The organism is Polaribacter sp. PL03 (assembly GCF_033875165.1).
GTDB lineage: Bacteria > Bacteroidota > Bacteroidia > Flavobacteriales > Flavobacteriaceae > Polaribacter.
This window is the reverse complement of sequence record NZ_JAWZSV010000001.1, coordinates 1-230,686: the sequence shown is the minus strand read 5'-3', so window position 1 is coordinate 230,686 and position 230,686 is coordinate 1. Positions and strand designations below refer to the sequence as shown.

Genomic DNA, 230,686 nt, shown 5'->3' with positions numbered 1-230,686 from the left:
GGTTTTTTAAAGTAGATGATGTCTATGAAAGCTATTTTGATAAAGATGATATTAAACCTTACGTATTTAAAAGAAATATTGATGAAGGTGGTTATAAAAAAAACAGAGTAACTAATTTTAACTATAATTCTAATAGCGCGTATATTCAAGATTTTATAAGTCAGAAAGACACCACAGTTGCTTTTTCTAATGTACAAGATATGCTTTCTTCTTTTTACTATTTAAGAAATCAAGATGTAAAAAACATGAAAAAGGGAGATGAAATAGCAATTGATATGTTTATGGATTCGCAAGTCTATCCTTTTAAACTTCGTTTTTTAGGAAAAGAAGTTTTAAAAACAAAATTTGGTAAAGTAAATTCTTTAATATTTAGACCTTTAGTACAGTCTGGTAGAATTTTTAAGGCACAAGAAAGTGTAACTATTTGGATTACTGATGATGCAAATAAAATTCCAATTAAAATGAAGGCAGATTTAGCTGTAGGTTCTTTAAGAGCAGAATTAGAAGCTTATAAAGGTTTAGCTAATGACTTTAAAAAGAGTTAACTATATTTATAAGTCTATTAATAAAACTTTAACGAAACCGTTATAGGAACTTCCTTGTTTAGGTGTAAAAGAAATAAATTTTATTTGTACTTTTGGATGTTAAATTTAATCACTCCTGTTTTTGAAAAATATATTCTACCTCTTATTAATATTTGTTGCATTTTCTTCTTGTAAAACTGAAGAAAAAAAGAAAGATGCTAACGTTAAACCCAAATTAAAACCGAAACCAGTTTATAAATATGGTTATAAAGTAGCAGATTATAAGGTTGTTTTAGATACTATAAGAAGCGGAGAAAGTTTTGGTGCTATTTTAGATAGACACCATGTTAGTTATCCTAAAATAAACCAAATTGCAGGTTCTATAAAAGATGTTTTTGATGTTAGAAGAGTAAGAGCAGGTAAGCCTTACATGATATTATCTAGTAAAGATTCTCTAGAGCAAGCAAAAATTTTTATTTACAAGAATGATAAGATTAGAGCAACTGTAGTAGATTTTAAAGATTCTATTATTGAAGCTCACACCTATCTTCAACCAATAAAAAGAGTAGAAAGAATTGTAGAAGGAAAAATTTATTCGAATCTTTCTAATACAATGGATAGTTTACACTTATCTGCAAGTTTAACCTATTCTGTTGCAGATATATATGCGTGGACTTTAGATTTCTATAAACTTCAAAAAGGAGATTCTTTTAAACTAGTTTTTGAAGAGAAATTTATACAAGATTCTATTTTTGCTGGTTACGGTGAAGTAAAATCGGCTGTATTTAAACATAAAGATCAAGATTTGTATGCTTTTAGATTTGTTGCAGATTCAATAAAAGGAATTCCAGAGTATTACGATGAAAATGGTAATATGTTAAGAAGTCAGTTCTTAAAAAGTCCTATTAAATTTCAATACAGAATTTCTTCGAGATATAATTTAAAGCGAAGAATAGCGCACTATGGTTATAGAATAAAAGCACATAGAGGAACCGATTTTGCCGCGCCAAACGGTACCCCAATTATGTCTACAGCAAATGGAACCGTTGTGGATTCTAGAAGAAAACGCGGAAATGGTAATTATGTAGCAGTAAAGCATAACAGTACTTTTACTACAAAATATTTTCATATGAGTAAAAGAAAAGCTAAAGTTGGCGATTATGTGAAACAAGGAGATATTATTGGTTATGTTGGCTCTACGGGAAGTAGTTCTGGCAATCATGTATGTTATCGTTTCTGGAGAAACGGAAAAGAAGTAGATCCTTTTAAACAAAAATTACCAGCAGCAGAACCTTTAAACGAAAGTGTAAAACCAAGATTTTTAGACTTTATGTATCTTCTAAAAAATCAATTAGACAAAAATCAACCAGAAATAAAAGAACCTACAGTAATAGCTCAAAACTAATAAAATGGCTTTAAAAAACATCAATCCAACCAAAACTCAAGCTTGGGAAAAACTTACAAATCACTTTAATAATAATAAAGATATAAATATTAAAGATTTATGTAAAGACATTAATAGACAAGAAAATTTTTCTTTAGAGTTAGGCGATTTGTCTGTAGATTTTTCTAAAAACAGAGTTACAGAAGAAACTATTTCTTTATTAGTAGCGCTTGCAAAAGAAATTGAATTAAAAGACGCTATTGATAAACAATATGCAGGTGAAGTTATAAATGTTACAGAAGGTAGAGAGGTTTTACATACTGCTTTAAGAAGTAATTCTGAAGAACCAGTTCTTGTTGATGGTAAAAATATAAAACCACAAATACAAGCAGCTTTAAGAAAAATAAGAAGCTTTAGTAATAAGGTTATTTCTGGAAAATGGAAAGGATATACAGGTAAATCTATTACAGATGTTGTTAATATTGGTATTGGTGGGTCTGATCTAGGACCAGATATGGTTGTAGAATCTTTACAATATTATAAAAACCAATTAACTACACATTTTGTTTCTAATATAGACGGAGATCATGTTTCTGAAATAATGAAGAAGCTAAACCCAGAAACTACATTGTTTGTAATTGTATCTAAAACATTTACAACACAAGAAACAATTACAAATGCAGAGACGCTTAAGAATTGGTTTTTAAAGTCTGCTACAATTTTCGATATTCCAAAACATTTTGTGGCGGTTTCAACTAATTTAGAAGCAGTAGATAATTTTGGGGTAGACAAAGCAAACGTTTTTCCTATGTGGAATTGGGTTGGTGGTCGTTTTTCTCTTTGGTCTGCTGTTGGTTTATCTATTAGTTTGTCTGTAGGTTTTGATAATTATAGAGCCTTGTTAGATGGTGCAGAAGAAATGGATTTGCATTATAAGAATACAGAATTTGAAAATAATATTCCGGTAATTTTAGCTTTGCTAAGTATTTGGTATAATAATTTCTATGGTGCAGAAACAGAAGCTGTTTTACCTTATTCTCAATACCTTAAAAAATTACCAGACTATTTGCAGCAAGCTATTATGGAGAGTAATGGTAAAGGTATAGATAGAAACGGAGATAAAATAGACTACCAAACAGGAACTATTGTTTGGGGAAGCACAGGTACAAACATGCAACATGCATTTATGCAATTAGTACACCAAGGAACAAAGTTAATTCCTGCAGATTTTATTGGTTATAAAGAATCTTTATACGGTTTAACAGATCATCACAAGAAGTTAATGGCCAATTATTATGGTCAAATAGAAGCTTTGGCTTTTGGAAAAACAAAAGAAGAAGTTCATTTAGAGTTAAAGTTCTCTGGTGATGAAGATAAAATTGCAAAATTACTACCTTTTAAAGTTTTTGAAGGAAACAGACCAAGTAACTCAATTGTATTCGACAAACTTACACCGCGTTCTTTGGGTAAATTGATAGCTTTATATGAACATAAAATTTACACTCAAGGAATTTTATGGAACATCTATAGTTACGATCAATTTGGTGTAGAACTAGGAAAAGAATTGGCCAAAAAATTATTGAATAAGCAGTAAATTTAGCCTTTTAGGATTAATACTTTAATGAGTTAATAAGTTTTTTATGTTTTGTTAATAATTTTGTTAATATGTAAGTTGTTGGTGTAGAGATTTTAAGATTCTTTTAGTTTAATTTTAAGATTCTTAATATTTTGTTAAACCTTAACATTAAGTTAACTTTAGAACTCTGTAAAAGGAAGAATTTTGCAGAACATTTAATAACATAAAATTATACAATGAAAAATTTTAAAAACTTATTATTTGTAGCACTGTTTTTTGTAACAGCTACAGTATTAGGACAAACTAAAATTACTGGTACGATTGTCGATGAAACCAATCAACCTCTACCAGGTGCAAGTGTTCTTGTAAAAGGAACTACAAACGGAACATCAACAGATTTTAACGGTAAATTCTCTTTACAAGCAAAATCTAATTCTGGTGTTTTAGTTGTATCTTTTATAGGTTACAAACCAAATGAAGTTGCTTTTTCTTCTTCAAAAAAGAATTTAACAATTAAATTACAAGAAGACGCTGGTTCTCTAGATGAGATAGTAGTGGTTTCTAATTCTTTTGCAATTGATAGAAAAACGCCTGTTGCTGTTTCTACTGTTAAAGCTGCAGACATTGAACTTAAATTAGGAACACAAGAATTTCCTGAAATTTTAAAATCTACACCTGGTGTATATGCTACTAAGTCTGGTGGTGGTTACGGAGATGGTAGAATTAACTTACGTGGTTTTAATTCTGAAAACGTTGCTGTAATGATTAACGGAGTACCTGTTAATGATATGGAAAGTGGTAGAGTATTTTGGTCTAACTGGGCTGGTTTAGGAGATGTTACTTCTGCAATGCAAGTTCAAAGAGGTTTAGGTGCTTCTAAAGTTGCTGTGCCTTCTATTGGAGGAACAATAAATATTTTAACAAAAACTTCAGATGTAGAAGAAGGAGGAAACATAGGTTACTCTATTGCAAATGATGGTTATAGTAAATATGGTTTTACATATTCTACAGGATTAATGGATAACGGTGTTGCTGTTTCTGTATCTGCTTCTTCTACAGAAGGTAGAGGTTATGTAGATGGTACTGCTTTTAAAGGTTTTAACTATTTTGTTAATATCACAAAAGAATTTAATGATGCTCATAAATTATCTTTAACTGCTTTTGGTGCAAAGCAACAACACGGTCAAAGACAAAACAGACATTTAATTTCTACTTTTAGAGAAAGTGATAGAGGAAGAAAATTTAACTCAGATTGGGGTTATAAAAATGGTCAGGAAACAAATTCTGAAGACAATTTTTATCACAAGCCTCAAATATCTTTAAATCATTATTGGAATGTAAGTGATAAAACTTTCGTTTCTACAGCAGCATATGTTTCTTTTGGAACTGGTGGTGGTGGTGGCTATAGAGGAGTTAATAAATTTGGCTTCGATAACTCAGATTATAGAATTGGTAATTTAGGTACAATCAACTTTGATAAAATTGTTGATGAAAACATTGCTTTAGGAACAAATGGTTCTGAATCTATATTAAGAGCTTCTAGAAATGACCACGTTTGGTATGGTGTTTTATCTACTTTAAAAACAGACGTAACAGATGAGTTAACTTTTTTAACAGGTATAGATGTTAGAGGTTACAAAGGAATTCACTTTACAGAAGTTACAGATTTATTAGGAGGTCAATATTATTTAGATAACTCTAATAAAAATAACCCAAACAATCAAACGCAAGTTGGAGACAAAATAGCTTATGATAATGATGGTAAAGTTGGCTGGTTTGGTGGCTTTGCTCAGTTAGAGTATTCTAAAGATAACCTTAGTGGTTTTCTTTCTGCAAACGTTTCTAATACATCTTACCAAAGAGTAGATCGTTTTAACTATTTAGATTCAGATCCAGAACAAACTTCAGAAAAATTTAACTTTATTGGTTTTGGTACTAAAGGTGGTGTAAACTATAATTTAGATGATAATCATGGTATTTTTGCTAACTTAGGTTATTTTGAAAGAGCTCCTTATTTTAATGCTATTTTTACAAGTTTTGTAAGTAATACAGATACTAACGAAGACGCTCCTAATCAAAAAATTACAAGTTATGAACTTGGTTATACTTACAGAGCAGAAAAACTTACTGCAAATGTAAATATTTATAGAACTGAGTGGAGAGATAGAACAGAAACTGCTAGTTTTCAACAATTAGATGGTACAAACGCAACTGCTAATATCTTAGGAGTAAGTGCTATTCACCAAGGAGTTGAATTAGATTTTACTTATAGAGCTACAGATAAATTAAAAATTACTGGTATGGCTTCTTTAGGAGACTGGAGATGGGGTAGTAACGTAGAAAACGTTAAAATCTTTAACGATGCACAAGTAGAAGTTGCTGAGGTAGATTTATTTATAAAAGATTTACATGTTGGTGATGCTGCTCAAACTACGTTTGCTTTAGGTACAAGTTATAAATTAACGCCAGAAACTACTTTTACTATAGATGCAAATCACTTTGCAAACTTGTATTCAGATTTTGATCCAAGTGATAGAGGTACAGCTGGAGCACCAGATGCATGGAAAGTTCCTTCTTTTACATTATTTGATACTGCAATAAGACACAAATTTAAATTTGGAAGTTTTGATACTTCTATTATCGCAAGAGTTAATAATGTATTTGATACAGTTTATATTTCAGATGCTCAAGATAGAGGAACTTCATCAGCTGCTGAAGCACAAGTTTATTATGGTGCTGGAAGAACATTTAGTGTTGGAGCAAAAATTAATTTTTAAATATATATAAAAATGAAAAAAATATTTTATTTATTCGCAATTACAGCGTTCGTATTTACTTCATGTAATCCTTTAGAGGACGTAAATGAAGAAGTAGACGCACTTACAGCAAACGATGCTTTAGTAGACGATCTTGTACTTACTCTAACAGATGAAGATTATACAACTTTAGAGTTAAACTTTGGAAACTTTAGTTCTGAAGAAGATGCTAAAGAAATGTTACCTGGTTTTTTATCAGCAAAATATCCTCAATTAGGAGCTACATTTCTTGCAAATGGAGACGTTAATCAATCTTCTTCTGCATTAGTAACTTACAAGTTATTCAATAAGAAAAATGATGAAAAAAGCTTTGTAAATTATACAGTTTCAGCAGCAGATTACACTGCTCAGGGGTTAAGTTTTCCAAACTTTTCTAGTTTAAATCAAATTACTGCATTTTTAGATACTAAATATCCAAGTGCAGAAAATAGATTATTGGTAGATTTAACTTATGATTATTATAATGGTACAACAAGTACTTTAAATAATGGTTTTATTAACAATAGCGGTACTTGGGAAATGTCTATTGGTATTAGCGATGATGAGTATACTGCAATGGGAGAAGGTAGAGCTCAATTTTCATCTGAAGATGAAGCATTCGTAAAAATACCTTTATACTTAAAGAATAAGTTGTCTTTTGAGGCACCAGTTTCTGGAAGAATAGAAGGTGTTATGTACAAATTATATGATAGTAGTGCTAGAGTTGTAAAAAGCTATGTAGCGTTCTTTATTTATGACGGTGCAACTTGGACTAAATATAACAACGTAATTAACGAAACAATTAAGTTAGGTCACAACGGTGTTAATTGGGTACCAGATAACACTATTAAAGTTACTTTGTCAAATGCAGACTATACTTTAGTTGGTAACGGATTCTTTAATAACTTCGATTTAAGATCAGGTAAAGATGAAGAAACTGTTGAACAACGTTTAGCAAAAATTAATACAATTTTGAAAAACAACTACCCAAGTGCAGTTGTAGGTCAGAAATTTGCAGTTACTTATGCTTTTTATGATGGTTCTAATGGTAATGCAACATTAAATGTTGTTTTAGAAGGATCAGATTACGTTTTACAATAGTAACATATTTATAAAAAATAGAAAACCACCTCAATAGAGGTGGTTTTTTTATGCATAAAAATTAGTAACTTTGTAAGAACTAAAAAACCAACTATTATGATGAAAGATATACACTCTTATTGGGCGTACTTAGTACTAGCAATATTAGTATTTGCAGTAATAAATGCTATTATTGGGTTAACACAAAAAAAACAATTTGCAGACAAAGACCTAAGATTAGGTTTGTTTACTTTAATTGTAGCTCATATACAATTATTAATAGGTTTAGGATGGTACTTTATGTCGCCATGGTTTAAAGCATTAAAGGCAGATGCAGCAGCAGTTATGGCAGATAAGCCAACAAGATTATTAGCAGTAGAACACCCAATAATGATGATTTTAGCTATCGTTTTAATAACAATAGGTTGGTCTAAGCACAAAAAGAAACAAGAAGACGCTGCAAAATTTAAAACATTTGTAATTTTTTACGGATTAGCGTTGTTATTAATACTTTCTAGAATTCCTTGGAGTAACTGGTTTTAGTAGAATTAAGTTATATTCTATAAATGTAATACAGCAGTTTTACAAAATATACTTTAACTTTTAAAGAACACATACATTGAAGATTTTAAGTTATATAATATCACCAATTTTTATATTGGCATTTTTTTTGATATTAATCATATTTCATCCTTTACAATGGTTAAGTTTTAAATTATTTGGGCAAAATGCACATGGTAAAATGGTAGATGCCTTAAACTTTTGTTTGGTAAAATCTATGTTAATTCTAGGTGTTTCTGTGCGCCTAATAAATAAGCACAAAATACCAGAAGATGCATCTATTGTATTTGTATCTAATCATCAATCAACATTTGATGTTGCGCCTTTAGGTTGGTTTTTTAGAAAACATTACCCCAAATTTGTAGCCAAAGTAGAATTAGGTAAAGGAATACCAAGTGTTTCTTTTAATTTAAGGCATGGTGGTGCTGCATTAATAAATAGAAAAGACCCAAAGCAAGCAATTACTGCTTTAGTAGCCTTTTCTAAACGAATAAAAGAAAAAAAATGGGGAGCTATTATTTTTCCAGAAGGAACCAGAAGTAGAGACGGTGCACCTAGAAAGTTTGCTTCAAACGGATTAAAAGTAATAACTAAGTATAATAAAGAAGGTTATATTGTACCTTTAACAATTAATAATTCGTGGAAAGTTTTTAAATATGGCAAATTTCCTTTAGGTTTAGGAAGTCCAATTACAATTATAACCCACGAACCAATTAAAATTAATTCTTTACCTTTTGAAGAGTTATTAGAAAAAACAGAAAAAGTTATTAAAGAACATATAAAATAGAAAATTATGTCTATATATAATATCAGAAAAGAAGTAATGTTAACGCTAGAAAAAAGTATGGACCGTTTTATGGACAAGTACTTAATTCCTGCAGAAAAAATATGGCAACCAACAGATTTTCTTCCAAATTCTCAGAAAGATTCTTTTATTACAGAAGTAGAAGAAATTAGAGAATTGTCTAAAGAATTACATGACGATTTTTGGGTAGTTTTAGTAGGAGATACTATAACAGAAGAAGCTTTACCAACATATGAATCTTGGTTATTAGATTTAGATGGTGTTTCTCAAGACCCAGATAACTCTTGGGCAAAATGGGTAAGAACTTGGACGGCAGAAGAAAACAGACATGGAGACGTTTTAAATAAATACTTGTATTTATCTGGACGAGTAAATATGCGTGAAGTAGAAATTACGACACAGCATTTAATTTCAGACGGTTTTGATATTGGTACTTCAACAGACCCGTATAAAAACTTTGTGTATACAAGTTTTCAAGAATTAGCAACATATGTTTCCCATAACAATGTTGCAAAAATTGCACGTAAAAAAGGACATAAAGCTTTAGCTAAAATGTCTAAAATTATTGCAGGAGACGAAATGCGTCACCACCAAGCATACACAGAATTTGTTAGAGAAATCTTTAAAATAGATCCTAGTGAAATGATGTTGGCTTTTCAACATATGATGAAACACAAAATTGTAATGCCAGCATTACACTTAAGAGAATCTTATGCAGCAAAAGGAACCTTGTTTGACGATTTTTCTTCTGTAGCACAAAGAATTGGTGTATATACAGGTTTCGATTATGTAGACATTATTAAGAAATTAAATGAAGCTTGGGAAATAGATAAGATTACAAATCTTACACCAGAAGCAGAAAAAGCTAGAGATTATCTAATGAAGCTTCCAGACAGAATGTACAGAATTACAGAAAGAATTGTAGTACCAGACACAAAGTTTAACTTCAAATGGATGTTACCTGCTTAAATATTTTTCATTAAGAATATAAGAAGCTATTTCCTGCTTTTCGTTATATCTTTTTGTGAAAAACAAAAAGGATGTCACTTCAATCAGGGCTAGACTTGTTTGCCAGCTTAATTAAAAATAAGCGACAACTATAAATTTTAAAAACCTTTCGGTTCCTGTATTTCGGAATAGAAAGGTTTTTACTTTTTATTTAAATCTATTTCAAAAAGGCAAACAGGTGCTTTTTTATAATGCTCTGGTAAATTAGAAGTATCTTTTAAATGAAACAACCCTAAAAAATCAAATCCGGCTTTTTTGTAATGCTCAATTAGTTTGTTATTTTCACCTAATGTATCTAATCTAATAAATTGAATTCCGTTTTTAATAGCAAATTTTTTTGCCCAATTAACAATTTTATAGATATAATTATTTCCTCTAAAATTAGGGTTTGTTGCAATTCTATGAATGTAAACTGCTTTGTCTTTATTCTTATCTTCCCATATTTGTTCATCAGAAAAGGTAATTGCCCAAATACAAGCTACTTCATTATTTATTAAAAACTTAAACTGTCTTTTTTCTAAAATTTCATTTACAACCATATCTCTATTAAAATCTGGCCAAACAACTACCGTCTTCTTTTCTTTTTGATAATTAGATGCGGTTTTATATAAGTTAAAAACCTCTTCAATATCAGTAATTTTTACATTCTTAATCATAGTTTTCAATTTTAAAAGTATCCTTATCATTTAAGAAACCAAGTTTGTTTCTTATGTTTTCTAAATTGTCTTTAGACAAAATAGCAGATACAAAGCCAACTTCATTTAACTCTAGTTTAGACAGTTCTTCACCCAAATAATCAATAATTAAAGAATTACCAGAATAGTTATAATTATTAAAGTCTTTTCCTGTTCTATTTACACCAACAACATAACTCATGTTTTCTATAGAACGTGCTTTTAAAAGTGTATCCCAAGCTTTTATTCTGGTAACCGGCCAATTTGCCATAAATATTAAAAGATCGTAATTTTCGGTATTTCTAGCCCAAACAGGAAATCGTAAATCGTAACATATTAAAGGACAAATTTTCCATCCTTTATAAATTATTATTAATTTTTTAGAACCAGAACTATATACTTTGTCTTCGCCAGCTAAAGTAAAAGAATGCCTTTTGTTATAAGTTTCTATTGTGCCTTCTGGGTGTACAAAAACCAAACGATTATAAAATTTTTCATTATCAGAAATCACCAAACTTCCACAAATAGCAGTTTGTTTTTCTTTAGCTATTTTCTGCATCCAAGAAACAGAAAAACCATCCATTTTCTCTGCGTTTTTCTCAGGATTCATTGTAAAACCTGTTGCAAACATTTCTGGTAAAACAATAAGATCTACATCTTTATGTAAGCAATTAATTTGTTTTTCAAAAAAAGCAATGTTTTCTGCAGGATTTTCCCAAACTAAATTAGCCTGAATACCAACTATTTTCAATTCGTTTTTCATTAAAATTAATTTTAAAGATGTATCAACTATAAAAGTAAGTTTTTGTAATTTAGAAAACCAATTGAACACCAAAAAAAACTATGCAATCCTTTATTTCAGAAACTTTAGATGCCATTTTAAAAACGACTAAATCTTTTGAAGATGTGGTGTTTATAATGCCGTCTCAAAGAGCCAAAGTGTTTTTAAAACAAACTTTAAAAGATAAAATTTCTGTTGGTTTTTTGCCAGAAACGGTAAACATAGAGCAGTTTATACAGCAAGTTTCTGGTATAGAAAAAGCAGATAGCATTCAATTGTTGTTTCATTTTTATACAATTTATAAAAGTTTAGAAAAAGACCCAGATTCTTTCGATACTTTTTCTTCTTGGGCATTTACGGTGTTGCAAGATTTTAGCGAAATAGATCAACATTTAGTAAACACAAAAGAGATTTTTGTTTACATAAAAGATATAGAACGTTTAAGAAAATGGTCTGTAACAGGTACTTTCCAAGAAACCGAGTTTATGAAAGACCATTATGCTTTCTTAGAAAAATTAAATAATTTTTATCCACCTTTATATCAATTCTTATTAGAAAAAAAGATTGGTTACCAAGGTTTAATGTATAGAGAAGCGTGTAATAATATAGACGGTTACCTTGAAAAGAACAGTCATAAAAAGTTTATTTTTATTGGTTTTAATGCACTAAATAAAGCCGAAGAGTTTTTGTTTCAGAAAGTATTAGAAACTAACAATTCTGATATTTATTGGGATTTGGATGAAGCTTTTTTTAAATCGAATCATCAAGCAGGTACTTTTATTAGAAAGTATAAGAAGGAATGGAAATACTATGAGAAAAACCCATTAAAAACACTGAGTAATTATTTTTCTAAGCCAAAAAATATTGAAGTAATTGGTGCTTCTAAAAACACAACTCAGATAAAGTACGCAGGAGAGATTTTAGAAAAATTTAAAGACTTTAAGAATACAGCACTTATTTTAGCAGATGAAACATTACTGCCAATTACCCTAAATTCATTACCAAAAAATATTAATGCAATAAATATAACTATGGGATATCCTTTAAAAGATATTCCTACAACAAGCTTGTTGTTTTCTATTTTTCAATTGTTTGTTTCTCAAGAAAAATTACAGAAAACAATTGTAAATGAATTTTATCATAAAGATGTAGTTCGGTTTTTAAAACATCAATCTGTTTATAAATTACTATCAAAAGAAAAGAATACTTTGGTAGATGATTTTACAGAAGAGATAGGAAAGGAAAATCATATTTTTATAAGTAAAACACAAATAGAAAACATCTTAAAAGATACAGATGCAAAAGTAAAAAGTGCTATTGCTTCTATTTTTAGTTCTTACACGACTATTAACAATTTTTTAGATAGAATTTTAAACCTAATTAATCTTTTAAAAGAAGATGTAACAGATTTAGAAAAAGAGTATCTTTTTCGTTTTTATACCGCTTTTACACAGTTAAAAACGCTGCAAACAGAATATGAGTATTTTACAGATTTAAAAACACTTTCTTTATTTTTTAAACAATTAATTTCATCAGAAACTTTGTCTTTTCAAGGGCAAGCATTAAGAGGTTTGCAGTTAATGGGTATGCTAGAAACGCGTGTTTTAGATTTCGATAATATTATTTTAACATCTACAAACGAAGGTGTTTTACCTGCAAGTTCTCAGCAAAATACGTTTATTCCTTTCGATGTTAAATTAGCTTTTGGCTTACCAACATATAGAGAAAAAGACGCTATTTTTTCATATCACTTTTTTAGATTATTACAAAGAGCAAAAAACGTTTTTATACTTTATAATACAGAACATGATGTTTTTGGAAGCGGAGAAAAAAGTAGATTTGTTACTCAGTTAGAAATGATGCGAGGTGATATTGTTCAGAAAAATATATCGCCAAAAGTAATTTCTAATAAGAAAGAACTAAAAGAAATAAAAAAGAATGAAGCTACTGCTATTCGATTAAAAGAATTGGCAGAAAAAGGAATTTCACCTTCTGCTTTATCTAATTATTTACACAATCCTGTTTCGTTTTACAAACAAAAAATATTAAAGATTAAAGAGTTTGATGATGTTGAAGAAACAGTTGCTTTTAATACATTAGGTACTGTTGTTCATGAAGTTTTAGATGAATTATATACGCCATTTGTAAATGAGTTTTTATCGCTAGATATTATTTCTAAAATGGAAAAAGAAGCAAAAGATTTGGTTGTGAAACATTTCGAGCTTCAGTTTAAAAATGGAGATATATCTAAAGGAAAAAATCGTTTAATTTTTGAAGTTGCCAATAGGTTTGTTAGCAACTTTTTATCTAAAGAAAAAGAGTTGGTAAAAGATGAAAATAATAAACTAAAAATTATTGCAACAGAACAAAACTTATCTGCAGAAATAGAAATTGAAGGTCTCGACTTTCCTGTAAAATTACATGGGCAAGTAGATCGAGTAGATGAGTTAAATGGTGTTTTAAGAATTATAGATTATAAAACAGGTATGGTAACTGGTGCTAATTTAAGAGTGCCAGAATTTGCTACTTTACGAGATGAAAAGCATCTAAAAGCAATACAAGTTTTACTTTATGCCTATTTATTTACAAAGAGTAAAAACTATAGTTTTTCTCAACCTTTAGAAGCTGGTATTTATTCGTTTAAAAACTTAAATAGTGGCTTCTTACCAATAGATTTTGCACTACCAAGAAAAAAACCAGAAACAAATATTACACAAGAAAAATTAGACGAATTTATAGAAGAAATTAAAATCTATATACAAGAAATCTACAACTCAAAAATAGATTTTATTGAGCCTGCAGATTTAAGGTATTAAGATTTTCCTTTTAAAACTAATAAAGGTACGTTAGAATAAAATTCTTCTTTTAGAATAGTATTCTTTTCCCAAAGTTTTTTAAAGAAACCTCTTTTACGTGTAAAAACGCATAACATATCTGGGTTGTGTGTTTTTATGTGTTCTAAAACTCCTTGAAAAGTTGTTGGATTTTCTGTAACAGTTAATGTATTTTGAAAGTCTTTTAAGCTTTTATGTAGAATTAAATCTTCTTCTTTATACTTAGGTGTTTTAACTAGTAGTAAATTAACTTTAGACTTAAATTTCTCTACTATAAATTGTAAAGGTTTTACAGCTGTTTTACTTTTTACAATACCAGATTTAAAAGCCATTAAAACATTAGAAATAGGCTGAAATTTATAACCTTCTGGTACAGCTAAAATTGCTAAGTTTGCTTTTTTTACTAAACTTCCTGCAGTTCTTCCTAGAAAAAGACCTTCTTTAATAGAGTTACTTTTTGTACCTACAATAACTAAATCAATTCCTAATTCTTGGTCTATAGCTTTTACGCTATCTACAACGCCTCCTTTTGCAGAAATTAATTTAATTTCTACATTTTTAATGTCACAAGAACTTACCATAGTTCTAAGGTATAAACTAGTTTCACGTTCTATAATAGTATCAACGTTTTTCATAGTTCCTGCTTTACTTTGCGAACTATAAGCTCTAAAAACAAACACTTTTGCATTAATTTCTGAAGCAAAATCAATTGCATATTGCAATGTTCCTTTTGCATTTTCTGTAGATCCTATTGGTACTAAAATATGTTTCATAGTGGTAAGTTTTAACGATGCAAAGTTAGTTAATTTTAAGTGAATGATTTGTTATTACATTTTTTAGATATGTACCTTTGTAAAAAGAAGATTTTTTGAAAACAAATATTAGTTTTAAGAATATTAATAAATTAGCAATTCCTGCTTTAATAGCAGGTATTGCAGAACCTGTTTTGTCTATTACAGATACTGCAATTATAGGAAATATAGATACAAATGCAACAGAAAGTTTAGCAGCAGTTGGTATTGTTGGTGCCTTTATTTCTATGTTAGTTTGGGTTTTTGGGCAAATAAGAAGTGCTATTTCATCTATTGTTTCTCAATATGTTGGTGCTAATAAATTAGATGAAGTTAAAGAGTTGCCTGCGCAAGCTATTGCAATTGTGGTTTTAGGTAGTTTTTTGATTCTGGCAATTTCATATCCGTTTTCTAGACAAATTTTCGAATTTTATAATGCCTCAGGTCAGATTTTAGAATATTGTATTACATACTTTAATATCAGAATTTTTGGTTTCCCATTCGCTCTTTTTGTATTTGCTGTTTTTGGAACTTTTAGAGGTTTGCAAAATACCTATTACCCAATGATAATTGCTATAATTGGTGCCTCTTTAAATATTGTTTTAGATATTATTTTTGTCTACGGAATAGAAGATTATATTCCTGCAATGCATATAAGAGGAGCTGCTTACGCAAGTGTAATTTCGCAAATAACAATGGCAGTTATTTCGCTGTATTTATTATTGAAGAAAACAACAATATCCTTAAAATTAAGTCTTCCTTTTCATGCAGAAATTCCGAGGTTATTAAACATGATTTCTAATCTTTTTGTACGAACTATTGCTTTAAATTTGGCACTATACTTGGCAACTTCATACGCCACAGATTATGGGAAAGAATATATTGCAGCGTACACAATTAGCTTAAATATATGGTTTTTAGGTGCTTTTATGATAGATGGTTATTCTAGTGCAGGAAATATATTGTCTGGTAAGTTATTAGGAGCAAAAGATTATAAATCTCTAATAGAATTAAGTAATAAATTACTTAAATACGGCCTTGTAATGGGACTTATAATGGCTTTAATTGGTGTGTTTTTTTATGATTCTATTGGTAGAGTATTTACTAAAGAAGAATTAGTTTTAGAGCAATTTTATACTGTTTTTTGGATTGTTTTAATAACCCAACCTATAAATGCTGTTACTTTTATTTTTGATGGAATGTTTAAAGGAATGGGAGAAATGAAATATTTAAGAAACCTTTTAATTTTTGCAACAGGTCTTGTTTTTATTCCCACTTTATTAATTTTTGATTATTTCGATTATAAATTAATTGCAATTTGGGTTGCTTTTACACTGTGGATTATTGCTAGAGGTTTACCACTTGTATTTAAATTTAGAAGCAAATTTTTACCACTTGCAGCAAATAAATAAATGATAACTTTATAAATTCTTTGTTCGAATGCTTTTTAAGATTGAAGAAAAAATGCATCTAGAACTTTTAAGAATTAAACCTTATTTTTACTTAAAATTCAGTTTATGACCACAACAAGACAAAACGGAAGTTTATACACCAATATTCAAAATAACATTGCAACTATAGAATTTGGGCATCCAGCAAGCAATTCTTTTCCTAGCGAGTTATTAGAACGATTAAGAAAAGAGTTAGTGTCTGCAGGTAATAATGATGAAGTTTCTATAATTATTTTAAAATCTGAAGGAGAAAAAGCATTTTGTGCTGGTGCTTCTTTTGATGAATTGGTAGCAATATCTAACTTAGAACAAGGAAAACAATTTTTCTCTGGTTTTGCAAACGTAATTAATGCAATGCGAACCTGTGGGAAATTAATTATTGGTAGAATTCAAGGAAAAACTGTTGGTGGTGGTGTTGGTTTAGCCGCAGCTTGCGATTATGTTTTTGCATCAGAAAACGCTGCAATAAAATTATCTGAATTTACCATAGGAATAGGACCTTTTGTAATTGAACCAGCAGTAACTAGAAAAATAGGTGTTTCTGGTACAGCAGAATTAACTTTAGATGCAACAAGCTGGAAAAATGCATATTGGGCAAAGGAAAAAGGTTTGTACGCTAAGGTTTTCGAATCTATAAATGAGTTAGACAAAGAGATAGATTTAATGGCAACTAAGTTAGCTTCTTACAATACTACTGCTCTAAAAGAAATGAAAAAAGTACTTTGGAAAGGAACCGAAAGCTGGAATGATTTATTAGAAGAAAGAGCTGCAGTTTCTGGAGAATTAGTTTTATCAGAATTTACAAAAAAGGCATTATCAAAATTTAAAAAGTAAGACATTGAAAATCATTTCAACCAATATTGGAGAACGAAAAGAAATTGACTGGAAAGGAACTATAGTTACAACAGGTATTTTTAAATATTCAGTTGAAGAACCTATTTTCTTAGATTTAGAAGATGTTAAAGGTGATGTTATTTGTAATAGAATAGATCATGGTGGAGTTTTACAAGCGGTTTATGGTTATTCTTTTAAACATTACAAGTATTGGAAATCTGCGTATCCTCATTTAGATTTCGAAAAAGGAATTTTTGGAGAAAACTTAACAATTGATGATTTAGACGAAACAAAAATACATCAAGGAGATACTTTTAAAGTTGGTGAAACTATTTTAGAAGTTACAGTTCCAAGAAACCCTTGTATGAAATTAGGTGTTCGTTTTAATGATATGAAAATTGTAAAAAAATTCTGGAACACTACTTTCTGTGGTGTTTACTTTAAAGTTTTACAAACAGGTTTTGTAAAAACTAATGATGAATTTGTTCAAATTAAATCTTGCCCAGAAAACCCAACAATTGCAGATTTGTATGTTGCAGAAAGAGCTGTAAAAGGTATTTAATTAAGAAACTGTATCCTCTTTTTTATGTAAAAAACGAGTAAGTTTCATAGAAAGATCTAACAAAATAATTTTAGCATTACCATTTCTTTCTATATGATACATGGCATCATTTAGTTCTTTTTCTATGTCTAGAATGTTTGCAGAATGTACAAAAGGTGCAAACTTAGAAAGATCGAAACCCGTTTTAGTTTCCATAAAAACCAAATTATCACTTTTATAATTTAGCAATAGTGCTTGTCTAAAAAACTGTAAACAATATTCTAAAAATCGCTTTTGTGTTTCTCGTCCGGTTTTTGAAATAGTTTCAGACCATTCTATTAATTGTTGCACAACAGAAGCATTTCCTTTAGCTCTAAAAGCAGTTCTAATCCAAGCAATAAACCATTCTTCAAAAACTAGGTCAGAAGAATCATTGTTTAATAAATGTACCGCTTTATTATAATTTCCTTCTGCTTGATGTGCAATTTTAGCTGCTTCATTTTCAGAACAATTCTCTCTGTCAACTAAAGCTTTAGTAATATCGTTTTCACTTAAAACAGGAAAATGTAACGCTTGGCAACGAGATTTAATGGTATTAATAATCTGCTCTTCATTTTCTGTAATTAAAATAAAAACAGTTTTGTTTGGTGGCTCTTCAATTAATTTTAAAAGTTTATTTGCAGCAGCAATATTCATTTTTTCAGCCATCCAAATAATCATCACTTTAAAACCACCTTCGTAAGATTTTAATTGTAATTTTTTAACTACCGCTTCCGCTTCGTCAACACCAATATTACCTTGTTTGTTTTCTACACCAATAAATTGCAACCAATTAAATAGACTTCCGTACGATTGGTTTTTTACAAAATCGCGCCAATCTTCTAAAAATAAGTTGCTTACTGCGTGTTTTTTTACAGCATCATTTGTAGTTACAGGAAAAGCAAAATGTAAATCTGGGTGTTGTAATTTATCACACTTAATATTACAAGCATCAGCATTATCCGAAGAATTACATAGTAAAAATTGAGCGTAAGCAATTGCCATTGGCAAAGTACCACTACCTTCTTTACCTACAAATAATTGAGCATGAGGAATTCTACCATTTTCTGCAGAAACCTGCAAATGGTTTTTTATGTGTTCTTGACCTATAATTTGGTTGAAAAGCATTTACAAATATAAAATTTGTTCTTCAGAAATTCATCAATTTTAGAAAGCAATCTTTTAATTTATAAAATTGAGTTTACAATAAAGGGTAACTACGCAAACGTTAACTTAACTTTTCAGGTTCTAATTTCTATAAATCTAAAGAATTAGGTATTTTTGTTAAAAACAATCCATAATGAAAACATTAAAAGATTTTAATTTCGAAAATAAAAAAGCAATAATTCGCGTAGATTTTAACGTGCCTTTAAATGATAAATTTGAAGTAACAGATAATACTAGAATTCAAGCTGCAAAATCTACAATTATAGATATTTTAGAACAAGGAGGAAGCTGTGTTTTAATGTCTCATTTGGGTCGTCCAAAAGGTTTTCAAGAAGAATTTTCTTTAAAGCATATTGTAAAATCTGTTGTAGACGTTATTGGTTGCAACGTAAAGTTTGTAGAAGATTGTATTGGTAATAAAGTTGAAGACGCAGTAGCTAATTTAGAAGCTGGTGAGATTTTATTATTAGAGAACCTTCGTTATTATGAAGAGGAAACAAAAGGAGATGTTGCTTTTGCAGAAAAATTATCGAAGTTTGGTGATATTTATGTAAATGATGCTTTTGGTACTGCACATAGAGCGCATGCATCAACAACAATAATTGCTCAGTTTTTTGAAGGTAATAAATGCTTCGGAAACTTATTAGCAAGAGAAATAGAAAGTATAGATAAAGTATTAAATAATTCTGAAAAGCCAGTTTTAGCAATTTTAGGAGGTGCAAAAGTATCATCTAAAATTACGGTTATTGAAAACATTTTAGACAAAGTAGATCACTTAATTATTGGTGGTGGAATGAGTTTTACATTCATTAAAGCACAAGGTGGAAAAATTGGAAATTCTATTTGTGAAGACGATAAAATGGAATTAGCTTTAGATATTTTAAAGCAAGCAAAAGAAAAAGGTGTAGAAGTTCATATTCCTGTAGATGTTATTGCTGCAGATGATTTTTCTAACGATGCAAATACACAAATTTTAGATATTAATGAAATTCCTGATGGTTGGGAAGGTGTTGATGCTGGACCAAAATCTAGAGAAATTTTTGATGTTGTTGTTAATAAATGTAAAACAATTTTATGGAACGGACCTTTAGGGGTTTTCGAAATGGAATCTTTTGCTGGAGGAACAATTGCATTAGGTCATTCTATTGATAAAGCAACCAAAAACGGAGCGTTTTCTTTAGTTGGTGGTGGAGATTCTGTTGCTGCTGTTAAACAATTTGGTTTTGCAGACAAAGTAAGTTATGTTTCTACTGGTGGTGGAGCAATGTTAGAAATGTTAGAAGGTAAAACTTTACCAGGTATTGAAGCTATTTTAAAATAAGCTCTCATTTCTGAATTAAAATAAAATTTATAGAATAAGCGTGTAATTGAAAAATTGCACGCTTATTGTTTTATAGAAGAATAAATTCTAATTTTGTTGTTAGTTTTATAATCTTTATACGATTAAACTTATACACGAATAAATAGTAAAAAATGAAATATACAACCTTACCAAATACAGACATAAAAGTTAGTAAGATTTGTTTAGGAACCATGACTTGGGGAAAACAAAACACACAAGAAGAAGGTTTCGAACAAATGGATTATGCTTTAGAACAAGGTGTAAACTTTTTTGATACTGCAGAGTTATACTCAGTTCCTGCAACGCCAGAAACATATGGAAGTACAGAAACTATTATAGGAAATTGGTTTAAAAAAACAGGAAATAGAGATAAGGTTGTTCTAGGAAGTAAAATTGCAGGTTCTGGCCCTTATACTGCCCATATTAGAAAAAACGGATTTGCTAAACAAGCAATTATAGATGCTGTAGAAGGAAGTCTAAAAAGATTACAAACAGATTATATAGATTTATATCAGTTGCATTGGCCAGAAAGAGGTGTTAATTGTTTTGGTACAAGAGATTACCCTTATAAGACTTCAAATGAAGAAGCAGAAAACCATGTAGAGATTTTAGAAACTTTACAAAAGTTAATTAATGAAGGTAAAATTAGACAAATAGGTTTGTCTAACGAAACACCATGGGGAACCATGCAGTATTTACAAGCTGCAAAAGAAATGAATTTACAGAGAATGGTAACGATTCAGAATTCGTATTCTTTAGTGCATCGTGGTTATGAATATGGTATGTCTGAAGTTTCTTTAAGAGAAAATATAGGTTTATTAGCGTATTCACCTTTAGCACAAGGAGTTTTATCTGGTAAATATTTAAGAGGAAAAAAACCTGCAGATGCAAGAGGAATTCTGTTTCCTAACTATATTACAAGGTATGAAACAGATTTAGTAGAGCAAGCTGTTTTAGCTTATGAAGAGATTGCTTTAAAACACAGAATAAGTTTAAGTGAATTATCTTTAGCTTACATTAATCAATTACCATTTGTAACGAGTAATATTATTGGAGCAACTAAAATGAGTCAGTTAAAAGAAAATATTGGTAGTATTAATATTAATTTATCAGAAACTATTTTAAATGAAATTGAAGCGGTTCATAAATTAATACCAAATCCTGCACCTTAAAATTAGTAGGCAGGTTATTAGTCTTAAGTTTGGGATATAAAAAAATCCGATGAAATAATTTTCATCGGATTTTTTTTATGTCTTTATAATTCTTATATCTATTCTTCCATTAATTCAATAGAACTCGCTACAAAACGTTCGTTTTCTACAATACCAACAATTGTTGCTTTTCTAATTGCGTTGCAAAAGCCAATATTTTCATCGTGTGCATCACCAAAATCATCAATATTAAAACCATCTACAAAATAGGCTTTATCATCAAACCGAACAGCTAAACTACAGCCATTTTCAGAATCTAAATCTAACTGACATTGGCCACAAGAAATTTCTGCAACATGTTTTATTTCTTTTTTATTTCCGCAAGATGCGAATATCAACAAACTTAAAATTATTAATTTTTTCATTATTTCTAAAATTTAAAAAGTCCTCATTATTTTGTTAAAAATGAGGACTTTATTTATTTTTTATAATTTCACAATCTATTATTAACCTCCCCAAGAATCTCTTAGTCCAACAATTTTGTTAAAAACTAACTTATCTTCGGTAGCATCATCATCTACATTAAAATATCCCATACGCTGAAACTGAAAACGTTCTCCAATTTTAGCCGTTTGTAAACTTGGTTCTACAAAAGCAGTAATTACTTCTAAAGAATTAGGGTTTACAAACTCCATATAATCTTTATCTTTATGAGAATCTGGTGCTTCATCTAAAAACAATCGGTCATAAGCTCTCACTTCCGCTTTAACAGCATGTTTTACAGAAACCCAATGCAATGTACCTTTTACTTTACGTTTGCTTTCTTCGGTATCCATACCAGATTTTGTTAACGGATCGTATGTACAATGAATAACGGTAATTTCTCCATTCTCATCTTTTTCACAACTAGTTGCTGTAATAAAGTATGCGTTTTTTAAACGAACCTCTTTCCCTAATTTTAAACGATGAAATTTTTTGTTTGCCTCTTCTCTAAAATCTTCACGTTCTATATAAATTTCTTTTGAAAACGGAACTTCTCTTGTACCAAAACCATCTTCATAATCATTATAATTAGCCGTTAAAACTTCACCATCACCTTCAGGATAATTATCTATAATTACTTTAACAGGATCTAAAACACCCATAACTCTTTTGGCAGTTTTATTTAAATCCTCACGAATTTTAAACTCTAAAAGAGCTACATCAATTATATTTTCACGTTTAGAAACACCAACCGTTTCTACAAAACTTTTTATAGATTCTGGTGTGTAACCACGTCTTCTTAAACCAGAAATAGTAGGCATTCTTGGATCGTCCCAACCAGAAACAATTCCATTTTCAACCAAAGTTAACAATTTACGTTTACTCATAATTGTATAACTCAAATTCAAACGAGAAAACTCACGTTGCTTTGGTGGGTTTGGGTATTTCTCCTTGCTATACGTAACAACAGTATCTCTAAACCAATTATACAATTCTCTATGAGGTTTAAACTCAAGAGAACATAAAGAATGCGAAACTTGCTCTATATAATCACTCTCACCATGCGTCCAATCATACATTGGGTAAATGCACCAATCATCACCAGTTCTGTGGTGAGATTTATACATAATTCTATACATTAAAGGATCGCGTAGTAACATGTTTGGGTTCTCCATATCTATCTTTGCACGCAAAGTATGTTCACCTTCCTTAAATTTTCCATCTTTCATTCCTTGAAATAACTCCAAGTTTTCTTCTACAGAACGCGCTCTAAAAGGACTATTTGTACCAACCTGAGTTGGCGTACCTTTTTGCGCTCTCATTTCTTCTGAAGATTGAGAATCTACATATGCTTTTCCATCTTTTATCAACAAAACTGCCCAATCGAACAACTGCTGAAAATAGTCTGATGAATAACACTCATTTGCCCAAGAATAACCCAACCAAGAAATATCTTTCTTAATTGCATCTACATATTCTTGCTCTTCTTTTGCAGGGTTTGTATCATCAAAACGCAAATTTACAGGCGCATTGTAAGTCTCACCTAAACCGAAACTAATTCCAATTGCTTTTGTGTGACCAATATGCAAATACCCATTTGGTTCTGGCGGAAAACGAAAGCGTAAATTTTCTTTTGGCATTCCGTTTGCTAAATCCTCTTCGATAATATGCTCTAAAAAATTGAGCGATTTTTTCTCTTCAGACATTGTTTTATATGAAAAAGTTAAGAAACAAAATTACATAAAATACTTCATTGGCATTAAGTGTTTTGTAACAAAATTGTAAAATCTACAACTAATAAATAAACACCAATTATTATGAGCGATCAAATTAGAAATTATACCTGCCCAAAGTGCGATTCTAAAACCTATAAATTAGGTCAAATGCGAGCAACTGGCGGAACGTTATCTAAGATTTTTGATATCCAAAATCAGAAATTTACCAGTGTAACTTGCACACGTTGTACTTATACAGAATTCTACAAAACTAAAACAAGTGCAATTAGCAATGTTTTCGACTTTTTTACCAATTAATTTTTGGGCGTTACCTTTCAGGTCGCGCTTTTCGTTTTATCTTTTTTAAATAAAAAAGGATGCCACTACAATCGCTAACGCGTGCATTTTTGCTAATTAAAGTTTTCTAAAAGCTACATTAGTACTTGTTTTTTGTCGTAATTTTGTAAAATGAAGAAAGACGCAGAAAAAAAGCCAGATTTAGTTGTTTTTAATGAAGAAACACAAAAATATGATGCAGCTTTAAAACCCTACGGAACCTCTGCAAGTTCGCCAGTAATTAAACCAACAAATACTGCAACTTGGACGGCAGATGGAGTAAGACGTACAAATAAAATTCTCAAAGGAAAATTTGAAGAAGTAAGAAAAGAGTACGAATTATTGATGGAGAAATTCCAATACAATGACATGATTTATAATGCAAAATTTGGTTTCGAACCTATTATTGGTGAAACCTATCATTTGTACATAAACAGAAAAGAAGAATTATTTTTATCTATTATAGAACCCAGTGAATGGAGTTTAGAATATAAAGGGTCTTTTAGATTAAACTCAGATAAAATGTGGGAGAAAATTGAAAGCATTTCAAATAAAGAAGAATAAATGGGAATTATACAAGTAAACAATATTAAGTTATACGCATTTCACGGGTGCTTAGACGAAGAAGCTAAAATAGGTAGTGAATATAAAGTAGATATAGAAATAAAAGCCAGTTTAAGGAAATCTTCTAGAACAGATGAGTTGGCAGATACAGTAGATTACGTGCATTTAAATCATATTGTAAAAGAAGAAATGGCAATTCGTTCTAAATTATTAGAAGAGGTTGCACAACGTATTTTAAATCGTTTTTTTAAAGAAATAAGAAAGATTAAAAGTGCAAAAGTTTCAGTTGCTAAAATTAACCCACCAATTGGTGGAAACGTAGAAGAAGTGGTAATAATTCTAACAAAAAAGCGATAAAGTTAAAAAACACTTGCAAACCTTGTAAATTTGCTTAAATTTGCAAACCTTAAAATAGATTTATAATTTATTGTAAACTAGTTTTAATATTAAAAGGTGTCTTGGCCGAGTGGCTAGGCAATGGTTTGCAAAACCATGTACAGCGGTTCGAATCCGCTAGACACCTCAAAACCTCAATCTTTTAGATTGAGGTTTTTTTTGCTTTAAATTATTTAAAGTTCTCTTTTTTAAGTGTTTGGTGCAGTTGTCTTCATCGTAATTTGGTGTTTTTAATTTAAAGTTTAATTATAAAAGTTAGAAAAGGTCTTTAGCTGTTGTTTAAAATAGGAGTAAATATTAATTTTAATGCTTATATTTAACTAATCTAAAGTTGTGAATTATAATTAAATAGCTATTTTTTATTACCTCGTCTATGAAAAAGAAAAGGTGCTTCGTTAGATAAAATGATACAACCAATACTTTAATAGAATGTCGAATAAGAAGCCTACATATCAGGAATTGGAAAAACTGATAATTGAATTAAAATCTGAAAACAAACTAAAACAAAGTGAAAATCGTTTCAATCTGCTTTTAAAGGCATCTGAAGATATGATCACTATACATAAACCTAGTGGTGAATATCTTTACTATAATGGGCCAACATGCTATGCAATAACAGCAAAAGATATAGTTGGTAAAATGCCTAACGATCTTTTTGATAAGGAAGTTTCAGATATTCTTTTAAAAGCTTTTAAAAAAGTAGCAAAAACAGGTAACAGTGAAACTATAGAAGTTTTATTAGATTGGTTTGGTGAGAAAAAATGGTTTTCAGAATATATATATGCTATTAAAAACTCTGAAGAAGAAGTTGTAGAGCTTGTTAAGGTATGTAAAGATATACATAAACGTAAAATTGCAGAACAAGTAATTAAAGAACAAAATAAAGAGAAAGAGAATCGATTAGAAGAGTTAGAGTTTTCTAAACAACAGATTCAAAACTCATTAGAGTTGTTAGAGAAGAGTGAGTATTCTTTAAAAGAAGCAAGTCGAATGGCTAAAATTGGCTATTGGGAATATTATATTAAAAGTGACAGGATTGTTTGGTCGGATTATGTTTGTAAAATGTTCGGATTAGACCCAAACGAACAACTTCCATCACGAAAAGAAATTGTTAAACTTTATGATAAAGCTTCTCAAGAAAAAATAGAGCTAGCTAATTTAAACCTTACTTCTAAAGGTATTCCTTATGATATTGAAGTGAAATTTAATAATTTAAAAAAAGAAGAGGTTTGGGTTAGAAATGTAGTTCAACCAATTTACAATATACAAAATGAGATTATTGGAAGGAAAGGTGTTTTGCAGAATATTACAGATTCTAAAAATGGACAATTAGAATTAGAACTTTCTAAACAAAAGATTCAAAATTCTTTAGAACTTCTAGAGAAAAAAGAATTTACATTAAATGAGTCGAGTAGAATTGCTAAAATTGGCTATTGGGACTATAATATCGCAACAGATTCTTTTATATGGTCAGACTATGTTTATCAGATATTTGGTATCGATCTAAAAGATAAACTTCCATCTAGAAAAGAGATTGTACAATTTTATGATATTGAATCTCAAGAAAAGTTAGCTCAAGCAACTTTAAACCTTACGTTAAAAAAAATTCCATATGATATTGAACTTAAATTAACAAATTTAAAAAAGGAAGTAGTTTGGATTCGAAATGTTGTTCAGTTAATTTTTAATAAAGAAAATGAAATTATTGGTAGAAGAGGTGTTTTACACAATATTACAGATTCTAAAAAAGCACAATTAGAATTACAACTTTCTAAAGAAAAAATTCAAACTTCTTTAGATTTGTTGGAGAAAAGTGAGCATTCTAAAAACGAGGCTAGTAAGTTGGCTAAAATTGGGTATTTAGAAGATGATATCGCAACAGATACTTTTGTGTGGTCTGAGTATCTTTATCATATTTTTGGATTTGATAATAACCAACCAGTTCCATCTAGACAAGAAATTGCCGTTCTTTTTGATAAAGAGTCTCAGGATAAAATGGAGCAAGCGACTTTTAATCTCGATGTAAATGGAGTTCCTTTTGATGTCGAATTGAAAATGATTAATTTAAGAAAGGAAGAGGTTTGGATAAGAATTGTGGTTCAGCCAGTTTACAATAAACAAGGTAAAATTGTAAAAAGAAGAGGTGTTTTACAAGATATTACAGATTCTAAACTCGTTCAACACGAATTAGAAATATCTAAAGAAAAAATTCAAACTTCTTTAGAACTATTAGAAAAAAGAAATTACTCTATGAATGAGGCTAGTAAAATAGCTAAAATAGGGTATTGGGAGCACGATATGATACTTGGTGTTGTTGTTTGGTCAGAATATATACACCATATGTTTGGTTCAGATCCTATAAAAGGAACGCCAAAAGAAGAGCGTATTTTTAATACTTTTAATAAAGAATCTCAAGAAAAACTAACAAAAGCGACTTTAGGTCTCACTCTTAAGGGCATTCCTTATGATATAGAGCTAAAGCTTATTAATTTGAAAAAAGAAGAAATTTGGGTTCGAAATGTAGCGCAGCCTGTCTATAATGAGAAAAAAGAAATTGTTGGAAAAAGAGGTGTTATGCAGAATATTACTGCTTCTAAAAAAGCACAACATGAATTAGAATTTTCTAGACAAAAAATTCAAAGTTCATTAGATTTATTAGAAATAAGAGAGCATTCATTAAATGAAGCAAGTAAGGTTGCTAAGATAGCATACCAAGAATATGATATTGCAACAGGTAATTTTGTTTGGTCTAATTTTGTTAATGTAATACTAGGTTTAGATTTAAAAGATAAAATCCCACCACGAGAAGAAGTTTTAATGCTTCTTGATAAAGAATCTCAGAAAAAACTAAAAAAAGCTGCGGAAGATATCGATTTAAGAGGTATTTCTTGTGACGTTGAATTGAAACTGGTTAATTTTAAAAATGAAGAGGTTTGGTTACGTAATGTAGGTCAACCGGTATATAATCAAGAAAAAGAAATAGTAGGTAGAAGAGGTGTTTTACAAGATATTACAGAGTCTAAAAATGCTCAACTTCAATTAGAACTTTCTAAAGAAAAGATTTTAACTTCTCTAAATCTTTTAGAGAAAAGGAAATATTCTATGGACGAGTCAAGTAAAGTCGCTAAAATGGGATATCACGAGTATGATATTGCTACAGATACTTTTATTTGGTCTGAATATCTTTATTATATTTTTGGGTTAGATCCTAGTAAAAAAAATTTATCACGAACTGAAGTTTTGGGGTTCTTCGATGAGAAATCTAAAGAGAAGTTGATAAATGCTACTTTAGAACTCGACTTAAATGGGTTCCCTTATGATTTAGAACTTAAAATTATTAATAAAAGAAACAAAGAAATTTGGGTTAGAAATGTATCTCAACCTGTCTACAATAAGCAGAATGAAATTATAGGTAGAAGAGGTGTTACTTTAGATATTACAGAACAGAAACAAAAAGAAAAAGCATTAGATAGTGAAAAGAATAAGGTATCTGAACTGAATAAAGCTTTAAATCAAGCGCAGAAATTAAGTCATGTTGGTAGTTGGCAGTGGGATATTAAAACAGACAAGGCAGAATGGTCTGATGAAATGTATAATATTTACGGAGTTGCTAAAGGAAGCTTTTGTACTTCATCTAAGAATGTTATTAAAACGGTGTTACCCGAAGACGTGTATAAAATTGAAGAAGGCATTAACTCTTTAATAACAGGAAAAATGTTTGTTCCTTTTGAGTTTAGAATTAAAAGGCCTTCAGGTGAAATTAGACACTTATATATCGTGGCGCTTGAAGAAGATAATAATAAAAATATTTTTGGAGTAACTAAAGATATTACTGAACGAAAACAGATTGAAGAAAAAAATTTAATAATAACTAGAAGGTATAGAGAGTTATTTGATAATGCCACAGTTTCTATCTGGAATGGAGATTTAAGTCCTATCATAGAAAAAATAACTGAACTTAGAGAACTTAAGTTGCCTAATATTAAAATATATTTAGAAGAAAACCCAAAGGTATTAATTTCATTACTTCGAAAAATAAAAATAAATAATGTTAATAGTGTTACTTTAAAACTGTTTAAAGCAGAAAGTAAAAAAGAAATTTTAGATGATGTTTTAGGTACATTTGGTGAAGGAGCAGACACCGTATTTGCAAACTTTATAGAGTCTATATGGAATAATGAAAGAACATTTACATCTGAGGTAAATTATAAGACTTTAAAAGGAGATGAGTTTGCGGCGTTAATATCTATACCTATTCCTCAAACAGAAATAGAACAAAAAATAGTTCCTATTAGTATTCAAAGTATTCAAAGTTTAAAAGATGCAGAGTCATCAGAAAGAGATTCTTTAAATAAATTAAAGGAAGCACAAAAATTAACAAAAGTAGGAAGTTGGTTGTTTGATCCTATAAGCAAGTATTCAGAATGGTCAGAAGAGACCTATAGAATTTGGGGTTTTGATTTAAAAAAACCGCTACCAAATAATGATGTTATTTCCAGTAGAATTCATAAAGATGATAGGAAAAAATTTAATGAGGCTGTTTCTTTAATCTACAGTAAAGGAAGTTCATATGATATCGAATTTCGAATTTGTCTTCCTAATAATGTACAAAAAACAATAAGATCTATTTGTGTTCCTATATTTGATGATAATGGAGAGATTATTAGCCTAAAGGGAACTAACCAAGATATTACAGAGCAAAAACAAGCAAGGGTAGAAATTGAAAAAGCCCAAGAGATGTATCGCATACTAACGGACAATTCTAAGGAACTAATTTGTTTACATGAAATGAATAGTTCTTTTAAATACATTAGTCCTTCTATGAAAAACATATTGGGTTATGAACCATCAGAGCTTCTCGGTAAAAATGTTTTTGGTATCGTTCATAAAGATGATATTGATGCTTTAAAAAAGAAGATGGAGCAAAGAGTGTTTAGTGGGATGTATATAGATGCTTTTGCCTGCAGAGTTCTTCATAAAGAAGGGCATTTTATTTGGTTAGAATTTTTATCATCGCCAGTTTATAAAGGGCAAGAAATTAGCTATTTTATTTCATCTGCAAGAGATGTAACACAAGGTATTTTGGCAAAGCAAGAGATTCAAGAATATCAAATTTCTCTTCAGAAATTAACTACAGAAATAACCTTAATAGAAGAAAAGCAGAAAAAAGAAATTGCTACAAATATTCATGATCATTTGAGTCAATCTTTGGTTATTTCAAAAATGAAAATTAATGAATTGAAGAAAAATAAACAATTAAAAGGAATTGATGAGGATTTAAAATTTATTGAAACACATATTTCTGAAGCTTTAGAAAATAGTAGAAAGATTACTTATGAACTTTCACCTCCGGTATTATATCAATTAGGTATAATAGAAGCATTAAATTGGTTGTTTGAGAATATCTTAAATACTCATAAAATTGAATGTGTAATTAATAGTAATGTAAATAACATTAAGTTAGATGATGTAAAATCTATTTTACTTTATAGAAGTATACAAGAAGTTTTAACAAACGCAATTAAATATGCAAAAGCATCTTTAATAACTTTAGATCTCGATAAAAACAATCTTGGGTTAGATATTTTTATTACCGATAATGGTATTGGGTTTGATACTTCAATATTAAATAACCTTCATAGTCATTCTGGTTCTGGCTTTGGTTTGTTTACAGTTAAAGAGCGTATTCGAAATATACAAGGAGAATTTACTATAAAATCAAAATTAAATATAGGAACAACTGTTAAAATTTTTATACCTTTAGCTAAATGAGTTATTTAAAAGAAATTAAAATAGTATTAGTTGATGATCATAAGTTACTTCGAGATGGTTTAAGAAATATTATAGAACAAAAGCCTAATATGCATATAATAGGTGAAGCTTCAGATGGTAGAGAGGCAATAAAAATATGTTCTAAATTAGAACCAAATGTTATTGTTATGGATGTAGCTATGCCTGGTTTAAATGGTATCGAGGCAGCAAAACAAATACATAAAAATCAGCCAGATGTAAAAATAATAGGGCTTTCTATGCACTCTGGCAAGCAATTTATACAAAGCATGTTTACTGCAGGAGCTTGGGGTTATCTATTAAAAGATGGTGATTCAGATGAGTTAATTATAGCAATTTCTACGGTAATGCAAAACAAGAAATACCTCTCAAAAGATATCAATCAAGATTTTCTTACGGTGCTTAATGAGAATAAATCTTTAAAGAAGACGCAATTAAGTTCTAGAGAAAAAGAAGTCTTACAATTAATATCAGAAGGGAATTCTTCTAAAATAATAGGTGAATTATTGTTTTTAAGTCCGAAGACTGTTGATGTTCATCGAAACAATATAATGAAAAAGATAGATTTATTTACCATTCCAGAATTAACAAAATATGCTATTCAAATAGGCTTAACTTCGTTAGATGTATAGAATTTAGGTAGTTAGTGTTTAGATTGAATGATATAAGCATATTGCTTATGTTGTACTCGTTATAAAAGGTTTAAATTTGAGGGTCTCCCGGTAATTTTTAAATACTTACCTTATTTTGAAACCTAAATCAAATAATTTATTAATAGTAGAAGATAACTCTTTTATAAGAAAAAGTCTTTTTAATGCAACTAAAAACCTTAGAGGTGTAGGAGAGGTTTGTTCAACAAAGTCCTTATTAGAAGCAATTTCTTTTTTAACAACAACAAACTTTGAATTGATAATTCTTGATTTAAAATTACCAGACGGAAGCGGTCTTGAACTTTTAAAATTATTGAAAGAAAAACAAATTGCAGGAAAAGTTTTTGTTTTTTCTGTAAGCACAGAATTAAGAAAAACGTCTTTAAGGTATGGTGCGTTTGCTTTTTTTGATAAGGCTAAAGACTTCGACGGATTAATAGAAGCTATTAGCAAAGCGTAATAAAAGTTATTATAAAAAATAAAAGCTAAACTTAGTTATTTTAAGTTTAGCTTTTCTATTGAAAAAAAATTGGGGGAATATATTTTCAAAAGTAGTTTTTGTAGGTATCATGTTTAAATGATTAGTAATTTCTACACTACAAATATATTTAAGATTTTAAGGTTATACAATAGGGGGTTTCCTTAATTTTTCTAATTTATATTAAAAGTAGAATTTAGAGAGATAGTATTTAAAAAACAATAAAGAAACTTGAGGTGTATTTTATTCTTTTTTCCGAATTCTAAAAAAAAGATTACGAATTCTAATTCATTCACTCTTTAGAGTACTTAAAGTATTATTTTTGAGTTGTGTTAAAAACCACAGTTATGAAAAAGAAAAATCTACTTTTAACAATCTCAATTTTGCTATTAATTTTCTCTTGTAAGAAAGAAGAAATTAAAACAGATAATATTTACAAATTCAAAAAATATATTAGTTATACTACGTCTGGCGTGATTTCTGTAGCTAATAATATTGAAATAAATCTAGCCAAAGAAGTAGAAGGTTGGGAAGCCAATAAAGAAATTTCAACTGAAATTATTGTTATAAAACCACATGTAAATGGTACTATTAAAACGGTAAATAAACATGCATTTATTTTTATTCCGGATGAGGTTTTAGATGCAGATACAGAGTATAGTGTTTCTATAAAACTAAACAAAATTTATAAAGACACACCTCAAGGTTTTAAAGATTACACGTTTCAGTTTAAAACAATTACACCAAATTTTAATATTCAGACAAATAATTTACAATCGTATTCTAAAGAATTTCAATATGTAGAAGGTGTTGTAAAATCTGCAGATGTAATTTCTTTAGAAAACGCGAAAAAGCTATTAAATGCTTCTCAGAACGGAGAATCAAAAAATATAGTTTGGAATGAATCTTACGAGAAAGGAAAAATCTTCGAATTTAAGATTGATAGTATTCAACGTTTTGTAGAAGATTCTCAATTAGCAGTTTCTTGGAACGGGAAAGCTATAAATGCTGAATCTAAAGGAGAAAATGAAATTATTATTCCTGGTAAAAATAACTTTAAAGTCGTTCGCTTAAAAGTAAATAATAGTACTAAACAGTATATTTCTATCAACTTTTCTGATGTTCTTAAAAAGCAACAAAATTTCGATGGTTTGGTTACTATTCAGAATGAAAAGAAGCCGCGTTTTATTGTAAACGGGAACGAGTTACAAGTCTATGCTACAAATAAATTTGAAGGAAATATTTTAGTTTCTGTTTTCGAAGGAATTAAAAATTCTGATGATTTTAAACTTAAAAAACCATTTAAAGAAACCATTACTTTCGAGCAAAAGAAACCCGAAGTTAGAGCTATTAGTAGCGGGTCTATTTTACCAAATTCTAAAGATTTAAAATTCAACTTCGAAGCCATAAACGTAAAAGAAGTAGACGTTAGAATTATTAAAATTTACGAAGACAATGTGTTGCAATTTTTGCAAGAAAATAGCATGAACAGTAATAATGAATATCAAATAAAACGAGTTGGTAGACGTATCGCTAAGCAAACAATTACTTTAATTGATCATAAAAATAAAAACACACAAAAATGGAAAGCCTATAGTGTAGATTTATCTAAAATGTTTGAGGCTGAACCTGGTGCAATTTATAGAGTAGAGCTAAGTTATAATAAAAACCAGGTATTTTATACGTGTTCAGGAAATAAGGATTCCGACATAAATTTAGAAGGATTTTTAGATGAAAAATATGACGATTTAAGTGAAATTGAAGATGAGAATACAAGAGAAGAATTGTATTGGGATAATAAATTGTACGATTACAAAGACCGTAATTACAATTGGCAAGAAAGAGACAATCCTTGTTCAGATTCTTATTATTACTATAAAGATATTTCTCAGAATTTATTAGCATCTAACTTAGGAATCATTGCAAAAAAAGGAGTGAATAACTCTTATTTCTTTGCCATAACAAATATTTTAAATACAAAACCAGAAGCAGGAGCAACTATAAAATTATTTAATTTTCAGCAACAAGAAATTTTATCAACTAAAACAGATTCAGAAGGATTTGCAAATGTAGAAACAGATAAAAGTGCTGCTTTTGCAGTGGTTTCTAAAAATAATAATAAAGGGTATATTAGATTGTTCGACGGAAATTCTTTGTCTTTAAGTAAGTTTGATGTTGCAGGGAGTAAAACTCAAAAAGGGTTAAAAGGATATATCTATGGCGAACGCGGAGTTTGGCGCCCAGGAGATACTGTTCATTTAACTTTTATGCTAAATGATGCCGATAATAAGTTACCAAAAAACCACCCTGTAAAATTAGAAGTTACAGATCCAAGCGGAAAATTGGTGTATAAAAAAGTAACATTAGAAAACTTAAACAATTTCTACAAGTTTACTTTTTCAACTACTCAAGAAGCAAAAACAGGAAACTACAATGCTAAAATTTCTGTAGGAGGCGCAAAGTTTTACAAGTCTTTAAAAATAGAAACGGTTAAACCAAATCGTTTAAAAATTAAAATTGATTTCGATGATGAGGTTTTAGCAAGCAGTAAACCAATTAATGGAACTTTAGATGTAAAATGGTTACACGGTACTCCTGCAAAAAATTTAAAAATAGAAATTAAAGCAAAAGTTTCTTCGGCGAATTATGGTTTTAAAAATTACAAAGAATATGTTTTTACAGATCCATCAAGAGATTTTTCATCCGAAGAAATAAATATTTTTGAAGGGAAATTAGATGTAAACGGAACAGCAAAAATCAATAGTAAATTAAGTATTGGTAAAAATGCTCCAGGAATGTTAAATGTGCAGTTTTTAGTAAGAGCTTTTGAAAACGGAGGAGATTTTTCTATAGATGCTTTCACTAAAAAATATGCTCCTTTTACTTCTTTTGTTGGTTTAAAATCGCCAGAAGGAAGCAGATATGGTTCTTTTTTTACAGATGAAAATCAAACTTTTTCTGTGGTTTCGGTTGATGAAAACGGAAAACCAGTTGAAAGAGAAGAAATTGAGGTTGAAGTTTATCAAATTAAGTGGCGTTGGTGGTGGAGTTCTTCTGACGACAATTTATCTAGGTATACTTCTAGTACCTATAAAAAGCCTTATAAAACTTTAAAAATTAGCACGAATTCTAAAGGGAATGGAAGTTTCAATTTGAACATTCCAGAAAGAGATAGAGGTCGTTTTTTAATAAGAGTTATAGATAAAAAAAGTGGTCATGCAACCGGTAGAACCGCTTATTTCTATAAAAATTGGTGGCAAAATGCTACTTCTGGCGATAAAGAAGCTGCAAAAATGTTGGTGTTTTCTGCGGATAAAGAAAAATATAATGTTGGCGAAACTGCTAAAATCACTTTCCCTTCAGGAAGCAAAGGACGTGCGTTAATTAGTATAGAAAACGGAACAAAAGTGTTGGAAACTAAGTGGGTAGAAACACAAAAAGGAACCACTTCTGTAGAAATTCCTATCAACAAAAACATGGCGCCAAATGTGTTTGTAAATATTTCATTATTGCAACCACATCAAGTATCAGAAAACGACTTACCATTAAGATTGTTTGGTGTAATTCCGCTTTTGGTAGAAGATAAGAACACCAAATTAGAGCCAGAGATTTCTATGGCAGACGAACTGCAACCAGAAAAAGAATTTGTTGTAAAAGTTTCAGAAAAAAACAAGAAAGCCATGACATATACTTTGGCAGTTGTAGAAGAAGGTTTGTTAGATTTAACACGCTTTAAAACACCAAATGCATTTGATGTTTTCTATGCAAGAGAAGGTTTAGGGGTAAAAACATGGGATATTTTTGATGATGTAATTGGTGCGTATTCTGGTAGTATAGATCAGGTTTTTGCTATTGGAGGAGATGGAAGTGCGGCAAAAGGGAAAAGTAGAAAAGCAAACAGATTTAAGCCAGTTGTAAAGTTCTTAGGTCCGTTTTATCTTGAAAAAGGAAAAATAGCTTCACACAAAATTACGCTTCCAAATTATATTGGTTCAGTAAGAACAATGGTGGTTGCAGGTAATGTAAATAACGAGGCTTACGGAAATGTAGAAAAAGCTGTTCCTGTTAAAAAGCCATTAATGGTGTTGGCTACATTGCCAAGAAAATTATCACCAAAAGAAAAAGTTACGTTACCAATTACCATTTTTGTGATGGATAAAAAAGTGAAGAATGTAACGATTGAGGTAAAAACATCTAACGGAATTGCTGTTATTGGTAATAAAACTCAAAAGATCAATTTTGAAAAACCAGATGAAAAAATGGTGTATTTTGAATTGGATGTTCTAAAAGCAAATGGCATTAATACAGTTGAAATTATTGCATCCGGAAACGGAGAAAAAGCAACTTACAAAGTGGAGTTAGATGTTGTAAACCCAAACCCAATTACATCTAAAGTTATTGATGCAACTGTAGAAGGGAATCAAAGTCAAACTATTAATTTTGATACATTTGGAGTAGAAGGTTCTAATACAGCAATGTTGGAGATGTCTACCATTCCACAAATCAATTTTTCTGGTAGATTAGAATATTTAATTCGTTACCCGCATGGTTGCGTAGAGCAAACTACGTCTAGTGTTTTTCCTCAATTATTTTTAAATGATATTTTCGACTTAACGTCGGATAAAAAACGTCAGATTCAAAATAACATAGAAAACGGAATTAAAAGATTGGGTAATTTTCAGCAAGCAAATGGAGGTTTGAGTTATTGGATAGGTGAAAATTATGTAGATGATTGGGGAACAACCTATGCGGGTCATTTTATGTTAGAAGCAGCCAAAAAAGGCTTTGTTTTACCGTTAACTTTTAAGAGTAATTTTATAAGATATCAGAAAAATGCAGCAAGAAATTGGAGACCAAATTATAGAAATAATTACACCGATTTAGCACAAGCTTATCGTTTATATACGTTGGCTTTGGCTGGCAGTCCAGATTTGTCTGCAATGAACAGAATGCGCGAGTTTAAACAGATTTCTAACGACGCAAAATGGCGTTTGGCTGCAGCATATGCTTTGGCAGGACAAAAAGAAGCAAGTTTAGAAATTATGAGTACTGCGAACATCAACTTTACAACTTCTAAATATAATTATTATTCTTATGGCTCTGTAGATAGAAACCGAGCTATGGCTTTGGAAACGATGTTAATTACCAATCATAAAGATGTTAAAAGTGTAGCGAAATCTATTGCAAAAGAATTGTCTAGCAGTAGATGGATGAGTACACAATCTACTGCATATAGTTTGTTAGCAATAGGTAAGATGGTAGTTAGAAACGGCGGAAAAGCGATGCATTTAAACTATACGAATGATGGGAAAACAGTTGCTGTAAAAACGCAAAATTCTATGGTGCAAAGGACTATTAAAGTTAAAAACGGTGCGAACTCCATCAACATAAAAAATGAGGATAATAATATTGTTTTTGCAAGAATTATTAATTCTGGGCAATTGCCTTTGGGTGATGAAATAACAGAAAATAGAGGTTTAAGTGTCGCTTTTCAGTATAAAGATTTACAAGGAAAATCGATAGGCATTAAAACTTTAAAACAAGGTCAGGATTTTGTGGCGAAAATTACGGTAAGCAATCCTAAAAATGAAACGATAAATGATATTGCGTTAACACAAATTTTTCCATCGGGATGGGAAATTGTAAACACTCGTTTTACAGATTTTGGAACGACTACAAAAAGCGAAGCTCGTTATACAGATATTAGAGATGACAGAGTTAATTTTTATTTCGACTTAGAGCATCAATCTAACAAATCGGAAACAAAAACGTTTTCAGTTTTACTAAATGCAGCTTATTTAGGAGATTATTATTTACCAGGAATTCAAGTTGAAGCAATGTATGATAATGATTATTTAGTGAGGACAAAAGGACGTTGGATTGAGGTTGTAAAGTAATGCAATACTAAAAGAAAGAGTATCATTTCGAGGATAGGAGAAATCTCATAAGGAGAAGAACATAAAAATGAGATTTCTCAATCGCCTGAAAAAGGCTCATTTCGAAATGACATTCAAATACGTAAAACAAATTCTTATACATCAAAATTGAAAATAACAAACTACATAAAACGTCATAAAAAGAAAACAATACTTGTTGTTGTTCTGCTATTCTTTTATGCATTTTGTTTGCCTAATAAGTTATTTACAAAGCCAACATCAACCGTAATTACAAGTAGTAATAATGAGTTGTTGGGCGCATTAATTGCTAAAGATGGGCAATGGCGTTTTCCGTATAACAATACTGTTCCGCAGAAATTTAAAACCTGTTTAATTCAGTTTGAAGACGAATATTTTTATGAACATCCAGGATTTAATCCGATTTCTATTTTTAAAGCATTAAAACAAAATTTGCAAGCAGGAAGTGTAAAAAGAGGCGGAAGTACAATTACGCAACAAGTAATTCGATTAAGTAGAGATAATAGACCTAGAACGTATTTTGAAAAAGTAAAAGAATTAATTTTAGCAACACGTTTAGAATTTAGAGCATCTAAAGAAAAAATTATAACTTATTGGAGTTCTAATGCGCCTTTCGGTGGAAATGTAGTAGGTTTAGACGCTGCTTCTTGGCGTTATTTTAATAGAAAATCTACAGATTTATCTTGGGCAGAATCTGCAACTTTAGCCGTTTTACCCAATGCACCAAACTTAATTTATCCTGGGAGAAATCAACATAGATTATTGGTAAAAAGAAATCGTTTGCTAAAAAAACTGCTCGTAAAAAAAGTAATTGACTCATTAACTTATGGATTATCGGTTTTAGAAGAATTGCCACAAAAGCCATATACACTTCCACAAATCACATCTCATTTATTGCAGAAAATCAATAAAAAAAATAATGGAGAAGTTATAAAAACTACGATTAATAAAAGGTTGCAAATTCAAACAAATTTAATTGTTAATAATCATTATAAGCAATTGAAAAACAATGAGATATTTAATATTTCTGTTTTGGTTTTGGATGTAAAAAACAGAAAGGTTTTAACTTATGTTGGCAACTCTGAAACAACTAGAAAAAATCAAAAATATGTAGACGTTATTGACAAGCCTAGAAGTACAGGTAGTATTCTAAAACCCTTTTTATACGCAGCCATGTTAGATAGTGGAGATTTGCTGCCAAATATGTTAATTGCAGACGTACCCACAAATTTTGGAAGTTATCATCCAGAGAATTTTGATAAAAAATATGCTGGAGCAGTTTCTGCAAAATTAGCGTTGTCTAAATCTCTAAACGTGCCAACAGTAAGAATGTTACAAGGTTTTGGCTTGGAGAAATTTCATCATTATTTACAAAAATTAAAGTTAAAAGATTTAAAACAAAATCCTAATTATTACGGATTAACATTGGCTTTAGGTGGTGCAGAAAGTAATTTATGGGATTTGTGTAAAAGTTATGCTTCGATGGCATCAACGGTAAATCATTATTCAGAAAACTCTAGTAGGTATTTTAAAAATGAATTTTGCGAACCGACGTTTTATGCGGATAAAAAGGTTGACTTCGGAGATAAATCATCGGAAAAAACAATTTTTGATGCCGCTTCTATTTATTTAACTTTCGAGAGTTTAAAGGATGTAAATAGACCAAATGCAGATCAGAATTGGGAGTTTTTTGATTCGTCTAAAGAAATTGCTTGGAAAACAGGCACTAGTTTTGGTTTTAGAGATGCTTGGGCAATTGGAGCGACGAAAGATTATGTGGTTGGTGTTTGGGTTGGAAATGCAGATGGAGAAGGAAGACCAGGTTTGGTTGGTGTACAAGCTGCAGCACCTATTTTATTTGATGTTTTTGATAAGTTACCAAACTCGGAATGGTTTGAAAAGCCTTTTGATGAAATGACAGAAATTGAGATATGCGCTAAAAGTGGTTATAGGGCAACGAGAAATTGTGAAGAAAAGAAGTTAGAATTTATTCAGAATGCTGGTTTAAAGACGAAACCTTGTCCGTATCATGTTTTGGTAAATGTAGATGTATCAGAAAATTATCAGGTAAATACTTCTTGCGAGCGTTTAGAGAATATTAAACAGAAATCTTGGTTTGTGTTGCCGCCTTTAATGGAATATTATTACAAGGAAAAAAATCCGTTTTATAAACCATTACCAAAATTTAGAAATGATTGTTCGGGTGAAGAAAAAAATGCAATGAAATTTCTCTATCCAACAGAAAAAAGCACCATTTTTTTACCAAAGAATTTCGATGGGGAAAAAAATGAGCTTGTTTTAAAAATAGCGCATGCAAATAAAAATGCGGTATTGTATTGGTATGTTGATGATACGTATGTTGGTTCTACAAAAGAAGTACATGAATTTGGAGTAAATTTAAGTACGGGAAGTTATTTGATTTCTGCTACAGATAATTTTGGAAACGAAATTCATCAACAAATAATTATAAAAGAGTAATTCGTTTAAAGTTGTTTTCTTGCGAATGGCCTAAATGAAAGTGCTATTTGTCGAAAATAGATAATAGAAGCTGCCTTCTGATTGTATTTTTGTTGAACCAAACAATAAAACAATCTATTATGATTTTACAAATTTTACCACCAGAAGGAATTATAGTGTCAGAAAGTTTTTTCGATACTCAATTATTGTTTGTTATTTTAGGAATGGCAGCAGCAGTATTTGTTATAATTAAAGGAGCAAAATTGTTAAGTAAAATAAATATTTCTAAAACAGTTAAAAAACCAAGTTATACTTCTTAAGAATTAGATTTTTATTAACAGAAAATCACACTTTTTTCTTCATATTTGTAGGCTATAAAAAACATTTTTGTAGTTTATTGTTAAATAGATCATTAAATTATTATTTTTAAAGTAATTTTTAATGATTTTTTAATTTTTCGAAATGAAGGTTTATCCAATAGAAACAGGTAATTTTAAGTTAGACGGTGGTGCAATGTTTGGTGTTGTACCTAAAACTATTTGGCAAAAAACAAATCCTGCAGATTCAAATAATTTAATAGATATGAGCATGCGTTGTATGCTTATCGAAGACGGAGATCGTTTAATATTAATAGACACTGGTTTAGGGTCTAAACAATCAGACAAGTTTTTTGGTTATTATTACCTTTTTGGAGACTTTTCTTTAGAAAGTTCTCTTAAAAAACATGGTTTTCATAGAGATGATATTACAGATGTTTTTTTAACACATTTGCATTTTGATCATTGTGGAGGTGTTATTGAATGGAATTCTCAAAAAACAATGTTACAACCTGCTTTTAAAAATGCTAAATTTTGGTCTAATGATAATCATTGGAAATGGGCAACAGAACCAAATGCAAGAGAGAAAGCATCCTTTTTAAAAGAGAATATTAATCCTATAAAAGAAAGTGGCCAATTAAATTTTATTCACAGAAATTCTTTAGAACAAATAGGGTTTAATGTTTTGTTTATGGATGGTCATACAGAAAAACAGATGTTACCAAAATTAAATTATCAAGGTAAAACCATTGTTTTTATGGCAGATTTATTACCAACTGTTGGGCATATTCCTTTGCCTTATGTAATGGGTTATGACACAAGACCTTTGTTAACAATTAAAGAAAAAGCGGCTTTTTTAAATGAAGCAGCAGATAATAATTATTACCTGTTTCTAGAGCACGATGCTTTTAATGAGCTTTGTACTGTAGTACATACAGAAAAAGGAGTTCGATTAAAAAATACACATAAATTTACAGATATATTTAATTAAGAGAAGAGAAATGAACGTATTAAAACCAATTATTTATACAGCAGTTGCAGGGTTTTTATTAGCAAGTTGTAAAACATCAGTAAACACAATTCCTGTACCTAATGGTGCAGATAGTGTACTTAATATTCCTGCTAAAAAAGGAGTATTAACAGAAGATGAAATACATGTTTGGAGTCATATGGATTTACAAACAGATTCTATTCCTGGAATGAGTATTGCAAAAGCATATCAATTTTTAGAAGGTAAAAAAGGAACTACGGTTATTGTTGCAATTGCAGATTCTGGTATAGATGTAGAGCACGAAGATTTAAAAGATGTTGCTTGGGTAAACTTAAAAGAAGTTGCAGGTAATAATAAAGATGATGATAATAATGGGTATGTAGATGATATTCATGGGTGGAATTTCTTAGGAAACAAAGAAGGTAAAATTGTAAATGCAGATCAATTAGAAATTACCAGAATTGTTAAAAGAGGAATGGATAAGTTTGGTGATAAAAAAGCAATCGAAATTTCTAACGCTGATAAAAAAGAATTTGAACAATATTTAGATTTAAAAGAAAAGTTTGAAGCTAGAAGTAAAGCTAAAAAAATTGAGATTGAAAACTTAAAAAACACACAAGAAAGACTATTGCAAATAGAAAATAACTTTAAAGAAGTTAAGAAGTTTGCAGGAAAAGATGTTTTATCTGCAGCTCTTTTAAAAAGTTTAAAACCTTCAGATGCTGTAATGGCTGCTAAAATTGCAGACGTTAGCGGAATGTTAAGTAGAGGGATGACAGAGAAAGGTTTAGAAGAATATAAAACAGGTCTTACAGATTATTTAGCGTCTCAAGTAAAAGGAAAAAGTTACGACTTAGACTTTAACGAGCGCCAGTCTTTAGGAGATGATTTATATGATATTACAGATAAATTTTACGGTAACAATAATGTAATTGGTTCTAAAGATTTAGAAAGCCATGGTACACATGTTGCAGGTATTGTTGCTGCATCTAGAAATAACAATAAAGGTGTAAATGGTGTTGCCAATAACGTAAAAATTATGGCAGTAAGAGTTGTGCCAGATGGAGATGAGCATGATAAAGATATTGCATTAGGAATTCGTTATGCTGTAGATAATGGCGCTAAAGTTATTAATACAAGTTTTGGTAAATCATATTCGCCAAACAAAGAGTGGGTTTACGATGCGATTAAATATGCTGCAAAGATGGATGTATTAATTGTGAATGCAGCTGGTAACGATGGTAAAAATATTGATATTGTAAAGACATATCCTAACGATTCTAAAGATTTAGCAAATGAAATTTCTGATAACGTTTTAACAATTGGAGCAATGAGTTTGCATTATGATGAAAACTTACCTGCAACTTTTTCTAACTACGGAAAAATGAATGTTGATGTATTTGCACCTGGTGTAGATATTTATGCAACTTTTCCTAAAGATGAATACCAAGCTATTAGTGGTACTTCTATGGCAGCGCCTTCTACTGCAGGAGTTGCAGCTTTAGTACGTTCTTATTATCCACAATTATCTGCAAGTCAGGTAAAACATATTCTAATGAATTCTGGAATCAAAATTAATTTTGATGTTATTAAACCAGGAACAGAAGATGAAAAAGTACCTTTCTCAGATTTATCTGTTTCTGGAAGAGTTGTAAATGCTTACAACGCTTTAAAAATGGCTGATAGAATTGTAAACGGAAAAAAATAAAATCACATAAAAAACAGCGGTAATTTATCGCTGTTTTTTGTTTTTATAATCAAACTTAATTAATTTATAACATGAAAAAAAACCTACTTTTTGTTTTTGCAATTGCTTTGTTAACTTCTTGTACTCAAACTAAAGAAGTTGCTAATCAGCAGAAAAACGACGCCAAGTTTACTACTTATTGGCAACAGCACATAGATTATACTATGAATATTGATGTAGATGCAGAAAAACATCAATACAAAGGAACACAGAAGGCTGTGTATACCAATAATTCGCCAGATGAATTAAGTAAAGTATATTATCATTTGTATTTTAATGCTTTTCAACCAGGTTCTCAAATGGATGCTCGTTCTTTAAACATTAAAGATCCAGACAGAAGAGTTAGAGATAGAATTAGCAAATTAAATGCTGATGAAATTGGGTACATAAAAGTAAACTCTTTAAAACAAAATGGTGCAGCCGTTTCTTTTGAAACTGTGGGTACAATTTTAGAAGTTACCTTAAATAAACCAATAAAATCTGGTGAAAGTGTAACTTTAGATATGATTTTTGATGCACAAGTTCCTTTACAAATTAGAAGAACTGGTAGAGATAATAAAGAAGGCGTTGCGCTTTCGATGTCTCAATGGTACCCAAAAATGGCAGAATACGATTTCGAAGGTTGGCATACACCACCTTATATTGCTAGAGAGTTTCATGGTATTTGGGGTAATTTCGATGTTAAGATTTCAATAGATAAAGACTATGTTCTTGGTGGAACAGGTTATTTACAGAATCCTCAAGAAATTGGTTTTGGTTATGAAGATGCATCTAAAGCATTAAATGTACCTAATACAGATAAATTAACTTGGCACTTTAAAGCACCAAATGTGCACGATTTTATGTGGGCAGCAGATCCAGATTATAAACATGATGTTTTAAAAATGGCAAATGGTGTTGACTTGCACTTTTTATACAAGAAAGATTTAGAGGCAAAATATTTAAGTAATTGGAAAGAATTACAGCCAAAAACAGCAGAATTAATAACTTATTTTAGTAAACATGTTGGTCAATACCCATATAAACAATACTCTGTAATACAAGGTGGAGATGGTGGTATGGAATACGCAATGTCTACTTTAATTACAGGAAAAAGAAGTGCAGGAAGTCTTTTTGGAGTAACAGCACATGAGATGGCGCATACTTGGTTTCAGTTTTTATTAGCTTCTAATGAAAGTAAACATCCTTGGATGGATGAAGGTTTTACTTCTTATATTTCTAATAAAGCATCTTTCGAAATTTTAAAAAGAGGAGACAAGAACCCTAATGCAGGTCCTTATAGAGGTTATAATTATTTAGTAAAGAATAATCTTGAAGAATCTTTATCTACACACGCAGATAGATACAATACAAATGCAGCGTATAGTTCTGGTAGTTACGGTAAAGGAAGTATGTTTTTATCTCAATTAGAATATGTTATTGGAGCAGATAATGTTGCAAACGGACTTAAAAAATATTTTAGAGATTTTAGTTTTAAGCATCCAACACCAAATGATATAAAACGTTCTATGGAAAAAGTTTCTGGTATTCACTTAGATTGGTATTTAAATGAATGGACACAAACAATTCATACAATAGATTACGGTGTTAAGGCTGTTAACGGTAAAAGTATTACGTTAGAAAGAATTGGTCAAATGCCAATGCCAATGGATTTAGAGGTAGTTTATACAGATGGTTCTAAAGAGAATTTTAATATTCCTTTAAGAATGATGAGAGGAAACAAACCAACAACAGCAACAATTTTAAAAGATTGGGGTTGGGCAATGCCAACATATTCTTTTAGCGTTTCTAAAACGGTAAAATCTGTTACTATAGATAAGAGTAAGTTAATGGCAGATGTTAACGATGATAATAATGTTTTTGAAGTAGAGTAAAACATTAAAATAATAGATACAAAAAGACCTCATTTATGCAAATAAATGAGGTCTTTTTATTTTAGATAAACGTTTATTTTAATTTATAAATTCTTCTATTTTGTCATTAGGAATAAAGCCTTTTAGCATTAAAAAGATACCACAGATTATTAATATAATTCCCATAATTTTTTTTACTCTAAAAATTACTGGTGGTGTCATTTTATTTCTAAGTTGCTTTGCTAAAAATATTTTACCTAAATCTGTTATAAAATAACCTAACAAAACGGTTCCAAAATACCAAAAAATAGCATTCTGATTCATTTTTAAAGTAGGCCCAATTACCAAAACAGTTCCTAGCCAAAAAGCTAAAACACCAACGTTAATAAAGTTTAAAAAGAAACCTTTAAAGAAGAGTTTTAAGTAATTGTTTTTAATAGGCACCTCTACAATTTTTGCAGACTCTAAAGCATCTTTTTTATTTTCTTTCTCTAGATAAGTTATCAAGCCATAAATAATTAACACTAAACCTCCTAAAAAGAACAATCTAGGGTCGTCTTTTATTTTTTCTAGTAAAGATCTACTACCATAATAAGCAATTAAAATAAAGGTTAAGTCGCCAAGAATAACGCCTAAATCAAAAACAATTGCAGCTCTAGCACCTTTTAAGATGCTGGTTTGTATCAACATAAAAAAAACAGGCCCTATCATGAAAGCCATGAAAAAACCAATTAAAAAAGCGTTTTTAAAATCGTAAATATCCATTGTCTAAAATTAACATTTTTAATTGAAGTAAAAAAAAACGGATGAAGAAACCATCCGTTTTTTAATAAAGTATATTCTCATTTAAAATTTAAACATCATCAAAATCGATTACAATTTTTGATGTTGTAGGAAATGCTTGACAAGCTAAAACAAAACCCTCTTCAATTTCACTATCTGTTAAGATCGAGTTTTTAACCATTACAGCCTTTCCTTCGGTAACTTTACAAAGACAAGAGCTACAAACACCGCCTTGGCAAGAATAAGGTGCATCTAAATCGTTACGTAAACTTGCAGCTAAAAGATCATCTGTTTGCGACATTGTAAAAGTTGTTTCTTCATCATCTAAAAGAACAGTAATTTCTGTTTGTCCTTCTTTAACTTGCGCAGCTTTTTCTTTATCTACAGAAGCAGTAAATAACTCGAAATGAACGTTTTCTTTTGCTATTTTATTGTTTCCTAAAGTCTTAGAAACATCTTTAATCATTTCTTCTGGTCCGCATAAAAAAGCAGCATCAAAAGTAGTTTCCTTGTACATGTTCTTTACAAAGTAGTTGGTAACGTTACCGTCAATTCTACCACGTAAACCATTTTTTACGTTTTCTCTACTATAAATGTAGTGTAGTTTAAAACGATCTAAATACGTTGTTTTTAATTGCTCTAACTCATCAAAAAAGATAGTATCAGCAATAGATTTATTACCATAAACTAGCGTAAAGTTAGAAGTACTTTCTGTTTCTAATACCGTTTTAACCATCGATAAGATTGGTGTAATACCAGAACCAGCAGCAAAGCCAATGTAGTTTTTGTTTGCTTCAGTATTTAATAAAAAACGACCTTCTGGTACAGAAATTTCTATCTCATCACCAACTTTTAAGCTAGATGTTGCGTATGTAGAGAAGATTCCGTTTTCTACTTTTTTAATAGCAACTCTAATTTCGCCGCTATTAGGAGTAGAACAAATAGAATATGCTCTTCTAATTTCTTCGTTATTTATTTCTTTTTGAAGTGTAATGTATTGTCCTGCTTTAAATTTAAAATCTGCTTTTAAATTTTCAGGTATCTTAAATACAACAGAAACCGCATCTGCGGTTTCTTGTTTTATTTCTTGTATGTTTACTTTGTGAAATTCTGCCATAAATGTATTAAACTAAATTATTCTCAACTAAATATTCAGCTATTTGAACTGTATTTGTAGCTGCACCTTTTCTTAGGTTATCTGCAACAATCCACAAATTTAAGGTATTTTCTTGAGATTCATCCCTTCTAATTCTACCAACAAACACTTCATCTTTATTATGTGCATTAATTGGCATTGGGTAAATGTTATTTGCAAGGTCATCTTGTACAATAATACCAGGAGTATTAGAAAGTATTTCGCGTACCTCATTTACATCAAAATCATTATGAAACTGAACGTTTACAGCTTCAGAATGGCCACCAGCAGTAGGTATTCTAACAGCAGTAGCTGTTACAGAAAAAGAATCATCACGTAAAATTTTCTTAGGTTCTTTTACCAATTTCATTTCCTCTTTTGTGTATCCGTTTTCTAAAAAAACATCACAATGTGGCAATGCATTTCTACCAATTTTATAAGGATATGCCATTTCACCGTCAATACCAGCCTCTTCATTATCTAATTGTTGTACAGCTTTTACACCAGAACCAGAAACAGATTGATACGTAGAAATTACCAAACGTTTCATTTTATATTTTAAATGAAGCGGAGATAAAGCTGCTACTAATTGAATTGTAGAGCAGTTTGGGTTTGCAATAATTTTATCATCCTTGGTTAATACATCTCCGTTAATTTCTGGAACCACTAATTTCTTGGTAGGGTCCATTCTCCAAGCAGAAGAATTATCTATAACTGTTGTACCAACTTCAGCAAACTTAGGAGCCCATTCTAAAGAAGTCTCTCCGCCAGCAGAAAATAAAGCAATATCTGGCTTCATTTTAACAGCATCTTCTAAAGTTACAACGGTATAATCTTTTCCTTTATAAGCTAATTTTTTTCCAGCAGATCTTGCAGAAGCTACAGGAATTAATTCCGTTATTGGTAAATTACGCTCTTCTAAAACTTTCAACATTACTGTGCCCACCATTCCAGTTGCACCTACTACAGCTATTTTCATCGCCTAAAAATTTAATATTATAAATTGAACTACAAATATCTTAAAAATAATAATCATACAAATCACTTAAAACGTTATAAATCAACTAAAGTTTAAAAATGAAGCAACTATTTTTTAGATGTTTAAATTTTAACAAATTGATATAAAATTATTTTTTGAAGCTATTTCCAGCTTTCCGCACTCGCTTTTTTTGTCTAAAAAGCCAAAAAAGAGCTCAAACAAATGCTTCAATCTAGGCTAAACATGTTTGCTAGCTTCTATTAAAACTTAGCAAAACCTATGAAATGCATGATAAAAATCATAAAATCTGTTTCTAAAATTTGTAACTTTGCAACTAGAAAAAACTGAAACAAATTCAGTTTAAAACGTTAAACCTAATTAGTATAGCATGCAACTGTACAATAAGTTAAGCGCAATAGAACGCGCTGCATTAATAGACGAAGCTGGTAAAGACCGCTTAACAATTTCATTCTATCAATATTTTAAGATAGAAAACCCACAATTATTTAGAGACAAGTTATTTCTAGAATGGAATGCTTTAGATGTGCTTGGTAGAATTTATGTTTCTTACGAAGGTATAAATGCACAATTATCTGTGCCGTCAGAAAACTTTTACGCATTAAAAGATCAATTAGATAGTATCTCTTTTTTAAAAGATATTCGTTTAAATGTTGCCGTAGAACATGACAATAAATCATTCTTAAAGCTAAAAGTAAAAGTTAGAAACAAAATTGTAGCCGATGGTTTAAATGACGAAACGTTTGATGTAACTGCAAAAGGAGTTCATTTAAATGCCGCTGAATTTAATGCAATGTTAGCAAACCCAGATACGGTTTGTGTAGATATGCGTAACCATTACGAAAGTGAAATTGGTCATTTCGATGGTGCTGTAACACCAGATGTAGATACTTTTAGAGATTCTTTAGATATTATAGAAGAAGATTTAAAAGACAACAAAGAAGATAAGAATTTGTTAATGTATTGTACTGGCGGAATTCGTTGCGAAAAAGCCTCTGCATATTACAAACACAAAGGCTTTAAAAATGTTTTTCAGCTAGAAGGCGGTATTATAGAATACACACGTCAAGTAAAAGAAGAAGGTATCGAGAATAAATTTATTGGTAAGAACTTTGTGTTCGATCATAGAAGAGCAGAACGCATTACAGACCATGTAGTTTCTAATTGCCACCAATGTGGTAAAGCGTGTGATGAACATACAAATTGTGCAAACGAAGCATGTCATTTATTGTTTATTCAATGTGATGAATGTTCAGAAGCTATGGAAAACACGTGTTCTACAGATTGCCAAGAAATAATTCAACTGTCTTTTGAAGAGCAAAAAGAACTTAGAAGAGGAAAAGGAAATAGTAATAAAATCTTTAAAAAAGGACGAAGTGAAGTTTTAAAGTTTAAGAAGTAGAAATAAAAAGAACTTGTTTAAGTACTTTTTTATATATTTGTACAATGGAAACAGTAAACTATACAGATTTTCGCTCAAATCTAAAACATTGGTTTGACAAGGTTTTTAATGATGTAAGCGATATTGTTATTAAAAGAAAAGGAGGTAAAGATTTGGTTTTAATTTCTTTAGATGAGTATAATTCGTTAAAAGAAACAAGTTATTTACTTACAGGTAAAAACAGAGACGTATTATTAAATTCTATTAAAGAATTAGAAGCTGGTAATGGAAGTCAAAAAGAAATTATAGAATAAATGAAATTTATTTGGTCTACTTTTTCTTGGAACGATTATTTGTACTGGCAAAAAGTTGATAAAAAAGTAGTAAAACGAATTAATGAATTAATTAAAAGTGCTACTAGAACACCTTTTGAAGGAATTGGGAAACCAGAAGCATTAAAAGGAGATTTACAGAGCTATTGGTCTAGAAGAATAACTTCAGAACATAGGTTGGTTTATAAATATGAGAACGAACAATTATTTATTGCTGCTTGTCGTTATCATTATGGAAAATAAATCTTTACAAAAGGACAAAGTGAAGTTTTAGAGTTTAAGAAGTAATTAAATTCTAAAAGATATTTAAAAGCTCTCATTTTCTGAGAGCTTTTTTTTGTTAAATAATTAAAAACGATATTCCATTTTTAATAAAATAGATCTTGGTAATAATCTATATTCTGTAGAAGAACTTCCAAAATCGCTAATAGAAAAATTTCTAAATTTTTTGGTGTTAAATAAGTTTTTACCCGAAATACTAAGTGTTAGTTTGTCTTTTAAAATTTCATATCTGCTTTCTGCATCTAAAAAATAGTAGGTATTATCGTTTTCTAAATTGCCAAAAAAATAGCGTTCTGTTTGTACCTGAAAATCGAATTTTTCACTAAAAACAAAAGATAAATCTAAAAAACTAGTGTTATCTGTAAATGAATTTTCTATAGTAGTTTTTATAGTGTTTGTATTCCATTTAGAACCAAAATGATAATTAAATATGCCAGAAAAACCAGAGCGCATTTCAAAACCATAATTATAAGTTTTAGATTTTATTTCTCTTAAATTAGAGTTGTTAATAATGTTTTTAAAGTTGTTTTCAGAATAACCAAGCTCTAATTTTAAGTTAGAAGAAATAAAGTTAAAGTAATAATCTAAATTGGTATTTATACTTAAAAAAGAGTTGTCTTTTATTAGTATTTTTTCTGTTTGTGCATAATTCTGAGTGATAATAGAATTTGTAGAAAAGAAATTATGATTTTTATTATAGATAAGAAAAGTATTCGCAAAAAAGCGTTCGCTCCAATTACCTAATTGATAGTTAAAAATAAAATTAGAAGAATTTAATTGATTAAAGTTACCTGTACCTTTTGTAAAAGACCTAAAACCCGTCAATACAAAATTATCATACACGTCTAATATAGATGCATTTCTATAATTATAACTATAAGAAGTCATTAACTTGTTCTTATCATTTATTTTCCAATCGAAACCTATACTTGGGTTTATGTAAAAAGGAGTGTCTTCTTTTGTAATGGTTTTATCTGTAAAGCGATTGTATAGTTGATGAAAATCTAATTTACCAACTAAAGCAAAATCTTTAATTTTGTATCTGTATTTTGTTTTTAAATAACTATTATTTACTAAGTATGAAGTATTGTTTTGGTAATCAGTTGGTTTATTTAAAACAGTTTTATCTTCTAATAAAGAAAAAACGGTCTTTAAATTATCTTTTCTAAACTCGTTACCTAATTTTAGTTCTACTAAATTGTCATTCTCTTTTCTATCCAATAAATGCACGTTTATGCCTGCAAATGTCATTTTATTAGTACTTAATTGTTGCACATTGTCTGCATTTGTTGCATTTGGAAATAAATCTTGATACAAAAACCTATTTAAAGAATAATTTTGTGGTGTTTCTTCCTTTATAAATCGTCCACTTAATAAAAATACTTTTTTATCTTTAAATTTATTGGTGTAATTTATTTTTTGGTCAAAAAGTGTGTTGTTACTTTCTAAATTTTCTAGGGTAGATTTTCCGTTAAAAATTAAATTAGAATTGGCATTATAGTTACCACTATTATATTTTGTGGTACTTTCTAACATTTTGGTTTTAGAAATATTATAAATAACATCTACTTTACCAAAACCAATTATTTTTTTGTTTCTAAGGGTAAAATCTTCTGTATTTGTAAAATTGGTATTGTTTGCATTAAAAACCTCTGTACTATTTCTAAAAAAATCGGTTTCATCCCAATTAAAAAAGCCCAACGTTTTTATTTTTACTTTTTCTGTAGGATTAAAAATGGCATTTAAAGATAATAATTCTGCATTATTAAAATTAGTTCTACTTCTTTTAAAATTCAAACTTCCTGCAGATAAGTTTAATAAATTACCAACTTGCATATTGTCACCAATAACCCCTGCTTCATTTGTGCGAAAAGGTCTTATTAAGCTTTGTATATCGCCAGTGGCATTGTAGCCAATATTGTTCAAATTGGTTAAAAAATAGTATTTATTTTTTTTACCAAAGTTCATTAAATTTCCTTTTAATTCGTAGAAATTATCGTTACCCAAACCAATAGTGGTGTTTCCAAACCAAATACGTTTCGCTTTTTCATTCATTTTTAAATTTAGGGCAACTTTGTTACTTTCTTCTACACCTTTTAATAACCTGTTGTTAGAGTATTTTTTTAAAACCTCTACTTCTTCTATTGGATACGCAGGCATGTTTTTAGAAAGAATTTTGTAACCTTTTTCAAATAGATCATCGCCATCAATCATCAATTTTTCTATTTCTTGATTGCCCACTTTTATAGTTCCTTGGCTATCTATATTTAAACCTGGTATTTTTTTTAATAAATCCTCAACTGTTTGTTCTGTGCCGTTTACAAAAAATTTGGTTTTAAAAGTTATGGTGTCTTTTTTTATTTTGATTTCTTTTTCAGCTTCAATAATAATTTCGTCTAACTCAAAAGGTTTTTCTTTTAAAATAGCGTCTATTTTTATGTTTTTTTGGGTTGTAATTTCAAAAGAAACAGTTTTAGTTTTGTAGCCTAAAGAAGAAAAAGTGATGTTAAATTTTCCTTTTTTTATTGTAGAAAATTGATAAATGCCTTTTTCTGAGGCATACGTGTAATCTACAATATTATTTATGCTGTCTTTTAAAAGTACACTTGCAGAAAATAGGTTTTTTTTTGCGTCTTTAACAATGCCAGAAATTTTGGTTTGAGAAAAACATAGGTTTTGAAAAAATAAAAGTATTATTAGAAATTTTAATTCTTTGTTGTTTATTTCTCCCATTCGAAAATTATTTCTTTTCCTTGTCTATTAGAATTCACTTTAAAATTCGCTTTAGCACCTCTAGGTAATTTACTTTTAACTTTTTCTTGAAATTTTTTTCTATCACTTTGTTTATTGTATTTTTCATCAACAAATTCTTTTAAAGTAATTTCTTTATCATAAACTACTTTTTTAGTAATAGAATTAAATATTTCATTTTGTTGTTTAATTTCTTTAGCAATCCACCTATACTTAAAAGTTTCGTCATATGCTTCAAGTATTAAACCAGGAGTTCCAAACAACTTCCATGGACCAAAACGTAAAGGAATTTCTTTTGCATACCAAACAATGTAGTTTCTTCCTCTAAAATTTGTTGTTGCTTTAAGACATTCGTAATTTCCAATTAATTTTGTTTCAGAATATTTTATATTCCAATTAATTTGTGGTGCTGTTTCATTTACTTTAAAGATTATCTTATTAAAAACAATTGTTTCAATTGATGTAATTTTTTTTTCTATCAAATTTATATCTACTTTTCTTATTACTCCATTTGGCATGTAATTTATATTTATAGTAGTTGTATTAATTTCTTCGGTTGCTTCTTCATTTGTTTCATTATTAAGAAGTTTATATTCTGGCAACTCAATAAACTTAGATAGATTATTGTTAGTTATACCTAAGTAAGATTTTTTTACTCTAGGGCTTGAAGTATTATAGTATACATCATATTCAACATATATACTTTTATCTTGTGAAAAAGCTTGTAAACTGATAAATATTAAAAATAGAATTTTTTTCACTGGAATAAATTTAAAACAAACTTTTTTTTAAAAAAAAATAGAAAGTTTGTTATTGTATTTAATTTAGAATTTCATTAGCTATCTCATTTGAAACTTCAATGTTATATTCAACAGTTACTAATGTATTTCCTTCTTCATCATTTACATTGTGTATTATTTTACACCTTTAAATAAGTCAGAATTTTTAATAAAAATATCAGTAAAATTGTCAAATTTTACAAGCACTGTTTCATTTTCGATAGATTTTCTTTTTTCGTTGTTATTTGCAAAAGCAATGTTTGTAGTTAGCATTAAAACCAAGATAAATACTATTTTTTTTCATAGTATTAAGTTTTTAAATTTATTTTCTTTTAAATTAGATGTTTAATTTTTTATAACTTTACTAGTTATTTTTCTTCAATGTCAAAAGTTTTCTAATTTTATTTCTTTTGGACAATCGTCACAATCGGTTGTTAATTTAAAAGGCTTAGAACCTTTTGGTAATTTAGCATTTACTCTAGAAAAATATTCTTTATCTTTTATCTTAGTTTGTTTTAAGAATTCTTTAATGCTGATTGCCTTTTTTAATATTTTTTTATCTAAATTTATTTTACACTTATTTTTTTTATTAAAGGTAACCTTAGTTGCTATAATTTTAGTTATATTATTCGAGTCTGAAAGTTGTAAAATAAGACCAGGTAAATCTTTTGCTTTCCATGGTCCAAAAGGAACAGGTATTTCATTTGTAAACCAAGCAGTGAAGAAACTTCCCCGAAAGTTAACTGTTGCTTTTTGGCATTTAAAATTACCAATCATCTTTTTATCAGTTAATATTTTCCATTTCCATTTTTTTTTATCCTCTTCTATAATATCAACATCTGTATCAATATATTCGCTACTAAAAAAAAAGTAATTTATATTGTTATAAAAAAATATTTTTTCTTTACTTCTTTTTCCTAAAATAATTTTTGTAGTTTTCTTACCCTCTTCATATGCTACTTCTTGTTTATTTTTTGATTCATTATTGTCTATAAATACATTGTAGGACTCTTTTTCATTAAAGGTCATCTCATAAAAGAAGGTTGAATATTTTCCTTCTATTTTATAATATACCTTGCCACACTTTTTTTGGGCATAGATATTGAAAGTTAAAATATAAATAATTAAAAGTATAATTTTTTTCATAAGTAGTATTTAAATAATTATTGGGATATTTTTTGAATATCCCAATAATTTTATCTTTTTATCACTAGTTCAATACCAGCGAGTGTTCCTCCATCGCAAGTCCATTCTGTACAGCCTTTCAGTCTTCTTTCACCTGTACTTGTATTGACAGCATAGGTACACATTCTAGTGCATCTTTCAAAATCGTATTTAGCTTCCTTTTCTTTATTAGAGTTAGAAGTTGTAAAACTCATCATTCCAAAGGCTAAAGCGATTATAAATATTACTTTTTTCATTTTAATTATTTTTAAATTTATTATATAAACGTGCAGAACGTAATAATTACGTTCTAAAATTTCATACAAGAATATCTTCTTGTTAAGGTCTAATAAAAATTTAGAAAGAATGGGCGCAATTTTTTAAAACATTCTTCTTCTTTTTTTTTCTGCTAGCAATTTTTGGAGTGTAAAATGATCAGTTTTTTATCCAAAAACATTCAAATTTAAAAAAAAACAGAACTACACAATTAAATTTCTAACTATTAGGTATATAACTTTAAGTTCTGGGATTAAAATTGATTTTTTTTAGTGTTAAACTATTTAAGTGTTTTTTAAACTTATAGTTGGTTTTTCTATTTATATTTTTTTTTGCGAAAAGCATTGATTTTTGAAAAAATAAAAGTACAATTAGAAATTTAGTTTTGTGTGGTTTCTTTCTCCCATTCATAATTTTTTTCTATGCCAAGTCTCGTTGTTTTTGTAAGCTTTGTACTACTACCTCTTGGAGCATTTGAAATAAATCTTTGATTTGCTATTTTTATTTTTCTTTCAAACCCTTCAATAATACTTTTATAGCTTACAACTGTGGTTTTATATAAGCTATCAGAATATTTTATTTTTAAATCTGTTTGATAGGAACTTATTATTTTTGTTGCTTTCCAATTATAGTTAAAAATTTCACTATCATTAAAAACTTCTACAATAAGACCAGGTAAACCTTTAAATTTGAAAGGACCAAACCCTACAGGTATTTCTGGTGAAAAATATGCTGTAATTTTCGACCCTCTATATTCACTAGTTGCTTTGATACAAATTAAATCACTTATTTTTTTTGTTTCGTTATTAAAAATTTTCCATTTAATATCTGGCATACTATCCAATGCAACAATCGGTTTTTTGTTATTTGGAGGTATACTTATAAAATAGAGGTTAGGCGATTTTAATGAACTATAGTATTTCATAGCATTTATTTTAACTCTATTTTGTTTTATAATATATGTATCATTGCTTTGATTTTTTGAAATATTGTTTTCATTGTTAAAATCAATAAAACTTGTACTATACAGAGCATTATTTGAATCTGCTATTAAATATTCTTTATTAATTCTTGAGTTTTTTGATACTTGATATTCAACATATATTTTTTTTGAATTATTTTGGCATAAGAAAGATTGTAAAAAAGAAAATTGAATAATTATAAATAGTATTTTTTTCATGTATAATTTTTTAATAGTTGTTAAGAAATAGGAATAAATTTCTTAACAACTATTTTGGCTATTATAAAATTAGATTTTACTGATTCATTTCACCTTGCATGAACATAGCATGCACACGTGCGTGCATAGCTCCATATGCTCGACATTGTGATTCTGAATCTGCATCTCTAGTATGAGTATAAGATTGAGAATAACTTTCTCCTGTTACAGTATTTTGAAAATACAAAGTATAACTAAAAGTACAATTACCAAATTTATTTTCAAATACTATTTCAGCCTCTAAATTGTTTGTTAATCTAGAAACTAAAAAAAGATCAGAACTTATTGATATTTTCTCATATTCAATTACTATATCTGTTTCATTATTATTAGCAAAAACTAAACCACTCATTAGCATAAAAGCTAACATAAATATTACTTTTTTCATTTTAATTATTTTTAAATTTATTATATAAACGTGCAGAACGTAATTATTACGTTCTAAAATATCATACAAGAATATCTTCTTGTTAAGGTCTAATAAAAATTTAGAAAGAATGGGCGCAATTTTTTAAAACATTCTTCTTCTTTTTTCTGCTAGCAATTTTTGGAGTGTAAAATGATCAGTTTTTTATCCAAAAACATTCAAATTTAAAAAAAAAACAGAACTACACAATTAAATTTCTAACTATTAGGTATATAGCTTTAAGTTCTGGGATTAAAATTGATTTTTTTTAGTGTTAAACTATTTATTTTTTTTTTAAAACTTATAGTTGGTTTTTATATTTATATATTTTTACCAATTCTAATTTAAAGGCTACAAATTCTAAAGAGAACAAAAGTTAAACAAAGTTTCAAATTATCTTTGGTTATAATGAGAGACTAAAGTAGTTGTAATAACTTTCATTTAGCTATTTTTTCATTCTTCGAGAATGCGTATATTTACGAATTAGTGAAGATTAGATTGTTTTTTTCTATCGATCTGATAATCAAATTATGAACATAAAAATTTCTAGAATTTAAGTGGTTTTTTTGCGTTAATTTTTACTTTAACGCCTGTTAACTAAGGTCTAGAGATTATAAAATATAAATCACATGGCATGTGGAAGTTGTGGTACAACAGAAAATGGCGTACCAAAAGGTTGTAAGAGTAATGGTAATTGTGGGTCTGGAAGTTGCGGAAGTGGTAGTAATAAACTAGCAGTTTTCGATTGGTTGTCTAATATGACTTTACCTAGCGGACAAGAAAGATTCAATATTTTTGAAGTACGTTTTAAAAACGGAAGAAAACATTTTTATAAAAATCCAGATAATTTACCCATAACAATGGGAGATATTGTGGCAACAGAAGGTTCACCAGGACACGATATTGGTACCGTTTCTTTAGCGGGAGAATTGGTAAAAGTGCAAATGAAAAAGCGTAAAATTACTGAAGATCATGAAGATGTTAAGAAAATTTACAGAAAAGCAAGTCAAAGAGACATCGATATTTGGCAACAATCTAGAGGTAAGGAAGAAGAAACTCAAAAAAGGGGAAGAGAGATTTTAGGCCGTTTAGGTTTACAAATGAAGCTTTCTGATGTAGAATACCAAGGAGATGGTAATAAAGCCACTTTTTATTATACCGCTGAAACAAGAGTAGATTTTAGACAATTAATTAGAGATTTGGCAAGTGCATTTTCTATTCGCGTAGAAATGAAGCAGGTAGGAGCAAGACAAGAAGCGGCTCGTTTAGGAGGTGTTGGTTCTTGTGGTAGAGAATTATGTTGTTCTACTTGGTTAACAGATTTTAGAAAAGTAACTACTTCTGCAGCTCGTTATCAGCAATTATCTTTAAATCCGTTAAAGTTAGCAGGACAATGTGGTAAACTAAAATGCTGTTTAAATTTTGAATTAGATACCTATTTAGATGCTTTAAAATCGTTTCCTAAGCAAGATTTAGTTTTAAAAACAGAAAAAGGAGATGCTGTTTTTGTAAAGATGGATATTTTTAAAAACCATCTTTGGTATACGTATAAAGAAGAACGTTTTAAATGGTTTCGTTTAACATTAGAACAAGTTTTAGAAATAGTAGATCTTAATAAAAACAATGAGAAATCTTTATCTTTAGAAGAATATGAAGCAGATGTAGAGATTCCTGTAAAAGTAGATTTTGAAGATGCAGTTGGCCAAGATAGTTTAACACGTTTTGATGTGCCAAAAACTAGCAAACGTAGAAATAATAGAAACAAGAATAAGAAAAAACCTGTTGGCGCAGTTGCTAATAATACGCAGGCAAAACCAAACCCTAGAAGAAAACCTCAGGCAAAGCCTAATAATAAGACACCACAGGCAAAACCTCAAGAACAAAATAAGCCTCAGCAGCAGAAACCGCAAGCGCAAAATAAACCTAAGCCCAAACCAAGACCTAAACCAAGACCAAGGCCTAATGCAAATGCAAAACCAAACACAAATGCTAAGGCAGATGTAGTTGTAAAGCCAAATGTAAAAGCAAATGCGAATACAAATGAGCCAAAAGGTGAAGTGAAAAAGCCAAATAAACCTAGAAAAAACAATAATAAAAATCGTAATAACAACACTCCAAAAAATGGAAGCGATTCAGAAAAATAAAGTTTTAATCTTTTTATTGGTTTCAATTTTAATGTGTTCTTGTAATGATGTTTCAGAATTTAATCAATACAAAACATTAGAAAATAGTTTTTGGAACGTTAAAGAAAAAATAACTTTTAATTTTGAAGTAAAAGATACTATTTCACCTAAAAATTTGTTTCTAAATATTAGAAACAATAATGATTACGAATTTAGTAATCTTTATATTATTACAGAATTAAAATTCCCTAATAATAGTGTTGTTATAGATACTTTACAGTACGAAATGGCAGATGCTTCAGGTAAATTTTTAGGAAATGGTTTTTCTGCAATAAAAGAAAATAAATTATTTTATAAAGAGCGTAAAGTTTTTCCTTTTTCGGGAAACTATACACTTAATATAAGGCAAGCGATGAGAAAGAATGGTGAAATTAATGCAATTGAAAACCTAATTGGTATTCAAGAAGTTGGTTTTAGTATCGAAAAATTAAATTAAGATGACAAAGAAAGAAACAACAAGTTTTAAAAAATATTTAAAGTGGTTTTGGGGAATCGTTTTAGGAGGTTTTACCTTTATTTTATTACTTTTTTTATACACAGCATGGGATCCTTTTAATGCTTTACCTTCTTTTGAAGAATTAGAAAATCCGCAAACAAATTTAGCAACAGAAGTTATTTCTATTGACGGAAAAACGATTGGTAAATACGCTACAGAAAATAGGACACCAATTAATTTTAAAGAGTTACCAGATAATTTAGTAAATGCTCTGGTAGCTACAGAAGATGAACGTTTTTATGAACATTCTGGTATCGATTTTAAAGGTACAGCAAGAGCAATTTTAAAACCAGGAAGTGGTGGTGCAAGTACAATTACGCAACAATTAGCTAAAAACTTGTTTACAGGTAAAGCTTCTAGAAATATTGTTAAAAGAGTGCTTCAAAAAACAAAAGAGTGGGTTGTAGCTACTAAATTAGAGAGGCAATATACTAAAAATGAAATTATTGCGATGTATTTAAATAAATACGATTTTTTAAATCAAGCAGTAGGAATTCGTTCAGCAGCAAGAATATATTTTGGTAAAGAACCTAAAGAATTAGATATTGAAGAGTCTGCAATGTTAATTGGAATGTTGAAAAATTCATCTTATTTTAATCCTTTAAGAAGAGAAAAAAAGGTAAAACAAAGAAGAAATGTTGTGTTGTTACAAATGACACGTAGTAATTTTATAAACGAAGTAGAAAAAGATTCTTTACAAAATTTAGATTTAGGTCTAGACATTCATAAAGAAGACCATAATGAAGGTTACGCAACCTATTTTAGAGGTCATTTACAAAAAGTTATGCGCAAATGGGTGCAAGAACATCCAAAACCAAACGGAGAAGAATATAATATTTTCACAGATGGTCTTAAAATATATGTGACTTTAGATTCTAGAATGCAAAAATATGCAGAAGAAGCAATAGATGAACATATGTCTAACTTACAGAGTTTCTTTTTTAAAGAACAAGAAAAAAATAAAACAGCACCTTTTTATGATATTGATAAAGAGCAAGTTATTGGAATTATAAACAGAGCAAAGAAAAATTCTGAAAGATATAAGCGTTTAAAAATTGCTGGAAAATCATCAAAATATATAGAAGAAGTATTTAAGAAGAAGACAAAAATGAAAGTGTTTTCTTACAAAGGAGATTTAGACACAATTATGTCGCCAAACGATTCTATAAAATATTATAAATACTTTTTACGATCTGGTTTATTATCTATAGAGCCACAAACAGGACACATAAAAGCTTGGGTTGGTGGTGTAGATTATAAACATTTTAAATATGACGCTGTAGAGCAACAAAAAAGACAAGTAGGTTCTACTTTTAAGCCCTTTGTATATGCTACAGCAATTAACCAATTAAAATTATCTCCATGTGACCAGTTTCCTAATATTCCTTATACTATACCTAAAGGAAAGTACGGCATACCAAAAGCTTGGACACCAGACAATTCTAATTCTAAATATGGTGGCATGTTAACTTTAAAAGAAGGTTTAGCAGGTTCTGTAAATACAATGTCTGCAAGATTAATAGATATGGTTTCGCCAGAGAATGTAGTTCGTTTGGCTAAAGCTGCGGGTATTAAAACAGATATTCCAGCAAACCCTTCAATTGCTTTAGGAGCCGTAGAATTATCTTTATTAGAAATGGTAAGTGCATATTCTACCTTTGCAAATAGAGGTTTGCGAGTTAGCCCAATGATTATTACTAGAATTGAAGACAAAAACGGAACTGTTTTAGATGAGTTTACACCAGAAACACAAGAGGTTTTAAGTGAAGAATCTGCCTATGTAGTTTTAAATCTATTAGAAGGAGTTACACAATCTGGTTCTGGAGCAAGATTACGTTCTGGTTATACAACGTACCCAAAAATTGTAACAGGTTTTCCTTATAAGTTTACAAACGCTATTGCCGGTAAAACAGGTACTACACAAAACCAATCTGATGGTTGGTTTATGGGGATTGTACCTAATTTAGCAACAGGTGTTTGGACAGGTGGAGAAGAAAGATCTACTCATTTTCCAGGAATAGGTTACGGGCAAGGAGCAACAATGTCTTTACCTTCTTGGGCGCTATTTATGCAAAAATGTTATGCAGATAAAAGTTTAAAAATAAGTGATTCTAGATTTGATAAACCAACAAACTTATCAATAAACATTAATTGCGACGAGAAAAAAGAAGAGAAAGGTAAGGAAACAGTACCAGAAGAGGATACAGAATTTTAGTGCCTTTTATTTTAAGAGTAATTTTAGCAAGTAGAAAAGTTATAAAATCTAATTATTATGATTAATAAAAAAGTAAATAACGTACAAGAAGCTTTAGAAGGCGTAAAAAGTGAAATGACTTTTATGTTAGGTGGTTTCGGATTATGCGGAATTCCGGAAAACGCTATTTCTGAGTTGGTAAAATTAGATGTTAGAGATGTAACATGTATTTCTAATAATGCGGGTGTAGATGATTTTGGTTTGGGTTTATTACTTCAAAATAAGCAAATTAAAAAAATGATTTCTTCTTATGTTGGTGAAAATGATGAATTTGAAAGACAAATGCTGTCTGGAGAATTAGAAGTAGAATTAACACCACAAGGTACTTTAGCAGAAAAATGTAGAGCAGCACAAGCTGGTTTTCCTGCATTTTATACGCCTGCAGGTTATGGTACTGAAGTAGCAGAAGGAAAAGAAACTAGAGAATTTGATGGTAAAATGTATGTTTTAGAACCTGCGTTTAAAGCAGATTTTGCTTTTGTAAAAGCTTGGAAAGGAGATGCTGCAGGAAACTTAGTTTTTAAAGGAACCTCTAGAAATTTTAATCCTAATATGTGTGGTGCAGCAACAATTACTGTTGCAGAGGTAGAAGAAATGGTAGAAGTAGGTGAGTTAGACCCTAATAATATTCATATTCCAGGAATATTTGTACAAAGAATTTTTGAAGGAAAAGATTACGAAAAGAGAATAGAACAAAGAACAGTAAGACAAAGAAACTAATTATGGCTCTAGATAAAATAGGAATCGCTAAGCGAATTGCACAAGAAGTTCAAGATGGTTTTTACGTAAACTTAGGAATAGGAATTCCTACGTTGGTTGCAAACTATGTTAGAGACAATATAGAGGTTGAGTTTCAATCTGAAAACGGAGTTCTAGGAATGGGACCTTTTCCCTTTGATGGTGAAGAAGATGCAGATATTATAAATGCAGGTAAACAAACTATTACTACAATGCCAGGAGCAAGTTTTTTCGATTCTGCTATGAGTTTTTCTATGATTCGTGGTAAGCATGTAGATTTAACTATTCTTGGTGCTATGGAAGTTTCTGAAAATGGAGACATTGCTAACTGGAAAATTCCAGGGAAAATGGTTAAAGGAATGGGTGGTGCTATGGATTTAGTGGCGTCTGCAGAAAATATTATTGTAGCAATGATGCACACCAATAAACATGGTGAATCTAAAATACTAAAGAAATGTTCTTTGCCTTTAACAGGTGTTGGTTGTGTTACTAAAGTGGTTACTAATTTAGCTGTTTTAGAAGTTAAAAACAATCAGTTTCATTTGTTAGAAAGAGCTCCAGGTGTTTCTGTAGAAGAAATTCAGAAAGCTACAGAAGGAACTTTAGTTATTAATGGAGACATACCAGAAATGAACATTTAGATTGAAAAAAATAAAACCATTTCTCCCTTTTTTATTTCCGGTACTAATTATCCTTTTTGGTTTAATTATTTATAAGATTTTAGGATACGAACCAAATGTGTATACCATCGTTATAAATATTGGTAGTGCCTATGTTTTATCACCTAGATTAAAGAAGATTAAAAAACAAAGTGGTACAGAAGAACAATTTAGTTGGCTCTTTTATAAAAAGATAATTAAATAAAATGAAGGTATTTAAAAAGATGTATTGGTTAATCTATCCTGTTTTAATTGTTGTTTTTATGTTGATTTATGATCAATTATTTACAACAGATATCTTTATAATGAAAGCAATAATTTGTGCTGTTTTAGCCTTTATTCTATCACCTAGAAAAAAGATAACGCTAACTAAAAAAGGAAAAATAAAACAAATTGTTTGGTTATTTTTAAAAGAACCAATACTTATAAATAAATAAAATAAAAGAGTGTTTCTTTCCTTTGGAAAAAAATAACAAAGACCTTTTTATGAAAATAATATCTTACAACGTAAACGGAATTAGAGCAGCCTTAAAGAAAGGTTTTATAGAATGGTTAGAAGCTGCAAAGCCAGACGTAATTTGTATTCAAGAAACAAAAGCACATAAAGAACAATTAGATTTGTCTGAGTTTGAAAATGCAGGCTATAAATATCATTATTGGTTTTCTGCACAAAAAAAAGGGTATTCTTCTGTAGCTGTTCTTTGTAAAGAAGAACCAAAGCATGTAGCGTATGGTACCGGAATTGAAGCAATGGATTTTGAAGGTAGAAACCTTCGTGTAGATTTTGATAACGTTTCTGTGATGAGTATGTATTTACCTTCGGGAACTAATTCTGAAAGATTAGATTTTAAGTTTAAATATATGGATGAAATTCAAGAATATTTAACAAATTTAAAACAAGAAATTCCTAATTTAGTAATCTGTGGAGATTACAATATTTGCCATGAAGCAATAGATATTCACAACCCTAAAATGAAAGGTGTTTCTGGGTTTTTACCAGAAGAAAGAACTTGGATGGGAAATTTTATTAAAAGCGGATTTATAGATAGTTTCCGTTATTTAAACCAAGACAAGCAAGAATATTCTTGGTGGAGTTATAGAGCCAACTCTAGAGCCAATAATAAAGGTTGGCGTTTAGATTATGCAATGGTTTCCGAACCGTTAAAAGACAAAATTTCTAGAGCTTATATTTTACCAGAAGCAAAACATTCTGATCATTGCCCTATTGCTGTAGAATTGAACTTATAAAACAAAAAATGAAAAATTTTCTCTTATTATTACTCCTTACTACAAGTGTTTTTGCCCAAACACCAGAAGCTACAACACATAAAAAAATAACAAAAGCAGATTTATTTACCGACTATGATATTGTGTTGATTGATAGCTTATTGATGGATACAAAATACAAGTCTCCGTTATATGAAACATCAACTTATATTATAAAAGATATAGAAAAAAGAGATGTTTCTAGTGTAGAATTATCAACAGAACTTTTAAAAGAAAGATTACAGCTAGTTAATGCAAAAACACCTTTTAATATAGCATATAACCCTGCATTAGAAAAAGTAATAAAATCTTATTTAAAGTATAGAAAAAGGTATTACCCAGCTTTAATGGCTAAGGCAGAATATTATTTTCCTATGTTCGAGAAACATTTAGATCAATATGATATTCCTTTAGAGATGAAATATTTAGCAATTGTAGAATCTGCGCTAGATCCTACAGCTAAATCTAGAGTTGGTGCAACTGGTTTATGGCAATTTATGTATGCAACAGGAGTGCAATATAAATTAAAAGTAAGTTCATATGTAGATGAACGTCAAGATCCAGTAAGAGCAACCATTGCAGCGTGTAAATATTTATCTGATTTATATAATATTTTTGGAGATTGGGATTTGGCATTGGCAGCTTATAATTCTGGACCAGGAAATGTAGCAAAAGCAATAAAACGTTCTGGAGGTTATAGAAACTATTGGAATATTCGTCCGTTTTTGCCAAGTGAAACAGCTAGTTATGTACCAGCATTTTATGCAACAATGTATTTATTCGAATTTCAGAAAGAACACAATTTAATTGCAGATGCACCACAAATTCGCCATTTTGAAACAGATACAATTCATGTTAAAAAGACAATAAATTTCGAGCATGTAGCGGAAACTACAGGAATAAGTGCAGAGTTAATTCAGTTTTTAAACCCTTCTTACAAATTAGATATTATTCCTTTTGTAGAAGGAAAAAAATATGCAATTACTTTACCCAGAAAAAATTCTTTTAATTTTATAGAAAATGAAACAGCTATTTATGCCTTAGCAGATTTAGATGCTTCTAAAAGAGAAAAACCTTTGCCTAAATACTTCGAAATGGATAAACGTATTCGTTACAAAGTAAAAAATGGAGATTTTTTAGGTAAAATTGCTAGTAAATTTGGTGTAAGAGTTAGTGAGATTAAACGCTGGAATAGAATGAAAACGAGTCGATTAAAAATAGGACAACGTTTAAATATTTATCCTAAGAAAATGGCAATTCCTAAGTCTTCTTCAAAAGTTTCAACTGCAAAAAAGAATGAGAAATCTACCAAAAAAGGAGCCTTTGAAACTTACGTTGTGAAAAAGGGAGATTCTCTTTGGACGATTTCTAGAAAGTTTAAAAATGTTTCTATAGATGAAATTAAAAAGTGGAACAATATTTGGAGTGTTAAAAGTCTGAAACCAGGAATTAAACTTAAAATTTATAAAAGCTAATTATGAAAAAATTATTTTCAATCTGTATTGTGGCAATTTTACTAGCTTCTTGTACAGGAACAGACAAGTTTGTATTAAGAAATTCTCTAGGGAAAATTAACAAAGTAATGGTAGTTACTAATGCTAGTGATTGGAACGGAGATTTAGGAACAGAAATTAGAAACTCTTTTGGCGAAATTATGGTTGGTTTACCACAACCAGAACCAATTTTATCTGTTTCGCAAATTACACCTAATGGTTTTAATAGTATGATGAAGGTTTCTAGAAACATTCTAATTATTGGTGAAGGTAAGAAAGAAGATTTTTATGTTAAGCAGAATATTTATGCACAACCACAGACAGTAATTTATGTTTATGGTACTAATGATGCCAGTGTACTAAAAGTGTTTAATAAGCATAAAAAAGAAATTATGGCTGCTTTTATATCTTCAGATATATTAATGACGCAGAATATTTTCAAAAAAAAGAAGTTAGACGAATCTAAGTTTAAGACACTTAAAAATTTAGGAATTTCATTTATAGCACCAGAAAATTACAAAGAAGTAGATGATACTGGAGATTTCTTATGGTTAAGACAACATTTAAGAAGTGGAATCGCAAAAACTGGAAGTAATAATATCTTGGTGTATTCAGTTCCTTTAGAAGATGAAACTACTATTTCAGAAAATATTGTAGCGGTTAGAAATAGTATTGGAGAAAAATACATTCCTGGTACAGACCCAGAAACAATGCATATGATTACAGAGGAAGCCTATACTCCTTTTACTTCTGAAATAACTTTAGACGGTAAAAAAACATACGAAACTAGAGGTAAATGGGAAGTGAAAAATGATTTTATGGCAGGCCCATTTGTAAATTATTCTGTAGTTGATAAAAAGAACAATAGAATTGTAGTTTTTGAAGGTTTTACATATGCACCTTCTGTAAACAAGAGAGCATTTTTGTTTGAGTTAGAAGCTATCGCAAAATCGATGAAGATTAAATAAAGGGATTAACAATATAGAAAAAACGTTCAAAAGATTCTCTTTTGGACGTTTTTGCATTTAACATCAATAACTTATTACCTATATTTGAGAATAAACCCAAACAAACCTTTATTATGAAAAGTAATTTTATAGTGTTCTTTATTGCAGCGGTAGTACCTTTATTAGTTGGCTTTATTTGGTATGGACCTTTGTTGGGAAATGCGTGGATGAAGGAAATGAAGTTTACTAAAGAGTCTCTAGAAGGCCAAAATATGATTAAAGTATTTGTAGTAAGTTATATATTTAGTTTTTTAATAGCTTTCTTTTTACAGTTTATAGTGATTCATCAAAGCGGCGTTTTTTCAACACTTTTAGAATCTGGTGCAACAGAATTACAAGGCGATATTCTTACATATTTTGAAGATTTTATGACTAAGTATGGTAGTAATTATAGAACTTTTAAACATGGCGCTTTACACGGAGTTTTATCTGGTGTATTTTTTGTGTTACCAGTCTTAGCAATTATTGCAATGTTTGAAAAGAAAAGCGCAAAATATATTGCAATTAATGTTGGTTACTGGATAGTAACTTTAGCAATTATGGGTGGTATTATTTGCCAATGGTTATAAAAAAATAATTTTTAAACATAAAAAAAACCACGTTATAAACGTGGTTTTTTTTATGTTTAAAATAATTAATATCCTATTTTTTCTCGAACTCTTTTTAATACAGAATCTGCAGTAACTTTTGCCTTTTTAGCACCAATGCTAAGCGCTTCGTCAATTTCATGTTTGTTGTCCATAAAATGATTATAACGTTCTCTAACGGTAGCAAATTTTTCTAAAATTAGCTCATATAAAGCTTGTTTAGCGTGCCCATAACCATAATTTCCACCTTCGTAGTTTGCTCTCATTTCTAAAATTTGAGCATCAGAAGCTAATAATTTATACAAAGCAAAAACATTGTCTGTATCTGGGTTTTTAGGGTCTTCTAAAGCCAAACTATCGGTTTTAATTCCCATAATTTGTTTACGTAACTTTTTATCAGTAAGAAAAATATTAATAGTATTTTCTCTAGACTTACTCATTTTTTCACCATCAGTTCCAGGAACTAATTTTGTGTTTTCTTGTAAACCAGCTTTAGGAATCACTAAAGTTTCTCCAACAATATTGTTAAACCTACTAGCAACATCACGCGTCATTTCTAAATGCTGTAATTGGTCTTTTCCTACCGGAACAATTTCTGCATCATATAATAAAATGTCTGCAGCCATTAGCATTGGGTATGTAAATAAACCAGTATTTACATCTCCTAATCTGTCTGCTTTATCTTTAAAACCGTGTGCTAGAGTTAATCTTTGGTAAGGAAAGAAACAGTTTAAATACCAAGTTAATTCTGTAGTTTGCGGTACATCACTTTGTTTGTAAAAGATAGTTTTATTAATGTCTAAACCACAAGCAAGCCAAGTTGCAGCTGTACTATATGTATTTTCTCTCAAAACGCTTCCGTCTTTAATTTGAGTTAAAGAGTGCATATCTGCTATAAATAAATATGCTTCGTTTTTTGGGTTATTAGCCATTTCTATTGCTGGCATAATTGCACCTAATAAATTACCTAAATGTGGTGTTCCTGTACTTTGTACACCTGTTAAAATTCTTGACATTAATTTTTATTTTTACTGCTTTTATAAACACGATAATAAAATTCTATGAATCACAAAAATACAATTGAGTGCGATAAATTAATTTTATTCTAATACAAAAATAAGGTTTTGATTAGTAAAATCAATAAACAAAAAGAATATTAGTATTTTTGATTTATATGAAATTTTTAAAAATTCCTTTATTACTAATTTGGCGAGTTTGGTTTTACATTTTAATGTTTACTTCTCTCTTGTTACTTTTTCCTTTTTTATTGATTTTTTCGATTAAAGAAAGACATTATCATATATTTTGGAAGTTCGCAAGATTTCTCTCTAAAATATTAATTTACGGTATGGGTTTTCGAATAGATTTTAGTGAAGAAGAAAGTATAGAGCCTAATAAAAGTTATATGTTTTGTCCTAATCATGCATCTCTTTTAGATCCTTTTTTATTGATTGCAATTAGTAAAAATCCTATTGTATTTGTAGGTAAAAAAGAACTTGCTAAAATACCTGTATTTGGTTTTTTATATAAAAGAACTGTAATTATGGTAGATAGAAGCAGTTTAGAAAGTAGAAAAAGAGTTTTCGAAATGGCAAAAAAAAGGTTGCAAAATGGTGTAAGTATGGCTATTTTTCCTGAAGGATTGGTGCCAACTGAAGATGTAGTTTTATCTCCGTTTAAAAAAGGAGCATTTAGTTTGGCTATAGAATTTGAAATACCAATTGTACCACAAGTTTATTATGATTGTAAACGTTTTTTTTCTTGGGATGTTTTTAAGGGAAGACCTGGTGTCTTAAGGGTACAGCAATATAATTTTATAGAAACGAAAGGAATGTCTGTAGCGCAAGATTTAGATATTCTAAAGGATAAAACATTTAATCTTCTTTATAATGATTTAGAAAAGGATTCTAAATACATGAAAGACACAACTAGAACAAAATGAGCGAAAAATTGAATCATGCATATTCTAATACAGAAGAGAAATTAAATATTTGGTCTCATGCTTTTGGTTTGGTATTAAGTATAATTGCTTTTCCTTTTTTAATTATAAAGTCTTTAAATTTCGATGGTTTTTGGAAACCTACAAGCTTTATAATTTACGGCTTAAGTTTAATTGTATTGTATGCAGCGTCAACTTTTTATCATGCAGCAACAGAACCTAAAAGAAGAAGAAAATTAAATATTTTTGATCATGCTGCTATTTATGTATTAATTGCAGGTAGTTACACGCCTTTTTGTTTAGTAGGTTTAGACTCTAGTCTAGGTAATTATATGGCAGTTTTTGTTTGGGTTTTTGCGCTTATTGGTATTGTTTTAAAATTGTTTTTTACAGGAAGATTCGATAAAATTTCCACAGCAATGTATCTTTTAATGGGTTGGCAAGTTGTCTTTTTTATTAGTCCGTTAATAGAAAGTTTATCTTCTTTTAGTTTAAACTTTTTATTTATTGGAGGTGTATTTTATAGTATTGGTGCTGTTTTATATATGATTAGAAAGTTACCTTACAATCATGCAATATTTCACCTATTTGTACTTTTAGGGAGTTTTAGCCATTTTTTAGCAATATATTATATGTAAAGTTATTTTATGAGCCCTATTTAAGGCTTTTATCTTAAAATAAGAGTTCATATTTAAAACCCTTTAACTCTTATGACAAAGAGGTTGTAAATCTTTATATTTAATATAGATTAAAGCCAGTTTTTAAAAGGGTTTTTACTAATACTAGAATTATAATATTTTAGATCTCCTGTAACTTCTTTAGCTAACCAATTTGGTTTTTCGAATTTTTCATCTTCAGAATTCAATTCAACTTCAGCAACAATTAAACCCAAGTTATCTCCTAGAAATTCATCTACCTCAAAAGTGTGCTTTCCTTTCTTTACTAAATATCTGTATTTTTCAATTAAACTAGGTTCACATAATTGCATTAATTCTTTAGCTTCAGAAACAGGTATTTCTTTTTCCCATTCAAACCTAGTTGTACCTTCTGTGTTCGATTTTCCTTTAATGGTTATAAAAGCATTGTCATTAGCTATTCTAATTCTAACAGTTCTATTTTTATCGGAATTTAGATACCCTTGTTTCAAGTATTTCTTATCGAAGCTTTCGGTTTTAAAGTCTAAGTTTTTTACTAAAAATTTTCTCTCTATTTCTATGGCCATAAAATCCTTTTCAATTTTGTACTAATGTAGTATGTTTTCGCGTTATTGTAACAATAAATAAATATCTTTGATTCATAAAATATTTAAATGAAAAAAATCTTTTCTCTTATTATATTAATTTCTTCTATCACAATGTTTTCTCAAACAGATTACAGTGAATCTTGGGAAGATTTTTACTCGTATAATAATGTAAAAGATTTTACAAAGGTAGATTCTGTAATTTATGCATTAACAGATAATGCTGTTTTTACATATGACCTTACAAGTGGCGAAATTAATAAACTTTCTTCTGTACAAGGTTTGTCTGGTGAACCAACAACAGCTATTCATTATAATAAAGAATTTAAAAGATTAGTTATTGGTTATGAAAATGGTTTGGTAGAAGTTGTAGATAATGATGGTAGCATAACTATTTCATCAGACATTATTAATTTTAATCAATCAGGAGAAAAAAGCATCAATCACATATCAGAATTTAATAACAAATTATATTTATCTACACCTTTCGCTGTAGTTGTTTATGATATTGAAAAACTAGAATTTGGTGATACTTATTTTATTGGAGATAATTCTGCATCCATTAAAATAAATGAAACAATTATAACTAATAATATTATATATGCTGCAACAGAAGTTGGTATTTTTAAAGCAGATATTACAAGTGATTTGTTAATAGATTTTAATAATTGGAAACAATTATTTACAGGTAGAAATTTTAAAGCAATTACTTTTTTAAATAATTTATATGTTATTGAAAATACTAAATTATTTGCTTTTGATGGAACTAACTTAACAGAAATTCGAAGCTTTTCTGAGGAAGTAAAAGGGATAAAAGCATCTACATCTCATTTAAGTATTTCGCTTAATAAAACAGCTATTGTTCTTAATACTACAATGAATCTAGTTGGGCAGTTTACAAATAACGCGTCTTTTGATTATTCTTTAAATAACGCTTTTTTTGAAAATAATAGGGCTTTTTTAGCAACTAAAGAATTTGGAATACTAGCAGCAACAATTACGCAACCTGCTACTTATTTAGAAATACACCCAGAAGGTCCTTTGTCTAATGAAGTCTTTTCAATTGCTGCAAATAATAGTAATTTATGGATTGTTTATGGTGGTTATAATGACATTTTTGGGCCTTTAAACATTAGAAACGGCTTCAGTAATTTTAATGGAGAAGAATGGTTAAATACAAGTTTTAACTCAAATTTACCAAATGATTTAGTAGATGTTTCTATAGATCCTAACAATAATAATAGGGTTTTTATTAGTGCTTTGGGTGTTTCGAATAATGTAAATACAATGCCAACAGGTGGTTTGTTAGAAATAGAGAATAACGTTCTTGTTAAGACTTATAATCATTTAAATAGTTCTTTTAAACCTATTGCAGTTTCTTTACCTTCTATTAATATTAGGGTTAGTGGTTCTGTTTTCGATTCTAACGGAAATCTTTGGGCTACAAATTATGAAACAGAAGAAGAGTTAGTAAAAATGTCTCCTAGTGGCCAATGGACAAGTGTCGATTTAAGAAGTATACAGTCGGATGCAAAACCAGGTTTAACAGATATTGTTGTCGATAGAAATAATAGTGTTTGGATAGGTTCTAGAGCAAATGGAGTTTATGCTTATAATGAAAACGGAAATAGAAAAAAAGCATTAGTAGCAACACCAAACTTGGGTAATTTACCAGACTCTAATGTAAGAACCATCGCCGTAGATAAAAGTAACAGAATTTGGTTAGGTACAAAATCTGGCTTAGTAGTATATAATAATGCATCTGGTATTTTTGAAGAAACAGTTTCTAACGCAGAACCTATTATTATATTAGATGACGGTATTGCTAAGAAATTAGCAGGAGACCAAACAATTAATAGTGTTGTTGTAGACGGTGCAGATAATAAATGGATAGGAACAGATAGCGGAGGAGTTTTATATACAAACCCGAGTGGACAAAAAACAATTGCTAATTTTAGCAAACAAAACTCACCTTTACCATCCAATAGAATTTTAAAAATTAGAGTAGATAATTCTACCGGTAAAGTTTATTTTGCTACAGATAAAGGTATTGTTGCTTATAATAGTAAAGTTGCTCCTTTTGGTGATGTTTTAGGCGAAGTCTACGCATACCCAAATCCGGCTCTTAAAAATCATGAAACTGTTACTATAGATGGCAGAAATGGTACGCATTTACCCAAAGGCACAAATGTGAAAATTATAGATGTTGCTGGTAATTTAGTTTATGAAACAAATGTTGTAGAAGGGCAAGAACTACAAGGCGGTAAAGTAGTTTGGAACAAGAAGAATTTAGCTGGTAATAGAGTAGCATCTGGTGTTTACATAGTTTTACTTTCTAATGATGATGCATCTGAAACTTCTGTAACCAAAATTGCTATTGTTAATTAAATGGCTGTTATAACTACCAAAGCAATTGTACTAAGCAGCTTAAAGTACAGTGATACTAGTTTAATTGTAAAATGTTATACGGCAGAAGAGGGCATAAAATCTTATATTATCAAAGGAATTTTAAAAGCCAAAAAAGGCGGAATTAAAGTAGCTTATTTTCAACCTTTAACCCAATTAACTTTAGTAGCAAATCATAGATCTAAGAGTTCTCTTCATACGCTAAAAGAAGTTCAAATTTTAAATCCATACAAAACAATTTATAGAGATATTGTAAAACAATCTGTAGTTTTATTTCTTTCTGAAGTTTTGTCTAATAGTATACAAGAAGAAGAAAAAAATGAAGATTTTTATAATTATTTAGAGGCGAGTTTAACGTGGTTAGACGTTCATGATAAAATAGCTAACTTTCATTTACTCTTTTTGTTGAACACATCTCGCTTTTTAGGTTTTTATCCAGATACAACAGAAAAAGCAGTTTTTGGTTTCGATTTGTTAAACGGAAGTTTCACAGAATCAAGAACTAATAAAGATATTATTTCTGGTAACGAATTTTATCAATTTAAAAAGCTGTTAGGCATAAATTTTGATGCTATAGAAGATGTGTCTTTTAGTAAAAATGAAAGACAATTAGTGTTGCAAACTATAATAAGATATTTTGAATTACATTTGGACGGTTTTAGGAAACCGAAATCGTTACAAATTTTAGAAGCAGTTTTTAATTGATGAAGAATTTAATTTTTACAATCGTTTTTTTTATTAGTGGTTTTACCTTCTCTCAACAAGTTAAGGTTTTAGACCAGCAAACAGGTAAAGTTGTTAAAAATGTAAGTGTTTTTAATGATAAACAAACTATTAATATTACGACAGATAATAATGGCTTTGCAGATATTTCAGAGTTTAAAAATAGTGAGTTTGTTGTATTCTCGCATCTTTCGTATGCAGTTTTAAGAGTACGAAAATCTGTAATAAAAGCTAAGAATTATGTGCTTTATTTAACAAAAGAATCAGAACAATTAGACGAAGTTGTTATTTCTTTATTTAAAACAGAAGAAAAAAGTAACAGAATTGCAGAACAAATTGCTGTTTTAAATGCAAGAGATATTCAGAAAGTTTCTGCACAAACATCTGCAGATTTATTAGCAACAATTCCTGGTATAAAAGTGCAGAAATCTCAATTTGGTGGTGGAAGTCCTGTAATTAGAGGAATGGAATCTAACCGAGTTTTACTGGTTGTAGATGGTGTTCGAATGAATAATGCTATTTATAGAAAAGGACATTTACAAAGTTCTATTACGGTAACACCAAATATGCTAGATAAAACAGAAGTTGTTTTTGGACCTTCTTCTGTAGTTTATGGCTCAGATGCATTGGGTGGTGTAATTCATTATTACACAAAAACACCTAAACTATCCGAAGAAAATGAAGTTAAAAGTCAGTTGTTTTCTAGGTTTTCAACAGTAAATAATGAAATTACTACAAGTGTATCTGCAGAAGTTAGAAGAAAAAAATGGGCTTCTTTAACAAGTGTTTCTTATAGCGATTTTGGCGATTTAAAAGCAGGTAAAAACCGTTCGCATGGTTTCGAAGACTGGGGAAAAGTGTTTTTCTATTCAGAAAATATGAATGGAAACTATAAAGAGAACCCTACAGTAAACTCAGACCCTAACTTGCAAAGAAATACGGGTTATAATCAAACAGATGTTTTACAAAAGTTCTTTATACCATTGTCTAAAAATACAGATTTAAAGGTGAATCTTCAGTATTCTACATCATCTGATATACCAAGGTTTGATAGACTAGCAGAATTAAAAAATGATGAGCTAAAGTTTGCAGAATGGTATTACGGTCCGCAACAAAGGTTTTTAGCTTCTACTCAGTTATTAATAAACCCTAATAAAAGTTGGTTAGAGAATGGAGTTATAACGGCAGCATATCAAAATTTAAAAGAAAGCAGAATTCAGCGTAAATTTGGTAGTTTAGATAGGTCTTATAGAGAAGAAGGTGTAGCTGTTTTTAGTTTAAATGGAGATTTTTCTGTAGCATTAACAGAAGATAAAAAAAGAACACTTTCTTACGGTTTTGAATTTGCTTATAACGATGTAACTTCTAATTCTTACGGTAAAGAATTAAATATTGTAAACGGAGAAATAGCTGGTTTTTCTAATGATTTTTTAGTACAATCTCGTTATCCAGATGGTGGTAGTAATTATTTAAGTTCTGCATTTTACATAGATTACAGACAAGATATTAATAAAAAATCTACTTTAAATTCTGGTATTCGTTTTACAAATACAAACTTAAATGCAACTTGGTTAGATCAAACATTTATTCAGTTAGCAGAAACAGATATTCAAGCAAATCATTCTGCAGTAACAGCAACTTTAGGGTACGTTTATAAACCAAATAAAAACTGGCAAATAAATAGCGTGGTTTCTTCTGGTTTTAGATCTCCAAACATAGATGATGTTGGTAGAGTTAGAGAAAAAGCTGGTAATGTTACTGTACCAAATATTAATGTTACACCAGAGTTTGCTTATAATGCAGAAATTGGAATTCAGAAATATTTTAATGATAAGAAATTTCGTTTTGGGGCAAACGTGTACTATACTTTATTAGATAATTATATTCAAAGAGATTTTGTTTATAATTCAGATGGAAGTGTGAAGCAAGTGGAGTTTGATGGTGAGTTAGGAAACGCAGTTTCAAACCAGAATAAGAAAACAGCTTACATAACAGGATTTACAGCCAATTATTTAGGTAAAATTTCTGATGCTTGGAAAACGTCTGGTTTTATAACTTATACTAAAGGTAGTACTTACGATACAAATGAGCCAATGTCTTCTATTCCGCCTTTATTTGGTCAGTTTGAAGTTAATTATAAAGCAGATAAGTTAGAATTAGGAGCTGCTATTCGATTTAATGCAAAGAAAGATATAGAAGATTTTAATATTACAGAAGGAATCGATAACCACGATTTAACACCAATTGTAGACGCAAATGCTACAGAAGATGTAGCAATTTATTATGGTACACCAAGTTGGGTTACTTTAGGGTTAAATGGTAGGTATGTTGTAAATACTAACTTTTCTTTACAGGCAAGGTTAGATAATTTATTAGACCAACATTATATAGAATTTGCATCTGGTGTTGCATCTCCAGGAAGAAATTTATCTCTTTCTGTAATGGCTATTTTTTAACTTTTTTCTTTTTACCTTCTTCAGTAAAATTATCTGTTAATGCTTTTTCTGTTTTTACAATACTTACAATTATCGATAGAAAAACAAAAGCCATTGGTTGCCATGTTAATTCTGCATTTAAAAAAGTTGCAAAAGCTAAACCTGCAAGAAAAGAGATACCTGCATAGATTAGCAAACTTCTGTTAAAAATATTGTTAGCAAAGTCCCAAATTTGTTGATTTTGCATTGCTTTAGGTGTCTTATAACCATAAATACTATTTATTTTTTTTGGTGGAAATTTCCAAAAAATAATACTAATTAAAAACAATAAACCGTTTGTTGTAAAGACATATAATAAAGCGTCACTCATAATATTTTTCTATTTTTTAAATCTAATACTGTTTATTTTTTCATTGGTCTTAACAAACCTTCTTGCGCAACAGATGCAATTAATTCTCCTTTTCTTGTAAAAATATTTCCCTTAGACAAACCTCTAGCGCCAAAAGCATTAGGCGATTCAACAGAATATAACATCCAATCATTAAAATCGAAATCTCTAAAAAACCACATAGAATGATCTAAACTTGCGGTTTGTGTATTTCCAAAATTGTAATTACTTGCATTTGGGTTAAATGCCGGATTTAATATATTATAATCAGAAATATAAGTAAGAATTTCTTGTTTTGTTCTAAAATCTAATTCTTGTTTTTCTCCTTTTAAGCGAAACCAAACTTGTTCTTTTGGTGGTAAATCTTCTGGTTGTAAAGGGTTAGGAATTCTTACTGGTTTAAATTCTATAGGTCTTTCTATGCTTAAGAAATATTTCATCGATTTTGGTAAAAAATCACCAAATTTATTCAATATATCATCCCAACTTATTAGTTCTTCTGGTTGTTTTATTGTGGAGTCAAATATTGCTTGATGCTCAAAACCATCTTCTTTTTGATGAAATGAAGCTGCTAGAATAAATATCGTTTTATCATTTTGGCTTGCAGTAACTCTTCGAGTAGAAAAACTACCACCATTTCTTACTTCTGCAACATGGTAGTTAATAGGAATTTCTAAATCTCCTGCTTCTAAAAAATAGGAATGCAAAGAATGTAGAATACGTTCTTTTGGTATTGTTTTGTAAGCAGCATTAACGGCTTGTGCTAATACTTGGCCACCAAAAACATGTGGACTTCCAATAGTTACACTGTTTCCGCTAAAAGCGTGATTACCTAAGTCTTCTAAATTTAAAAGTGAAATTAATTCTTTAGTGTTTTTCATGCTTAGTTTCTACAGTTTTAAAAGGAAATTTTTGTTGAAATGGAGTGGGTTGAACTCTTTGCAAAAATAACTTTAAAATTTTGTTTTTAATAGTTTTTTGATGACGAAGATACATGGTTAGGTCTTGAGGAACTGCACCAACAGAACTTTTTATTTCGCTAGCAGTTCTACCAAAATTTAAAATTTTTAGTCTTTTATTGATAGCAATTTCTATATAATCGTATAGCATTCTTTGGTAAATAGCATGTTCTCTATTTAGTAAATAATCGATACCTACAAAATGCGCATCTAAAGAATTCTGATTTATAATACCAGAGATAAAGCCTACAATTTTATCTTCCAACCAATAAGATTTTAGAATGTAATTTTCTCCAAATTTTTCTTTTAAATCTTTATATGTATCCAAATTAAAACTTCCTAAATTAAAACCTGCATTCGATGCAACTTTTTCATATAAAGAAGTCATTTTTGGTAATTGTTCTTCTATGTTTATTAACGTAATTTCCTCTATGCGAATATGTGCGCTTTGCTTAAATGCTTTTTTAGCCTTTACTCTAAACTTCGTTTTCATTGAAGCTAAATAATCATCAAAATTTTGCCAATCTGTATGAAGTTCTAGTTTCATGTTTGGCTCTACAGAAAATGGATGATAACTAAAATACTTTAATTCATTAGAAATAAACAAAGACTCTTTGGCAAAGTCTTTAAGTAAGAATGCGTCTATTTGTTTTTTTAATTTTTTATCAGAATTTACAAAATGATTAATACTTTTTGCTAACTCTTTTATGATTGCTTTTTTGTCTTGATTTTCCTTTATAAAAACACCGTGTTCTCCACTAACAAACGTGTTTCCACAGATTAATAGTTTTAATGGTTTTTTATCTGGAAACACATGTAGCTTTCTACCAATATTTTTTAAAAGTTCGAAATCGTTTTTAATTGAATTCAATTCGAAATCGATAATTTTTATACTTGCAAAAGCCGTAGGTTCGTTTTTATCATCAACCAAAATAATATAAGAAAATGTTATTTCTGGATGATTTTTTTCTAACGATTTTAAAAAATTTGGATTAAAATAACTATTTCTGGTACAACCTAAAGCTTCCCAAATTTTGGGAGAAATTTCATCTATAGAAGAGAAAAATAATGCAGTATTTGTGTTTGTACAACAAATCAAATTAATTCATATAGTGTTTTAAGTTTTCTGGTCCTTCTAAAATGGTTCTTTTAATTTGCAAAGTTCCGTTTTCTAAAGTAATAATATGCCATTTTATAAGGCAAATTTCATTATTTTCTATTTCGATACCTGTAATAGATCTTGGGTGTACACAGCTTCCATCATTAAAAAACGGAATTTCATTTTTATCAGGAAAACGAGGCCTGTGTGTATGACCAGTAATCATCATTTGATTATTGTTTTCTTGAATCCAATTTTCTAATTTCTGTTCTACCTTAATACGTTCTTTAAAATTTTGAGCAGGACTTGTTGGATCAGAAAAACCTAAGATTTGTAAAGGTTTCCAAAGTACTTTTACAAGAAAACTACTAAATCGCCAGAAAACATAATTAAACCAATCTGCTTGATGGCCGTGTAGAAGAAAAATTTTCTTTCCAGAATTTTCGTCTTCTAAAACAATTGCTTCAGAAAAAGAAGCGCCAATTAGCAGTTCTTTTTTAGTACTTGTTACAGTGTCGTAATAATAATGCAAGTTCTTACGAATTGCTGCTGGGTTTTTGTATTTCATGTCGTGATTTCCCCAAACGAAATGCAATCGATTATTGTCATGAAATTTTTTAAGCCATAAATAAATGTGTTTGTTGGCTTTAAATATATTTGTAAAGTTTCTGTTTTCCCATAACTCATCACCATCACCCAACTCAATATACGTAAAATTATTGTTGTAATAATGTTCTAAAGCATGCTTAAACATGTTTCGGTTGTGCGCAAAATCATCTGCAAAACCATTGTCTCCTCTATGAGAATCACTAAAAAGCACAAATTTAGAATCTGCATTAAAGCAAATTCTTTTCGCATTTTTAAAAGCACGAGAAATTCTAAAATTAGAAGACATTTTTATTCTTTTTTGAAGATATAAAGATGCTAAAAAAAAGTGGTTTTATAAATTTTACTTTAACGGTGGTTTTTTAGAAAAACTGTAATTGCTGTTCATTCTTGTTAAAAAAAAATTAATGAAGTAAAAAATAATAAACCAATTGAATAATATAGTTTTCTGTTTTTATTATTTAGAAAATAAATTATAACGTTTCTTTAACATTTTACTTTTAAACCTAACTGTTTACTTTTTGTCTAAAAACTATCTTTGTACAAACTATTAATACCTTTTTTTTATTCTAAAAAAGGTAAACCATATTATTATGAGAAAAATTATTCTAGCTGTTCTAGGAATTTTAAGTATTGTAGGTGCTATTCTTTTAGGAAATTATCTTATTGATAATAACCAGAGACCAAAGCCAAAATTTAAAAAACAAATAAAAACTGTTTTTGTAGAGAATGTAGAAAATAAAGATATTCCTATTATTTTATCTGCAAGTGGAAACTTAACTGCTAAGAATAAAATAGAAATATTTTCTGAAGTACAAGGAATTTTAAAAACTTCTAATAAACTTTTTAAAGCAGGTACAAATTACAATAGAGGTGAAACATTATTAAGTATTAATAGTGATGAGTTTTACGCAAGCTTGCAATCTCAGAAAAGTAATTTAAACAATTTAATTACATCTATTTTACCAGATTTACGTTTAGATTACCCTGTAGAATTTACAAAATGGGAAAGTTATATTAAAGGTTTTGATATGAATAAATCTACACCTAAACTACCTGTATTTTCTTCGGATAAAGAAAAATATTTTATTTCTGGAAGAGGAATTTTAACTGCATATTATAACGTTAAAAATTTAGAAGTTCGTTTTTCTAAGTATCATATAAGAGCTCCTTTTTCGGGTATTTTAACTGAAGCTTTAGTTAGTCCTGGTTCTCTTGTTAGAGTAGGGCAGAAGTTAGGTGAATTTATAAATCCTAGCGTTTATGAAATGGAAGTTTCTATAAATTCTGAATTTGCAGATTTATTAAAAGTAGGTAATGCTGTTGCGTTAACAAACTTAGAGAAAACTAAAAATTATACAGGTAAAGTAGTTCGTGTAAACGGTAAAGTAGACCAAGTTACACAAACTATAAAAGCTTTTATAGATGTTAAACATAAAGATTTAAAAGAAGGTATGTTTTTAGAAGCAAACTTAATAGCAAAATCTGAATCTGAAGCAATAGAAATTCCAAGAAAATTATTGATAGAAAATTCGGCTGTTTATACAGTTAAAAACGATAGTGTTTTAAGTTTGGTTACTATTAAACCTGTTTATTTTGGAACAGATAATATTATAATAAAAGGACTTAAAAATAACGATAAAATTTTAACGCAAAATTTACCAGGAGCTTTTGATGGTATGATTGTAAAAATCAACAAAAAGAAATAAGCTATGAGAAAAATCATTACTTATTTTATAAAATACCCAGTTGCCGTTAACGTAATAATTATTGCATTTATTATTTTTGGTGCTGTTGGTGCTTTCAGTATGAAATCATCTTTTTTTCCTTTGGTAGATTCAGAATTAATAAATATTTCTTTAGCATACCCAGGTGCTTCACCTGCAGAAATGGAAGAGGGAGTTGTGTTAAAAATTGAAGACAATTTAAAAGGAATTGTTGGTGTAGAAAGAGTTACTTCTGTTTCTAGAGAAAACTCTGCAACAGTTAGTATAGAGGTAGAAAAAGGAAAAAATATAGACGTTGTTTTATCGGATGTAAAAAATGCAGTAGATAGAGTACCTTCCTTTCCTTCTGGTATGGAACCCGCAGTAATTGCAAAAGTAGAAAGCATAAGACCAACAATTAGTTTTACAGTTAGTGGAGACAATGTTTCTTTAAAGTCTTTAAAACAGTATGCAAGAAATGTAGAAAATGATATTAGAGGAATCGATGGAATTTCACAAGTTGCAATTTCTGGTTTTCCAGACGAAGAAATAGAAATTGCTGTAAGAGAAAACAATTTACGCTCTTACAATATGTCGTTTACCGAAGTTGCAAACGCTGTTAGAAACTCTAATATTTTAATAACAGGTGGTAATATTAAAACCTCTGAAGAAGACTATTTAATTAGGGCAAGTAACAGATCTTATTACGGTGTAGAACTTCAAAATTTAATTGTTAGAACAGAAACAAACGGAAATATTATTCGTTTAAAAGATATTGCAGAAGTAAAAGACACTTGGTCTGAAACACCAGATAAGTTATATTATAACGGTAATTTAGCTATTAATGTAACAGTAAGTAATACAAATAATGAAGATTTACTTTCTTCTGCAGATAAAATTAAAGAATACATTAACAAATACAATCAAGAAAACCAAAACGTACAATTAAATATTTCTAGTGATGCTTCTATTTCTTTAAATGGAAGAACTTGGTTATTAATAGAAAATGGCGTTGTTGGTATTCTTTTAGTGTTATTCTTTTTAGCATTATTTTTAAACCTACGATTAGCAATTTGGGTAGCTTTTGGTTTGCCAGTTGCATTTTTTGGGATGTTTATTTTTGCAGCACAATTTGATGTAACCATTAATGTATTATCTCTTTTTGGAATGATTATCGTTATTGGTATTTTGGTAGATGATGGTATTGTTATTGGAGAAAATATTTATCACCATTATTACGATTTAGGGAAATCTAAAATTAATGCAGCAATAGACGGTACAATGGAAGTAATTCCGCCAATTGTTTCTGCTATCTTAACTACAATTATTGCCTTTTCTACATTCTTCTTTGTAGACGGTAGAATAGGAAGTTTCTTTGGTGAAGTTTCTACAATTGTATTATTAACTTTAATTGTTTCTTTAATAGAAGCATTAATTATTTTACCAGCACATATTGCCCACTCTAAAGCTTTAGATAGAAAAAGATTAGAGGAAGGAGTCGAAAAAAAGAAAAATGTATTTGATGCTTTTTTTACGAAAGTAAACACTTTAGCAGATAATTTATTAATGAAGTTTAGAGACACTTTTTACATGCCGTTTCTAAAATTCTGTTTACAAAATAAAATATTTGCTTTTTCTATACCAGTTGCATTAGTAATATTTAGCATGTTAGCTATGAATGCAGGTATTGTTAAACAATCTTTTTTTCCTAGAGTTGCTAGTGACAGAGTGCAGATTACGCTAAAAATGCCACAAGGAACTAATGAGCAAATAACAGATTCTATTATTTCGTCTATAGAAGAAAAAGTTTGGTTAACAAATAAAGAATATACAGAAAAGCAAACAGGTAATATTGCTATTGTAGAAAATGTAATTAAAAGAATTGGTCCTGGTAGCGCAAATGCAACACTTACGGTAAATCTATTGCCTGGGGAAGCAAGAGAATTCTCATCACCAGAAATAACAAATTCTATTAGCGATAAAGTTGGGAAAATTTACGGTGTAGAAAGCTTAATTTTTGGTTCTGGAGGTAATTTTGGTGGAAGCCCAGTTGCAGTTTCTCTTTTAGGAAATAATATTAGCGAACTAAAAGCTGCGAAGCAAGAGTTGAAACAAGTTTTAGAGAACAACCCACTTTTAAAAGATATTTCAGACAATGACCCTGCAGGAATTAAAGAAGTAAAAATTACGTTAAAAGACAATGCTTATTTATTAGGGTTGAATTTGCAAGCTATTATGGCGCAAATTAGATATGGTTTTTTCGGTTTTCAAGCGCAACGTTTTCAAAGAGGACAAGATGAAATTAAAGTTTGGGTACGTTATGATAGAAAAGACAGGTCTTCTATAAAAAACTTAGACGACATGCGTATTATTACGCCATCTGGTACAAGAGTTGCATTTTCTGAAATTGCAAACTATACAATAGAAAGAGGAGATATTGCAATTAATCACTTAAAAGGGAAAAGAGAAATTCAGGTTTCTGCAGATTTAAAAGATCTTGAAACAAGTGCCACAGAAATTTTAGATGATATTAAGGCGAGAGTTATGCCAGAAATTATATCTAAATATCCAACAGTTGCTCCACTATATGAAGGCCAAAATAGAGAAGCAAAGAAAACAACAGATTCTGTAGGTCTTGTAGGACCTATTATTTTATTATTAATCTACATTGTAATTGCATTCACATTCCGTTCTTATAGCCAACCAATATTGTTAATTATTATGATACCTTTTAGTATGATAGGTGTTGTTTGGGGGCATTTCTTTCATGATTTTTCAATAGGAATTTTATCCTTTTTAGGAATTATAGCTCTGGTGGGTATTATGGTAAACGATGGTTTGGTTTTAATAGGTAAGTTTAATAATTATCTAAAAGAAGGTATGAAGTTTGACGATGCACTTGTTGCCGCTGGTCAATCTCGTTTTAGAGCAATATTTTTAACCTCCTTAACTACTGTTGCAGGTTTAGCGCCATTATTATTAGAGAAAAGTAGACAAGCGCAATTTTTAATTCCAATGGCAATTTCTATTTCTTACGGAATTGCAATTGCAACCGTTTTAACACTGGTAATGTTGCCTTTATTACTATCTGTTTCTAACTCGATAAAAGTATGGGTAAAGTGGTTAAAAACAGGAGAAGAAGTTACAAAAGAAGAGGTGGAAAGAGCAATAATAGAATCTAAATTTGACGAAAATGAAGATCATTAGAAATACAATATTAGCAGTCGTTCTTTTATCGACTTTACAAGGAATTTCACAAGAAATTTTAACAAAGAAGGAAGCGTTAGAGGTTACATTAGAAAATAACTTCGGAATTAAAATAGCGAATAACAATTTAGCCATTGCAAAAAATAATACGAGTATTTACAATACAGGCTTTTTGCCAACAGCTGCTATTTCTTCTGGTGCAAATTATCGAAGAGACAACCAAGAAATTACACGTCAAGACGGTACTTCTACGAGTATAAGTGGTGCAGTTACTAAATCTTATAATGCTTCATTAGGTTTAAATTATGTAATTTTTGATGGTTTAGGAAGAAAATATAATTATCAACAATTAAAAGAAACGTATAATTTAACAGAATTACAAGCAAAAGAAACTATAGAAAACACCTATTTACAATTGTTTACTACCTATTTTCAAATAGCAAGATTGTCTGAAAATAAGGATAATTTAAATGAAGCATTGTCAATATCTAAACAAAGATTGCAGCGTGCAAAATATCAATATGAATATGGGCAATCTACCAGATTAGAGCTATTAAATGCAGAGGTAGATGTAAATAATGATAGTATTACATTAATAAATGCAAATCAGCAATTAAGCAATGTAAAACGTGGCTTAAATATTATTTTAGGCGTAGAAAAACCTGTTGATTATGTGGTAGAAACAGAAGTAGAATTTATTAAAATAATGAATTTTAATGAGCTTCAGAAAAAAACAATTGCTAATAATTCAATTTTAAAGCAAAACGAAAAAAATATTGCTATTAGTGAGTTTAACATCAAAATAAACAAGGCAAATTATTTACCGTCTTTAGGTTTAAATACTTCTTATGGTTGGAATAAAAGTGAAAACCCTGCAACGTCATTTTTAGCAGGTTCAACTTCTAACGGTTTAAATGCAGGTTTAAGTTTATCATGGAATTTGTTTGACGGTGGAAGTACAAAAACTGCTGTAGCGAATGCGAAAATTGCAGTAGAAAATCAACAAATATTATTAGAGCAACAAAGAGTAACCATAGATAATAACCTTAAAACTACTTGGGAGAATTATAAAAACCAATTATTTATTTTAAGAGCGCAAGAAAAAAATGTGCTAACTACTCAAAATAACTTCGATAGAACTACAGAACGCTACAAGTTAGGGCAAGTTACTTCTATTGAGTTTAGGCAAGCTCAAATTAATTTTATTAATTCTAAAACAGCTTATAATAACGCTAAATTTGATGCTAAATTAATTGAATTACAACTGCTACAATTAAGTGGAGATATTTTAAATATAAAGTTTTAAGAAACTGACTTTTATCATAATTTATAAAAAGCATAAGTTTTAATTTTGTTGTATAAATTAAATAATTATGAGTTTTTTAAATACACCACTTGTTTCTTGGGTTAACGGTACAATTATGATTGGTATTTTCGCGCTAGTTGTTGTTGGCTTAGTTGTAGCCGTATATTTATTAATGAGCACAGATAAAAAAGCAAAATAAAAAAATACATTTTTCATAAAATAAAACCTGAGTTTTACTCGGGTTTTTGTTGTTGCAATAAGTTTTAATTTAAGAAATCATTTGATTACTTTTATAGGTGTAAAAAAAAGTAATAATGACAAATGAATTAGATGTTAATTTTGGTTACCTTTTTGAAGAAGATTTAATAAAAGAAATAACTAAAGTAGGTATTCCTAAAACTTTTTCTGCAGAAACTACAATTATAGAAAAAGGAGATTATATAAAATCGATGCCATTATTACTGTCTGGTGCTATTAAAATACTTCGAGAAGACGAAAAAGGCGAAGAGTTAGTATTATACTATTTAGAAAAAGGAGACACTTGTGCTATGACTTTGTCTTGTTGTATGGGACAAACAAAAAGTAAAATTAGAGCCGTTGCAGAAACAGATGTAAGTCTAATTATGTTGCCTAAAGAGAAAATGACCGAATGGTTAAGCACCTTTAAAAGTTGGCAATCTTTTATTTTACAAAGTTACCATAATAGAGTAGATGAACTTTTAGAAGCAGTAGATACTATTGCTTTTTTAAAGATGGATGAGCGTCTTTTTAAGTACTTAAGAGATAAAGCAATGGTAAACCAGAATGATGTTTTAAATGTTACTCACAAACAAATTTCAGAAGATTTACATACCTCTAGAGTGGTAATTTCGAGATTGCTTAAGAAATTAGAAAACGAAAATAAAATACAACTTTATAGAAACAGTATTAAAGTATTAGAACTGTAACATATGTAACCTAGAAAAGGCTATTATAATGTTAGTTTTGTCGCAATATTAGAAATAATAATTATGAATTTTACAGAAATAATTAATCAAGATAAACCCGTTTTAGTAGATTTTTTTGCTGAATGGTGCGGACCATGTAAAACAATGAGTCCTATTTTAAAAGAAGTAAAAGATACTTTGGGAGATAAAATTTCTATTGTTAAGATAGATGTTGATAAGAACCAATCTTTAGCCGCAAAATACCAAGTAAGAGGTGTACCAACCTTAATTTTATATAAACTTGGTAAACAAGTTTGGCGACAATCTGGTGCTGTACAAAAAAACCAATTAATTACAACAATAAATAGTTTTAGTAAATAGCTAAAATTATTTTATGATAGAATAATCATTTTTGTGATGTTAGTAATAAATGTTACATTAAAATAGTGAACTCTATCGTATTTTTATAGTCTAAAACAAGAATATGGAAGACATGATCTTTTACGATAGGTTGCAATTTGCATTTACTATCACTTTTCATTATATATTTCCGCAATTAACAATGGGGCTTTCATTAATGATTGTCTTTTTTAAATGGAAATATTTAAGAAATAATGATGAAAAATATAACAATGCGGCTAAATTTTTTATGAAAATTTTTGCGGTAAATTTTACAATGGGTGTTGTAACAGGAATTCCAATGGAATTTCAATTTGGTACCAATTGGGCAAAATTTTCTGAATTAACTGGTGGAATTATCGGTCAGACTCTGGCAATGGAAGGTATGTTCTCTTTCTTTTTAGAATCGTCTTTTTTAGCGCTCTTTATTTTTGGTGAAAAACTAATGGGGCAAAAGCTCCATTTTTTAACAGGCTTTTTAGTCTTTTTAGGTTCTTGGGCAAGTGGTTGGTTTATTTTAGCCACCAATGCTTGGATGCAACATCCGGTAGGTTATGAAATTTTAGAAAACGGTAAATTTGTATTAGAAAACTTTTCTGACTTATTTACAAATCCTTGGTTATTGCCTGCTTTTTTACATAATCAAATGGCATCTGTGGTAACTTCTTCTTTTGTGGTTGCAAGTATTGGTGCATTTTATATTCTAAGAAAAAAACAAGTAGAATACGGAAAACTATTCTTAAAAACAGGTGTAATATTCGGATTGGTTTCTAGTTTATTAGTCGCTTTTCCTACAGGAGATTGGAACGCTAAAAACGTAGCAAAATATCAGCCAGCATCTTTTGCTGCAATGGAAGGTATTTTTGAAACTGAAGAAGCAGGAGCCGAAATTGTTTTAGTTGGGCAACCAAATATGGTAGAAAAAAAATTAGATAATAAGATTGCAGTACCTAATATATTAAGCTTTTTAACCCACCAAGATTGGAACAAACAAATTCCAGGAATGGATCAATTTAAAGAAGAAGAATTACCAGACAATGTGCCTGCGCTTTATTATTCTTATCATATTATGGTTGGTTTAGGTACCATATTTATAGGAGTTACGGTATTATCCCTTTTCTTTTTATGGCGCAAAAAACTGTATACTTTTAAACCTTTACTTTGGTTTATTATGTTTTTGGTTCCGTTTCCATACATCGCTAATCTTACCGGTTGGTATACCGCAGAATTAGGTAGACAACCCTATTTGGTCTATGGTTTATTAAAAACGAGTGCAGGAGTTTCACCTACAGTTTCATCTGGTAATACTTTATTTACTTTATTAGGCTTTGTTGCTTTATATATGTTATTAGGACTGTTATTTTTAGTTCTAGTAGGTAAAACGATTAATGAAGGACCTAAACTTCAAAAACATTAACTATGGAAATTTTTTGGTACATTATAATAGCAATAGTTTTAGCGGTATTTTTTATTTTAGATGGGTATGATTTTGGTACAGGAATCGTTCATTTATTTTTTGCTAAAAAGGAAAAAGACAAAGAAGTAATTGCAAAATCTGCAGGTTTATTTTGGGACTCTAATGAAGTTTGGTTAGTTGCCGCAGGCGGTATGCTTTTTATGGCATTTCCTACCTTTTATGCTTCTGTTTTTAGTGGTTTTTATTTGCCTTTAATTATCGTTTTGTGGTTAATTATTTTTAGAGCAATTGGATTAGAATTTAGAAGTCAATTTAATTTTCAAATGTGGAAAGATATTTGGGATAAATCATTTGGTATTTCTAGTTTATTATTAGCCTTGTTTTTTGGCATTGCTTTAGGAAACATAGTTAGAGGTGTAAATTTAGGTGGCGTAGAAAAAGGAGTTTCTGTTTACGAAGGGCATTATTTTTTCTTGCCTCTGTGGAATAGTAGTTTTAGTCCGTTAACAGAACATCCAGGAGTTATCGATTGGTTTACAATTGTTATAGGTTTAATTTCTGTAGTTACTTTAACAATTCATGGTGCCAATTGGGTAATATTAAAAACGAATTCATCAATAAACGAAAAATTGAAAGGTGTTATTTTTAAGTTGAATATTGTGTTAGGAATACTAACTATATTTTCTTTATTTGTTTGGCAAATAGTGAATCCTAATTCGTTAGATAATTTTATTGAAAAACCTTATTTATTGGTGTTTCCTCTTATTTATTTAATAGGATTAATTGGCTTGTTTTTTATCAAAAGAATAAAGAAAGATAGCTACGGATTTATTTTGTCTACTTTATTAATATTAGGTGGAATTACATCATCTCTAGCGTCATTATTCCCTATGTTATTACCTTCTGTTAATGACGTTAATGAGCCTTTAACAATTTATAATACATCCTCTTCAGAATACGGATTGTCTGTTGCTTTAACTTGGGGTATTATTGGGTTTATTCTACTTTTTGTGTACATGATTATTCAAAAAAGATTAATGGCTGGTAAGGTTGATAAAATGGATTACGGACATTAATTAACAGCTATTATTATTATTATGACAGAAACTCTTATTTCTTTAATTAGTATTTTATTAGGAATAATAGGAGCAATTTTAATGGGTTTTACATTTAAGAAATATTCTTTTGGTCTTGTTGGAAACACAATTTCTGGTGTTTTTGGAAGTATTTTTTTTATTAAATTTTTTGGAAGATTAGGTTTTAGTCCAACATTTATTGTAGAAAATAGCACCTTCAATGTTTCATTACTTATTCTAAATTGTATAGTTTCTTTTTTCGGAGGAGTTTTAGGTTTACTTCTCATAAAAATTATAGATTTTAAAATGAATAAAAAAGCAGCAAATTAGCTGCTTTTTTGCTTCATATTTTTTAGAATTTTTTCTATTTTCATGTAACATAGGTTACACTTAGCTATTTTTCCTACACTTACTTTTGTATCAGTAAATTAAATGATACATGAAAAATACCATATTTATATTTTCTTTATTTATAGGAACCTTTCTCTTACAAGGGCAAGAAATGAAACTAATATCTAAAGCAGAAGTTTTAGCAAAAGTATCAGAAAAAAATACAACGATTAAGATTTCTGAAGAAGAGTTTAATGCTTCAAAAGCAGATTATAGACAAACAAATTCGGTGTTTTTACCAAACATTACAGCGAGTCATACTGGTATTTCTACAACAAATCCTTTAATGGCTTTTGGTTCTAAATTAAATCAAGAAATATTAACAGCAAATGATTTTAATCCAGCTTTATTAAACGATCCAACAACGACAAGAAATTTTGCAACAAAAATAGAAATTCAGCAACCATTAATTAATTTGGATGGCTTTTATCAACGAAAAGCAGCGAAGTCTAAAATGGAGGCAATGTCTTTAAAAACAGCCCGTACACAAGATTATTTGGTGTTTGAAGTAGAAAAAGCATATATGCAATTACAATTAGCATATCAAGGAGTTTCAGTTTTAGAAAAAGCATTAGAAGCTGCAAATGCAAATAAAAAAATGGCTGATAATAGTTACAACCAAGGTTTTTTACAGCGAGCTGATGTTTTAAATGTAGAAATACGAGTAACAGAAGTTAAAAATCAGTTGCAGACTGCAAAAAGTAATGTGCAAAACGCTTCTAATTATTTGTCTTTTTTAATGAATGATGAAAGCTATGTTGTTTATAAACCAACAGAAAGTTTAAAGGTTTCTAATTTAACTGTTGATAATAAATCAGTTTCAGAAAACAGAGCAGATATTAAAGCAATGCACTTAGCATCTAAAGGATATGAAGCAATGAATAAAGCGGATAAAATGGCTTTTTTACCACGTTTAAATGCTTTTGGAAGTTATGAAATGTACGACAACAAACTTTTTCAAGGAAGTGCAAACGGATATTTAATTGGCGCACAATTAAGTTGGGATTTGTTCCAGGGTTCTAAACGTTTTGGAAAAGCACAAAAAAGTAAAGCGGAATTCGAGAAATCTAAGTTAGAATACAATCAATATGTGTCTAAAAGTAATTTAGAATTAAATAAAGTAAAGCGTCAATTAGTCGATGCAAAGAACAGATTAGATTTAACAGATTTAGCAGTGCAACAATCTAAAGAATCTTTAAGAATTAGAAAAAATAGATTTAAAGAAGGTTTGGAAAAAACGTCAGATTTATTAATAGCTGAAACTCAATTCGCTCAAAAGCAATTAGAATACTATCAAACTATTTATCAATATAATTTTACACAAACGTATTTAGAATTTTTAACTAAAGAATAGAAAGAGTTGGCAGTAATCAGTCGCAGTTTTCAGTAAAAAATAAATCCAATAGAAATGAAAAAATATATCAACAGAATTACACTAATTGCTTTATCATTATTTATAGTGAGTTGTGGTAGTGAAGAGAAAAAGGTAGCAGTAGATAATTCGCCTGCAATTAAAATTACTGTTAGCAAAGTTGCTATAAATAGTGATAGTCAGTTTTTATCTGTAAGTGGAAAAATACAAGCATCTAATAGTGCAGATTTAAGCACCAGAATGATGGGATATGTTAAAAAAGTACACGTTAATGTTGGCGATAAGGTTAGAAAAGGTCAGTTGTTGGTTTCTATTAATAATGCCGATTTACAAGCTAAGAAAGGGCAAGTAAATGCAGGTATTACAAAAGCGAAGACTGCTTTGAATAATGCAGAAAAAAATTACAAACGTTTTAAAAATTTATTTGCGAGTACAAGTGTTACTCAAAAAGAAATGGATGATATGACTGCCAATTACGAAATGGCAAAAGCGGGTTTAGAATCTGCGAATCAAATGAAAAACGAAATTAATGCACAATTTGCATATTCTAATATTACGGCTCCTTTTAGTGGTGTAATTACCAGTAAAAATATAGAAAGTGGAGATATGGCAAACCCAGGAATGCCATTAATTAGTATAGAAACGCCTAAAGTATTTGAAGTAATTGCAATGGTTCCTGAAACTGAAATTTCTCAAATTAAGAAAGGAACAACTGTAAATGTTTTAGTGAAATCTATGAATAAAACGTTGAAAGGAAAAGTTAGCGAAGTAAGTACTTCTGCTAAAAATACTGGAGGACAATATTTAGTAAAAATAAATTTAGATAAAACGGATGTTCCTGTTTTATCTGGAATGTTTTCTACAGTTCAGTTTCCTGTAGAAAGAAAAGTGAAATCAGAATTGGTTTTAATTCCTACAGAAGCAATTGTAAAAAACGGACAATTATCTGGAGTTTATACAGTAAGTGAAAGTAATACAGCAATGTTGCGTTGGTTGCGTTTAGGTAGAACGTATGGAAATAGTGTAGAGGTTTTATCGGGCTTAAATGCAGATGAATCTTACATCGTTTCTGCGGAAGGGAAGTTGTTTAATGGGGCTAAAGTTAGTGTTCAGTAGGCAGTATTCAGTCATCAGTAGGCAGTTGCAGTATACAGTAACGAGTACTCCTTCATGGTTTTAAAAACTTTGTAGGTATAAATAAAATAACAAATTTAGTTAAGAATAAGAATTGTCGCGTTAAGGTTAGAAGTGGAAATCCTTTTTTTGCTGCCATATATGGCAAAAAAAGATTGTAACGGATAGCCTGTTAAAACGCCCAAAATATAAGAAAATATGAAAGAAGGTTTAGCTGGAAAAATTGCAAAAGTCTTTATTGGATCGAAACTGACCGTGTTGCTAATGATCGTTTTTATGGTGGTTGGTGTGTACGCTTCGTTTTTAATTCCGAGGGAAGAAGAACCGCAAATTGATGTGCCAATGGCCGATATTTTTGTGGGTTATCCTGGGGCAAGTCCTACAGAAGTAGAAACGAGAGTTGTAAAACCTTTAGAGAAATTAATTTCTAATATTAAAGGTGTAGAGTATGTGTATTCTACTTCTATGAACGAAAAAGCAATGGTTATTGTGCAGTTTTACGTGGGCGAAGATATTGAGCGTTCTTTTGTGAAATTATACAATGAGATTAACAAACATATGGATCAAATGCCTGCAGGCGTTACGTTTCCGTTGGTTAAAACGCGTGCAATTGATGATGTGCCAATGTTAGGGTTAACATTGTGGAGTGAAAGCTACAGTGATTATCAATTAAGGCAAATGGCACAAGAATTAGAAACGGAAATTAAGAAGATAAATGATGTTTCTATTACGCATAAAATTGGTGGAAGAAATCGTCAATTAAGAGTTGTTTTAGATAAAGATAAATTGGCATCGAGTGGATTGGATTTCTTATCGGTTTCTGAAATGATAAAAGCCAATAATACACAATTAGCTTCTGGTAGTTTTGATAAAAATGATACAGAATTTTTAGTAAATACGGGTAAATTTTTAGCGTCTGTAACAGACGTAGAAAATTTGGTAGTTGGTGTACAACAGAACAGACCTATTTATTTAAAACAAATTGCAAGTATAGTTGATGGACCAGAAATTCCTCAGAATTATGTGTCTTTAGGTTTTGGGCAAGCAAGTGAAAAGGCTTCTGAATACAAATCCGAATATCCTGCAGTGACTATTTCTGTCGCTAAAAGAAAAGGGGCAGATGCAATGAAAATATCAGAATTAATTTTAGATAAAGTAGCGCATTTACGTACAACTTTAATTCCTGATGATGTACACGTAGAAGTTACCAGAAATTATGGAGAAACAGCTTCTCATAAAGTATCTGAATTGTTGTGGCACCTTATTGGGTCTATCTTTGCAGTTACTTTAGTGGTAATGTTAGCAATGGGTTGGCGTGGTGGATTGGTGGTGTTTTTATCTGTGCCAATTACGTTTGCTTTAACATTGTTGAGTTATTATATGTTAGATTATACATTAAACAGAATTACACTTTTTGCTTTGGTTTTTGTAACTGGTATTGTGGTGGATGATTCTATTATTATAGCAGAAAATATGCACAGGCATTTCAAAATGAAACGCTTGCCTTTTAAACAAGCCGCTTTGTATGCAATTAATGAAGTTGGGAACCCAACAATTTTAGCAACGTTTACTGTTATTGCTTCTGTTTTACCAATGGCTTTTGTGTCTGGTTTAATGGGGCCTTATATGGCGCCAATGCCAATTGGAGCTTCTATTGCAATGATTTTATCATTATTTGTAGCGTTAACAATTACCCCTTATTTAGGATATATTTTCTTAAGAGAAAAAGATAAAAAAGGAAGCGTAGAGAAAGTTGAAAAACCTTTAGAGGAAACTTTTATTTATAGAATTTATGACAAATTTGAAAGACCTTTAATAGAAAATAAAACAAAAAGATGGTTGTTTTTAGGCGGAACATTCTTTGTGTTAATGGCAACAATGGTGTTGTTTTTTACCAATTCTGTAGCTGTAAAAATGTTGCCTTTTGATAACAAAAATGAGTTTCAAGTGGTAATTGATATGCCAGAAGGCACAACTTTAGAAAGAACAGGAGTTGTAACGCAAGAAATTGCTCAGTATTTATCTACAAGACCAGAAGTTGTGAATTATCAAAACTATATTGGGACTTCTGCTCCAATTACTTTTAACGGTTTGGTGCGTCATTACGATTTACGTGGTGGATCTAATATGGCAGATATTCAAGTGAATTTGGTTGATAAAGATAAACGAGATATTCAGAGCCACGGAATTGCAAAATTATTACGTCCAGAAATGCAACGTATTGCTGCAAAATATAATGCAAATGTAAAGTTAGTAGAGGTGCCACCAGGACCTCCAGTTTTATCTACCATTGTTGCTGAGGTGTATGGTCCAGATTATGAACAACAAATTGAAATAGCAAACAGTGTTAAAACTATTTTAAAAAACACCGATGATGTTGTTGATATCGATTGGATGGTTGAAGCAGATCAAACGGAATATCAATTTGAAATAAATAAAGAAAAAGCAATGTTGTATGGCGTTGCTCCTCAGCAAATTGCGTATACAATGAATATGGCCTTGTCTAACAGAGCAATTACAACTTTGTATGATGAAAATGCTGTAAATCAAGTTGGTTTGGTATTGACTTTAGATGAAAAAGAAAAATCTACTATTTCTGATATTTCTCAATTAAAAGTAAAATCGAAACAAGGAAATATGGTTCCTATTGCAGATTTGGTTGAAATAAAAGAAACAATTGCAGAAAAAAGTATTTTCAGAAAAAACCAAAAACGTGTTGTGTATGTGATGGCAGATATGGCTGGAGTATTAGAAAGTCCTGCATATGCAATTTTAGGAATGGAAGAGAAATTGAATGAAATAAAACTTCCTGAAGGTTATAAGTTAAACGAAATGTATTTGGGTCAGCCAGAATTTGAAGATGATTATACCGTGAAATGGGATGGAGAATGGCAAATTACATTAGAAGTTTTTAGAGATTTAGGAATCGCTTTTTTAGGAGCAATTATCTTAATTTATATTTTAATTGTTGGATGGTTTCAGAACTTTAAAGCACCCATTGTAATGATGGTAGCAATTCCATTATCATTAATAGGAATTGTTTTAGGTCACTGGATTATGGGTGCCTTTTTTACAGCAACTTCATTTATCGGAATGATTGCGCTGGCGGGAATTATGGTACGGAACTCGGTTTTATTAATCGATTTTATCAACTTAAGAACAGATGAAGGAATTCCTTTAAAACAAGCTTGTATCGAGGCAGGAGCAGTAAGAACAACGCCAATTTTATTAACTGCAGGAACGGTTGTTATTGGAGCGTTTGTTATTTTGTTTGACCCTATTTTTCAAGGACTAGCAATATCATTAATGGGAGGAACCATTGTTTCTACCGTATTAACTTTATTGGTGGTGCCATTGGTGTATTATATGATAGAGAAGAAAAATTATAAATAATTAAATAGATAAATAATGTTAAATAAATATTTTAGAGTAATTGTAGGTGTTATGGTGCTATTAACTGTTTTTCTTACGTATTACGTAAGTGTAAATTGGTTGTGGTTTGGAGTTTTTATTGGTGTAAATATGATTCAATCTGCATTTACTAAATGGTGTTTGTTAGAGTCTATTTTAATAAAATTAGGTGTTAAAAAATGAGCATAAAAAAAGGTGATAAATTATTTTATCACCTTTTTTTTTTAAAATATTAACCTCTATATCTTCCTCTTCTTCCTGGTTCAAACTTTTTACCTGCACTACCTAAACTGTTAAACTTCCAAGTAAATGATAGCATTGCGTATTGGTTTAAAACCGTACTAGAAGAATCTTCTACATAATCTTCTGTGGCAATTCTTCTTGCATTTGTGTTTTGGTTTAAAATATCATAAACTTTTATACTAATTGCACCTTGGTCTTTTAAGATAGAATAACGTAGAGAAGTATTCCAAAACCAAGCACTTTTTTGAAATCCGTCTGCAATATTAGAGTTGTAGTTATAATTAACATCATTTCTCCATTCTAACTTCTTAGGTAAGAATGTAGCTGTTTGAATAGTTACATTATGTGTTATAAAGTTTCTGTCATCAAAACTATCAATATCATAGGTGTTATTGTTAAATGAAATAGAGTATTCTGGTCTAATTTGTAAAATTTTATCCCAATTAAAATCGAAACCTAATCTAGGAGAAATAGTAGCTGTTTTACTAGAATACTTAGTACCATTATTAAAGTTGATGTTTTTATTATAGTTACCAAAAACACTGAATTCACTTTTTAAACTTCCAAAATCTTCCCATTTTTTTGTAGCACTATAACTACCACCAGCTCTAAAGCTATAAAAACCATCTACGTTTGCATACGTTGTTTCTCTAATTAAAGTATTAGGGTCTATAAATGTATTAGCTACAACTCTATCATTTGTGTAAGATAAGTTTGCGAATGACCAAAAACCAGTTCTTTGTTGCCAGTTAAAGTTAGATGCACCAAAACGAATGTTATGTGTTTTAGAAGGCGTTAAAGTTGGGTTACCTGTTACAATATTTAAAGGATTAGATTCGTCTCTAAAAGGTTGTAATTGAGATAAATTTGGTGTTCCGTTTCTAAAATTATATCTAAACCTATAGCTGCTAGTTCTACTTTTTCTAAAACGAACGCCAAAACCATATTCTAAATTATTAAAATCTCTAACAAGGTTAGTTTCTGGTCTTAGGTAATCTAAATTTTCTAAGGTTCTACTAACATGGGCAATTTCTGCAGAAGCAGACCATTTACTATTTCTAAATTCTAGTTCTGCACTTGGTCTCTTCGTTTTATTTAAATATTCAAAATCTGTACTTAATAAACTACTAAAATCTGTATAATCATTAGTAGTTTGATTAAAATCGAATGTACTACGTTTTGTTTTTGTCTTTATGTTTCCGTATTCATAAGCAACATCTAAAAAGAGTTTGTTAGCCAATATTGGAAGTCTATATGTAAATTCACTTCCAAATTGTTTTCTATCAGAACTTCCATCTGAATATTGGTCTCTTATAATTTGATTTGGATTTGTACCATAAATATTTGTTTCAGACTTTACAAAATCATCTGTTTCACTTTTATTTACATTTGCAGTAATTTCTGCTCTAATAAAAGCACCTTTACTTCCAAATTTTTTAGAGAAGTTTATCTCATTATCAAAACTTTCTCTATCAGATTCTGCAATAGAATTTGTTTTAGAATCGTTTGTTAAAATTTTGTCATTATTTAAACTTTCAGAAATACTGTTGTAGTTATTTGTATTTATATTTTTATTAAAATCAGATTCTATATCTATTCTAAAAGTACTATCTACTTCAATTTCAAAATCTATACTAGCATCATGACTATCACTCTCGTTTAAAGAAGTGCTTTTAGAATTTCTAAAAAAACTATCACCATTAGATAAAAAAGTTTCTCTATTACTAGAAGAAGTATTGTCAGATTCACTGTTTTTGTAAAAGTAATCTCCAGAAACTTCGAATATTTTTTTAAATACATTAATGTAGTTTAATCCGTAATTATTAGAAGTAACAATACCTTGTCCACCTCCAAAACTTCTATTATTTCCGCCAAATTGTAATCTTTGGTTTCCAAAACTAAAACCAGGTGAGTTTATATTATTTCCACCAGCAAGAATACCAATTCTTTCACTTTGTTGAAAACGAGTTGCCAAACCTGCATATTCATACCTACCATCTGTACCTATACCAGCAGCTACTTTACCAAAATACCCTTTGTTATTTTCTTTTCTTATTGTAAGATTAATAGTTTTGTTTTCACCATCAGAATCTTCACCAGAAAAAGCCTGAGCATTTGTCTTAGTATCTGTAATCTGAATTTTTTCTATAATTTCTTTGGTTAAATTTCTTGTTGTTATAGTAGGGTCATTACCAAAAAAGGGTTTGCCATTTACTAAAATCTTGTTAACCTCTTTACCGTTTACTGTAATTTTACCTTCGGCATCTACTTCTACACCAGGTAATTTTTTAAGTAAATCTTCTACATTTGCGTCTGCTTTGGTTTTAAAAGATTTTACATTAAATTCTACTGTATCTTTTTTTATTGTAATAGGTGCAGAAGACCTAATTACTATAGCGTCTAATGTATTTGCAGACTTTAAAAATAAAGTACCAACATTTTGGCTTTTTACATCTATAGTTTTAGCATAAGGTTTAAAACCAATAAAAGATACAATTAGTTTCATTTTAGAATCTGCAGTACTTGCATCAATTTTAAAGTTTCCTTTTGCATCTGTAATTGTATAAGCTACAATACTGCTATCTTTTAATCTTTCTATATGTACAGTTGCAGATTCTAGTAATTCTTTATCATCTGCAGACATTATATTTCCTGTAATTTGAAAATCTTTAGTTTGAGAATAAATAATGGAAGTTAGAAATAAACTAAATAAGAGTAAAAATTTTTTCATTTGATTTGGTTCAAGTTGATGGTAAAATATTAGGTCAATTTTATTGCAAATATTTAACTAATTATGTTATGTCTTCAGTTTTTAACAGAACTTTAATACTACTAGAGGTAAGTTCACTTTTTTTTAGATTCTTTTTTAAGAATTTCAGAAAATAATAAAATGTATTTTTGTTTAGAATTTAAACTTTTAAAGAGATGGATTTATCTGGAAATGCTTGGGATAATAGATATTTAAATAACGATATTGGTTGGGATTTAGGAGAGGTTTCGCCACCTTTAAAGGCATATTTTGATCAATTAGAAGATAAAGAAATTAAAATTCTTATACCTGGAGGAGGAAATTCTTATGAGGCAGTTTATCTTTTTAAAAACGGATTTAAAAATGTGTTTGTAGTAGATTTATCTAAAACTGCAATTGATAATATTAAAAAGAGAATTTCTAATTTTCCTGAAAATCAGTTAATTGTAGGTGATTTTTTTGATATTGATGCTTCTTTCGATTTAATTATAGAACAAACATTTTTTTGTGCAATAAAACCTAGTTTAAGAGAAGATTACGTTCTTAAAATGAATGGCTTATTAAAGCCAAATGGTAAGTTGGTTGGTTTATTATTTAATGTTCCTTTAAATAATGATAAACCTCCTTTTGGTGGAAATAAAGAAGCGTATAATTTATCTTTTAAACCTTATTTTAAAATAGAAAAAATGGATTCTTGTTACAATTCTTACAAGAATAGACAAGGAAGAGAGTTGTTTATTAAGTTGCTGAAAAAATAAAAAGGCTGATAAAATAGACCAACCTTTTTATAAAATTTATAATGTATTTTACATAGCGTATTGTAAACCTACAGTAATTGTTTCTTTTAGTTCTAATTGAATTCCGTTTGGCTTTTGATATAAAGGAAATGCGTATTCGAAACCTAAACGTACATCTTTTAATTTACCTTTTGGAGCATATAAATTAAATCCAAAACCACTGTTTGCATAAGTTCCACCAGAATTTGTAGTATCTGCTGTTGTTACCATCATTGGTGTTAGGTTAGCATCTTCTCCTCTAATTTCATTAACAATAATTCCTTCTATTCTTGCAGATAAACTAAGCCAATCTGTAGCTTTTATAGCTAGCCAATTGTTTAAATTATAGCTGTTTCCAAAGGCATAATTATTAGAGTTCTTACCAAAACGAAAAGTTCCTTTTAATTGACTTCCCCAAGAAAAAGTTTCTTTTTGACCTAAATATGTAAAACCTAAATTAGTATCAAAAGTTCCGCTACCAATTTGCATTGGGTAAGGTAATTGTATTTCATTAGGAGAACTCATAGGAGTTTCATCTGTTTCAGAAATACTTCCTGTTGGCAATGAAAACGTTAAATTACCATGAAAAGAATGTTGGTTTTTATTTAAAAACTTATAAATTAGGCCTAATTTTAAATCTCCAAAACCAGAAGAAGCAGTAGAAAAAGGTGAAGTAGTATTCATCATTCTCATCTGCAAATCCATATCATTTTTAATAACATTTGCCATTGCTAATAACGTAATTTTGTTACTTGGTGCATACATTAAACCAAACATGTGCATTTGCATAGGCATTTTTAAAGGAGTAACCATATAACCCGCACTATGTGCTTCATCATTTGAAATGGTATTAGAACCATTTAATAAACCGCTCATATTCATGTTCATAAAACGGTAAGAGAACATAAAGCCACCTTTAGAATGATAATGATCTGCCATTAAAGAAATTGGTGCGTGACCATCTGGTCTATTCCCTTTCCAATTATTATTTTCTGAAGTTTCTTGTGCTTTTGTTTGTTGATTTAGGAGTATAATAAACCCTAAAATTATAATTTTTATTGATTTCATTATTTGTTATATTATTTAAATAATTTGTAAGTAAAAACATCAGAATTTATTTCTGAGATAAGATTTTAATAATAAAAAATTTAAATAACTGGTGGATGAAATACGTTATATGAATACAAGTAAGAATATTCGTTTTTATAACTAGTATGATTTATAAGTTTTATATCATCATAATTTTTAGAATCTAAACTTAGCAACTTCACAAATCCTATTGGGTATTCTTCCATATGAATTCTTAAAGATTGATAATCTTCATCTTCTTGTTGTTGTAATCTATTCATTAGATGGCAAGTACCCTTGCAACTTAATTCTGGCTTGTCTTTATTAATACAAAGTACTTTAGAAATATAGTCGTAATTAATTGCATATTCTACAAATGGTGCAATAGGTTTTAACATAGCAACCAAGTAGAGTAAAACAAATAATATGGTAGTAAACCTTCTAAACAAAAGATGTTTTCTTTATTTTTAACAAAAGTAAGATTGTTCATTAAAAAAAAGAAACATTTTTTTAACTTTATTATTTTTATTTATTCTAAATAAACGTTTATCTTTGCCGTGTTATAATTAAAGATATGATTGTTTTTTATACTCAAAATAAGCCTACAATTCCTTTATTACAAAACGCTGTATGCGATAATGTATGTTCTTCTAATTGCATAAAACCAAAAGGAAAGTGTTGTAATAAGTACAAGAAAAAAGGCATCAATTGTAAAAGATGCCCAAATATTTTATTACAGAAAGCTTCTTAAATTTAGTTTATAATTATTTAAAAGCACTTAAACCTGTAACGTCTAAACCGGTTATTAAAAGGTGAATGTCGTGTGTGCCCTCGTAAGTAATTACACTTTCTAAATTCATCATATGGCGCATGATAGAATATTCGCCAGAAATACCCATTCCGCCTAACATTTGTCTTGCTTCTCTGGCAATTTTTAAAGCCATATCTACATTATTACGTTTTGCCATAGAGATTTGAGCAGAAGTTGCCTTTCCTTCATTTTTTAAAGTACCCAATCTCCAAGCCAATAATTGCGCTTTAGTTATTTCTGTAATCATTTCTGCTAACTTTTTTTGCTGAAGTTGAAATTGACCAATAGGTTTACCAAACTGTTCTCGTTCTTTAGAATACCTTAAAGCAGTGTCGTAACAATCCATTGCAGCACCAATTGCACCCCAAGCGATGCCATATCTTGCAGAATCTAAACACCCTAAAGGTGCACCAAGACCAGATTTGTTTGGCAGTAAATTTTCTTTGGGAACTTTAACATTATCAAAAATTAATTCTCCTGTAGCAGAAGCGCGAAGAGACCATTTATTTTTTGTTTCTGGTGTAGAAAAACCTTCCATTCCTCTTTCTACAATTAAACCATGAATTCTACCGTTTTCATCTTTAGCCCAAACAACAGCAACTTGTGCAAAAGGTGCATTAGAAATCCACATTTTTGCGCCATTTAAAAGATAATGATCTCCCATATCTTTAAAGTTAGTTTCCATACCAGAAGGATTAGAACCATGATTAGGCTCTGTTAACCCGAAACACCCCATCCATTCTCCAGAAGCTAGTTTAGGTAAGTATTTTTTACGCTGAGTTTCGTTTCCGTAGGTAAAAATAGGATACATTACTAAAGAAGATTGCACAGAAGCAGTAGAACGAACGCCAGAATCTCCACGTTCTATTTCTTGCATAATTAATCCGTAGGAAATTTGATCTAGACCTGCGCCACCATATTCTTCTGGAATATAAGGGCCAAAAGCACCAATTTCTGCTAAACCCGCTATAATTTGAGTAGGAAATTCTGCCTTTTGAGCATATTCTTCTATAATAGGAGAAACGTCTCGTTTTACCCAATCTCTTGCAGCAGTTCTAACTAACTTATGTTCTTCGGATAATAAATCGTCTATGTTGTAATAATCTGGCGCTTGAAATAAATCTGGTTTCATATTGCTAAAGTGTAATTTTAATATTTATTAAAAATACAGAACTTTTTTAAAGTTAGCGATTAGAAATTGTTAAAAAGTAGTTGTTTTCTATTAAGTTTGTAACGATGAAAAATACGTTAGGAAAACAAGAACGTTTAAAGAGTAAGAAACTAATAGAAAAGCTCTATTCTGAAGGTGATTCTGTAAAAGCATTTCCTTTGAGAATGATATATGTACAAACACCACATACATCAGATTTTCCTTGTCAAGTTGGTGTTTCTGTAGCTAAAAGAAACTATAAGTTAGCTGTAGATAGAAACAGATTAAAACGTTTATTAAGAGAAACGTATCGTTTACAAAAGCAAATTGTATACAATAATCTAGACGAACCCTATGTTTTTATGATTTCGTATATTGGTAGAGAAGAAATGAAGTACGAAGAATTGTTCTTAAAAATGGAGAAATTACTAACGTTGTTTATAAGTAAAGTAAAAAATACAGCAGATGAAAATATTCAATCTTAAAAAGAAAACCGTTGTTTTATTATTGGTAGGAACAATTTTTTTAACCTACTCTTTTAAATCTAAGTTTTTTGAAGTTGCAAAACAAATAGAGATATACAATACATTGTTTAAAGAACTAAATATGTATTATGTAGATGAAATTAATCCTGCAGAATTTACAAACAAAGCAATAAAAAATACACTTAAAGACTTAGACCCGTATACCAATTTTTATAATGAACAAGATGTAGAGACTGCTAGAATAAGACGAGCAGGAGAATATGGTGGAATAGGAGTTGCAGTTTATTACACAAAACAAGGAATAGAAATAAGCGAAGTTTATAAAGGCTTTTCTGGAGATAAAGCAGGTTTAAAAGCTGGAGATATTATTATTTCTGTAGACAAACAATCTATAAAAAATATGGAAGGAGAACAGCTTTCTATGTTTTTAAAAGGAACACCAAATAGTACTTTTACTGTAGCTGTAGAAAGACAAGGAAAAATTATTACAAAAGAAATTACTAGAGATAAAGTTATTGTAAATCCTGTGCCATTTGCAGAAATGATAGATGATGAAACAGGTTATATTACTTTAACTCGCTTCAATGAAAAAGCATCTTCGGAAGTTAAAAAGGCGTATAGAAAGTTAAAAAAACAAGGAATGACGAAGTTGATTTTTGATCTTCGTTATAATCCTGGAGGTTCTCTATTAGAATCTATTAGAATATCTAATTTCTTCTTGCCAAAAGGTAAAAAGATAGTAAGTACAAAAGCAAAAATTAAAAAGTGGAGTAACACCTACAATACTAAAAATGAACCTCTAGATTTAGAGATTCCTATTGTGGTTTTGGTAAACGAACGCTCTGCATCTGCATCTGAGATTGTAAGTGGTTCTTTGCAAGATTATGATAGAGCTGTAATTATGGGGAAACGTTCTTTTGGAAAAGGCTTGGTACAGCGTTACAGAGAATTAATGTATGGGACACAGTTAAAATTAACTATTTCTAAATATTACACGCCAAGTGGAAGATGTATTCAAGAATTAGATTACGAAAACAGAGACCCTAAAACGGGAATAGTTCCTAAGTTTTCTGCTAAAGGTATTAACGCATTTAAAACCGCAAACGGAAGAACAGTTTATGATGGTGGAGGTGTTATGCCCGATGTTGAAATAAAAACATCTAAAAGAAACGAGACTACAGAAGAGTTAATAAAAACGAAAGCTATTTTTAATTTTGCAACCCGTTATTATTATGAGAATCCTACTTTAGATAGTTTAGACGCTTTTACTTTTAAAAATTTAGATTTTAATAAATTTACGTCTTACTTAAAGGTTGATACGACTTTTGTAACGGCACAAGAATCTTTATTTAAAAAAGCATTTTTAGCATCAAAAGAGAATGATATTTCAAAAGAATACAAGCTTATAAAAGAAAAGTTAGCAGAAGATAAAATTTTAGAAATATCAAAAAATAAAGACATTGTTTCAGAATTAATAAAAGCAGAAATTTTAGAAAGATTTTTTTATAAAGAAGGTGTTTATAAGTACAATTTAAAGAATGATAAAACTATTTCTGAAGCTGTAGTTTTATTGAAAAATGAAGATAATTACAATAAAATTTTATCAGGTAAATAGTTTTATATTTGTATACAAAATTAGAATATGTCAGAAATTAAAAAAATAGCGAGAACAAGAGCGCAAGAATCTACAAACGCAATAGAGAAATTATATATTTCTATGCGTCATTTATTTAGTAGAGGTTTTTATAAACCAATGGGAATTTCAGGAGAAACCTTAAGGAAATCGTTACTATCTTTAAGACCAGAGATTTATGGTTCTATAGCAGAGGAAAGAATAGAATTAAGTGGTTTAACTTATGTTATAGAAAGACTTCCGGAAGGAATTGAAGAATGCCAGTATATTAATTTAACGGCAGATGAAGGGTATAAAAACTCTCACTTTAACTCTATTATTCCTCCAAAAAGAAGAAGAAACTGTTATAGAATAGATAAAGATCAAATGAATATTGAGATTACCAGAGGAAGGTCTGAAATCTATGATATTCTAACGCATTTAACTTTCTTGTTTATAGAATCTCATAAGATTCAAGAAAGAGTTACATTAAATGATGGTGAAGATTTTACAAGAGAATGGAAACATTTAGAAGATATTATACTTTATCAAAAAGAAATTACAGAAGAAGAAAGAGAAGTAACAATTGTTCATTTAGGTAATATTTTAGGTAGAACTTTCGATGAAGTTTTAGGTATACATAATACTTTTTCTACAGAAGCAAACCCAGATAGATTTTTTCAATTAATTTATTGGTTAGGTAAGCTTGCAATAAATGAAGTTATAGACAACAAAAAAAGAACAATAACATTTAGTTCTGTTTTAGTTGAAGAAATAGGACACCATATTTATGGTGAAATTTGGGCAAATGATATTAAAAAGGTTTTAAAAGATAATGAACTTTTAGAAAGACCAGTACATATTATAAGTGCAAATATGCACAGTGTACTAAATTCTATTTATGCTAAGAATGCGGTACCAAAAGAAACTAAAGATTTAAAAGGTTTTGAATTGTATCAACTTTTAAGTAATTCTGATAGCAAGCCATTACAGAAAAAAGTAAAAGATTTTGCATCTTCAAACGGTCTTATTTATATAAAAGATACTTCTGGTACCAATATTAATGTACAAATTATAGATACGGCTAAAATAAATTTTGATATTTTATCTTTTTCTAAAAAAGAGAAGCTAGAAGAAAACCCTGTAATTATTGTAATGGATTATGCTTTTGGAGAACAAGCGTATGAAACTATGGATGAATTATTGAAACCATACACTTGTAAAAAGAATATAAAAACTCATTTAGACGTTAAATCTGTTTCTATAATGGGTAAAGCTGGTATTTTAGAAGGAGGAAAAGGAGATATTATGATTCCTTCTGCTCATATTTTTGAAGGAACAGCAGATAACTATCCGTTTAAAAATGAATTAGCAAAAGAAGATTTAGAAGGTTTTGGTATCGAAGTTTTCGATGGTTCTATGATTTCTGTTTTAGGAACCTCTTTACAAAACAAAGACTTGTTAAAGTTTTTTCATGATTCTACTTGGAATGTTATAGGCTTAGAAATGGAAGGAGCTCATTATCAAAAAGCAATACAATCTGCATCTAGAATTAGAGGAAATATTTCTGAAGATGTACAAGTAAGATATGCATACTATGCATCAGATAATCCTTTAGAAACAGGAGCAACATTAGCTTCTGGTGGTTTAGGAATGACTGGTGTAACACCTACTTATGCGATTACTCAAAAAATATTAGAACAAATTTTTAACAGTTAAACTGTTTATCAATAAAATAAAAGAATGTCAACAACCAACAGACCAACCAACAACAATAATAGTAACGAAGAAGAAGTAGATTTAGGTTCTTTATTTGTAATCATAGGAAAAGGATTTACTAAGTTCTTTAATTTTATTGGTAGTATTTTTAAAGGAATATTTCATGTTATCATATCTATCTTAATTTTCTTAAAAGAAAATACAATAAAGATTGGAATTGCCGCTATTGTTGGTTTAATTGTAGGTGTTTTTGTTGAGGTAAGAAAAACAGATACTTTTGAGTCTGAATTACTTTTAGAACCAAATTTTAAAAGTGCTAGACAATTATATGAGAACATAAATTATTACAATAACCTTGTTAAGCAAAAAGATACAGCGGGTTTAGTAAAAACGTTTAAGTTAGACAAACAATACGCTGCAAGTCTTAAAGAATTTGAAATAGAACCAATTAAGACAGAAAATGATATTATTAATTCTTACAATGATTTTATTTTATCTGTAGATACAACAACAGTAAAGAGTTATACTTTTTTAGAATTTAAAGCAGCTTTTACAAGCTATGATTATAAAATTCATAAAGTAACAGTTACAGCAAAGAAGAATAATATTTTCGATAAATTAGATGATGTAATCATTTCTTCTGTTGTTAGTAATAAATATTTTAATAAGCTAAAGGGATTAACAAATAGAGACTTAAATAGAACAGATTCTTTATACCGCCAAAACTTAACTCATATAGATTCTTTAAGAAAGGTTTATATGCAAGTAATGGTTGAAGAAGCAAAGAAACAAACAACCGGTACAAATATAGATTTAGGCGGTGAAAAAGGAACTACAAAAGAGTTAGAGTTATTTGAAGCGAATAGAAAAATAAATAATGATTTAAGAAATATAGCATCACAAAAGGCTACAAAATATGATGTTATTAATGTTATTTCTAACTTTCAGCCAATAGGAACTAAAATAAAAGGAGTAACTAAAAATTATGCCTTTTTATTAGGTGCTTTAGGAGCAAGTTTTATGATTGTATTTTTACTGTTACTTAAATTAAACAAGTACTTAGGAAATTATAAAAAATAAGTAATGCAAACAATTCTTATAACAGGAGGAGCAGGATTTATTGGGTCAAATTTTATACCTTACTTTTTAGAAAACAACACAGATTTACAGGTTGTAAATTTAGATATTTTAACTTATGCAGGTGATGTTTCTAATTTAAAAGAGATTAATGATAACGCGAGATATACTTTTGTTGAAGGAGATATTTGCGATAGAAACTTGGTAGAGAATTTATTTAAGAAGCATAACTTTTCTGGAGTAATTCATTTTGCAGCAGAATCTCATGTAGATAATTCAATTAAAAATCCGGATGCATTTGTAAGAACAAACGTTTTTGGAACCTTTAATTTATTAGATGTTGCTAGAAATTATTGGATGGACGCTCCGAATATTTATAAAAAAAGTTATCAAAATTGTAGATTTCATCATATTTCTACAGATGAGGTATATGGTACTTTAGGTAAAACAGGTTTGTTTACAGAAGAGACTTCGTATGCACCAAATAGCCCTTATAGTGCTTCAAAAGCATCATCAGACTTTATGGTAAGAAGTTATTTTCATACTTACGGAATGAATGTTGTTACAACGAATTGTTCTAATAACTACGGGCCAAAACAACATGATGAAAAATTAATACCTACAATAATTAGAAAAGCAATTTCTGGAGAAAATATTCCTATTTATGGAGATGGAAAAAATATTAGAGATTGGTTATATGTTTTAGATCATTGTAAAGGTATAGAGCTCGTTTATAAGAAAGGAACAACAGGAGAGACTTACAATGTTGGAGGTAAAAATGAACGAGATAATTTGTACATAGCAAATGTTATTTGCGAAATTTTAGACGAAGAGAAACCTAAAGGGAAATCTTATAAAGAACAAATTAGTTTTGTAAAAGATAGACCAGGTCATGATTTTAGATATGCTATTGATGCTTCTAAAATTGAAACAAAATTAGGGTGGAATGCCAAAGAAAATTTTGAAACTGGTATCAAGAAAACTATTCAATGGTATCTAGAAAAATATAATTAAATATGAAAGGAATTGTATTAGCAGGAGGATCTGGAACAAGATTGCATCCACTTACATTAGCTGTTAGTAAACAATTAATGCCGGTGTATGATAAACCTATGATTTATTATCCTATTTCTGTATTAATCCTTTCAGGAATAAATGAAATCTTAATTATCTCTACACCGCAAGATTTACCATTGTTTAAAAGATTATTAGGTGATGGAAAAAAATATGGATGTGATTTTCAATATGCAGTTCAAGAAGAACCTAATGGATTGGCAGAAGCATTTATTATTGGAGAGAAATTTATAAAAAACGATAGTGTAGCTTTAATTTTAGGGGATAACATTTTTTATGGTTCTGGTCTACCAAGACTATTAAAAGAAAATAATAATCCTGATGGAGGAATTGTATATGCTTATCATGTAAATGATCCAGAACGCTATGGGGTTGTAGAGTTCGATGATGATAAGAAGGTGTTGTCTATTGAAGAGAAACCTTTAAAACCGAAATCTAATTATGCAGTTCCTGGAATTTATTTTTACGACAATTCTGTTATAGAAATTGCAAAAAACATGAAACCAAGTAAAAGAGGAGAGCTTGAGATAACAGATATCAATAAAACCTATTTAGAAAAAGGAAAACTAAAAGTAACTATTTTAGACAGAGGAACTGCTTGGTTAGACACTGGTACTTTTAACTCTTTAATGCAAGCTTCTCAATTTGTACAAGTAATAGAAGAAAGACAAGGTTTAAAAATAGGTTCTATAGAAGAAGCTGCTTTTAGAGCTGGTTTTATTACCAAACAAGAAATGTATGAATTAGCAAAACCACTTTTAAAAAGCGGTTATGGGAATAATTTATTAGAAATAAAATGATAGTTAAAGAGACAGGATTAAAAGATTGTTTTGTAATAGAACCACTTTTTTTTAAAGATAATAGAGGGTGTTTTTTATTAGAATATAATAAAAAAGAGTTTCAAGAAAAAACAGGTTTTACTGGAGATTTTGTTTTAGGAAATCAGTCTACATCGCAATACGGAGTTGTAAGAGGTTTGCATTTACAAAGAGGCGAGTTTGCACAAGCAAAATTAGTAAGAGTTGTAAAGGGAAGAATTTTAGACGTAGCGGTTGATGCTAGAAAAGATTCTGAAACTTTTGGTAAAGTGTTTTCGGTAGAATTGTCTGCAGAGAATAATAAGCAATTATTTGTACCTAGAGGGTTTTTACATGGTTTTTCTGTTTTAGAAGATGATACCATTGTTTCTTATAAATGTGATAATTATTATAATTTTGAATCTGAAGATGGTGTGCTTTATAATGATGAGGATTTAAATATTGATTGGAAGATTCCGAATAAAGACATTATACTTTCTGAAAAAGATATTAAATTGAAGAGTTTTTTAATATTTATGAAAACAAATGATATTTAACTCCCTAATTAATAAGGTTAAAGAAATAAAACAAAATGTAAGTTTCATAAAGTATTTTAACAATACTTTGTGGCTTTTTATTAGTAAAATTTTAGGTTTTTTTTCTGCTATTTTTGTAAGTGCTTGGGTTGCTAGGTATTTAGAACCGGAAACTTATGGTCTTTTAGCATATAGTAATAGTATAGTAGCTTTGTTTTTACCAATTGCAATGATTGGCTTAAATGATATTATTGTAAAAGAATTGGTAAGTGCTAACAATAAAGCAGAAATAAGTAAAATATTAGGAACCGCTTTCTTAACTAAGCTACTTTTTGGTATAATTTCATTTATTATTTTACTGCTTTTTGTTTTTTTAAATAAAGATTTTTCTGAAATAAGGCTTCTAATTTTAATATTTTCTTCTTTCCTAATACTTCAAAGTTTAGAGGTTTTCGATTTTTATTTTCAAAGTCAAGTTAAGTCTAAGTTTGTTGTTTATTCTAGAATTATTGCGGTTTCATTATCAAGTATATTAAAGATTGTGTTAATAAAATTGAATGCACCAGTTCATTATTTTGCAATCGTCATTATTTTAGAATTCTTAGTTACGCATTTATGCACGTTTCTATATTTTAATAAAAGTAAAATTTCTATTTCTTTTTTTAATTTTGATAAGAGTTATGTTTTAAGTCTTCTTAAAAAAAGTTGGCCTCTTTTTTTAAGTGGGATGATGTATATTGTTTATGTGAAAATAGATCAAATAATGGTCAAAGAAATCTTAGGAGCAAAAGCTGCTGGTTTATATGCCGTATCTATTAGCTTAAGTGAGGTTTGGTATTTTATTCCAAATATAATTGCGGCTTCTTTTTTTCCGGCAATTTTATTTTATAAATCTAAAGATCAAAAGACTTATTACAAAAGGATTACCAACCTTTATAGTTTACTATTTTGGTTAGCAGTTTTTATATCGCTCTTTATTACTTTTTTTGGAGAATGGATTATAGAGAATTTGTATGGAGATAGCTACTTAGAATCTTATGGAATATTAAGTATTTATATTTGGTCTAATATATTTTTCTTTTTTACAACTATTAGTTCTAAATGGCTTGTTGCAGAAGGTTTTTATTTACATTCATTTTATAGAAATATTATAGGAGCAATTTTAAATGTTATTTTGAACATTGTTTTAATAAATAAATTTGGACTTGTAGGTGCTGCAATTTCTACTTTAGTTTCTTATGCTTTTGTAGGTTTATTTTATGATTTGTTGTTTAAAGAATTAAGGGTAAATTTTAAATTAAAATTAAAGTCTATTTTCTTTATAAATTAATAACTTGCTTCCAGTTTACGTTTGTAGTAAATTTATAAATTATCAGTATAATAATGGTAAATAAAATTTTATATATTCATCATGCAGGTGAGTTAGGTGGTGCACCTAAAAGTTTGTCAATTTTGCTTAGTGGCTTAGATAAGGATATATATAAGCCTTATGTTTTTATGCTGATTAATGGTCCTGCAAAAGATTTATTTAAAAAAGTAAACGCAGAAGTTATTGTAAGTAATAGAAGGTTGTTTGCATTTCATGGTACTACGGTGTCTGGTATGAATTTTAGATTATTTGTAAAGAATTATTTATATATTATACCCAATATTTTTGCAGCATATAAAATAATAAAAAAAGTAAAGCCAAGTATTTTGCATTTAAATACAAGTTGTTTATTTGTTTATGCTTTTGTGGCAAAAGTGTTTTTTAAAAAGGTAAAGGTAGTTTCTCATGTAAGAGAGCCAATATTAAATAACTTCTTCGGGAAAATATTAAGTTATTATAATATCAAATTTGTAGATTTTTTTATTCCAATTAATAATTATGAATCAGAACCTTTTAAAGGTGAAAAACTAGAAGTTATAAAAAACTCTATAGATAAAAATATTTATACATTTAATAACTTAATAAGAGAGAGTGAAAGAAAAAAAATAGGACTACAAAAAACAGATTTTATAATAGGCTTTTTTGCTAGATTTAATTTTGAAAACGGAATAGAAGATTTACTTTCAATTGCTTTAAAATTAAAAGAAATAGATAATAATATTAAAATATTAATTTATGGTTTTGAATCAGAAATTGTAAATGAAGAAATAATAAAGATAGCCAAACAAATGCCAGATAATGTAATAGTTAAAGGAATGGTTAAAGATGTGCAAAATAAGATGCAAATGATAGACTTATTATTAAGTCCTTTTAAAACTCCTCACTTTTCTAGGTCTGTTATAGAAGCACAATCACTATCTATTCCGGTATTAGTTTCAGATGTAAAATCTCAAAATACATTGTTAATAAATAATGAAACGGGTTACACTTATAAATCAGGATATGTTGACGAAGCTGTAAATAAAATAATAACTCTTAAGAATAATGAAGAGTTATTTACATTTATGAAGAAAAGCGCCAGAGATTTTGCCGTGAATAACTTTTGTCATATTAATAACAATAAAAAAGTTTATGCTATTTATAATAATTTATTAAAGTAAACAAAAAGTGTTATGTATAAGTTTTTCTTGTTTTTTTATTTTATAAAATCTAAAGTTATTAATTATCTAAAATTTAGAATTTTTGATATAAAATTTGGTAAAAACTGTAAAGTAAATGGCTCCTTATTTTTAAAAGGAAAAGGATCGACAGAAATTGGCAATAATGTTATTATTAACTCTAGTTATATTAAAAACCCCATTGGAGGACAAACGTTTACAAGTATTGTTGTTGCAGATAAAGGAAAACTAAAAATAGGAAACAATGTTGGGATGTCTAACTGTGCAATATTTTGTAGTCAACAGATTGTTATTAAAGATTTTGTTTTGATAGGAGGTAACTGTAAGATTTATGATACGGATTTTCATTCTATTTATTTAGATGATAGAATACAAGTACCCGAAATAGGTGTTAAAAATGCAAAGGTGTTAATTAAAGAAGGTGCTTTTATTGGTGCCAGTTCTATTATTTTAAAAGGAGTTGAAATAGGGAAGAAAGCTGTTGTTGCAGCAGGAAGTGTTGTGTCAAAAAACATACCTGATAATGAGGTTTGGGGAGGTAACCCTGCTAAATTTATAAAAAAAATAGAAAATTAAAAATATGTTGTTTAGTATTGTTACTGTAACATTTAATAGTGGAGAAACATTAAAAAGAACAATAAATTCTTTGTTGTCTCAAACTATATCTAATTTTGAGTTTATCATTGTTGATGGAAAATCATCTGATAATACTGTAGATATTATTAAATCTTTCGAACAAGGGTTTGCGGAGAAAGATATTAGATTCACATGGATTTCTGAAAAAGACACAGGTATTTATGATGCTTTTAATAAAGGAGTAAAATTAGCTAAAGGAAATTGGATTTCTTTTTTAGGGTCTGATGACTTTTATACAGAAAATGCATTAGATCTTTATGCAGAACAAATAAAAAACCAATCAAAAGAGTTAGATTTTATTCATTCTGTAGTAAAAGTTGAAGGTAAGAAAGTTATAAAGGATAAATGGGAATGGAAACATTTTAGAAAAGGAATGAATATTGCTCATGTTGGTGCTTTTCACAGTAAAAATTATTTTAAAAAATACGGACTTTATAATACCAATTATAAAATTGCTGGAGATTATGAATTATTATTAAGGGCTAAACAGCATTTAAAAACGCATTGGTTTAATGAAGTAACAGCTATAATGGCAGATGGAGGCATAAGTAATAGCCAAGTAAAAAATGTTTATTTAGAAACCACAAAAGCAAAAATAGAATCGGGCAAAATAAATTACTTTGTATCTAAATTATATTATTTTAAGTGGATGTTTAAATATAGAGTAAAAACAATATTAAATGCGATTATTAGATAAATATATAATTTTTAGTAGTGTTTTTGCTTTGTTTACAGAAGCATGTTATTTTCATTTTGTAATAGATGTAAAACTCTATTACGTTATTTTAATATGTAATTTTTTATTATTAGCCAAAACTAAAAAGATTACAATTCATAAAAACTTAATTATTATACTTGGCTTTTTTACTATTCATGGTGTTGTGAGTTATTTATTGCTACTTAATCCTATACAATCGTTAATAGCTCAATTATTAGGTATTTCTTTAAGTAGTATTTATTATCAAAACTTAATAAAATATTTTAGTGTAAAAAAACTTTTTGAAGCATATTTAGATTTCTCTTTTTATATAGCAATTATAGCGATACCAATGTTTTATTTAAATATAAACGTTTTTTCGGTAGGTAGATTAAATGGTATTCTAGCAGAACCAGCACATTATGCAGCTATAATGTTGCCTGCAATTTATTCTTTTCTTAGAAAAAAAAAATATGTAAGATTATTGGTAGTACTATTAACCGTAATTTTATCAAAATCATCTATAGGTTTTATTGGTTTAGCTTTAATTATTATAATTCCATTAGTTAAAGTTAAAGTCTTTTTAAAGTACTCTTGGATTGTAATTTTATTATTAAGTTTTAGTATTTATTATTTAAGTACAGTTTGGGATAAGCCAACAGATCGTAGTGGAGTTAGTTCTCTTGTAATTAGGCTTAAAGAGACAGAAAAATCTTTAGGATCCATTTTTTCAGGTAAGTTTGAAAAGAATACAAATTTAAGTTCTTATGCTTTTTTAAGTAATGCCTTTATTACAAAAGAAATTCTTCTAAATAAGCCTTTAGGCACTGGGTTAGGGAGCTATAGACATGAATATGATAAATATTATTCTAAAATGAAACCACCTGCTTATCTAATTAGGATGAACCTTTCTAAAATAAACAAAACAGACGCAAACTCTTTGTTTTTTAGAATGGTGAGCGATTTTGGAATATTTGCTTTTCTTCTAATAGCTTATTTTATATACAGAAGCTTTAAATTATTTAAAAATGAAAAAAGAATAGCACAACAAAGTATATTTTTCTATTTAACCCTAAAATTAATTAGAGAGGGACATTATTTTCCTCCTGAGTTTTACTTTTTTTTACTAATTTTCTTAAAAAATTCTGATGAAGATATTACATGTAGTTGAAGATTATTCGATTGAAAGTGGAGGGTTAAGGACTGTTATAAAAAACTTGAACTTTTATTTAAATAAAGGTAGTTTTTCTTCCTATATATTATCTTCTAAGAAAGAAAAAGAAGATAATATTTTTTTAGTTAAAACTAATAAACCTTGGTTGTATTCTAGGGAGTGGAAAGCAAAAATTATTTCTTTAAATGATGAATATAAATTCGATTTAATTCATATTCATGGTGTTTGGACTTATCCTCAGTATATCTCTGCTAAATTTTGTGTAGAAAATGAAATCCCCTTTATAGTAAGCGCTCATGGTATGTATGAGCCATGGTTATGGGAAAAAGGAACCGTAAAAAAGAAACTTTATTTTAATATTCTTACAAAGAAATTGTTTAAAAAAGCAAGTTTTATACATGCGATAACCCCTTCAGAAAAAGATAATTTAGCATTGCTTTTTAATAAAAAGGATGTTGTAGAAATACCAAATTTAATTACCAAAACTTCATTTACACTTAATACATTAACGGGTAGTAATGATAAATATATACTTTATTTAGGAAGGTTAGATGAAAAAAAAGGCATTGATATTTTATTAAAAAGCTTTTCAAAAATAAAAAATAAAAATTATACAATAAAAATTGCAGGTCAAATTAACAACTATAAAAAAGAACTAAATCTTTTAATAGATAAATTGGGTATAAGTAAAAGGGTAACGTTTTTAGGTTTAGTTTCTGGTAATAAAAAAATAGAATTAATTAGAAATGCATTTGTCCTCGTAGCACCTTCTCATTCAGAAGTTATTGGTATGGTAAATTTAGAAGGAGCTATATTAAAAACACCAGTAATTACTACGCATCAAACTGGGTTAAGCCCTCTTTGGAATGAGAATGGAGGTAAATTAATAAATCCAATTGAGATCGAGTTGGAAAATGCTTTAAATGAAGTTTTAAGTTGGTCTGATTTTGAAAGAGACGAGAATGGAGAAAAACTGCATAATTTTGTAATTGAAAATTATTCATGGGCCAAAAGATTTAAAGATTGGAATCATTTATACAATAGTTCTATTAATAAAAATAAATAATGCAAAAACATCTAGAGAATTTTACTAAAATAGCTTTTATTTCTTTGGCAACATTACCATTGTTAAAAGTTAATTTTAATTCAATGTTAATAATTTTATGCGCATTACTTACTATTTACTTCTTAGTAAAAACAAAAAAAAAGATTTTTTTTCCTCTAAAGTACTTATTGTTAATATTGCCTTTTTTGATGTATTTCTGTTATGAAATTATTTCTGGGAGTTTTAATGTTTCTAGAATTTTAATACAATTACCTTTTCTAATTTTTCCTCTTTTATTTATATTTAAACCAGATTTTATTAATTATAAAATAAAAGAATTATCCTTTTTTGTTTTTCAATGTTCTGTAGTTTTTCAAAGTATAATTTATCTGTTTATTTTTTTAAAAAGTAACTCATTAGTAACGTTGTTTAATATAAGTCCAGAAAATATTCCTTTTTTTAGACAATATGTAATGAGTAATTATTTTTTTGAAATTCACCCAACTTATTTCAGTGCCTTTTTATTAGTTAGTATTACCCTCTCTTTTTTTAACTTTAAAAAGTTTATGATATTTAATTTTTTAAATATTATTATATCCATTTTTTTTCTATTTTTATTCAGTTCAAGAGTTATAATTCTTTTATTATTTTTTACAATAATATCCTTTATCCTTTATATTCTAATTAACGAAAAAGGGAAAATTAAATATGTATTTGTTTTTGGTAGTTTATTGATTTTAACTTTCTTTTTAATTTTTGGTAGTGAAATTATAAAGAAACGATTAAATGAAACTATTACAGAAATTAATAAACCAGTAGAAGGCAATTATCATAATTCTACAAACGTTAGAATGGCAATTTATAAATGTGACTATTTGTTAATAAAAAATATTCCTTTTTTTGGTTTTGGTAATAATATTCAAAATGAATTAAATCGATGCTACAAAGAAAATAACAACAGTAATTTTTATAAAATAAGTACCTATAACTCACATAATTATTATTTTAATCTAATTTTATATGGTGGGTGGTTTTTTCTTGTACTTTTTTTATTTTACTTGTGTACTCTTTTTAAACATCTAAGATATTCTGCCTTAGGAATATTTATTTTTATTCAATTTTTATCTATAAATATTACCGAAAATTATTTATCAAGACATTATGGTATAGTATTATTTTGTTACTTTACGTCATTATTTATTTTTTTTAAAAAAGAGAAGTTTAATGCAGCAACTAAATACATTTAAATTACCCCAAAACTTTAGAGGCAGAAATGCTTTTGTAGTACAATTATGGTGGCTTGTTCAAAGTATTTTATTTAGTAATTCGCCACAGTTTATGTATGGGTTTAGACGTTTTTTATTACGTTTATTTGGTGCAAAAATTGGTGAAGATGTAATTATTAGACCAACTGTTAGAATTACATATCCATGGAAAGTTTCTATTGGGGATTATTCTTGGATTGGAGACGATGTAGTTTTATATTCTTTAGGAGAAATAGAAATTGGGAATAATGTAGTTGTATCGCAAAAATCTTATATATGTGCTGCTTCTCATGATTATCTAAAGTCAAATTTCCCTATTTTTGCTCAAAAGGTTACTATTAAAGATGAATGTTGGTTAGCAACAGATGTTTTTGTAGCACCAGGAATTACAATACACAGAGGTACTGTTGTAGGTTCTAGAAGTAGTGTTTATAAAGATTTACCAGAAAATAAAGTTTGTATGGGTAATCCTGCAAAAATAATTAGAGAAAGAAAAATTGAATAAGAAAGAAAATATTTTAATAATCTCTCCTTTTTTTTATCCTGAACCAATTTCTACAGGAAAGTTTAATACTAATTTTGTAACTAGTTTAGTCGAAAAGGGGCACGCAGTAACTGTTTTATGCTTCCATCCATTTTACCCAGATTGGAAAGTGAAAGAAAGTAACCATCAACTAAAAGGTGTTGAAATTATAAGAGGAGGAAAACATTTATTTTTCACAAAAAAAACAATTTTTAGAAGATTAATTTTAGAATTTAGTTTTGCTTTTTTTGTGTTAAGAAAACTATATAAAAATCAAAAAAATAAAGATTTAATAATACCAATATTTCCACCAAGTTTTGCTTTTTATTTTATACTGCCCTTTCTTAGTAAAAGGATACGAAAAGTAGGAATGGTACATGATTTACAAGAAATTTATTCGGAAGGGAAAACAGGTTTTCTAAATAATTTTATTAAATTTTTTATTCATAAAATTGAAAAAAAATGTTATCAGAATTGTAATAAACTACTATTTTTATCTCATGAAATGAAAAATGAGGCTAAAAAATTATATAATTTAGCTGAAGATAAATTAGAAGTTCAATACCCTTTTATAACATTAAAAGATCATATTACTAGCGACTTAGATTCAATATTCGATAAAGAGAAAATTAATGTTGTTTATTCTGGTGCTTTAGGAGAAAAGCAGAATCCTATGGAGCTTTTTAGCTTTTTTACAGAAGCATCTAAAAAAATAGAAAATACGATGTTTTATATTTTTTCTGAAGGAGAAACTATTAAGAAACTAAAAAAGTTAAATAACAACAAGAAAATTATTTTTCATAATTTAGTAAATAAGGAGAATTTAGAAGAATTATATAGTAAGAGTTCTATTCAAATAATTCCTCAAAAAGAAAATACATCAAAGGGTTCCTTACCATCAAAGTTACCTAATTTATTGGCTTCGGGTTGTAAAGTTTTAGTAATAACTGATCCTAAAAGCGAAATTGAAGAATTCTTTACAAGTAATAATTTAAGCTTAGTTGCTACAAAATGGAATAATAATTTATTGGTAGAAAAGTTGAAATTTTTAATAGATAAGAATGTAGACATAGAACATCAACAAATTGTAGCCAAAAAAAAGTTTACAATTGATGAAATGATTCTTAAAGTTTTTCGTTAAAATTATATATTTGTTCTTAATTAACTCAACCCAACCTTAGTTTGAAGAAAAGATACTCAGACCTAATAAAACCATTACAAGTTTTATTAGATATTTTTATTATTAACCTTATAGTTTATATTGTCTATGACACGGCGTATTTAAACGTATACTTCTTATCTTACATTACTATTTTTTGGGTATTAGCATCTCATTTTTCTGGATTCTATAAAGTATACCGCTATACTAGTTTATTAAAGGTTTTTGTGCTTTTGTTAAAGCAATTTCTAGGTTTTATCCTTGGGTATTTTGCTTATTTTGGTGTGTTTAAAGAAGGCGAAGTTGTTCATAATCAATTTCTAATTTTATTATCTATTGTAATAACTATTACTTTTTTTAAGTTTTTATGGCTATTTTTATTAAAAGAATATAGATCACTTGGTAATAACTCTAGAACAACAATTGTTGTAGGTTTCGATGATTCATCAAAAAACATTATAAAACTTTTTAAAAGTAAATCTAATTTAGGTTATAATTATTTAGGATTCTTTTCAGATAAAAAAACCAAGAATAAAGAATTTTTAGGAAAAGTAGAGGCTGTTTTTAATTATGTAGCTCATAATGATGTAGATGAAATTTATTGTTCTTTGTCATCCTTAGATAAAGAGGAAATAAAACAAATAAATAAATTTGCAATAAATAAAGATATCGTCTTAAAATTAATTCCTAACACTACAGAACTTTTTAGTAAAAACCAAAGTGTAGAGTATTATGATGATGCATTAATGGTTCTTAATGTAAATAAACTTCCTTTTGAGTTTACAGAGAATTTCTACATTAAAAGAGTTTTCGATATTTTCTTTTCAATTTTTGTTTGTATAACCATTCTTTCTTGGTTAATGCCCGTTTTATGGATTTTAGTTAAATTAGAGTCGAAGGGGCCGTTAGTATTTAAACAGGGTAGAGAAGGTATTAACGGTAAAGAATTTGTTTGTTATAAGTTTAGATCTATGAAGGTGAATGAACAGTCAGATAAAGTGCATGCTACAAAAAATGATGTTAGAGTTACTAAAATAGGCGCGTTTTTAAGAAAAACAAGTGTAGATGAGTTGCCACAGTTTATTAATGTACTTTTTGGAGATATGAGTGTTGTTGGTCCAAGACCACATTTAGAGAGCCTTTCATTAGAATATCAAAAAGATGTAGACGATTATTTAAAAAGACATATTGTAAAACCTGGTATTACAGGTTTGGCTCAAATTAGTGGTTATAGAGGAGAAGTAAAAAGGAGTTCTGATATTAAAAACAGAGTGCGTTTAGATATTTTTTACATAGAAAATTGGTCGTTTCTTTTAGATGTTAAAATTATAATACAAACTGTTTTAAATATTTTTAAAGGTGAAGAAAAAGCATATTAATGAATGTGAAATTCAAAATAACAGCCACTATTGTTCTTTACAATGAAAATGTTTCTGTTCTTAGAAAAACAATTCAATCTTTTTTAGAAATACCTTTCTCAAAAAAACTGTTTCTTATTGATAATAGTTTAACAAATAGGTTAGAAGAAGAGTTTAATCATCCAGAAATAGTATATGTTTTTGTGGGCAAAAATATTGGTTTTGGAAGTGCACATAACTTTGTCTTACCAGAGCTTCATTCTCAGTTTCACTTAGTTTTAAATCCAGATGTTATTTTTTCTTCGGATGTTATACCTAGTTTAATAAAAGTTTTAAATAAAGAACCAGAAGTGTCTTTTATAACACCAAAGGTGCTTTACCCTAATAAAGATGTGCAATACGTATGTAGAAAGCATCCAACTTTTTTTAATTTAATAAAAAGAAAGTTAAATTTTTCTAGTCGTAAAATAAAAAATAACGAGTATCAAAACCAAGATTTAGAAAAACCCTTTCATCCAGAATTTATTCATGGGTGTTTTATGTTTTTTAAAACTGCCGATTTTAAGCAATTACAAGGTTTCGATGAGCGTTATTTCCTTTACATGGAAGATGCAGATTTATGTAGAAAAATTGATGGTATTGGAAAAAAGAAACTCTATTACCCAAAGGTTAATATCTTACATCAGCATCAAAAAGGATCATCAAAAAGTATAAAATTATTTTTATATCATCTTTCATCAGCATTTAAATATTTTTTTAAATGGGGGTTTTAACTTACTATTTTTTTACCAATTAAGATTTGCCATAAAATGTCTTTCCAACGAAAGCAAGAATCCAAAGAATTTAAAATATATTTGCAATAACAACAACAACACAACAAACAATGAATGTACTTATTTTAGGTTCTGGAGGTAGAGAACACTCTTTTGCAATTAAATTATTAGAAAGTAAAAAAATTAATAAACTTTTTGTTGCGCCAGGTAATGCTGGTACAGACAAATTGGCAACTAATATAGATCTTAATTTAACAGATTTCGAAGCAATTAAAAATACTGTTTTAGAAAACAACATTAAAATGGTTGTTGTTGGTCCGGAAGTACCTTTGGTAGCCGGAGTACACGATTTCTTTTTGGCAGACGAACAGTTGAAAGATATTCCAGTAATTGGTCCTAAAAAAGACGGAGCATTGTTAGAAGGATCTAAAGATTTCTCTAAACAATTTATGCAAAAACATGGCGTTCCAACAGCAAGATATCAATCTTTTACGAAAGATAATTTACAAGAAGGTTTTACTTTCTTAGAAACCTTAGCACCACCTTTTGTATTAAAAGCAGACGGTTTAGCAGCAGGAAAAGGAGTATTAATTTTAAACTCTTTAGAAGAAGCAAAAACCGAATTAGAAGATATGGTTTCTAACAAAAAATTCGGAGAAGCATCTACAACCGTTGTTATCGAAGAATTTTTAAAAGGAATAGAATTGTCTGTTTTTGTTTTAACAGACGGAAAAAGTTATAAAATTTTACCATCGGCAAAAGATTATAAGAGAATTGGTGAAGGAGATGCAGGATTAAATACTGGCGGAATGGGCGCAATATCTCCTGTACCATTCGCAGATAAAGCTTTTTTAGATAAAGTAGAAGAATTGGTTGTAAAACCAACAATTGCAGGTTTACAAAAAGACGGAATAGATTATAGAGGTTTTATCTTTATTGGTTTAATGAATGATAACGGAAACCCTTCTGTGGTTGAGTATAATGTAAGAATGGGAGATCCTGAAACAGAAGTTGTTTTACCAAGAATTGAGTCAGATTTATTTGATTTGTTTGAAGGAGTTGCAAATCAGAATTTACATGAAAAATCTTTTTCTGTAACAGAGAAAACAGCAACAACAGTAATGTTAGTTTCTGGTGGTTACCCAGAAGCTTATGAAAAAAATAAAGAAATTACAGGTTTCGATTCTGTAGATGAATCTATAGTTTTTCATGCAGGTACTACTATTAAAGACAATAAAGTAGTTACAAGTGGTGGTAGAGTTATGTCTGTAACTTCACTTGGCGATACAATAGAAGAGGCTTTAGAAAAAAGTTATAGAAGTATTCATAAAATTAATTTCGATAAGATGAATTACAGAAAAGATATTGGTTTCGATTTAATATAATGAAGAAAAAAATAATTGTTGCACCTTTAAATTGGGGGCTAGGTCATGCCTCGCGTTGTGTACCAATTATTAATGCTTTAATTAAAGATAATTTTACACCAATAATTGCCTCTGACGGTAGTTCTTTAGAGTTCCTAAAACAAGAGTTTCCTTATTTAGAGACTTTACATTTGCCTTCTTACAACATTAAATATGGTAAGAATTTAAAGAAGAATTTATTTCTACAATTGCCTACAATTTTAAGAGCAATAAAAGAAGAAAGAAAAATTATAGAACTTTTTATAACCAAGAATAGTACTGTTTCTGGTATTATTTCAGACAATAGGTTTGGTGTAAGAAGTTCTATTATTCCTTCAATATACATTACGCATCAAATAAATATTTTATCTGGACTTACTACTTTTTTTACAAGTAGAATTCACCAAAACATTATAAAAAAGTTTGATGAATGTTGGATTCCAGATAACTCAAATTCTGAGTTTTCAGGAAAATTATCTACATCTAGTCGTAAATTAAATCAAAAATTTATTGGAGCTTTAAGTAGGTTTAAAAGAGAAGAATTAGAGCAAAGTATAGCTGTTTTAATTATTCTTTCTGGTCCAGAACCCAATAGAACCTTTTTGGAAGAAAAGTTGATTTCAGCGTTTAAAAATGATAAAAGGAATGTTGTTTTTGTTTTAGGTAAGATAGAAGCTGTTCAAAAAAGTTGGGTAATTAATAATTGTACGTTTTATAATTTTCTTTTATCCGAAGAACTAGAACATAAAATAAATTCATCTAAAGTTATCTTATGTAGGTCTGGTTATTCATCAATTTTAGATTTGGCAGTCTTAGGTAAAAAAGTATTTTTTATTCCTACTAAAAATCAACCAGAACAAGAATATTTAGCCAATTATTTAGAGGATACTAAATTGGCTCCTTTTTCTGAAGTAGCAAATTTTACATCAGAAAAACTAAAAGAAGTTAAGTTTTATAAAGGTTTACAAGTAGCTAAGGTAGAATTTGATGTTGCTTTATTTAGCCTTTTCCATAGTAAAAGAAAACTCTGATCCTTCGCCATAAGTACTTTTTAGTAAAACGGTTTGGTTATGTGCTTCAACAATATGTTTAACAATAGATAAGCCCAAGCCAGAGCCACCTTGTTCTCTAGATCTACTTTGGTCTACTCTGTAAAAACGTTCAAATAAACGAGATAGGTGTTGTTGTCTAATACCTTCTCCATTATCTATTACTCTAATTACAAATTTATTATTATTGTAGCTGTCTGCAGCAACAATAGTTGTTCCGTTTGGTTTACCGTATTTAATAGAGTTTACAACAAGGTTAATTAGAACTTGTTCTGTCTTTTCGATATCACCAATAACAAAAATGGGAAAGTCGTAAATTCTATCAAATTTTAAAATAATATTTCTTTTTTTCGCCTTCATTTCAAACAAATCGAAAACAGTTTGTATGATTTCTAAAATATTAAAAACCTCCATATTTAGTTTTAAACCATCTGTTTCTAATTTGGCAATCATATCTAAATCTTTGGTTACAGCAACCAATCTTTCTACACCTTTATTAGCACGTTCTAAGTATTTTAAACGAATATTCTTGTCGTCCATTGCACCTTCTAGAAGTGTAAGAATATAGCCTTGTACCGTAAAAAGTGGCGTTTTTAATTCGTGTGCAACATTTCCTAAAAAATCTCTTCTAAAAGAATCTCTTTCTGTTAAACTTTTTATTTCTAAACGCTTTCCTTCTACATATTTTTGCATGCGTTTAGAGAGTTTATCTATATCTGTAGTTACAGATTCTTTTCTTAAATCTTTAATATCTAAAATTGAAACATCTTCGTATATTTTTTTTATTCTCCTATAAATAAAATGTTCTGCTCTATATTGGGTAATAAAGAAAGAAATAGTAAACAAAGTTATAATAGAAATTATTATGCTAGTAATACCTAGGTTATTAGCAATAAAAAAGTATGCTACAGTAGCTATTACAACAGATAATAAAGTTAAATATGCTGCAGACCAAAGTGCATAAGAATATGTTTTTTTAATTTTCATTAATGCAAGTTTATTTATCTGCGTCTAATAAAACAAACTTATAACCAACACCTTTTACTGTTTTAAAATGATCGTCACCAATTTTTTCTCTTAATTTTCTAATATGAACATCTATTGTTCTACCACCAACAACAACTTCATTTCCCCAAACAGTATCTAAAATTACTTCTCTTTTAAATACTTTTCCTGGTTTAGATGTTAATAAAGAAAAAAGTTCGAATTCTTTTCTTGGTAAAGAGATTCTGGTTCCTGCTTTATAAACAACATACTCTTCTCTATCAATAACAATATCTCCAATTTTAAAAGTTTCTTCACTTTCTTGTTCAGACTTTAATCTTCTAAGTAAAGATTTTACTTTACTTACTAAAACTTTTGGCTTAATTGGTTTGGTTATATAATCATCTGCACCAGCTTCAAAACCAGCAACCTGAGAGTAATCTTCGCCTCTTGCTGTTAAAAATGATATTATTACGTTTTCTAAAGAGGTTATTTTTCTAATTTTTTCACAAGCTTCAATACCATCCATTTCTGGCATCATAATGTCTAGTAAAATTAAATGTGGAATATTTTTTTTAGCAGATTTAATAGCTTCTTGACCATTAGTTGCTGTAAAAATTTGGTAACCTTCACTTCTAAGATTGTAACCAACAATTTCTATAATGTCTGGTTCATCATCAACCAATAGAATTTTAATATCGCTTTTATTCATAGTTTCATAAGAATGTAGGTATCAAAAATAGCAATTATTATATTACTACAACTGTTCTTAACAATCATTTAATTTTTAGAAGAGCAGAGATAACGTTTACTTAACGGTAGAATCTCTTCAGAAATTTAAAGTCTGATAAACAGATTGTTAATGATTACGTAACAAAAGGTTTTTTAAAAAATGCTATCTTTGATATTCAACTAATAAATATATACACATGAAAAAAAATTACATTTTTACTTTATTTTTATCTTTAATTACTGCATTGTCTTTTGGGCAAGGTGCTGAGACATTTACTAACTCGACAGCAACAAATTCTTATTCGGACGGAAGTTTTGTTGGTGAGAACGGTGTTACTTGGACTTATGTAGCTTCTAGACAGGCAGATGGTAATTTTAATAGCACAGAAATTACTACAATGAATTTACCTGCACTTTTACTAAGAAGATCTTCTGATGATAGCAAGATAACTTCTAGTACTGTTTCTGGTGGTATAGCAGATTTTTCTTTAAAGCTATTTAAAGGATTTACTGGAGGAGGTGATAGACAGGTTGAACTTTTTGTAAACGGAGTTTCTAAAGGAGTTTCTACTATTTTCGATGATTTTACCGAGCATGTTTTTAATGTAAATGGAATAAACATAGCAGGTGATGTTATTATTGAAGTTAAAAACACAACAGGTAAGCAAATTATTATTGATGACTTAACTTGGACTGCTTATGATGCTACTGCTTCTGTAAAAGATAACGCTATAGAAGGTTTTGCAACATACCCAAACCCTATAACAAATAATGAGTTTACTGTTTCTTCGTTGTCTAATGCAGCAAAAAGTATAACTATATTTAATTTACTAGGTAAAAAAGTTTTATCAAAAAACTTTTCTGGAACAAAATCTACAATAGATGTTTCTACAATAAATGCAGGAATCTACATTTTAAAAGTTACTGAAGAAGGTAAGACTTCTACCAAGAAATTAGTAATTAGATAAGTTTTGTAAATAAATTATAGAAAGCCTCGAATTTTTTCGGGGCTTTTTTTTTGATTATCTTTAGACTAGAAAAAGAAAAAGATGAATATAAAAACAAAACTAAATAATATATTGTTTTTAGATATTGAAACTGTACCTCAAGAAGAAAATTGGGATAGTCTATCTATAGAAATACAAGAATTATATAAGAAAAAAACGGCCTACCAACGTAAAGATGAATTTACTACAGAAGAGTTTTATGAACGCGCAGGTATTTGGGCAGAATTTGGTAAAATTATATGTATTTCTGTTGGTTACTTTATAGATAATGAAGGAGTGAATCAGTTTAGAGTAACCTCTTTTTTTGGTGATGATGAAGCAAAGCTTTTAAACGAATTTAAACTTTTACTAACAAGTCATTTTTCTAAGTCTGCACATGTTTTGTGTGCACATAATGGTAAAGAATTCGATTTTCCGTTTATTGCTCGAAGAATGATTGTGCATCAAATAGAATTACCTAATAAGTTAAATTTGTTTGGTAAAAAACCATGGGAAGTTCCGCATTTAGATACCTTAGAACTATGGAAGTTTGGTGATTATAAACATTATACTTCTTTAAAATTGTTAACGGCTATTTTAGGAATTCCTTCGCCCAAAGATGATATTGATGGAAGTGAAGTTGCACAAGTGTATTATAAAGAAAAAAATATTAAAAGAATTGTAGATTATTGTGAGAAAGACACCATTGCTGTTGCCCAAGTTTTTCTTAGATTTAATAATCAAGAATTATTAAAAGACACAGATATTGTAAGTGTATAATTTTGTTTGATCGAGCTAGATTTTATAGCTCGATCAAACATTTTTTTTAAAAAAAAATAGTTAGTTTTCTAATTTCATAGAAAGCTCAAACCAACGTTCTTCTTTCTTTTCTAGGTTTTCAATTGTTTCTTGTAACTCTTCAGATTTTTTTGCAATATCTTCAGGTGCAATTTCTACATTTAAAAACTCTTGTTCTATACTAGCTTTTCTTTTTTGAAGTCTTTCTATATCGCCTTCTAAAGCACCAAATTCTCTTTTTTCATCGAAACTTAAAGTGTTTTTAGTTGCTTTTTTTTCTTGCTTTTTTTCTTCTTTTTTTACAGTAGGTTTTGCTGCAATTTCTTTTGGTGCAGAACCATCATAAGCTCTAAAGTCTGAATAATTTCCTGGAAAATTCTCTACAACACCTTCGCCTCTAAAGACAAAAAGTGCGTCTACAATTTTATCCATAAAATACCTGTCATGCGAAACAACTAATAAGTTTCCTGGGTAATCTAATAAGAAATTTTCTAAGACATTTAAAGTAACAACATCTAAATCATTTGTAGGTTCATCTAGAATTAAAAAGTTAGGATTCTGAATTAAGACAGCACACAAATACAAACGTTTTTGTTCACCTCCAGAAAGTTTTTCAACAAAATCATATTGTTTTTTCTTATCGAATAAGAAGCGTTCTAATAATTGAGAAGCAGATATTTTTCTTCCTTTAGAAAGTGGAATAAATTCTCCAAATTCTTTTACAACCTCAATAACTTTTTGTCCTTCTTTTATGGTAATTCCTGCTTGCGTGTAATATCCGTATTTTACGGTTTCACCTAAAACAACTTTTCCACCATCTAATTCTGTTGTTTCTGTTATAACATTTAAAAAAGAAGATTTTCCTGTTCCGTTTTTACCAATAATTCCAATTCTTTCGCCTCGTTTAAAAATATAATCGAAACCATCTAAAATCTTCTTATCACCGTAAGATTTATATACTTTATGAAGTTCTAGAATTTTACTTCCTAAACGTTCCATATTAATTTCTAATTGAACTTGATGATCTTTTCTACGTTGGTGTGCGTTTTCTTTAATTTGATAAAAATCATCTGTTCTAGACTTCGATTTTGTAGTTCTAGCTTTTGGCTGCTTACGCATCCATTCTAATTCTTTTTTAAATAAACTTTTAGCTTTACCTAAATTGGTTGCCTCTAAAGCTAAACGCTCTTCTTTATTTTGTAAATAGTAAGAATAATTTCCTTTGTATTTATATATTTTACCTTCATCTAATTCTAAAATCTCATTACAAACACGTTCTAAAAAGTAACGATCATGCGTTACCATAAATAGTGTTATTTTTTCTTTTGCGAAAAAAGCTTCTAACCATTCGATCATTTCTAAATCTAAATGATTTGTTGGCTCATCTAAAATTAATAAATCTGGTTTATTAATAAGAACTATTGCTAAAGACAGCCGTTTTCTTTGTCCACCAGAAAGTGCGCCAACCTTTAAGGTTAAATCTTCTAATTTTAATTTCGATAAAATTTGTCTGTATTGTGTTTCAAAATCCCAAGCATTATGTTGGTCCATTAAATCGAATGCAGCTTGGTAAGCGTCACCATCATCAAGGTTTTTTAATGCTTTTTCATATTGATTTACAATAGAAAGTACTTTATTATCAGTAGCGAAAATAGTTTCCTCAATAGTTAAATCAGGATTTATGTCATCTTTTTGAGCCAAATAAGCCATAGAAATACCTTTTCTACTTACAACTTGACCAGAGTCTGGAACATCTAAGCCAGCAATAATGTTTAGTATAGATGTTTTACCACTACCGTTTTTTGCAACGAAAGCTACTTTTTGATCTTTGTTAATACCGAAAGAAATGTCTTCAAACAAAATTTTCTCTCCGTAAGATTTCGAGATGTTTTCTACTGATAAATAATTCACTATGTGTATTTTTTTACAAAGAAACAAAAAACCCAAGCAAAGGCTTGGGTTTTTGAATCATTTAATTTTTAGGGGGTGCATTAGGGTGCTAATTAAATAATTTTGATGTTGTAAATATATAGTTAAACAAAGCACTTGTCAATCCCTGAAAACAGTATGTTTTTCGTGTCCCTGAATTCAGGGTTACCTATCCCTGAATTCAGGGATAGATGACTTAATAGATTGAGTAATACTTAAGGTTTAACTTTACTTTTTTACAAACTTTTTTAATAAAGTTTCCTCTCCATCGTTAATTTGAAGGATATAAACTCCTGTTTTTAATTCACTTACTTTAATAGTGTTTGTTGTTAATTTTCCTGTTTTAATTGTTTGCCCTAAAACATTTAGAATTTTGTAACTGTTGGCTCCATTTGTAACTAATTCGATATTTAAAGCATCTTTTGCAGGGTTAGGATATACATTAAATGCATTAAGCTTCGTTCCTAATTGAAAAGTATTCAAATTATTTACAGTTGTAGCAGCAGCGTTTGTTAAGGTAACATTGTCTATTGCAATATCTGCTTGCCAGGTAGAACCTGTAATTCTATTAAAACGTAATTTAATATTACTGTTTAAATAGCTAGATAAATCGATACTTGCTAACAACCATTGGTTTCCTTTGTTTCCTGTTTGATTCCAAATATTTGTCCAGTTTGCTCCATCATCTGTACTAATATCTACTGCAATAGAACCCATATTTGTTGCGCCAAACATATGGTAGTTAAAGTTAAATGAAGCCGCATTTAAATTGGTTAGATTAAAACAAGGAGACGTTAATATTGCTTGTTTTGTTGGGTAACCAGTATTGTTTCCAGAGGCTTCTACAAAAATATAAGAACTGCCTTGGTTTGCAGAAGATGGTCCTGTTCCGTTAGAAGGTGTGCCATTTGTTTTAACAGACCAGTTTATATCATCTGATGAAGATTGAGACCAATTCCCTATATTTCCTTCAAAACCTTCAGAATATGGAAAAGTATTAATTCCGTTAGAACAGCCACTAGTAATAACTTCGTTTACATTTACCGTTCTAGATATTTGTGAGGCTTTATTTCCAGCAACATCACTTACATTGTAATTTAGAGTATAAGTTCCAGCAATATTTGTATTAACAGTTCCTGTTTTAATAATTGAACTAGTTAAATTACCGTCTGCGTTATCTGAAGCGGTTGCACCTAAATCATTATAACTATCATTAACATTTATATCTACAATTGTTGCTCCGTTTAAACTAATAATTGGCGCAGTTGTGTCTAGTGGTGTGTTTTCTATGTTTATAACATAATCTTCAACTTCACCATATGTAAAGCTTTGGCAAGCTGTAGGTATTGCATTATAGCTCATAGAAACTCGCATTCTCGTAGAAGTTTCTTGTGTATTTGTAGGTATTGTAAAGGTTGAAGAAACGGTAGTGTTTTGGCTAGGAGTTATTGAAGCAATTTGCTCGCCAGCATCCGTAAAATCTCCATCTTTGTTAAAATCTATCCACGCAGCGTACCCTTCATTATAATTTGTACCTGTCCATGTTGGTGTAATTGTTATTGTATACGAATTTCCTTTTGTTAATGTTGTAGATATTCCTGTAAAATCTGAATAAAACTGAGCTCCAGAGTTATTATTTATACTTCCTAGTGTTACATTGCTTATAAATTCATCATTTGTATTAGAGCTTTGTGAAGAGCAATAATCAATTGCAGTTGTATTTGTAGTTACAGTTAAAGTATTACTTACGTTAGATGTATTTCCGACTTGATCTTTTGCTCTTATAGAAAAAGAATATACAGAGTTGGGTGTTAGGTTATTTACCGTAAAAGAATTGTCTACTGTATTACCTATAACTGTATTGTTGTTTAAGATATCATAAGAAGTTACTGCTATATTATCTGTTGAAGCTGTCCATGTTAAACTAACACTTGTATCTGTGTTCGATGTTGAAGTTAGTGAGTTTGGTGTGCTAGGTGCTTCTGTGTCTTGAGCATTAGATGAAGTAAATTTACCAGTAAAGACTCCTCTACCATAAGTAGATGCTATAATTTTATTGTTATTATCGTCACCATTTACAGCCCAGTAATCTAAAGAAGTTACACTAACGTCACTCATTCCATTGTAAGATTGAGTCCAAGTTGGGTTTGCGTTATTAAAATTTGTTGTTGCCCAAACTCCTAATTGGGTTGCAATAATAGCTTCGTTTCTAGTTAATGGGTTTTGTAAGAAATCTCTTACCGGAATATTTGGTAAGTTTCCTTCTTTACTAGTCCAAGAAGTTCCTCCATTAGAAGTTGCCCAAACACTTATTACACCATAATTATGCATGGTAACAAAAATATCATTTGCAGTTGCTCCAAATCTAATTGTAGAAACAGCACCTACAAAAGGAGTTGTAACAGTGCTCCAAGTTGCAGTAGTATTAGTGACACCAGTTAAACGAATTAAACCTCCGTTTTCTAAACCAACATACCAAGTATTGTTTACAAATGGTGAGGCTCTAAAAGCTGTAGGTTTTGCAGTTAAAGCAGCGTTTGTTAAAGTTCCGTTACTATTAGCAGCAACGTTAAAACTTTTAATTGCAAGGTTAGCACCTGCAGAACCATTTGTTAATAATCTATTTGCATTACTATCATAATCCATAGGGTTTACAAAGTCTCCGGTTGTTTGATCGTTTGATAAAGTGGTTGCGCCTCCTTGTCTTCTTCCTAGTCCATTCCAAGGTAAATTAAATCTATAAATTACATTATTTGTAAAAGTAGCTGTCATGTATTGACCGTCTTTATCAACAAAAGTGTAAAAACCATCACCATCAGAAAGTTCTTCAGAACCATTAATGCCTGCAATAGCATTTCTAAAAGCTTGTGAACCGTTATCTTGGGCTCCAGCTGTAAAAATTCCAGCTGTATCTCCGTTTCCATTTGGTCCAATTCCTGCTTTTACATATTGTGTAACATTGTAATTGTTATTTCTTACTGAAATTGCATTTGATGAATTTGATGCACCAGATAAACTAGAAGCATAAAAAATACCACCATCATTACCAAAAACAGCTTGATTTGTGTTTCCTGGTCTAAAGGTCATTGCATGTTGATCTGCATGCACAAAAGGAGTGTTTAATGTGTTTAACCCAGGGTTGTTAGACCATTTAGAAATTTGTGTCCATCCAGAAGCACTGTTAGTAGATCTAAATAAATCAATACCACCAACATATAAAATATTATCATTAGTAGGATTTACTTCAATCATTAAATCGTAAAAAGCTTGTCCACGAGTAAAATCTGCAGCGCTAATTCCGTTGTCTGCGTCATTTGGTAATGCTTTTGTAGTAACGGTAGCAAAACCATTTGTAGTTCCATAAACATGAACTGGGGCAGCGGCAGTTGTTCCTTGTGTTAAGGCGTACATTTTGTTTGCATTTGTAGAAGAAACAGCCAATTCTACTCTGTTAGATTCTGTTAAAGGAGAAGCAGTAGCTTCTGTCCAAGTTGCTCCGTTTGAAGAACTAAAAACACGTCCGCCAGCATCACCTAAAGGAGAACCAATAGTTCCCATCCAAATTTTATTATCGGCAGCAACTTCAAAATCATTTGGAGTGTAGTAATACGTAGTTCCACTAAAATCATATGTTAAATTTGTAGATTCTATACGAGACCAATTTGTTCCACCGTCTGCAGAACGATAAATACCAGAAGATTGTAAACCTAACCAGTTTCTAGGATTTCCAGAATCGCCATAAACAGAAGCTCCAACTGCAACAAATAACTCTGTATTTGTTCCGTTATCCCAAGCTAAAACATCATTTACATAATAAACACCTTTTAAAAATAAATTAGAAGCGTTAAAGTCGAAAGAATCTGGTCCAGAAGCAGGAATTATCAATGCATTCCAACTATTTCCACCATCTGTTGTAACATAAACTCCGTTACCAACAACATCACCAGCCGTATACTGTTCTCCTGTACCAACATACCATCTGTTAGAATTTCTTGGATCTACAGAGATTGAAGTTACTGCTAAATTTCCAGGAACATTTTGCACTCTGCTCCATTGAGAATTAGCATTTGTTATATTTGTGTTTTTCCATAATCCACCAGAAACACCACCAGCAAAAACTGTATTTGCGTTTGCGTCATTAGGATCAAATAACATAACTCTAGTTCTACCACCTACATCATTAGGTCCTCTTTCTTCCCATGCGTTTGTTGCGTTTCCTGGGTTTTTTCTTGCAAGTCTTTTCGTTTTAAGTTCTTCTCTTAATTTTGTTAAGCTTCCATCATCTAACTTTCCGGTAGATGGGTTAATTGTTAACTCCCACATTTGTTCAAAATACCTATTTGGTGGAAGGCCGTTTAGTTTTCTTTTTTTCTTATCCCATTTTAAGGTTTCCTTGTAAGGACTATTTTTTACGAAGCTTTCTAGTTTTTTTCTTTGTGATAAGAGCGTGTCTTTTTTATTTTCTGAATTTAATTTTTTGTTTAAAATGAGTGTAACTGATAAAATAGCAATTCCACTAACTAATAGGGGTTTAAGGTATTTTTTTTTCATGTAAATATTGTTTTAATAATATAGGGTTATATAAAATATTTATAAATTATTAATAATATTGATTTTTATTAGTTAATTAATCATAAATTATTAATAATAGTTTATCAAAAATACTAAAATATTAAATTTAATGCAATCCCTGAAAACAGTGTTTATTTAGTATCCCTGAATTCAGTAGTGTTTGTCCCTGAATTCAGGGATGCTGTTTTTTTTGATTTGTAGCTGTAGTTGATCTTAAGTGATTATAAAGGTTAAGCTCTTCTTTGTCATATTTTTTAATAGTATTGGATATTCTTTTTTAGAATTGTCTTAATACTTTTTTTACTTCTGACTTTTGTTATATTTTTTTAGAATCTTTTTAATAATGGTATATTGCACCTTTAATTTTGATAAAAAAATATATGAAGATAATTGTACCAATGGCAGGAATTGGTTCTCGTTTGAGACCACATACTTTAACAGTTCCAAAACCCTTAACAGTAATAGCTGGTAAACCTATTGTACAAAGGTTGGTAGAAGATATTTCTTCTGTAATAGACGAGAAGATAGATGAGATTGCTTTTATTATAGGACCTGCAAAAAAAGGATTTCCAGCAGATACAAAAGCTAATTTATTAAAAATAGCAAAAGAATTGGGTGCTAAAGGTTCTGTATATGTACAAGAAGAAGCTTTAGGAACTGCACATGCGCTTTATTGTGCTAAAGATTCTTTAAGCGGACCTTGTGTTGTTGCTTATGCAGATACTTTATTTAAGGCAGATTTTAAATTAGATTCTAATGCAGATGGCGCAATTTGGGTAAAACAAGTAGAAGACCCAAGTGCTTTTGGTGTTGTTAAGGTAGAAGATGGTTTTATAAAAGATTTTATAGAAAAACCAAAAGAATTTGTTTCAGATTTAGCAATTATAGGTATTTACTATTTTAAGGATGGGGATAGAGTAAGAAATGAAATTCAATATTTAATTGATAACGATTTAAGAGAAAATAATGAATATCAATTAACCAATGTATTAGAAACTTTAAAGAGTGATGGTGCTAAATTTATTCCTGGAACTGTAAGTGCTTGGATGGATTGTGGTAAAAAAGACCCAACAGTAGATACAAATAAACAAGTTTTAGGATTTGAACACGATGCTGGTAATAATTTAGTTTCTAAAGACGTTGTATTAGAGAATTCAGAAATTATTCAACCTTGTTACGTTGGAAAAAATGTAGTTTTAAAAAACACAAAAATAGGACCTTATGTTTCTATAGGAGAAAATAGTGTTGTAGAAAATGCTACAATTACAAATTCTTTAATACAAACAAACGTGTTAATTTCTAATGCAAAATTAGACAATGCTATGATTGGTAATTATGCGAAGTATGATGGTAATTTTACGTCTGTTAGCATTGGTGATTATACAGAGTTAACTTAATGGCTATTATAAAAACGTTACATATAAGAGAGAAGGGGCGTTTGCAAAATTGCAAATGTCTTCTTTTTTCGATGTTCTTTTTTTTCTTTTTTATACAATCTAAAGCTCAAGATAGTATTCCTGCAGCAAAGGATTTAACAGAAGAAAAAGAATTAAAATTTCAACAGTTTTTTTTTAAAGCATTGTCTCAGAAATCTATTGGAAATTACCAAAAAGCAATAGAAAACTTAGAAAACTGTAACCAGATATTACCAAATGATTTAACGGTGTTTTATGAGTTTTCTAAAAATTATTTAGAATTAAACAATACACTTTTAGCAAAAGAATATATTAATAGAGCTATTGAAAAAGATGCTAAAAATATTTGGATGCAAAAACACTTGGTTAAAGTGTTTGTTAAAGAAAGAAGTTTTTCTGAAGCAATAAAAATTCAACAAAAAGTAGTTGCTTTAAATTTAAAAGAAAGAGATTATTTAGCAAAGCTTTATTTACAAAATAGAGATTATAAAAATGCTTTATATATAATGAATGCTTTAGAAAAAGATAATTCATTATCATCTAACCTTAAAAGAATAAAAGAGAGTTTAGAAAAAAGTAAAAAACCTATAGTAAAAAGGCAAGAAGTTATACAAGATGTTTTTAAAAGGTTTGAAACCGATAAGTCTTATGCTGTTTTAAAACAGATTTTAGAAGCTTCTAAAGAAGAATCAGCAAAACTTTTAAAGTACAGTGGAGAAGGTATTTCATTATTTCCTGCGCAACCTTTTGTGTATTTAATGAATGGTAAAGCGTTAAATGCTAATAAAGATTATAAAAAAGCGTTAGAGTCTTTAAAAAACGGAATTGATTTTGTTATTGAAGATGCAATGGAAGCAGATTTTTATAATGAAATGGCAACTTCATTTAAAGGATTAGGAAATACATCCGAAGAAAAAAAATATAGAGAAAAGTCTAAAAAGTTAAAAAAATAAAATGCGATATTTAAAATATATATTAGTGTTAACTATTGTTTTTACTTCTTGTAAAACAAAAAAATATGCAATAGATTCTAATGTAATTGCAAAAGAAATGTCTGCAAAAAAAGTAGTAAGAAAACATGTTGCTGCCAATTTTAATAAAGAAACTATAGATGCTAAGTTTAAAGCTAATTTTAATGACGGTAAAACGAAACAAAGTATTTCTGTCTATTTAAAAATAAAGAAAGACGAGGTAATTTGGTTAAAAGGAACAAAGTTTATAAGTGTTTTTAAAGCAAAAATAACTCCAGAAAAAGTAAGTTTTTATTCGCCTTTAGAAAGAAAGTATTTCGAAGGAGATTTTTCTATGTTAGAAAAATTATTAGGAACAGAAATTAACTTTAAACAATTGCAAAACTTATTTTTAGGTCAGGCTATTTTAGATATTAAAAAGGAGAAGCAAAATGTAGCAATTGTAGATAATTCTTATGTTTTATCTCCGCAATTACAAGCAAATTTATTCGACGCTTTTTTTGCCGTAAATCCTGGGCATTTTAAACTAGACAACCAGTCTATTTTAAATTCATTAAAAGGTCAACGTTTAGATATTAAGTATCCTTCTTATAAGTTGGTAAAAGATGAAGTTTATCCTCAAGAGATTAATATAATTGCAAAGCAGAAAGGTAAAGTAACTTCGATCGATTTTATTTTAAAATCTGTTGAATTTAATACAGATATAAATACTTCTTTTACAATTCCTAAAGGATATAAACGCATCAATTTATAGTGATTAAAACTCGATTTTATATAACAATTTTTATACTACTTTTTAGTTGTTTGTCTTCTTTTAGTCAAACAAAAAAAGAGTTAGAACAACAACGAAGAAAATTAAAAAAAGAGATTGCTCAAGTAAATAGTTTGCTGTTTAAAGAACAGAAGAGAGAGAAGAATGTTCTTGAAGATTTAAAAGATTTAAATCAGAAAATAGATGTTAGATTAAGGTTAATACGTACTATTAATTCTGAAGCAAAATTATTGTCTAATGAGATTTCTAAGAATAAAAAGGAGATTGCTAAGTTAGAAAAAGAACTTTCGCTTTTAAAGGCAGATTATGCCAGCATGATTTTTAAGTCTTACAAAAGTAAATCTCAGCAAAGTAGAATGATGTTTTTGTTATCTTCTCAAAATTTTCACCAAGCGTATAAACGTTTAGAGTATATGAAACAATATACTTCGTTTAGAAAAAAACAAGGAGAAGAAATTGGTTTTCAAACAGACTTGGTTAAAAAAATGAACGATTCTTTATTGTTTCAAAAACAAATGAAAGACACTTTAATTCTTTCAGAAAAAGACCAAAAACAAAAGATAGAATTAGATAAGAAGAATAAAGAGAAATTAATTTCTACTATTAAAAAGAAAGAGCAAAAGTATAAAAGAGAAATTCAGAATAAAATAAATGCAGATAAAAGAGTTGCAGAGAAAATAGATAAAATTATTAGAGATGAAATTGCAAAGGCAAATAGAATTGCAAACGCAAAACTAAAAAATAAACCAAAAGTTACTAAGAAAAACGAGTTTGTTTTAACTCCGGAAGCAAAGGCATTGGCAACAAAGTTTGAACTAAACAAGGGTAAGTTACCTTGGCCTGTAAAAGAGGGTTTAATAACCAGAAGGTTTGGTAAACAATCTCACCCAACTTTTCCTGGAATTACAATTAATAGTACAGGATTGCATATGGTTACCCAAAGAGGAAAAAGTGCACAAGCTATTTTTAACGGAACAATTTTAAATATTTTAGTTACTTCTGGCGGACGAAAAAATGTTCTAATTCAGCATGGTAACTATATAACTTCATATAACAACTTAGAAAAGTTGTATGTTAAAAAAGGAGATAAGGTTAAAACAGGCCAGAATATTGGTCAAATATTTACAGATAAGGTTTCTGGGAAAACGACTTTAATCTTTGTTTTGTATAAAAACACAACCAAATTAAATCCTTCTTCTTGGATTTTAAAAAGATAAAACTTCATTAAAAATGTATTTGCGTCAATATTTTTATTGAATGCAATAATCTGTCTTTTCCATTCTATTTATTTTTGTTGAAGAATTTAGATACTTCTAGATTCTAAATATTTTATTAATTAAATATTTATTAAAATGGAAAACTTAAATAGAAAGACTGTTGCTATTTTAGCAACTAATGGATTTGAAGAAAGCGAATTAAGCGAACCAAAAAAAGCTTTAGAAAATGCTGGAGCAAACGTAGAAATTGTTTCTTTAGAATCTGGAGAAATTAAATCTTGGAATGATGGAAATTGGGGAAAAAGCTATAAAGTAGATAAAACGCTAAGTGAAGTTTCGCAAGCCAATTATAATGCTTTAATGTTGCCTGGTGGAGTTATTAACCCAGATGTATTACGTAAAAATAAAGACGCAGTAAGTTTTGTAAGATCTTTTTTTGAAAATCATAAACCTGTTGCAGCAATTTGTCATGCGCCATGGTTATTAGCGGAGGCGGATGTTTTAAAAGGAAGAAATATAACTTCTTATGAATCTATAAAAACAGATATGATTAATGCTGGTGCAAATTGGCAAGACAAAGAGGTAGTTGTAGATAAAGGTTTGGTTACAAGTAGAAACCCAGACGATTTACCGGCTTTTAATGCCAAACTAGTAGAAGAGATTTACGAGGGTAAACACGAAGATCAAATGGCATAATTTAAAATTATTTCATAAAAAAAAAGCGCAAATTTTATTTGCGCTTTTTTTTTACTTTTTTTATAAAAGTTAATTAGGTTGCGGAGAATACTTTATATTTTTCTGTAGAATTATAGAGTTAGGCAACGTAATTAATTCTTTATTTGGTGTTTTTAAAGTGATAAAAAATGCACCAATATCTCTAATTTCTCCTGTAATATTATTGTCTTTTTCTAAAACAGTAATAGAATCTCCAATTTTTACAGGGTAATTTATGTATAAGATAATACCAGCTGTAATATTAGAAAGAATAGACCATTGTGCAAAAAAAGCAATACCTAAAATGGTTAAAAAAGAAGAAACATAAACTAATAATTGTTTCTCATCTACACCCCAAATAAAGGCAATTACTACTATTGCTGTTATGTAAATTAATATAGAAATAATTTTACTAGTAACTAATATTCTAGATTTATGAAACCCAAATTTTAGTTGAATTTTTTTTAAAGAATTTGTAGCTAATAAACGTACAAAAATTGCAATTAAAAAAACTACAATAGATTCTATTATTTTAAAATGATTTAAAAAGTCCATTCTATTATTTTTTAAATAAACAATGCTTTAAGAGCTGTAGCTTCGCTAGGTTTTAATTTTCCTGCAAGAACTAAACTAAGTTGTTTACGTCTTAGAGCGCCTTCAAAACGTTCTATTTCTAAAGGTGTTTCTGGTTCTAGTTGAGGTATTTGTACAGGTTTACCAGTTTCATCAACAGCAACAAATGTGTAGATACCTTCGTTTACTTTTGTTCTGTGTCTAGATTGTCTATCTTCAATCCACACATCAACATAAATTTCCATAGATGAATTAAAAGCCCTAGAAACTTTAGCTTCTACAGTAACAACACTACCAACAGGTACAGATTTATTAAAAGCAACGTGGTTTACAGAAGCAGTAACTACAATTCTTCTAGAGTGTCTTCTTGCAGCAATACTACAAGCTCTGTCCATTCTTGCAAGTAATTCTCCGCCAAAAAGATTGTCTAAATAATTAGTTTCTCCTGGTAAAACTAAATCGGTTAAGATTGTTAAAGATTCTTTAGGTGTTTTTGGTTCCATCAAAAAATAAATTTTTTGCAAAGATACTAAATCACTTATTTAAAAGTGATGCTAAATAGATAAAGAAAAGTGAAATTATTTACTAGTTTTAATTAATAACCAAGCATCTTTAGATACTGTTTTTTTAATTTTATTTAGATTGTTAATTGCATCATTTTTATCAGCATAACTATCGAAAGTAACTTGTGTTAATCCCCATTTGTTAACACCAATAATTTTAGCATTAAACCCTTTTAAGATTAATTCGTTTACTTTTTTTTCTGCATTTTCTGCAATTTGAAAAGCACCTGCAATAACGTGGTAAGGTTTTGCTATTTCTTTAACAACATTTAATTTTAATGTAGGTAACGGGTTAGAAATAACAAATGTAGCAGTCTGTATTTTTTTCTCTAGTTCTTTTTGTTGACTAGCAAATACTTCTTTTTGTTGGTTTTGTTCATAACTATTGTAACCAGCAAACCCTAATGTTAATAAAATTGCAGCAGTTGCAGCATATTTTATAAACGCAGGTACACTTTTTCTTTCTGTAGAAGCTACAACAGGTATTAAAGGTTTTACTTCTTGTCTGTATCTTTCTATAGCAGAAGATTCTAAAGAAGTTAAACCAAAAGATGATGTTAAGAAATTAACTTCTTTTTTTGGTTCGAAAATAATTTGTTTACTTTCATTTAATGAAATAGTACCTAAATTATCTAATTTAATTTCTGTGTTTTGTAATTCATTTTGCCATTTTATAACAGACAAAGATATAGCTGTAGAAGCCTTCTCGAAAGAGATTTGCTCACTAGAAGCTATGTAATTAGCTAACAAACCATCATTATGAGTTAGATGACTATTAAACGCAATTTGTTTTGTTGGTGGGTAAAATGTATGTGTATCACTATTTAATTTTGCACCAATTCTATTGGTTACAAACCCTCCAAAGTCAGGAACAATTACGCAATCGTATCTGTATAATAAATCGTTGATGTAGTTGGCTAAATTCATATAAACAAATATATAATTTTAGGCGTTTCATAACAGAAAGTTCTATAAAAATTATCAACAAAATTTTTATATATTGGTTGTCAAATTGTTAACTAGTGAAAGAAGAAAAATTGCTTGCTATTTTAAGATTACAGAAAAGTAAGGCTGTAGGAGATATTCTAGCAAAGAAACTCATTGTAAACGTGGGAGATGTCTCTCAGATATTCAAAGAAAAAGCATCTAATTTATCAAAAATAAACGGAATAGGAAATCACGTTCTAAAACATCTTTTTAATGAAGAAAACGTCAAATTAGCAGAACAAGAGCTAAAATATATACAAGAAAATAATGTCGAATACTCGTATTTTTTAGATGACGATTATCCTATTAATTTACAACATTGCATAGACAGCCCTATCTTATTATTTAAAGACGGAAATATAGATTTTTCTAACAATAAAATCATTTCTATTGTTGGTACAAGAAATATGAGTTCTTATGGACGAGATTTTTGCAATAAGTTAATCGAAGACCTAGCGCAATACAACCCAATAATAGTAAGTGGTTTTGCATATGGTGTAGATATTTGTGCACACAAAGCAGCAATAAAAAACAATTTACAAACTATTGGCGTTTTAGCACACGGTTTAGAGGAAATTTACCCAAAAGTTCATAAAAAGTACATAAATCAAGTAAATGAAAATGGCGGATTTTTAACTGAGTTCTGGCATAAAGAAACACCTTTGCGAGAAAATTTTTTAAAACGAAATAGAATTGTTGCAGGTATATCTAAAGCAACTATTATTATAGAATCGGCAGAAAAAGGGGGTTCTTTAGTAACTGCAGATATTGCTAATTCTTACGATAAAGATGTATTTGCTGTTCCTGGTAGAACAACAGATTTATATAGTAAAGGTTGCAATAATTTAATTAAAAATAACAGGGCGTTTCTTTTAAATTCTGCAGACGAAATTGTAAAAATGTTAAATTGGGACTTAAATGAGAGGCCAAAAATAATTCAAAAACAATTATTCTTAGAACTAAATGAGAATGAACAGAAAATTTTCGATTTATTACATGATAAAGGAAAGCAATTATTAGATGTAATATCTTTAGAATGTAATATTCCTATTTACCAATTATCATCTATTTTATTACAGATGGAATTAAAAGGTGTCTCTAAACCTTTACCAGGAAAGATGTTCGAATTGATATAAATATTCCTATTTTTGAAGAAATCAACAGAAAAGATGGCGGTAGAGAAAAAATTGATGTCTAAGAAGAAACCAACATTTCCGGTAAATGAAATGTTAAATGCGTATTTAAAAAATTACAATAGAAATATAAAAGTTTCTATTTTTTATGACGATTTATTACGTTTTCAGGGCTCAGTTACTGTCTATGACAAAGATGATGAAGACACGCTTTGGGTAAGAACTTACTATTCTCAATATGATAGAGAAGAAATAGACAGAAGTTTAAAGAAAGTATATACAATGTTGCATTCAGATGGTAATGATGATAGCATTCCGTTTCTAAATGTAGATGCAATAGATTATTGTACGTTCGGTAATTCAAAACCCTTCAGAATTAAAGTAAGAAATATTTTAAACGATAACTTTTCTTACTTCTATGTAAAAAAAGCAGATGCCTCTCGTATTTATGGCTTAGAACTAGAACACATATTATCTCCTCATAACATGAACTTTTTAGTTCATAAAGACACATTAATAGAAGAACACATTGCAGGAATTCCTGGAGACGATTTTATTAGTGATATTTTACCAAACTGTACAGAATTAGAAAAAGCACAAATAGCCAAAGAGTTTGTAAAGTTTAAAGAACGTTGTTTGGTGCGTTTGTTAGGAGACATGCGTTCTTACAATTATGTAATAACGCCAACACACGATTTCGATCATATAATCTATAAAATTAGAGCCATCGATTTCGATCAACAATCTTTCGAAGGTAATTTAAAGGTCTACAACTTACAGTTCATGAAAGAGAACTTTAAGATGATAGAAATGGTTGGTAAAAAATTAGAAAACGATTCTATTAGACAATACAAAATAGAAGAACGTTCTTTTATGGCAAAAAGAATGATTACTGCGCCAAGAAGAACCGCTCGTTTAATAAAATGCATGAAAGCAGACACTATTTCTTTTCCAGAAAATGTAGAACTTTTAAAAAAGCAGTTAATAAAATATGTAGGTGATGTTAAATTTAAAGACTGCGAAAATATGGGCGAAATCCTAGAAACAATTTTAGCTTTTGTAAAACGTAACTATTTAGATATTAGTACCAAATAATTTTATTAGAAGCTATTTCCTGCTTTCGCTACTCGCTTTTTTTTCGTGCCTCAAAAAAGAGCTCAAACAAACCGCTCAATCAGGGCTAAACTTGTTTGCAGGCTAATTGTAGTTTTATAATTTTATTATGTTGCTTTCTAGCAATAAATTTTCGAAGTTTTTTTATTGTAGAATAAACATTATTTACTTCTAACACTCTCAATAATAACCGTTAGTAAAATTAAGCTTCCGCCAATAATAGTATTAAAGTGTGGAATTTCATTTACAAAAAGAAATGCTATAATAATACCAAAAATTGGCTGCACACTACTAATAATACTTGCTGTAGAGATAGAAAAGTGTTTAAAAGAATTTACCATCATAGTATGACCAATTGCTGTAGTTAAGATAGCTACTAACATTAATAAAGGTAACTGACTTTGTACATTAGAAAAATCACTAAAAAATAAAACAGGCATTAATAAAACAGTAATAACTATCATTTGGTGTAACATTAGCATGCTGCTATTGTATGTTTTAACGTGTTTCTTTAAGATTAAGTTTCTTAAAGAATAGCAAAAAGCAGATAGTATACCAAATAAAACCCCTTGTAAATGCGAATTTTCTAGAGAAAATTCTGGCACCAAAATATACATACCTGTTAATACAAGTACACCTAAAAAAATATGAATTAAATTTAATTTTTGTTTGGTAAATAAAGGTTCTAAAAAAGCCGTAATTACAGGAAAAGTATACATAGATAACATGCCAATTGCAACAGTAGATAGCTTTAAAGCATAGAAATAAGTTACCAAATGTGCACCCATAAAAAAGCCAATAAGAATCAAAGAGTTTCTGTCTTTTTTAGTTTTTATTCTTAAATCAATTTTTTTAAACTTACAAAAGCCATAAATAAAAATGGCAGCTAAAAAGGCACGACAGAATATAATTACTTCTGGCGAAAGATTAATGTATTTTCCTAAAACACCAGAAGTACTTACAAAGAGTGTTGCTAAAAGTAAAAGAGATAGATTCTTTACATGTGAGTTCTCCATTAAATTTTCTGCAAAATAGTTAAAGCCGTTTTTACAGTGTCAATTCTTATAAAAGTAATTAATAAACGAATACCATTTTTACTCTCTTTTTCTTTCATGACACAGCTTTTACCATTATGTTTCACATAATTTAGCATTCTAGAAAATGCATCTGTGTGGTAAAAATCACTTTGTTGGTTTGCAACAAAATATCCCATCATTCTTTTTTGTTTTAGAATAATTTTCTCAAGACCTAATTCTTTTGCCAACCATTTTATACGAACAGAATCTAATAAATCTTCTACTTGTGTTGGTATTTCACCAAATCTATCAATAATTTCTGTTTCGAAAACTTGTAGTTCTTCTTCCTTTCCTAACGTACCTAATTTATTATATAAAGCAAGTCTTTCTGTAATAGAATTAATATAATCATCTGGAAATAATACTTCAAAATCTGTGTCTATAGTTACTTCTTTTACGTATTCTTTTGGTTTTGTTTCGTCTGTTGGGTATAGTTCTTTAAATTCGTTTTCCTTTAGCTCTTCAATGGCTTCTTGTAGAATTTTCTGATACGTATCAAACCCAATATCATTTATAAAACCACTTTGTTCGCCACCTAATAAATCTCCAGCACCACGAATCTCTAAATCTTTCATGGCAATATTTATTCCGCTTCCTAAATCAGAAAATAAAACCAATGCTTCGATACGTTTTCTTGCATCATCCGTCATCATATGATGTGGCGGAGTTATAAAATAGCAAAATGCTTTTTTATTAGAACGCCCAACTCTACCACGCATTTGATGTAGATCTGAAAGACCAAAGTTATTTGCATTATTTATAAAAATTGTATTTGCATTAGGCACATCTAAACCGCTTTCTATAATAGTTGTAGATACCAGAACATCAAACTCATTGTCCATAAAACCAAGCATTAATCCTTCTAGCTTTTTACCTTCCATTTGCCCATGACCAATACCAACTTTTGCGTTAGGAACTAATCTTTGTATTAAACCAGCAACTTCTTTTATGTTTTCTATTCTATTATGAATAAAGAAAACTTGCCCACCTCTAGAAATCTCATAAGAAATAGCGTCTCTAATTGTTTCTTCAGAAAAACGAATTACATTACTTTCTATTGGGTGCCTGTTAGGTGGTGGTGTTTTAATTACAGACAAATCTCTTGCTGCCATTAAACTAAACTGCAGCGTTCTAGGAATTGGAGTTGCAGTTAAAGTTAATGTATCTACATTTTCTTTTAAAGTTTTTAATTTATCTTTTACCGCTACACCAAATTTTTGCTCTTCATCAATAATTAATAAACCTAAATCTTTAAATATTAATTTTTTATTTGTTAGTTGATGCGTTCCAATAATAATATCTACAGAACCATCATTTACACCATTTATAGCTTCAGTTTTTTGTTTAGCAGTTCTAAAACGATTTAAATAATCAATTTTAATAGGAAAATCTTTTAATCGCTCAGAGAATGTTTTAAAGTGTTGAAAAGCTAAAATTGTTGTAGGAACTAGAATTGCAACTTGTTTGCCATTATCTACAGCTTTAAAAGCGGCTCTTACAGCAACCTCTGTTTTACCAAAACCAACATCACCACAGACCAATCTATCCATTGGTTGTTCTTTTTCCATATCGTTTTTTACATCTTGTGTAGATGTAAATTGATCTGGCGTATCTTCATACATAAAACTACCTTCTAATTCATGTTGAATGTGTGTATCTGGGCCAAAAGCAAACCCTTTTTGAAGTTTCCTTTTTGCGTATAACTGAATTAAATTAAAAGCAACATGTTTAACTCTTGCTTTTGTTTTTTGTTTAATTTTTTTCCAAGCACCAGAACCTAATTTATATATTTTAGGAGCTTTACCATCTTTTCCATTAAATTTAGAAATCTTATGTAAAGAGTGTATGCTTACATATAAAATATCTCTTTCGCCATATACTAATTTTATGGCTTCTTGTTTATTTCCTTGAACATCAATTTTTTGCAAACCACCAAATTTTCCAATTCCATGATCCATATGTGTTACATAATCTCCAATTTCTAGTTTTGTTAATTCTTGAAGTGTAATTGCTTGTTTTTTTGCGTAACCATTTTTTAATCTAAATTTATGATAACGCTCAAAAATTTGGTGATCTGTATAGCAAACCAATCTGTTGTCTACATCTACAAAACCCTGGTATAATGGAAAAACAACAGTTTCATAATGAACTTCTTTCTCTGAATCATCGAAAATGTCATGAAAACGTTGTGCTTGTTGCTCGTTTGCGCAGAAAATATAATTGGTAAATCCGCCTTTATGATATTCCGTTAAATTATCTATTAATAAATTAAATTGCTTATTAAATGAAGGTTGAGGAATGGTATTAAAATTAATTTTGGCGTCTTTTTTATTCTGATTTCCAATATCAACTAAAGAAAAACCTTCTATTTGATTTTCTATAAAAGCACCATCGCAAAATAATTCACTTGGTTCTGCGTGGTTTACTTCTTTAGATAAATCGTTAAAAGCTTCCGCTGCTTTTTCGTAGAATTTATTTAAGTTACCAACTAATAAGCTTCTGTTTTTTGTAAAAATTACTGTGTTTGGCGAAATATATTTTAAGAAACTTTCTCTCTTTTCTTGAAGCGTTTTATTTTCTACATTAGGCATTATAGAAACCTTTTTTAGCTTCTCTTTAGAAAGTTGGGTTTCTACATCAAAAGAACGGATACTATCTATTTCATCACCAAAAAACTCTATTCTGTAAGGTTCATCATTAGAAAAAGAAAAAACATCTATAATTCCTCCACGTACAGAGAAATCTCCTGGTTCTGTAACAAAGTCTACACGTTTAAATTTGTATTCAAACAAAACTTCATTTACAAAGTCTAAAGACAAGCTTTCGCCAACAGTAACTTTTAAGGTATTTTTTTCAAGTTCTTTTTTAGTTACTACTTTTTCAAAAAGGGCAGTAGGATATGTAACAATTACTGCTGGTTTTTTACGAGAGTTTATTCTATTTAAAACTTCTGAACGCAACAAAACGTTCGCATTGTCGGTTTCTTCAATTTGATAAGGTCTTCTGTAAGAACCAGGATAAAAAAGTACATTCTTGTCTCCTAAAAGTTGTTCTAAATCATTTAAGTAATAAGCTGCCTCTTCTTTGTCATTAAAGATTAAAAGATAAGGTTTGTCTGCTTTTTTAAAAGTTTCTGAAATAACAAAAGACAACGAAGATCCCACCAAATTCGATATTTGAAAATGGTTTTTTTCTTGTTGTAGCTGTGTAATAATCTGCGAAACGTTCGCAGATGTTTGGTATTGATTTACAATGTTCTGCTTGCTCAACGTGCTAAGTTTTGTGCAAATGTAAGACGTAAATTAATAAAAACCCATTAACTGTTTTGTTTTCTTAAAGATTACAATTAATTTAATTTTTTCTAAATCTGTTTAGAATGTAGATTTTAGTTGGTAATTACAACTAAAAATAAAAACTTAAGTATCTAAAAACTGGAGTTTTCTTATATATTAGTTTCGTTTTTTTAGGATGTTAATCTTTGTATTTAGTTAAAATACGTTTCATTTTTTTACTGTTGTAAAAACCAACTAACTGTGCATCTATCTCAAAACTTGTATTTAGAATTGTAGTTGTTGGGTATGCAATTCTTTTCTTTATTGCTGCTAGCTCATTTGTTAGTTCATGAACACCTGTATTGTTTCCTGTAGGTTTGTAGGTAAATGTTTTGCCTAAAAAAGTAATTGGTTTTTTCTCTTCTCCGTTTAGTTTTACGAAATAGAATTTTTTATTTAAAAGTTTAATTACATCCTTATTATTAAAAGTAGTTTGTTTCATTCCGTAACAAATTTCACACCAATCTGTAAACATAAAAACCACAATAGGTTTTGGGTTTTGTTTGTGTAATTTTTCTATTTCAGAAAAAGTAAACAGATTTAATGTTATTTTTTCTGTTTGAGAGAAAGTGGCTAAACTTCCGAAGAAAATAAAAAGAAATATAATTTTTCTCATGTATTAAAATATTGTGTAACGCAGTCCTAGAAACATTCTAATACCTTGGTTAGATGCATAAACGTAACTTGGGTCGAAAGCTAATTCTGGATTTTGTTCTGTGTTAATTCCTACGTTAAATGGATTGCCAGCGTTGTTAATGCTATTTGCTGCGGGTGTAAAATTAAGTAAGTTTTTTACACCTCCATAAAGTTCCCAACTATTTGTAAATTTTTTTGTTGCTTGAATATTCTGAATGCTAAACCAAGGTGAGTTTGCTGCTCTTGTGTCTTTTTCTCCCAATAAAGGTAAGCGCATTGGTCCGTATAAATTACCAGTATAATCTACAGAAAAATTAGAATTAAATTTATAGGAAATAGACCAAACACCGCTAAAAGACTCTGTTAGTAATTGTCTTGTTTTTATACCGTTTTCAGTAATAGAAACATCCATTAAAGTTGCTCCAGCATTTATCGATAATCCATTTGTAAAGGTAATATCTGTGTTTAAAGAAATTCCTTTAGAAACAGAATAACCATCTAGGTTTGCATAAATAATTTTACCAGGATCTGTTTCATAATCTGGTAGAATTCTATTATTAAAATAGGTGTAAAATACACTGGCGTCTAAAGTTATAAAAGAGTTTTCTGTATTTATTTTTTTCACGTAATTTAAATTTGCATTCCAAGAAGTTTCGGGGTCTAATTCGCCATCAAATTCTACTTCTCTTGCACCTGTTAAGGCTGCGTGGTCTTCTGTGAAAACATTTGCAACTCTAAAGCCATTACCTACACTTGCTCTAAATATGTCTGCTTTATCTTTAGAATTCCATTTGTAGTTTACTCTTGGTGAAAAAATGCTGCCGTGTAAACTATTATAATCCCATCTTGCGCCTAATAATAGTTTGTTTTGTGTGTTTAAGGCAATTTCATCCTGTATAAAAAAACCAGGTAAATGTGTTACAGAAGGTTTGTTTGTAATTCCGTCTTTTTCTAAAGTAGCAAACGTATTGTCTTCGTAAAAAGTATATCTGTAAGCAAGACCTAATAATAAATCGTGTCTTTTTGCAATTTGTTTGTTGTAAATAAATTGTCCAAATCCTATAAGTTGCTCTGCATTATAAGAATCTGTACCGTAAAAAGAATTTTGATAATGTCCATTTGCACTAAATTGAAAGCTAATATTCTCTGAAGTTGGTAATTGATAAGTTCCAAAAGTTTCCCAACGATTTGTGTAAATACTTTCTCCATATTTTACATCAGATCCTCTAAATTCCTTTTCCCAATCCAATTCACCACCCCAGCGATCTTCATACACATAACGTCCTGCGATTGTAAATACTTTATTGCTCTTTCTTTCTATATTAACTTTATTAAAAATAGAAATTCTATTTTGAAGTGTTAAATCTGTAAAACCATCTTTATTGTTGTCTATTCTATTTTGATAATTGAAATAGTTAATACCTAATAGACCTTGTGTTTTCTTAGATAATTTATAACGTAAACCAATATCTGTATTTATTTCTCCCCAAGAACTACTAAAAACGTCGGTAGATAATACAGGTGCGTTTGTAGGTTTTTTAGTAATTATGTTTATAATTCCACCAACAGCTTCAGAACCATATAGTGTAGAAGCAGGTCCTTTTACAACTTCTACTCTTTCTATTAATGCTTGCGGAATACCTGTTAAACCGTATACAGTAGAAAGGCCACTAACAATTGGCATTCCGTCAATTAAAACAAATGTATAAGGGCCTTCTAGTCCGTTAATATGAATGTCTCCTGTATTACAAACATTACAGTTTAATTGCGGTCTAACTCCGTTTACATTTTGCATCGACTCGAAAATAGAAGGAGTTGGATTTTTCTTAAAAAAACTTTTACTATACACTTCTACAGGTACAGGACTATTCGATTTACTAACAGGTCTTAAAGTGCCAGAGATTACAATTTCTTCTAAAGAATTATTTTCATTCAGATTAAAGTTTTTAATTATTTTTTGATTTCCAGAAACTGTAATTTTTGCCGATTTAAATTTAAAACCAACGCTACTTGCAACAATTGTATAGTTTCCGTTAGGAATATTTTTTAACTCAAAAAAACCATTTTCGTTTGTTGAAGTTCCTAGTTTGGTCTTTTTAAGATAGATATTTATAAAAGGTAAAACCTCTCCGTTAGAAGTTACTTTTCCAGAGATACTGTTTGTTTGTCCTTGTAATGATGAGATTCCTAACAGTAAAAAGCAGGTAAGTTTAAATAGATTTTTCATTTCTTTAAATATAATTTTCGACAAATATAATATTATTTTTAGACTTGTCTAAAAATATATTTTAATAAAAATAAAAAGTATATCTTTGTTGTCTAAATATGTATAAATGTTTACGCTTTCTGAGGAAAATTATTTAAAAGCAATCTATTATCTAGAGTTAGATACTAATAAAGGTATTAGTACAAATGCTATTGCAGAGAAGTTGGCAACAAAAGCTTCTTCTGTAACAGATATGATAAAAAAATTATCTGATAAGAAAGTTGTTATTTATAAAAAATACAAAGGAGTTAAGTTAACAGATCTAGGTAAAAAATCTGCGGCAAACATTGTAAGAAACCATAGATTATGGGAGGTTTTTTTAGTAGATAAATTAAATTTTTCTTGGGATGAAGTGCATGAGGTTGCAGAACAGTTAGAGCATGTAAAATCTTCGAAGTTGATTAATCAATTAGATAGTTTTTTGGGTTTTCCAACACACGATCCTCATGGAGATCCAATACCAGATAAAGATGGAAATTTAAAAACGATTGAAAAAAGTTTGCTTTCAACTTTAGCGAAAGGAGAAAGCGGAATTTGCGTTGGTGTAGACGATTCTTCATCTGATTTTTTACAATTCTTAGATAAAAAAGGAATTACTTTAGGTAAAAATATTACCATATTAGATAGAGAAGACTTCGATGATTCTTTATCAATATTAATTGGAGATAAGAAATTATCTATATCAAATAAAATAGCAAATAATTTATACATTAAAACTAAGAATGAGTAATAAGTAAAATAAGTAGATTTAAAAATATGAGTACATTCGATCAATTAGTTGAATTTGGAAAGGAGAATCCAATTTTATCAGCATTATACGCATCTCTATTTACTTGGGGCTTAACAGCTTTAGGAGCAGCATTGGTTTTCTTTTTTAAGAAATTAAACAGAGCGGTTTTAGACGGAATGTTAGGTTTTACAGGAGGAGTTATGGTTGCTGCAAGTTTTTGGAGTTTATTGGCGCCAGCAATAGAAAATAGTCCTGGAGAAGGTTTTGTGAAAGTTCTGCCAGCTGCAATTGGGTTTGGTTTAGGGGCTTTATCTCTATTTGGTATGGATAAAATTCTACCACATTTACACATCAATTTTAAAGAAAATGAAGCAGAAGGAGTTAAAACAGAATGGCATAAAACTACTTTGTTGGTGTTGGCAATTACGTTGCATAATATACCAGAAGGTTTAGCAGTTGGAGTTTTGTTTGGAGCTGCGTCAACTTTAGTTGGGGTAGAGCAAACGGAAATGATTATTGCTGCAATTTCTTTAGCAATCGGAATTGGAATTCAGAATTTTCCAGAAGGTTTTGCTGTTGCAATGCCATTAAGAAGACAAGGTGTTAGTAGGTTAAAGAGTTTTTGGTACGGACAATTGTCTGCGGTTGTAGAACCAATTGCAGCTGTTTTAGGAGCTTTAGCAGTTTCATTCTTTGTACCAATTTTACCTTACGCATTAGCATTTGCAGCAGGAGCAATGATTTTTGTAGTTGTAGAAGAAGTAATACCAGAAACGCAGAGAGATAAATATACAGATATTGCAACACTTGGTTTTATAGGTGGTTTTATTGTAATGATGTCTTTAGACGTTGGTTTAGGTTAGCATAAAATTTATTTCAGTTTATATAAAAATCTCGCTTTTGCGAGATTTTTCTTTTTTCTATTACCTTGTTTCTCTATTCAAAAAAAACTAATTTGCAATAAAAATATTTCTGTGCAACAACCATCTACTTTTCAGGTTTACAACGCTTCTGCAGGAAGTGGTAAAACATTTACTTTAGTAAAGCAATACATTAAAGTGCTCTTAAATTCAGACGACCTTTTTATGTTTCAGAAAGTGTTGGCAATAACGTTTACCAACAAAGCTGCAGGGGAAATGAAAGAACGAGTCTTGTCTAGCTTAGAAGATTTTGCAGAAGGAAAGGAGAATGATTTGTTAAAAATTATTCTTTCTGAAACAACTTTAGATAAAACAATAATTAAAGAAAGAAGTAAAAGGATTTTAGATGCAATTCTACAGAATTATTCTGCCTTTTCAATAACTACCATAGATAGTTTTACCCACAAGATTATAAAAAGTTTTGCTTACGATTTAGGTTTGTCTTTAAATTTTGAAGTAGAAATGGATGCTATTTCTCTTTTAAACGAAGCTGTAGATGTATTAATTTCTAAGATTGGTACAGATAAAAAACTAACTAATTTATTAATAGATTATTCTTTAGATAAAACAGATGATGATAAATCTTGGGATATTTCTAAAGATTTAAATGATTTTGCAAGAGTTTTATTAAATGAAGATGATGTAAGGCATTTTAGAGAATTATCAGATAAAAAATTAGATGATTTTTTTGAATTAAAAAAGAAACTGCAAAAAGATAACCAGCAAATAGAAAAGGAATTTAAAACGTTTGGTGAAGAAGTAATTAGTTTTATTGATAGTAATGGTGTTGCTATAGGCGATTTTGCATATGCAGGTGAGTTTGTAAAACACTTTCAAAAGCTTACAAAATTAAGGTTTTTAAAGAGCGATGATTTAAAGTTTGAAGGTCGATTAAATACTACTATAGAAGATTCTAAAAATCTTTTTGCAGGAAAGGTTTCTGCAGCAACAAAAGAGGTAATTGAAGGAATTTCTGAACAATTAAGAATGTATTATTATCAATCTAAAGATTTGTATAATAGTTCTTTTTCTAGATATTTACTGAATAAAATTACACTTAAAAGTATTATACCATTAGCTGTTTTAAACAATATTAATTCAGAATTAAATACCATAAAAGAAGATAATAATATACGTTTAAACGCAGAATTTAATCAGTTAATTTCAGATAAAATAAAAGATGAACCAGCGCCTTTTATTTATGAAAGAATTGGGCAACGTTTTCAGCATTATTTTATTGATGAAATGCAAGATACTTCTGTGTTGCAATGGCAAAATTTAATACCATTAATAGACAATGCACTAGCGCAAGAAAGTAGTAATTTATTATTGGTTGGCGATGGTAAGCAAGCTATTTATAGATGGCGTGGAGGTAAAGCAGAGCAATTTATAGATTTGGGATCTAATGAAGAGAATCCGTTTCATGTGCAGAAAAATATTAAAAATTTAGAAACCAATTTTAGAAGTTATTCAGAAGTAATACAGTTTAATAACTCTTTTTTTCAGCACACATCTAATTTTCTTCAAAATGAATCTTATAAGAAGTTATTTTACGATGGTAATACACAGCTAGAGAATGCTAAAAAAGGTGGTTTTGTGTCGCTTTCATTTTTAGATAAAGAAGAAGAAAAAGATGATGAGAAAGTAAAATATCCGAAGAAAGTTTTAGAGAAAATTAACTTGTTAAAGGAAGATTTTTATCTGAATGAAATTTGTATTTTAACTAGAACAAAGAAAGACGGAATTGCAGTTGCAGATTATTTATCTGAAAATGGTATTTCTATTATTTCTTCGGAAACATTATTGCTTCAAAATAATTCATTAATCAATTTTATTATTGATATTCTACATATTATTCAAAATGCAAGCGATGAAGAAAGAAGATTTGAGGTTTTATATTTTTTGTATGAGCATTTAGAAATAACAATTCCAAAACACGAATTCTTTAAAAAACACGTAAAATCTGCTAATGAATTAATATTCGAAGAATTACAATCTTACGGAGTTACATTTAGTTTTTCTATGTTTCAGCAAGTTCCTTTTTATGAGAAAATAGAAGAAATAATTAGAGGTTTTAATTTGGTAGACTCTTCAAATGCGTATGTGCAATTTTTCTTAGATGTAGTTTTAGAGCAACAAAGAAAAGCAACAGATATTGGCGATTTCTTAGAATTTTGGGATCTTAAAAAAGATAAATTAAGCATTGTTGCATCAGAAAATTCAGATGCTGTGCAAGTAATGACAATTCATAAATCGAAAGGACTAGAGTTTCCTGTGGTTATTTTTCCTTGTGATGTAGATATTTATAGGCAAATTAGTCCAAAAATTTGGTTCGACGATTTGCCAAAAGATTATAAATTTAAGGAGCTTTTAATTGATTATAAGAAGGACTTAAGTTTAATAAATGAAAGAGGTTTAGAAATTTATAATCAACAAAGAGAAGAGTTAGAGTTAGATAATTTTAACCTTTTATATGTTTCACTAACAAGGGCAGTAGAGCAATTGCATGTAATTACAGAAAAGAAAATTTCTGCGAAAGGAATTGAAAATGTAAATCATTATTCGGGTATTTTTATCAATTATTTAAAGGAACAAAACCTTTGGCAAGAAGACGTTTTAGAATATAACTTCGGGAGTATTAAAAGACTTAAAAAGAAAGAAAAAGAAGCTTCTTTAACAGAGATTCATCAAAAATTTATTTCAACACCTTGGCAAGAACATAATATTGTTCTTTTAGCAAGTGCTTCTAAGTTGTGGAACACAGAACAAGGAAAAGCAATTGATTATGGAAACTTGTTCCATGAAATTTTATCTAAAATTATTATAAATAGTAATGTTGATGCTATTGTAACACAATATCATCAGCAAGGTTTAATAGATAAAACGCAATTAAAAACAATACAAGAGATAATTAATGCTATTGTAAATCATCCAAAACTAATTACTTATTTCTCTGATGAGGTTACTGTTTTTAATGAAAGAGAAATTGTAGATTTTGATAACCAAATTATTATACCAGATAGATTGGTTTTTAACAAACAAAACGAAGTTACTATTTTAGATTATAAGACAGGAAGTACTTCTAACGAACATCATCAACAATTATTAAAATACGAACGAGTATTAAATTCGATGAACTTTAAGGTAGATAAAAAATTACTTATCTATATAAATGATAAAATTGATGTTGTTGAAGTATAATCAAAGAAAATAAACTTTGTAACTTTGTATTTCTTAAATCAATAGAAAATGTACGGTAAAATTAAAGATACTTTAAAAAAGGAGCTTCAAGAAATAAAAGAAGCAGGTTTGTATAAATCTGAAAGAATTATAACATCTTCACAAGACGCACTTATTAAAATCTCTACAGGAGAAGAGGTATTAAACTTTTGTGCAAATAATTATTTAGGGTTGTCTAATCATCCAGAAGTAATTCAGGCGGCAAAAGATACTATGGATACGCATGGTTTTGGTATGTCTTCTGTTCGTTTTATTTGTGGAACTCAAGACATTCATAAACAATTAGAAGAGAAAATCTCAGAATTTTATACAACTGATGATACAATATTGTATGCTGCTTGTTTTGATGCGAATGGTGGTGTTTTTGAACCATTGCTAACTAAAGAAGATGCTATTATATCAGATAGTTTAAATCATGCTTCTGTTATAGACGGAGTTCGTTTGTGTAAAGCAGCACGTTATAGATATAATAATAACGACATGTCTTCTTTAGAAGAGCAGTTAATAGAAGCGAATAAACAAAACCATAGATTTAAAATTATAGTTACAGATGGTGTTTTCTCTATGGATGGTATTGTTGCAAAATTAGATGAGATTTGTGATTTAGCAGATAAATATGATGCTTTGGTGATGGTAGATGAGTGTCATGCAACTGGTTTTATAGGAAAAACAGGTCGAGGAACTGTTGAGTTAAAAAACGTAATGGACAGAGTAGATATTGTAACCGGAACTTTAGGGAAAGCTTTAGGAGGTGCAATGGGAGGTTATACTACTGGTAAAAAAGAAATTATAGAAATTTTACGTCAGCGTTCTAGACCTTATTTATTCTCAAATTCTTTAGCGCCAGCAATTGTAGGCGCTTCTTTAAAGGTCTTCGATTTAATTTCTAATGATACGTCACTAAGAGATAAATTAGAAGAGAATACAAATTACTTTAGGTTAGAGATGGAGAATGCTGGTTTCGATTTAGTTGGTGCAGATGCAGCTATAGTACCAGTTATGCTATATGATGCAAAGCTATCTCAGGTAATGGCGAATAAATTATTAGAGAAAGGTATTTACGTTATTGGGTTCTTTTTTCCTGTAGTTCCTGAAGATCAGGCAAGAATAAGAGTGCAATTGTCTGCAGCGCATACAAAAGAGCAATTAAACAAAGCTATTGCTGCTTTTATTGAAGTAGGTAAAGAGTTGAATGTTATTTAGAACAGATAAAACTTAAAAATTTACGAATATTTTGTAGATTTGTCTTTGTAGATACGTTTTAAGAGTTTACTTTTGCGTATTATAATAACGAACTTTTAATTTAAAAATTTGATAATGAAACGATTAAAATTAGCTGTGATAGCTTTGTTTACGTTGGTAACAGTTGGTAACGCAAACGCACAAGATGAAAATAACCCTTGGGTTGTTGGTTTTGGATTGAACAATGTAGATTTTTACAATGGTGACGATTTTAGTGACCAAATTAAAGATTTATTAGGGAACAAAGATTGGAATGTTTTACCTTCTATTTCTAGAGTTTCTGTAGATAAGTACCTAAATAAAGGTTTTTCTTTACAGTTAGCTGGTTCTTTGAACAAGATTGAAACTTTAACAACTAAAAACGATTCTGATTTTCTTTACTGGGGATTAGATGCTGTTGTAAAATATGATTTAAACAACTTAGTAGGTGAAACTGCTTGGTTTGATCCTTATGTATATTTAGGTGGAGGTTATACTTCAGTTGATGAAAGAGGTGAAGGTATGTTAAATGCTGGTCTTGGTTTCAATACTTGGTTTAATGATAACTTAGGTTTAAACTTTCAAACAGGAACTAAAAAAGGTTTTTCTGATAAAGTAAGAGCTCATTACCAAACTTCTTTAGGTTTAGTAATTAAATTTGGTGGAAAAGATACTGACGGAGACGGAGTATATGACAAAGATGATGCTTGTCCAGAAGTTGCAGGTTTAAAAGAATTCAATGGTTGTCCTGATGCTGATGGCGATGGAATCAAAGATTCTGATGACGCTTGTCCAGAAGTTGCAGGTTTAGCAGCTATGAACGGTTGTCCTGATGCTGATGGTGACGGTGTTGCTGATAAAGATGATATGTGTCCTTCTGAAAAAGGAACGAAAGCTAACAAAGGTTGTCCTGATACAGATGGTGACGGTGTAGTTAACAAAAACGATAAATGTCCTACTCAAGCAGGACCAATGGCAAACGGTGGATGTCCTTGGCCAGATACTGATGGTGATGGTGTTTTAGATAAAGATGATAAATGTGTTAGCGTTGCTGGACCAGCATCTAACAACGGTTGTCCTAAACCAGTTATTACTAAAGGAGCTGAAGCAAACTTAAACGTATATGCTAAAGCAATTTTATTTAATGTAGGTAAAACTTCTTTCAAACCAGGAGTTACTGCTAAATTAAACGAAATAGTAAAAGTAATGAACAACAATCCTAGTGCTACTTTCGTTATTGAAGGTCACACAGATAGTTCAGGATCTGCACCATTAAACTTAAGAATCTCAGAAAAAAGAGCAATAGCTGTTAGAGATTACTTAGTTAAGCAAGGTGTTAAAACTACAAGATTAGAGGCTGTTGGTTACGGAGAAGGTGAACCAGTTTCAACTAATAAAACAAGAGCTGGTAGAGCTGAAAACAGAAGAGTAATTGTTAAAGTAACTAACAAGAAATAATTCTTTTTTTAAAATACATATATTTAAAACCTCACCATTTTGGTGAGGTTTTTTTATTGTATATAAAGTTTTTTTTTAAATTAAAAAACTTTTTTAATTACAACCAAAAAGAATTACCTTTGCAACCTGAAAAAGAGATGTTAAATCTCGAAAAATAAATAATAATTATAATTAGATACAGATGTCTACAATAACAGGAAAAGTTTCTCAAATTATTGGGCCAGTAATTGATGTTGAATTCAATACAGAAAATACTGAACTTCCTAAAATTTATGATTCATTAGAAATTAAAAAAGCTGATGGTTCTATTTTAGTTTTAGAAGTACAACAACATATTGGTGAAGATACAGTTAGAACCATTTCTATGGATGCTACTGATGGATTAAGTAGAGGAACAGAAGTTCTTGCTACAGGAAACCCAATTCAAATGCCAATTGGAAGCGACATTTATGGTCGTTTATTTAATGTAACTGGAGATGCAATTGATGGTTTAGGTAATTTAAAGAAAGAAGGTAAAGACGGATTATCAATTCACCGTTCTGCACCTAAGTTTGAAGATTTATCTGTTTCAACAGAAGTTTTATTCACAGGGATTAAAGTAATCGATTTAATTGAACCTTATGCAAAAGGTGGTAAAATTGGTTTATTTGGTGGAGCTGGAGTAGGTAAAACTGTATTAATTCAAGAATTAATTAACAACATTGCAAAAGGACACGGAGGTTTATCTGTTTTTGCAGGAGTTGGTGAAAGAACTCGTGAAGGAAATGATTTACTTCGTGAGATGTTAGAATCTGGAATTATAAAATACGGAGACGATTTTATGCATTCTATGGAAGAAGGAGGATGGGATTTATCTAAGGTTGATAAGCCAGGAATGAGAGATTCTAAAGCAACTTTTGTTTTTGGACAAATGAATGAGCCACCTGGAGCACGTGCACGTGTTGCATTGTCTGGTTTAACAATTGCTGAATACTTTAGAGATGGAGCAGGAGATGGTCAAGGAAAAGATGTTCTTTTCTTCGTAGATAACATTTTCCGTTTTACACAAGCTGGTTCAGAGGTTTCTGCTTTATTAGGTCGTATGCCTTCTGCAGTAGGTTACCAACCAACATTAGCTACAGAAATGGGTGCAATGCAAGAGCGTATTACATCTACTAAAAAAGGTTCTATTACATCTGTACAAGCAGTTTATGTACCTGCAGATGATTTAACAGATCCAGCACCAGCAACAACTTTTGCGCATTTAGATGCAACAACTGTATTATCTCGTAAGATTGCAGAGTTAGGTATTTATCCAGCAGTAGATCCATTAGATTCTACTTCTAGAATTTTATCTGCAGCTATTTTAGGTGATGAGCATTATAATACTGCAACTGCTGTAAAAGAAATTTTACAACGTTATAAAGAGTTACAAGATATTATTGCTATTTTAGGTATGGAAGAATTATCTGAAGAAGATAAGTTAGTAGTTCATAGAGCTAGACGTGTACAACGTTTCTTATCTCAACCTTTTCATGTAGCTGAACAATTTACAGGTATACCTGGAGTTTTAGTTGATATTAAAGACACTATTAAAGGATTTAATATGATTATGGATGGTGAATTAGATAAATATCCTGAAGCAGCATTTAACTTAAGAGGATCAATTCAAGATGCAATTGATGCTGGTGAGAAAATGTTAGCTGAAGCTTAAAAACATCTTGCAGCGTAAAGCTTAAAGTTTAAAGTATAGAAATATGTATTTAGAAATTGTAACACCAGAAGCAATCTTATTTTCATCGGAAGTTGATTTATTTTCAGTTCCTGGAATAGATGGAGAGTTTCAAATATTAAATAATCACGCTCCTATAGTTTCTATTTTAAAAGAAGGTGATATTAAAATTCACATTCATAGCCAAGATCATTTAGTATTAGATGATTTACATGGTAAATTAGAAGCTCAGATAGATGATGATAGAGTTTTAACTTTAGCAATTAACTCTGGAACTATAGAGTTAAATGACAATAAAGCAATTATTTTAGCTGATTAAAAGCTGCTATAATTAAAAGATTAAACCTCAAAACAGAAATGTTTTGAGGTTTTTTTGTTTCTTAGAGAACTCAATTCTATCTGAATAGAGTTTTTAGCAATTTCCCCTTCGATTAACTATTAATTAATTCTTGCTTCAAAAGTCATCTTTTAATTACAATAAGAAGCAAGTAAAAACCTCCATTCTTATACAGGAAAAACCCCTTTTTATTTTCAGTATTTATTTTCAAATAACTGATTTTTAGTTTTTTATATTTTAATTTTTCTTTTTTATTTCTTCCGAAGTAAAATATTGTACTTTGTAGTTTATTAACTAAACCTACTTTTATGAAAAACATAAATAGACTTTTTCTTATTTCTTTATTCTCAATTACTGCTTTAAGTAGTTGTAAAACTGAGTGTGATCACAAAGACCATTCGGTAGACGATTCTAGACCATCTAACGCAATAACATATAATGAAATGGCAGGTATGTTTCATCAATATGATATAGGGCAAAAAAGAGTATTAGATAATTATAGAAAAGAATTTACAAACGATAAAATAGATACAATTGAAAGCATTTCTCATTTTTATGAACTCGACCAATTAAAACAATACATTGCGTATTTAGAAAAAATATCTAAAGAAAAGGATATTAAACTAACCGGTGTAAGAATTTTCTCTGCAGCATATCCGCAAAAACATAGAGATGCTTCTAAAAGAGGTAGACAAACTTTAATATTTATGCCGACTGCTAAAATTGGAGATAAAAATGATGTTGCTTTTGAGCCTTTGTATTCTGAAAAAGGAACGCCAATTAAATTTACAGAGTTTTTACATAAGTTTAGTAGTAAAGAAACGAAACAAGTTATGAGAGCTTCTTTTTTTCCTTCTTTTAGCCCACAAGAAGACATGGAAAGTTCTGGGACTAATAGATTTGAGCCAATGCCACCTTTTTAATATGTTTAGATACTTATTTTTTATTTTATATTTTATAACAATTGTAATTTATGCTACTTATTATTTTAAAAATAAGTTTGTTGTTAATTTAAAATATTTTTTATTTTATTTGGTTTCCATGATGTTATTAGAAATTGTAGCACAATATATTGGTCTTGTCTTAATAAATCGAAATACTTGGGTCTATAATGCCCTTACCCTATTAGAATTTAATTTTTTGTTAATATTTATAAATGAAATATTGTCATTTAAATTAAGTAAAATGTATTTAAATTATTTTATTATTATTTTTAACATTATTTATTTTTTGTCTAGTTTGCACTATTTATATAACGGCATTTATTTGATAACATATAACAGTTTTGCTTCAGTTTCTGGTGGTTTTATTGTAACATGTGCTATATTTTTATTTTTTAAGGATTTTATAAATTCTGATAGAATTTTAAACTTTAAAAAATCATTACCATTTTGGATTTCTGTAGGGTTATTAATTTATTATTTAGGATCGATACCTAGCACGTTAATGATTAACTCTTTTCAAAAACTATTAAAAGTAGATATTATTTTTATTAGTAAAATAGCGCCATTTTTAGCGGTAATAATGTATTGTGTTTTTATATTTGGAGCTTTATGGAGTCAGAAGAAAGAGTTATAATACTTTTAGTAACAACTTTAATAATTGTTGCTTTTGTCATTTTCATCGTTTTATTGTTTGGTTTTTATCAAAAAAGAAAAAACATTTTGCTAGAACAAAAAGAGGAAACAAGAAAACGTTTCGAAAGAGAAATTGCAGAAACCCAAATAGAAATTAGAGAAGAAACGCTTAGAAATATAAGTTGGGAATTGCATGATAATATAGGGCAGTTGCTAACATTAGCAAAAATTCAATTGCAAAGTGCCACAGTAGATAACTTTAATGAAGTATCAGAAACTATTACTAAGGGATTAACAGAGGTTAGAGCTTTATCAAAATTAATAAACCCGGAAGCGATTAAAAACATCAATTTAAAAGAAGCTGTTCAATTAGAAATAGATCGTTTTAATAGATTAAATTTTATCAATTCTACTTTAAAAATAGTAGGAGAAGAACAAAGTATTAACAAAAAAGCAAGTATAATTATATTCAGAATTTTACAAGAATTTTTTTCTAACACGATTAAACATTCTAAAGCCTCTAATTTAAATGTCTTACTAGATTTTAATAATTCAGAATTAAAAATTATTGCAAAAGATGATGGAGTTGGTTTTTCATCAGAAATTATTTCTAAAGGAATTGGTCTAGAAAACATTAAAAATAGAGCAAAATTAATTGGAGCATCTGCCTTTTTTACTTCCGAAGTAAACAAAGGAACTTCTTTAAAAATAGTATATAAATTATGATCACATATTCAGTAGTAATTGTAGATGACCATACATTGCTTTCGCAAGCAATTGCTGCAATGGTTAATACTTTTCCTAAATTTAAAGTCTTATATACGTGTAAAAACGGACAAGAATTAATAGATAAGTTTTCTGCTTCTGCAAAGTACATTCCAGATCTAGTTTTAATGGATATTAATATGCCCATTATGAACGGAATTGAAACCACAGAATGGATTACTGAAAACCATGAAAATGTACACGTTATGGCTCTTTCTGTAGAAGATGAAGATACTACGATTTTAAACATGTTAAAAGTTGGTGCAATTGGTTACTTATTAAAAGATACAGAAAAATCAGTTTTAGAAAAAGCTTTAATTGAAATTGCAGAGAATGGTTTTTATCACACAAAAAGCGTAACTAATTTGTTAATGAAATCGCTTTCTGGTAATGAAGTAGAAGAGATTCATTTAAAAGATAGAGAAATTACCTTTATGAAGCATGCTTGTTCTGAATTAACATACAAAGAGGTTGCAGATAAGATGTGTTTAAGCCCTAAAACTATTGATGGTTACAGAGATGTTTTATTTACAAAACTAAATGTAAAAAATAGAGTTGGTTTGGTTATGTATGCTATAAAAAATAAGATTTATACTCCATAAAAAAAGTGTAAATTTGCAGCATGGAAGAAACAAACAGACAACGTAAAATTGCAGGAGTTTTACAAAAAGATTTGGTAGATGTGTTGCAAAAGGCAGCGCAAGATGGTATGAAAGGAATTATTATTTCTGTGTCTAAGGTACATGTTACTTCAGATTTAGGAGTTGCAAAAGTATATTTAAGTATTTTCCCATCTGTAAATAGAGATGAGATGGTTAAAGGAATTCAATCGAATACGCCTTTAATTCGTCATGAAATGGCAAAAAGAACACGTAATCAATTAAGAAGAATGCCAGAATTATTGTTTTTTGGTGATGATACTTTAGATTATATCGAAGAAATAGACAAGTCTTTAAAAGGTAAGGATGAAGATCCTATAAAGAACCCAGATGTTTTGTCTAAACGTCAAAAGAAATAAATTTATATTTTCTAATTGAGTTTTCCTTATTACATAGCCAAAAGATACTTATTTTCTAAAACGAGCAATAATGCAATAAACATTATTACTATTATTGCTTCTTTTGGGGTTATTGTAGGTTCTTTAGCTTTATTTATAATATTATCTGGTTTTTCTGGTCTAAGAACTTTTAGTTATAGTCTGTTAGATGTATCAGACCCAGATATAAAAATTACCACTACAATTGGTAAGTCTTTCTTTATTACTGAAGACTTACAAGGAAAATTAAACTCGAACACTTCAATTAAAGAAACTACTAAAGTTATAGAAGAACGTGTTTTCTTAGAATATAATGAGAAAACAGAAATTGCTTTTATAAAAGGGGTTGAAGAAAATTACACCAATATTTCTAAAATAGATTCGTCTTTAAGCGTTGGTACTTGGTTGCAAGAAGACTTTAGCAACACTGCAGTAATTGGACGAGGAATTTCAAATAAACTCTCTTTAGGTATTCTTAACTACGGCGAACCTTTAAAAATAATGATTCCTAAACCTGGTAAAGGTTTTATAAATCCTAGAAACCCCTTTTTTAAAATTGAAACCCAAATTGTAGGTGTTTATTTAGGAACGGAAGAATTTGAAAGTAAATATGTATTTACATCTATAGAGCAAGCTAGAGCTTTATTACGTTATAAGGATAACCAAGTAACTGCAATAGAGTTAAAATTAAATAATACTGAATATTCTAATGATGTTGCAGATAATCTTAGAACAAATTTAGGTGCAGGTTTTAAAGTACAAACCAAAGAGCAATTAAATGAGGTTTTCTATAAAGTGATAAATACAGAGAATTTTGTGTCTTATTTAATTTTTACATTAATTGTTATTATTGCATTATTTAATGTTATTGGTGCAATAATTATGATGATTATTGATAAAAAACAGAATCTAAAAACTCTTTTTAGTTTAGGAGCAACTATTAAAGAAATTAAGAAAATATTTATTCTTCAAGGTTTTCTTTTAACTTTCGTAGGAATGTCTGTTGGCCTATTTTTAGGAATTGTTACTGTCTTTATTCAAAAGAAATTTGAGGTTTTTATGATAGTACCAAATTTGGCGTATCCTGTAGAATTTAGATTTACAAATCTTCTAATTGTATTTTGTACAATTACAATTTTAGGTTTTATAGCTGCTAAAATTGCAAGTAGTAGAATTTCAGCAGAATTTATAGAAAAGTAATAGTATGAAAAATTATTATTTTATTTTAATTCTGTTTTTAGGTCTTACTAGCTGTAAAGAGCTATATAATTTACCAGAAGTAGAAGAAAAAATTACTTCTACTAATTCAAGTAAATTTCAGTTTAATTATCCTGAAAATTGGATTATCAATACCATTCATAGTTCTCAAGAAACAAATTCATTAACTGTTTCAAGGTATAAAAAAGATACTTTTAAAAATGCTTGGTTTAAATTAACGATGAATATCGATTCTACAGATTTAGAGTTAAAAGAGGTTCTAAATGAACTGATAGAAAAAGATTATAATTTAAGAAAAGCTAAAGTTAAATCTATTAAACATAGTAACCATAATAATTATATAGAGTTAGATTATACCTACAGATACAATAAAGCACTGTATAGATCTAAAAAGAGGTTTTATAAAAAAAATGGTATTATTTCTGAAATATCATTTTCTTCTAAAGATAAAGATTTTAAAGACTTCATTAAATATAGAAAACTATTTTTAGAGTCTTTTCAGTTAAAATAATTAATACTCTTGAGGTATAATCATGTTACCAAATTTAGCTTCCACTTCATCAAACGCGTTAAAAACGTCCTCTGCTTTATCTGAAGTTACCATTTTCATTCTATATTCTTTAAAATGTGGTATTCCTTTAAAGTAGTTTGTATAATGTCTTCTAGTTTCAAAAACACCTAAATTAGCTCCTTTCCAATCAATAGCCATTTGTAAATGCCTTCTAGCCATTTCTACTCTTTGTGCAATTGTAGGTTTTGCTAAGTATTTACCAGTATTAAAATAATGTTTTACTTCATTAAAAAACCATGGATATCCAATAGCGGCTCTACCAATCATAGCGCCATCTAATCCGTAAGAATCTCTCATTTCCATAGCTTTTTCTGGAGTTGTAATATCTCCATTTCCAAAAACAGGAATGTGCATTCTTTGGTTGTTTTTTACGGCTGCAATTGGTTTCCAATCTGCTTCACCTTTATACATTTGAGCACGTGTTCTACCATGAATAGAAATTGCTGCACAACCAACATCTTGTAAACGTTCTGCAACTTCTACAATTCTAATAGAATCATGATCCCAACCTAAACGAGTTTTTACAGTTACAGGTAAATTTGTATGTTTTACCATAGCTTCTGTAAGAGAAACCATTAAATCGATGTCTTTTAAAATTCCTGCACCAGCACCTTTAGACACTACTTTTTTTACAGGACAACCAAAATTAATATCAATAATATCCGGATTCGATTTTTCTACAATTTCAACCGTTCTTAGCATCGATTCTAAATTTGCACCAAAAATCTGAATTCCAACAGGTCTTTCTTTTTCATAAATGTCTAATTTCATGATGCTTTTTGCTGCGTCACGAATTAAACCTTCCGAAGAAATAAATTCAGTATACACAACATCTGCGCCATTTTCTTTGCACAAAGCTCTAAACGGAGGATCTGATACGTCTTCCATTGGTGCTAATAAAAGTGGGAAATCTGGTAATTCTATGTTGCCTATTTTAACCAAAATGATTTAATTTTATGCAAAATTAGTCTTTTTTCATTCTTTAGAAAAGAAAATAATATTTTCATCTAATCTGTAGGGTAAAAATAGCAATCGTGGTTCCTTCTATTAAAGGAATCTTTTTTGTTATTAAGTAGATTATTTTAGTTGTTTTTTATTTTTACCTTAAAAAATGTAGAGATTAATAACTTTTCTGTAAAATAGTACGGCAGTAATTAAGTATTATTTATTATCTTAATGCATTATTAATTTTTAGTTACAAAATATGGGAGCAAAAGAAAATATATTAAGAAAAATTAGAATTTTAATAACCAATCAATTTGATTCTCCAGAAGAAGCATTTAGTTTTTTTGATTCTGATAAAGATGGAAGATTAAAAAAATCTGAAATCAAAAAAATGTTAAAAAGTGCAGCAGTAAATGGTTTTATAAGAGGTGTTGTTGCTAACGAATTATTAAAAGGATATGATAAATCTAGTGATGATACTATAAATTGGGAAGAGTTTAAAGTAGCAATTGAAGAGTTAGAACGAGATTTATAGTTTTATAAAAAAAATAAAGAAAAGTACAATGAATGGCATTGTACTTTTTTTATTTGACAAGGTTTGTAAATAGCATATATTTGTCAGTTGAAAGCAGTTAGAAAACGAAGTATGAAGAATATAAGAAACTTTTGCATTATCGCACATATAGATCATGGTAAAAGTACATTAGCAGATAGATTGTTAGAATATACAGGCTCTGTAACAGATCGTGAGAAAAAAGATCAGTTATTAGATAATATGGATTTAGAACGCGAACGCGGAATTACCATAAAATCGCATGCCATTCAAATGGATTTTGAGCATAAAGGAGAACAATATATCTTGAATTTAATTGATACTCCAGGTCACGTAGATTTTTCTTATGAAGTTTCTAGATCTATTGCAGCTTGTGAAGGTGCTTTGTTAATTGTAGATGCAGCACAAAGTATACAAGCTCAAACAATTTCTAATTTATACTTAGCTTTAGAGAACGATTTAGAGATTATACCTATTTTAAATAAAGTAGATTTACCTTCTGCCAACCCAGAAGAAGTAACAGATGATATTGTAGATTTATTAGGTTGCGAACCAGAAGACGTAATTCACGCAAGTGGAAAAACAGGTTTTGGTGTAGATAATATTTTAGCAGCAATTATAGATAGAGTTCCTGCTCCAAAAGGAGACCCAGACGCACCTTTACAAGCCTTAATTTTCGATTCGGTTTACAATTCTTATAGAGGAATTGAAACATACTTTAGAGTAATGAATGGAGAAATTAAAAAAGGACAACGTATTAAATTCATGGCAACTGGTAATGAGTACTTTGCAGATGAAGTTGGTACTTTAAAGTTAGAGCAGGTTGTAAAAAAATCTGTAAAAACTGGTGATGTTGGGTATTTAATTACAGGTATTAAAACAGCTAAAGAAGTAAAAGTAGGAGATACAATTACAGATGCAGCTAACCCTACAACAGAAAACATAGACGGTTTCGAAGATGTGAAACCAATGGTATTTGCAGGAATTTATCCTGTAGACACAGAAGATTATGAAGAGTTGCGTTATTCTATGGAAAAACTGCAATTAAACGATGCTTCTTTGGTTTTTGTGCCAGAAAGTTCTGCCGCTTTAGGTTTTGGTTTCCGTTGTGGATTCTTAGGAATGTTACATATGGAGATTATTCAAGAACGTTTAGAACGTGAGTTTAATATGACTGTTATTACAACAGTACCCAATGTATCTTACCACGCATATACTAAGAAAAATCCAAACGAAATATTACTTTTAAATAATCCTACAGATCTACCAGATCCATCGAGATTAGATAGAGTAGAAGAGCCTTTTATTAAAGCAAGTATTATTACAAAAGCAGATTTTGTTGGGCAAGTAATGAGTTTGTGTATTGAAAAACGTGGCGAGATAGTAAACCAGACGTATTTAACAACAGAAAGAGTAGAATTAACATTCGATATGCCTTTAGCAGAAATTGTTTTCGATTTTTACGATCGTTTAAAAACAGTTTCTAAAGGATATGCATCTTTCGATTATTCTCCAATAGGTATGAGAGAATCTAAGTTGGTAAGAGTAGATATTTTATTAAATGGTTCTGGTGTAGATGCACTTTCAGCTTTATTACATGCAGATAACGCATATACGATTGGTAAGAAAATTGTTGAGAAATTAAAAGAATTAATTCCTCGTCAACAGTTCGATATTCCTATTCAGGCAGCAATTGGAGCAAAAATTATTGCCCGTGAAACTACCAAAGCATTGCGTAAAGATGTTACAGCAAAATGTTATGGAGGAGATATTTCTAGAAAACGTAAACTTTTAGAAAAGCAGAAAAAAGGAAAGAAAAGAATGCGTCAGGTTGGTAATGTAGAAATACCGCAAGAAGCATTTATGGCAGTTTTAAAGTTGAATGATTAATCGATAATAAACTAAAATATAATTTATAAAAAAAACCTTTCTAATTTCTCGGAAAGGTTTTTTTTTGAAGCTATTTCCTGCTTTTCATTATATCTTTTTTTGTAAAAACAAAAAAAGGATGTCATTTCAATCAGGGCTAAAATTGTTTGTTAACTTAGTTTCTTAATAAGAAGAAAATAATATTTTAATTATCGTCGTTAATTCTATTTTGTTCATCATTATTAGAATTTCTTTTCCCTTTTTTCTTCCCAAATTGAGAACCAAAACTATACACCAATTTTAATTGAACATTTTGTCTAGAACCATTACTTTCTACAGCAGCTATTCCGTTTCCATAATCTATATTTCCAACAAAACCTCTGTTTAATATTTTATTGAAACCAAGATTCACCTTTAATTTATCGTCTAAAAACTTTTTACCAAAAGAGAAATCTAAATCTGCAAGCCAATCAACTTCAACCTGTCCTTCTAAAGCACCAGTTCCGTAATTTCCACTTAATTCAAAATTAACATCCCAAGGCAATTGGTAGCTAGCTTGTATAAACCAAATTAAGTTCCACTTATTTAAATCTACATTAAAAGTAGAAGATTTATAATCTGTATTTGTAACAATTATACCTGTGTAACCTTCTAAACCTTTTGCAAAATTTACAGGTGCAAATAAACGAAAGTTCCAATTTGCATTATTCTCTACATTTACATCTTGTTGTCTTATTTGTGCAGTTGCATTGTCTTGTGTAATTAACTGAAAAATTACATCGTCTGTTTTGCTATAACCAACTGTAAAAAAGGGTTGTCCTTCGTACGTTAAATTAAATTGATAGTTATTCGTGTAAGAAGGTGTTAAGTTAGGGTTTCCTTCACCAGCAGAATAAGGATCTAAATAAGTAGCAAAAGAATTTAAGCTACTATAAGAAGGTCTTTGAATTCTATAACTATATGAAACACTAGCACCTAAAACATCTGTTAACTTTCTACTAACAGAAGCACTTGGAAATACTTTTTTAATAGGTCTTTTTTGTATTTCTGTTGTTGGTGTACCATTTTTAAGAAAAGTAGACATACCATCTGTATTACTGTTTTCATAACGCAAACCAGCAGAGAAAGACCAATCTCCAAGACTTGCATTTATTTTAGAGTAAAGTGCAAAGATCGATTCATCAATTACAAAACGACTACTTTCTTCTTCATTCTTTTCGAAATTACCATTTTTTTCTTCAAAAGATTGTAAATCATTGTCTGTCTTTACATCTGCAAATCTTGTACCTGCACTAATTTTTAATTTATCAGAAATAGTTTTGGAGTAATCTATTCTGTAAGTTTTAATACTATAAGTTCCATTTTGTATGTATTTTCTATCATCAAAAGCTATTGTACTTCCTTCTGTATCATACAAAGTATTGGTATTGTCGTTTGTAAAATCTACATAATTAAAATCTACCACTAATTTATCGCTATCAGTTTTATATTCGTAATAAGGGTTAAAACTAAAATTAGCTCGATCTCTATCGAAGTAATTTTCAGAAAATAAAGTATTTCTGTTATTCTCGTCAGATATTATTGTTTTACTAGTTACTGTTCTAGTAGATTTTCTGCTATTAAAACGGCCACCAAGTCCAATAGAATGATTGTCGCTTAAATAATAATCTAAATTTCCGCTAATGGTAAGATTTTCTGGGTCATAAGGTTCTCTGGTAACTTGGTCATAAGTTTCAGAGCCAACTGTTCTCACTAAAAATAAATCATCTCGCCAAGTAGGTTGAGAGTAATTTACACTTGTTTGCCAGTTTAGTTTGTTTTTATAACTAGCAATAGAAAAACCAGAACCCCATTCTAAACCTTCATCTTCACCAATCCAAGAATTTACACTACCATGTGTTCCTAAACGTACATTTTTCTTTAAAATAATATTTATAATTGCACCAGAACCAGAAGCTTCATATTCTGCACCAGGTTGCTCTATCACTTCAATTTTAGAAATATTATCTGCAGGAAAATCTCTTAATAATGTTTCTACATCCATATATTCTGTAGTTTTTCCGTTAATAAGAATTCTTACGCCTCTATTTCCAGCAATAGAAATTCCGTTATTTGTAACTAAAACTCCAGGAATTTTACGCATTATATCTTGTAGATTTGTATTAATCATTTCAGATTTTTCTAGATCTACTATTAATTTTTCCGCAGTTTGTTTTATTACGGGGCGTTTGCTTTTTATTACCACTTCATTTAAGCTAGTACTTTCCTCTTTTAAAGTGATATTGAAGGTTTTGTTTTCATTTAAACTAAATTCTTTAACTTTTTGAGTTTTAAAACCCAAAGTAGAAATTTCTATTCTATACTTTCCTGCTGCAACTTTATTAAAATAATAAAGACCATTAGTATCAGAAACGGTTCCTTTTGGGTTGGCTACTTCTCCTATTTTATAAAGTATAATATTAGTGAATGGTAATGCTGTATTTTGCTCATCAACAATCTTTCCAGAGATTTTGTGTTGTGAAAAAGAAGCTAGAATTCCGAAGAAAAAAATAAATAGTAAAGTTGTAAGTTTCATTGGTTGATTTTTAATAAAGACTACCCAAAGTCTTAATTGTTACAATTGTAAGACGTTACCAACCCGAAAAAAGTTTCCTGTAAAAAAAAACACTCTTAAATTTATTAAGAGTGTTTTTGTAATTTAAAGTATGTAATATAGATAGATTATTACTGTTTGTAAAGTTTAATCTCTGTTTCCTAAAATCTTCATTCCCCAATATAAAAGCATAGCTAAAGAACCTAAAGCAGCAACTAAGTACGTTCTTGCAGCCCATTTAAGTGCATCTTCAGAACCTGCGTATTCTTCTTGAGAAAGCATGTTTTTATTTTTTAACCAAGCCAAAGCTCTATTACTTGCGTCATATTCTACCGGTAGCGTAACAAAACTAAATAAGGTTGCAATTGCCATTAAAGCCAAACCAGCAACTGCTATGTAAAAACCAACTCCAGTATTACTAGAAGCAGCACCTAAGATTAAACCACCAATAACCATCCATTGAGAAAATTTAGAAGATATACTAACAACTGGTACCAGTTTAGAACGCATAGTTAAGTAACTATATGCTTGTGCATGTTGTACTGCATGACCACATTCATGAGCAGCAACAGCTGCGGCGGCAGCATTTCTTTGGTTGTAAACACTTTCACTAAGGTTTACGGTCTTGTTTTGTGGGTTGTAATGGTCTGTTAACATTCCTGGTGTAGAAATTACTTTTACATCGAAAATACCATTATCTACAAGCATTTTTTCAGCAATTTCTGCACCACTCATTCCATTTCTAAGTTGAATTTTAGAGTATTTTTTAAATTTACTCTTTAATTTATTACTTACCAACCAACTAACTAAAGAGATTGCACCAATTAAAATATAGAATCCCATCATAATATATATCGTTTTTAAATTTTATTTCACTTTTGTTTGATAAATTTACAACATAAAGTATTCCAATTTATATTTTGGAGTATAAAAATGACAAAATGGCAAACAAACCCAATATTCTTATTGTGTATACTGGTGGTACAATTGGTATGGTAAAAGACTATAAAACAAATGCTTTAAAGGCTTTTGATTTTAGCAGAATAATAGATAAAATTCCAGAATTAGAACAACTAGAATGTAACATAAAAAGTATTTCTTTTGAAGAACCTATAGATTCTTCAAACATGAATACAAAGTACTATGTAGACATTGTAGAAATTATAGAAGAAAATTATAGTAAGTTTGATGGTTTTGTTATCTTAACAGGCTCAGATACAATGTCCTATACTTCTTCTGCAATTAGTTTTATGATAGAAAATTTACAGAAACCTATTATTTTTACAGGTTCTCAATTACCTATTGGAGACTTAAGAACAGATGCCAAAGAGAACTTAATTACATCAATAGAAATTGCTGCTTCTAGAAAAAATGATAAACCTATTATTTCTGAAGTCTGTTTGTATTTTGAATACAAATTATACAGAGCAAATAGAACAACAAAAATAAGTGCAGAACAATTTGAAGCATTTGCTTCTATGAATTACCCAGCATTGGCAGAAAGTGGTGTGCATTTAAACTTTAATGAACATTTAATAAATGAAGTTAAGCATATAACCCAAGATTTAATTGTTAGAAAAAAGTTAGTTACAGAGGTAGTTATTTTAAAACTTTTTCCAGGAATTACAGAAGAAGTGGTGCAAGCAATACTTAATATTAAGAATTTAAAAGGAGTTGTTTTAGAAACTTATGGTTCTGGAAACGCCCCAAACAAGCCTTGGTTTTTAAACTTAATAGAGAAAGCAATACAAAAAGGTATTAAAATAGTAAATGTTACGCAATGCTCTGGTGGTAGTGTAATTCTTGGTCATTATGAGACTAGTGTTGGTTTAAAAGCCATAGGAGTAATTGGTGGTATCGATATTACTACAGAGTCTGCCATTGCAAAATTAATGTATTTATTAAGTGAAGATTTATCAGATGAAAGTTTTGTAAGCTACTTTCAAAAATCTTTACGAGGAGAAATTAGTAAAAAATAATTTTTTTTGTTAAAAATACCTAACTCTAAAAAAAAAGGTTATTTTTACGTAAAATAGATTGATTTTTTTTTGAGGAGCAACAATTTTTTTGTTACTTGCCACTCAATAAAAAATAAATAAAGTGTTAAGTTGTTTCAATAAGTATTAAAATTGATTAACATTTGTTTATTTGAGATGAAAATTTATATCTTTAACCCGTTAACTATTAAAAATTAATTATAACAGAGATGAAAAAAGTAGTAAATGTCCTATCCGTAACAGGATTCATGTTTTTTGGAGCTATTCAATCAACTTTTGCACAGGAAGCAGCAACAGAGTCAAGAACTTTTCACCAAGAATTAAAACTACGTTTTATTGAAGGTGGACCAGTATTTATGGGAATTGTATTAGTAGCTTTAATCTTAGGTTTAGCTATTGCAATTGAAAGAATTATTTATTTAAACATGGCATCTACAAATACTAAGAAATTAGTAGCAGACGTAGACGATGCTTTAAGTTCTGGTGGTGTAGAAGCTGCAAAAGAAGTTTGTAGAAACTCAAAAGGACCTGTTGCATCTATCTTTTACCAAGGTTTAGATAGAGTTGATGAAGGTGTTGAAAATGCTGAGAAAGCAGTAGTTTCTTATGGTGGAGTTCAAATGGGACTTTTAGAGAAAAACGTTTCTTGGTTATCATTATTTATCGCTTTAGCTCCTATGTTAGGTTTTATGGGTACTGTAATTGGTATGATTGATGCTTTTGATGCAATCGCAGAAGCAAATGATATTTCTCCAGGTGTAGTAGCTGTTGGTATTAAAGTTGCATTATTAACAACTGTATTTGGTTTAGTGGTAGCAATTATTCTTCAAATTTTTTATAATTATATCGTTTCTAAAATCGATAGTATTGTTAATAATATGGAAGATTCATCTATCCAATTGATAGATTTATTGGTAAAGTTTAAAAAATAATTTTATAATGAAAGATAATAAATTTTCAAAAATTATCACATACATTGTGACGGCGCTAGCTGTAATAGGTATTATCTTACTAGTAAGAGTACTTATGGCAGGTGAAGATGCTGTGAAAGATGATGTGGCTGTACAGAATAGCGTAGTAAGCCCATTAGTGTCTTTTTCACAGTACTTATTATACGGAGTAATAATTGTAACAGTAGTGTTATCTTTATTAGGTTTATTTAAAAATCCAGAGAATTTAAAGAAAACCGCATTAGGTTTGGCTATTCTTGCAGGTTTATTTGTTGTAGCTTATTTCTTAGCAGACAGTAATGTTGTTATAGATGGAGCAGACAAAATACTAGAAGGTGGTGAAGAAGGTTCTATGACTAATAAATTAACAGGAGCCGGTATTTGGTTTAGTATAATTCTAGGAGGAATAGGTTTATTTTTCTTTGTATACGATTTAGTTAAAGGTTTAATAAAATCATAAAATTATGGCAAGAAGAGAGAATCCAGAAATTAATGCAGGTTCTATGGCAGATATTGCTTTCTTGTTATTAATTTTCTTTTTAGTAACTACAACTATGAATGTAGATTCAGGTATTTCTAAGAAGTTATCTGATAAACCACCAGAAGATTATGTGCCACCAATTATTAAAGAGAAAAACATTTTTGAGGTAAACATTAATAGAAATAATGATCTTCTTGTAGAAGGAGACAGAATGGATATTAAAAATCTTAAAGCTGCAGCGATCTCTTTTATAGATAACGGTGGAGGTGATGGTAAGGTAGAAGAAGGTGTTGCAACGGGTCCTTGTACTTATTGTAAAGGAGATAAAAATCCTAGTTCATCAGATCATCCTAATAAAGCTATTATCTCTGTGCAAAGTGATAGAGGAACAGAATATGGTACTTATTTAAAAGTTCAGAATGAACTAATAAGAGCATATTCAGATTTACGTAACAGACTTTCAAAAGAACGTTATGGTATTCCTTTTCCAGAATTAGAAGAATCTTATAAAGATGATAGAGCTAATTTAGAATTAAAGAAAAAAGTTGAAGATATTAAGAGAAGTTACCCAGAAATTATTTCTGATTCTGAACCTACATCTTCTAATTAATTTATAAAAACACAACTATATGTCTAAATTTGGAAAAAAGAAAAAGGGAATGCCAGCAGTAAATACTGCTTCTTTACCTGACATCGTTTTTATGTTGTTATTTTTCTTTATGGTAACTACTACTATGAGAGAAACTGAGTTGAAAATTGAAAACCCAAGGTTGCCAAACGCAACTGAGGTTAAGAAATTAGAACACAAAAGTTTAGTTAGTACAATATATGTTGGTAAATCTAAGGATGTATCAAGACATGGTACTGCTTTTAATAGAATTCAGTTAAATGATAAAATAGCAACTGCAGATGATGTACCTGCTTTTATTATTAATGAAAGATCTAAAGTTTCTGAAGCTGAAGTGCCATTTATGACTACTTCTATTAAAGCTGATGTTGAATCTAATGTAGGTACAATTATCGATATTAGATTAAAACTAAGAGATGTTAATGCATTAAAGATTAGTTATTCTGCATCTAAGGGTGGAGATCAATAATCTATTATAATTTATTAAAAAGGGATAATTCAAATGAATTATCCCTTTTTTTTTGCTCTAAATTTAAGTTTGAGAAATTTGAAATATTGTATCTTTATATTTCGTTATTTATGTTATGAAAAATAGATTTATTTTATTTTACTTTTTAATATTTCCTTTATTTATCTTTTCTCAAAAAGATTCTTTAAGTATAGGAGATAGATATGCAGATGATCAGTTATACATTTCTGTATCGTATAGCCAATTTTACAATCAACCAACAACAATTACAAAAAGTAATTTTTCATATTCTCTTTCTACAGGTTTTATAAAGGATATTATTTTAAATAAGTCTGGTACTTTTTCTGTTGCTGGAGGTATTGGTTATGGATATGATTTTTTTAATCATGAATTAAAAGTAGATGAAGTTAGTGGTATTTCTTCTTTTAACAGTGATAGTTCTATCTCTGAAAACGTATTTAAAGCGCATAATATAGAGTTTCCTTTAGAAATTAGATGGAGAACATCTACTGCTAAAAAATATAGTTTCTGGAGGGTTTATACCGGTCTTAAATTTATATATAACGTAAATAATAAATTTCAATATCTAGATAGCGATTCGAATAAGTTTAAATATACCAATATTAGTGCTTATAATAAATTACAATATGGTTTAACGCTATCTGCAGGTTATGATGAGTTTACTATTAACCTCTTTTACGGTTTAACTCCTATGTTTAATAATGCAACTATTAATGGAGAGTCTATAGATACTAAAATTTTAAAATTTGGACTTATTTTCTATCTCTTATAAAAAATAGTAAACTGCAAACGGAGCTATAAAGCCAAAGAAAAACCCTAAATAAACTTCTATAGAAGTATGTGCTTTTAGATGTAATCTTGCATTTGCTACAATACCAGCAAAAAGTATATTTATAATCACTACAATTAAAAAGTTCTGCGAATAAATTATACCTAAAAGAATAAAAAAACTTGTAGATATTCCTAGAGATAATAAGTGAATACTTGTTTTTAATCGAAAAGAAAATAAGATATATATTAGTGTTAACGCAGCACTTGTTGCATAAAACAACAAACTTATATCATTAAGGTTTGTAATTTTTGCTATTGTATTTCCTAATAGATAGAATAATACAATCATCATAGCAACAGGTAGTTTCCTTTCTTTTATACTATGAGCATTAAAGTTTTCTATTAATTTTAATTTTTTAAATAAAATTAAAATTAATAGAGGAACTATGTATGTTGTTACAAAAACTAAACCTAATAAAGATAATTTTAAATTACTAGGATAGTTGTTAGGAATTAATATAAAGTACAAAATAACACCAATTGTAGGCACTACAATAGGATGCAATATTACAGATATGGCTTTATAAAACCTTTCCACTACATTTCTTTTCTTAATCTAGCTACAGATAAATCTAATTGTTCTCTGTATTTTGCAACTGTTCTTCTTGCAATTGGATATCCTTTTTCTTTTAAAATAGCTGCCAACTTTTCATCTGTAAGAGGTTTCTTTTTATTTTCTTCTGCAATTACAGTTTCTAATATTTTCTTTATCTCTTTTGTAGATACATCTTCTCCTTGATCATTTTTCATAGATTCAGAAAAGAATTCCTTTATTAATTTTGTACCATAAGGTGTAGAAACATATTTACTATTAGCTACTCTAGAAACGGTAGAAACGTCCATATTAATTTTGTCTGCAATATCTTTTAAGATCATTGGTCTTAACTTACGCTCATCTCCTGTTAAAAAGTATTCGTACTGATATTGCATAATTGTATTCATAGTTACTAAAAGCGTCTGCTGACGTTGTCTAATAGCATCTATAAACCATTTGGCAGAATCTAATTTTTGTTTAATAAAAAAGACAGCATCTTTTTGTGATTTAGATTTTACTGTAGATTCTTGATACCCTTTTAACATGTTATTATATTCTCTAGATATATGCAATTCTGGTGCATTTCTAGAGTTTAAAACTAAATCTAATTCACCATCTATTAGCTTAATAGAAAAATCTGGAACAATTTGTTCTGCAATTTTATTATTACCAGCATAAGAACTTCCTGGTTTAGGATTTAATTTAGATATTTCTTTGTTAACTTCTTTTAATTCATCTTCAGAAATATGAAATTTTTCTTGAAGTTTCTTGTAATGTTTTTTTACAAAGTGATCAAAAGCATCTTCTAAAATTTCTATAGATAAACTTCTATATTTTGTTTTGTCTTTTGCTTTTAACTGAATAATTAAACATTCTTTTAGATCTCTAGCACCAACACCTAAAGGATCTAATGTATGTACCACTTTTTTAAGAACAGTAATTACTTTTTCTTCTGTTGTAAATACATTTGCAGTAAAAGCTAAATCGTCTACTAGATCTATTATTTCTCTTCTTATATAGCCACTATCGTCTATACTACCTACTAAAAACTCGGCAATAGAACGTTCTTCATCGTCTAAACTAAAAGTACTTAATTGGTTTTTTAAAGATTGATGAAAACTTGTTCCTGCAGCATATGGTACATTCTTCTCTTCATCGTCTGCAGAGTAGTTGTTTGCTTGTGTTTTATAATTAGGAATTTCATCATCGCTCAAATACTCATCAATATTAATGTCTTCAGCTTCGATTTTTTCTGTTCCAGCATCATCATACTCATTAGATAAATCATCATCTATGTTTTCAGATTCTTCTTTACCAGTATCTAATGCAGGGTTTTCTTCAATCTCTTGCTTTAAACGTTCTTCAAATGCTTGCGTAGGCAATTGAATTAGCTTCATCAACTGAATTTGTTGTGGAGATAATTTCTGTAAGAGTTTATAATGTAAACTTTGTTTTAACATTTATTCTTCTTTTAATTGACCTGAAGAGTAGAAATATTTTTTGTTATTATGTGTTATTTTATTTGTTGATGAATTAACACTTATTCTTTCTTTAGAGTCTTTAATAATCATCTCTCCTGTAACATAATCTAATAATGAATAAGTAGATTTTTTTACCAAAACAATTAATTTTACATTTCTGTAATAAGTAACAATGTCGTACTCTATGTCTGCAATTAAATTACCGTTATAGATTAAACCTGCTTTTCCTTTTTTTGTTAATTTATACAAGTTAGAAGTAATACTTTTTATATTATTAAAGTTTTTTGCTATTACTTTACCTTCCTTGTCATAAGCCGTATATTTTTTGTCTTTGTTATCATAACCAGACATGTAACCATAGCTAGAACGAACTTTATCGTATTTTGTTGGCACAACTTGTTTACCTGTAGTTACATCTAAAAGACCAAACTTATTATCTTTTTCCGTTTTTAAATACTTAGAACTGCTTAAGTAATAACTAGGAAAATTAAATTCACTAACATCAACATTTGTTTTATAATTGATATCTCTTATTGTCTTTTTTGTATCTGAAATTAAAAGATAAACAGTGTTAGACAATTTATGAACTTCTTTATAAACAGGTTTAATTAGAAACTTGTCGAAATAAGAATCATATAAACCCCATAAATTATTTTGTTGAACAGTGTATAATTGATAATTGTTTTTTCTGTCTATGTCTTGAAATTTAACAGGTATAATTGTCTTTTCATCTAAAGAAATAATTCCTTTTAAATCGTTTTTTCCTACTAAAAACTGACTATTTCTATAACTACCATAGCTTTCTACTTCAGAATAATTATTAGAAAATAGTTTTTCTCCATTTCTTTTAAGAATAGAATTTACGCCGTTTTTTGTTACACTAAAAAATTTTAAAGTAGTATTGTATTCTATTTTGTCATATTCTAAAGGTAGTAATTCTTCACCCTTTGTAGTAAAAACACCATAAGCATCATTTCTTTTTACTTTTATAACATCATTATAAACAGAAATTCTTTCAAAATTACCATCTAAAACAGCTTTACCATTATAATCTACAATAGAATAATTACTATAACTTTTACTTAAAATAAATAATTGCTTGTTATTCTGAGAGCTAATACTAGAATAGACTAATGGTACAATTATTTCGCCATTCTTATCTATAATTCCATGTTTTGAATAATCTATAGAAACAATAATTCTGTTTTTAGAAGAACTGTATTTGTTTACACTCTTAAACATTGGTCTTACTAATAAGTTTCCATTAAAATCCTGCAATCCATATAGGTTTGTAGCATTATTTTTAATAATGTAAACTTCATTATCTATGTTACCTGTTAAAAAGTGTTCTCCTTTTTTGTAAATATTTTTAACGTTTCTTCTATTGGTTCTATAGTTAGAGCTTTCTGTAGTTTCTATTACAGTTTCTTCTACTTCTTCAACTACAATAGTTTCCTGAGAATAAATAGCGTTTGTTAAAATAATAGCAAAAAAAGGTAAATAATATTTTAAATTTTTCATGTTTTATTTTTAAAATTCTGCATTTTGAGGTGTTCTAGGAAAAGGAATTACATCTCTAATATTTCCCATACCAGTTGTAAATTGTACCAATCTTTCGAAACCTAAACCAAAACCAGAGTGTACGGCTGTACCAAATTTTCTTAAATCTAAATACCACCAAAGTTCTTTTTCATCAATATTCATGGCTTTCATTTTTTCAACTAAAACGTCATAACGCTCTTCACGCTGTGCACCACCAACCATTTCTCCAATTCCTGGAAACAAAACATCCATTGCTCTTACTGTTTTACCATCTTCATTTAAACGCATGTAAAATGCTTTAATATCTGCAGGATAATCAAATAAAATAACCGGACATTTAAAATGTTTTTCTACTAAAAAACGTTCGTGTTCAGATTGTAAATCTGCTCCCCATTCATTAATAGGATATTGAAATTTTTTCTTTTTATTAGGTTTAGAATTTCTAAGAATATCTATTGCTTCTGTATATGAAACTCTTTTAAAGTTGTTTTCTGCAACAAATTTTAGTTTTTCTAACAAACTCATTTCGCTTCTTTGCAATTGAGGTTTTGTTTTTTCTTCTTGTGTAAAACGTTCATCTAAAAAAGCTAAATCTTCTTTACAGTGTTCTAAAACATAAGTTAAAACAGACTTTATAAAATCTTCTGCTAAATCCATGTTTCCATCTAAATCCATAAACGCAACTTCTGGTTCAATCATCCAAAATTCAGCTAAATGACGCGTTGTATTCGAATTCTCAGCCCTAAAAGTTGGTCCAAAAGTATATACTTTTCCTAAAGCCATTGCATAGGCTTCTGCTTCTAATTGGCCAGAAACAGTAAGGTTTGTTTCTTTACCAAAGAAATCTTTAGAATAATCTATTTTTCCGTCTTCTGTAACTGGTGCTTTGTTGTCTTCAAAAGAAGTAACTCTAAACATTTCTCCTGCTCCTTCTGCATCAGATCCTGTTACAATTGGTGTATTAACGTAGTTAAAACCATTGTCTTGAAAATATTTATGCACTGCAAAAGATAGTTTAGAACGAACTCTCATTACTGCACTAAACGTATTTGTTCTTACACGTAAATGTGCATTTTCTCTTAAAAATTCGAAACTATGTTTTTTAGGTTGAATAGGGTATTCATCTGCATTAGAATCTCCCAAAATTTCTATATCAGAAACTTGAATTTCTACAGATTGTCCTTTTCCTTGGCTTTCTGCGATTGTTCCTTTTATAGAAACCGCTGCACCTGTTGTTATTCTTTTTAATATTTCTTCAGAAGTATTTTCAAAATCGATTACACATTGTATGTTGTTTATGGTAGAACCGTCATTTAAAGCAATAAAACGATTGCTTCTAAAAGTTCTAACCCAACCTTTAATTGTTACTTCTTGTAATACTGTACCTGATTTTAATAATTCTGCTACGCTATTTTTCATCATCATCTTAAATATATTGTATTCGGAAATTGTCTTTGTAAAAAAGTAAAGATACTTTATTGATGTAAATTAAACAACCAATGAAATGTCAATAATGTCTTAATTATTCTTCAGTCTTTTCTTCTGTTGGAGGAAAAATCCTCATTTTTGGTTCTTTAAATACTTTCTTGTTTGCTATTTTCTTTTCAAAAGTTAATAGGAGAGAAGGTAACAATAATAAGTTAGAAACCATTGCTAGTAATAAAGTTACAGAAACTAAACCTCCTAAAGCTATAGTACCACCAAAACTAGAAAGTGTAAAAACTAAAAAACCAAAGAATAAAACAATAGAAGTGTAAAACATACTTACACCTGTTTCTCTTAAGGCAGAGTAAACAGATGGTTTTATTTTCCATTTATTAGCTATAAGTTCTTGTCTGTATTTTGCTAAAAAGTGTATCGTATCATCTACAGAAATACCAAAAGCAATACTAAAAACTAATATAGTAGATGGTTTTATTGGTATATCTAAAAAGCCCATTAAACCTGCTGTAATTAACAACGGTAGCATGTTTGGTACTAGTGATATTAATATCATTTGTGGAGATCTAAACATCCACGCCATAAAGATTGCAATTAGTAGAATAGCTAATGACAAGGAAATTACTAAGTTATTAATTAGATAATTGGTTCCTTTTATAAATACTAATGCTTTACCTGTTAATGAAACAGTGTATTTGTCTGCAGGAAATTCTTTTGCAATTACAGCTTTTAATCGTTCCTGAATAATATCCATTTTATCTGTACCAATATCTTTCATAAAAGTGGTTATTCTAGCATAACGACCTGTAGAATCTACAAATGTTTTTAGCATGCCAGCATCACTATTTGAATTTTTGGTATAAGAAAAAATATAACTTTGTTCTTGATTTGTTGGTAATTGATAATATTTAGGATTTCCTTTATAATAAGCTTGTTTAGAATATTTAACAAGATTTACAACAGAAATAGGTTTCGATAATTCTGGAAAAGTCTCAATAGTTTCATTTAGCTCTTCCATCTTTTTTAAAGTGGAAAGCTTCATAACTCCTTTTTCTTTCTTTGTATCTATTAAAATTTCTAAAGGCATAATTCCACCAAACTCCTTTTCAAAGAACTTTATGTCTTTATAAAAATCCATGTTTTTAGGCATGTCTTCTATTAAACTACCAGAAACTCTAATTTTATAAACCCCAATTATACTTAAAACAATTACTAAAACGGTTGCAAAATAAATGGCTATTCTTTGATTTTTTACCATTTTCTCCATCCAATTTACTACATTTTCAATCCATTTTGTTTCTAAATGGCTCAAATGCTTTTTCTTAGGAAGTGGCATAAAACTGTAAATAATAGGAATTATCAACAGCGCAAGTATAAAAATACTAATAATATTTACCGAAGCTAAAATTCCGAATTCACGTAATAAGTTACTCTTTACAAAAACAAAGGTTGCAAAACCAGATGCTGTTGTAATATTTGTCATTAACGTTGCATTTCCAATTTTAGAAATTACACGTTGTAAAGCTTTTGCTTGCTGGCCATGTTTCTTTATTTCTTGTTGGTATTTGTTGATAAGAAATACGGCATTTGGTACACCAATAACAATAATTAATGGTGGTATTAAAGCAGATAAAACAGTAATTTCATAATGGAATAATCCTATAAAACCAAAAGCCCAAATTACCCCAATAATTACTACTAAAAGAGTTATGAAAGTGGCTCTAAACGATCGAAAGAAAAAGAAGAATATTAAAGCTGTAATACCCAAAGCACCAACAACAAAGAGTATAATTTCATCTTGTATATTTTGTGCATTTAGTGTTCTTATATACGGCATTCCAGATACACGGACATCTAAATTGTTTTCCTTTTCAAATTTATCTATTGCAGGTATTAATACATCAAAAATAAAATCTCTACGTTTTGGCGTATTAATAATTTCTTTTTTAATATAAATTGCAGTCTGTAATGTTCCTGTTTCTTTGTTAAATAGTAAGTTGTCGTAAAAAGGAAGTTTTTCGAAAAGCTGCTCTTTAATAGCATTTACTTCTTCTATTGTAGTAGGATCTTTTTCGTACAAAGGTTCTAGAACAAATTTTCTCTTCTTTCTATCTGCTTTTAATTTCTGAACATCTGATATCGAAATAGTAAAATCTATTTCTTCTCTTTCATCAAATTGTTCGACTAATTTGTTCCAAGCATTAAACTTTTCTGGGGTAAAGACTGTAGAATCCTTAACACCAAGAATAACTAAATTACCTTCTTCCCCAAAAATTTCTAAGAATTTATTGTATTCTAGGTTTGCTTGGTGATCTTCTGGCAACAGGTTTGCTTCTGTATATGAGAACTTCATATACTTCATTTGAGATGCTAAAAATGCTGTTATTAAGGCAATAATTAATAAAACGATGTATCGGTTTCTTAAAATTAAGCCTGCAGCTTTTGTCCAGAAATTCATTTAGAAAAATTTTATGCAAAGGTAACTAAATAGAACTTGAGTTTTAAGCAAAAAAAAAGGTGTTTTATAAAAACACCTTTTTAAATTCAACAGCAATTAAACTGTCATTATTTCTTTTTCTTTTATAGAAAGTTTGTCTTCAATAATTTTAACAAAAGAATCTGTTAGTTTTTGAACAACTGCCTCAGAGTCTTTCTTCGAATCGTCAGAAATATCAGTTTTCTTTATTTCGTTATTTGCTTCTTTTCTAGCATTTCTAATACCAACTTTAGCATGTTCTGCTTCAGCTTTGGCTTGTTTTGCTAAACCAATTCTTCTTTCTTCTGTTAATGGTGGTACATTAATCATAATAATATCACCATTATTCATTGGGTTAAAACCTAAATTGGCTATTTGAATTGCCTTTTCAATTGGTTGTAACATGTTTTTTTCCCATGGTTGAACACTAATAGTTCTTGGGTCTGGTGTGCTTACATTTGCCACTTGACCTAATGGTGTTTGAGAACCATAATAATCTACCATAACATTTGCTAACATTGCAGGTGTAGCTTTACCTGCTCTAATAGCTCTTAATTCTTTTTCTAAATGAGCAATAGCACTATCCATTGCCTCTTTAGTTGTGTCCATTATAAAATCAACTTCTTCGTTCATCTTTCTCGTAATTTTAAAGATTTTGTTTATTTATTATCAACAATAGTTCCAATTTTTTCTCCTGAAACTAATTTTAATAAGTTTCCGTTTGTATTCATGTCAAATACAATAATTGGTAGATTATTTTCTTCACTTAATGTAAAGGCAGTCATATCCATAACTTTTAAACCTTTTTCTATTACTTCTTTAAAAGTAATCTTTTCAAATTTAACAGCATCTTTATTTTTTTCTGGATCTACATTATAAATACCATCTACACGAGTTCCTTTTAAAATAGCATCTGCATCTATTTCAATTGCTCTTAAAACTGCAGCGGTATCTGTTGTAAAATAAGGGTTTCCTGTTCCTGCACCAAAAATAACAACACGTCCTTTTTCTAAATGACGAATGGCTTTTCTTTTAATATATGGTTCTGCTACTTCTTTAATTTCTAAAGCCGTTTGTAAACGCGTCTTTACATCTTCATCTTCTAAAGCACTTTGTAATGCTAAGCCATTTATACAAGTTGCTAACATTCCCATGTGATCTCCTTGTACGCGATCCATACCATTTGCAGCACCAGCAACACCTCTAAAGATATTTCCACCGCCAATTACTATGGCAACTTCTATTCCTTTCTGTACTACTTCTTTAATTTCTCTTGCATATTCAGCTAAACGTTTTGGGTCAATTCCGTATTGTCTTTCGCCCATTAAAGCTTCTCCGCTTAATTTTAAAAGAATTCTTTTGTATTGCATAGTTTATTTTGTGAGTTGCGCAAAATTACGTTTTTTTTTTGAGTTTCCTTTTTTTGAACAAAAAAAAACCTCGATTTCAAATAATATGAAATCGAGGTTTTAAAATATGTTTATTAGAATGTTTATCCTAAAGTAACTCTTTTGAATCCACTTACAGAAACATCACCATACGTTTTAACGTATTGCGCAACATTTTTCTTCTCATCTTTAATAAAAGATTGATCTAAAAGACATTGTTCCATATCTAAAGTAGTATTATCAGCTACAAATCTTTCCATTTTTCCTGGTAAGATTCTATCCCAAATTTGTTCTGGTTTTCCTTCAGCTTTTAATTCAGCTTTAGCAGCATCTTCAGCTTTTGCTAAGATAGCATCAGATAATTGAGACATAGAAATAAATTGAGGAACGTTTTTCAACGTTTTACCTAATCTACCTAGTTCGATATTATCTTTTTCTATAACAGCAATTCTAGCTTCAGTTTCAGCAGCTACAAATGCAGGGTCAAAATCTTTGTAAGATAATGTAGATGCACCCATAGAAGCAACTTGCATTGCAACGTCTTTAGCTAAAGTTTCTGAGTTATCTACAACAGCAGATAAACCAACGATAGCAGCAATTTTACCAATGTGAGTATAAGCACCAACATAAGGAGCCTCTAGTTTTTCGAAAGCAGTTATTTCTAACTTCTCTCCAACTACACCAGTTTGTTCTACTAATTTTTCTGCAACAGTCATTCCTCCAAAATCTGCAGCTAAGAAAGTTTCCTTATCAGCACAGTTTAAAGCGATGTCAGCAAACTGACCACCTAAAGCTACGAAAGATTCGTTTTTACCAACAAAATCAGTTTCACAAGCTAATACGATTGCTACACCTTCTGTTTTAGAGTCATTAATTCTTGTTACTGCAACTCCTTCTGTAGATTCTCTATCAGCTCTTTTTGCAGCAATTTTTTGACCTTTTTTACGTAAAACATTTATTGCTTCATCAAAGTTTCCTTCTGCTTCTACTAATGCCTTTTTACAGTCCATCATTCCAGCTCCAGTTGCTTCTCTTAATTTTTTAACATCAGCAGCACTTACTTTTACCATGTCACTTATTTTTTGTTTAGAAACCTAAGTCTCTAAGTTGTTATTAAATTATTTTTTTTCTTCAGCAGGTGCTTCAGTAACTTCAGCTTTCGCTTCTTCAACTTTTGGAGTTGCTGTTTCCGCTTTTGGAGCTGCAACTTCTTTAGTTTCTTTTACTTTTTCTTTGTCTGCTTTTCTATCAGATAAACCCTCTGCAACTGCATTCGTTACATAAGATAATACTTTGTCAATAGACTTAGAAGCATCATCATTTGCAGGAATTACGTAGTCTACTTGTCTTGGATCAGAGTTTGTATCTACCATTGCAAAAATTGGAATATTCAATTTTTGAGCTTCTGCTACAGCAATGTGTTCTTTCTTGATATCAACTATAAATAAAGCACCAGGTAAACGAGTCATATCTGAAATAGAACCTAAATTCTTTTCTAATTTCTCTCTCTGACGATTGATTTGTAATTTTTCTCTTTTAGATAATGCATCAAAAGAACCATCTGTTTTCATTCTATCAATTAAAGCCATTTTCTTAACAGCTTTTCTAATAGTAACAAAGTTAGTTAACATTCCCCCAGGCCATCTTTCAGTAATGAAAGGCATGTTTATTGCTTTTGCTTTTTCAGCAACAATATCTTTTGCTTGCTTTTTTGTTGCAACAAATAAAATCTTACGTCCAGAGTTAGCGATCTTTTTTAAAGCTTCTGAAGTTTCTTCTATTTTTGCAGCAGTTTTATACAAATCGATGATGTGAACACCATTTCTTTCTGTATAAATATAAGGAGCCATGTTAGGGTTCCATTTTCTAGTAAGGTGTCCGAAATGTACACCATTATCTAATAATTCTTGAATGTTTACGTTTGCCATTTTTCTAAATGTGTTTACTTTCTGTTTTGAAATCAATAGTTAGGTAGTCTTTCGAGTCCTAACTATTTAGATGCTAAACTGTTTAATATTAATTATGTGTAATAATAACAGTTCTCGATATAATATAGTACAGAATAAATTCTGTAAAAATATTAACGTTTCGAGAATTGGAATTTTTTACGTGCTTTCTTCTGACCAAATTTCTTACGTTCAACCATTCTAGGATCACGAGTTAATAATCCTTCTGGTTTCAAGATAATTCTGTGTTCAGCATCAATATGAACTAATGCTCTAGTGATTGCTAAACGAATTGCTTCAGCTTGTCCAGTTATTCCACCACCGTAAACATTAACTTTGATATCATAAGATTCTAAGTTTTCTGTTAACATTAAAGGTTGTTGTACTTTATACTGTAAAGTACCTGTTGTAAAATAACTTTTATAGTCTTTTTTATTTACAGTAATGTTTCCTTTACCTTCTGAAAGATAAATACGGGCAACAGCTGTTTTTCTTCTACCTATTTTGTGTACTATATCCATTATAAAAGATCGTTAAGGTTAATAGCTTTAGGTTCTTGACCTCCTTGTTTGTGCTCAGTACCTGCATATACATACAAGTTTCTGTAAAGTGCTGCTCCTAAAATATTTTTAGGTAACATTCCTTTTACTGCTTTTTCGATTAATCTTGTAGGATCTTTCTCAAACATTTCTGTTGCAGTTAGCGATCTCTGTCCTCCTGGGTAACCTGTGTGACGAATATAAGATTTGTCAGTCCATTTTTTACCAGTTAAAACAATTTTTTCTGCGTTGATAATAACCACGTTGTCTCCACAATCTACGTGAGGAGTATAATTTGGTTTGTACTTACCTCTAATTAGCTTTGCTACGATAGAAGATAGACGACCCAACGTTTGCCCGTCCGCATCAACCAAAACCCACTCCTTGTTTACGGTAGCGCTGTTTGCTGATACTGTTTTGTAACTTAATGTGTTCATAATTACACTATTAGTTTTTGTATATTAATAAAATTCATTTTCCTTAAAAAAGGAGTGCAAATGTAGTGCTATTTATTTGATTGACAAATAGTGATTTACAATTATTTTACTTGTGTTTTTTATAGAACAAGAAAGACTGCTAAAAAGCAGTCTTTCTCTGAAAATAGAAAATATTAAATGAACTTAAAAAAACTATTTTTAATGCCAACCACCACCTAAAGACTGGTATAACTTTACGTTTGTTAATAGTTGATCTCTTTTGGTTTCTATGATTTCTAATTTAGAATCTAATGCTTCTCTTTGTGTTAATAGAACTTCTGTATATTCTGCTCTTGCAGATTTAAAAAGTTGAATAGAAAGTGTAATTGCCTCTTTTAAAGTTTCTACTTGTTTCTCTTTTAAATTGAAACTTTTTTGAAGATTTTGCTTGTTCGATAATTGATTTGCAACTTCCATATAAGCAGTAAGTATTGTTTTTTCATATTCGAAAACTGCTTGTAATTGTCTAGAATTTGCGTTTTTATATTCTGCTTTTATTGCATTTCTATTTATAAGAGGAGAAACAACATCGCCTACAAGAGAGTATAATAAGGATTCTGGTGTGTTTTTTAGAAACTTTGTGTTAAATGCTTCTAAGCCAATATTTGCTTTAATACCTATAGTTGGGTAAAAATTTGCTTTTGCTACTTTTACATTCAGTTTAGAAGCAGATAACTCTAGTTCTGCTCTTCTAATATCTGGGCGGTTTGCTAATAATTGTGATGGAACACCAGTATCTATCGAGTCAATTACTTTTGTAATAAAATTAGTAGAATTTCTTATAACGTTTTGCGGGTATCTACCTACAAGAAAGTTAATAAGGTTCTCGTTTTCTGTAATCTTTTGTTGCACCTCATATTTATTACTTTGGTTTTTTAAAACTTCTGCTTCAAATCTTCTTACAGCAAGTTGTGTTGTTCTTGCTGCTTCTTTTTGAAGTTTTACCATTCTTAAAGCATTTTTCTGAATATCTAAGTTCTGCTCTATAATTATTAATTGATTGTCTAAAGCAATTAGTTCATAATAGGTACTCGCAATTTCTGAGATTAATTGGGTTTTCATAAATTGAATACCTTCTACAGAAGCTAGGTATTCTAACACTGCTGCTTTTTTACCATTTCTAAGTTTTTTCCAAACATCAATTTCCCAACTAGCAGAGAGACCTGCAGTAAAGTTTTTTAAAGGTTCAGGAAAAGCTTCTCCTTCATTAATGTTTAGGTTTTTTTCAACAGCACCGTTTCTTGTATATTCGCCAACTTTTTCTACTTCTGCACCTGCATAGATATTTACAGTTGGTAGGTATTCTCCCTTTTTAGCCTGAATTTCATTTTTTGCAATGTTCATATGTTGCAGCATAATGTTTAATTCTTGGTTATTAGTTAGGGCAGTATTTATTAAAGCTTCTAAATTAGAGTCTTTAAAGAAATCTGTCCATTTAATAACAGCTACATTTAAGGAAGTGTCAATCACTTTATCATTATATTGCTCTGGTACTTTTTTGTTTTCATTTCTAATAATTGTTTTACTCGGTACGCATGAGTATAAAATTGTTAGAGTACAAACAAAAAGAACATAATGCTTTTTCATTTTTAAATATTTTAAAGACTTATTCATTTTTGGTTTTTTTAGTTAATCTTTTTAAAAGTCCTTTTAACTTACTTATTTGCTGTGTATTTTCTTTTGTTTGATCTTCAGAATGTTCACTGTTTCTAATGAATTTTTCAGATAAAGGTTCGTGAGATTCATCTTTAATTAGACTTTTTCCTTCTGCCATTTTTGCAAATATGTAATACAAACCAGGAATTATTAAAACTCCACCTAATGTACCTATTAGCATTCCTCCTAAAGAAGAACCACCAATAGTTCTGTTACCAATTGCACCTGCACCTGTTGCCATAACTAAAGGAATTAAACCAGCTATAAAAGCAAAAGAGGTCATTAAAATTGGTCTAAAACGTGCTCTAGAACCTTCTATAGCAGCTTCTAAAACAGTAGCGCCTTGTTTTTGTTTTTGTACAGCGAACTCTACAATTAATACTGCATTTTTCCCTAGCAAGCCAACTAACATAATTACACCAATTTGGGCATATACGTCATTTGCTAACCCCATAACTTTTAATAAGAAGAAGGATCCGAAAACACCAACAGGAAGTGATAGTATTACAGCAAAAGGTAATAAGAAACTTTCGTATTGAGCTGCAAGAACAAAATACACAAATATTAATACGACAATAAAAATGTATGTAGATTCATTTCCTCTGCGAGCTTCATCAAAAGACAAACCTTCCCAAGCAATATCGTATCCTCTTGGTAATTCTTTGGCGGCAACTTCTTTAATTGCTTTAATTGCATCTCCACTTGTGTAACCAGGAGCTGGCAAACCTCTTATTGATGCTGAGTTATAAAGGTTATAACGTGTAATTTCATTAGGACCTAACTTTTTTGTAATCGTCATAAAAGCAGAATATGGCACCATTTCTCCTTCTTCATTTTTAACAAAAAGCTTTTCAAGATCCGATGGTAAACGTCTGTATTCTGGTGCTGCTTGTGTGTACACTTTAAAGAATCTACCAAAACGAATAAACCCTTGTTCATATGTACTACCAATTAAAATATTTAAGTTTTCCATTGCTTTGCTAATGGTAACACCTTTCTGCATTGCAATTTTGTTATTTATTTTTAATTCGTATTGCGGGTAATTTGCAGAGAAGAATGTAAATAAACCAGTAAGCTCTTTTCTTTTAGATAAAGCTTTCATAAACTCATTATTAATACTTTCAAAATGATGATAATCTGTTGAGTTTGTTTTGTCTAATAGACGCATTGCAAAACCTCCAGAAGATCCAAACCCAGGAACAGCAGGTGGTTCGAAATACTCTATTACAGCACCTAGATCTTTAGTTTCTTCCTCAAGTTCTTCCATAATTTCATGTACAGAATGCTTACGGTTAGACCAAGATTTTAAGTTAATAATACAGGTACCAGCATTAGAACCACGACCTTCAGTCATAATTTCATAACCAGCTAAAGAAGATACAGATTCTACTCCTTCAGTTTCTTCACATATCTTTTGAAGTTTTTTTGCGACTTCATTTGTGCGTTCTAATGTTGCACCTGGCGGAGTCTGAATTATAGCGTAGATCATTCCTTGATCTTCATTTGGAATAAAACCTGCTGGTAATACTTCATTTGTGAAATAAATACCAATACAGAAAGCGATTAGTATTCCGAAGGTAACAATACGTCTTGCTACAATTTTATTAAGTATTTCAACATATTTTCCTGTCAATCTTTCAAAACCTTTATTAAACCAAAGAATAAATTTATCTACTAATGATTTTTTAGACTTTCCATGATTGTTTTTAAGCAGCATTGCACATAAAACAGGTGTTAGTGTTAATGCTACAATTGCAGAAATTACAATGGCACCAGCCATAGTTATAGAAAATTGACGGTAGAATACACCAACAGGACCAGACATAAAACAAATAGGAATAAATACAGAAACCATAACTAAGGTAATTGCTATAATGGCACCTCCAATCTCGCCTAAAACCTCATAAGATGCTTTGTAAGGGCTAAGGTTTTCTTCTTCCATTTTAACATGTACAGCTTCTACTACTACAATTGCATTATCTACTACAATACCAATTGCCAATACTAATGCAAAAAGAGTTATTAAGTTGATGGATAATCCGAATAATTGCATCACAAAAAATGCCCCAATTAAAGATACAGGTACTGCTATAATAGGAATTAATGTAGATCTCCAGTCTCCTAGAAATAAGAACACTACAATAGCAACTAGAATAAAAGCATCTCTAAGTGTGTGTAATACTTGTTCTATAGAAGCATCTAAAAAGTTAGATACATCATAACTTATTTGAAAATCTACATCTGGCGGTAAATCTACTTCTAGTTCTGCTAGTTTTGCTTTTACTTCTTTAATAACATCACTACCATTGGTACCAAAAGTTTGCTTTAAAACAATAGATGCAGATGGTTTTCCGTCTAAATTAGAATAAATGTCAAAAAATTCACTTCCTAATTTTACTTCAGCAATATCTTTTAATTGAATTATTTCTCCTTCTTTATTCGCACGAATAATAATCTCTTCGTATTGTTCTGGTTCATTGTATCTGTTTTCATAGGTTAAAACGTATTCTAAAGATTGCGAAGTCATACCAGAACTTCTTCCTAAACGACCTGGTCTTGCAAGAATACTTTGCTCTTCCATAGCTTCTAAAACTTCTTCTGCAGAAATATTATAAGCACGCATTCTGTCTGGTTTTAGCCAAACTCTCATTGCATATTTTCTACTTCCTAATATTTTAGCACTTGCAATACCCTTTATACGTTGTATTTCTGGAATAATTTTAGTGTAAGCATAGTTATATAGAAATTTCTCGTCATTGTTTTTATCTGCACTAGAAAGGTTAACGTACATTAACATACTAGGTTGAATAGGTGTTATAATTACACCTTCTCTTTGTACTAATTCTGGTAACAAAGGCATTACTTGATCTACACGTGTTTTAACTCTAACAACTGCTTCATTAGGGTCTGTGCCTGGTTCGAAAATAACACGAATAGTTGCCTCACCTGCACTTGTTGCATCTGAAGCGATATAACGCATATCTTGTACACCATTAATTGCTGTTTCTAACGGAATTAATGTAGAGTTAACTAATACTTCTGAGCTTGAACCTGGATAAGCGATAAAAATATTTACCGTAGTAGGTGCTATTTGCGGGAACTGAGATATAGGGAGTTGCTTTATGGCAAGTCCACCTATAAATAAGATGATTACCGAAATGACGATAGCCAAAACGGGTCTTTTTATAAATTGTTTAAACATGTCTTTTTTAGATTAAATTCGAAATTATTCAGCGTATAAGTCTAACTCAGACATTACTTTGGTTGGCTCTAAGAATTTGGTGTGTATTTTTTCATTGTTTTTTACCATTCTAATACCTTCTAATAAGATGGTGTCCTCTTCAGTAAGTCCTTTTTCGATAATAAAAAGATGAGGTAATTCTGCACCAATTATAATTTCATGTTGCTTTACAACATTGTTTTTATCAACTACAAAAACATAGGTTTTATCTAAAATTTGAAAAGTAGCTTTTTGAGGAATTATAATAACATCTTTAAAAGGAACTGTCATGAGGATGCTACCAGTTTCACCGTGTCTTAAAATTTTATCAGGATTAGGAAATGTTGCTCTAAATGCAATATTACCAGTTTCGCTATTAAATTCTCCTTCAATAGTTTCTACAATTCCTTTCTGGTTAAATGTTTTATTATTTGCCATTAAGAGACTAACTTCTTTTTTAGAATCTTTGTCTGCGCTTGTTATGTAGTCTAAGTATTCCGCTTCCGGAACGTTAAAATACACCCACATTTTACTATTGTCTGAAAGTGTGGTTAGTAATTCTCCTTCGTCTAAAAGACTGCCTTCTCTAACTTCTAAGTGATCTATTATACCGTTAAAAGGTGCTTTTATTCTTGTAAAACCAAGATGTGTTTTAGCAAGTGTTACTTCTGCGTTTGCTTTGTCTAAAGTAGCCTTTGCCAAAGCAAGTTCATTTTTAGAAACAACATTGCCATCTGCTAAAAGTTGAGTGTTTTCTAGTTCTATTTCTGCAGTATGAGATTCTGCTCTTGCTTTCTGTAATTCTGCCTGATAAATGTTTGGCATTATTTGAAACATTGCTTGTCCTTTTCTTACATATTGCCCTTCATCTACAGAGATGTTTTTTAAATATCCTTTTTCTAAAGCTCTTAATTCTATATGTCTAATAGAATGTATTTGACTTACGTAATCTTTTGTAAGTGAAGTATCTTTTTTTATGGGGTTTGTTACTATAAAGGCAACTATTTCTTCTTTTACTTCTTTCTTTGTTTCGCAACTTGTGTATATAAACAATACAGACAAGACAATGAAAATGTTTATTTTTTTCATAGTATTACTATCTTAAAAAAAAATTAATTTTATAAATTGATTGGTATCGAAAACATGTATAATGATGTTTTCTAGTTTTTCTATTTTCTAATATGTGGATGTGTAATTAAATACGCCTCAAAAAGGTTATTTAATTATTAAGAAAAAAAGATCAAATTATAAAAACCTGATATTTAGCATGTAGTCTTAAAGACTTGTTGCTAAAATTATGGTGGTAAGTAAAAGTATTTACATTCTCTTTTTTAGCAGTCGTTTCTGAAACATGACTATAAAAAGAAGTAAGAATGTGTCTAGAAAATTTTAAAGAAACTTCTTTAGAAGATAACTTCTCTTCATTTTCTTCTAAATCGCTAACGTCTACAAAATTAAAATTAAAAGAACTTTTAGGTTCATTTTCAATTGGAGAAAAAACAATGTTTAAATTCTGAGAAGTACTTGTTAAAGCTAATTCTAAATTGTTTTGTGTAGCGGTGTTTATCTTATTATTTTGTAGTGTGTTTGCTTGTAAATTAGCAAAAACAGACAGAAATAAAAGACTAGATAAAATAAGATGAATTAATTTTCTACACATTTCGAAAGCGAAATTATACTAATTGAATGATTTAGCCAAAGAGAAATTAATCTTTATTACAAGAACTTTTAAATAAATAGGAAAAGGTTTTTTAAAATTAACAGAACCTTAAGAAAAATTTAAGACAATAGAAGGGTATTTTTGTACTCTCGATGATTAGTACATGTAGTGTTCTCATTGGGGAATAAAATCAACCAAAAAATTAATGAAATTTCTTACTTCAATCTTAACTCTAAGTACCTTTTTTATATTAAAGTCAAACGCACAAGAAGAACAATTAAATAAAATTCCGAAAAGAATTTATACCACAAAAAAGCTGGTTAAAGTACCAATTATAGATGGTAAAATTAATGAAGATGCTTGGGATGTTGTAGAGTGGTCTTCAGATTTTGTAGAGAAAACTCCAGATGAAGGTTCTGCACCAACAAGCCAAACTAAGTTTAAAGTAATGTACGATGAAAAGTACTTATATATTGCTTTGCGTGCTTTAGATGACAATCCAGAATTAATTCAACAAAGGTTAAGTAGAAGAGATGGTTTTGCAGGCGATAGAATAAATGTTATTATAGATAGTTACCATGATAAAAGAACAGCTTTTGCATTTACAACAACTGCTGCAGGTGTTAAAGGAGAAGAAATAGTAACAGGAAATGGAGATAGTTTTGATGCTAGTTGGAACCCTATTTGGTATACAGATGCAAATGTAGATGATAAAGGTTGGACAGCAGAAATGAAAATTCCATTTAGTCAACTACGTTTTGGTAATGCAAAAGAACAAATTTGGGGTTTTAATATTAATAGAACTATTTTTAGACTTCAAGAAAGATCTCTTTGGCAAAGAATTCCTAATGACCAGGCAGGTTTTATTAGTGAAGCAGGAGAACTTCATGGTTTGGTAGATTTAAAATCTCAAAAACAACTAGAAATACAACCCTTTACTGTTTTACAATATGATAATTATCCTGCGGTGCCAAATAACCCATATAAAGATGGAAGTGATTTTAAAATTAACGCAGGTCTAGATGCTAAAATTGGTATTACTAATGATTTGACATTAGATTTAACAATAAATCCAGATTTTGGCCAAGTAGAAGCAGATCCTGGTGCAATTGCTTTAGACGGATTTCAAATTTTTTTTAGAGAACAAAGACCCTTTTTTGTAGAGAACAAAAATATATTCGATTTTAAATTTGCCAACGGTAGAGATAATCTTTTTTACAGTAGAAGAATTGGTAGAAACCCTCATAGATATCCTAGTTTAGAAAACGGTGAGTTTGCAGATGTGCCACAAAATTCAACAATTCTAGGAGCTGCTAAATTTTCTGGAAAAACTCAAAATGGTTGGTCTGTTGGTATTTTAGAAAGTGTAACTTCTAATGAATTTGCAGAAGTAAAACAAGTAAATGGAGAAACAAGAGAAGAAATTGTAGAACCTCTAACTAATTATTTTGTAGCAAGAGCACAAAAAGATTTTAACGATAGAAACTCTTATATTGGTGGTATTCTAACTGCTACAAACAGAAATTTAGATGGTGATTTTTCTGAACTACATAAAGCTGCCTATACTGGAGGATTAGATTTTAGACATACTTGGAAAGAAAGGGAATATTACCTGGAAGGAAACGCAATCTTAAGTTATGTTTCTGGTAGCGAAGAAGCAATAGAACTAACACAACGTTCTATTGCAAGATTATTTCAAAGAGAAGGAGCAGATTATGTTAATGTAGATAATACTAGAACATCTTTAACAGGAACTGGAGGTAGAGTAGAAATGGGTAAACAAGGTGGTGGAAATTGGCGCTACAATGGTGGTTTTGTATGGCGTTCTCCAGAACTAGAGTTAAATGATGTAGGTTTTTTAAGGCAAACAGATGAAATGATTCAGTTTGCAGAAGCAAAATATTTGTGGCAAGAACCAAAAGGAATTTATAGAAATATTAATGTTAGTTTAGAGCAATCTACAACCTATGATTTTGGAGGTAATTTGAATAAATTTAGATACGAATTACAAGGAAATGTAAATTGGGAAAATAATTGGTCTACAAATGCTGGTTATGGTTCTAGTAGTAAAATACATAGAAATGCTTTTTTAAGAGGCGGACCGCGTTGGCGAGCAGCAGATGATATTTTTTATTATGCTTCTATAAATTCTGATAGAAGTAAAAAATTAAGTTTTAGGGTTAGTTACCTTAAAGTTAAAAGTGAAGAAGAGGTTTTTAAAAGAGACAGATATACTTTTAGAATAAATTACCAACCTTTCGATTCTTTTAGTATGTCTTTAAATAATGAATTTAGCCAAACCGAAGATAAAACACAATATGTAACAACAAGAGATTTTGGTAGTTTAAAAAGATACATTTTAGGTAACATTAAAAACGATACTTGGTCTTCTACATTAAGGTTGAATTATAGTTTAAATCCTAATTTTTCGATTCAATTTTACGGCCAACCTTATATTTCTAGAGGAAGATATTCTAATTTTAATTTTGTAAACAATGCTGTTGCAAGTTCTGTTAATGATAGAGTTAGTTTTTATGATGAGAATCAAATAACACAAGCAACTACAACTACTGGTAGTAGCATTTATACAATAAATGAAAATCAGAATAATGAAACATATTCATTTACGAATCCAGATTTTTCTTTTGTACAGTTACAAACCAATTTGGTTGTAAGATGGGAATATAAACCGGGTTCTGAACTGTTTTTGGTTTGGGCAAGAGGTTCTTCTGGTTCTCAAAGTATAAGCGATTCTTTAACAGACAGTGTTAGTAATCAAATTTTTGATGTACCTGCAAATGATACTTTCTTACTAAAAGCTACGTATAGATTTGTAAGATAATTTACTTAAATGTAGCACGCTGTAATCTGTCGTTAATAGATTTTCCTAAACCATTGTTAGGAAACCGTTCTGCTATAATTACATCTAAACTTTCACTATCTAATGTGTGCATTGCATCATATAAATTAGATGCAGCTTCTTGCATAGAGTTATTTTTAGAAAGAATTATTTCTTTAACGGCAGTGTCTTTTAATGAGTCTTTAAAAATAAGAACTCCAATTTTTTTACCGGAATGTTTTTTAATTTCGGCAGTAACGTCATCAACTAAAAAGGTAGTAGTTTTAGGAGCATAATGTCTTGCCAACATTCCTGGAGCATCTGGTTTTACTTCTTTTTTATTGATTAAAGAAACATTACCAACAACAGCTTCTATGTCTTCTAGAGCTAAAGCGCCCAATCTATATATTATTGGTTCATCATTTTTAAAACCAATTATGGTAGATTCTATTCCATTCGCACAAAAACCACCATCTAAAACCATTTTTATTTCATTCTTAAAATAATTTTCTACGTGCGCTGGTTTTGTAGGACTAATGCTACCAAATGGGTTCGCACTTGGTGCAGCTAAAGGAAAAGGTAATTGTCTTAATAATTCTAAAGTTAATGGGTGGTTTGGTACACGAACAGCAACAGTGTCCTTTCCTGCAGTAATAATATCTGGTATGTTTTTGCTCTTTTTTAAAACTAAAGTCATAGAACCTGGCCAAAAAGCAGCTGCTAAAAGTTTTGCTTTTTCAGGTATATGAGTTACAATATTTTCTAAAGAATCTGTAGAAGGTATATGTACAATTAACGGATTAAAAAAGGGTCTTTTCTTTGTAGAAAAAATGCTTTTAATTGCTTTCTCGCTAAAAATATTACCAGCTAAACCATAAACTGTTTCAGTTGGTATTGCAACCAATTCTTCATTGGTTAATAGCTGTATTGCTTTTTGTATGTCTTTAGATATTATGCTCATAATGAATTGCAAAATTACATATAAAATTTATTATTTATAATCTTTAATGAGAAACTTAAAACGGAATAGTTTTTGTTAAATGTAAAAAACAAACATAATCAACCAAATGAAAAAAATAGTAATCGTTTTTGCTGTCTTGTTTATTTTTAATAAGATAAATTCTCAAGAAAAATTAGGTAGACCTTTTTTTACTTCAGATATAAATTTTACGCTAGGAATTAATGAAGATTATCAAATAGGTTCTGATGATGATAATGGGCCATTTATTGTGCCTGCAGCATTATTTTTTAGGGTTGGTGTTGGTTATGAATTTAAGAAAAGAGTTGCAATTGCTTTTAATTCGGGGTATGATTTTCATTGGAATTATGATGTAGATGCTTTTCCAACTTATGGAAGTTTAAAGTATAATATTACAGAAAAAGATGGAGATGCTTTTTTTACAGAAGTTAGGTATGGTAAAATGTGGACGCCATCTTCTAAATATCCTGATGGAAATTATTACGGAATTGGTTTGGGTTTTCAAATTGAAGGAGAAAAAAGATGGAATACTATCTTTAGAATAGATTACCATAGAAAAGGAATTGCAGGTTTTGAAAATGATCGTCTAGATAGTATTTCTTTTGGTTTGGGTTTTTCTTTTTTTTAAATACTCTTATTTAGATGCAACATCAAATTTAACTCTATAAATATTAGACATACCGTTTTCTGTAGAATTTGCATAATCAACAAGATCTTTAACTGTAAGAGTCTTTTTGTTAATGTTAGAACGTTCGCTAGAAAAGTATAAATTATTTGTTTTTTCATCTAAAAAAGGACAAAAATCTAAAGAAGAAGAGTTAATTTCTTTACCCATATTTTCTGCTTTTTGCCAGTTTCCTTGTGCATCTTTTTTGCTAAAATATAAATCGCCACCACCAAAACCATCTTTTCTTCCAAAAGAACTAAAAATAAGTAAGTTTTCGTCAGCATTAACAAAAGCATTAAACTCATACGTTTTACTGTTTATATTTTCACTTAAAACTTTTGGCTTACTATATTTTCCATCAATAAACTTAGAGAAAAAAATATCTTCGGTTCCTATACCATCTTTTCTTGTTGCGGTAAAATATAAATTTCCATTAGAAGAAACAGAAGGGTAAAACTCGTCTTTTGTAGAGTTAATAGTTGTGTCTAAAGCGATAGGATTGTTCCATTTGTTATCTACTTTTTCACTAAACCAAATATTGTAATCTTTTCTAATGCTGTTATTGTTTATTGGTCTGTTAGAAGCAAAAAATAATTTATTTCCATCTATAGAAAAGAAAGGTTCTATATCTTGGTATTCACCTGAAATGCTTAATATTTTTGGTGTACTCCAGATATTATTTTCCTTTTTTAAGTGAACTAAAAATCGCTTTTTCTGTTTAAATTCTCCTAAAGTAAATATAATTTCATCTCTATTAGGAGACAGAGCAAAATCTCTCTCAAATAACGAAGTAGAAATAATATTTTCTCCAAAAATCTCTAAGCTATCTATCGTTTTTTCAATATTTAATTTATCTAATGCTGTTTTATTGATTTCTTTGCAATTACTTAAAATCAGAAAAAATAAAAATAAATATTGAATTTTTTTCATACTTCTAATTTCTAATATATTAGGTTGCAGATGGACAGAACATTAAATCTGTTGGGTTGTCTAGATCATATAAATATTGATATCCTTTAGATTCTTTTTTACAAAATGGTTCTATAAGTTGTATCATTTTATGAAAGCCTTCTATAGTTAAAACACAGAAAAAAGTTTCGTTATCTTTGGTTAATATACCTTCATCAGCATTAAATAAACCAAATATTAAGTTACAATTACGCGGTTCTACAAAATCTATTTTAGCTAAATCTAATTTTTGTTTTTTCTCTATAATAGTTTCTTGTAAAAGGTCTCTAAATTTAATTGCTTCGGTTTTATTAAAGTTATAAAGTCTCACAATATTTTGTTCGTGACCATTAATGTCATCAAGATAATCTAATTTCATTCTTTATTTTTTAATGCGCTTGTAACCAATTTTCTCCAATTCCAACTTCAACATCTAAAGGAACACTCATCTTAAAAGCATTTTCCATTTCGTGTTTTATAATTGGTCTAATAATTTCTAATTCGTCTTTATGAGCATCAAAAACCAATTCATCATGCACTTGTAAAAGCATTTTCGATTTAAAACCTTCTTTCTCAAAACGATTATGAATATTAATCATGGCAAGTTTAATAATATCTGCAGCAGAACCTTGTATTGGTGCATTTACAGCATTTCTTTCTGCGCCACTTCTAACCATTGCGTTTCTAGAGTTAATGTCTTTTAAATACCTACGTCTATTTAATACTGTTTCTACATACCCATGTTCTCTTGCAAAATCTACTTGTGCAGACATGTATGCTTTTAACTTCGGATAGGTTTCGTAATACGTATCAATTAGTTCTTTTGCTTCACTTCTAGATAAATCTGTTTGATTACTTAAACCAAAAGCAGAAACACCATATACAATTCCAAAGTTTACTGTTTTAGCGTTACTTCTCTGTTCTCTTGTAACTTCATCTAAAGGAACATTAAAAACTTTTGCAGCGGTAGAAGCATGAATATCTTCTCCGTTTTTAAAAGCTTCCATCATATTTTCTTCTTCACTTAAAGCAGCTATAATTCTTAATTCTATTTGAGAATAATCTGCCGCAAGCAGCACATAATTTTCATCTCTAGGAATAAAAGATTTTCGAACCTCTTTACCACGTTCTGTTCTAATTGGTATGTTTTGTAAGTTTGGGTTGTTAGAACTTAATCTTCCAGTAGCAGCAACTGCTTGCATGTATTCTGTATGAATTCTACCTGTTTTTGGGTTTACTTCATTTGGTAGTGCATCTACATACGTACTTTGTAATTTTTTATATTGACGATATTCTTGAATATTTCTAATAATTTCATGGTCTTTTGCCAAGAAAGATAAAATATCCTCTCCAGTTGCATATTGCCCAGTTTTTGTCTTTTTAGGTTTTTTAACCAATTCCATTTTTTCGAACAGAACAATACCTAATTGTTTTGGTGAAGCAATATTAAATTCTTCTCCTGCTTGTTCGTAAATATTTTTTTCAAGTCTATCTATGTCATCCGTTAAGGCAGTAGATAAATCTTTTAAGAAATTGGTATTTATGTTAATTCCTTCAATTTCCATTGCCGTTAAAACGGAAACCAACGGCAATTCGATTTCATTAAAAAGTTTGGTAACATTTCCAGTTTCTAACTCACTTGTAAAAAGTTGTTTTAGTTGAAACGTAATATCTGCATCTTCTACGGCATATTCTGTTTGATCTGCAATGGGAACTACACGCATAGAAAGTTGATTCTTTCCTTTTTTACCAATTAAATCTACAATAGAAACCGGTTGATAATTTAAATACGTTTCTGACAACATATCCATATTATGGCGCATGTCTGGATTGATGAGGTAATGCGCTATCATCGTATCGAATAATTTTCCTTTTACAGGCATTTTATAATTCGATAATACTTTAATATCATATTTTAAATTATGACCAATTTTTTCAATTTCAGACTCGAAAAAGGGTCTAAATTCTTCTAATATTGCTTTTGTTTCTTCTTGGTCTTCAGGAAAAGAAACATAATACCCTTTACCAATTTCATAAGAAAAAGCAATTCCTATTAATTCTACTTCTAAGGCTTTTAAACCAGTCGTTTCAGTATCAAAACAAACAGAAGTTTGTTCCATTAACTTTCTAAGTAATAATTTTCTAGAAAAAGGAGAATCTATATGTTGATAAAAATGATTTGTGTCTTTTATTGTTTTGAAGCCAGAAGCAACTTCTGCTTCAGTAACGCTTCCTGCACCAGGAGCAGCAAATAAATCAAACTGACCTTCAGGAACTGGAGCCGCTTTTTTAGCAGCAACTTTTGGTTTATCATCAATTTTGTTTTCTGAAGAATTTGTTTTCTCTGCATTTTCAACAGCAAAAGTTCTAGTAAAGTTGGTTAATAAGTTTCTAAACTCTAATTCATTAAAAAGTGCTGTTACTTTTTCTATATCTGGTTGGTCTAATTCAAAATCTTTCGCGTTAAAAGTTACAGGAACATCTAACATAATTGTTGCTAATTTCTTAGAAAGTAAACCTAAATCTTTGGCAGCTTCTACTTTCTCTTTCATTTTTCCTTTTAGCTCATGCGTATTTGCTAATAAGTTTTCCATAGAACCATAAGTAGCCAAAAACTTTTTAGCAGTTTTTTCTCCAACACCAGGTAACCCAGGAATGTTATCTGCAGAATCTCCCATCATTCCAAGAAAATCTATTACTTGTTCTGGGTTTTCTACGCCAAATTTTTCTTGTACTTCTGGTACTCCCCAAATATCGTAACCACCACCAAAACGAGGTTTGTACATAAAAATGTTTTCAGAAACTAACTGCGCAAAATCCTTATCTGGCGTTACCATAAAAGTTTTATAGCCTTCTTTTTCTGCTTGTTTAGAAAGTGTACCAATAACATCATCTGCTTCAAAACCAGCTTTTACCATAATTGGTATGTGCATTGCTTTTAAAATTTCTTGAATGTAAGGCACTGCTAATTTAATAGCCTCAGGAGTTTCATCTCTGTTTGCTTTATAAGCTTCAAACATTTCTACTCTATCTACACTTCCGCCTTTATCAAAACAAACAGCTAAATGATCTGGTCTTTCACGTTTTATAACGTCTAAAAGAGAGTTCATAAAACCCATAATTGCAGAGGTGTCTAAACCTTTACTATTAATTCTTGGGTTTTTTATAAAAGCATAATATCCTCTAAAAATTAATGCAAAAGCATCAACTAAAAAAACTCTTTTTTGATCTGACATATCTATTTTGTAATCTATTTTGATGATAATTCTTATAAAAATAACTGAAAAATAAGGGTGTTGCAGTCGTAGCAGTAAAGCTACAAAACTTTAACATCCTATTAAAATTCCATCGACATTATAACAGTTATCTTTGATGAAATTTTTTAAAGTAAAATTTCTTTTATGAAAATAGCAATTAGACTAATTATTTTGTTCGCCATTATTATGTTGTTAGAAGTGTATGCTTTTCAGGCAATAAAAACAATTACTAAAAATAAAATTATTCGTTATTCTTGGGTTATAGTAAGTGTAATAGCCTATTTAAATTTCTTTTACGTATCAATTACTTACGATAGAACACAAGGTCAAACGCCCCAATTTCAAATGGCAATGGGCGTAATGTTAACTATCTTATTACCAAAATTATTAATCTTAATAATAATGTTTGGTGAAGATGTATATCGTTGGGTTTTAAAGTTGTTTTCTGCAATTTCATCCGGAGAAACAAAGCCTTTGGTTGGTAGAAGAAAATTTATATCTCAAATAGCTTTAGGGTTAGCTGCTATACCTTTTGTATCTTTTATCTATGGTATTGTGCAGGGAAAATACAATTACAAGGTTTTAAAATATCAATTAACGTTTAAAGATTTACCAGAAGCTTTCGATGGTTTTACAATCACACAAATTTCAGATATTCATTCGGGAAGTTTTACCAATAAAGAAAAAATACAATATGGTGTCGATTTAATCAATCAGCAAAAATCTGATATTATGTTATTTACAGGCGATATTGTAAATAATAAAGCAGATGAAATGGATAATTGGATCGATGTTTTCGATAAGCTAGAAGCAAAAGAAGGCAAGTATTCTATTCTTGGAAATCATGATTATGGAGACTATATGGATTGGAGTAATCCACAAGATAAAATAGATAACTTACAAGCTGTAAAAGATGTTCATAAAAAAATTGGATTCGATTTATTGTGTAATGAAAATAGATATTTAGAAAAAGACGGACAAAAAATTGCATTAGTTGGTGTAGAAAACTGGGGAAAAGGAGGTTTTCAGAAAAAAGGAGATTTACAAAAAGCATCAATAAACGTTAAACAAGAAGATTTTAAAATTTTAATGTCTCACGATCCAAGTCATTGGGAAATCAAAGTAAAAGAAGATCCGTTTAATTATCAATTAACTTTAAGTGGCCACACACATGGTTTACAAATGGGAATCGAAATTCCGGGTTGGTTAAAATGGAGTCCTTCTCAATTTGTATATAAACAATGGGCAGGTTTGTACGAAGAAAAAGGCAGATTTATAAATGTAAATAGAGGTTTTGGGTACCACGCATTTCCTGGTAGAGTGGGTATTTGGCCAGAAATAACAGTTATAGAATTGAAAAAAGGCTGATAATCAATAGTTTTAAATAGATTTTTTATCTTTGTAAAATAACTATTAAATATTCCTTAGTTTTTCCCCCTTAAAAATTTATGTTATGACAAAATTTGGAGAATTAATTAGCGTTCAAAAACCGGTACTTATAGACTTTTATACAGATTGGACGCCTGCAGAAAATGCTTTAGAAACACTTAGAAATGTAGCTGCTGCATTAGGCGATAAAGCCAATGTAATAAAGATAGATATAAAGAAAAACGAAGCCCTTGCAGATTCTTTACATGTAAAAGGCAACCCTACGTTTATGATTTATAAAAATGGTGAAATGAAATGGCGCCAAACAGGTGTGCAAGATGCTAATACTTTAATTGGTTTAGTGCTGCAATACCTATAGTTTTTAGAAGCTATTTCCTGCTTTCGCTACTCGCTTTTTTTATTTCTGAAAAAGAAATAAAAAAGAGCTCAAACAAACCGCTCTATCAGGGCTAGATATTTTTGTTAACTAATTATTTTTAGAATTTAAATAGCTTTAAAAACATAACCTTGTTTAGAAAACTCTTCTAAAATTTTAGGCAATACAAACGTTACTTTTTCTGCAGCCTTTACACTATCATGAAAAACAATAATACTTCCGTTTTTGGTGTTCTTTAAGACGTTCTGCAAACATTTTTCATTAGAAATTGTGGTGTCGAAATCTCCAGATAAAACAGACCACATAATTATTTTATAACCCTTTTTTATAACTTCTTCTGCTTGCTTGCCTTTAATTTTTCCGTAAGGTGGGCGAAATAGTTTTTGTTTCTGAGAGTTAAAATGGTGTTTTTTTAAAGTTTCTTCAACTTCTAAAACATTATCTAAATAACTATTGCTCTTTGTTTTCCAACCATTTAAATGATTCTGAGTGTGATTTCCAATCGAATGACCTTCTTTAAGAACTCTTTTAAAAATATCAGTATGGTTAGTAACATTTTTTCCAATACAAAAGAAGGTTGCCTTTGCATCGTATTCTTTTAATTTATTTAGAACAAAGTCTGTAATTTCAGTAGTTGGTCCATCATCAAAAGTGAGGTAAATCTCTTTTTTATCCAAAGAAAAACGCCAAACATATGTAGAGAAAAATCTCATGATAAAGTTTGGCGTTTTTGGTAAATATGCTCTCATATAAGCTTATTCTTCATCTGGTATTAAGTGCCCGAAAAGCTTAACAGTGTCCATAAATTCTGTTTGAATTTTAGAAACATAATTTTTGTCTTTACTACCTCTTTCTACTTGATCTATTAAGTTTTTAAACATATATAAAGAAGTATCTATTTCATCAAAAATAAGATCACTATCATTTTTATCAAAAGTACTTAACCAAGTTAACTTTTCTATAATTAAACGAGATAACGTGTTTGTAACTTGTGCTGCCTTTTCATCTTCACCTAAATTATAATACATTTCTGGGTACCCTAAAGACAAGCTATAATGGTCGAATTTTTCGATAGGTAATTTATCTAAAGATAAGTCTAAAACTTCTACAGCTTTTAAAGTGTCTCCTTCTTTTGCAAAAGCATCAGACAAGCGCATTAAACTATTTCTTAGAGAAATTGCATTTCTTTTTGTTTGTTCATCTAAATAGATTTTACCACTATTTATGTTTTTCCATTCTAATTTCTTAATGTTAGCGTACATTTTATTAGCATCTATTCTACCAATATCAAACAAGCTTACTTCTCGTTTTCTACCGCTTTCATCAATAAATTTAGCAGGTGTTTTTATAGGAACTAATTTAAAAGCTAAACCATCTAGTTGTAAATAATCTTTTAACCAAATATATTCTTCATCTGCGTTAGCGCCACCTGTAAAGTATATTGGTCGTTTCCAATCATTATTAGCTAAGATATCTAACATTAATATTCTATTTTTTGTAATTCCTCTATCATCTATAGTAATGTCTATAAAATCTAAAATTTTGTCTGCATCTTTTTGTGCAACAACACCGCTTTTTAAAACATTTTCTTTGTTTACAGGAATTCTAATTCTATTTGTTGGGTAGAATTTTTCTTTAATATTGTTCTCTTCATCAATATAATAAGTAGCATCACTGTCTGAAGAAATCCAACGCATTAAATCTTTAATCTCAATAACAGAATCTTTAAATCTTGGGTGTTCGATATGATATGCAATATCTAAACTACCATATTTATATTGATCGTGTGTTAATTGAGACGGAATAGGAGCTGATTTATAGGCTGCACGTTTCATTTGGTCTATGTACCAATCTGTGGCAAATAAACTTGTGTTTACTAGCTTTAAATCTGTTCTAATACCTTCTACTTCTTGCATGTACCAAAGCGGGAAAGTATCATTATCTCCAATGGTAAACATTATTGCGTTTTCATCGCAACTTTCTAAATAAGCCTGCGCATTTAAACGCGTTGTGTATCTGTTAGATCTATCATGATCGTCCCAGTTTTCTGAAGCCATTAAGGTAGGCACAGCTAATAGAGAAACAACAGAAACAACAATTGCAATTGTTTTTTTGTTCGCAAAATTCTTTAAATATTCATAAAGCGCTAAAACACCAAAACCAATCCAAATTGCAAAAATGTAGAAACTACCTACAACAGCATAATCTCTTTCTCTTGGTTCAAAAGGTTTAGGGTTTGTGTAAAATATAATTGCGAAACCAGTAAAGGCAAAGAATAAAAATAATGTAAAGAAATTTTCTTTGTCCCATTTAATCTGAAAAAATAACCCAATTAAACCCAATATTAATGGTAAAAAGTAATATCTATTACGTCCTTTATTTTCTAGAACTTGTGCAGGAAGTTGTTGTTGAGAACCTAATCTAGCCTCATCAATAAAGTCAATTCCACTAATCCAATTTCCATTAAAAAGATCTAACCTTCCTTGAATGTCATTTTGTCTTCCGGCAAAATTCCACATAAAATAACGCCCATACATGTAACCAAATTGGTAGCTCATCATAAACTTAACGTTTTCACCAAAAGTGGGTCTACGTTTACTGTTTTGTGGAATACCAGCAATATTTTTATACATTTTTTCTGAAGCTGGGTCTACCATTCTAGGTATAAAACCTTTGTGCTTATCAGAATAATTTGGTATTACATTTTTGTATTTATTTACAATAACGTATTTTCCATCTTTCTTTTCATACTTAGGTTTGTCGTCTTTAAATTCCTTATTTGCATCTTGTTCTCTTTCGAAAGAATTAGAATAATAAGTATCATAAAAAACGTTTGCATCTCCATATTGCTCACGATCATAATATGCTAAAAGTTCACGTGCACTAGAAGGGTTGTTTTCATTAATTGTAGTATTTGCATTGGCTCTAATTGGTAACATCATCCAAGAAGAGAAACCAATCATAATAAATAATACAGATAAGATTAATGTATTTGTATGTACTTTATTATTTTTTCTAGTGTATTTTAAACCGAAAAAGAATAGTGCTACTAAAACTATTGCAGCAATAATACTTCCAGAATTAAAAGGCAACCCAAAAGAATTGATAAAAAATAATTCTGATGCACTAAAGAATTTTAAAGTAAAAGGAAATAAAAATTTAAAAACAAACATTAAAGCTACAACAGATATAATAGTAGCAATTGCAGTTGTTTTTATATTTATGTTTTTGTAGGTCTTAAAAAAGTACAACATTACAATTGCAGGAATTACCAACAAAGAAAGTATGTGAACACCAAATGATAAACCAACTACAAAACTTATTAAAATTAACCATTTGTTACCTCTAGCGGTGTGTATTTCGCTTTCCCACTTTAAACCTAACCAAAATAATAAAGCCATTAAAAAAGAAGACATTGCATATACTTCGCCTTCTACAGCACTAAACCAGAAACTGTCTGAAAAAGTATAGGCTAAAGAACCAACAACACCACTTCCTAAGATGGCAATATAGCTTCCTTCTGTTATTTTACCAGCTTTTAAAGATAACTTCTCACCTAAGTTGGTAATTGTCCAAAACATAAATAAAATGGTAAATGCACTAGCTAAGGCAGACATAAAGTTTACCATTTTTGCAATCTCAGAATTTTCTGATGTAAACATTGCAAAAAATGCACCTAACATTTGAAACAAAGGCGCACCTGGTGGATGCCCAACTTCTAGTTTTACTGAAGTTGCAATATATTCTCCAACATCCCAAGCACTAACGGTTGGTTCTATGGTTAAAGAATAAGTTATTAGAGCAATTATAAACGTTAACCATCCTAAAATGATATTCCATTTTTTAAATTTTGCTATTTTCATAAGAATTACAGAATAATGTGTGGGCGAATTTAACAATAATTATGATTATACAGCTTGTTAACTGCTTAATTACAGAGATATTTCCTCATAAAACTTTGTTAAATGAAAAAATTATTAAAAAAAGTTTGTAGGATTCAAAGAAAAGTCTAAATTTGCACCCGCATTAGAGTATTGGCCTATGGTGTAATTGGTAACACACCGGTTTTTGGTACCGACATTCAAGGTTCGAGTCCTTGTAGGCCAACTTTCAAACCTCGTAATCATTTGATTACGAGGTTTTTGCATTTTATATGTTTTTTCTGTGTCGGTATTTGTGTCGGTAATATCTGATGTACTCTTCAATTTTTTTACTTTTAAACTTTCTTTTATTTGTAGTTTCTTTTAAAGAAAATTTTATTTAATGGAAAATCCATTAGAAATAATTGGCCTAAGATTAGTTTGCATAGAGGAATTACTTGAAGATTTAATACAAGTTAAATCTATTTCTAAAATTAATTATACTGAAATATTAACAGTGAATGAGTTACTAGAATATTTAAGTATTTGAAACCATATATTCATAAATTAACTAGAACAAACTTAATTCCTCATTCTAAAAAAGGAAATAAATTATATTTTACTAAAGGTAAAATTGCAAATTGGGTTTTAAAAATAAAGTTTTAAAGCATGAAGAAATTAAAAAGTGAAGTAGATTACCTACGTTCTAAAGCAATAGGGTAGGTAAGGTGATTAAAAAAAAGAGATCCTATATTTCCAGTAATTTTAATATATCTATTCCAACATTTTCTTTCAATTGATGGTTTTCATCTAAAACAGAAACAAATCCCATTTTACACTGATGATCCATTTCTTTAGGTTCTTCAGTTCTATGGATTGAATAATCATCCGTTTGGTACGATTTAAATTTATTTTCAGAAGTTTCTCCCGGATATAATAAAACGGCTCTCTGGGCGTCCCAAAAACGGCAATAGGTGTACATTTGACGTAAATCACTTACAGAAGCGGAACTTTTTAAAGGTCGTTTCCATTTGGTATCTATAATGTAGGTTTGATTTCCTTTTCTTAAAACTATATCGGGTCTTAAACTATTTGCTCCCCAAAATGATTTAGATTCTTGTCCTGAAACTTTAATACTTGTTCCTTCACAAGCTTTCTGTAGTTGTTTTAATATATATTCTTCCCAAAGTTGATTCATGTCAAACAATAAAGACAACATTTTTTCTTTTCCGCTTGCAATATCTGGAGAGTAATTTAGAATAATTAACCGTGCTAAATCTAAGGCAGGTTTATAGCTATTCGATTTTCTGTTTAATATAATGGTGTTTAACTGTTTTGCAGTAATGGTTTTAGTATCTAATTCAGGAAAACTTAACAGAACTCTATTTGTTGTGTCTTGCAATCTTGTACCAGTTGTAAATTGACTCACAATAGTTAAGGCTTTGTACAATACTTGATGTAGAAAATGATTGCTATCATACACTTGATGCGTGGTGTAAAAACGTTCCTTATGAACGATATTATGTCTTATATTTCCTGAAAACTCTAATTTTCCTTTTAGTGCTTTTGTGTTTTTAGTTTGTTTTCTATATTGTTTAATTACCCCTTTTCTAACTAAACTTTCTACTTCTTTTAAATAGAGCTCAAAATAGATTTCTAATAAATTAAGATGTTGTCTTTTTACATTTGCATCTCCAGAAGAGTCTGCTTTAATTTTACCACAAGCTTTCAGCATTTTTAATAAAACACCTTTCCACTTGTAATCTTCATCATCTTTATCAGCTTTTGGATTAATTTCTATAATTAAACCATCAACCTGAATAACACCAACATATTGATTAAATCGAATCCCTTTTGCAATAGGTTCAAAATAATTACCATCATGGTATTCATTTAGTTTTAAAAGCGCATCTAAATGCGTTTGTTTAAAACCTTGTGTACCGATGTATAGTTTTTGGTATTCGAAAACGGATATTATATGCTGTTTTATCAATGCTATTCAGAAATTTCTTTTTTACCTAACAACTCTAAAACGGCATCAATAACCGTATTTTTATCAACTTGATTTAATTCGTAACTAGCAATTTTAAAATCGTTCGCACTGTCATATTTAAAATTAGCAAAATCAATAGTATCATTTTTCTTTATTTCAACAAAACCATTGCCAAGTACCAACCCAATTTTCCCATAATCTCCATAAAAATATTCTTGTAACAAAGGCACAATCTTGTTGTTAAAAGCGTTAGCTAATTTTTCTAACGTATTTACATTTACAAAGTAGGAGTGACCAATGGTATGATCTCTATCGATTAATAATTCTATACGTTGATTTATAGTTTTTAAAACCTCTGAAAGTTCTATACCTTCCACTTCTTTATTTTCAATAACAGCATAATCTGGCATCATTTCTTTAAACTCAAAACGACGACGTAAAGCAGTGTCTAAAGCCTCTACACTTCTGTCTGCGGTATTCATAGTTCCATAAATGTCAATATTAGATGGAACGCTGAATGCTGTTTTGGAGTAAGGGAGTTTAATGCTTATTTCGTTTTTAGTACCCTGGCGTTTGTCTAATTCTATTAATGTAATGAGTTCCCCAAAAATAGCAGAAACATTTCCTCTATTTATTTCGTCTATAAAAATAGCATACCTATTGTTAGGGTCATTTTTTGCTTTTAAACATAATTTTTTAAAAACACCGTCTTCAATTTTATATCCTAAATCTTTCGATTCTTCTCCTTCTTCTGGTGAAATTGGTTTAATTCCTTCAATAAAATCTTCATAAGCAAAAGATTGATGAAAAGTAACAAAGTCGTAGTTTATGATTACTTTTTCTGGGTTTAATTCAAAGTCATTTACATCTTTTAAAACATCATAAATTTCAGGGCTTTGTTCTTTTACTTCATCCGCTAACAACTGCCAAGTTTTCTCATTTGTTTTATCAAAAATTAAAGGGTTCTGACGTTGTTTGTAGGCTACATTTTCCGATTCTAGAATCGTGTGCATTTGCAACGTTCCCCATAAAGTTGCTCTCACATTTTTAGATTCAGATAATGCTGCTTTTTTTGCAACCCATCTATTTTCTAAAATGTCGTTTACTTTTGCGGTACCAATTTCTATAAGTGCTAAAGTAATCACTTGCCACCAAGTTAAATTGGTTACCACTTCTTCAAAGTATTTTTCTTTGGTTATTGCATTTTCTTTTAAGGTATATTTATCAAATAATTGATCTTTTAAATAAAAAGTTTTTCCTGTTCCGGGTGGACCATATAGGATCTGGTTTATAGATATAGAACTCGTAGTGGAAATTTTAGATTTAAAATTATCTAATTTAAGTTTAAAAAAAGACTTAAAGTTTGAGTGTCCTTTACCTCGATGTTCATAATGTGTTTTTCTATCGTAATAATAGCGACCAACTTTTGATAGTGCTAAATAATCATTTTCAATGAATACCTCTATGTCATTATCTTTGATATAACCTTCTAAATATTTTTCTAAATTTTCTGAATAAATTTCAACAGTACTTTCTGCATAATTTGAATCTTCTAAATAAGTGATAAATTCTTCTTTCAAACTATCAATAATATTTAATTCCATTGAGTTTTTGTTTTTTAAATCACTATATTTTTCTAACCTAACTGCAAGTTTAGCTTTCATAGTATCAAATTCTTCCTTAGAAATTCTATGAGCTTCAAAAGTTGAATTTACTTTCTTTTCTTCTTTAATTTGATTATTTATAATAGGAATCAGTTGAGATAAATCTTCATTAATATCTTTTAGCATATCTTCTAAATTGGTATATGCTTCTTGTTTTGATTTAGTTCTAATAGTATACATCTTATTGTTAGCATCACTAATATATTTAGCGCTAACACTATCTGATATCGCTTTAGTTGCTGATTTTATTAAGTTTAAAGCAGATGTATTTTGTGCATCATGGGGTGAGTTTGTTTGCGATAACCTAAAATCATAACTATATCTTAAATAATCAGCAGATAATTTAAATACCAAACCTATACAATCACCAGAAGAACCAGGAAACCCTACTGGTAATGTCCAAAAGGTTACTGCGAAATAACGAGATTTTTCTGTACCAATAAAGTAGTCTAATTCGGCTCCTTTAGAACCATTTTGTCTCAAAGAAAAGGTGAAACTAGAATCTTGTTTATTCTTATTGTTTAACCAATCATAAACTTGTTTTTCGTACTCTTTATAGGTAATCATAATCGTATTTTCTTGTTTTTTATACCATTCAACTTCTTACTTCTCAATTAACCCCTCATCCCAAAGCGCCAAAACAACATCCATTTGAGAATTATGTGTTTTATTTCCTAAATCTAGATTTACTTTAACTTTAATCCATAACTCCTTTCTGGAAAGATTAGGGTATTCTTTTAGTGTTTTTACAGCATTAATAGCATATTGTTTATTGAAATTAGGTTTTGCTCTTTTAAAATACAAACCCACTTCAATGCCTTTAACGCAACCAGCTTCACACAAACCTAAAAACGCATTTCTAGGACATGGTTTATCCTGAGAATCCTTACTCTTAAAAAGCTCTTTAACTGCTTTTCCCCATACTTCAATAGCATTTTCACCTTCTTTAGCAGCCTTTATTGCAGCTAAACCGTAATTATTATAATTTTTATCCATGAAAGAATGTGCTAAAATTTTAAATCCCAGTTTAAATCTTTATTGTTGTCAATAAAAGTTCTCATTTTAATAAAACTATCTTCAAACCATTGTCTTATTTCTTGATCCGAATTTTCTCTATCTATAAAATGAAATAGCTTTTTGCTATTTCTTAGTGACAATCCAAATTGATCTATTTCACTTGATTCAAATAGACCTGAAGCTTTCCCTCTTTTGGCAATTTCTTCGCATTTAGGGTGGTTTTTATGCACCCAAATTTGAGTTTGTAACTTTACTAATTCAAAATGTATGCAATATAAAATTTCGGAATTAAATGATTTATCTTTAAGAGGTTTTACTATTAAGCGAGCAACTCTATCATGCTCTCTTAATTTTGATATTTTTTCTTGCTTTTCAATTTTTGCATTTGGGAACTGTTTTTTAAAAGGAGCTATAGCTTCTTTAATGTGAAAGTCCATTGACTCGTAAGTCTTTAAGAAATGCTTTAGTGTTATTGCTGTATTTGTTGATATTGATGTATCCATTGCCATTTGTTGTTCTTTTAAAAAAATTAAGTAATTATTCGCCATAACATTACTTTTATGGTTTTTTTCTAACCATTTACCTATATGAAACCATCTAAATTGCGTGAAATTATGTTTTATATTTTTTTTAAGATCTACACGTTTTGTACAATATTTTAAATATGTTTTTTTAGTTGGATCTATTTGTTTTATTCCATCTAAAACTAAACTGTAGCGTGTTAGTTGTTCCCAACCTTCTTTTGAATTTACCTTGTTTTCAATGAAACAAATATTAGTTTCACTTTCTAAAACCATATCTACAATACAGTTCGGGTAATTTGGTAAGTGATGCTTTTCTTGTGTCTTAACGTTATAATTTCCTTCAGGTAATTTTAAAAATTCAATAAAAGATTTTAAAATATCAGGGTAAAACTCTAATATACCTTTAAAGCACTCCGTGTTGTAATCTTCTAGTGGGGTTTTTTTACTATTACCTCTATATAATTTATATAAACTGTTGAACATATTTTATTCTACTTCAAAAATTATATTTTGATTTTTCACCATTTTAGTCATTCTACTATCTTGTTTTTTAAAAAACAAATTGAAACGCAATTTAGAGATAAAACTGTTTGGAACATACTCATTAATAGCTACCATAAATTCTTTATGATTTTCTACCCTTTTGTTAACATTTTCATTATACCTTTTTCTTAATAATTTTTCCTTTGATTTTGAAATATTTCTCATGGATTTGATTACAAAAGTTCCATTTCTAAATTCTCCATAAAATAAATTGATATTCTCAAATAAAATATCCAAAAGTAAGTTTGTTTGCAACTGCTCATAGGTTTTAAAAATTTTCTTAAACACAGATATTTTTTTTTCTTCTAATGCTCTAATTGCAAGATTTTTTAAAATTGGCTCTACATCTTTTATAAATGTATGATAAGAAAGTATATAATTGGAATAAGCAATACAGATTTGTTGAAAGGATGGTTTACTAATTGCTGTTAAAACAATTTCTGTATTTTCATTTTTTTTATAAGCTTTAAAATAATCTTTTTCAGCATCTTCATAATTCTGATAACCTTTTAAACTAGGGACTTGATTTTTAGAAACTTCAATTAAAAAATACCTGCTTTTTTTTCGTAGATTCTCCCACTGTTGCCTAACTTTTCTATTATTATTTCTAAACAATTTACTTAAATCTGTTATGAAGTTATATTTCTTTAAGATCCCATAAACTAAATCAGCCTCCTTGTCAGAAAGCTCTTTATCACTAGACATTAAAGAATGAAATTCGGAAAACTCAGGATTTGAATCATAGCCCAATTCTTTCAATCTAGTATCATAAAGCAAATCGGTAATTTCTACTAAAGTAGACCAATTGTGATGTGAGCTACTTCTAATTTGAATTTCAATTCTTTTACCAGTTTCTTTGTCCTTAATATAGATGTGAATACTTCTATATCCAATTTTTTTTGGGTTTTCAATATAGTCTCTAATTGACCCACTTTGTTCAAATTGCTCTTGGATTAATTCTAATGCTTTATATACTTCTTTATCGTTTTCTAGTATCAAACGTATTCCTGCTATGTCTCCCATCCTGAAAAGATTCATACTAGGTTCTCGTATGGCTTTATTAATAATGGTACTAATCCTTTTTAATCTAAATGCAACTATACCAGATTGTCTCACATTATTTTTAATAGTAATTATTCTATTAAAAGAATCTGTTAATGGTTTTGAAAAAGAGGTTCTAAACTCTTGTAATAAAGCTAAATCCTTGGAATTAATCTTACCTTCCAATTCTACAATTCTAGTACCTAACCTTTTTATATCTCCTCCTGAATATTTCATATTATTACCATAAGATTATCGATGCAATATTTTGATTTATTTCACAATCAAACCATTCTCCCAAAGTGCCAAAACAACATCCATTTGAGAATTATGTCTTTTATCTGCTAGTTCTAATTGACCCCATAATTCTTTTGTTGAAAATGTTGTTTCTGTATTCTGTTTTAAAATAGCCATAGCTTTTAAAGCATATTCTTTATTTTTAACAGACTTTGTGTAATCTCCTTTAGGTATTCCTTTCACCAAACACTCTTCACATAAACCCAAAAAAGCATTTTTTGGACAACTTTTTTTTCTGAGAACTTGTTGAGACGATAAAAGCCTTTTTTACTTCATTACCTTTTGCTTTGGCAATATTTATGGCTACTTCTCCATATTTATTATAATTCGTCATCATTTATTTCCGCTTTAACTCATCCAAGGTTTTTCCATCTTTATCTTTCCATTTAGTCCAACCATTTGTATTACGACCTAAAATAGTAGCTGCTGCTGCACTTGGAGAATTAAATATGTAATCTTGTTGAAACTCATAAACCTCGTTATTTTCCTTTAAAATCAGATCGTCTATTAAGCGCCTGCGTAAAACACCAATCCATTTGGTAATACTATTCGTTTCTTCAATACTAGAAGTACTTCCTTTATATACTAAAAAACCATCGTCTGTTAACTCTCCTTTAGCTAAAGCTCCTTTACCTTGACAATAAAACAATTCTTTATTAGACTTTGCTTTTCGTTTATCTTCAAAAATGGGATATCCTAAAGTAGCTAATAGTATTTTGGCAGTATCAAAATTATCTAATAAATCATATTCTCTACTTTCTGAAATTGATGGTTTCTTAGACCCTGTATCATTATCAATAACATAACGACCAATTTCTTTTGCCTTATCTAAACAATAATGTTCTAAATATTTACCATCTGTTTTTGTGTACTCATCTGTTTTTGTAGATACAATTACACAATGTGTCCAGAAGTCTTTTTTACGGTTGTGAGATTGTATCCGGGTAAAACAATCTTCGCCTTCTCCGATATATACTTTAGGTTTTGCGCCATCTACTGTATTACCAAACAAAAAGTACACTCCTGTAAAATGAACCATTTCACGCTTAACTACTTCTTGCATTTTATTTCTAGGAAACAAAATGGCTTTTACTAATCTATTTGTTATTTCTGCTTCGCGAATACTCGTTGGAGAACCATCTGGTAAAAATATTTGTATGGTTTGTGGTTTAGACATTGTTTTCTTTTTTAACTAAAAATAAATATTACTATTAAGCATTGCTTTAACAAGTACTACCTTCCAATTATTTACACCATCCCTTTTCTCTATTGTTGAATAGTGATTATTAATAAAATTACGTAGCTCTTTATCATCATTAAATGATTCACGTGCGCTTGAAATTAATATCTCTAATTCCGAAATAACTTCATCAGAATCTTCCCTAAAACGTTGGAGTAAATTCAACCTACTATAATGACTCTCTATAACTTTAAAAAGGTTTAAATCTATTTTAGATACATTTTTTAATTCAAATGTAAATTCTGTCTTCGATACCACATTTACAAACAAATATTGCGAATTAGGTATAACATCAGAATAAAGGTTTAAAAACAATAAGTTTTGATCACCTTTCCATTTCTCTTTCTTTTTTGAATTGCAAGTTGAACAACAAGGAACTAAATTAATTGGATTAACTGAAAATTCTGGAAATTCATCTTTAGGGACATAATGGTCTAAAGAGGCAACTTTTTCTATTGTGCAATTAGGACAGGTATTTATCCTTTGATTAAATTCATTTGTTGTCAACTCTTTTTTAAGCTCAATTATAGACTTTCTTTGTGAAGAATATAATTTTAAAAGATTTACTTTATCCTCAGCATCAAAACCGTGAGCTGAAATAGTAAACAAATTATAATTATCAAACCTATCCTTATAGTCAATATATGTTTTAGTTATTGAAAGTTCGTTTTTTAATAAGTTATCTTTAACCTCTCCTTTATTCAAACTATAATTAATTAAATCTTTATGAAAAGTAAGAGCATCTTTTTGATAACACTTTATGTTTTTCATATTAACTTACTTTTAATGTAGATTTTAGCATTTAAACTTAAAGGGAGATTATCATTTTCAAGTTTTTCTAATATAATTTCGTAATTATAATACCTTTCAATCAACTTATCAAGTATCACTTTGTACTGTTTATTTATCTCACTGTTAGAAAAAATATCTTCAGTTAATACCGTTAAATTCTCTCCAAAACTTTCAACTCCAATTTTTCTTAAAAAAGGAATATTATTTTCTTTCTCCATAACATATACGTTCTTGCCAAAAATGTTTTGAATTATAATAGGAGAATGTGTAGTAATTAAACAATAAGAGTCAAATGACTCTACTAATTCATAAATAGAACTGATGAGTTGAGAAATAGCATTTGGGTGTAAATGTGTTTCTGGCTCATCAAATAATATTAAGGAGTCATATCTAATATTAGCTATTATTTTGGTCATTATTTCTAACATAATGCTTTGCCCTGAACTTAATTTATCGACAATTTGAACCAAATTAGCTTCATTTATCTCAATACCTTGATCATTACCATAACCAGATAAAAATTCATTTATAATAAAAGCATCGTCTAAAACATCTTTATCAATAAACTTTGATAATACATCTTGCCATTTCTCAACCCTTTTATGATATGTTATTTTTTTACAAGCTTCAATAAGTTTTTGATTCTTCTCTGTCTTTGAAGGAAGAGTTTTATCATCATTCAACAAGCCACAAAATACATAGTTAAAATCTATTTTTTCATTTGGCTTTTTAAAACTATCAAACACACTGTAAGAAACAGCAATAATTTTACTAAATATTGGTTTATGAGGTTTAAAAGCGTTGTCTTTAGATTCAGATATATCTACGGGTAAATTTGTTATTAATTGAGTCTTTCCAGCCCCATTTTTACCAATTATGGCAAAAATTCTATCCGAAAACTCTAAAGTGTCGTTAAACTCTAAATCAATTTCTACAGGAGTTGATGCATAGTTAGGTGTAAATGTGTAACTGAAATTGTATTTATACTCAAGACTTATTCCTTGTAAAATTAACCTAATATTTCTTGAAAGCTGTTCTGACTCATCTCCTCTTGTTAAAGAATCCCGATATATAGCGTTAGAAGAAAACTTATCATTTATTTCTACAAAATAGGCAGCATCCTTTAAAGCAAATAAAACACTTGTTAATCTATTACTAAATATCCTTTGAAGGTTTTCGTAGTATTCTTGCTCCTGTCCTAACGAACAGAAGGAATCGTCTAAAGTTGTAAATTGTTTTTCAATTACTTCTCTTGTTTTATCGCTTTCTCCATTTGTTATTTTTACGTTTCCAATTTTTTCAACTTCTTGGGAATTTATGTAGTAAAATAATCTAAACGTAGTTTCACTTCCAAAATCATCCCAATCATTTGTTTGTAAATAAAAATAAGGGTATTCATTTATATGATGACCTACTACAAAAGGTGTTGAATTTTCTAATATATCAATCTTATCATTTTTCTTACTTTCCCTTAAAATGTAAATAGGTAAACCTTCTTCATAATCAGAAATAGCTAAAGTATAATTAACACTTGCTAATTCAACATTTATAAGCGCTACGAATAATTCTATTTCCTGTAAATCATTCCTAAAATCTGGATGAACTACAGTTTCTAGAAACTTTGTGAAATCTTCATCATTTTCTAATAAATTGAATCTATCTAAAAATGTATATTCAAAAGACCAATCATCATTGTTAATTAGATGTTGAACAGCATCATCGTAAGCATTAGTCCATCTTGTATCGTCAGGTGAAGGTAGCCCTTTTAAATCCCAAATATTATTTAGAAATTTCACAATCCCATTATATTCGTCATCATCTATTGCGTTAAAAGCATTAAGTTGTTTATTTAATTCTCTGAAAAGTTTAGACTTTAACTCTTGCGTATATTTTATCATTATCAATCCTAAATATCAGATTTATCTCCCTCAAAAACCTCCCTCAAAACACTCTGCATTAACATCTCAATATGTTCTTGGCTTTGTTGTACTTCTTGCTCTAAAGCATCACATAAACCCATTAAAGCATTTACTTTTTCTACAATAGCTTTTTGTTCTTCTAGTGGTGGAACACCAACCACAAAATTTTTAATACTTTTTTGGGTGATACTAGCTTGATTAGCTGTTCCTTGAGCTTCCTCAATTAAATATTTCTTGAATGTTCCCGAATTTATACAAGTGTATAAATACATAGGCTCAAGTCCTTCATAAAATCTAATTCTAACAGCGTTCTGATTCAACAAAGAATTATCAAACATTTTATTAATGATAAAAGACCTCCCTACAGCTGATTTAGGAGCTGAAAACCAGCTCCCAACGGTAGTCATAACAACATCATTTTTCAGAAGTATATATTGTTTTAAATCTTCTAAACGTATGGTATCAATATAAACAGAGTTATTAGTATGATTATCTGTTAAGTTTTTGATTTTTGTAATCATCAAACCTTGATCTTTATAATTAACAGATTTAAATGCATAACCTTTTTGATATTGAGCAAGTTCTCCAAACCTACACCAAACCCAACCCTCAGGTAACTCATAAGGAATTTCATCTTCCGTGATTTTTGGTAATGCTTTTTCCTTCTTTATTTTTTTATCTTTGATGAGTTGCGCTTTCTCTTTTTGTATGCGTTTTAAGAGTTGGCTAGCATCTTCAGTATCAGGATTATTTGCACGCCAATCTGCTGTGAGTTTCCCTTGTACAGCTAATTGTAAAACCGTTTCTCGTAACTTTTTAATGTTGGTGGTTTCATTAAAGAAACTTTTAAAATGGTCTTGTAAAAAAGTCCATTCTTGGTTAGCGTTATTGGTAGTGAGTTGTTGTAATGCTGATGTTACAAAATCTTCTTTTAATCCAATACGTGCTGCCGTTAATTGCTCTAATTGTTCTACTTCTTTAAAAAGGGTTTCTACTACTTTTACGATTTCTTTTTGTTCTTCTAGTGTTGGAAGTGGGATTGGTAAAGCTTCCCATTTTCCTTTATTGATAATTGGAGTAGCAGAACCTGATGATTTGTCTAAAACATTTTTTTGAAAAAAAGGCGATTGACAAACTGTTTTTATATAAAAAGGTGGGATTAATATTGGTGTTAAAGTATTTATTTGCTGATTACAACTAACATCAATTTCATTAATATTACACTTTCCTATGCTTCCTCCAATACAAACCATCATTAAAGAATCTTTTGGAATTAATCTTCCAACCGAAATTCCTAATTCCGATAATCCTTCAATTGGATATTTCATTGACTGATTTGAAATATCAGCAGGTCCTATAAATGGAATAAAATCTCCATAATTCTCAGGATTCTTTTTTGGAGGTGTACTTCCTGTTTGTGTATAACCTGATTCTCCAACTCTGCACCAAGCCCAAGATCTAGGGATTAAATAAGGGATTTCATCTTTAGTTATTTTAAGTAAAGGCTTTTCCTTTCTTATTTTCTTCTCCTTAACAAGTTGTTCCTTTTCCTTTTGTATTCTTTTTAATAATTCCGAAGCAGGTTCAATATCTTTATTTTGTTTTCTCCAATTCGCAGTCAATTTCCCTTGTATTGCCAATTGTAAAATCAATCCTTTTAATTCTTTCGCATTTTTAGGACGAATGGTTAGTTCTTTAAAGTGTTGTAGTAGTTGCATATTACTTTAAAGCTTCCGTTAATACATTAATAATCTCGTCTTGTATGCTAGAAATTTTTTGTTCCGTAGTTCTAAATTTTTCTAAAATAACTTCAGGACTTTCTAAGTTATCTACTTCTTGGTGTGGGTTTTTAATATCTAGATTGTAATTACGTTTTTTAATATCTTCAATAGATACTTTCCAAGCGTATTCATTTTCTACACGTTTATTCCACCATTTTTTTTCTACATCAAACTCTTTAATATTAATCGGTTTGGTTTTGTTATAGCTTACTGCTCCTTTTGGGTATTGGTGCTCGTAATACCAAACTTCTTTAGTTGGTGTTCCTTTTTCAAAAAACAACAAGTTGGTTTTAATACTGGTGTATGGGTTAAAAACGCCATTTGGTAAACGTACAATGGTATGTAGGTTACATTTGTCTAACAACTCTTCTTTTAGGCGTGTTTTCATTCCTTCGCCAAACAAAGTACCATCTGGTAATACAATTGCACAACGCCCTTTATCTTTTAAGAGCTTAATAATTAAGGCTAAAAATAAATCGGCTGTTTCTTTGGTTCTAAACTTTTTAGGGAAGTTGGTTTCGGTACCATCTTCTTCTACACCACCAAAAGGCGGATTAGAGAGTATAATATCTAACTTATCTTTGGCTCCCCAATCTGCATAGGGTTTGCTTAGTAAATTATCTCTACGAACTACTGGTAAATCGAAACCGTGTAACATTAAATTGGTAGTACACAGTAAATGCGGCAATGGTTTTTTCTCTATACCACGTATCGATTTTTGTAATACGTCTCTTTGGGTATAATCTTTTACTTGGTTTCTAACATGGTCTATAGTACAAGTTAAAAAACCACCTGTACCACAAGCAGGATCTAATACGCTTTCGCCCAATTGCGGATTAATAATATCTACCATAAACTGCGTTACGGCTCTTGGTGTGTAATACTCACCTGAAGAACCTGCAGATTGCAGGTCTTTTAATATGGTTTCGTACAAATCGTTAAATACGTGACTTTCTTTAGAGTCGTTAAAATCTATTTGGTTAATCACGTTGATGACTTGACGAAAGAGTGTTCCGTTTTTCATGAAGTTATACGTATCATCAAATACCGAACGAATAATTTTAGCTTGTGGACTTAATGTAATATCTAATTCTTTTAATGCAGGAAAGAGTTCGTTTTCTATAAACTCCATTAAAGCATCGCCTGTTAAGCCTTCATCATCTGCTGCCCAATTTTGCCATTTTAAGTGTTCAGGAATTGGCGATTGGTAACCATTAATTGTAATTTCCCATTCTTCTTCTTTATCGGCAAAAATCTTCATAAAAAGCATCCACACCATTTGTGAGATACGTTGTGCATCTCCATCTACTCCTGTGTCTTTACGCATAATATCGCGTATGCCTTTTATGTTTGTTGTTATGTTACTCATTAAGCTATATTATATATTTCGTTTTCTAATTCTTTTACTGCTTGGTCAAAATCTTTCTTTTTCCCAAAAGCTCTCACTAATTCTACAGGAGACCCCATTTGGCTTAAAGGTTGTACTTTTAATACAGATCCTTGTTCTATGGATGTAATGCCTTCTTTTTCGTATTTATCTAATAAACTGTACAATACTCTTTGAGCAGTTGCACTGTATTTTGCAAAATAGTTTCGTTTGCGCACGTTGTTAGCACGTTCTTTTCTTGTTAATGGTGGTTGATCATAAGCTATGTGACATATTAAATCGAAATCATCTAAATCTAAACCAACATCTTCACGCAATGCTTCTAATAAGACACCATGTTCTGCCAACTCTTTTATGAGTTCTTCTTTCTTTTCGGAGTCATTCCATTTTTGAATAAAATCATCCAATGATGAAAACTCTTTTTCAATATTTTTTTTAGAGTAATCTTTTAATGATTCTGTAATTAGTTTTCCATCTTTTCCGTAATACTGAACACGTTCATGAACTACAGTTACAGGTATTTGGTTGACGTAATATTTTGCCACACCATCTGTGGTGTCATCTATATCAATATCTGGAGTTGTCGGTCTAAAATCCTCAGGATCTATTGATTTTCCATTATCTGGTTTTGTTGTATCTTCCCCTTCTGGTGGTATTACAGGTTCATCAGGTAGTGGTTCATAAATTTGAACAGGATCACCATCAAAATCTGGTCTTGCAAAAATATTTGTTGCTTTTCTAAAATCCATAATCGTGAAAAACACTTTACCTTCTGCTTCTCTAATTCTAGTACCACGACCAATAATTTGTTTAAACTCTGTAACCGATTGAATATTGGATTCTAAAACAATAAACTTAACCATTTTAGTATCTATACCTGTAGTTAGCATTTTTGACGTTGTTGCTATTACAGGAAAACGTTCTTCAACGTCTGTAAAATTATCTAATTCTTGCTTTCCAACTTCATCATCACCAGTAATTTTTACACAATAGTTCCAATGTTTAGCAACTAAGTCTGCATTTTCATTTATCAACGCTTGTCGCATTCTATTAGCATGATCTATATCTACACAAAACACAATGGTTTTTGCATAACGGTCTGTAGCTTTAAGATATTCTGTGATTTTTTTTGCTACAATTTCTGTACGTTCATCAATCGCTAATTTTCTATCGTAATCTTTTAAATTGTATATACGGTCTTCTACTTCATTTCCATATTTATCAATTAAACCTGCAGTAGGTCTCCAACCTTCATCTACACTAGTTGTAATTCGTACTACTTTATAAGGTGCTAAAAAGCCATCTTCAATACCTTGTTTTAAAGAGTAATTATAAACAGGATCTCCAAAATAATCCATATTAGAAACATCTTTAGTTTCTTTTGGAGTTGCTGTTAAACCAATTTGTGTTGCAGAATCAAAATAGGTTAATACATCTCTCCATGCTGAAGCTTCTGCTGCACTTCCTCGATGACATTCATCAATTACTATTAAATCGAAAAAGTCTGGGCTAAATTCTTTGTATGCGTTTTTATCTTCGTCTGTACTTGTTAGACCCTGATACAATGCGAAGTATATTTGATAGGATTTATCAATCTTTCGGTTTTTAATAATATGCATGATATCATTTCCGAAAGGGGAGAAATCTCCGTTTTTTGTTTGTGTTAGTAGAGCGTTTCTATCTGCAAGAAATAAGATACGTTTTTTAACTCCTGTTTTCCATAAACGCCAAATAATATTAAATGCAGTATAGGTTTTCCCTGTTCCTGTTGCCATGACCAAGATAATCTTGTTTTGACCTTTAGCTACAGCTTCTAACGTTCTATTCACTGCGTTTTGTTGGTAATACCTTGGCGTCATTCCGCTATCATCAGCGTAATAGTCTTTTTCTACAATGGCTTTAGCTTCTGGAGTTTCAATTTCAGTATGCTTTAAGTATTTCTGCCATAATGTTTCAGGCGAAGGAAAGTTGTCTAAAGTTAATTCCTTTTCTAATTCACCTGATGTATTTGTTTTATCATGAAAAACAAAAGAATCTCCATTGGAAGTAAATATAAATGGGATTTGTAAAATTTCTGAGTATTCTAACGCTTGTTGCATTCCATGTCCGACTGCTTTTTTATTGTCTTTTGCTTCAATAATTGCAATAGGAATGTTTGATTTATAATAAAGAATATAATCTGCTCGTTTGTTTTTTCCTCTTGTATATAGTTTACCTTGAACGATAATTCGTCCATCAGTAAAAGAGACTTCTTCACGCACTTGAGTTCTCATATTCCAACCTGCTTTTTGAATAGCAGGATTAATAAACTTGGTACAAATATCTCTTTCGCTTAAATCTTTTTTATTCATACATGATAGCAATTTCTTTTCAAGCCCTAAAGTAAGCAAACGAACCGATATAGAATTATGGAAATCCATAATTGTAAATCTTAAACGCTATTTTCTCTAAATCAAAGTTGGTTGAGTAAAACTCAATTGATTTGTAGTAAAATTATCGTCCGTTTTTGAACTAAAAGGCATTCTTAATTTTTTTTATTGTTTAGTTTGTTTAAAATGTTAGTACTCATAATTTTTATCTACTTCTCTTCAAGGTTTTATTCTTATTTAAAGTCCTTAATTCATTTGCAAAAAAAAAATAATAACAATAAAAAATTTGCTATTACTAAATATACCTATTCATAGGTATATATGATAGAACTATAATTATTAGTTTTACAAATAAAGATGAGCTTCGATAAAAATAAAACAATAGATATTCACACCCATGTATTTAATTTAAAATATTTACCTATCTGGGGTGTATTAAATTCAAGAGGTGTAGGTGAAAATACATCAAAACTTATAGAGTTTCTTCTTTTAAAAATTACAGGAGAATCTTTTGATGAAGAGGTTCAGATAAATAAAAATTATAAATATTTAAGTACGCCCAATTTAGAAGTTTTTTTTGATAGTGAAGATGAAGATTTAATTGAAGAAATAACATACTATGCAGAATCGAATGATGAAATAAGGGATAGTGAACTATTAGAAAAAGCAATTCAAGAGTATGGAAAAGAAATAAATAATGACAAACAGTTAAGAAAAATTTTAAATAATGAAGAACCTTCAATGTTTAAACCTATTAGATGGTTAATAAATAAAGCGCTTAAAGGTTTTGCCTATTTACGTTGGTTTATTTTTATGACTAAACGAGAGTCTAAAACATATGAGAGTTTAAGGTATTATTATCCTAATGTAAATAAATTTGTGTTCCACATGCTTGACACCGAATTTTACTTTCCAGGTAAAGGTGATTTCTCTTCAAAACCACATCTAAAAATTGAAGAACAAATGAATAACATGCTTAGGTTGATGGAACAAAACCCTAATAAATTAGTTGGGTTCTTTGGGTACAATCCTGAAAGAGAAAACAGGATGGCGCTAGTAAAAGAAGCAATTCGTAAAGGATTTACAGGTATAAAATTTTATCCCCCTTTAGGATATAATCCAATTCAAAGTGAAGACTTATTTGAATATTGTGAAGAAAAAGGTATTCCTATTTTTACCCACTGTACACCAACAGGATTTGAAGCTTACAAAGGAGCTGGGGAAAATGCAAATCCAAAAAATTGGGAGGTTATTTTAAAAAAGTTTAAAAAGTTAAAATTATGTTTAGGTCATGCTGGAGGTGTAAATGGTTGGTTCGATAAAATAGTTAACAATGATAATGCTTTACCAGAAAGCTCTTATGCCAAAAAGGTAGTAGAACTTTGTCAAGATTATGAAAATGTATATACAGAAGTTGGTTTTTTAGATCACATAGAAAGTAAAAGTGAGGTAAATAATTTTGTTAAACGTTTAGTAAGCATTTTTAATACTATTGATAAACCTTTTGATTTTAAGAAAAAGATCATGTATGGTAGTGACTTCCATGTATTAATGAATCACAAAGGAAACCTTTACAAAAACTATTCAAAAGAATTTACGAAGATATTAGATAGACAAGAATTCAAAAATTTTAAAACGATTAAAGAAGATTTTTTTTACAATAACGCAGAGAAATTTTTAAATAAACAAAATTAAATATGGAAAATAGAGAAATTATAAAAGCTTTTAGACAAGGTGGAACTGGAAATTGTGTATCAATTGCAATTATTAAGGCAAGTGTAGAAATTTTTGGCCTCGAAAATGTTTTCCAAACAAGTTGGGTTGATAATAGATGTAATATTTTAATGAGAGATGGGTTTGAATTATCTATTAGTAAAGAAGAGATACAAGCCGGAATTGACAATTCTAGATTTATTCAACTTGAAAGTAAAGAGATTTTTGATTTTGCAAACATTGCATTTACCGCTATGGCAAAAAGAGCTCAAATGGAAGATAATGACAACCAAGAAAACATGTCTTTTGAGGAAGCAATTGAATCTTTAAATAAAGGAGAATTTTATTTAGAAGGACCACATTGGCTAGGTTTAAGACATCATATTAGAAGTTCAGGAAGACGGTATGTTTGGCAATATAAAGGTATAATTGGAGCTTCACGTGCTCATTGTTTTTATGTATCCAAAGGCTTAGAGGATAATTATGGTAAAGTTGATAGAATTAAAATTCATGAAAAGAGGTTTTGTAAATGGTTTAGGATAGATTCAAAACCAGCGTTCTAAAATAACTTTAAATATCATACAGTATAAAAGTTAAGTTTTGCCTGCAAATTCTTTAATTTATAAAATCATAAAGTAATAATTATTACTTTATGGTTTTTAAAAATATAATCTAACTTCTTGGATCACCAGCAATACTCATTTTTTTAGATTGAATTATGTTCATACTACAAAAACCATATCTATTGGTAATTTTACCATAACAACCATAAATTCCCATTCCGTTTATTGGGTATTGATGCATAACATCTGTAAAGTGAACAGCATCAAAATAATTACCTTCTCTATCAATAAAAGTGCTAAGCCGCATAAGTTTACCCTGTGAGGTTTTATTATATCTAGTGTTTACGAGTAAACCATAAATCAATACTTTTTTGTCGGCATACTTAATCATTTCTTTGGCTTTTACACTTGGTAAATATGGCTCTACAACCAACTTAAAATAATCTTTAATTGTAAAACCCAACAACTCCATTTCATCATATACTTTTTCCAACCAATGTGATTCTAATTTTGGAAGTTCAAACCTAACCTGTTCAGTTTGAAAGAGTACTTTTTGTTTTGATTTTTGTTTTGTGGCTTTCAGTTTAAAAATAGCTTGCCATAACAACTGTTTTTTAGTTTTATTTGTGAATTTAAAAGCATCTATTCTAATCAAAATAGTAAGTTGTTCAATACTAATTACAACACGATCTATAAAGTTCTCTAATGAAGTAAAGTTTCCATTTAATTGTCTTTCAGTTAATAGTCTTTGAATAGTTAAATGTTCTAGACTTTTTAAATATCCAAAACCTAAATAAATAGTCTTATCAATAACAATATTTGGATGATTACTTTTATTTATACATGGTAATTCTACAATTGCGCCTTGCATTTTTGCTTCATGAATATAATGTTCAACAGAATAAAAACCTCCTCCATTATTTAAAACTGCTACCATAAATTCAATAGGATAATAACATTTTAAAAACAAACTTTGGTAACTTTCTACTGCATAAGAAGCTGAGTGCCCTTTTGCAAAAGCATAACCCGCAAAACTTTTAATTTGATTCCAAACTTCAAAAATTAAATTATCCTTATATCCTTTTTTTCTACAATTATTTATAAACTTATCTTCTACTGCTTTAAACTCTGATAAAGATCTGTATTTCCCACTCATTCCACGTCGCAAAACATCGGCTTCTCCTAAAGTTAAACCTGCAAATTTATTGGCAACTTTCATTACATCTTCTTGATACACCATTACACCATAAGTCTCTGGCATAATTTCTAATAATATAGGATTAGCTTCTTTTCGCTTTTCTGGATAACGATGTCTTTTAATATACTCCTCCTTCATTCCTGATCCAGAAACACCAGGTCTAATAATAGAACTTGCAGCCACTAAACCTAAATAATCTTGTGTTTGTAATTTCTGCATCAAACCTCGCATTGCAGGAGATTCTACATAATAAGCTCCTATTGCACCACCAGATTTTAATAAGTGATTTATCTTTTTATCCTTTTTAAACTTCTCTACATCTGTAATATCTATAGGAGGATCATTTGGTCTATTTATTTTTATAATTTCTAACGCTTCTTTGATTTTTGCCAAACCACGTTGTCCTAAAATATCAAACTTAAAAACACCAACATCATCTGCAATATTCATATCAAATTGAACAGTTGGAAAACCTTTTGGAGGTAAACTTGTTGCTGAATAGTAATGAATAGGTTTGTCTAAAATTAAAATCCCAGCAGAATGTACACTTACATAGTTAGGAAAACCTTCAATTAGTTTACCATACTTTAAAACTAACTTTGAAATACTGTCTATTTCTTGTTGTTGATAAACTATTGCATTGCCTATTTCAGCTTGTTGCTGCTTTGTTGCTAAGTTGTTGTTGTTCTGTTGCAAGCCATTTTTTGCTATTACAGATGGAGTTGCAATACTCTTTTTATGCTTTATTCCTTTACTTAATTTATCAATTTCATCTTTTGGTAAACCGAAAATTTTTCCCAACTCTCTTATTACAGCTTTATATTTAAATCTATTATACGTTGCTAATAATGCTGTATTTTTAAAACGTCTAAAAATATACTTGGTAACATCGTCTCTATCTTTCCAAGAAAAATCAATATCAAAATCTGGTGGAGAAGCTCTAAAAGGGTTAATAAACCTTTCAAAATATAAATCTAATTCAATAGGATCTACATCTGTAATTCCTAAAATATAAGCAACAATACTATTTGCACCAGAACCTCTTCCCACATGAAAATAATTTTTGCTCTTAGCGTAACTAATAATATCATAATTGATTAAAAAAAAAGAAACGAATTTTAATTCAATAATAACTTTTAATTCCTTTTGAAGCCTATCATTTACACCTTTTGTTATATTTTTATAACGTTTATTGATCTTTGCATTGCAAAGTTCTAATAATGTATCACAATCCTCCTTAAAACTGTTGCCATACAATTGCTTATTTTGATTTTCTCTTTCAATATCAAAACCAAAATTCACGTTACATTGTTGCAATAATGCTTTTGTATTTGCAATTATAAAGGGAAACTCTTTATAATGTTGTTGCAATATTGTTGCTGAATACATTTTATCTGTAGGTAAGCATTGTTCTGTAACCGGTAATTTACTTAACAGCAAATTGTTACCTATTGCACGCAATAATCTATGTGCATTAAAATCACTTTTATTACGAATGGTAACCTGTTGTTGTATTACAAGTTTATGTTCATACTTTTTTAAATATGAAAAACGAAGTTTATTAATTTCAGCAACAGAAACACCAACGAATTCATTTTCTCTAAATATCTTTAAATTTAATTCTAATACTTTTTCAAAAGGGTATATTATAAAAACATCTTCTAAAAATTCTGGCTGATCTGGAATCTGTGTTTTAGTTTCTAAAAAATGAGAAAGGTATTTGTTGATATTTTCGAAACCTTTGTTACTTTTTGCAAGAGCAACAAACTGCTGTGAATTTCCATTTCTAAAATCTACACCGACAACTGGTTTTATATGATGCTTTTTAGCTTGTTGAATAAAATTCATACAAGCTGAAGTATTATTAATATCTGTAATGTATTATACTGATATAGGTTGACCTTTTTTTAGGTTAATTTATACCGTTCAAACTTTTTTTTTAGTCGTTTAGAAGGCAAAAAATATTTTGAACTAGTTTTGTTTTTAAATTGTTAGTTC

General features: G+C 29.4%; 187 protein-coding genes, 2 tRNA genes and 1 pseudogene (1 of these 190 cut by a window edge). 117 read left to right on the top strand and 73 right to left on the bottom strand.

Annotated features, from left to right (window positions below):
- From SHK09_RS00945 to SHK09_RS00910, 8 genes are all read left to right on the top strand, one after another.
- Positions 1-545, top strand: the 3' portion of a protein-coding gene (locus tag SHK09_RS00945) for a DUF3108 domain-containing protein (RefSeq protein WP_319808891.1). The gene continues 226 nt to the left of window position 1, outside the view; 545 of the gene's 771 nt are visible here — the last part of the coding sequence; its start codon lies beyond the left edge, outside the window; the stop codon is at positions 543-545.
- 121 nt (positions 546-666) lie between these two features.
- Positions 667-1,929, top strand: coding sequence for a peptidoglycan DD-metalloendopeptidase family protein (locus SHK09_RS00940; protein ID WP_319808890.1), 1,263 nt, complete (start codon positions 667-669; stop codon positions 1,927-1,929).
- Between the two features lie 4 nt (positions 1,930-1,933).
- Positions 1,934-3,502 (top strand): glucose-6-phosphate isomerase, encoded by a 1,569-nt coding sequence (pgi, locus tag SHK09_RS00935; RefSeq protein ID WP_319808889.1) that lies wholly within the window; start codon positions 1,934-1,936, stop codon positions 3,500-3,502.
- 218 nt (positions 3,503-3,720) lie between these two features.
- Positions 3,721-6,261 carry a TonB-dependent receptor gene (locus SHK09_RS00930; RefSeq protein WP_319808888.1) on the top strand — a complete coding sequence of 847 codons (2,541 nt, stop codon included), beginning with the start codon at positions 3,721-3,723 and terminating at the stop codon, positions 6,259-6,261.
- Positions 6,262-6,273: 12 nt separating this feature from the next.
- The gene (locus SHK09_RS00925) at positions 6,274-7,380 is read left to right on the top strand and encodes a hypothetical protein (RefSeq protein WP_319808887.1); all 1,107 of its coding nucleotides are present in this window, start codon (positions 6,274-6,276) and stop codon (positions 7,378-7,380) included.
- Positions 7,381-7,479: 99 nt separating this feature from the next.
- Positions 7,480-7,902: a hypothetical protein gene (locus tag SHK09_RS00920; protein WP_319809333.1), complete on the top strand. Its 423-nt coding sequence runs from the start codon at positions 7,480-7,482 to the stop codon at positions 7,900-7,902.
- Positions 7,903-7,978: 76 nt separating this feature from the next.
- On the top strand, positions 7,979-8,707 hold the full coding sequence (locus SHK09_RS00915; protein WP_319808886.1) for a lysophospholipid acyltransferase family protein: 729 nt from the start codon (positions 7,979-7,981) through the stop codon (positions 8,705-8,707).
- A gap of 6 nt (positions 8,708-8,713) precedes the next feature.
- The gene (locus tag SHK09_RS00910) at positions 8,714-9,694 is read left to right on the top strand and encodes an acyl-ACP desaturase (protein WP_319808885.1); all 981 of its coding nucleotides are present in this window, start codon (positions 8,714-8,716) and stop codon (positions 9,692-9,694) included.
- Between the two features lie 179 nt (positions 9,695-9,873).
- Here the strand turns inward: SHK09_RS00910 and SHK09_RS00905 are convergent, their stop codons facing one another.
- Both SHK09_RS00905 and SHK09_RS00900 read right to left on the bottom strand, forming a co-directional pair.
- On the bottom strand, positions 9,874-10,389 hold the full coding sequence (locus tag SHK09_RS00905) for a GNAT family N-acetyltransferase (RefSeq protein ID WP_319808884.1): 516 nt from the start codon (positions 10,387-10,389) through the stop codon (positions 9,874-9,876).
- On the bottom strand, positions 10,382-11,170 hold the full coding sequence (locus tag SHK09_RS00900) for an amidohydrolase (RefSeq protein WP_319808883.1): 789 nt from the start codon (positions 11,168-11,170) through the stop codon (positions 10,382-10,384). Before SHK09_RS00900 ends, SHK09_RS00905 begins: the two co-directional genes overlap by 8 nt.
- Before the next feature lie 80 nt (positions 11,171-11,250).
- On the opposite strand from SHK09_RS00900, the gene SHK09_RS00895 reads away from it, so the two are divergent.
- Entirely contained in the window at positions 11,251-14,004 is a 2,754-nt protein-coding gene (locus SHK09_RS00895) for a PD-(D/E)XK nuclease family protein (RefSeq protein WP_319808882.1), read from the top strand.
- On the opposite strand, the gene SHK09_RS00890 is transcribed toward SHK09_RS00895, so the two are convergent.
- Complete coding sequence (locus SHK09_RS00890) at positions 14,001-14,795, bottom strand: universal stress protein (RefSeq protein WP_319808881.1); 795 nt, start codon at positions 14,793-14,795, stop codon at positions 14,001-14,003. The two genes, SHK09_RS00895 and SHK09_RS00890, sit on opposite strands and share 4 nt — an antisense overlap.
- 95 nt (positions 14,796-14,890) lie before the next feature.
- Between SHK09_RS00890 and SHK09_RS00885 the strand changes: the two genes are divergently transcribed.
- The 3 genes from SHK09_RS00885 to SHK09_RS00875 all read left to right on the top strand — a co-directional run bounded on the left by SHK09_RS00885 (position 14,891) and on the right by SHK09_RS00875 (position 17,660).
- Complete coding sequence (locus SHK09_RS00885; RefSeq protein WP_319808880.1) at positions 14,891-16,225, top strand: MATE family efflux transporter; 1,335 nt, start codon at positions 14,891-14,893, stop codon at positions 16,223-16,225.
- A 105-nt stretch (positions 16,226-16,330) separates the two neighbouring features.
- Complete coding sequence (locus tag SHK09_RS00880; protein ID WP_319808879.1) at positions 16,331-17,098, top strand: enoyl-CoA hydratase/isomerase family protein; 768 nt, start codon at positions 16,331-16,333, stop codon at positions 17,096-17,098.
- A gap of 4 nt (positions 17,099-17,102) precedes the next feature.
- Positions 17,103-17,660, top strand: a complete 558-nt coding sequence (locus SHK09_RS00875; RefSeq protein ID WP_319808878.1) for an MOSC domain-containing protein — start codon at positions 17,103-17,105, stop codon at positions 17,658-17,660.
- On the opposite strand, the gene SHK09_RS00870 is transcribed toward SHK09_RS00875, so the two are convergent.
- Positions 17,661-18,806 (bottom strand): DNA polymerase III subunit delta', encoded by a 1,146-nt coding sequence (locus SHK09_RS00870; protein ID WP_319808877.1) that lies wholly within the window; start codon positions 18,804-18,806, stop codon positions 17,661-17,663. It abuts the gene before it with no gap.
- A 172-nt stretch (positions 18,807-18,978) separates the two neighbouring features.
- Here SHK09_RS00870 and SHK09_RS00865 point away from each other — a divergent pair, with 172 nt between their 5' ends.
- Positions 18,979-20,166, top strand: coding sequence for a phosphoglycerate kinase (locus SHK09_RS00865; RefSeq protein WP_319808876.1), 1,188 nt, complete (start codon positions 18,979-18,981; stop codon positions 20,164-20,166).
- 152 nt (positions 20,167-20,318) lie between these two features.
- Complete coding sequence (locus SHK09_RS00860) at positions 20,319-21,359, top strand: aldo/keto reductase (protein WP_319808875.1); 1,041 nt, start codon at positions 20,319-20,321, stop codon at positions 21,357-21,359.
- Between the two features lie 98 nt (positions 21,360-21,457).
- Here the strand turns inward: SHK09_RS00860 and SHK09_RS00855 are convergent, their stop codons facing one another.
- Both SHK09_RS00855 and SHK09_RS00850 read right to left on the bottom strand, forming a co-directional pair.
- Positions 21,458-21,763, bottom strand: coding sequence for a DUF6370 family protein (locus tag SHK09_RS00855; RefSeq protein WP_319808874.1), 306 nt, complete (start codon positions 21,761-21,763; stop codon positions 21,458-21,460).
- A gap of 81 nt (positions 21,764-21,844) precedes the next feature.
- Positions 21,845-23,527: a glutamine--tRNA ligase/YqeY domain fusion protein gene (locus tag SHK09_RS00850; RefSeq protein WP_319808873.1), complete on the bottom strand. Its 1,683-nt coding sequence runs from the start codon at positions 23,525-23,527 to the stop codon at positions 21,845-21,847.
- Positions 23,528-23,638: 111 nt separating this feature from the next.
- On the opposite strand from SHK09_RS00850, the gene SHK09_RS00845 reads away from it, so the two are divergent.
- The 13 genes from SHK09_RS00845 (at position 23,639) to SHK09_RS00785 (ending at position 45,051) form a co-directional block, all read left to right on the top strand.
- Positions 23,639-23,854, top strand: a complete 216-nt coding sequence (locus SHK09_RS00845) for a zinc ribbon domain-containing protein (protein ID WP_319808872.1) — start codon at positions 23,639-23,641, stop codon at positions 23,852-23,854.
- A 150-nt stretch (positions 23,855-24,004) separates the two neighbouring features.
- A complete protein-coding gene (locus SHK09_RS00840; protein WP_319808871.1) occupies positions 24,005-24,436 on the top strand; it encodes a DUF2452 domain-containing protein in 432 nt (143 codons plus the stop codon).
- The gene (folB, locus tag SHK09_RS00835) at positions 24,437-24,793 is read left to right on the top strand and encodes a dihydroneopterin aldolase (protein ID WP_319808870.1); all 357 of its coding nucleotides are present in this window, start codon (positions 24,437-24,439) and stop codon (positions 24,791-24,793) included.
- Positions 24,794-24,888: 95 nt separating this feature from the next.
- A tRNA-Cys gene (locus SHK09_RS00830) sits at positions 24,889-24,959 on the top strand.
- Positions 24,960-25,261: 302 nt separating this feature from the next.
- Complete coding sequence (locus SHK09_RS00825) at positions 25,262-30,604, top strand: PAS domain-containing protein (RefSeq protein ID WP_319808869.1); 5,343 nt, start codon at positions 25,262-25,264, stop codon at positions 30,602-30,604.
- Entirely contained in the window at positions 30,601-31,254 is a 654-nt protein-coding gene (locus SHK09_RS00820; RefSeq protein WP_319808868.1) for a response regulator transcription factor, read from the top strand. The genes SHK09_RS00825 and SHK09_RS00820 overlap by 4 nt, the downstream gene beginning before the upstream one ends.
- 115 nt (positions 31,255-31,369) lie before the next feature.
- Entirely contained in the window at positions 31,370-31,732 is a 363-nt protein-coding gene (locus SHK09_RS00815; protein WP_319808867.1) for a response regulator, read from the top strand.
- A 365-nt stretch (positions 31,733-32,097) separates the two neighbouring features.
- Entirely contained in the window at positions 32,098-37,647 is a 5,550-nt protein-coding gene (locus SHK09_RS00810; RefSeq protein WP_319808866.1) for an alpha-2-macroglobulin family protein, read from the top strand.
- Between the two features lie 147 nt (positions 37,648-37,794).
- A complete protein-coding gene (gene pbpC, locus SHK09_RS00805) occupies positions 37,795-40,143 on the top strand; it encodes a penicillin-binding protein 1C (RefSeq protein WP_319808865.1) in 2,349 nt (782 codons plus the stop codon).
- A 119-nt stretch (positions 40,144-40,262) separates the two neighbouring features.
- Positions 40,263-40,442 (top strand): hypothetical protein, encoded by a 180-nt coding sequence (locus SHK09_RS00800; protein ID WP_319808864.1) that lies wholly within the window; start codon positions 40,263-40,265, stop codon positions 40,440-40,442.
- A gap of 142 nt (positions 40,443-40,584) precedes the next feature.
- Positions 40,585-41,430, top strand: a complete 846-nt coding sequence (locus SHK09_RS00795; protein ID WP_319808863.1) for an MBL fold metallo-hydrolase — start codon at positions 40,585-40,587, stop codon at positions 41,428-41,430.
- Positions 41,431-41,440: 10 nt separating this feature from the next.
- Positions 41,441-43,138, top strand: a complete 1,698-nt coding sequence (locus SHK09_RS00790) for a S8 family peptidase (protein ID WP_319808862.1) — start codon at positions 41,441-41,443, stop codon at positions 43,136-43,138.
- A 71-nt stretch (positions 43,139-43,209) separates the two neighbouring features.
- Positions 43,210-45,051: a M1 family metallopeptidase gene (locus SHK09_RS00785; protein WP_319808861.1), complete on the top strand. Its 1,842-nt coding sequence runs from the start codon at positions 43,210-43,212 to the stop codon at positions 45,049-45,051.
- A gap of 78 nt (positions 45,052-45,129) precedes the next feature.
- On the opposite strand, the gene SHK09_RS00780 is transcribed toward SHK09_RS00785, so the two are convergent.
- The 3 genes from SHK09_RS00780 to SHK09_RS00770 form a co-directional block, all read right to left on the bottom strand.
- Positions 45,130-45,795 (bottom strand): LysE family translocator, encoded by a 666-nt coding sequence (locus SHK09_RS00780; RefSeq protein ID WP_319808860.1) that lies wholly within the window; start codon positions 45,793-45,795, stop codon positions 45,130-45,132.
- An 88-nt stretch (positions 45,796-45,883) separates the two neighbouring features.
- Positions 45,884-46,930 (bottom strand): ferredoxin--NADP reductase, encoded by a 1,047-nt coding sequence (locus SHK09_RS00775; protein WP_319808859.1) that lies wholly within the window; start codon positions 46,928-46,930, stop codon positions 45,884-45,886.
- Between the two features lie 7 nt (positions 46,931-46,937).
- Positions 46,938-47,927 carry an aspartate-semialdehyde dehydrogenase gene (locus SHK09_RS00770; RefSeq protein ID WP_319808858.1) on the bottom strand — a complete coding sequence of 330 codons (990 nt, stop codon included), beginning with the start codon at positions 47,925-47,927 and terminating at the stop codon, positions 46,938-46,940.
- 388 nt (positions 47,928-48,315) lie between these two features.
- Between SHK09_RS00770 and SHK09_RS00765 the strand changes: the two genes are divergently transcribed.
- From SHK09_RS00765 to SHK09_RS00755, 3 genes are read left to right on the top strand one after another with little or no spacing between them, the layout of a single operon-like run.
- On the top strand, positions 48,316-49,347 hold the full coding sequence (locus SHK09_RS00765; RefSeq protein WP_319808857.1) for a rhodanese-related sulfurtransferase: 1,032 nt from the start codon (positions 48,316-48,318) through the stop codon (positions 49,345-49,347).
- Between the two features lie 44 nt (positions 49,348-49,391).
- On the top strand, positions 49,392-49,640 hold the full coding sequence (locus tag SHK09_RS00760) for a type II toxin-antitoxin system prevent-host-death family antitoxin (RefSeq protein ID WP_319808856.1): 249 nt from the start codon (positions 49,392-49,394) through the stop codon (positions 49,638-49,640).
- Positions 49,641-49,901 (top strand): Txe/YoeB family addiction module toxin, encoded by a 261-nt coding sequence (locus SHK09_RS00755; RefSeq protein WP_319808855.1) that lies wholly within the window; start codon positions 49,641-49,643, stop codon positions 49,899-49,901.
- A gap of 105 nt (positions 49,902-50,006) precedes the next feature.
- On the opposite strand, the gene SHK09_RS00750 is transcribed toward SHK09_RS00755, so the two are convergent.
- From SHK09_RS00750 to SHK09_RS00725, 6 genes are all read right to left on the bottom strand, one after another.
- Positions 50,007-52,673 (bottom strand): carboxypeptidase-like regulatory domain-containing protein, encoded by a 2,667-nt coding sequence (locus tag SHK09_RS00750; protein ID WP_319808854.1) that lies wholly within the window; start codon positions 52,671-52,673, stop codon positions 50,007-50,009.
- On the bottom strand, positions 52,661-53,452 hold the full coding sequence (locus SHK09_RS00745; RefSeq protein ID WP_319808853.1) for a GLPGLI family protein: 792 nt from the start codon (positions 53,450-53,452) through the stop codon (positions 52,661-52,663). Before SHK09_RS00745 ends, SHK09_RS00750 begins: the two co-directional genes overlap by 13 nt.
- A gap of 402 nt (positions 53,453-53,854) precedes the next feature.
- Positions 53,855-54,616 carry a GLPGLI family protein gene (locus SHK09_RS00740; RefSeq protein ID WP_319808852.1) on the bottom strand — a complete coding sequence of 254 codons (762 nt, stop codon included), beginning with the start codon at positions 54,614-54,616 and terminating at the stop codon, positions 53,855-53,857.
- A 50-nt stretch (positions 54,617-54,666) separates the two neighbouring features.
- Entirely contained in the window at positions 54,667-54,891 is a 225-nt protein-coding gene (locus SHK09_RS00735; RefSeq protein ID WP_319808851.1) for a hypothetical protein, read from the bottom strand.
- 398 nt (positions 54,892-55,289) lie between these two features.
- Positions 55,290-56,090, bottom strand: a complete 801-nt coding sequence (locus SHK09_RS00730; RefSeq protein WP_319808850.1) for a GLPGLI family protein — start codon at positions 56,088-56,090, stop codon at positions 55,290-55,292.
- Positions 56,091-56,166: 76 nt separating this feature from the next.
- Positions 56,167-56,517 (bottom strand): hypothetical protein, encoded by a 351-nt coding sequence (locus tag SHK09_RS00725; protein ID WP_319808849.1) that lies wholly within the window; start codon positions 56,515-56,517, stop codon positions 56,167-56,169.
- Between the two features lie 647 nt (positions 56,518-57,164).
- Between SHK09_RS00725 and SHK09_RS00720 the strand changes: the two genes are divergently transcribed.
- The 10 genes from SHK09_RS00720 to SHK09_RS00675 all read left to right on the top strand — a co-directional run bounded on the left by SHK09_RS00720 (position 57,165) and on the right by SHK09_RS00675 (position 67,200).
- On the top strand, positions 57,165-58,679 hold the full coding sequence (locus tag SHK09_RS00720; RefSeq protein ID WP_319808848.1) for a regulatory iron-sulfur-containing complex subunit RicT: 1,515 nt from the start codon (positions 57,165-57,167) through the stop codon (positions 58,677-58,679).
- Positions 58,657-59,154, top strand: coding sequence for a gliding motility lipoprotein GldH (locus SHK09_RS00715; RefSeq protein WP_319808847.1), 498 nt, complete (start codon positions 58,657-58,659; stop codon positions 59,152-59,154). The genes SHK09_RS00720 and SHK09_RS00715 overlap by 23 nt, the downstream gene beginning before the upstream one ends.
- A 1-nt stretch (position 59,155) precedes the next feature.
- Positions 59,156-61,429 (top strand): penicillin-binding protein 1A, encoded by a 2,274-nt coding sequence (locus SHK09_RS00710; RefSeq protein ID WP_319808846.1) that lies wholly within the window; start codon positions 59,156-59,158, stop codon positions 61,427-61,429.
- A gap of 57 nt (positions 61,430-61,486) precedes the next feature.
- A complete protein-coding gene (locus SHK09_RS00705) occupies positions 61,487-62,188 on the top strand; it encodes a CoA transferase subunit A (RefSeq protein ID WP_319808845.1) in 702 nt (233 codons plus the stop codon).
- A 2-nt stretch (positions 62,189-62,190) separates the two neighbouring features.
- Positions 62,191-62,847: a 3-oxoacid CoA-transferase subunit B gene (locus SHK09_RS00700; protein ID WP_319808844.1), complete on the top strand. Its 657-nt coding sequence runs from the start codon at positions 62,191-62,193 to the stop codon at positions 62,845-62,847.
- Between the two features lie 224 nt (positions 62,848-63,071).
- Entirely contained in the window at positions 63,072-63,302 is a 231-nt protein-coding gene (locus tag SHK09_RS00695) for a hypothetical protein (protein ID WP_319808843.1), read from the top strand.
- Between the two features lie 49 nt (positions 63,303-63,351).
- On the top strand, positions 63,352-64,113 hold the full coding sequence (locus SHK09_RS00690; protein WP_319808842.1) for an exodeoxyribonuclease III: 762 nt from the start codon (positions 63,352-63,354) through the stop codon (positions 64,111-64,113).
- 8 nt (positions 64,114-64,121) lie between these two features.
- Entirely contained in the window at positions 64,122-65,606 is a 1,485-nt protein-coding gene (locus SHK09_RS00685; RefSeq protein WP_319808841.1) for a lytic transglycosylase domain-containing protein, read from the top strand.
- Positions 65,607-65,608: 2 nt separating this feature from the next.
- Positions 65,609-66,592 (top strand): DUF4837 family protein, encoded by a 984-nt coding sequence (locus tag SHK09_RS00680; RefSeq protein WP_319808840.1) that lies wholly within the window; start codon positions 65,609-65,611, stop codon positions 66,590-66,592.
- A gap of 113 nt (positions 66,593-66,705) precedes the next feature.
- Entirely contained in the window at positions 66,706-67,200 is a 495-nt protein-coding gene (locus SHK09_RS00675; protein ID WP_319808839.1) for a DUF1761 domain-containing protein, read from the top strand.
- 65 nt (positions 67,201-67,265) lie between these two features.
- Here the strand turns inward: SHK09_RS00675 and trpS are convergent, their stop codons facing one another.
- On the bottom strand, positions 67,266-68,234 hold the full coding sequence (gene trpS / locus SHK09_RS00670) for a tryptophan--tRNA ligase (protein ID WP_319808838.1): 969 nt from the start codon (positions 68,232-68,234) through the stop codon (positions 67,266-67,268).
- A gap of 332 nt (positions 68,235-68,566) precedes the next feature.
- Here trpS and SHK09_RS00665 point away from each other — a divergent pair, with 332 nt between their 5' ends.
- Together SHK09_RS00665 and trhA are read left to right on the top strand one after the other, a co-directional pair.
- Complete coding sequence (locus SHK09_RS00665; RefSeq protein WP_319808837.1) at positions 68,567-69,160, top strand: lysophospholipid acyltransferase family protein; 594 nt, start codon at positions 68,567-68,569, stop codon at positions 69,158-69,160.
- Positions 69,157-69,795 carry a PAQR family membrane homeostasis protein TrhA gene (gene trhA / locus SHK09_RS00660; protein ID WP_319808836.1) on the top strand — a complete coding sequence of 213 codons (639 nt, stop codon included), beginning with the start codon at positions 69,157-69,159 and terminating at the stop codon, positions 69,793-69,795. Before SHK09_RS00665 ends, trhA begins: the two co-directional genes overlap by 4 nt.
- Before the next feature lie 110 nt (positions 69,796-69,905).
- Here trhA and SHK09_RS00655 read toward each other — a convergent pair whose 3' ends face one another.
- The gene (locus tag SHK09_RS00655) at positions 69,906-70,379 is read right to left on the bottom strand and encodes a CYTH domain-containing protein (protein WP_319808835.1); all 474 of its coding nucleotides are present in this window, start codon (positions 70,377-70,379) and stop codon (positions 69,906-69,908) included.
- A gap of 87 nt (positions 70,380-70,466) precedes the next feature.
- Here SHK09_RS00655 and SHK09_RS00650 point away from each other — a divergent pair, with 87 nt between their 5' ends.
- Genes SHK09_RS00650 through SHK09_RS00640 form a run of 3 tightly spaced genes read left to right on the top strand, consistent with a single transcriptional unit; the run spans position 70,467 to position 75,982 of the window.
- A complete protein-coding gene (locus SHK09_RS00650) occupies positions 70,467-72,785 on the top strand; it encodes a two-component regulator propeller domain-containing protein (protein WP_319808834.1) in 2,319 nt (772 codons plus the stop codon).
- Positions 72,786-73,508: a DNA repair protein RecO gene (recO, locus tag SHK09_RS00645; RefSeq protein ID WP_319808833.1), complete on the top strand. Its 723-nt coding sequence runs from the start codon at positions 72,786-72,788 to the stop codon at positions 73,506-73,508.
- Entirely contained in the window at positions 73,508-75,982 is a 2,475-nt protein-coding gene (locus tag SHK09_RS00640) for a TonB-dependent receptor plug domain-containing protein (protein ID WP_319808832.1), read from the top strand. The genes recO and SHK09_RS00640 overlap by 1 nt, the downstream gene beginning before the upstream one ends.
- Here SHK09_RS00640 and SHK09_RS00635 read toward each other — a convergent pair.
- Genes SHK09_RS00635 through SHK09_RS00620 form a run of 4 tightly spaced genes read right to left on the bottom strand, consistent with a single transcriptional unit; the run spans position 75,972 to position 79,302 of the window.
- Entirely contained in the window at positions 75,972-76,331 is a 360-nt protein-coding gene (locus SHK09_RS00635; RefSeq protein WP_319808831.1) for an SdpI family protein, read from the bottom strand. The genes SHK09_RS00640 and SHK09_RS00635 overlap by 11 nt on opposite strands.
- 32 nt (positions 76,332-76,363) lie before the next feature.
- Complete coding sequence (locus SHK09_RS00630; RefSeq protein WP_319808830.1) at positions 76,364-77,230, bottom strand: acyl-CoA thioesterase II; 867 nt, start codon at positions 77,228-77,230, stop codon at positions 76,364-76,366.
- Entirely contained in the window at positions 77,217-78,407 is a 1,191-nt protein-coding gene (locus tag SHK09_RS00625) for a peptidogalycan biosysnthesis protein (protein ID WP_319808829.1), read from the bottom strand. The genes SHK09_RS00630 and SHK09_RS00625 overlap by 14 nt, the downstream gene beginning before the upstream one ends.
- A 1-nt stretch (position 78,408) precedes the next feature.
- Positions 78,409-79,302 (bottom strand): metallophosphoesterase family protein, encoded by an 894-nt coding sequence (locus SHK09_RS00620; RefSeq protein ID WP_319808828.1) that lies wholly within the window; start codon positions 79,300-79,302, stop codon positions 78,409-78,411.
- A gap of 304 nt (positions 79,303-79,606) precedes the next feature.
- Here SHK09_RS00620 and SHK09_RS00615 point away from each other — a divergent pair, with 304 nt between their 5' ends.
- The 13 genes from SHK09_RS00615 (at position 79,607) to SHK09_RS00555 (ending at position 95,540) form a co-directional block, all read left to right on the top strand.
- Positions 79,607-80,722: an efflux RND transporter periplasmic adaptor subunit gene (locus tag SHK09_RS00615; RefSeq protein WP_319808827.1), complete on the top strand. Its 1,116-nt coding sequence runs from the start codon at positions 79,607-79,609 to the stop codon at positions 80,720-80,722.
- Positions 80,723-80,725: 3 nt separating this feature from the next.
- Entirely contained in the window at positions 80,726-83,926 is a 3,201-nt protein-coding gene (locus SHK09_RS00610; RefSeq protein ID WP_319808826.1) for an efflux RND transporter permease subunit, read from the top strand.
- The gene (locus SHK09_RS00605) at positions 83,913-85,232 is read left to right on the top strand and encodes a TolC family protein (RefSeq protein ID WP_319808825.1); all 1,320 of its coding nucleotides are present in this window, start codon (positions 83,913-83,915) and stop codon (positions 85,230-85,232) included. Before SHK09_RS00610 ends, SHK09_RS00605 begins: the two co-directional genes overlap by 14 nt.
- Positions 85,233-85,299: 67 nt before the next feature.
- Positions 85,300-85,431 carry a hypothetical protein gene (locus tag SHK09_RS00600; protein WP_319808824.1) on the top strand — a complete coding sequence of 44 codons (132 nt, stop codon included), beginning with the start codon at positions 85,300-85,302 and terminating at the stop codon, positions 85,429-85,431.
- A gap of 115 nt (positions 85,432-85,546) precedes the next feature.
- Positions 85,547-86,179, top strand: a complete 633-nt coding sequence (locus tag SHK09_RS00595) for a Crp/Fnr family transcriptional regulator (protein WP_319808823.1) — start codon at positions 85,547-85,549, stop codon at positions 86,177-86,179.
- Positions 86,180-86,242: 63 nt separating this feature from the next.
- Positions 86,243-86,539 carry a thioredoxin gene (gene trxA / locus SHK09_RS00590; RefSeq protein WP_319808822.1) on the top strand — a complete coding sequence of 99 codons (297 nt, stop codon included), beginning with the start codon at positions 86,243-86,245 and terminating at the stop codon, positions 86,537-86,539.
- Between the two features lie 103 nt (positions 86,540-86,642).
- Complete coding sequence (locus tag SHK09_RS00585) at positions 86,643-87,974, top strand: cytochrome ubiquinol oxidase subunit I (protein WP_319808821.1); 1,332 nt, start codon at positions 86,643-86,645, stop codon at positions 87,972-87,974.
- A gap of 2 nt (positions 87,975-87,976) precedes the next feature.
- Positions 87,977-89,050: a cytochrome d ubiquinol oxidase subunit II gene (gene cydB / locus SHK09_RS00580; protein ID WP_319808820.1), complete on the top strand. Its 1,074-nt coding sequence runs from the start codon at positions 87,977-87,979 to the stop codon at positions 89,048-89,050.
- A 21-nt stretch (positions 89,051-89,071) separates the two neighbouring features.
- Positions 89,072-89,380 (top strand): hypothetical protein, encoded by a 309-nt coding sequence (locus SHK09_RS00575; RefSeq protein ID WP_319808819.1) that lies wholly within the window; start codon positions 89,072-89,074, stop codon positions 89,378-89,380.
- 109 nt (positions 89,381-89,489) lie between these two features.
- Complete coding sequence (locus SHK09_RS00570; RefSeq protein ID WP_319808818.1) at positions 89,490-90,794, top strand: TolC family protein; 1,305 nt, start codon at positions 89,490-89,492, stop codon at positions 90,792-90,794.
- 54 nt (positions 90,795-90,848) lie between these two features.
- The gene (locus tag SHK09_RS00565; protein ID WP_319808817.1) at positions 90,849-91,928 is read left to right on the top strand and encodes an efflux RND transporter periplasmic adaptor subunit; all 1,080 of its coding nucleotides are present in this window, start codon (positions 90,849-90,851) and stop codon (positions 91,926-91,928) included.
- A gap of 216 nt (positions 91,929-92,144) precedes the next feature.
- The gene (locus SHK09_RS00560) at positions 92,145-95,339 is read left to right on the top strand and encodes an efflux RND transporter permease subunit (RefSeq protein ID WP_319808816.1); all 3,195 of its coding nucleotides are present in this window, start codon (positions 92,145-92,147) and stop codon (positions 95,337-95,339) included.
- A gap of 15 nt (positions 95,340-95,354) precedes the next feature.
- On the top strand, positions 95,355-95,540 hold the full coding sequence (locus tag SHK09_RS00555; protein ID WP_319808815.1) for a DUF2892 domain-containing protein: 186 nt from the start codon (positions 95,355-95,357) through the stop codon (positions 95,538-95,540).
- Between the two features lie 49 nt (positions 95,541-95,589).
- On the opposite strand, the gene SHK09_RS00550 is transcribed toward SHK09_RS00555, so the two are convergent.
- A complete protein-coding gene (locus SHK09_RS00550; protein ID WP_319808814.1) occupies positions 95,590-98,331 on the bottom strand; it encodes an outer membrane beta-barrel protein in 2,742 nt (913 codons plus the stop codon).
- A gap of 194 nt (positions 98,332-98,525) precedes the next feature.
- On the opposite strand from SHK09_RS00550, the gene SHK09_RS00545 reads away from it, so the two are divergent.
- Positions 98,526-99,107 (top strand): methyltransferase domain-containing protein, encoded by a 582-nt coding sequence (locus tag SHK09_RS00545; protein WP_319808813.1) that lies wholly within the window; start codon positions 98,526-98,528, stop codon positions 99,105-99,107.
- Between the two features lie 48 nt (positions 99,108-99,155).
- Here SHK09_RS00545 and SHK09_RS00540 read toward each other — a convergent pair whose 3' ends face one another.
- From SHK09_RS00540 to SHK09_RS00530, 3 genes are all read right to left on the bottom strand, one after another.
- Complete coding sequence (locus tag SHK09_RS00540; RefSeq protein WP_319808812.1) at positions 99,156-100,193, bottom strand: transporter; 1,038 nt, start codon at positions 100,191-100,193, stop codon at positions 99,156-99,158.
- Positions 100,194-100,273: 80 nt separating this feature from the next.
- The gene (locus tag SHK09_RS00535) at positions 100,274-100,591 is read right to left on the bottom strand and encodes a hypothetical protein (protein WP_319808811.1); all 318 of its coding nucleotides are present in this window, start codon (positions 100,589-100,591) and stop codon (positions 100,274-100,276) included.
- A gap of 366 nt (positions 100,592-100,957) precedes the next feature.
- Positions 100,958-102,136, bottom strand: a complete 1,179-nt coding sequence (locus SHK09_RS00530; RefSeq protein WP_319808810.1) for an acyl-CoA dehydrogenase family protein — start codon at positions 102,134-102,136, stop codon at positions 100,958-100,960.
- A gap of 104 nt (positions 102,137-102,240) precedes the next feature.
- Between SHK09_RS00530 and rnpA the strand changes: the two genes are divergently transcribed.
- The 20 genes from rnpA (at position 102,241) to SHK09_RS00435 (ending at position 123,065) form a co-directional block, all read left to right on the top strand.
- Entirely contained in the window at positions 102,241-102,639 is a 399-nt protein-coding gene (rnpA, locus tag SHK09_RS00525) for a ribonuclease P protein component (protein WP_319808809.1), read from the top strand.
- The gene (locus SHK09_RS00520) at positions 102,620-104,254 is read left to right on the top strand and encodes a S41 family peptidase (protein WP_319808808.1); all 1,635 of its coding nucleotides are present in this window, start codon (positions 102,620-102,622) and stop codon (positions 104,252-104,254) included. The genes rnpA and SHK09_RS00520 overlap by 20 nt, the downstream gene beginning before the upstream one ends.
- Before the next feature lie 27 nt (positions 104,255-104,281).
- On the top strand, positions 104,282-105,970 hold the full coding sequence (locus SHK09_RS00515) for a DUF6909 family protein (protein ID WP_319808807.1): 1,689 nt from the start codon (positions 104,282-104,284) through the stop codon (positions 105,968-105,970).
- 24 nt (positions 105,971-105,994) lie between these two features.
- Entirely contained in the window at positions 105,995-107,050 is a 1,056-nt protein-coding gene (locus tag SHK09_RS00510; RefSeq protein WP_319808806.1) for a hypothetical protein, read from the top strand.
- 3 nt (positions 107,051-107,053) lie between these two features.
- Positions 107,054-108,061 (top strand): dTDP-glucose 4,6-dehydratase, encoded by a 1,008-nt coding sequence (rfbB, locus tag SHK09_RS00505; protein WP_319808805.1) that lies wholly within the window; start codon positions 107,054-107,056, stop codon positions 108,059-108,061.
- Between the two features lie 2 nt (positions 108,062-108,063).
- Entirely contained in the window at positions 108,064-108,921 is an 858-nt protein-coding gene (gene rfbA, locus SHK09_RS00500) for a glucose-1-phosphate thymidylyltransferase RfbA (RefSeq protein WP_319808804.1), read from the top strand.
- Entirely contained in the window at positions 108,918-109,475 is a 558-nt protein-coding gene (gene rfbC, locus SHK09_RS00495) for a dTDP-4-dehydrorhamnose 3,5-epimerase (RefSeq protein WP_319808803.1), read from the top strand. Before rfbA ends, rfbC begins: the two co-directional genes overlap by 4 nt.
- Entirely contained in the window at positions 109,465-110,784 is a 1,320-nt protein-coding gene (locus SHK09_RS00490) for a flippase (RefSeq protein ID WP_319808802.1), read from the top strand. The genes rfbC and SHK09_RS00490 overlap by 11 nt, the downstream gene beginning before the upstream one ends.
- 53 nt (positions 110,785-110,837) lie before the next feature.
- Positions 110,838-111,983 carry a glycosyltransferase gene (locus tag SHK09_RS00485; protein WP_319808801.1) on the top strand — a complete coding sequence of 382 codons (1,146 nt, stop codon included), beginning with the start codon at positions 110,838-110,840 and terminating at the stop codon, positions 111,981-111,983.
- Between the two features lie 12 nt (positions 111,984-111,995).
- Positions 111,996-112,577 carry an acyltransferase gene (locus SHK09_RS00480; protein WP_319808800.1) on the top strand — a complete coding sequence of 194 codons (582 nt, stop codon included), beginning with the start codon at positions 111,996-111,998 and terminating at the stop codon, positions 112,575-112,577.
- Between the two features lie 4 nt (positions 112,578-112,581).
- Entirely contained in the window at positions 112,582-113,334 is a 753-nt protein-coding gene (locus SHK09_RS00475) for a glycosyltransferase family 2 protein (RefSeq protein WP_319808799.1), read from the top strand.
- The gene (locus SHK09_RS00470) at positions 113,318-114,505 is read left to right on the top strand and encodes a hypothetical protein (RefSeq protein ID WP_319808798.1); all 1,188 of its coding nucleotides are present in this window, start codon (positions 113,318-113,320) and stop codon (positions 114,503-114,505) included. Before SHK09_RS00475 ends, SHK09_RS00470 begins: the two co-directional genes overlap by 17 nt.
- A complete protein-coding gene (locus SHK09_RS00465; RefSeq protein WP_319808797.1) occupies positions 114,483-115,574 on the top strand; it encodes a glycosyltransferase in 1,092 nt (363 codons plus the stop codon). The genes SHK09_RS00470 and SHK09_RS00465 overlap by 23 nt, the downstream gene beginning before the upstream one ends.
- Positions 115,574-116,800, top strand: a complete 1,227-nt coding sequence (locus SHK09_RS15415) for an O-antigen ligase family protein (protein ID WP_413774267.1) — start codon at positions 115,574-115,576, stop codon at positions 116,798-116,800. The genes SHK09_RS00465 and SHK09_RS15415 overlap by 1 nt, the downstream gene beginning before the upstream one ends.
- Positions 116,778-117,323: a putative colanic acid biosynthesis acetyltransferase gene (locus SHK09_RS00460; RefSeq protein ID WP_319808796.1), complete on the top strand. Its 546-nt coding sequence runs from the start codon at positions 116,778-116,780 to the stop codon at positions 117,321-117,323. Before SHK09_RS15415 ends, SHK09_RS00460 begins: the two co-directional genes overlap by 23 nt.
- The gene (locus tag SHK09_RS00455) at positions 117,316-118,482 is read left to right on the top strand and encodes a glycosyltransferase (protein ID WP_319808795.1); all 1,167 of its coding nucleotides are present in this window, start codon (positions 117,316-117,318) and stop codon (positions 118,480-118,482) included. The genes SHK09_RS00460 and SHK09_RS00455 overlap by 8 nt, the downstream gene beginning before the upstream one ends.
- A gap of 41 nt (positions 118,483-118,523) precedes the next feature.
- Entirely contained in the window at positions 118,524-119,879 is a 1,356-nt protein-coding gene (locus SHK09_RS00450; protein ID WP_319808794.1) for an undecaprenyl-phosphate glucose phosphotransferase, read from the top strand.
- Positions 119,879-120,631 carry a glycosyltransferase gene (locus SHK09_RS00445; RefSeq protein ID WP_319808793.1) on the top strand — a complete coding sequence of 251 codons (753 nt, stop codon included), beginning with the start codon at positions 119,879-119,881 and terminating at the stop codon, positions 120,629-120,631. Before SHK09_RS00450 ends, SHK09_RS00445 begins: the two co-directional genes overlap by 1 nt.
- Before the next feature lie 110 nt (positions 120,632-120,741).
- Positions 120,742-122,016, top strand: a complete 1,275-nt coding sequence (gene purD / locus SHK09_RS00440) for a phosphoribosylamine--glycine ligase (RefSeq protein ID WP_319808792.1) — start codon at positions 120,742-120,744, stop codon at positions 122,014-122,016.
- On the top strand, positions 122,016-123,065 hold the full coding sequence (locus tag SHK09_RS00435; RefSeq protein ID WP_319808791.1) for a glycosyltransferase: 1,050 nt from the start codon (positions 122,016-122,018) through the stop codon (positions 123,063-123,065). Before purD ends, SHK09_RS00435 begins: the two co-directional genes overlap by 1 nt.
- On the opposite strand, the gene SHK09_RS00430 is transcribed toward SHK09_RS00435, so the two are convergent.
- Both SHK09_RS00430 and SHK09_RS00425 read right to left on the bottom strand, forming a co-directional pair.
- Positions 123,030-124,070 carry a sensor histidine kinase gene (locus SHK09_RS00430; RefSeq protein WP_319808790.1) on the bottom strand — a complete coding sequence of 347 codons (1,041 nt, stop codon included), beginning with the start codon at positions 124,068-124,070 and terminating at the stop codon, positions 123,030-123,032. The two genes, SHK09_RS00435 and SHK09_RS00430, sit on opposite strands and share 36 nt — an antisense overlap.
- A gap of 10 nt (positions 124,071-124,080) precedes the next feature.
- On the bottom strand, positions 124,081-124,779 hold the full coding sequence (locus SHK09_RS00425) for a response regulator transcription factor (protein WP_319808789.1): 699 nt from the start codon (positions 124,777-124,779) through the stop codon (positions 124,081-124,083).
- A gap of 217 nt (positions 124,780-124,996) precedes the next feature.
- On the opposite strand from SHK09_RS00425, the gene SHK09_RS00420 reads away from it, so the two are divergent.
- Both SHK09_RS00420 and SHK09_RS00415 read left to right on the top strand, forming a co-directional pair.
- Entirely contained in the window at positions 124,997-125,767 is a 771-nt protein-coding gene (locus SHK09_RS00420; RefSeq protein WP_319808788.1) for a T9SS type A sorting domain-containing protein, read from the top strand.
- Between the two features lie 81 nt (positions 125,768-125,848).
- Entirely contained in the window at positions 125,849-126,565 is a 717-nt protein-coding gene (locus SHK09_RS00415) for a 3'-5' exonuclease (RefSeq protein ID WP_319808787.1), read from the top strand.
- A 60-nt stretch (positions 126,566-126,625) separates the two neighbouring features.
- Here SHK09_RS00415 and SHK09_RS00410 read toward each other — a convergent pair whose 3' ends face one another.
- Positions 126,626-128,494, bottom strand: coding sequence for an ABC-F family ATP-binding cassette domain-containing protein (locus tag SHK09_RS00410; RefSeq protein WP_319808786.1), 1,869 nt, complete (start codon positions 128,492-128,494; stop codon positions 126,626-126,628).
- Positions 128,495-128,740: 246 nt separating this feature from the next.
- Complete coding sequence (locus SHK09_RS00405; RefSeq protein WP_319808785.1) at positions 128,741-133,063, bottom strand: GEVED domain-containing protein; 4,323 nt, start codon at positions 133,061-133,063, stop codon at positions 128,741-128,743.
- Positions 133,064-133,464: 401 nt separating this feature from the next.
- Between SHK09_RS00405 and SHK09_RS00400 the strand changes: the two genes are divergently transcribed.
- The 5 genes from SHK09_RS00400 (at position 133,465) to SHK09_RS00380 (ending at position 138,155) form a co-directional block, all read left to right on the top strand.
- The gene (locus tag SHK09_RS00400; RefSeq protein WP_319808784.1) at positions 133,465-134,481 is read left to right on the top strand and encodes a sugar nucleotidyltransferase; all 1,017 of its coding nucleotides are present in this window, start codon (positions 133,465-133,467) and stop codon (positions 134,479-134,481) included.
- Between the two features lie 71 nt (positions 134,482-134,552).
- On the top strand, positions 134,553-135,452 hold the full coding sequence (locus SHK09_RS00395; RefSeq protein WP_319808783.1) for a hypothetical protein: 900 nt from the start codon (positions 134,553-134,555) through the stop codon (positions 135,450-135,452).
- A gap of 1 nt (position 135,453) precedes the next feature.
- The gene (locus SHK09_RS00390) at positions 135,454-136,224 is read left to right on the top strand and encodes a DUF4292 domain-containing protein (RefSeq protein WP_319808782.1); all 771 of its coding nucleotides are present in this window, start codon (positions 135,454-135,456) and stop codon (positions 136,222-136,224) included.
- A 50-nt stretch (positions 136,225-136,274) separates the two neighbouring features.
- The gene (locus SHK09_RS00385; RefSeq protein WP_319808781.1) at positions 136,275-137,459 is read left to right on the top strand and encodes a murein hydrolase activator EnvC family protein; all 1,185 of its coding nucleotides are present in this window, start codon (positions 136,275-136,277) and stop codon (positions 137,457-137,459) included.
- Positions 137,460-137,594: 135 nt separating this feature from the next.
- Positions 137,595-138,155: a type 1 glutamine amidotransferase domain-containing protein gene (locus SHK09_RS00380; protein WP_319808780.1), complete on the top strand. Its 561-nt coding sequence runs from the start codon at positions 137,595-137,597 to the stop codon at positions 138,153-138,155.
- Positions 138,156-138,224: 69 nt separating this feature from the next.
- Here the strand turns inward: SHK09_RS00380 and SHK09_RS00375 are convergent, their stop codons facing one another.
- The 3 genes from SHK09_RS00375 to SHK09_RS00365 form a co-directional block, all read right to left on the bottom strand.
- Positions 138,225-138,728: a mechanosensitive ion channel family protein gene (locus tag SHK09_RS00375; protein ID WP_319808779.1), complete on the bottom strand. Its 504-nt coding sequence runs from the start codon at positions 138,726-138,728 to the stop codon at positions 138,225-138,227.
- An 11-nt stretch (positions 138,729-138,739) separates the two neighbouring features.
- Entirely contained in the window at positions 138,740-139,249 is a 510-nt protein-coding gene (locus SHK09_RS00370) for an acyl-CoA thioesterase (RefSeq protein ID WP_319808778.1), read from the bottom strand.
- A 75-nt stretch (positions 139,250-139,324) separates the two neighbouring features.
- On the bottom strand, positions 139,325-140,236 hold the full coding sequence (locus SHK09_RS00365) for an SPOR domain-containing protein (RefSeq protein WP_319808777.1): 912 nt from the start codon (positions 140,234-140,236) through the stop codon (positions 139,325-139,327).
- 95 nt (positions 140,237-140,331) lie between these two features.
- Here SHK09_RS00365 and dprA point away from each other — a divergent pair, with 95 nt between their 5' ends.
- Together dprA and SHK09_RS00355 are read left to right on the top strand one after the other, a co-directional pair.
- Entirely contained in the window at positions 140,332-141,432 is a 1,101-nt protein-coding gene (gene dprA, locus SHK09_RS00360; RefSeq protein ID WP_319808776.1) for a DNA-processing protein DprA, read from the top strand.
- 33 nt (positions 141,433-141,465) lie between these two features.
- Positions 141,466-142,524 (top strand): hypothetical protein, encoded by a 1,059-nt coding sequence (locus SHK09_RS00355; protein ID WP_319809332.1) that lies wholly within the window; start codon positions 141,466-141,468, stop codon positions 142,522-142,524.
- A gap of 179 nt (positions 142,525-142,703) precedes the next feature.
- On the opposite strand, the gene SHK09_RS00350 is transcribed toward SHK09_RS00355, so the two are convergent.
- The 4 genes from SHK09_RS00350 to SHK09_RS00335 form a co-directional block, all read right to left on the bottom strand.
- Positions 142,704-143,558 carry a DMT family transporter gene (locus SHK09_RS00350; RefSeq protein ID WP_319808775.1) on the bottom strand — a complete coding sequence of 285 codons (855 nt, stop codon included), beginning with the start codon at positions 143,556-143,558 and terminating at the stop codon, positions 142,704-142,706.
- Positions 143,558-146,887, bottom strand: coding sequence for a transcription-repair coupling factor (gene mfd, locus SHK09_RS00345; protein ID WP_319808774.1), 3,330 nt, complete (start codon positions 146,885-146,887; stop codon positions 143,558-143,560). Before mfd ends, SHK09_RS00350 begins: the two co-directional genes overlap by 1 nt.
- A 202-nt stretch (positions 146,888-147,089) precedes the next feature.
- On the bottom strand, positions 147,090-147,566 hold the full coding sequence (locus tag SHK09_RS00340) for a thioredoxin family protein (protein WP_319808773.1): 477 nt from the start codon (positions 147,564-147,566) through the stop codon (positions 147,090-147,092).
- Positions 147,567-147,569: 3 nt separating this feature from the next.
- Positions 147,570-149,813: a TonB-dependent receptor gene (locus SHK09_RS00335; protein WP_319808772.1), complete on the bottom strand. Its 2,244-nt coding sequence runs from the start codon at positions 149,811-149,813 to the stop codon at positions 147,570-147,572.
- A gap of 106 nt (positions 149,814-149,919) precedes the next feature.
- Between SHK09_RS00335 and SHK09_RS00330 the strand changes: the two genes are divergently transcribed.
- The 14 genes from SHK09_RS00330 to SHK09_RS00265 all read left to right on the top strand — a co-directional run bounded on the left by SHK09_RS00330 (position 149,920) and on the right by SHK09_RS00265 (position 164,576).
- On the top strand, positions 149,920-150,582 hold the full coding sequence (locus SHK09_RS00330) for a metal-dependent transcriptional regulator (RefSeq protein WP_319808771.1): 663 nt from the start codon (positions 149,920-149,922) through the stop codon (positions 150,580-150,582).
- Between the two features lie 26 nt (positions 150,583-150,608).
- Positions 150,609-151,445, top strand: coding sequence for a ZIP family metal transporter (locus SHK09_RS00325; RefSeq protein WP_319808770.1), 837 nt, complete (start codon positions 150,609-150,611; stop codon positions 151,443-151,445).
- A 111-nt stretch (positions 151,446-151,556) separates the two neighbouring features.
- Positions 151,557-154,703 carry a UvrD-helicase domain-containing protein gene (locus tag SHK09_RS00320; RefSeq protein ID WP_319808769.1) on the top strand — a complete coding sequence of 1,049 codons (3,147 nt, stop codon included), beginning with the start codon at positions 151,557-151,559 and terminating at the stop codon, positions 154,701-154,703.
- A gap of 48 nt (positions 154,704-154,751) precedes the next feature.
- Positions 154,752-155,945 carry a glycine C-acetyltransferase gene (kbl, locus tag SHK09_RS00315; RefSeq protein WP_319808768.1) on the top strand — a complete coding sequence of 398 codons (1,194 nt, stop codon included), beginning with the start codon at positions 154,752-154,754 and terminating at the stop codon, positions 155,943-155,945.
- 114 nt (positions 155,946-156,059) lie between these two features.
- Positions 156,060-157,421: an OmpA family protein gene (locus tag SHK09_RS00310; protein WP_319808767.1), complete on the top strand. Its 1,362-nt coding sequence runs from the start codon at positions 156,060-156,062 to the stop codon at positions 157,419-157,421.
- A 181-nt stretch (positions 157,422-157,602) separates the two neighbouring features.
- On the top strand, positions 157,603-159,114 hold the full coding sequence (gene atpD, locus SHK09_RS00305) for a F0F1 ATP synthase subunit beta (RefSeq protein ID WP_319808766.1): 1,512 nt from the start codon (positions 157,603-157,605) through the stop codon (positions 159,112-159,114).
- Between the two features lie 43 nt (positions 159,115-159,157).
- Positions 159,158-159,451: a hypothetical protein gene (locus tag SHK09_RS00300; protein WP_319808765.1), complete on the top strand. Its 294-nt coding sequence runs from the start codon at positions 159,158-159,160 to the stop codon at positions 159,449-159,451.
- 326 nt (positions 159,452-159,777) lie between these two features.
- On the top strand, positions 159,778-160,392 hold the full coding sequence (locus SHK09_RS00295; protein WP_319808764.1) for a hypothetical protein: 615 nt from the start codon (positions 159,778-159,780) through the stop codon (positions 160,390-160,392).
- 343 nt (positions 160,393-160,735) lie between these two features.
- Positions 160,736-161,047 (top strand): hypothetical protein, encoded by a 312-nt coding sequence (locus SHK09_RS00290; RefSeq protein WP_319808763.1) that lies wholly within the window; start codon positions 160,736-160,738, stop codon positions 161,045-161,047.
- Positions 161,023-161,772: a sensor histidine kinase gene (locus SHK09_RS00285; protein WP_319808762.1), complete on the top strand. Its 750-nt coding sequence runs from the start codon at positions 161,023-161,025 to the stop codon at positions 161,770-161,772. The genes SHK09_RS00290 and SHK09_RS00285 overlap by 25 nt, the downstream gene beginning before the upstream one ends.
- Positions 161,769-162,413 carry a response regulator transcription factor gene (locus SHK09_RS00280; protein WP_319808761.1) on the top strand — a complete coding sequence of 215 codons (645 nt, stop codon included), beginning with the start codon at positions 161,769-161,771 and terminating at the stop codon, positions 162,411-162,413. Before SHK09_RS00285 ends, SHK09_RS00280 begins: the two co-directional genes overlap by 4 nt.
- A gap of 20 nt (positions 162,414-162,433) precedes the next feature.
- Positions 162,434-162,829 (top strand): 30S ribosome-binding factor RbfA, encoded by a 396-nt coding sequence (rbfA, locus tag SHK09_RS00275; protein ID WP_319808760.1) that lies wholly within the window; start codon positions 162,434-162,436, stop codon positions 162,827-162,829.
- A 15-nt stretch (positions 162,830-162,844) separates the two neighbouring features.
- Positions 162,845-164,047: an ABC transporter permease gene (locus SHK09_RS00270; protein ID WP_319808759.1), complete on the top strand. Its 1,203-nt coding sequence runs from the start codon at positions 162,845-162,847 to the stop codon at positions 164,045-164,047.
- 4 nt (positions 164,048-164,051) lie between these two features.
- Complete coding sequence (locus SHK09_RS00265) at positions 164,052-164,576, top strand: hypothetical protein (protein WP_319808758.1); 525 nt, start codon at positions 164,052-164,054, stop codon at positions 164,574-164,576.
- On the opposite strand, the gene dusB is transcribed toward SHK09_RS00265, so the two are convergent.
- On the bottom strand, positions 164,577-165,578 hold the full coding sequence (gene dusB, locus SHK09_RS00260) for a tRNA dihydrouridine synthase DusB (RefSeq protein ID WP_319808757.1): 1,002 nt from the start codon (positions 165,576-165,578) through the stop codon (positions 164,577-164,579).
- A 262-nt stretch (positions 165,579-165,840) separates the two neighbouring features.
- Between dusB and SHK09_RS00255 the strand changes: the two genes are divergently transcribed.
- Positions 165,841-166,116 carry an EF-hand domain-containing protein gene (locus SHK09_RS00255; RefSeq protein WP_319808756.1) on the top strand — a complete coding sequence of 92 codons (276 nt, stop codon included), beginning with the start codon at positions 165,841-165,843 and terminating at the stop codon, positions 166,114-166,116.
- A 111-nt stretch (positions 166,117-166,227) separates the two neighbouring features.
- Positions 166,228-168,024, top strand: coding sequence for a translation elongation factor 4 (gene lepA / locus SHK09_RS00250; protein ID WP_319808755.1), 1,797 nt, complete (start codon positions 166,228-166,230; stop codon positions 168,022-168,024).
- A gap of 184 nt (positions 168,025-168,208) precedes the next feature.
- Here lepA and SHK09_RS00245 read toward each other — a convergent pair whose 3' ends face one another.
- Positions 168,209-170,578: a TonB-dependent receptor domain-containing protein gene (locus SHK09_RS00245; RefSeq protein WP_319808754.1), complete on the bottom strand. Its 2,370-nt coding sequence runs from the start codon at positions 170,576-170,578 to the stop codon at positions 168,209-168,211.
- Between the two features lie 165 nt (positions 170,579-170,743).
- Positions 170,744-171,442 carry a zinc metallopeptidase gene (locus SHK09_RS00240; protein WP_319808753.1) on the bottom strand — a complete coding sequence of 233 codons (699 nt, stop codon included), beginning with the start codon at positions 171,440-171,442 and terminating at the stop codon, positions 170,744-170,746.
- Between the two features lie 95 nt (positions 171,443-171,537).
- Here SHK09_RS00240 and SHK09_RS00235 point away from each other — a divergent pair, with 95 nt between their 5' ends.
- The 6 genes from SHK09_RS00235 (at position 171,538) to SHK09_RS00210 (ending at position 175,914) form a co-directional block, all read left to right on the top strand.
- On the top strand, positions 171,538-172,575 hold the full coding sequence (locus SHK09_RS00235) for an asparaginase (RefSeq protein WP_319808752.1): 1,038 nt from the start codon (positions 171,538-171,540) through the stop codon (positions 172,573-172,575).
- A 227-nt stretch (positions 172,576-172,802) separates the two neighbouring features.
- Positions 172,803-173,525: a MotA/TolQ/ExbB proton channel family protein gene (locus SHK09_RS00230; RefSeq protein WP_319808751.1), complete on the top strand. Its 723-nt coding sequence runs from the start codon at positions 172,803-172,805 to the stop codon at positions 173,523-173,525.
- Between the two features lie 7 nt (positions 173,526-173,532).
- Complete coding sequence (locus SHK09_RS00225) at positions 173,533-174,003, top strand: hypothetical protein (protein WP_319808750.1); 471 nt, start codon at positions 173,533-173,535, stop codon at positions 174,001-174,003.
- Between the two features lie 4 nt (positions 174,004-174,007).
- Positions 174,008-174,634 (top strand): biopolymer transporter ExbD, encoded by a 627-nt coding sequence (locus tag SHK09_RS00220; protein ID WP_319808749.1) that lies wholly within the window; start codon positions 174,008-174,010, stop codon positions 174,632-174,634.
- A gap of 19 nt (positions 174,635-174,653) precedes the next feature.
- Positions 174,654-175,121 (top strand): biopolymer transporter ExbD, encoded by a 468-nt coding sequence (locus SHK09_RS00215; RefSeq protein WP_319808748.1) that lies wholly within the window; start codon positions 174,654-174,656, stop codon positions 175,119-175,121.
- Positions 175,122-175,236: 115 nt separating this feature from the next.
- Complete coding sequence (locus tag SHK09_RS00210; protein WP_319808747.1) at positions 175,237-175,914, top strand: porin family protein; 678 nt, start codon at positions 175,237-175,239, stop codon at positions 175,912-175,914.
- On the opposite strand, the gene SHK09_RS00205 is transcribed toward SHK09_RS00210, so the two are convergent.
- The 15 genes from SHK09_RS00205 to SHK09_RS00135 all read right to left on the bottom strand — a co-directional run bounded on the left by SHK09_RS00205 (position 175,909) and on the right by SHK09_RS00135 (position 194,332).
- Entirely contained in the window at positions 175,909-176,511 is a 603-nt protein-coding gene (locus tag SHK09_RS00205) for a hypothetical protein (protein WP_319808746.1), read from the bottom strand. The two genes, SHK09_RS00210 and SHK09_RS00205, sit on opposite strands and share 6 nt — an antisense overlap.
- The gene (rpoN, locus tag SHK09_RS00200; protein WP_319808745.1) at positions 176,511-177,968 is read right to left on the bottom strand and encodes an RNA polymerase factor sigma-54; all 1,458 of its coding nucleotides are present in this window, start codon (positions 177,966-177,968) and stop codon (positions 176,511-176,513) included. The genes SHK09_RS00205 and rpoN overlap by 1 nt, the downstream gene beginning before the upstream one ends.
- Positions 177,969-179,510: a WG repeat-containing protein gene (locus tag SHK09_RS00195; RefSeq protein WP_319808744.1), complete on the bottom strand. Its 1,542-nt coding sequence runs from the start codon at positions 179,508-179,510 to the stop codon at positions 177,969-177,971.
- A gap of 9 nt (positions 179,511-179,519) precedes the next feature.
- Positions 179,520-180,953: an asparagine--tRNA ligase gene (asnS, locus tag SHK09_RS00190; protein ID WP_319809331.1), complete on the bottom strand. Its 1,434-nt coding sequence runs from the start codon at positions 180,951-180,953 to the stop codon at positions 179,520-179,522.
- A gap of 100 nt (positions 180,954-181,053) precedes the next feature.
- Positions 181,054-183,429 (bottom strand): efflux RND transporter permease subunit, encoded by a 2,376-nt coding sequence (locus tag SHK09_RS00185; RefSeq protein ID WP_319808743.1) that lies wholly within the window; start codon positions 183,427-183,429, stop codon positions 181,054-181,056.
- A 96-nt stretch (positions 183,430-183,525) separates the two neighbouring features.
- A complete protein-coding gene (gene frr / locus SHK09_RS00180; protein WP_319808742.1) occupies positions 183,526-184,080 on the bottom strand; it encodes a ribosome recycling factor in 555 nt (184 codons plus the stop codon).
- A gap of 26 nt (positions 184,081-184,106) precedes the next feature.
- Entirely contained in the window at positions 184,107-184,817 is a 711-nt protein-coding gene (pyrH, locus tag SHK09_RS00175) for a UMP kinase (RefSeq protein ID WP_319808741.1), read from the bottom strand.
- 122 nt (positions 184,818-184,939) lie between these two features.
- Positions 184,940-185,905 (bottom strand): translation elongation factor Ts, encoded by a 966-nt coding sequence (tsf, locus tag SHK09_RS00170; protein ID WP_319808740.1) that lies wholly within the window; start codon positions 185,903-185,905, stop codon positions 184,940-184,942.
- Positions 185,906-185,953: 48 nt separating this feature from the next.
- The gene (rpsB, locus tag SHK09_RS00165) at positions 185,954-186,763 is read right to left on the bottom strand and encodes a 30S ribosomal protein S2 (protein WP_319808739.1); all 810 of its coding nucleotides are present in this window, start codon (positions 186,761-186,763) and stop codon (positions 185,954-185,956) included.
- Positions 186,764-186,915: 152 nt separating this feature from the next.
- Positions 186,916-187,302, bottom strand: coding sequence for a 30S ribosomal protein S9 (gene rpsI / locus SHK09_RS00160; protein ID WP_319808738.1), 387 nt, complete (start codon positions 187,300-187,302; stop codon positions 186,916-186,918).
- Positions 187,302-187,757 (bottom strand): 50S ribosomal protein L13, encoded by a 456-nt coding sequence (gene rplM, locus SHK09_RS00155; RefSeq protein ID WP_319808737.1) that lies wholly within the window; start codon positions 187,755-187,757, stop codon positions 187,302-187,304. Before rplM ends, rpsI begins: the two co-directional genes overlap by 1 nt.
- Positions 187,758-187,955: 198 nt before the next feature.
- On the bottom strand, positions 187,956-189,383 hold the full coding sequence (locus tag SHK09_RS00150) for a TolC family protein (protein WP_413774266.1): 1,428 nt from the start codon (positions 189,381-189,383) through the stop codon (positions 187,956-187,958).
- 19 nt (positions 189,384-189,402) lie between these two features.
- Positions 189,403-192,654 carry an efflux RND transporter permease subunit gene (locus SHK09_RS00145; RefSeq protein ID WP_319808735.1) on the bottom strand — a complete coding sequence of 1,084 codons (3,252 nt, stop codon included), beginning with the start codon at positions 192,652-192,654 and terminating at the stop codon, positions 189,403-189,405.
- 24 nt (positions 192,655-192,678) lie between these two features.
- Positions 192,679-193,761 (bottom strand): efflux RND transporter periplasmic adaptor subunit, encoded by a 1,083-nt coding sequence (locus SHK09_RS00140; protein WP_319808734.1) that lies wholly within the window; start codon positions 193,759-193,761, stop codon positions 192,679-192,681.
- 151 nt (positions 193,762-193,912) lie between these two features.
- On the bottom strand, positions 193,913-194,332 hold the full coding sequence (locus SHK09_RS00135) for a hypothetical protein (protein ID WP_319808733.1): 420 nt from the start codon (positions 194,330-194,332) through the stop codon (positions 193,913-193,915).
- Positions 194,333-194,537: 205 nt separating this feature from the next.
- Between SHK09_RS00135 and SHK09_RS00130 the strand changes: the two genes are divergently transcribed.
- Positions 194,538-197,174, top strand: a complete 2,637-nt coding sequence (locus tag SHK09_RS00130) for a DUF5916 domain-containing protein (protein WP_319808732.1) — start codon at positions 194,538-194,540, stop codon at positions 197,172-197,174.
- Position 197,175: 1 nt separating this feature from the next.
- On the opposite strand, the gene SHK09_RS00125 is transcribed toward SHK09_RS00130, so the two are convergent.
- Complete coding sequence (locus tag SHK09_RS00125) at positions 197,176-198,132, bottom strand: L-threonylcarbamoyladenylate synthase (protein WP_319808731.1); 957 nt, start codon at positions 198,130-198,132, stop codon at positions 197,176-197,178.
- 106 nt (positions 198,133-198,238) lie between these two features.
- On the opposite strand from SHK09_RS00125, the gene SHK09_RS00120 reads away from it, so the two are divergent.
- Positions 198,239-198,778 (top strand): hypothetical protein, encoded by a 540-nt coding sequence (locus SHK09_RS00120; RefSeq protein ID WP_319808730.1) that lies wholly within the window; start codon positions 198,239-198,241, stop codon positions 198,776-198,778.
- A gap of 6 nt (positions 198,779-198,784) precedes the next feature.
- On the opposite strand, the gene SHK09_RS00115 is transcribed toward SHK09_RS00120, so the two are convergent.
- The 3 genes from SHK09_RS00115 to polA are packed head-to-tail and all read right to left on the bottom strand — an operon-like array spanning position 198,785 to position 203,001.
- Positions 198,785-199,747 carry a sialidase family protein gene (locus SHK09_RS00115; RefSeq protein WP_319808729.1) on the bottom strand — a complete coding sequence of 321 codons (963 nt, stop codon included), beginning with the start codon at positions 199,745-199,747 and terminating at the stop codon, positions 198,785-198,787.
- A 19-nt stretch (positions 199,748-199,766) separates the two neighbouring features.
- Positions 199,767-200,144, bottom strand: a complete 378-nt coding sequence (locus tag SHK09_RS00110) for a hypothetical protein (RefSeq protein ID WP_319808728.1) — start codon at positions 200,142-200,144, stop codon at positions 199,767-199,769.
- Between the two features lie 10 nt (positions 200,145-200,154).
- Positions 200,155-203,001 carry a DNA polymerase I gene (gene polA / locus SHK09_RS00105; protein ID WP_319808727.1) on the bottom strand — a complete coding sequence of 949 codons (2,847 nt, stop codon included), beginning with the start codon at positions 202,999-203,001 and terminating at the stop codon, positions 200,155-200,157.
- Between the two features lie 165 nt (positions 203,002-203,166).
- On the opposite strand from polA, the gene SHK09_RS00100 reads away from it, so the two are divergent.
- Together SHK09_RS00100 and SHK09_RS00095 are read left to right on the top strand one after the other, a co-directional pair.
- Entirely contained in the window at positions 203,167-204,390 is a 1,224-nt protein-coding gene (locus SHK09_RS00100) for a metallophosphoesterase (protein ID WP_319808726.1), read from the top strand.
- An 85-nt stretch (positions 204,391-204,475) separates the two neighbouring features.
- Positions 204,476-204,769 (top strand): thioredoxin family protein, encoded by a 294-nt coding sequence (locus SHK09_RS00095; protein WP_319808725.1) that lies wholly within the window; start codon positions 204,476-204,478, stop codon positions 204,767-204,769.
- 125 nt (positions 204,770-204,894) lie between these two features.
- Here SHK09_RS00095 and SHK09_RS00090 read toward each other — a convergent pair whose 3' ends face one another.
- Both SHK09_RS00090 and SHK09_RS00085 read right to left on the bottom strand, forming a co-directional pair.
- Complete coding sequence (locus SHK09_RS00090) at positions 204,895-205,536, bottom strand: polysaccharide deacetylase family protein (protein WP_319808724.1); 642 nt, start codon at positions 205,534-205,536, stop codon at positions 204,895-204,897.
- 6 nt (positions 205,537-205,542) lie between these two features.
- A complete protein-coding gene (locus SHK09_RS00085) occupies positions 205,543-208,650 on the bottom strand; it encodes a DUF2723 domain-containing protein (protein ID WP_319808723.1) in 3,108 nt (1,035 codons plus the stop codon).
- Positions 208,651-208,822: 172 nt separating this feature from the next.
- Here SHK09_RS00085 and SHK09_RS00080 point away from each other — a divergent pair.
- Positions 208,823-208,894, top strand: a tRNA-Gln gene (locus SHK09_RS00080).
- A 501-nt stretch (positions 208,895-209,395) separates the two neighbouring features.
- Here the strand turns inward: SHK09_RS00080 and SHK09_RS00075 are convergent.
- From SHK09_RS00075 to hsdR, 12 genes and pseudogenes are all read right to left on the bottom strand, one after another.
- On the bottom strand, positions 209,396-210,640 hold the full coding sequence (locus SHK09_RS00075) for a 5-methylcytosine restriction system specificity protein McrC (protein WP_319808722.1): 1,245 nt from the start codon (positions 210,638-210,640) through the stop codon (positions 209,396-209,398).
- Between the two features lie 2 nt (positions 210,641-210,642).
- Complete coding sequence (locus tag SHK09_RS00070; RefSeq protein WP_319808721.1) at positions 210,643-212,871, bottom strand: AAA family ATPase; 2,229 nt, start codon at positions 212,869-212,871, stop codon at positions 210,643-210,645.
- Positions 212,872-212,907: 36 nt separating this feature from the next.
- Positions 212,908-213,300: a DUF6979 family protein gene (locus tag SHK09_RS00065; protein WP_319808720.1), complete on the bottom strand. Its 393-nt coding sequence runs from the start codon at positions 213,298-213,300 to the stop codon at positions 212,908-212,910.
- A gap of 11 nt (positions 213,301-213,311) precedes the next feature.
- A complete protein-coding gene (locus SHK09_RS00060; RefSeq protein WP_319808719.1) occupies positions 213,312-214,328 on the bottom strand; it encodes a PD-(D/E)XK nuclease family protein in 1,017 nt (338 codons plus the stop codon).
- A gap of 3 nt (positions 214,329-214,331) precedes the next feature.
- Complete coding sequence (locus SHK09_RS00055) at positions 214,332-215,666, bottom strand: hypothetical protein (RefSeq protein ID WP_319808718.1); 1,335 nt, start codon at positions 215,664-215,666, stop codon at positions 214,332-214,334.
- Positions 215,667-215,702: 36 nt separating this feature from the next.
- Positions 215,703-215,972 (bottom strand): annotated as a pseudogene (locus tag SHK09_RS00050) (DUF6979 family protein); the annotation flags it as partial.
- Positions 215,973-216,063: 91 nt separating this feature from the next.
- Positions 216,064-216,903: a GIY-YIG nuclease family protein gene (locus SHK09_RS00045; protein ID WP_319808716.1), complete on the bottom strand. Its 840-nt coding sequence runs from the start codon at positions 216,901-216,903 to the stop codon at positions 216,064-216,066.
- 15 nt (positions 216,904-216,918) lie between these two features.
- The gene (locus tag SHK09_RS00040; RefSeq protein WP_319808715.1) at positions 216,919-217,737 is read right to left on the bottom strand and encodes a hypothetical protein; all 819 of its coding nucleotides are present in this window, start codon (positions 217,735-217,737) and stop codon (positions 216,919-216,921) included.
- Positions 217,734-219,656: an AAA family ATPase gene (locus SHK09_RS00035; protein ID WP_319808714.1), complete on the bottom strand. Its 1,923-nt coding sequence runs from the start codon at positions 219,654-219,656 to the stop codon at positions 217,734-217,736. The genes SHK09_RS00040 and SHK09_RS00035 overlap by 4 nt, the downstream gene beginning before the upstream one ends.
- Positions 219,657-219,664: 8 nt before the next feature.
- Positions 219,665-221,395, bottom strand: a complete 1,731-nt coding sequence (locus SHK09_RS00030) for a restriction endonuclease subunit S (RefSeq protein ID WP_319808713.1) — start codon at positions 221,393-221,395, stop codon at positions 219,665-219,667.
- 1 nt (position 221,396) lies between these two features.
- On the bottom strand, positions 221,397-222,827 hold the full coding sequence (locus SHK09_RS00025) for an N-6 DNA methylase (protein WP_319808712.1): 1,431 nt from the start codon (positions 222,825-222,827) through the stop codon (positions 221,397-221,399).
- On the bottom strand, positions 222,827-225,196 hold the full coding sequence (gene hsdR, locus SHK09_RS00020; protein ID WP_319809330.1) for an EcoAI/FtnUII family type I restriction enzme subunit R: 2,370 nt from the start codon (positions 225,194-225,196) through the stop codon (positions 222,827-222,829). The genes SHK09_RS00025 and hsdR overlap by 1 nt, the downstream gene beginning before the upstream one ends.
- 375 nt (positions 225,197-225,571) lie before the next feature.
- Between hsdR and SHK09_RS00015 the strand changes: the two genes are divergently transcribed.
- Positions 225,572-226,909: an amidohydrolase family protein gene (locus tag SHK09_RS00015; protein ID WP_319808711.1), complete on the top strand. Its 1,338-nt coding sequence runs from the start codon at positions 225,572-225,574 to the stop codon at positions 226,907-226,909.
- A gap of 2 nt (positions 226,910-226,911) precedes the next feature.
- Positions 226,912-227,490, top strand: a complete 579-nt coding sequence (locus tag SHK09_RS00010) for a hypothetical protein (RefSeq protein ID WP_319808710.1) — start codon at positions 226,912-226,914, stop codon at positions 227,488-227,490.
- 109 nt (positions 227,491-227,599) lie between these two features.
- Here SHK09_RS00010 and SHK09_RS00005 read toward each other — a convergent pair whose 3' ends face one another.
- A complete protein-coding gene (locus SHK09_RS00005) occupies positions 227,600-230,536 on the bottom strand; it encodes a DNA polymerase III subunit alpha (RefSeq protein ID WP_319808709.1) in 2,937 nt (978 codons plus the stop codon).
- Positions 230,537-230,686 lie beyond the last annotated feature (150 nt).

What these genes read in the sequence shown, in the direction of transcription:
- SHK09_RS00840 (WP_319808871.1), top strand. Translation starts at nt 24,005, where the DNA reads ATGAAGAAAGACGCAGAAAAAAAGCCAGATTTAGTTGTTTTTAATGAA.
- SHK09_RS00870 (WP_319808877.1), bottom strand. Translation starts at nt 18,806, where the DNA reads ATGCTTTTCAACCAAATTATAGGTCAAGAACACATAAAAAACCATTTG.
- SHK09_RS00465 (WP_319808797.1), top strand. Translation starts at nt 114,483, where the DNA reads ATGAAGATATTACATGTAGTTGAAGATTATTCGATTGAAAGTGGAGGG.
- SHK09_RS00535 (WP_319808811.1), bottom strand. Translation starts at nt 100,591, where the DNA reads ATGTTAAAACCTATTGCACCATTTGTAGAATATGCAATTAATTACGAC.
- rfbA (WP_319808804.1), top strand. Translation starts at nt 108,064, where the DNA reads ATGAAAGGAATTGTATTAGCAGGAGGATCTGGAACAAGATTGCATCCA.
- SHK09_RS00145 (WP_319808735.1), bottom strand. Translation starts at nt 192,654, where the DNA reads ATGTTTAAACAATTTATAAAAAGACCCGTTTTGGCTATCGTCATTTCG.
- SHK09_RS00865 (WP_319808876.1), top strand. Translation starts at nt 18,979, where the DNA reads ATGAAAACATTAAAAGATTTTAATTTCGAAAATAAAAAAGCAATAATT.
- SHK09_RS00405 (WP_319808785.1), bottom strand. Translation starts at nt 133,063, where the DNA reads ATGAAAAAAAAATACCTTAAACCCCTATTAGTTAGTGGAATTGCTATT.
- SHK09_RS00295 (WP_319808764.1), top strand. Translation starts at nt 159,778, where the DNA reads ATGAAAAACATAAATAGACTTTTTCTTATTTCTTTATTCTCAATTACT.
- rbfA (WP_319808760.1), top strand. Translation starts at nt 162,434, where the DNA reads ATGGAAGAAACAAACAGACAACGTAAAATTGCAGGAGTTTTACAAAAA.
- SHK09_RS00470 (WP_319808798.1), top strand. Translation starts at nt 113,318, where the DNA reads ATGCGATTATTAGATAAATATATAATTTTTAGTAGTGTTTTTGCTTTG.
- SHK09_RS00095 (WP_319808725.1), top strand. Translation starts at nt 204,476, where the DNA reads ATGACAAAATTTGGAGAATTAATTAGCGTTCAAAAACCGGTACTTATA.
- SHK09_RS00210 (WP_319808747.1), top strand. Translation starts at nt 175,237, where the DNA reads ATGAAAAATAGATTTATTTTATTTTACTTTTTAATATTTCCTTTATTT.
- pyrH (WP_319808741.1), bottom strand. Translation starts at nt 184,817, where the DNA reads ATGCAATACAAAAGAATTCTTTTAAAATTAAGCGGAGAAGCTTTAATG.
- SHK09_RS00765 (WP_319808857.1), top strand. Translation starts at nt 48,316, where the DNA reads ATGCAACTGTACAATAAGTTAAGCGCAATAGAACGCGCTGCATTAATA.
- SHK09_RS00700 (WP_319808844.1), top strand. Translation starts at nt 62,191, where the DNA reads ATGGCTCTAGATAAAATAGGAATCGCTAAGCGAATTGCACAAGAAGTT.
- SHK09_RS00235 (WP_319808752.1), top strand. Translation starts at nt 171,538, where the DNA reads ATGGCAAACAAACCCAATATTCTTATTGTGTATACTGGTGGTACAATT.
- purD (WP_319808792.1), top strand. Translation starts at nt 120,742, where the DNA reads ATGAATGTACTTATTTTAGGTTCTGGAGGTAGAGAACACTCTTTTGCA.
- SHK09_RS00335 (WP_319808772.1), bottom strand. Translation starts at nt 149,813, where the DNA reads ATGAAAAATCTATTTAAACTTACCTGCTTTTTACTGTTAGGAATCTCA.
- rpoN (WP_319808745.1), bottom strand. Translation starts at nt 177,968, where the DNA reads ATGTTAAAACAAAGTTTACATTATAAACTCTTACAGAAATTATCTCCA.
- SHK09_RS00930 (WP_319808888.1), top strand. Translation starts at nt 3,721, where the DNA reads ATGAAAAATTTTAAAAACTTATTATTTGTAGCACTGTTTTTTGTAACA.
- SHK09_RS00445 (WP_319808793.1), top strand. Translation starts at nt 119,879, where the DNA reads ATGAATGTGAAATTCAAAATAACAGCCACTATTGTTCTTTACAATGAA.
- SHK09_RS00640 (WP_319808832.1), top strand. Translation starts at nt 73,508, where the DNA reads ATGAAGAATTTAATTTTTACAATCGTTTTTTTTATTAGTGGTTTTACC.
- atpD (WP_319808766.1), top strand. Translation starts at nt 157,603, where the DNA reads ATGTCTACAATAACAGGAAAAGTTTCTCAAATTATTGGGCCAGTAATT.
- SHK09_RS00775 (WP_319808859.1), bottom strand. Translation starts at nt 46,930, where the DNA reads ATGGCAGAATTTCACAAAGTAAACATACAAGAAATAAAACAAGAAACC.
- SHK09_RS00150 (WP_413774266.1), bottom strand. Translation starts at nt 189,383, where the DNA reads ATGAAAAAGCATTATGTTCTTTTTGTTTGTACTCTAACAATTTTATAC.
- kbl (WP_319808768.1), top strand. Translation starts at nt 154,752, where the DNA reads ATGTACGGTAAAATTAAAGATACTTTAAAAAAGGAGCTTCAAGAAATA.
- SHK09_RS00460 (WP_319808796.1), top strand. Translation starts at nt 116,778, where the DNA reads ATGCAGCAACTAAATACATTTAAATTACCCCAAAACTTTAGAGGCAGA.
- SHK09_RS00435 (WP_319808791.1), top strand. Translation starts at nt 122,016, where the DNA reads ATGAAGAAAAAAATAATTGTTGCACCTTTAAATTGGGGGCTAGGTCAT.
- SHK09_RS00720 (WP_319808848.1), top strand. Translation starts at nt 57,165, where the DNA reads ATGGCATGTGGAAGTTGTGGTACAACAGAAAATGGCGTACCAAAAGGT.
- SHK09_RS00655 (WP_319808835.1), bottom strand. Translation starts at nt 70,379, where the DNA reads ATGGCCATAGAAATAGAGAGAAAATTTTTAGTAAAAAACTTAGACTTT.
- SHK09_RS00690 (WP_319808842.1), top strand. Translation starts at nt 63,352, where the DNA reads ATGAAAATAATATCTTACAACGTAAACGGAATTAGAGCAGCCTTAAAG.
- SHK09_RS00795 (WP_319808863.1), top strand. Translation starts at nt 40,585, where the DNA reads ATGAAGGTTTATCCAATAGAAACAGGTAATTTTAAGTTAGACGGTGGT.
- SHK09_RS00365 (WP_319808777.1), bottom strand. Translation starts at nt 140,236, where the DNA reads ATGAATTTAGCCAACTACATCAACGATTTATTATACAGATACGATTGC.
- SHK09_RS00310 (WP_319808767.1), top strand. Translation starts at nt 156,060, where the DNA reads ATGAAACGATTAAAATTAGCTGTGATAGCTTTGTTTACGTTGGTAACA.
- SHK09_RS00415 (WP_319808787.1), top strand. Translation starts at nt 125,849, where the DNA reads ATGAATATAAAAACAAAACTAAATAATATATTGTTTTTAGATATTGAA.
- SHK09_RS00390 (WP_319808782.1), top strand. Translation starts at nt 135,454, where the DNA reads ATGCGATATTTAAAATATATATTAGTGTTAACTATTGTTTTTACTTCT.
- SHK09_RS00355 (WP_319809332.1), top strand. Translation starts at nt 141,466, where the DNA reads ATGGCGGTAGAGAAAAAATTGATGTCTAAGAAGAAACCAACATTTCCG.
- SHK09_RS00195 (WP_319808744.1), bottom strand. Translation starts at nt 179,510, where the DNA reads ATGAAAAATTTAAAATATTATTTACCTTTTTTTGCTATTATTTTAACA.
- SHK09_RS00520 (WP_319808808.1), top strand. Translation starts at nt 102,620, where the DNA reads ATGAAAATATTCAATCTTAAAAAGAAAACCGTTGTTTTATTATTGGTA.
- rfbB (WP_319808805.1), top strand. Translation starts at nt 107,054, where the DNA reads ATGCAAACAATTCTTATAACAGGAGGAGCAGGATTTATTGGGTCAAAT.
- SHK09_RS00750 (WP_319808854.1), bottom strand. Translation starts at nt 52,673, where the DNA reads ATGGGAGAAATAAACAACAAAGAATTAAAATTTCTAATAATACTTTTA.
- folB (WP_319808870.1), top strand. Translation starts at nt 24,437, where the DNA reads ATGGGAATTATACAAGTAAACAATATTAAGTTATACGCATTTCACGGG.
- SHK09_RS00280 (WP_319808761.1), top strand. Translation starts at nt 161,769, where the DNA reads ATGATCACATATTCAGTAGTAATTGTAGATGACCATACATTGCTTTCG.
- SHK09_RS00725 (WP_319808849.1), bottom strand. Translation starts at nt 56,517, where the DNA reads ATGAAAAAAGTAATATTTATGTTAGCTTTTATGCTAATGAGTGGTTTA.
- SHK09_RS00490 (WP_319808802.1), top strand. Translation starts at nt 109,465, where the DNA reads ATGATATTTAACTCCCTAATTAATAAGGTTAAAGAAATAAAACAAAAT.
- trhA (WP_319808836.1), top strand. Translation starts at nt 69,157, where the DNA reads ATGAGCGAAAAATTGAATCATGCATATTCTAATACAGAAGAGAAATTA.
- rpsI (WP_319808738.1), bottom strand. Translation starts at nt 187,302, where the DNA reads ATGGATATAGTACACAAAATAGGTAGAAGAAAAACAGCTGTTGCCCGT.
- rfbC (WP_319808803.1), top strand. Translation starts at nt 108,918, where the DNA reads ATGATAGTTAAAGAGACAGGATTAAAAGATTGTTTTGTAATAGAACCA.
- SHK09_RS00550 (WP_319808814.1), bottom strand. Translation starts at nt 98,331, where the DNA reads ATGAAAAAATTTTTACTCTTATTTAGTTTATTTCTAACTTCCATTATT.
- SHK09_RS00060 (WP_319808719.1), bottom strand. Translation starts at nt 214,328, where the DNA reads ATGTTCAACAGTTTATATAAATTATATAGAGGTAATAGTAAAAAAACC.
- SHK09_RS00510 (WP_319808806.1), top strand. Translation starts at nt 105,995, where the DNA reads ATGTCAACAACCAACAGACCAACCAACAACAATAATAGTAACGAAGAA.
- SHK09_RS00425 (WP_319808789.1), bottom strand. Translation starts at nt 124,779, where the DNA reads ATGAATAAAAGCGATATTAAAATTCTATTGGTTGATGATGAACCAGAC.
- pgi (WP_319808889.1), top strand. Translation starts at nt 1,934, where the DNA reads ATGGCTTTAAAAAACATCAATCCAACCAAAACTCAAGCTTGGGAAAAA.
- SHK09_RS00300 (WP_319808765.1), top strand. Translation starts at nt 159,158, where the DNA reads ATGTATTTAGAAATTGTAACACCAGAAGCAATCTTATTTTCATCGGAA.
- SHK09_RS00395 (WP_319808783.1), top strand. Translation starts at nt 134,553, where the DNA reads ATGTTCTTTTTTTTCTTTTTTATACAATCTAAAGCTCAAGATAGTATT.
- SHK09_RS00675 (WP_319808839.1), top strand. Translation starts at nt 66,706, where the DNA reads ATGAAAAGTAATTTTATAGTGTTCTTTATTGCAGCGGTAGTACCTTTA.
- SHK09_RS00045 (WP_319808716.1), bottom strand. Translation starts at nt 216,903, where the DNA reads ATGTCTAAACCACAAACCATACAAATATTTTTACCAGATGGTTCTCCA.
- SHK09_RS00820 (WP_319808868.1), top strand. Translation starts at nt 30,601, where the DNA reads ATGAGTTATTTAAAAGAAATTAAAATAGTATTAGTTGATGATCATAAG.
- SHK09_RS00255 (WP_319808756.1), top strand. Translation starts at nt 165,841, where the DNA reads ATGGGAGCAAAAGAAAATATATTAAGAAAAATTAGAATTTTAATAACC.
- SHK09_RS00680 (WP_319808840.1), top strand. Translation starts at nt 65,609, where the DNA reads ATGAAAAAATTATTTTCAATCTGTATTGTGGCAATTTTACTAGCTTCT.
- SHK09_RS00555 (WP_319808815.1), top strand. Translation starts at nt 95,355, where the DNA reads ATGTTAAATAAATATTTTAGAGTAATTGTAGGTGTTATGGTGCTATTA.
- SHK09_RS00620 (WP_319808828.1), bottom strand. Translation starts at nt 79,302, where the DNA reads ATGTCTTCTAATTTTAGAATTTCTCGTGCTTTTAAAAATGCGAAAAGA.
- SHK09_RS00285 (WP_319808762.1), top strand. Translation starts at nt 161,023, where the DNA reads ATGGAGTCAGAAGAAAGAGTTATAATACTTTTAGTAACAACTTTAATA.
- SHK09_RS00695 (WP_319808843.1), top strand. Translation starts at nt 63,072, where the DNA reads ATGAAGGTATTTAAAAAGATGTATTGGTTAATCTATCCTGTTTTAATT.
- SHK09_RS00400 (WP_319808784.1), top strand. Translation starts at nt 133,465, where the DNA reads ATGAAGATAATTGTACCAATGGCAGGAATTGGTTCTCGTTTGAGACCA.
- SHK09_RS00710 (WP_319808846.1), top strand. Translation starts at nt 59,156, where the DNA reads ATGACAAAGAAAGAAACAACAAGTTTTAAAAAATATTTAAAGTGGTTT.
- SHK09_RS00220 (WP_319808749.1), top strand. Translation starts at nt 174,008, where the DNA reads ATGGCAAGAAGAGAGAATCCAGAAATTAATGCAGGTTCTATGGCAGAT.
- asnS (WP_319809331.1), bottom strand. Translation starts at nt 180,953, where the DNA reads ATGATGAAAAATAGCGTAGCAGAATTATTAAAATCAGGTACAGTATTA.
- SHK09_RS15415 (WP_413774267.1), top strand. Translation starts at nt 115,574, where the DNA reads ATGCAAAAACATCTAGAGAATTTTACTAAAATAGCTTTTATTTCTTTG.
- SHK09_RS00350 (WP_319808775.1), bottom strand. Translation starts at nt 143,558, where the DNA reads ATGGAGAACTCACATGTAAAGAATCTATCTCTTTTACTTTTAGCAACA.
- SHK09_RS00125 (WP_319808731.1), bottom strand. Translation starts at nt 198,132, where the DNA reads ATGAGCATAATATCTAAAGACATACAAAAAGCAATACAGCTATTAACC.
- SHK09_RS00330 (WP_319808771.1), top strand. Translation starts at nt 149,920, where the DNA reads ATGTTTACGCTTTCTGAGGAAAATTATTTAAAAGCAATCTATTATCTA.
- SHK09_RS00855 (WP_319808874.1), bottom strand. Translation starts at nt 21,763, where the DNA reads ATGAAAAAATTAATAATTTTAAGTTTGTTGATATTCGCATCTTGCGGA.
- SHK09_RS00100 (WP_319808726.1), top strand. Translation starts at nt 203,167, where the DNA reads ATGAAAATAGCAATTAGACTAATTATTTTGTTCGCCATTATTATGTTG.
- SHK09_RS00685 (WP_319808841.1), top strand. Translation starts at nt 64,122, where the DNA reads ATGAAAAATTTTCTCTTATTATTACTCCTTACTACAAGTGTTTTTGCC.
- SHK09_RS00030 (WP_319808713.1), bottom strand. Translation starts at nt 221,395, where the DNA reads ATGCAACTACTACAACACTTTAAAGAACTAACCATTCGTCCTAAAAAT.
- SHK09_RS00055 (WP_319808718.1), bottom strand. Translation starts at nt 215,666, where the DNA reads ATGAAATATTCAGGAGGAGATATAAAAAGGTTAGGTACTAGAATTGTA.
- SHK09_RS00905 (WP_319808884.1), bottom strand. Translation starts at nt 10,389, where the DNA reads ATGATTAAGAATGTAAAAATTACTGATATTGAAGAGGTTTTTAACTTA.
- SHK09_RS00120 (WP_319808730.1), top strand. Translation starts at nt 198,239, where the DNA reads ATGAAAAAAATAGTAATCGTTTTTGCTGTCTTGTTTATTTTTAATAAG.
- SHK09_RS00485 (WP_319808801.1), top strand. Translation starts at nt 110,838, where the DNA reads ATGGTAAATAAAATTTTATATATTCATCATGCAGGTGAGTTAGGTGGT.
- SHK09_RS00225 (WP_319808750.1), top strand. Translation starts at nt 173,533, where the DNA reads ATGAAAGATAATAAATTTTCAAAAATTATCACATACATTGTGACGGCG.
- SHK09_RS00730 (WP_319808850.1), bottom strand. Translation starts at nt 56,090, where the DNA reads ATGAAAAAAATACTATTTATAATTATTCAATTTTCTTTTTTACAATCT.
- SHK09_RS00770 (WP_319808858.1), bottom strand. Translation starts at nt 47,927, where the DNA reads ATGAAAATAGCTGTAGTAGGTGCAACTGGAATGGTGGGCACAGTAATG.
- trpS (WP_319808838.1), bottom strand. Translation starts at nt 68,234, where the DNA reads ATGTCAAGAATTTTAACAGGTGTACAAAGTACAGGAACACCACATTTA.
- SHK09_RS00515 (WP_319808807.1), top strand. Translation starts at nt 104,282, where the DNA reads ATGTCAGAAATTAAAAAAATAGCGAGAACAAGAGCGCAAGAATCTACA.
- tsf (WP_319808740.1), bottom strand. Translation starts at nt 185,905, where the DNA reads ATGGTAAAAGTAAGTGCTGCTGATGTTAAAAAATTAAGAGAAGCAACT.
- SHK09_RS00630 (WP_319808830.1), bottom strand. Translation starts at nt 77,230, where the DNA reads ATGAAAAACACTAAAGAATTAATTTCACTTTTAAATTTAGAAGACTTA.
- SHK09_RS00860 (WP_319808875.1), top strand. Translation starts at nt 20,319, where the DNA reads ATGAAATATACAACCTTACCAAATACAGACATAAAAGTTAGTAAGATT.
- rnpA (WP_319808809.1), top strand. Translation starts at nt 102,241, where the DNA reads ATGAAAAATACGTTAGGAAAACAAGAACGTTTAAAGAGTAAGAAACTA.
- SHK09_RS00090 (WP_319808724.1), bottom strand. Translation starts at nt 205,536, where the DNA reads ATGAGAGCATATTTACCAAAAACGCCAAACTTTATCATGAGATTTTTC.
- SHK09_RS00570 (WP_319808818.1), top strand. Translation starts at nt 89,490, where the DNA reads ATGAAAAATACCATATTTATATTTTCTTTATTTATAGGAACCTTTCTC.
- rplM (WP_319808737.1), bottom strand. Translation starts at nt 187,757, where the DNA reads ATGAACACATTAAGTTACAAAACAGTATCAGCAAACAGCGCTACCGTA.
- SHK09_RS00585 (WP_319808821.1), top strand. Translation starts at nt 86,643, where the DNA reads ATGGAAGACATGATCTTTTACGATAGGTTGCAATTTGCATTTACTATC.
- SHK09_RS00890 (WP_319808881.1), bottom strand. Translation starts at nt 14,795, where the DNA reads ATGAAACATATTTTAGTACCAATAGGATCTACAGAAAATGCAAAAGGA.
- SHK09_RS00070 (WP_319808721.1), bottom strand. Translation starts at nt 212,871, where the DNA reads ATGATTACCTATAAAGAGTACGAAAAACAAGTTTATGATTGGTTAAAC.
- rpsB (WP_319808739.1), bottom strand. Translation starts at nt 186,763, where the DNA reads ATGGCAAACGTAAACATTCAAGAATTATTAGATAATGGTGTACATTTC.
- SHK09_RS00900 (WP_319808883.1), bottom strand. Translation starts at nt 11,170, where the DNA reads ATGAAAAACGAATTGAAAATAGTTGGTATTCAGGCTAATTTAGTTTGG.
- SHK09_RS00115 (WP_319808729.1), bottom strand. Translation starts at nt 199,747, where the DNA reads ATGAAAAAAATTCAATATTTATTTTTATTTTTTCTGATTTTAAGTAAT.
- SHK09_RS00780 (WP_319808860.1), bottom strand. Translation starts at nt 45,795, where the DNA reads ATGGATATTTACGATTTTAAAAACGCTTTTTTAATTGGTTTTTTCATG.
- SHK09_RS00790 (WP_319808862.1), top strand. Translation starts at nt 41,441, where the DNA reads ATGAACGTATTAAAACCAATTATTTATACAGCAGTTGCAGGGTTTTTA.
- frr (WP_319808742.1), bottom strand. Translation starts at nt 184,080, where the DNA reads ATGAACGAAGAAGTTGATTTTATAATGGACACAACTAAAGAGGCAATG.
- SHK09_RS00895 (WP_319808882.1), top strand. Translation starts at nt 11,251, where the DNA reads ATGCAATCCTTTATTTCAGAAACTTTAGATGCCATTTTAAAAACGACT.
- SHK09_RS00130 (WP_319808732.1), top strand. Translation starts at nt 194,538, where the DNA reads ATGAAATTTCTTACTTCAATCTTAACTCTAAGTACCTTTTTTATATTA.
- SHK09_RS00735 (WP_319808851.1), bottom strand. Translation starts at nt 54,891, where the DNA reads ATGAAAAAAGTAATATTTATAATCGCTTTAGCCTTTGGAATGATGAGT.
- SHK09_RS00615 (WP_319808827.1), top strand. Translation starts at nt 79,607, where the DNA reads ATGAGAAAAATTATTCTAGCTGTTCTAGGAATTTTAAGTATTGTAGGT.
- SHK09_RS00230 (WP_319808751.1), top strand. Translation starts at nt 172,803, where the DNA reads ATGAAAAAAGTAGTAAATGTCCTATCCGTAACAGGATTCATGTTTTTT.
- SHK09_RS00850 (WP_319808873.1), bottom strand. Translation starts at nt 23,527, where the DNA reads ATGTCTGAAGAGAAAAAATCGCTCAATTTTTTAGAGCATATTATCGAA.
- SHK09_RS00325 (WP_319808770.1), top strand. Translation starts at nt 150,609, where the DNA reads ATGAGTACATTCGATCAATTAGTTGAATTTGGAAAGGAGAATCCAATT.
- SHK09_RS00565 (WP_319808817.1), top strand. Translation starts at nt 90,849, where the DNA reads ATGAAAAAATATATCAACAGAATTACACTAATTGCTTTATCATTATTT.
- SHK09_RS00605 (WP_319808825.1), top strand. Translation starts at nt 83,913, where the DNA reads ATGAAGATCATTAGAAATACAATATTAGCAGTCGTTCTTTTATCGACT.
- SHK09_RS00010 (WP_319808710.1), top strand. Translation starts at nt 226,912, where the DNA reads ATGGAAAATAGAGAAATTATAAAAGCTTTTAGACAAGGTGGAACTGGA.
- SHK09_RS00825 (WP_319808869.1), top strand. Translation starts at nt 25,262, where the DNA reads ATGTCGAATAAGAAGCCTACATATCAGGAATTGGAAAAACTGATAATT.
- SHK09_RS00135 (WP_319808733.1), bottom strand. Translation starts at nt 194,332, where the DNA reads ATGTGTAGAAAATTAATTCATCTTATTTTATCTAGTCTTTTATTTCTG.
- SHK09_RS00420 (WP_319808788.1), top strand. Translation starts at nt 124,997, where the DNA reads ATGAAAAAAAATTACATTTTTACTTTATTTTTATCTTTAATTACTGCA.
- SHK09_RS00560 (WP_319808816.1), top strand. Translation starts at nt 92,145, where the DNA reads ATGAAAGAAGGTTTAGCTGGAAAAATTGCAAAAGTCTTTATTGGATCG.
- SHK09_RS00265 (WP_319808758.1), top strand. Translation starts at nt 164,052, where the DNA reads ATGAAAAATTATTATTTTATTTTAATTCTGTTTTTAGGTCTTACTAGC.
- SHK09_RS00600 (WP_319808824.1), top strand. Translation starts at nt 85,300, where the DNA reads ATGAGTTTTTTAAATACACCACTTGTTTCTTGGGTTAACGGTACAATT.
- cydB (WP_319808820.1), top strand. Translation starts at nt 87,977, where the DNA reads ATGGAAATTTTTTGGTACATTATAATAGCAATAGTTTTAGCGGTATTT.
- SHK09_RS00140 (WP_319808734.1), bottom strand. Translation starts at nt 193,761, where the DNA reads ATGAAAAAAATAAACATTTTCATTGTCTTGTCTGTATTGTTTATATAC.
- SHK09_RS00845 (WP_319808872.1), top strand. Translation starts at nt 23,639, where the DNA reads ATGAGCGATCAAATTAGAAATTATACCTGCCCAAAGTGCGATTCTAAA.
- SHK09_RS00880 (WP_319808879.1), top strand. Translation starts at nt 16,331, where the DNA reads ATGACCACAACAAGACAAAACGGAAGTTTATACACCAATATTCAAAAT.
- SHK09_RS00595 (WP_319808823.1), top strand. Translation starts at nt 85,547, where the DNA reads ATGACAAATGAATTAGATGTTAATTTTGGTTACCTTTTTGAAGAAGAT.
- SHK09_RS00005 (WP_319808709.1), bottom strand. Translation starts at nt 230,536, where the DNA reads ATGAATTTTATTCAACAAGCTAAAAAGCATCATATAAAACCAGTTGTC.
- SHK09_RS00705 (WP_319808845.1), top strand. Translation starts at nt 61,487, where the DNA reads ATGATTAATAAAAAAGTAAATAACGTACAAGAAGCTTTAGAAGGCGTA.
- SHK09_RS00370 (WP_319808778.1), bottom strand. Translation starts at nt 139,249, where the DNA reads ATGGAACCAAAAACACCTAAAGAATCTTTAACAATCTTAACCGATTTA.
- SHK09_RS00245 (WP_319808754.1), bottom strand. Translation starts at nt 170,578, where the DNA reads ATGAAACTTACAACTTTACTATTTATTTTTTTCTTCGGAATTCTAGCT.
- SHK09_RS00530 (WP_319808810.1), bottom strand. Translation starts at nt 102,136, where the DNA reads ATGAAACCAGATTTATTTCAAGCGCCAGATTATTACAACATAGACGAT.
- SHK09_RS00185 (WP_319808743.1), bottom strand. Translation starts at nt 183,429, where the DNA reads ATGAATTTCTGGACAAAAGCTGCAGGCTTAATTTTAAGAAACCGATAC.
- SHK09_RS00575 (WP_319808819.1), top strand. Translation starts at nt 89,072, where the DNA reads ATGACAGAAACTCTTATTTCTTTAATTAGTATTTTATTAGGAATAATA.
- lepA (WP_319808755.1), top strand. Translation starts at nt 166,228, where the DNA reads ATGAAGAATATAAGAAACTTTTGCATTATCGCACATATAGATCATGGT.
- recO (WP_319808833.1), top strand. Translation starts at nt 72,786, where the DNA reads ATGGCTGTTATAACTACCAAAGCAATTGTACTAAGCAGCTTAAAGTAC.
- SHK09_RS00025 (WP_319808712.1), bottom strand. Translation starts at nt 222,827, where the DNA reads ATGAGTAACATAACAACAAACATAAAAGGCATACGCGATATTATGCGT.
- SHK09_RS00110 (WP_319808728.1), bottom strand. Translation starts at nt 200,144, where the DNA reads ATGAAATTAGATTATCTTGATGACATTAATGGTCACGAACAAAATATT.
- hsdR (WP_319809330.1), bottom strand. Translation starts at nt 225,196, where the DNA reads ATGAATAAAAAAGATTTAAGCGAAAGAGATATTTGTACCAAGTTTATT.
- SHK09_RS00810 (WP_319808866.1), top strand. Translation starts at nt 32,098, where the DNA reads ATGAAAAAGAAAAATCTACTTTTAACAATCTCAATTTTGCTATTAATT.
- SHK09_RS00540 (WP_319808812.1), bottom strand. Translation starts at nt 100,193, where the DNA reads ATGAAATCAATAAAAATTATAATTTTAGGGTTTATTATACTCCTAAAT.
- SHK09_RS00635 (WP_319808831.1), bottom strand. Translation starts at nt 76,331, where the DNA reads ATGAGTGACGCTTTATTATATGTCTTTACAACAAACGGTTTATTGTTT.
- SHK09_RS00715 (WP_319808847.1), top strand. Translation starts at nt 58,657, where the DNA reads ATGGAAGCGATTCAGAAAAATAAAGTTTTAATCTTTTTATTGGTTTCA.
- polA (WP_319808727.1), bottom strand. Translation starts at nt 203,001, where the DNA reads ATGTCAGATCAAAAAAGAGTTTTTTTAGTTGATGCTTTTGCATTAATT.
- SHK09_RS00475 (WP_319808799.1), top strand. Translation starts at nt 112,582, where the DNA reads ATGTTGTTTAGTATTGTTACTGTAACATTTAATAGTGGAGAAACATTA.
- SHK09_RS00920 (WP_319809333.1), top strand. Translation starts at nt 7,480, where the DNA reads ATGAAAGATATACACTCTTATTGGGCGTACTTAGTACTAGCAATATTA.
- SHK09_RS00380 (WP_319808780.1), top strand. Translation starts at nt 137,595, where the DNA reads ATGGAAAACTTAAATAGAAAGACTGTTGCTATTTTAGCAACTAATGGA.
- SHK09_RS00800 (WP_319808864.1), top strand. Translation starts at nt 40,263, where the DNA reads ATGATTTTACAAATTTTACCACCAGAAGGAATTATAGTGTCAGAAAGT.
- SHK09_RS00015 (WP_319808711.1), top strand. Translation starts at nt 225,572, where the DNA reads ATGAGCTTCGATAAAAATAAAACAATAGATATTCACACCCATGTATTT.
- SHK09_RS00240 (WP_319808753.1), bottom strand. Translation starts at nt 171,442, where the DNA reads ATGATGGGATTCTATATTTTAATTGGTGCAATCTCTTTAGTTAGTTGG.
- SHK09_RS00085 (WP_319808723.1), bottom strand. Translation starts at nt 208,650, where the DNA reads ATGAAAATAGCAAAATTTAAAAAATGGAATATCATTTTAGGATGGTTA.
- SHK09_RS00545 (WP_319808813.1), top strand. Translation starts at nt 98,526, where the DNA reads ATGGATTTATCTGGAAATGCTTGGGATAATAGATATTTAAATAACGAT.
- SHK09_RS00065 (WP_319808720.1), bottom strand. Translation starts at nt 213,300, where the DNA reads ATGGATAAAAATTATAATAATTACGGTTTAGCTGCAATAAAGGCTGCT.
- SHK09_RS00375 (WP_319808779.1), bottom strand. Translation starts at nt 138,728, where the DNA reads ATGGACTTTTTAAATCATTTTAAAATAATAGAATCTATTGTAGTTTTT.
- SHK09_RS00925 (WP_319808887.1), top strand. Translation starts at nt 6,274, where the DNA reads ATGAAAAAAATATTTTATTTATTCGCAATTACAGCGTTCGTATTTACT.
- SHK09_RS00610 (WP_319808826.1), top strand. Translation starts at nt 80,726, where the DNA reads ATGAGAAAAATCATTACTTATTTTATAAAATACCCAGTTGCCGTTAAC.
- SHK09_RS00740 (WP_319808852.1), bottom strand. Translation starts at nt 54,616, where the DNA reads ATGAAAAAAATTATACTTTTAATTATTTATATTTTAACTTTCAATATC.
- SHK09_RS00480 (WP_319808800.1), top strand. Translation starts at nt 111,996, where the DNA reads ATGTATAAGTTTTTCTTGTTTTTTTATTTTATAAAATCTAAAGTTATT.
- SHK09_RS00910 (WP_319808885.1), top strand. Translation starts at nt 8,714, where the DNA reads ATGTCTATATATAATATCAGAAAAGAAGTAATGTTAACGCTAGAAAAA.
- SHK09_RS00040 (WP_319808715.1), bottom strand. Translation starts at nt 217,737, where the DNA reads ATGAAAAACATAAAGTGTTATCAAAAAGATGCTCTTACTTTTCATAAA.
- SHK09_RS00785 (WP_319808861.1), top strand. Translation starts at nt 43,210, where the DNA reads ATGAAAAAAAACCTACTTTTTGTTTTTGCAATTGCTTTGTTAACTTCT.
- trxA (WP_319808822.1), top strand. Translation starts at nt 86,243, where the DNA reads ATGAATTTTACAGAAATAATTAATCAAGATAAACCCGTTTTAGTAGAT.
- SHK09_RS00035 (WP_319808714.1), bottom strand. Translation starts at nt 219,656, where the DNA reads ATGATAAAATATACGCAAGAGTTAAAGTCTAAACTTTTCAGAGAATTA.
- SHK09_RS00665 (WP_319808837.1), top strand. Translation starts at nt 68,567, where the DNA reads ATGGGTTTTCGAATAGATTTTAGTGAAGAAGAAAGTATAGAGCCTAAT.
- SHK09_RS00340 (WP_319808773.1), bottom strand. Translation starts at nt 147,566, where the DNA reads ATGAGAAAAATTATATTTCTTTTTATTTTCTTCGGAAGTTTAGCCACT.
- SHK09_RS00430 (WP_319808790.1), bottom strand. Translation starts at nt 124,070, where the DNA reads ATGAAAATTAAAAAAACATATTCTTATGCACTTTGGTCTGCAGCATAT.
- SHK09_RS00760 (WP_319808856.1), top strand. Translation starts at nt 49,392, where the DNA reads ATGGAAACAGTAAACTATACAGATTTTCGCTCAAATCTAAAACATTGG.
- SHK09_RS00215 (WP_319808748.1), top strand. Translation starts at nt 174,654, where the DNA reads ATGTCTAAATTTGGAAAAAAGAAAAAGGGAATGCCAGCAGTAAATACT.
- SHK09_RS00755 (WP_319808855.1), top strand. Translation starts at nt 49,641, where the DNA reads ATGAAATTTATTTGGTCTACTTTTTCTTGGAACGATTATTTGTACTGG.
- SHK09_RS00650 (WP_319808834.1), top strand. Translation starts at nt 70,467, where the DNA reads ATGAAAAAAATCTTTTCTCTTATTATATTAATTTCTTCTATCACAATG.